The organism is Phreatobacter sp. GW821-FHT04C01 (genome assembly GCF_059420385.1).
In genome coordinates this window covers 1-225,327 of record NZ_JBWKTP010000009.1, presented here as the reverse complement: position 1 = coordinate 225,327, position 225,327 = coordinate 1, and the positions used below count along the sequence as shown (strand labels likewise).

General features: G+C 67.4%; 211 protein-coding genes (1 of these 211 only partly in view). 98 read left to right on the top strand and 113 right to left on the bottom strand.

Annotated elements, in window-relative coordinates:
* From AC07WJ_RS28615 to AC07WJ_RS28575, 9 genes are all read right to left on the bottom strand, one after another.
* Positions 1–780, bottom strand: partial view of a hypothetical protein gene (locus AC07WJ_RS28615; RefSeq protein ID WP_494938104.1) — the 5' portion only. It extends 330 nt beyond the left edge of the window; the window shows 780 of its 1,110 coding nt (coding positions 1–780); the start codon lies at positions 778–780; its stop codon lies off the left edge, out of view.
* Positions 781–1,437, bottom strand: a complete 657-nt coding sequence (locus AC07WJ_RS28610; RefSeq protein ID WP_494938103.1) for a 5-bromo-4-chloroindolyl phosphate hydrolysis family protein — start codon at positions 1,435–1,437, stop codon at positions 781–783.
* Positions 1,438–1,440: 3 nt separating this feature from the next.
* Positions 1,441–3,063: a substrate-binding domain-containing protein gene (locus AC07WJ_RS28605; RefSeq protein ID WP_494938102.1), complete on the bottom strand. Its 1,623-nt coding sequence runs from the start codon at positions 3,061–3,063 to the stop codon at positions 1,441–1,443.
* Positions 3,060–4,133, bottom strand: a complete 1,074-nt coding sequence (locus AC07WJ_RS28600; protein ID WP_494938101.1) for a toxic anion resistance protein — start codon at positions 4,131–4,133, stop codon at positions 3,060–3,062. Before AC07WJ_RS28600 ends, AC07WJ_RS28605 begins: the two co-directional genes overlap by 4 nt.
* A 155-nt stretch (positions 4,134–4,288) precedes the next feature.
* On the bottom strand, positions 4,289–5,545 hold the full coding sequence (locus AC07WJ_RS28595; protein ID WP_494938100.1) for an aminopeptidase: 1,257 nt from the start codon (positions 5,543–5,545) through the stop codon (positions 4,289–4,291).
* Between the two features lie 186 nt (positions 5,546–5,731).
* The gene (locus AC07WJ_RS28590; protein WP_494938099.1) at positions 5,732–6,136 is read right to left on the bottom strand and encodes a GFA family protein; all 405 of its coding nucleotides are present in this window, start codon (positions 6,134–6,136) and stop codon (positions 5,732–5,734) included.
* Positions 6,137–6,265: 129 nt separating this feature from the next.
* Positions 6,266–6,619 carry an ArsR/SmtB family transcription factor gene (locus tag AC07WJ_RS28585; protein WP_494938098.1) on the bottom strand — a complete coding sequence of 118 codons (354 nt, stop codon included), beginning with the start codon at positions 6,617–6,619 and terminating at the stop codon, positions 6,266–6,268.
* A 2-nt stretch (positions 6,620–6,621) separates the two neighbouring features.
* Entirely contained in the window at positions 6,622–7,068 is a 447-nt protein-coding gene (locus AC07WJ_RS28580) for an SRPBCC family protein (protein ID WP_494938097.1), read from the bottom strand.
* 249 nt (positions 7,069–7,317) lie between these two features.
* Positions 7,318–7,623 carry a DUF6958 family protein gene (locus tag AC07WJ_RS28575; protein WP_494938096.1) on the bottom strand — a complete coding sequence of 102 codons (306 nt, stop codon included), beginning with the start codon at positions 7,621–7,623 and terminating at the stop codon, positions 7,318–7,320.
* A 260-nt stretch (positions 7,624–7,883) separates the two neighbouring features.
* Here AC07WJ_RS28575 and AC07WJ_RS28570 point away from each other — a divergent pair, with 260 nt between their 5' ends.
* A complete protein-coding gene (locus tag AC07WJ_RS28570) occupies positions 7,884–8,189 on the top strand; it encodes a hypothetical protein (protein WP_494938095.1) in 306 nt (101 codons plus the stop codon).
* Positions 8,190–8,207: 18 nt separating this feature from the next.
* On the opposite strand, the gene AC07WJ_RS28565 is transcribed toward AC07WJ_RS28570, so the two are convergent.
* Positions 8,208–9,332, bottom strand: a complete 1,125-nt coding sequence (locus tag AC07WJ_RS28565; RefSeq protein WP_494938094.1) for an ABC transporter substrate-binding protein — start codon at positions 9,330–9,332, stop codon at positions 8,208–8,210.
* A gap of 77 nt (positions 9,333–9,409) precedes the next feature.
* Positions 9,410–11,500 (bottom strand): TonB-dependent siderophore receptor, encoded by a 2,091-nt coding sequence (locus AC07WJ_RS28560; RefSeq protein ID WP_494938093.1) that lies wholly within the window; start codon positions 11,498–11,500, stop codon positions 9,410–9,412.
* Between the two features lie 335 nt (positions 11,501–11,835).
* Here AC07WJ_RS28560 and AC07WJ_RS28555 point away from each other — a divergent pair, with 335 nt between their 5' ends.
* Entirely contained in the window at positions 11,836–12,648 is an 813-nt protein-coding gene (locus AC07WJ_RS28555; RefSeq protein WP_494938092.1) for an AraC family transcriptional regulator, read from the top strand.
* A gap of 40 nt (positions 12,649–12,688) precedes the next feature.
* Here AC07WJ_RS28555 and AC07WJ_RS28550 read toward each other — a convergent pair whose 3' ends face one another.
* Positions 12,689–13,489 carry an ABC transporter ATP-binding protein gene (locus AC07WJ_RS28550; protein ID WP_494938091.1) on the bottom strand — a complete coding sequence of 267 codons (801 nt, stop codon included), beginning with the start codon at positions 13,487–13,489 and terminating at the stop codon, positions 12,689–12,691.
* Complete coding sequence (locus AC07WJ_RS28545) at positions 13,489–14,583, bottom strand: FecCD family ABC transporter permease (RefSeq protein WP_494938090.1); 1,095 nt, start codon at positions 14,581–14,583, stop codon at positions 13,489–13,491. The genes AC07WJ_RS28550 and AC07WJ_RS28545 overlap by 1 nt, the downstream gene beginning before the upstream one ends.
* 307 nt (positions 14,584–14,890) lie before the next feature.
* Between AC07WJ_RS28545 and AC07WJ_RS28540 the strand changes: the two genes are divergently transcribed.
* The gene (locus AC07WJ_RS28540) at positions 14,891–15,505 is read left to right on the top strand and encodes a helix-turn-helix domain-containing protein (RefSeq protein WP_494938089.1); all 615 of its coding nucleotides are present in this window, start codon (positions 14,891–14,893) and stop codon (positions 15,503–15,505) included.
* 462 nt (positions 15,506–15,967) lie between these two features.
* Here AC07WJ_RS28540 and AC07WJ_RS28535 read toward each other — a convergent pair whose 3' ends face one another.
* Together AC07WJ_RS28535 and AC07WJ_RS28530 are read right to left on the bottom strand one after the other, a co-directional pair.
* On the bottom strand, positions 15,968–16,813 hold the full coding sequence (locus AC07WJ_RS28535) for a fumarylacetoacetate hydrolase family protein (RefSeq protein WP_494938088.1): 846 nt from the start codon (positions 16,811–16,813) through the stop codon (positions 15,968–15,970).
* A 118-nt stretch (positions 16,814–16,931) separates the two neighbouring features.
* A complete protein-coding gene (locus AC07WJ_RS28530; protein WP_494938087.1) occupies positions 16,932–18,134 on the bottom strand; it encodes an MGDG synthase family glycosyltransferase in 1,203 nt (400 codons plus the stop codon).
* Between the two features lie 136 nt (positions 18,135–18,270).
* Between AC07WJ_RS28530 and AC07WJ_RS28525 the strand changes: the two genes are divergently transcribed.
* A complete protein-coding gene (locus AC07WJ_RS28525) occupies positions 18,271–19,245 on the top strand; it encodes a threonine ammonia-lyase (RefSeq protein WP_494938086.1) in 975 nt (324 codons plus the stop codon).
* A 45-nt stretch (positions 19,246–19,290) separates the two neighbouring features.
* Positions 19,291–20,025: an aspartate dehydrogenase domain-containing protein gene (locus AC07WJ_RS28520; protein WP_494938085.1), complete on the top strand. Its 735-nt coding sequence runs from the start codon at positions 19,291–19,293 to the stop codon at positions 20,023–20,025.
* A 90-nt stretch (positions 20,026–20,115) separates the two neighbouring features.
* Here the strand turns inward: AC07WJ_RS28520 and AC07WJ_RS28515 are convergent, their stop codons facing one another.
* The 10 genes from AC07WJ_RS28515 to AC07WJ_RS28470 form a co-directional block, all read right to left on the bottom strand.
* Positions 20,116–23,508 carry a molybdopterin-dependent oxidoreductase gene (locus tag AC07WJ_RS28515; protein ID WP_494938084.1) on the bottom strand — a complete coding sequence of 1,131 codons (3,393 nt, stop codon included), beginning with the start codon at positions 23,506–23,508 and terminating at the stop codon, positions 20,116–20,118.
* A 30-nt stretch (positions 23,509–23,538) separates the two neighbouring features.
* Positions 23,539–23,886, bottom strand: coding sequence for a TIGR04076 family protein (locus tag AC07WJ_RS28510; RefSeq protein ID WP_494938083.1), 348 nt, complete (start codon positions 23,884–23,886; stop codon positions 23,539–23,541).
* A 17-nt stretch (positions 23,887–23,903) separates the two neighbouring features.
* Positions 23,904–24,956, bottom strand: a complete 1,053-nt coding sequence (locus AC07WJ_RS28505) for an aldo/keto reductase (RefSeq protein ID WP_494938082.1) — start codon at positions 24,954–24,956, stop codon at positions 23,904–23,906.
* 13 nt (positions 24,957–24,969) lie between these two features.
* Positions 24,970–26,253, bottom strand: a complete 1,284-nt coding sequence (locus AC07WJ_RS28500; protein ID WP_494938081.1) for an ABC transporter substrate-binding protein — start codon at positions 26,251–26,253, stop codon at positions 24,970–24,972.
* Positions 26,250–27,227, bottom strand: coding sequence for a branched-chain amino acid ABC transporter permease (locus tag AC07WJ_RS28495; protein WP_494938080.1), 978 nt, complete (start codon positions 27,225–27,227; stop codon positions 26,250–26,252). Before AC07WJ_RS28495 ends, AC07WJ_RS28500 begins: the two co-directional genes overlap by 4 nt.
* Positions 27,224–28,123: a branched-chain amino acid ABC transporter permease gene (locus tag AC07WJ_RS28490; protein WP_494938079.1), complete on the bottom strand. Its 900-nt coding sequence runs from the start codon at positions 28,121–28,123 to the stop codon at positions 27,224–27,226. Before AC07WJ_RS28490 ends, AC07WJ_RS28495 begins: the two co-directional genes overlap by 4 nt.
* Positions 28,120–28,887 carry an ABC transporter ATP-binding protein gene (locus tag AC07WJ_RS28485; RefSeq protein ID WP_494938078.1) on the bottom strand — a complete coding sequence of 256 codons (768 nt, stop codon included), beginning with the start codon at positions 28,885–28,887 and terminating at the stop codon, positions 28,120–28,122. The genes AC07WJ_RS28490 and AC07WJ_RS28485 overlap by 4 nt, the downstream gene beginning before the upstream one ends.
* Positions 28,884–29,639 (bottom strand): ABC transporter ATP-binding protein, encoded by a 756-nt coding sequence (locus AC07WJ_RS28480; protein ID WP_494938077.1) that lies wholly within the window; start codon positions 29,637–29,639, stop codon positions 28,884–28,886. The genes AC07WJ_RS28485 and AC07WJ_RS28480 overlap by 4 nt, the downstream gene beginning before the upstream one ends.
* A 389-nt stretch (positions 29,640–30,028) precedes the next feature.
* A complete protein-coding gene (locus AC07WJ_RS28475; protein WP_494938076.1) occupies positions 30,029–30,685 on the bottom strand; it encodes a GntR family transcriptional regulator in 657 nt (218 codons plus the stop codon).
* Positions 30,686–30,855: 170 nt separating this feature from the next.
* Complete coding sequence (locus AC07WJ_RS28470) at positions 30,856–31,842, bottom strand: hypothetical protein (RefSeq protein WP_494938075.1); 987 nt, start codon at positions 31,840–31,842, stop codon at positions 30,856–30,858.
* A gap of 77 nt (positions 31,843–31,919) precedes the next feature.
* Between AC07WJ_RS28470 and AC07WJ_RS28465 the strand changes: the two genes are divergently transcribed.
* Positions 31,920–33,125, top strand: a complete 1,206-nt coding sequence (locus AC07WJ_RS28465) for an MFS transporter (protein ID WP_494938074.1) — start codon at positions 31,920–31,922, stop codon at positions 33,123–33,125.
* On the opposite strand, the gene dgcA is transcribed toward AC07WJ_RS28465, so the two are convergent.
* Entirely contained in the window at positions 33,095–34,078 is a 984-nt protein-coding gene (dgcA, locus tag AC07WJ_RS28460; protein ID WP_494938073.1) for an N-acetyl-D-Glu racemase DgcA, read from the bottom strand. The two genes, AC07WJ_RS28465 and dgcA, sit on opposite strands and share 31 nt — an antisense overlap.
* Before the next feature lies 1 nt (position 34,079).
* Positions 34,080–35,135 carry an N-acetyltransferase DgcN gene (gene dgcN, locus AC07WJ_RS28455; RefSeq protein ID WP_494938072.1) on the bottom strand — a complete coding sequence of 352 codons (1,056 nt, stop codon included), beginning with the start codon at positions 35,133–35,135 and terminating at the stop codon, positions 34,080–34,082.
* A gap of 140 nt (positions 35,136–35,275) precedes the next feature.
* Here dgcN and AC07WJ_RS28450 point away from each other — a divergent pair, with 140 nt between their 5' ends.
* The 4 genes from AC07WJ_RS28450 to AC07WJ_RS28435 all read left to right on the top strand — a co-directional run bounded on the left by AC07WJ_RS28450 (position 35,276) and on the right by AC07WJ_RS28435 (position 39,240).
* Entirely contained in the window at positions 35,276–36,430 is a 1,155-nt protein-coding gene (locus tag AC07WJ_RS28450) for an ABC transporter permease (protein ID WP_494938071.1), read from the top strand.
* Position 36,431: 1 nt separating this feature from the next.
* Positions 36,432–37,199: an ABC transporter ATP-binding protein gene (locus AC07WJ_RS28445; RefSeq protein ID WP_494938070.1), complete on the top strand. Its 768-nt coding sequence runs from the start codon at positions 36,432–36,434 to the stop codon at positions 37,197–37,199.
* Positions 37,200–37,218: 19 nt separating this feature from the next.
* Positions 37,219–38,478 (top strand): MlaD family protein, encoded by a 1,260-nt coding sequence (locus AC07WJ_RS28440; RefSeq protein WP_494938069.1) that lies wholly within the window; start codon positions 37,219–37,221, stop codon positions 38,476–38,478.
* Between the two features lie 198 nt (positions 38,479–38,676).
* Positions 38,677–39,240, top strand: coding sequence for an ABC-type transport auxiliary lipoprotein family protein (locus tag AC07WJ_RS28435; RefSeq protein ID WP_494938068.1), 564 nt, complete (start codon positions 38,677–38,679; stop codon positions 39,238–39,240).
* A gap of 239 nt (positions 39,241–39,479) precedes the next feature.
* On the opposite strand, the gene AC07WJ_RS28430 is transcribed toward AC07WJ_RS28435, so the two are convergent.
* Positions 39,480–40,592: an NHL repeat-containing protein gene (locus AC07WJ_RS28430; protein WP_494938067.1), complete on the bottom strand. Its 1,113-nt coding sequence runs from the start codon at positions 40,590–40,592 to the stop codon at positions 39,480–39,482.
* Positions 40,593–41,070: 478 nt separating this feature from the next.
* A complete protein-coding gene (locus AC07WJ_RS28425; RefSeq protein WP_494938066.1) occupies positions 41,071–47,595 on the bottom strand; it encodes an apolipoprotein A-IV repeat region-like domain-containing protein in 6,525 nt (2,174 codons plus the stop codon).
* 419 nt (positions 47,596–48,014) lie between these two features.
* Between AC07WJ_RS28425 and AC07WJ_RS28420 the strand changes: the two genes are divergently transcribed.
* Positions 48,015–48,677, top strand: coding sequence for a hypothetical protein (locus AC07WJ_RS28420; protein ID WP_494938065.1), 663 nt, complete (start codon positions 48,015–48,017; stop codon positions 48,675–48,677).
* A gap of 699 nt (positions 48,678–49,376) precedes the next feature.
* Here AC07WJ_RS28420 and AC07WJ_RS28415 read toward each other — a convergent pair.
* Together AC07WJ_RS28415 and AC07WJ_RS28410 are read right to left on the bottom strand one after the other, a co-directional pair.
* Complete coding sequence (locus AC07WJ_RS28415) at positions 49,377–49,586, bottom strand: hypothetical protein (RefSeq protein ID WP_494938064.1); 210 nt, start codon at positions 49,584–49,586, stop codon at positions 49,377–49,379.
* Between the two features lie 276 nt (positions 49,587–49,862).
* Entirely contained in the window at positions 49,863–51,290 is a 1,428-nt protein-coding gene (locus AC07WJ_RS28410) for a pentapeptide repeat-containing protein (protein WP_494938063.1), read from the bottom strand.
* 109 nt (positions 51,291–51,399) lie between these two features.
* On the opposite strand from AC07WJ_RS28410, the gene AC07WJ_RS28405 reads away from it, so the two are divergent.
* The 13 genes from AC07WJ_RS28405 to AC07WJ_RS28345 all read left to right on the top strand — a co-directional run bounded on the left by AC07WJ_RS28405 (position 51,400) and on the right by AC07WJ_RS28345 (position 61,914).
* A complete protein-coding gene (locus AC07WJ_RS28405) occupies positions 51,400–51,705 on the top strand; it encodes a hypothetical protein (RefSeq protein ID WP_494938062.1) in 306 nt (101 codons plus the stop codon).
* 151 nt (positions 51,706–51,856) lie between these two features.
* Positions 51,857–52,213 (top strand): Hpt domain-containing protein, encoded by a 357-nt coding sequence (locus tag AC07WJ_RS28400; protein ID WP_494938061.1) that lies wholly within the window; start codon positions 51,857–51,859, stop codon positions 52,211–52,213.
* Between the two features lie 159 nt (positions 52,214–52,372).
* A complete protein-coding gene (locus tag AC07WJ_RS28395; protein WP_494938060.1) occupies positions 52,373–52,693 on the top strand; it encodes a 2Fe-2S iron-sulfur cluster-binding protein in 321 nt (106 codons plus the stop codon).
* Between the two features lie 76 nt (positions 52,694–52,769).
* Complete coding sequence (locus AC07WJ_RS28390; RefSeq protein WP_494938059.1) at positions 52,770–53,807, top strand: NAD(P)/FAD-dependent oxidoreductase; 1,038 nt, start codon at positions 52,770–52,772, stop codon at positions 53,805–53,807.
* A 115-nt stretch (positions 53,808–53,922) separates the two neighbouring features.
* On the top strand, positions 53,923–54,654 hold the full coding sequence (locus AC07WJ_RS28385; RefSeq protein WP_494938058.1) for a helix-turn-helix transcriptional regulator: 732 nt from the start codon (positions 53,923–53,925) through the stop codon (positions 54,652–54,654).
* 123 nt (positions 54,655–54,777) lie between these two features.
* A complete protein-coding gene (locus AC07WJ_RS28380) occupies positions 54,778–55,647 on the top strand; it encodes a DMT family transporter (protein WP_494938057.1) in 870 nt (289 codons plus the stop codon).
* A gap of 524 nt (positions 55,648–56,171) precedes the next feature.
* On the top strand, positions 56,172–56,696 hold the full coding sequence (locus AC07WJ_RS28375; protein WP_494938056.1) for a SixA phosphatase family protein: 525 nt from the start codon (positions 56,172–56,174) through the stop codon (positions 56,694–56,696).
* Between the two features lies 1 nt (position 56,697).
* Entirely contained in the window at positions 56,698–58,137 is a 1,440-nt protein-coding gene (locus tag AC07WJ_RS28370) for a YcjX family GTP-binding protein (RefSeq protein ID WP_494938055.1), read from the top strand.
* A complete protein-coding gene (locus tag AC07WJ_RS28365; protein WP_494938054.1) occupies positions 58,134–59,144 on the top strand; it encodes a YcjF family protein in 1,011 nt (336 codons plus the stop codon). The genes AC07WJ_RS28370 and AC07WJ_RS28365 overlap by 4 nt, the downstream gene beginning before the upstream one ends.
* A gap of 114 nt (positions 59,145–59,258) precedes the next feature.
* Positions 59,259–59,693: a universal stress protein gene (locus tag AC07WJ_RS28360; protein ID WP_494938053.1), complete on the top strand. Its 435-nt coding sequence runs from the start codon at positions 59,259–59,261 to the stop codon at positions 59,691–59,693.
* 31 nt (positions 59,694–59,724) lie between these two features.
* Entirely contained in the window at positions 59,725–60,900 is a 1,176-nt protein-coding gene (locus AC07WJ_RS28355) for an enolase C-terminal domain-like protein (RefSeq protein WP_494938052.1), read from the top strand.
* Positions 60,897–61,358 (top strand): VOC family protein, encoded by a 462-nt coding sequence (locus AC07WJ_RS28350; RefSeq protein WP_494938051.1) that lies wholly within the window; start codon positions 60,897–60,899, stop codon positions 61,356–61,358. The genes AC07WJ_RS28355 and AC07WJ_RS28350 overlap by 4 nt, the downstream gene beginning before the upstream one ends.
* A gap of 13 nt (positions 61,359–61,371) precedes the next feature.
* Positions 61,372–61,914 carry a putative glycolipid-binding domain-containing protein gene (locus AC07WJ_RS28345; RefSeq protein ID WP_494938050.1) on the top strand — a complete coding sequence of 181 codons (543 nt, stop codon included), beginning with the start codon at positions 61,372–61,374 and terminating at the stop codon, positions 61,912–61,914.
* Between the two features lie 30 nt (positions 61,915–61,944).
* On the opposite strand, the gene AC07WJ_RS28340 is transcribed toward AC07WJ_RS28345, so the two are convergent.
* The 4 genes from AC07WJ_RS28340 to AC07WJ_RS28325 form a co-directional block, all read right to left on the bottom strand.
* Positions 61,945–62,559 (bottom strand): hypothetical protein, encoded by a 615-nt coding sequence (locus AC07WJ_RS28340; protein ID WP_494938049.1) that lies wholly within the window; start codon positions 62,557–62,559, stop codon positions 61,945–61,947.
* 348 nt (positions 62,560–62,907) lie between these two features.
* Positions 62,908–64,083: a vWA domain-containing protein gene (locus AC07WJ_RS28335; RefSeq protein WP_494938048.1), complete on the bottom strand. Its 1,176-nt coding sequence runs from the start codon at positions 64,081–64,083 to the stop codon at positions 62,908–62,910.
* Positions 64,084–64,154: 71 nt separating this feature from the next.
* On the bottom strand, positions 64,155–64,394 hold the full coding sequence (locus AC07WJ_RS28330; RefSeq protein WP_494938047.1) for a helix-turn-helix domain-containing protein: 240 nt from the start codon (positions 64,392–64,394) through the stop codon (positions 64,155–64,157).
* The gene (locus AC07WJ_RS28325; RefSeq protein WP_494938046.1) at positions 64,394–64,969 is read right to left on the bottom strand and encodes a hypothetical protein; all 576 of its coding nucleotides are present in this window, start codon (positions 64,967–64,969) and stop codon (positions 64,394–64,396) included. The genes AC07WJ_RS28330 and AC07WJ_RS28325 overlap by 1 nt, the downstream gene beginning before the upstream one ends.
* 74 nt (positions 64,970–65,043) lie before the next feature.
* On the opposite strand from AC07WJ_RS28325, the gene AC07WJ_RS28320 reads away from it, so the two are divergent.
* On the top strand, positions 65,044–65,727 hold the full coding sequence (locus AC07WJ_RS28320; RefSeq protein ID WP_494938045.1) for a hypothetical protein: 684 nt from the start codon (positions 65,044–65,046) through the stop codon (positions 65,725–65,727).
* An 80-nt stretch (positions 65,728–65,807) separates the two neighbouring features.
* On the opposite strand, the gene AC07WJ_RS28315 is transcribed toward AC07WJ_RS28320, so the two are convergent.
* The 6 genes from AC07WJ_RS28315 to AC07WJ_RS28290 all read right to left on the bottom strand — a co-directional run bounded on the left by AC07WJ_RS28315 (position 65,808) and on the right by AC07WJ_RS28290 (position 69,575).
* Entirely contained in the window at positions 65,808–65,993 is a 186-nt protein-coding gene (locus tag AC07WJ_RS28315) for a hypothetical protein (RefSeq protein ID WP_494938044.1), read from the bottom strand.
* A complete protein-coding gene (locus tag AC07WJ_RS28310; protein WP_494938043.1) occupies positions 65,990–66,181 on the bottom strand; it encodes a hypothetical protein in 192 nt (63 codons plus the stop codon). Before AC07WJ_RS28310 ends, AC07WJ_RS28315 begins: the two co-directional genes overlap by 4 nt.
* A 68-nt stretch (positions 66,182–66,249) precedes the next feature.
* On the bottom strand, positions 66,250–67,512 hold the full coding sequence (locus AC07WJ_RS28305) for an RNA polymerase sigma factor (protein ID WP_494938042.1): 1,263 nt from the start codon (positions 67,510–67,512) through the stop codon (positions 66,250–66,252).
* Positions 67,509–67,865 carry a YciI family protein gene (locus tag AC07WJ_RS28300; RefSeq protein WP_494938041.1) on the bottom strand — a complete coding sequence of 119 codons (357 nt, stop codon included), beginning with the start codon at positions 67,863–67,865 and terminating at the stop codon, positions 67,509–67,511. Before AC07WJ_RS28300 ends, AC07WJ_RS28305 begins: the two co-directional genes overlap by 4 nt.
* Positions 67,866–68,154: 289 nt before the next feature.
* On the bottom strand, positions 68,155–68,703 hold the full coding sequence (locus tag AC07WJ_RS28295) for a hypothetical protein (RefSeq protein ID WP_494938040.1): 549 nt from the start codon (positions 68,701–68,703) through the stop codon (positions 68,155–68,157).
* Positions 68,704–68,726: 23 nt separating this feature from the next.
* On the bottom strand, positions 68,727–69,575 hold the full coding sequence (locus AC07WJ_RS28290; protein WP_494938039.1) for an AAA family ATPase: 849 nt from the start codon (positions 69,573–69,575) through the stop codon (positions 68,727–68,729).
* Positions 69,576–69,840: 265 nt separating this feature from the next.
* Here AC07WJ_RS28290 and AC07WJ_RS28285 point away from each other — a divergent pair, with 265 nt between their 5' ends.
* From AC07WJ_RS28285 to AC07WJ_RS28275, 3 genes are all read left to right on the top strand, one after another.
* Complete coding sequence (locus AC07WJ_RS28285; protein ID WP_494938038.1) at positions 69,841–71,199, top strand: flagellar hook protein FlgE; 1,359 nt, start codon at positions 69,841–69,843, stop codon at positions 71,197–71,199.
* Positions 71,200–71,271: 72 nt separating this feature from the next.
* Positions 71,272–73,173 (top strand): flagellar hook-associated protein FlgK, encoded by a 1,902-nt coding sequence (gene flgK, locus AC07WJ_RS28280; RefSeq protein WP_494938037.1) that lies wholly within the window; start codon positions 71,272–71,274, stop codon positions 73,171–73,173.
* Between the two features lie 10 nt (positions 73,174–73,183).
* Positions 73,184–74,770 (top strand): flagellin family protein, encoded by a 1,587-nt coding sequence (locus tag AC07WJ_RS28275; protein WP_494938036.1) that lies wholly within the window; start codon positions 73,184–73,186, stop codon positions 74,768–74,770.
* Between the two features lie 257 nt (positions 74,771–75,027).
* Here the strand turns inward: AC07WJ_RS28275 and flaF are convergent, their stop codons facing one another.
* The 4 genes from flaF to AC07WJ_RS28255 form a co-directional block, all read right to left on the bottom strand.
* A complete protein-coding gene (gene flaF, locus AC07WJ_RS28270; RefSeq protein ID WP_494938035.1) occupies positions 75,028–75,399 on the bottom strand; it encodes a flagellar biosynthesis regulator FlaF in 372 nt (123 codons plus the stop codon).
* Positions 75,362–75,775, bottom strand: coding sequence for a flagellar biosynthesis repressor FlbT (gene flbT, locus AC07WJ_RS28265; protein ID WP_494938034.1), 414 nt, complete (start codon positions 75,773–75,775; stop codon positions 75,362–75,364). The genes flaF and flbT overlap by 38 nt, the downstream gene beginning before the upstream one ends.
* Before the next feature lie 163 nt (positions 75,776–75,938).
* Positions 75,939–77,165: a flagellin N-terminal helical domain-containing protein gene (locus tag AC07WJ_RS28260; RefSeq protein WP_494938033.1), complete on the bottom strand. Its 1,227-nt coding sequence runs from the start codon at positions 77,163–77,165 to the stop codon at positions 75,939–75,941.
* Positions 77,166–77,688: 523 nt separating this feature from the next.
* Positions 77,689–78,108, bottom strand: a complete 420-nt coding sequence (locus tag AC07WJ_RS28255) for a hypothetical protein (protein ID WP_494938032.1) — start codon at positions 78,106–78,108, stop codon at positions 77,689–77,691.
* 276 nt (positions 78,109–78,384) lie between these two features.
* On the opposite strand from AC07WJ_RS28255, the gene AC07WJ_RS28250 reads away from it, so the two are divergent.
* The 4 genes from AC07WJ_RS28250 to AC07WJ_RS28235 all read left to right on the top strand — a co-directional run bounded on the left by AC07WJ_RS28250 (position 78,385) and on the right by AC07WJ_RS28235 (position 85,067).
* Complete coding sequence (locus AC07WJ_RS28250; protein WP_494938031.1) at positions 78,385–79,908, top strand: flagellin N-terminal helical domain-containing protein; 1,524 nt, start codon at positions 78,385–78,387, stop codon at positions 79,906–79,908.
* A gap of 703 nt (positions 79,909–80,611) precedes the next feature.
* Entirely contained in the window at positions 80,612–82,498 is a 1,887-nt protein-coding gene (locus AC07WJ_RS28245) for a flagellin N-terminal helical domain-containing protein (RefSeq protein ID WP_494938030.1), read from the top strand.
* 708 nt (positions 82,499–83,206) lie between these two features.
* Positions 83,207–83,416, top strand: a complete 210-nt coding sequence (locus AC07WJ_RS28240) for a hypothetical protein (protein WP_494938029.1) — start codon at positions 83,207–83,209, stop codon at positions 83,414–83,416.
* A gap of 211 nt (positions 83,417–83,627) precedes the next feature.
* The gene (locus AC07WJ_RS28235) at positions 83,628–85,067 is read left to right on the top strand and encodes a flagellin N-terminal helical domain-containing protein (protein ID WP_494938213.1); all 1,440 of its coding nucleotides are present in this window, start codon (positions 83,628–83,630) and stop codon (positions 85,065–85,067) included.
* Between the two features lie 99 nt (positions 85,068–85,166).
* On the opposite strand, the gene AC07WJ_RS28230 is transcribed toward AC07WJ_RS28235, so the two are convergent.
* The 4 genes from AC07WJ_RS28230 to AC07WJ_RS28215 form a co-directional block, all read right to left on the bottom strand.
* Entirely contained in the window at positions 85,167–85,613 is a 447-nt protein-coding gene (locus AC07WJ_RS28230) for a flagellar protein FlaG (protein ID WP_494938028.1), read from the bottom strand.
* Between the two features lie 150 nt (positions 85,614–85,763).
* Positions 85,764–86,243 carry a hypothetical protein gene (locus tag AC07WJ_RS28225; RefSeq protein ID WP_494938027.1) on the bottom strand — a complete coding sequence of 160 codons (480 nt, stop codon included), beginning with the start codon at positions 86,241–86,243 and terminating at the stop codon, positions 85,764–85,766.
* 42 nt (positions 86,244–86,285) lie between these two features.
* Entirely contained in the window at positions 86,286–86,654 is a 369-nt protein-coding gene (locus AC07WJ_RS28220) for a rod-binding protein (protein ID WP_494938026.1), read from the bottom strand.
* On the bottom strand, positions 86,654–87,730 hold the full coding sequence (locus tag AC07WJ_RS28215) for a flagellar basal body P-ring protein FlgI (protein WP_494938212.1): 1,077 nt from the start codon (positions 87,728–87,730) through the stop codon (positions 86,654–86,656). The genes AC07WJ_RS28220 and AC07WJ_RS28215 overlap by 1 nt, the downstream gene beginning before the upstream one ends.
* Before the next feature lie 268 nt (positions 87,731–87,998).
* Here AC07WJ_RS28215 and AC07WJ_RS28210 point away from each other — a divergent pair, with 268 nt between their 5' ends.
* The 3 genes from AC07WJ_RS28210 (at position 87,999) to AC07WJ_RS28200 (ending at position 89,571) form a co-directional block, all read left to right on the top strand.
* A complete protein-coding gene (locus AC07WJ_RS28210; protein ID WP_494938025.1) occupies positions 87,999–88,427 on the top strand; it encodes a flagellar assembly protein FliX in 429 nt (142 codons plus the stop codon).
* A 178-nt stretch (positions 88,428–88,605) separates the two neighbouring features.
* The gene (gene dksA, locus AC07WJ_RS28205; RefSeq protein WP_494938024.1) at positions 88,606–89,022 is read left to right on the top strand and encodes an RNA polymerase-binding protein DksA; all 417 of its coding nucleotides are present in this window, start codon (positions 88,606–88,608) and stop codon (positions 89,020–89,022) included.
* Between the two features lie 42 nt (positions 89,023–89,064).
* On the top strand, positions 89,065–89,571 hold the full coding sequence (locus AC07WJ_RS28200) for a hypothetical protein (protein ID WP_494938023.1): 507 nt from the start codon (positions 89,065–89,067) through the stop codon (positions 89,569–89,571).
* Between the two features lie 53 nt (positions 89,572–89,624).
* Here AC07WJ_RS28200 and AC07WJ_RS28195 read toward each other — a convergent pair whose 3' ends face one another.
* Complete coding sequence (locus AC07WJ_RS28195; protein WP_494938022.1) at positions 89,625–91,259, bottom strand: FMN-binding glutamate synthase family protein; 1,635 nt, start codon at positions 91,257–91,259, stop codon at positions 89,625–89,627.
* An 84-nt stretch (positions 91,260–91,343) separates the two neighbouring features.
* Positions 91,344–91,709 (bottom strand): HPF/RaiA family ribosome-associated protein, encoded by a 366-nt coding sequence (locus AC07WJ_RS28190; RefSeq protein ID WP_494938021.1) that lies wholly within the window; start codon positions 91,707–91,709, stop codon positions 91,344–91,346.
* A 424-nt stretch (positions 91,710–92,133) separates the two neighbouring features.
* Here AC07WJ_RS28190 and AC07WJ_RS28185 point away from each other — a divergent pair, with 424 nt between their 5' ends.
* The 7 genes from AC07WJ_RS28185 to AC07WJ_RS28155 all read left to right on the top strand — a co-directional run bounded on the left by AC07WJ_RS28185 (position 92,134) and on the right by AC07WJ_RS28155 (position 97,825).
* Entirely contained in the window at positions 92,134–92,586 is a 453-nt protein-coding gene (locus AC07WJ_RS28185; RefSeq protein ID WP_494938020.1) for a Rid family hydrolase, read from the top strand.
* A gap of 150 nt (positions 92,587–92,736) precedes the next feature.
* A complete protein-coding gene (locus AC07WJ_RS28180; RefSeq protein ID WP_494938019.1) occupies positions 92,737–93,069 on the top strand; it encodes an ArsR/SmtB family transcription factor in 333 nt (110 codons plus the stop codon).
* Positions 93,066–93,518 carry an SRPBCC family protein gene (locus AC07WJ_RS28175; protein ID WP_494938018.1) on the top strand — a complete coding sequence of 151 codons (453 nt, stop codon included), beginning with the start codon at positions 93,066–93,068 and terminating at the stop codon, positions 93,516–93,518. The genes AC07WJ_RS28180 and AC07WJ_RS28175 overlap by 4 nt, the downstream gene beginning before the upstream one ends.
* Before the next feature lie 34 nt (positions 93,519–93,552).
* Positions 93,553–94,173, top strand: coding sequence for an ATP-dependent Clp protease proteolytic subunit (locus AC07WJ_RS28170; RefSeq protein WP_494938017.1), 621 nt, complete (start codon positions 93,553–93,555; stop codon positions 94,171–94,173).
* A gap of 395 nt (positions 94,174–94,568) precedes the next feature.
* Positions 94,569–94,898: a DUF1236 domain-containing protein gene (locus AC07WJ_RS28165; protein ID WP_494938016.1), complete on the top strand. Its 330-nt coding sequence runs from the start codon at positions 94,569–94,571 to the stop codon at positions 94,896–94,898.
* 130 nt (positions 94,899–95,028) lie between these two features.
* Positions 95,029–96,582, top strand: coding sequence for an IMP dehydrogenase (locus tag AC07WJ_RS28160; protein ID WP_494938015.1), 1,554 nt, complete (start codon positions 95,029–95,031; stop codon positions 96,580–96,582).
* Between the two features lie 175 nt (positions 96,583–96,757).
* Positions 96,758–97,825 carry an aminoglycoside phosphotransferase gene (locus tag AC07WJ_RS28155; protein ID WP_494938014.1) on the top strand — a complete coding sequence of 356 codons (1,068 nt, stop codon included), beginning with the start codon at positions 96,758–96,760 and terminating at the stop codon, positions 97,823–97,825.
* Between the two features lie 8 nt (positions 97,826–97,833).
* Here the strand turns inward: AC07WJ_RS28155 and AC07WJ_RS28150 are convergent, their stop codons facing one another.
* From AC07WJ_RS28150 to flgF, 5 genes are all read right to left on the bottom strand, one after another.
* On the bottom strand, positions 97,834–98,820 hold the full coding sequence (locus tag AC07WJ_RS28150; RefSeq protein ID WP_494938013.1) for an MBL fold metallo-hydrolase: 987 nt from the start codon (positions 98,818–98,820) through the stop codon (positions 97,834–97,836).
* Between the two features lie 269 nt (positions 98,821–99,089).
* Positions 99,090–99,851 (bottom strand): flagellar basal body L-ring protein FlgH, encoded by a 762-nt coding sequence (flgH, locus tag AC07WJ_RS28145; RefSeq protein WP_494938012.1) that lies wholly within the window; start codon positions 99,849–99,851, stop codon positions 99,090–99,092.
* Positions 99,848–100,870, bottom strand: a complete 1,023-nt coding sequence (flgA, locus tag AC07WJ_RS28140) for a flagellar basal body P-ring formation chaperone FlgA (protein ID WP_494938011.1) — start codon at positions 100,868–100,870, stop codon at positions 99,848–99,850. The genes flgH and flgA overlap by 4 nt, the downstream gene beginning before the upstream one ends.
* A 7-nt stretch (positions 100,871–100,877) precedes the next feature.
* The gene (gene flgG / locus AC07WJ_RS28135; protein ID WP_494938010.1) at positions 100,878–101,666 is read right to left on the bottom strand and encodes a flagellar basal-body rod protein FlgG; all 789 of its coding nucleotides are present in this window, start codon (positions 101,664–101,666) and stop codon (positions 100,878–100,880) included.
* 12 nt (positions 101,667–101,678) lie between these two features.
* Complete coding sequence (gene flgF / locus AC07WJ_RS28130; RefSeq protein ID WP_494938009.1) at positions 101,679–102,455, bottom strand: flagellar basal-body rod protein FlgF; 777 nt, start codon at positions 102,453–102,455, stop codon at positions 101,679–101,681.
* 320 nt (positions 102,456–102,775) lie between these two features.
* On the opposite strand from flgF, the gene fliL reads away from it, so the two are divergent.
* From fliL to AC07WJ_RS28105, 5 genes are all read left to right on the top strand, one after another.
* On the top strand, positions 102,776–103,279 hold the full coding sequence (gene fliL / locus AC07WJ_RS28125) for a flagellar basal body-associated protein FliL (protein WP_494938008.1): 504 nt from the start codon (positions 102,776–102,778) through the stop codon (positions 103,277–103,279).
* 15 nt (positions 103,280–103,294) lie between these two features.
* Positions 103,295–104,455: a flagellar motor switch protein FliM gene (gene fliM, locus AC07WJ_RS28120; RefSeq protein ID WP_494938007.1), complete on the top strand. Its 1,161-nt coding sequence runs from the start codon at positions 103,295–103,297 to the stop codon at positions 104,453–104,455.
* Positions 104,455–104,946, top strand: a complete 492-nt coding sequence (locus tag AC07WJ_RS28115) for a DUF6468 domain-containing protein (RefSeq protein WP_494938006.1) — start codon at positions 104,455–104,457, stop codon at positions 104,944–104,946. Before fliM ends, AC07WJ_RS28115 begins: the two co-directional genes overlap by 1 nt.
* A gap of 9 nt (positions 104,947–104,955) precedes the next feature.
* Positions 104,956–105,696 (top strand): MotE family protein, encoded by a 741-nt coding sequence (locus AC07WJ_RS28110; RefSeq protein WP_494938005.1) that lies wholly within the window; start codon positions 104,956–104,958, stop codon positions 105,694–105,696.
* Positions 105,697–105,822: 126 nt separating this feature from the next.
* Positions 105,823–109,473: a tetratricopeptide repeat protein gene (locus AC07WJ_RS28105; protein WP_494938004.1), complete on the top strand. Its 3,651-nt coding sequence runs from the start codon at positions 105,823–105,825 to the stop codon at positions 109,471–109,473.
* A 222-nt stretch (positions 109,474–109,695) separates the two neighbouring features.
* Here AC07WJ_RS28105 and AC07WJ_RS28100 read toward each other — a convergent pair whose 3' ends face one another.
* The gene (locus AC07WJ_RS28100) at positions 109,696–110,217 is read right to left on the bottom strand and encodes a DUF2306 domain-containing protein (protein ID WP_494938003.1); all 522 of its coding nucleotides are present in this window, start codon (positions 110,215–110,217) and stop codon (positions 109,696–109,698) included.
* Positions 110,218–110,257: 40 nt separating this feature from the next.
* On the opposite strand from AC07WJ_RS28100, the gene AC07WJ_RS28095 reads away from it, so the two are divergent.
* Positions 110,258–110,818 (top strand): hypothetical protein, encoded by a 561-nt coding sequence (locus AC07WJ_RS28095; protein WP_494938002.1) that lies wholly within the window; start codon positions 110,258–110,260, stop codon positions 110,816–110,818.
* Positions 110,819–111,493: 675 nt separating this feature from the next.
* Here AC07WJ_RS28095 and fliP read toward each other — a convergent pair.
* Together fliP and AC07WJ_RS28085 are read right to left on the bottom strand one after the other, a co-directional pair.
* Complete coding sequence (gene fliP / locus AC07WJ_RS28090) at positions 111,494–112,294, bottom strand: flagellar type III secretion system pore protein FliP (RefSeq protein ID WP_494938001.1); 801 nt, start codon at positions 112,292–112,294, stop codon at positions 111,494–111,496.
* Between the two features lie 95 nt (positions 112,295–112,389).
* Positions 112,390–113,688 carry a flagellar biosynthetic protein FliO gene (locus tag AC07WJ_RS28085; protein ID WP_494938000.1) on the bottom strand — a complete coding sequence of 433 codons (1,299 nt, stop codon included), beginning with the start codon at positions 113,686–113,688 and terminating at the stop codon, positions 112,390–112,392.
* Between the two features lie 205 nt (positions 113,689–113,893).
* Here AC07WJ_RS28085 and flgB point away from each other — a divergent pair, with 205 nt between their 5' ends.
* From flgB to flhB, 6 genes are all read left to right on the top strand, one after another.
* A complete protein-coding gene (gene flgB / locus AC07WJ_RS28080) occupies positions 113,894–114,298 on the top strand; it encodes a flagellar basal body rod protein FlgB (protein WP_494937999.1) in 405 nt (134 codons plus the stop codon).
* A gap of 13 nt (positions 114,299–114,311) precedes the next feature.
* Positions 114,312–114,728, top strand: coding sequence for a flagellar basal body rod protein FlgC (flgC, locus tag AC07WJ_RS28075; protein ID WP_494937998.1), 417 nt, complete (start codon positions 114,312–114,314; stop codon positions 114,726–114,728).
* A 2-nt stretch (positions 114,729–114,730) separates the two neighbouring features.
* Positions 114,731–115,042, top strand: a complete 312-nt coding sequence (gene fliE, locus AC07WJ_RS28070; protein ID WP_494937997.1) for a flagellar hook-basal body complex protein FliE — start codon at positions 114,731–114,733, stop codon at positions 115,040–115,042.
* 278 nt (positions 115,043–115,320) lie between these two features.
* Positions 115,321–115,587 (top strand): flagellar biosynthesis protein FliQ, encoded by a 267-nt coding sequence (gene fliQ / locus AC07WJ_RS28065; protein WP_494937996.1) that lies wholly within the window; start codon positions 115,321–115,323, stop codon positions 115,585–115,587.
* A gap of 54 nt (positions 115,588–115,641) precedes the next feature.
* On the top strand, positions 115,642–116,409 hold the full coding sequence (gene fliR, locus AC07WJ_RS28060; RefSeq protein ID WP_494937995.1) for a flagellar biosynthetic protein FliR: 768 nt from the start codon (positions 115,642–115,644) through the stop codon (positions 116,407–116,409).
* A 3-nt stretch (positions 116,410–116,412) separates the two neighbouring features.
* Entirely contained in the window at positions 116,413–117,483 is a 1,071-nt protein-coding gene (gene flhB / locus AC07WJ_RS28055; RefSeq protein ID WP_494937994.1) for a flagellar biosynthesis protein FlhB, read from the top strand.
* A 66-nt stretch (positions 117,484–117,549) separates the two neighbouring features.
* On the opposite strand, the gene AC07WJ_RS28050 is transcribed toward flhB, so the two are convergent.
* Positions 117,550–117,942, bottom strand: a complete 393-nt coding sequence (locus AC07WJ_RS28050; RefSeq protein WP_494937993.1) for a VOC family protein — start codon at positions 117,940–117,942, stop codon at positions 117,550–117,552.
* Between the two features lie 391 nt (positions 117,943–118,333).
* Between AC07WJ_RS28050 and AC07WJ_RS28045 the strand changes: the two genes are divergently transcribed.
* A complete protein-coding gene (locus AC07WJ_RS28045; RefSeq protein WP_494937992.1) occupies positions 118,334–119,044 on the top strand; it encodes an aspartate/glutamate racemase family protein in 711 nt (236 codons plus the stop codon).
* A 75-nt stretch (positions 119,045–119,119) separates the two neighbouring features.
* Here AC07WJ_RS28045 and AC07WJ_RS28040 read toward each other — a convergent pair whose 3' ends face one another.
* Entirely contained in the window at positions 119,120–119,371 is a 252-nt protein-coding gene (locus AC07WJ_RS28040; RefSeq protein WP_494937991.1) for a hypothetical protein, read from the bottom strand.
* 135 nt (positions 119,372–119,506) lie between these two features.
* Between AC07WJ_RS28040 and gcvA the strand changes: the two genes are divergently transcribed.
* Complete coding sequence (gcvA, locus tag AC07WJ_RS28035; RefSeq protein WP_494937990.1) at positions 119,507–120,427, top strand: transcriptional regulator GcvA; 921 nt, start codon at positions 119,507–119,509, stop codon at positions 120,425–120,427.
* 248 nt (positions 120,428–120,675) lie between these two features.
* Here the strand turns inward: gcvA and AC07WJ_RS28030 are convergent, their stop codons facing one another.
* From AC07WJ_RS28030 to AC07WJ_RS28020, 3 genes are all read right to left on the bottom strand, one after another.
* Positions 120,676–121,620, bottom strand: coding sequence for a CobW family GTP-binding protein (locus AC07WJ_RS28030; RefSeq protein WP_494937989.1), 945 nt, complete (start codon positions 121,618–121,620; stop codon positions 120,676–120,678).
* Between the two features lie 5 nt (positions 121,621–121,625).
* Positions 121,626–123,164: an amidohydrolase family protein gene (locus AC07WJ_RS28025; protein ID WP_494937988.1), complete on the bottom strand. Its 1,539-nt coding sequence runs from the start codon at positions 123,162–123,164 to the stop codon at positions 121,626–121,628.
* 283 nt (positions 123,165–123,447) lie between these two features.
* Positions 123,448–124,098 (bottom strand): hypothetical protein, encoded by a 651-nt coding sequence (locus tag AC07WJ_RS28020; protein WP_494937987.1) that lies wholly within the window; start codon positions 124,096–124,098, stop codon positions 123,448–123,450.
* Between the two features lie 390 nt (positions 124,099–124,488).
* Here AC07WJ_RS28020 and cckA point away from each other — a divergent pair, with 390 nt between their 5' ends.
* Positions 124,489–127,149, top strand: a complete 2,661-nt coding sequence (gene cckA / locus AC07WJ_RS28015) for a cell cycle histidine kinase CckA (protein WP_494937986.1) — start codon at positions 124,489–124,491, stop codon at positions 127,147–127,149.
* Between the two features lie 37 nt (positions 127,150–127,186).
* Here cckA and AC07WJ_RS28010 read toward each other — a convergent pair whose 3' ends face one another.
* The 4 genes from AC07WJ_RS28010 to AC07WJ_RS27995 form a co-directional block, all read right to left on the bottom strand.
* Positions 127,187–127,612: a hypothetical protein gene (locus tag AC07WJ_RS28010; RefSeq protein WP_494937985.1), complete on the bottom strand. Its 426-nt coding sequence runs from the start codon at positions 127,610–127,612 to the stop codon at positions 127,187–127,189.
* Positions 127,613–127,923: 311 nt separating this feature from the next.
* A complete protein-coding gene (locus tag AC07WJ_RS28005) occupies positions 127,924–128,259 on the bottom strand; it encodes a hypothetical protein (protein WP_494937984.1) in 336 nt (111 codons plus the stop codon).
* Positions 128,260–128,270: 11 nt separating this feature from the next.
* Positions 128,271–128,834, bottom strand: coding sequence for a hypothetical protein (locus AC07WJ_RS28000; RefSeq protein WP_494937983.1), 564 nt, complete (start codon positions 128,832–128,834; stop codon positions 128,271–128,273).
* A 216-nt stretch (positions 128,835–129,050) separates the two neighbouring features.
* Entirely contained in the window at positions 129,051–130,043 is a 993-nt protein-coding gene (locus tag AC07WJ_RS27995; protein ID WP_494937982.1) for an aldo/keto reductase, read from the bottom strand.
* A 115-nt stretch (positions 130,044–130,158) separates the two neighbouring features.
* On the opposite strand from AC07WJ_RS27995, the gene AC07WJ_RS27990 reads away from it, so the two are divergent.
* Positions 130,159–131,055: a LysR family transcriptional regulator gene (locus tag AC07WJ_RS27990; protein ID WP_494937981.1), complete on the top strand. Its 897-nt coding sequence runs from the start codon at positions 130,159–130,161 to the stop codon at positions 131,053–131,055.
* A gap of 235 nt (positions 131,056–131,290) precedes the next feature.
* On the opposite strand, the gene AC07WJ_RS27985 is transcribed toward AC07WJ_RS27990, so the two are convergent.
* From AC07WJ_RS27985 to AC07WJ_RS27950, 8 genes are all read right to left on the bottom strand, one after another.
* Entirely contained in the window at positions 131,291–132,919 is a 1,629-nt protein-coding gene (locus tag AC07WJ_RS27985) for a fumarate hydratase (protein WP_494937980.1), read from the bottom strand.
* A 357-nt stretch (positions 132,920–133,276) separates the two neighbouring features.
* Positions 133,277–134,203 carry a 2-hydroxyacid dehydrogenase gene (locus AC07WJ_RS27980; RefSeq protein WP_494937979.1) on the bottom strand — a complete coding sequence of 309 codons (927 nt, stop codon included), beginning with the start codon at positions 134,201–134,203 and terminating at the stop codon, positions 133,277–133,279.
* Positions 134,204–134,474: 271 nt separating this feature from the next.
* Positions 134,475–135,803, bottom strand: a complete 1,329-nt coding sequence (locus AC07WJ_RS27975) for an NAD(P)/FAD-dependent oxidoreductase (protein WP_494937978.1) — start codon at positions 135,801–135,803, stop codon at positions 134,475–134,477.
* Positions 135,804–135,867: 64 nt separating this feature from the next.
* Positions 135,868–136,917: an ABC transporter ATP-binding protein gene (locus AC07WJ_RS27970; RefSeq protein ID WP_494937977.1), complete on the bottom strand. Its 1,050-nt coding sequence runs from the start codon at positions 136,915–136,917 to the stop codon at positions 135,868–135,870.
* Positions 136,914–137,954 (bottom strand): ABC transporter ATP-binding protein, encoded by a 1,041-nt coding sequence (locus tag AC07WJ_RS27965; protein WP_494937976.1) that lies wholly within the window; start codon positions 137,952–137,954, stop codon positions 136,914–136,916. Before AC07WJ_RS27965 ends, AC07WJ_RS27970 begins: the two co-directional genes overlap by 4 nt.
* Positions 137,951–138,826, bottom strand: a complete 876-nt coding sequence (locus tag AC07WJ_RS27960; protein ID WP_494937975.1) for an ABC transporter permease — start codon at positions 138,824–138,826, stop codon at positions 137,951–137,953. Before AC07WJ_RS27960 ends, AC07WJ_RS27965 begins: the two co-directional genes overlap by 4 nt.
* A 20-nt stretch (positions 138,827–138,846) precedes the next feature.
* Complete coding sequence (locus tag AC07WJ_RS27955; RefSeq protein ID WP_494937974.1) at positions 138,847–139,797, bottom strand: ABC transporter permease; 951 nt, start codon at positions 139,795–139,797, stop codon at positions 138,847–138,849.
* Between the two features lie 26 nt (positions 139,798–139,823).
* A complete protein-coding gene (locus AC07WJ_RS27950) occupies positions 139,824–141,488 on the bottom strand; it encodes a peptide ABC transporter substrate-binding protein (protein WP_494937973.1) in 1,665 nt (554 codons plus the stop codon).
* Between the two features lie 247 nt (positions 141,489–141,735).
* Here AC07WJ_RS27950 and AC07WJ_RS27945 point away from each other — a divergent pair, with 247 nt between their 5' ends.
* Positions 141,736–142,380: a helix-turn-helix domain-containing protein gene (locus AC07WJ_RS27945; RefSeq protein ID WP_494937972.1), complete on the top strand. Its 645-nt coding sequence runs from the start codon at positions 141,736–141,738 to the stop codon at positions 142,378–142,380.
* Positions 142,381–142,415: 35 nt separating this feature from the next.
* Here the strand turns inward: AC07WJ_RS27945 and mbfA are convergent, their stop codons facing one another.
* Positions 142,416–143,408: an iron exporter MbfA gene (gene mbfA / locus AC07WJ_RS27940; RefSeq protein WP_494937971.1), complete on the bottom strand. Its 993-nt coding sequence runs from the start codon at positions 143,406–143,408 to the stop codon at positions 142,416–142,418.
* Positions 143,409–143,822: 414 nt separating this feature from the next.
* Between mbfA and AC07WJ_RS27935 the strand changes: the two genes are divergently transcribed.
* On the top strand, positions 143,823–144,482 hold the full coding sequence (locus tag AC07WJ_RS27935) for a glutathione S-transferase family protein (RefSeq protein ID WP_494937970.1): 660 nt from the start codon (positions 143,823–143,825) through the stop codon (positions 144,480–144,482).
* 108 nt (positions 144,483–144,590) lie between these two features.
* On the top strand, positions 144,591–144,842 hold the full coding sequence (locus tag AC07WJ_RS27930) for a hypothetical protein (RefSeq protein WP_494937969.1): 252 nt from the start codon (positions 144,591–144,593) through the stop codon (positions 144,840–144,842).
* A 43-nt stretch (positions 144,843–144,885) separates the two neighbouring features.
* Here AC07WJ_RS27930 and AC07WJ_RS27925 read toward each other — a convergent pair whose 3' ends face one another.
* The 7 genes from AC07WJ_RS27925 to AC07WJ_RS27895 all read right to left on the bottom strand — a co-directional run bounded on the left by AC07WJ_RS27925 (position 144,886) and on the right by AC07WJ_RS27895 (position 152,695).
* On the bottom strand, positions 144,886–146,019 hold the full coding sequence (locus AC07WJ_RS27925; protein WP_494937968.1) for an acetyl-CoA C-acyltransferase: 1,134 nt from the start codon (positions 146,017–146,019) through the stop codon (positions 144,886–144,888).
* Entirely contained in the window at positions 146,016–147,524 is a 1,509-nt protein-coding gene (locus AC07WJ_RS27920; protein WP_494937967.1) for an AMP-binding protein, read from the bottom strand. Before AC07WJ_RS27920 ends, AC07WJ_RS27925 begins: the two co-directional genes overlap by 4 nt.
* Complete coding sequence (locus AC07WJ_RS27915; protein WP_494937966.1) at positions 147,521–148,075, bottom strand: biotin transporter BioY; 555 nt, start codon at positions 148,073–148,075, stop codon at positions 147,521–147,523. Before AC07WJ_RS27915 ends, AC07WJ_RS27920 begins: the two co-directional genes overlap by 4 nt.
* A gap of 9 nt (positions 148,076–148,084) precedes the next feature.
* On the bottom strand, positions 148,085–148,696 hold the full coding sequence (locus AC07WJ_RS27910) for an energy-coupling factor transporter transmembrane component T family protein (protein ID WP_494937965.1): 612 nt from the start codon (positions 148,694–148,696) through the stop codon (positions 148,085–148,087).
* Complete coding sequence (locus AC07WJ_RS27905) at positions 148,693–149,481, bottom strand: energy-coupling factor ABC transporter ATP-binding protein (RefSeq protein WP_494937964.1); 789 nt, start codon at positions 149,479–149,481, stop codon at positions 148,693–148,695. The genes AC07WJ_RS27910 and AC07WJ_RS27905 overlap by 4 nt, the downstream gene beginning before the upstream one ends.
* A 194-nt stretch (positions 149,482–149,675) precedes the next feature.
* Positions 149,676–150,620, bottom strand: coding sequence for a DNA-processing protein DprA (locus AC07WJ_RS27900; protein WP_494937963.1), 945 nt, complete (start codon positions 150,618–150,620; stop codon positions 149,676–149,678).
* A complete protein-coding gene (locus AC07WJ_RS27895; RefSeq protein WP_494937962.1) occupies positions 150,617–152,695 on the bottom strand; it encodes a RecQ family ATP-dependent DNA helicase in 2,079 nt (692 codons plus the stop codon). Before AC07WJ_RS27895 ends, AC07WJ_RS27900 begins: the two co-directional genes overlap by 4 nt.
* Positions 152,696–152,941: 246 nt before the next feature.
* Between AC07WJ_RS27895 and AC07WJ_RS27890 the strand changes: the two genes are divergently transcribed.
* Positions 152,942–154,117 carry a GGDEF domain-containing protein gene (locus AC07WJ_RS27890; RefSeq protein WP_494937961.1) on the top strand — a complete coding sequence of 392 codons (1,176 nt, stop codon included), beginning with the start codon at positions 152,942–152,944 and terminating at the stop codon, positions 154,115–154,117.
* A 450-nt stretch (positions 154,118–154,567) separates the two neighbouring features.
* Complete coding sequence (locus AC07WJ_RS27885) at positions 154,568–155,392, top strand: outer membrane protein (RefSeq protein WP_494937960.1); 825 nt, start codon at positions 154,568–154,570, stop codon at positions 155,390–155,392.
* 30 nt (positions 155,393–155,422) lie between these two features.
* Here AC07WJ_RS27885 and AC07WJ_RS27880 read toward each other — a convergent pair whose 3' ends face one another.
* The 4 genes from AC07WJ_RS27880 to AC07WJ_RS27865 all read right to left on the bottom strand — a co-directional run bounded on the left by AC07WJ_RS27880 (position 155,423) and on the right by AC07WJ_RS27865 (position 158,921).
* Entirely contained in the window at positions 155,423–156,232 is an 810-nt protein-coding gene (locus AC07WJ_RS27880; protein WP_494937959.1) for an alpha/beta fold hydrolase, read from the bottom strand.
* 110 nt (positions 156,233–156,342) lie between these two features.
* On the bottom strand, positions 156,343–157,125 hold the full coding sequence (gene hpaH / locus AC07WJ_RS27875; RefSeq protein WP_494937958.1) for a 2-oxo-hept-4-ene-1,7-dioate hydratase: 783 nt from the start codon (positions 157,123–157,125) through the stop codon (positions 156,343–156,345).
* A 38-nt stretch (positions 157,126–157,163) separates the two neighbouring features.
* Positions 157,164–157,544, bottom strand: a complete 381-nt coding sequence (locus AC07WJ_RS27870; RefSeq protein ID WP_494937957.1) for a carboxymuconolactone decarboxylase family protein — start codon at positions 157,542–157,544, stop codon at positions 157,164–157,166.
* A 432-nt stretch (positions 157,545–157,976) separates the two neighbouring features.
* On the bottom strand, positions 157,977–158,921 hold the full coding sequence (locus AC07WJ_RS27865; RefSeq protein ID WP_494937956.1) for a Bug family tripartite tricarboxylate transporter substrate binding protein: 945 nt from the start codon (positions 158,919–158,921) through the stop codon (positions 157,977–157,979).
* A 198-nt stretch (positions 158,922–159,119) separates the two neighbouring features.
* Here AC07WJ_RS27865 and AC07WJ_RS27860 point away from each other — a divergent pair, with 198 nt between their 5' ends.
* Positions 159,120–160,025 carry an amidohydrolase family protein gene (locus AC07WJ_RS27860; RefSeq protein ID WP_494937955.1) on the top strand — a complete coding sequence of 302 codons (906 nt, stop codon included), beginning with the start codon at positions 159,120–159,122 and terminating at the stop codon, positions 160,023–160,025.
* A gap of 4 nt (positions 160,026–160,029) precedes the next feature.
* Positions 160,030–160,734: a GntR family transcriptional regulator gene (locus AC07WJ_RS27855; protein WP_494937954.1), complete on the top strand. Its 705-nt coding sequence runs from the start codon at positions 160,030–160,032 to the stop codon at positions 160,732–160,734.
* Positions 160,735–160,954: 220 nt separating this feature from the next.
* Here AC07WJ_RS27855 and AC07WJ_RS27850 read toward each other — a convergent pair whose 3' ends face one another.
* Positions 160,955–161,935, bottom strand: coding sequence for a quinone oxidoreductase family protein (locus AC07WJ_RS27850; protein ID WP_494937953.1), 981 nt, complete (start codon positions 161,933–161,935; stop codon positions 160,955–160,957).
* Between the two features lie 153 nt (positions 161,936–162,088).
* Between AC07WJ_RS27850 and AC07WJ_RS27845 the strand changes: the two genes are divergently transcribed.
* The gene (locus AC07WJ_RS27845) at positions 162,089–162,400 is read left to right on the top strand and encodes an ArsR/SmtB family transcription factor (RefSeq protein WP_494937952.1); all 312 of its coding nucleotides are present in this window, start codon (positions 162,089–162,091) and stop codon (positions 162,398–162,400) included.
* Positions 162,401–162,555: 155 nt separating this feature from the next.
* Here the strand turns inward: AC07WJ_RS27845 and AC07WJ_RS27840 are convergent, their stop codons facing one another.
* The 4 genes from AC07WJ_RS27840 to AC07WJ_RS27825 are packed head-to-tail and all read right to left on the bottom strand — an operon-like array spanning position 162,556 to position 166,797.
* Positions 162,556–163,548 (bottom strand): Bug family tripartite tricarboxylate transporter substrate binding protein, encoded by a 993-nt coding sequence (locus AC07WJ_RS27840; protein ID WP_494937951.1) that lies wholly within the window; start codon positions 163,546–163,548, stop codon positions 162,556–162,558.
* A gap of 29 nt (positions 163,549–163,577) precedes the next feature.
* Complete coding sequence (locus AC07WJ_RS27835; RefSeq protein WP_494937950.1) at positions 163,578–164,351, bottom strand: LamB/YcsF family protein; 774 nt, start codon at positions 164,349–164,351, stop codon at positions 163,578–163,580.
* Positions 164,352–164,389: 38 nt separating this feature from the next.
* Positions 164,390–165,559 (bottom strand): amidohydrolase, encoded by a 1,170-nt coding sequence (locus AC07WJ_RS27830; RefSeq protein ID WP_494937949.1) that lies wholly within the window; start codon positions 165,557–165,559, stop codon positions 164,390–164,392.
* A gap of 41 nt (positions 165,560–165,600) precedes the next feature.
* On the bottom strand, positions 165,601–166,797 hold the full coding sequence (locus AC07WJ_RS27825; RefSeq protein WP_494937948.1) for a diaminopropionate ammonia-lyase: 1,197 nt from the start codon (positions 166,795–166,797) through the stop codon (positions 165,601–165,603).
* A gap of 115 nt (positions 166,798–166,912) precedes the next feature.
* On the opposite strand from AC07WJ_RS27825, the gene AC07WJ_RS27820 reads away from it, so the two are divergent.
* Both AC07WJ_RS27820 and AC07WJ_RS27815 read left to right on the top strand, forming a co-directional pair.
* On the top strand, positions 166,913–167,398 hold the full coding sequence (locus tag AC07WJ_RS27820; protein ID WP_494938211.1) for an Lrp/AsnC family transcriptional regulator: 486 nt from the start codon (positions 166,913–166,915) through the stop codon (positions 167,396–167,398).
* 116 nt (positions 167,399–167,514) lie between these two features.
* On the top strand, positions 167,515–167,766 hold the full coding sequence (locus AC07WJ_RS27815; protein WP_494937947.1) for a type II toxin-antitoxin system ParD family antitoxin: 252 nt from the start codon (positions 167,515–167,517) through the stop codon (positions 167,764–167,766).
* Between the two features lie 32 nt (positions 167,767–167,798).
* Here the strand turns inward: AC07WJ_RS27815 and AC07WJ_RS27810 are convergent, their stop codons facing one another.
* From AC07WJ_RS27810 to AC07WJ_RS27780, 7 genes are all read right to left on the bottom strand, one after another.
* Positions 167,799–167,972 carry a hypothetical protein gene (locus AC07WJ_RS27810; RefSeq protein WP_494937946.1) on the bottom strand — a complete coding sequence of 58 codons (174 nt, stop codon included), beginning with the start codon at positions 167,970–167,972 and terminating at the stop codon, positions 167,799–167,801.
* 98 nt (positions 167,973–168,070) lie between these two features.
* A complete protein-coding gene (locus AC07WJ_RS27805) occupies positions 168,071–172,675 on the bottom strand; it encodes an NACHT domain-containing protein (protein ID WP_494937945.1) in 4,605 nt (1,534 codons plus the stop codon).
* A gap of 685 nt (positions 172,676–173,360) precedes the next feature.
* Positions 173,361–174,092 (bottom strand): helix-turn-helix transcriptional regulator, encoded by a 732-nt coding sequence (locus AC07WJ_RS27800; protein WP_494937944.1) that lies wholly within the window; start codon positions 174,090–174,092, stop codon positions 173,361–173,363.
* A 101-nt stretch (positions 174,093–174,193) separates the two neighbouring features.
* The gene (locus AC07WJ_RS27795; RefSeq protein ID WP_494937943.1) at positions 174,194–175,696 is read right to left on the bottom strand and encodes a flavin-containing monooxygenase; all 1,503 of its coding nucleotides are present in this window, start codon (positions 175,694–175,696) and stop codon (positions 174,194–174,196) included.
* Between the two features lie 47 nt (positions 175,697–175,743).
* A complete protein-coding gene (locus tag AC07WJ_RS27790) occupies positions 175,744–176,415 on the bottom strand; it encodes a class I SAM-dependent methyltransferase (RefSeq protein ID WP_494937942.1) in 672 nt (223 codons plus the stop codon).
* A gap of 84 nt (positions 176,416–176,499) precedes the next feature.
* On the bottom strand, positions 176,500–176,964 hold the full coding sequence (locus AC07WJ_RS27785; protein WP_494937941.1) for an Rrf2 family transcriptional regulator: 465 nt from the start codon (positions 176,962–176,964) through the stop codon (positions 176,500–176,502).
* A gap of 44 nt (positions 176,965–177,008) precedes the next feature.
* Positions 177,009–178,028 (bottom strand): helix-turn-helix transcriptional regulator, encoded by a 1,020-nt coding sequence (locus AC07WJ_RS27780; protein ID WP_494937940.1) that lies wholly within the window; start codon positions 178,026–178,028, stop codon positions 177,009–177,011.
* 787 nt (positions 178,029–178,815) lie between these two features.
* On the opposite strand from AC07WJ_RS27780, the gene AC07WJ_RS27775 reads away from it, so the two are divergent.
* The 5 genes from AC07WJ_RS27775 (at position 178,816) to AC07WJ_RS27755 (ending at position 183,330) form a co-directional block, all read left to right on the top strand.
* On the top strand, positions 178,816–179,466 hold the full coding sequence (locus AC07WJ_RS27775) for a hypothetical protein (RefSeq protein ID WP_494937939.1): 651 nt from the start codon (positions 178,816–178,818) through the stop codon (positions 179,464–179,466).
* Positions 179,467–179,731: 265 nt separating this feature from the next.
* Positions 179,732–180,766 carry a DUF1254 domain-containing protein gene (locus tag AC07WJ_RS27770; RefSeq protein WP_494938210.1) on the top strand — a complete coding sequence of 345 codons (1,035 nt, stop codon included), beginning with the start codon at positions 179,732–179,734 and terminating at the stop codon, positions 180,764–180,766.
* Between the two features lie 302 nt (positions 180,767–181,068).
* Positions 181,069–181,896, top strand: coding sequence for an acid phosphatase (locus AC07WJ_RS27765; RefSeq protein WP_494937938.1), 828 nt, complete (start codon positions 181,069–181,071; stop codon positions 181,894–181,896).
* Positions 181,897–181,978: 82 nt separating this feature from the next.
* A complete protein-coding gene (locus AC07WJ_RS27760) occupies positions 181,979–182,758 on the top strand; it encodes a hypothetical protein (protein ID WP_494937937.1) in 780 nt (259 codons plus the stop codon).
* Between the two features lie 92 nt (positions 182,759–182,850).
* Positions 182,851–183,330, top strand: a complete 480-nt coding sequence (locus tag AC07WJ_RS27755) for a methyltransferase family protein (RefSeq protein ID WP_494937936.1) — start codon at positions 182,851–182,853, stop codon at positions 183,328–183,330.
* Between the two features lie 9 nt (positions 183,331–183,339).
* Here AC07WJ_RS27755 and AC07WJ_RS27750 read toward each other — a convergent pair whose 3' ends face one another.
* The gene (locus AC07WJ_RS27750) at positions 183,340–184,380 is read right to left on the bottom strand and encodes a P1 family peptidase (RefSeq protein ID WP_494937935.1); all 1,041 of its coding nucleotides are present in this window, start codon (positions 184,378–184,380) and stop codon (positions 183,340–183,342) included.
* Between the two features lie 182 nt (positions 184,381–184,562).
* Between AC07WJ_RS27750 and AC07WJ_RS27745 the strand changes: the two genes are divergently transcribed.
* Both AC07WJ_RS27745 and AC07WJ_RS27740 read left to right on the top strand, forming a co-directional pair.
* Positions 184,563–185,114 carry an NADPH-dependent FMN reductase gene (locus AC07WJ_RS27745; protein WP_494937934.1) on the top strand — a complete coding sequence of 184 codons (552 nt, stop codon included), beginning with the start codon at positions 184,563–184,565 and terminating at the stop codon, positions 185,112–185,114.
* A 123-nt stretch (positions 185,115–185,237) separates the two neighbouring features.
* Positions 185,238–186,923, top strand: coding sequence for a c-type cytochrome (locus AC07WJ_RS27740; protein ID WP_494937933.1), 1,686 nt, complete (start codon positions 185,238–185,240; stop codon positions 186,921–186,923).
* Here the strand turns inward: AC07WJ_RS27740 and AC07WJ_RS27735 are convergent.
* Genes AC07WJ_RS27735 through AC07WJ_RS27715 form a run of 5 tightly spaced genes read right to left on the bottom strand, consistent with a single transcriptional unit; the run spans position 186,918 to position 192,076 of the window.
* Positions 186,918–187,910, bottom strand: coding sequence for a hypothetical protein (locus AC07WJ_RS27735; RefSeq protein ID WP_494937932.1), 993 nt, complete (start codon positions 187,908–187,910; stop codon positions 186,918–186,920). The genes AC07WJ_RS27740 and AC07WJ_RS27735 overlap by 6 nt on opposite strands.
* Entirely contained in the window at positions 187,907–189,043 is a 1,137-nt protein-coding gene (locus AC07WJ_RS27730; protein WP_494937931.1) for a GNAT family N-acetyltransferase, read from the bottom strand. The genes AC07WJ_RS27735 and AC07WJ_RS27730 overlap by 4 nt, the downstream gene beginning before the upstream one ends.
* Positions 189,040–190,230, bottom strand: a complete 1,191-nt coding sequence (locus tag AC07WJ_RS27725) for a hypothetical protein (protein WP_494937930.1) — start codon at positions 190,228–190,230, stop codon at positions 189,040–189,042. The genes AC07WJ_RS27730 and AC07WJ_RS27725 overlap by 4 nt, the downstream gene beginning before the upstream one ends.
* 11 nt (positions 190,231–190,241) lie before the next feature.
* Positions 190,242–191,120 carry a ThiF family adenylyltransferase gene (locus AC07WJ_RS27720; RefSeq protein WP_494937929.1) on the bottom strand — a complete coding sequence of 293 codons (879 nt, stop codon included), beginning with the start codon at positions 191,118–191,120 and terminating at the stop codon, positions 190,242–190,244.
* Positions 191,117–192,076 carry a hypothetical protein gene (locus AC07WJ_RS27715; RefSeq protein ID WP_494938209.1) on the bottom strand — a complete coding sequence of 320 codons (960 nt, stop codon included), beginning with the start codon at positions 192,074–192,076 and terminating at the stop codon, positions 191,117–191,119. The genes AC07WJ_RS27720 and AC07WJ_RS27715 overlap by 4 nt, the downstream gene beginning before the upstream one ends.
* Positions 192,077–192,341: 265 nt before the next feature.
* Here AC07WJ_RS27715 and AC07WJ_RS27710 point away from each other — a divergent pair, with 265 nt between their 5' ends.
* A complete protein-coding gene (locus AC07WJ_RS27710; RefSeq protein ID WP_494937928.1) occupies positions 192,342–193,700 on the top strand; it encodes a serine hydrolase in 1,359 nt (452 codons plus the stop codon).
* Here AC07WJ_RS27710 and AC07WJ_RS27705 read toward each other — a convergent pair.
* A complete protein-coding gene (locus AC07WJ_RS27705) occupies positions 193,697–194,101 on the bottom strand; it encodes a winged helix-turn-helix transcriptional regulator (RefSeq protein WP_494937927.1) in 405 nt (134 codons plus the stop codon). The genes AC07WJ_RS27710 and AC07WJ_RS27705 overlap by 4 nt on opposite strands.
* 100 nt (positions 194,102–194,201) lie before the next feature.
* Between AC07WJ_RS27705 and AC07WJ_RS27700 the strand changes: the two genes are divergently transcribed.
* The 4 genes from AC07WJ_RS27700 (at position 194,202) to AC07WJ_RS27685 (ending at position 196,155) form a co-directional block, all read left to right on the top strand.
* A complete protein-coding gene (locus tag AC07WJ_RS27700; protein WP_494937926.1) occupies positions 194,202–195,179 on the top strand; it encodes a quinone oxidoreductase family protein in 978 nt (325 codons plus the stop codon).
* A gap of 198 nt (positions 195,180–195,377) precedes the next feature.
* Positions 195,378–195,542 carry a DUF3309 family protein gene (locus tag AC07WJ_RS27695; protein WP_494937925.1) on the top strand — a complete coding sequence of 55 codons (165 nt, stop codon included), beginning with the start codon at positions 195,378–195,380 and terminating at the stop codon, positions 195,540–195,542.
* A gap of 159 nt (positions 195,543–195,701) precedes the next feature.
* A complete protein-coding gene (locus AC07WJ_RS27690) occupies positions 195,702–195,857 on the top strand; it encodes a DUF3096 domain-containing protein (protein WP_494937924.1) in 156 nt (51 codons plus the stop codon).
* A gap of 58 nt (positions 195,858–195,915) precedes the next feature.
* Positions 195,916–196,155 (top strand): hypothetical protein, encoded by a 240-nt coding sequence (locus tag AC07WJ_RS27685; protein WP_494937923.1) that lies wholly within the window; start codon positions 195,916–195,918, stop codon positions 196,153–196,155.
* Here AC07WJ_RS27685 and AC07WJ_RS27680 read toward each other — a convergent pair.
* A complete protein-coding gene (locus AC07WJ_RS27680) occupies positions 196,145–197,392 on the bottom strand; it encodes a glycosyltransferase (RefSeq protein ID WP_494937922.1) in 1,248 nt (415 codons plus the stop codon). The two genes, AC07WJ_RS27685 and AC07WJ_RS27680, sit on opposite strands and share 11 nt — an antisense overlap.
* Before the next feature lie 285 nt (positions 197,393–197,677).
* On the opposite strand from AC07WJ_RS27680, the gene AC07WJ_RS27675 reads away from it, so the two are divergent.
* The gene (locus tag AC07WJ_RS27675) at positions 197,678–198,781 is read left to right on the top strand and encodes a DNA alkylation repair protein (protein ID WP_494937921.1); all 1,104 of its coding nucleotides are present in this window, start codon (positions 197,678–197,680) and stop codon (positions 198,779–198,781) included.
* A gap of 24 nt (positions 198,782–198,805) precedes the next feature.
* Here the strand turns inward: AC07WJ_RS27675 and AC07WJ_RS27670 are convergent, their stop codons facing one another.
* The 4 genes from AC07WJ_RS27670 to AC07WJ_RS27655 form a co-directional block, all read right to left on the bottom strand.
* Positions 198,806–199,999, bottom strand: a complete 1,194-nt coding sequence (locus tag AC07WJ_RS27670) for an MFS transporter (protein WP_494937920.1) — start codon at positions 199,997–199,999, stop codon at positions 198,806–198,808.
* 271 nt (positions 200,000–200,270) lie between these two features.
* Positions 200,271–201,854 (bottom strand): ABC transporter substrate-binding protein, encoded by a 1,584-nt coding sequence (locus AC07WJ_RS27665; protein WP_494937919.1) that lies wholly within the window; start codon positions 201,852–201,854, stop codon positions 200,271–200,273.
* Positions 201,855–201,947: 93 nt separating this feature from the next.
* Positions 201,948–202,799: an N-formylglutamate amidohydrolase gene (locus tag AC07WJ_RS27660; protein WP_494937918.1), complete on the bottom strand. Its 852-nt coding sequence runs from the start codon at positions 202,797–202,799 to the stop codon at positions 201,948–201,950.
* A 157-nt stretch (positions 202,800–202,956) separates the two neighbouring features.
* Complete coding sequence (locus tag AC07WJ_RS27655; RefSeq protein ID WP_494937917.1) at positions 202,957–203,676, bottom strand: GntR family transcriptional regulator; 720 nt, start codon at positions 203,674–203,676, stop codon at positions 202,957–202,959.
* A 231-nt stretch (positions 203,677–203,907) separates the two neighbouring features.
* Between AC07WJ_RS27655 and AC07WJ_RS27650 the strand changes: the two genes are divergently transcribed.
* Complete coding sequence (locus AC07WJ_RS27650) at positions 203,908–204,225, top strand: DUF1330 domain-containing protein (protein ID WP_494937916.1); 318 nt, start codon at positions 203,908–203,910, stop codon at positions 204,223–204,225.
* A gap of 51 nt (positions 204,226–204,276) precedes the next feature.
* Here the strand turns inward: AC07WJ_RS27650 and AC07WJ_RS27645 are convergent, their stop codons facing one another.
* Positions 204,277–204,600, bottom strand: a complete 324-nt coding sequence (locus tag AC07WJ_RS27645) for a cupin domain-containing protein (RefSeq protein WP_494937915.1) — start codon at positions 204,598–204,600, stop codon at positions 204,277–204,279.
* A 101-nt stretch (positions 204,601–204,701) separates the two neighbouring features.
* Here AC07WJ_RS27645 and AC07WJ_RS27640 point away from each other — a divergent pair, with 101 nt between their 5' ends.
* From AC07WJ_RS27640 to AC07WJ_RS27565, 16 genes are all read left to right on the top strand, one after another.
* Positions 204,702–205,712 carry a LacI family DNA-binding transcriptional regulator gene (locus AC07WJ_RS27640; protein ID WP_494937914.1) on the top strand — a complete coding sequence of 337 codons (1,011 nt, stop codon included), beginning with the start codon at positions 204,702–204,704 and terminating at the stop codon, positions 205,710–205,712.
* Between the two features lie 387 nt (positions 205,713–206,099).
* Positions 206,100–207,581 carry an FAD-binding oxidoreductase gene (locus AC07WJ_RS27635; RefSeq protein ID WP_494937913.1) on the top strand — a complete coding sequence of 494 codons (1,482 nt, stop codon included), beginning with the start codon at positions 206,100–206,102 and terminating at the stop codon, positions 207,579–207,581.
* Positions 207,574–209,091, top strand: a complete 1,518-nt coding sequence (xylB, locus tag AC07WJ_RS27630) for a xylulokinase (RefSeq protein ID WP_494937912.1) — start codon at positions 207,574–207,576, stop codon at positions 209,089–209,091. Before AC07WJ_RS27635 ends, xylB begins: the two co-directional genes overlap by 8 nt.
* A gap of 2 nt (positions 209,092–209,093) precedes the next feature.
* Positions 209,094–210,161 carry an ABC transporter ATP-binding protein gene (locus tag AC07WJ_RS27625; RefSeq protein ID WP_494937911.1) on the top strand — a complete coding sequence of 356 codons (1,068 nt, stop codon included), beginning with the start codon at positions 209,094–209,096 and terminating at the stop codon, positions 210,159–210,161.
* Positions 210,162–210,189: 28 nt separating this feature from the next.
* Positions 210,190–211,506, top strand: coding sequence for an ABC transporter substrate-binding protein (locus tag AC07WJ_RS27620; protein ID WP_494937910.1), 1,317 nt, complete (start codon positions 210,190–210,192; stop codon positions 211,504–211,506).
* A 55-nt stretch (positions 211,507–211,561) separates the two neighbouring features.
* Positions 211,562–212,422 carry a carbohydrate ABC transporter permease gene (locus AC07WJ_RS27615; protein WP_494937909.1) on the top strand — a complete coding sequence of 287 codons (861 nt, stop codon included), beginning with the start codon at positions 211,562–211,564 and terminating at the stop codon, positions 212,420–212,422.
* 5 nt (positions 212,423–212,427) lie between these two features.
* Complete coding sequence (locus AC07WJ_RS27610; RefSeq protein ID WP_494937908.1) at positions 212,428–213,255, top strand: carbohydrate ABC transporter permease; 828 nt, start codon at positions 212,428–212,430, stop codon at positions 213,253–213,255.
* 6 nt (positions 213,256–213,261) lie between these two features.
* Entirely contained in the window at positions 213,262–214,038 is a 777-nt protein-coding gene (locus AC07WJ_RS27605) for an SDR family NAD(P)-dependent oxidoreductase (protein ID WP_494937907.1), read from the top strand.
* On the top strand, positions 214,035–215,117 hold the full coding sequence (locus AC07WJ_RS27600) for a glycerol dehydrogenase (protein ID WP_494937906.1): 1,083 nt from the start codon (positions 214,035–214,037) through the stop codon (positions 215,115–215,117). The genes AC07WJ_RS27605 and AC07WJ_RS27600 overlap by 4 nt, the downstream gene beginning before the upstream one ends.
* Positions 215,118–215,437: 320 nt before the next feature.
* The gene (locus tag AC07WJ_RS27595) at positions 215,438–215,785 is read left to right on the top strand and encodes a hypothetical protein (RefSeq protein WP_494937905.1); all 348 of its coding nucleotides are present in this window, start codon (positions 215,438–215,440) and stop codon (positions 215,783–215,785) included.
* 419 nt (positions 215,786–216,204) lie between these two features.
* The gene (locus AC07WJ_RS27590) at positions 216,205–217,803 is read left to right on the top strand and encodes a sensor histidine kinase (protein WP_494937904.1); all 1,599 of its coding nucleotides are present in this window, start codon (positions 216,205–216,207) and stop codon (positions 217,801–217,803) included.
* The gene (locus tag AC07WJ_RS27585) at positions 217,800–218,414 is read left to right on the top strand and encodes a response regulator transcription factor (protein ID WP_494937903.1); all 615 of its coding nucleotides are present in this window, start codon (positions 217,800–217,802) and stop codon (positions 218,412–218,414) included. Before AC07WJ_RS27590 ends, AC07WJ_RS27585 begins: the two co-directional genes overlap by 4 nt.
* Positions 218,415–218,524: 110 nt before the next feature.
* Complete coding sequence (locus tag AC07WJ_RS27580) at positions 218,525–219,025, top strand: GlcG/HbpS family heme-binding protein (protein ID WP_494937902.1); 501 nt, start codon at positions 218,525–218,527, stop codon at positions 219,023–219,025.
* A 27-nt stretch (positions 219,026–219,052) separates the two neighbouring features.
* Positions 219,053–219,739, top strand: a complete 687-nt coding sequence (locus tag AC07WJ_RS27575) for an ankyrin repeat domain-containing protein (protein ID WP_494937901.1) — start codon at positions 219,053–219,055, stop codon at positions 219,737–219,739.
* A gap of 708 nt (positions 219,740–220,447) precedes the next feature.
* Complete coding sequence (locus tag AC07WJ_RS27570; protein ID WP_494937900.1) at positions 220,448–221,827, top strand: efflux RND transporter periplasmic adaptor subunit; 1,380 nt, start codon at positions 220,448–220,450, stop codon at positions 221,825–221,827.
* Positions 221,824–224,943: a multidrug efflux RND transporter permease subunit gene (locus tag AC07WJ_RS27565; protein WP_494937899.1), complete on the top strand. Its 3,120-nt coding sequence runs from the start codon at positions 221,824–221,826 to the stop codon at positions 224,941–224,943. The genes AC07WJ_RS27570 and AC07WJ_RS27565 overlap by 4 nt, the downstream gene beginning before the upstream one ends.
* Positions 224,944–225,327: the final 384 nt, after the last annotated feature.

Here is a 225,327-nt window from a genome sequence, read left to right as displayed (position 1 = left end):
GACCAGCTGGTTCTCGTAACCGACGATCAGCGGCTGGGCGCCCGGGCCGCCGGCCAGATAGTCCTCGAACATCTTGCCGGACGAACTCGGCTTGTAGCCCATGCGCGCGAAAATGGTCTCGACCTTGGCGCCCACGGCCGCCGGCGTCGCGCCGGTCGCGACCTCGCCCGCCAGCAGGTTGGCGGCGAGGCCGGCGAACATGAAACCGGAATTGGACCGGTTGGGGTCGGTCGAAAGCAGGCGCGCGCTGCCATAGAGGCCGGGAACGCCGATATCCGACCAGCGCTTGTTCGCCAGGATCGCGTCGAGCAGCCTGGCCAGGTCGAGACGGTAGCGGACCTCGTTGTCGGCCTGGGCGAAGCCGGCGCCAACCAGTCCCTTGGCGATGCTGTCCCAGGAATAGACGACCAGGGGCGAGTTGAGGATGACCTGGTCGCGCTGGATCCGGACGCCGTTGGCACGGGCGAGATCGACCAGGACCGACGAGGACGGCCAGAGGAATTGCGGGTTCTGATCGAGGATCGGTCGTTCGCGGGCCATCTCGATGCTGCCGGCGCGTCGGGCATCGAGCACCAGGCCGCCGTGGCGGCGCAGCGCCGTGGCGACGTCCGGATTGGCGAGCAGGCGCTCCTTCTCGCCGCCGACGAAACCGAACAGTTTTGTCGTCTCGCCGAGATAGCCGCGCATGAGCGGGTTGGAGCGGCCATAGATGACGGCGCCGGTCGCCGTGGCGCTGAGGCCGAGGATGCCGAGGCCGAGGGTGCGGCGGCTGATCGCCATTCAGGCGGCTCCGTTCTGGCGACGCGGGGCGGGCGTTTCGGCGCCGCCGATATCCTCGGCGAGCGCGCGGCCGAGCAGTTTCAGCTCGACATCGAGCGCGTCGAGCTCGGCTTGGGCGAAACTGTCGGAATAGAAGGTGAAGGCCTGGTCGAGCCTGGCCATCATGTCCCGGATCCCGGCGAGACGGGCGGGGTCGGCGGCGCGCTGGGCCTCGACCACGACCAGTCCCTCGGCGATCTCGACCGAACGCGGCAGGTAATAGGTCAGGAAGCGCCTGATGGCGGCGAGCTTGCCCGGCTCGGCGGCGAGCCGGTCGAGAATGCTCTGGGCGATTTCGGCCATATGCGCGGCCATTTTCGCGGTGTCTTTCGTTTCGATCCGGCGCGCGGCCTCGCGCAGCCGCTCGACGGGTTTTTCACTTGCCTCGATGAGGCCCGCGACGAGCGCGGCCTGGGCGCGGCCGACCCGTTCGGGATCGATGCGGTCGATCGGCCGGGGCCGGGCCAGCAGGAAGGCGAGGCCGAGATAGATGCCGCCGGCGATCGGGACGACCAGCGGGAAAGGCAGGTTCAGGCCGAACACGCCGGCGGGAATGGCGATGGCCGCGGCGACGCCGCCCGCCACATGGTTCCAGCCGCTGGCGCCGCCAAGGTCCATGCCTCAATTATATCCTCTGACGGCGCGGAAGGCTTCGACCAGGCCGGAGCGGCCGTCGAACACCCGTCCGCCGGTCTCGGCGGCGAGATGGTCGAGCTGGCTGCGGTCGGCGTCGCCGAAGGTGATGCCGAAGACCGGGACCTTGTGGCCGTCGCGGCGCCACTCGCCGAGGAAACCGGCGAGATCGCCCTGGCTGCGCCCATCGGTCATGATCACGATGGCGCCGAGGAAGTTGCCTGTGCCGAGATCGGCCGCCATGGCGCGCAACGCCGCCCGCGCGCAGGCATACATGTCGGTGCCGCCATCGGCGCGCAATTGCGCCCCCCAGGCTTTCAGCCGGGCCTGGTCGGGGGCGCCGCCGGAGCCCTGTTGCAGCACGCCCGGCGTGCTTGCGAACGGGATGGCATGGATGCGGTCTTCGGGCGACCATTGCACCAGAAGGCCGCGGGTGGTTTCGGGGGTGAACAGGAAGGCCATGGCCTCGCGCAGCTGGCGAATGCCATCGCCCTCCATGCTGCCCGAGACATCGAGGCAGAGGCCCGACAGCGAGGGCCGGCGCAAAGCCTCCTGATAGAGATTGAGGGCGGCCCAGATCACCTTCGGGTCGGGCGGCCGGACCGTGGTGATCGGCCGGGACGGATCGAAATTCCACTCCACCACCGGCCGGGCGGCATCGGCGCGGCCGAGCGGGATGCGGCGGCCGGTCGCCGCGATCCGCCTCTGGGCATCGCCCGACAGCAGGAATTTCTGCAGGTCGAGCACGAAGCTCTCGACCTCCTGGCCGCGGCCCCGGTCGACGAGGCCGAGCGGCCCGTCCGACACCGCCACGCCGTCCTTGGGATAGATCAGCCAAAGCGGTTCGCCGCCGCGCGCGACCAGGGCCTCGTTGGTCTCCTTCAGGACGGCCTCGTAGTTCCACATGGCGTCGTAGTGGACGCCGCGCTGGTCCTGGTCGAGGAAGAGCTCGCCGAGCCAGCCGCTCGATCCGGAGGTGCGCTCGACCCCGCGCAACAGGGCCCGCGCCTTGCGCCTGACATCGGCGCTGGCGAGCGCCGCTTCCGTCAGCACGTCGCCCCGGCCGACCGCCGTCGTCAGCATGGCGAGATAGGCGCCGGCGCCGGAATTGGACTGGGTCGCCGAGGACATCAGGAATTTGAGCTCGCCGCGTTCCACCGCGGCGATGATATCGGCGGTCGTCACGTCGCGCGTCGTCCAGCCGAGCGCCTGGGCCTTCGCGCGGCGAATGCCGAGCACCACCGGGCTCTGCGAGATCGAGGTGAGGTGCTTGACCCGGCGGCCCTCGTCGAACAGGTCGATCCAGATCGAGGCGGCGGGCCAGACGATGTCGGCGGCAGGCGCGGTCGCCGTCGCGCGCAGGCCGAAACCGATGTCGAGCGAGCCCTGATAGGTGAAGCTGCACCGGGCACCACGTGCGGTACAGAATTCCCGCACCAGCGGCTCCAGCGCCTTGTTCTCCGAACCCGCGAGAATGGCGATCTCGGGTCCCGGCCGGGAGCAGGACGCCAGGCCGAGGCCGAGCGCCAGGGTCGCGGCGGCGACGGCGGAGAAGCGTGCGGTCCACCGTCCGATTGTCGTCGAGCCCGTTCGCGCCGATCCGGTGGTCACGCCGCGGGGCTCGTCAGAGCGGTCTTCAATTCGCTGGTCAGCTCAGCCATGCGGGTCTCGGCCTCGGCACGCTTCTGGCGCCCTTCGCGTTGCACCGCCAGCACGCCGGCGACCGTCTCGATCAGGTCGCGATTGGTCTTTTCCAGGGTGGCGATGTCGATGATGCCGCGCTGAGCCTGCTTTTCGATCTCGATGGCCTGGTGGCGCATCATGTCGGAGGCCTGGCGCATCATCTCGTTGGTGGCGTCGGTCACGGTCTTCTGCAGGTCGAGCGCCGCCGACTGGCGGGTCAGCCCGAGCAGCAGCACCATTTTCTGCTTCCAGACGGGAATGGTCAGCTGGGTGGTCGCCTGCAGGCTCTCGATCAGGGTTTCGTCGCCGGCCTGCACGATACGGATCTGCGGCAATTGCTGAATGCCGATCTGCCGCGCCTGGCGCAAATAGAAGACGCGCTTTTCCAGCCGGTCGAGCGCCTGCAGCGCGTCCTGGTAGTCCTGCGCCGCCATCAGGCCGTCGCCGCCGGCGCGCTGGCCGTCGGCCATGGCCTTCAGCTCGGGCAGGCGGCCATTGCGGAACTCGCGCGCGAAATCGTCACCGGCGGCGATATGGGCCTCGAGCACCTGGATCGAGCGCCGGGTCTCGTCATGCAGGTCATCCAGCAGCGAGATGTCGCGCCTGAGGATGTCCTTGTGCTTGTCGAGTTCGATATTGACGCCCTCGATCTGGCCGGCGACGTCCTCGAACCGGCCGATGAAGCGGCGCAGGCGGCTTTCCGCCGTGGAGAACAGCTTCTCGAAGAACCCGGCCTTCTGGACCTCGGCGGGGTCGAGGCCGCGCGCCTTTTCGATGACGTCGAGCAGCAGCTTGCCGGCGTCGCCCATGTCCTTGTTGCGGGTCTGGCTCAGCACGCGGTCGGCGAAGGCGACGACGTCGCGCTGCGACTTGTCGCCGAAACCCGCCACCAGGGCGCGATCGCCGAGATCGATGGTCCGCTTGATCTGAGCCACCTGATCGGGGTCGGCCACGACGACCGGCAGGTTGTCCACCTTCGTCGCAGTGATCTCGGTCATGCCTGCTCTCCCTCGCCGACGGCTCGACGGCGCGCGAGAGATTTACGACGGCTTCATGACAGTTGCGTGATGGCGCCGTGCCGCGGCGTCTATCGGTGGTTGTGCGCCGGCACGTGGCCGGCGCGGTTCTTGTCGCGCCCTGAGCGAGGCCCGCCTCAGGCCCACTCGCCCTTGCGGAACACCGGCACGCGCCGGCCGTCGGCATGGACGCCGTCGATATCGATCTCGCCCGAGCCAATCATCCAGTCGATATGGATCAGGCTCTTGTTGCCGCCCTGGGCGGCGATCTGCTCGGGGCTCAGGCTGGCGCCGTCGACGAAACATTTCGAATAGCACTGGCCGAGCGCGATGTGGCAGGCGGCGTTCTCGTCGAACAGCGTGTTGAAGAACAGGAGCCCGCTCTTCGAGATCGGCGAGGAATGCGGCACCAGCGCCACCTCGCCGAGGCGGCGGGCGCCTTCGTCGGTGTCCAGCACCTTGTTCAGCACCTCTTCGCCGCGCGCCGCCCTGGCCTCGACGATGCGGCCGGCCTCGAAGCGCACGGTGATCTCGTCAATCAGCGTGCCCTGGTAGGACAGGGGCTTGGTGCTCGAGACATGGCCGTCGACCCGCCGGGCATGCGGCGTGGTGAAAACCTCTTCGGTCGGGATGTTGGGGTTGCAGGTGACGCCGTTCTTGGCGGTCGAGGCGCCGCCCTGCCATGCGTGGCCGTCGGCGAGGCCGACGGTCAGGTCGGTGCCCGGGCCGGTGAAATGCAGGGCATGGAAGCGCTGGTCGTTCAGCCATTGGGTGCGGCGGCGCAGGCCGGCATTGTGGGCGGTCCAGGCCGCCACGGGATCGTCGACGTCGACGCGCGAGGCCGAAAAGATCGCGTCCGCCAGCCTGGCGACGGCAACCTCTTCCGCCTCGCCGGGGAACACCTGGCCGGCCCAGGCGGCGCCCGGATAGGCGACGATGTTCCAGTTGACGTCGAAGCCGACGATCTTTTCCAGCGCCGGCTGATAGGCGAGCGAATTGGCCTTGTTGGCGCGCGCCACCTTGGCCGGGTCCTGGCCGGCCAGCAGCATGGGATTGTCGCCGACAATGGCGAGCCGGGCGGTGTTGCCCGCAAAGGCCTTGGCGGCGCCCTCGTAAAGCCAGCCGGGCGCGCGGTCGAAGCTCGCGTCGGTGCCGGACCGGTAGCGCGCCAGGGTGATCTCCTCGTCGGACAGGATGGGCGTGACCAGGCCGGCGCCGGCCTTGTAGGCATGGTCGGCGATCCGCCTGACCAGCGGCAGGGCCGCGACCGGCGCGGTCAGGAACAGGTCCTGTCCCGGCTGCAATTGCAGGCCGACCTTGACGGCCACCTCGGCCAGCCTGTCGAGCTTCACCGGGTCGATCGATGCGGAAAGGGTGCGCTGCTGCGTGGTCATGGGAATTCGGCCCTGCGGGATGGGGGAACGTCCGCGCCATTTAGCGTCGGCGCCGGCCATTGTGAAAGTCCGGTCGGCGGAGCCGTCCGGCGTGGCGATATCAGCCATGAACCTGGGGATTGGCTCGCGCGGGCGCCAGCGCGCGCCGCCCATTGGTCGCAAACATGGTCCGGGCGGCGGAACCGGTCAGCGCCCCGGCGGCCATTCCGGGTAGGTCGGTACTTCGCCCTCGTCAATCAGCCATCGAACGTCGTGAGAGGCCCAGATATGCACCGCGGGCCGGCGGCCAGGATCGTCGTCCAGCGTCGCCACGCGCAGTATGACGTGCGGTTCGGCGATGCGTTCCGCCACGAGATGCGTTCCGCATATCGAGCAGAAACGGCGCAGCTTGCCAGGCGACGATTCGTAGGCGCGCAGGAGGTCCTCGCCGGCGGTCCAGCGAAAGCGCTCGCGCATCACACGAGCGGTGGACGTGAAGGCACTGGCGTGGGCCTTGCGGCATGTGCCGCAGTGGCAGTGCCCGATCGGTGTGTCGAGGCCGTCGATCTCGTAGCGAACCGCGCTGCACAGGCAGCTTCCCCTGAACGACATCCGAATCTCCTGCGCCACGATCCAGTCTTGCAGGTCGCCGTCCACGCATCAAAAAGGTCGCTCTCCCGTCATCGGCCGACCCGGTTGCGGCCCGGGCCGCAAGTCCGGCGCCGACCGCCGCGCGGCCGCTTACCGCTCGACAAAGGACTTGAGCCTGGACAGGGCGTCGTCCCATTGCCGCGAAACGTCGTCGAGATAGGCCCTGATCTCGGCGATCGGTTCGGAGCGGAAGCCGAACTGGCTTTCCCGGCCGATCCGGATGCTGCTGACCAGGCCGGCATTTTCCAGCACCCGCAGATGCTTGGTGACGGCCTGCCGGGTCAGGTCGGTATCGGCGGACAGGCTGGCGATCGATCGCGTCCGGCCGTCGCTCAAGCGGGTGAAGAGCGACAGGCGGGTCGGGTCGCCGAGCGCCGAGAACAAGGCGGCGGGGCCGGGATGGTGCGCCCTTGCGCCGGGGCCGGAGACCTCAACATTGGCCATGGTCAGCGCCCGACATGGGCCTGGATATTCCTGACCTGCTCGCTCCAGCCGCCGTCGTTCATACGGAAGGCTTCGTCCCTGCGATGGCTCGGCAGTTTGTCGAAACCCGACTCGACGATGGTCAGGTGCGTGCCGCTCGCCGTCGGCTCAAGCCGGAACTCGACCAGTGTCGGCGGCTCCTTGTCGTAATCGACGGCGGGGTCGACGGCATAGGGATGCCAGGTGAAGGAGAACCGCCGGGGCGGGGCCATTTCCTTCACCCGGGCCTGCCATTTGACGTGTTCGAAGCCGGGATAGGTAATCTGGCCGGTGGATATCTCGCCCGGCACGAAAGGCCCGTCGAGCTTGACTCGGAACCATTGGCCGAATTCGACATGATCGGTCAGCGCGCGCCAGACCCGTTCGATCGGGGCATTCAGCGCAATGGTTTTCTCGATGCGATCGGACATAATGGCAACCTCCTGATTGCCTATTCATGCCTTGTCTCGAAATCTAATGCAACCAAAAAGTTGCTCTTTTTCGCGATGGACCGAGGACAAGGGACGGAGCGTCGGCCGGCCGTGGTGCCGGCCCGGCAAGGCCTCCGGTCTGTCACGCAATCGAAAGCGGGCAGGACCTATGGTCACGGACCGTGCCTACACCTGATCTCGACTTGGCCCGTCGCCGCATCCGGGACGGGCCTTTTCTTGTCAGCGGCGTCAGGCCCGGTGCAGCCGCAAGGGCCGGACCGTTTCGCGCCGGACGATGCCCTTGGCTTCGAGGTCGAGCTGAACGGCCTTGATCCACCAGCCGGCCTTGGCGCCCCCCGGAAACAGGTCCTGAGGCAGGTGCGGCAGCAGCCTGGCCTTGATCTGGGGCACGGTCAGCCCGGGCGCATCGCCGGGAAGGGCTGCCAGGAAAGCCTGTTTCATCGCCTCGTATTTGGCCTTGTCGACGCGCTGGACGCGGCCGGCCGGCTGCTTGACGTTTTCGACTTCGATCTTCTCGGTGCGGGTGGTCGCCATGGTTTGCCCTCCGGCCCTGGCGAACGGCTGCTCCGGAACCGTTCCGGTCCGTCCGCTCGCCCCCAAGGACGAACCAGCCTCGGGCAATCCGACATCGCCGGGCGATTTTCGGATTCCGGGCGGCGACGGGCCGGCCGATTTTTGATTTGCCTCCGCCGACGGCCCGGGTGTAGCGTCCCGCCATCGTCGGGCATGTGGCCCCGCGCACCGGCGACCGCGAGACGTCCTTGCTCGCGCGCTCCACGTCAGGGAGCAGTGTCGTGACCCATATTCGCACCGCATTCGATGTGGGCTCATTTCCGCGTGAACAGGCGCAAATGATGCGGGAGGCCTATCGCGACGCCTGCGCCGAGCTGGCGATCTCCCGGAAACAGTCCGAGCAGCGCCGTATGGTGGCCTTGTGCGTGCGGGAAATGATCGACCTGGGCGAGGACCGCAAGGACCGGATCATCCGGACCGCCGTCGTGCGTTGCCGGAGCCTGGGCAACCTGATCGGCAGCATGGGCGCCAGCGCCGACGGAAGCAGGCCTGGGGCCAGCTTCGGCCGACGCCTGTCGCATCGGTGATCGCGATCGCCCGCCGTCTCATGGTCGCGGCGCGGGCCGTGTGCCGGCGCGAACCCCATTGGTCCAGAATGTCCCGGCGAGCGGCGCGGCGAGGAACCGGCTGTTGATCTCGGCGAGCGTCGCCTCCGGAGCGACGTCGGCGAACAGTTCCGGATGCAGCCACTTGGCCAGGACCTCGATGGCGACGACATGCACTGGCGTGTGTACGAACAGATGCCAGAGGCCGTGGGCACGGCCCCGCGAGACCGCGCCGAGTGCCGCGAGATCCGGTCGTTTCAGCAGGGTGGAAAACTCTTCGGCGGCACGCTCCGCCGTTATGCCGGGGCCGAGGGCGAGGCCCGTGGCCGCCCCGATCGCCGAGGCGACATAGACCTCGGGATCGCGGGTGATGAGATATTCCAGATTGACCTGGCCGATCGGGGCCGACAGCCGCTCGGTGCCGATATTGCGGCCGCCGGCGGCGCGGATCATGCCGTCGACGCTGCCCGGGCCGGCCGTGAAGCAGCAGTCCGGACGCGCGGCGAAGGCGTGAAAGAACAGCGTCGGCGCCGGCGCCTTGGCGTCGGCGAGGCGTCGGGCGATGCGGTCGAGATGGTCGCGATAGAAGGCGATATAGGCTTCGGCCTGGGCCTCGCGGCCGAGCAGCTTGCCGAGGATGCGCAGGCTCGGCTCGGTATTGGTCAAGGGCTGCAGGAAGAAGTCGACGATGACGACGGCGATGCCGGCGGCTTCGATCTGGGCGAGCGCCGGCGGCAGCGCGGCCGGGCCCTGGCCATAGCGTATCGCGTCGAAGGTGCTGAAGACGACGAGCTCGGGCCGGCTGGCGATGACGGCCTCGGCCGACAGGCTGTCGAGCGTGCCGCGGCCGATGACCGGCACCCGGTCGATGGCCGGGAATTTCGCCCTGAGGAGGGCCGGCTGGATGCCGTTGGCGCCGCCCTCGGCCCAGCCCGCGAGCAGGCCGACCGGATCGGGATGCAGCAGCGAGAGCGCGTCCAGGCTGACCCAGGCGCCGAGCACGATCCGCGTCGCCGGACGCGCCAGAACGACCTCGCGGCCGGCGAGATCGGTGACCCGGATCGGCGTTTCCGCCGGCGCCTGCGCCGCCGCACCGACCGGCAGGAGCGCTGCGAGCGCGAGCATGAGGCCGGCGAGGAGGCACGGGACGATCTGCCGGGGACCGGCACGCCGCGCCGAGGAAAGGCCCGTGTTCACAAGACTCACCACCGGTAGCTCAGGGTCGCCAGCACGGTGCGGCGCGAGCCGAGGGTACAGCCCGGCACATTGCCGCATTGCGAGACATAATAGGTGTCGAACAGGTTCTTGGCGTTGACCGACAGCTTGGCGCCGGCCAGGCGTGGCGACACATGCCCCAGGTCATAATGCAGGCTGGCGTCGACCAGCGCATAGGCGGGCGCCTGGACGCTGTTGGTACCGTTGAAGGTGCCGCCGACATAACGCAGGCCGGCGCCGACGGTGAGGCCGGAGAGGCTGCCCGACTGGACGGTATAATCGGCCCAGAGCGAGGCCTGGTGCACCGGCGTCGCCTCCAGGCGCTTGCCGATGTCGGTGACCACCGAGCTGCGGGTCACGTGATGGTCGAGATAGGCATAGGAGGCGATCAGGCCCCAGCCCTGGCCGAGTTGGGCGCGGGCCTCGACGTCGAAGCCGCGCACCGAGACCTCGCCGAGCTGGATCCGGCCGAAGGGATGGGTCGGGTCGGTATCGGCGGTCGGGGTATTCTGCTGGCGGATGTCGAAGACCGCGGCGGTGATGGAAGCGTTGACGCCGGCCGGCTGATATTTGATGCCGGCCTCGTATTGCCTGGAGGTCAACGGCCGGAACACGTTGCCGGTAAAGTCGGTGTCCGCCGTCGGCTGGAAAGAGGTGGAATAGCTGACATAGGGCGCCAGGCCGTTGTCGAAGACATAGCTCAGGCCGGCGCGGCCGGAGAAGGCGCGGTCGTCGGCGCTGGCGGCGACCAGGGCATTGGTCGAAACCGTCGTCGTGCGGGTCTGGACGCTCGACCAGTCGTAGCGGCCGGAGAAGGTCGCGACGAAGCCGCCGAACCTGATCTGGTCCTGGGCATAGACGCCGACCTGGCGCAGATCGGCGGTCTTGCGCTGGAAATTGATGCCGGGATCGGTGACGGGGAGGCCGTAGGTCGGATTGAAGATGTCGATCGACGGTGCCGGGCCACGGCCGACATTGTAGGTGCTCTGCTCGTTGCGGTAGTCGAGGCCGACCAGCAAGGTATGCGCGAGCGGACCGGTCTGGAACCGCGCCACCAGGCGATTGTCCAGGGTCACCGCGCGGGCCGAGGCGTCGATGCGGAAGGCGTTGCGGCTGAGCGTGCGGTTGTCGGCCTGCAACTCGCCGCTGCGGTTCAGCGCGCGCAGATAAACGGTGTTGTCGGTGTAGCGGAGGTTCTGGCTGAAGCTCAGCACCTCGTTGAAGCGATGGTCCAGGGCATAGCCGATCATCGCCTGGTCGCGGTCGAAGCGGTCGAAAGTCGGTTCGCCGGCATAACGGTTGAACGGCAGGCGGCCATTGACCGGATTGGGCGCCAGCGTGCCCGAGGTCGGCAGGTAGTTGAAGCTGGAATGGCCGTTCCGGTCGCGCAGGACCTGGCCGAGAACCGTCAAGGTGGTGTCGTCGTTCGGGCGCCAGGTGAAGGCCGGCGCCAGGAACAGCCGGTCGTCATGCATGAAGTCGACCTGGGTCTGCGACTGCCTGACCACGCCGGTGAGCCGGTAGAGGAACTGGCCGGCGGGGTCGATCGGGCCGCTGAAGTCGAACGAGCCCTGCAGGCGCGAGAAACTGCCGGTCTGGAACTGCACCTCGCGAAGCGGCGTCGCCGTGGGGCGCTTCGAGACCATGTTGACGATGCCGCCCGGGCCGCTCTGGCCATAGAGGCCGGAGGAGGGACCGCGCAGGATCTCGATACGTTCCAGGCCATAGGGCTCGACCACCGAGGTGGTCCAGTCGGCCGTGGCGCTGCCGTCGGGCAGGCGCATGCCGTCGAGAAACATGTCGGCCTTGAAGCCGCGGATCCGCACATAGCTGTCGAATTGCGAGGAGGCGCCGTAGGTCTCAGCCGCGACGCCGGCCGAATAGCGCAGCGCTTCGCCCACAGTCTGCGCGCCCTGGGCGCGGATCTGGTCCGCGGTGATGACGTTGACGGTCTGCGGGATCTCGACGACCGGCGTATCGGTCTTGGCGCCGGCGAGCGTCCGCCGCGCGACATAGCCGCTATCGGGGCCGAGCGGGCCCGTCGCAGTGCCCTGAACCTGGATCTCGTCGAGTTGCACCGCGCGTCCCTCGGACGGCGGAACTTGCTGTGCATATGCCGGTCGTTCCGGCAATGCCGCCAGAACAACTGCAATTGAACTGACGAATACAAGCTTCAGTCCCGCGAGGCGGCCGATATCAAAACGGAAATTCTGGCGGCGCGGTGGTGATGTCGGCATGTGCAGGCTCATATTATTATCAGGCGACAAATATGTCGCATCTCTGTTGTCAATTTCGCTACATTTGATGAATTCTAATCAAGCGTAGCCTCTTGAATATTATACCCTTGCCCCTCTTTGACGCGTGGATCATAGTTCACTGAGATCGGGTCGGAATCCGCACGAAAATGACGAAAATGACAAAAGCACCGCGATCGGATCATCCGGGGCCGCCGATCGTCGACCGGCTGCCGCTGCCCGAGGAGACGCCGCGGCCGGTGACCGTGCTCGACCAGAGCTTTCCGGACGGTGCCCGGACACGCTGGCACAGCCATCGGCGCACCGAGCTGGTTCACGCCTCCGGCGGCCTGCTGGTGCTCAATACCGAGGAGGGCACCTGGACGGCGCCAGCCGGACATGCGTTGCTGGTGGCGGCCAATGTGCCGCACGAACTGGCCGCCTATGGCTGCTCGGCGATGCGCGCGGCCTTCCTGAGCGATGAGGCGCTCGGTCCGGCCTTGCCCGCCACCTGCCGGGTGATCGCGGTGTCGGAGCTGCTCGACGTCGCGCTGAGGGCCCTGGCCGCCGGCCCGCTGCTCTACGACCTCGCGGGGCGGGGCGGTCATCTCGCGGCGCTGGTCGCCGACGAGATCGGCAAGGCGGCGGAAATCCAGATCGCTCTGCCGGTGCCGCAGAACAAGACATTGCGCAAGCTCTGCCGCGAACTGATCCAGACGCCGTCGCTGGCGCTCGATCTCGACGGCTGGTCGCACCGCATCGGCGTCAGCCGCAGCACCTTCACCCGGAAGTTCCGGGCCGAGACGGGCCTGAGCTTCGCCGAATGGCGGCGCCGCCTGCGCATGCTGCACGCGCTGACATTGCGGGCGGACGGCGCGCCGCTGCGGCAGGCGGCCCAGACCGCCGGCTATCGCAGCACCAATGCGCTGCGCGACATGATGCGGCGGACCATGGCCGGCACCGTGACGCCGATGGAGGTGGATGGAGGCTGAGGGGGGCCGATAGCGAGTGGCCGGCGATCGGCCGGCAGCCTCACCCGGCCCGGCGTTCGGCCGGCCCGTCGACCGCGATATGCAGGCGGCCGCGCGTGCAGCGCTCGACCCGCGCGTCGACCCCGTAGACGCTGCGCAGAATGTCCGGCGTGATGGCGGTCTCGGGCGTCCCCTGGGCGGCGCAACGGCCATGGTCGAGCACCACGACATGGTCGGCCCAGGCCGCCGCCAGCGTCAGGTCATGCAGCACCGCGACGACGATGCGGCCTTCGCGGGCGAGTTCGCGCACCACGGTCATCACGTCGAGCTGGTGGCGCAGGTCGAGCGCGCTGGTCGGCTCGTCGAGCAGCAGGAGCTTCGGCGCGCGCACCATGGCCTGGGCCAGGCTCGCCAATTGACGCTGGCCGCCGGACAGCCGGCCAATGCTTTCGAGCGCGAGGTCGACGATGCCCAGCCGATCGAGCACATCGACGGCCCGCTGCCGGGCTTCGCGCAGGCCGCCATCGAACTCGGCGAGCGGGGACGCCTTCAGCGCGCCGATGACGCCTTCCAGGACGGTGAGTTCGGCGCCTTGCGGCAGGCTTTGCGGCATGAAGGCGACGTGGTCGGCGCGCGCCGCGAGACCGAGCTTCAACAGCTCGGTGGCGCCGAGGCGGACCGAGCCGGTGGCCGGCACCAGGCCGGCGAGGCCGCGCAGCAAGGTCGACTTGCCGGCGGCATTGGGGCCGACCAGCGCGGTGACGCTGCCCGCCGGAATCGGCTGCAGCGTGAAGTCGGCGAGCACCGGGCGCTGGCGGTAACCGGCGCTGAAACCGGCGATGGCAAGGGGACCGGTCGTCATCACAGGCGCTCCCGCCGGCGCAGGATCAGCGCGAAGAACACCGGCAGGCCGACCAGCGAGGTGACGATGCCGATCGGCAGCACGATGCCGGGCACGATGGTCTTCGAGGCGATGTCGGCGAGCGCCATGACCAGCGCGCCGGTGAGCGCGCTGGTGGGCAGGAAGAAGCGGTGATCCTCGCCGATCAGCAGGCGGGCGATATGGGGGCCGACCAGGCCGATGAAGCCAATGGTGCCGACGAAGGCGACCGAGGTCGCGGCCAGCAGGCTGATGCGGAAAAGCGAGGCGAAACGCAGCCGGCCGACATCGACGCCGAGGCTGCGGGCGCGGTCCTCGCCGAGCCGGAGCGCGGTGAGTTTCCAGGAGGCGGCGACCGAGAAGGGAAAGGTGACGAGGACGACGACGCCAAGCACGCCGATGGCCTGCCAGGTGACGCGGCTGAGACTGCCCATGCCCCAGAAGACCAGCTGTTGCAGCGCATCGGCGGAGGCCACGAACTGGACCAGCGCGACCAGGGCATTGAAGGCGAAGACGAGCGCGATGCCGAACAGCACGAGGCTGTCGACGCCGGCGCCGCGCAGAGACGCGACGCTCTGCAAGAGCAGGACCGAGGCGAAGGCGAAGAGAAAGGCATTGCCGGTGACGAGCCAGCCGGCCGGAATGCCGGGAAGCCCGATGCCCAGCACGATGGCGAGCGCCGCGCCGAGCGAGGCCGCCGAGGAGACGCCGAGCGTGAACGGACTGGCCAGCGGATTGTTCAGGATGGTCTGCATTTCGGCGCCGGCGAGCGACAGCGCGACGCCGACCAGCAGGGCCATCAGTGCCGAGGGCAGGCGGACGTCCCAGACGATGACGACGATGCCGCGGCCGGCCGCGCCGGGCTGGACCAGCGCGCCGAGCGCGTCGGCTATGCCGATGCCCGATGGTCCGGTGGCGAGATCCATGACGAAGGCGGCGGCGAGCAGGACGCCGAGCGCCACGACGATGCCGGTCCGGCGCCGGAGAAGGCGGCCATAGGCGGCGAGCACCGCATCCTTGCCGGGCGCCTGGCCGGCCGTCTGCTCGCGTTCCCCGGCGAGCCCTGTGCTGCTCATGTTCGCCTGCCTGTCTTCTCGCCTGCCGGTTCCTGTGGCCGAGCCGCAGGGCGGATCGAGACGCATGTTCCGGCGGCCCGGTTCCGTGGCATCGGCGAAGATCCGTCGTCGATCCCGCTCGCCGTCCGAGCGGGGCGCCGCGCGACGCATATGCGAGCTGCCCGCATGGTTCAAGGCCGGCCGTGCAAGAGCCGGGCAGGCCGTCGCCACCTCACCTGCATCTTGCACCGCAGCGACGCGGGCCCTAGTGTCTTTTTCGCCGAACGATCGTTCGGAACAACGACCGAGAGCCTGATTTCGCAACGCCATGGCCGACCGCGACCCGAAAAAAATCGAGCTGGATGCCGGCGCCCATGTCCTGTCGGGCAATCTCGGCCGGACGGTGCAGCGGCTGCGCAAGGCCTATAACCTGTCGCTGTCCGAATTGTCCGAGCAGTCGGGCGTGGCGAAATCGATCATCAGCCAGATCGAGCGCAACGAGACCAATCCGACGCTCGCCACCATCTGGCGGCTGAGCCAGGCGCTCGACGTGTCGATCGAACGGGTGCTGGCGACCGCCACCGAAGAGCCGTTCCTGGAAAAGCTGTCCAAGGGCGACACGCCGCTCCTGGTTTCCGACGACGGCAAGTGCCGGTTGTCGATTACCGGCTGGATCAAGACGGTGGAGTGGCTGCAGTGGTACGACTTCCACTGCGACCCCGGCGGCGTGCTGGAGAGCGAGGGACACCAGCGCGGCTCGGTGGAAAGCCTGTCGGTGCTGGAAGGCGAATTCGTCGTCGAGGTCGGCGACCGCGTCGAGACGGTGAAGGCCGGCGAGAGCGTGCGCTACCGCTGCGACGGCCGGCACGTGATCCGCAATGTCGGAACCGAGACGGCGCATGCGACGATGGTGTGCATCCTCAAGGCGGCGGTGATGGATTGAGAAGGTCGGCAGTTCGATTCTCTCTGCCGCTACCAATATGAACGCGGTTTGTTTCGGCAGCCTGGAAAGAGGGGCGCTGAATTGACCCTCTCCCAGAGGGAGAGGGTGGCAGCGTCAGCTGCCGGGTGAGGGGTCGTTCCTCTCCGGACGAGCCGGCGTGGCGAGGCCCGGACCTTCAAAATCGAGCCTCGCGTCGCCGCTGTTCTCGACGCCTACGCCCCTCACCCAGCGCCTGACGGCGCCACCCTCTCCCTATGGGAGAGGGTTGGTTTCGCGCGCGGCCAACATTGGGAAGGAGGGGCCATTTCAATCATTAATTCAAACTCTTATCCAAAGTTCCACACACCCCGATTCCGATTCAGCCGCTTCATGTGCTGAATCCGCTCGAACCTCTCCGCCCAACAAAGAACCCCGGCTCGCGCCGGGGTTCTTCATGTTTCGATTCAAGCGAACGGGAGCAGATCAGCGCCAGGCGATGACGTTCTGCTTCTGCGCGCCGAGGCCCTCGATGCCGACCGCCATGACGTCGCCGGCCTTGAGGAATTTCGGCGGCTTCATGCCGAGGCCGACGCCGGGCGGGGTGCCGGTGGTGATCACGTCACCGGGTTCCAGCACCATGAATTCCGAGGTGTAGGAGACGATGGTCCTGACGTCGAAGATCATGGTCTTGGTCGAGCCGGTCTGCATGCGCTCGCCGTTGACGTCGAGCCACATGCCGAGTTTCTGCACATCGGCGATCTCGTCGACGGTGACCAGCCAGGGGCCGAGCGGGCCGAAGGTCTCGCAACCCTTGCCCTTCATCCACTGGCCGCCGCGCTCGATCTGGTAGGCGCGCTCGGAGACGTCGTTGCAGATGCAGAAGCCGGCGACCACCGACAGGGCATCCTGCTTGGAGACGTAGCGGGCGCGCTCGCCGATGACGATGGCGAGCTCGACCTCCCAATCGGTCTTCACCGAGCCCTTGGGCAGCATGACGTCGTCGTCGGGGCCGACGATGCAGGACGGTGCCTTGTTGAACAGGATCGGCTCGGTCGGGATCGCCGCGCCGGTCTCGGCGGCATGGTCGGCATAGTTGAGGCCGACCGCGATGAAATTGCCGACGCCGCCGACGCAGGCGCCGATGCGGGCGCCGGCCGGGGCGACCGGCAGTTTCTGCCAATCCGCCTTGGCGATCCTGGCCAGGCCCTTGCTCGACAGCGCCTCGCCGGCAATGTCGGGCACGATCTCCGAGAGATCGCGAATCTTGCCTTCAGGATCGACCAGGCCGGGCTTTTCCTTACCCTTCGGTCCAAAGCGTACCAGTTTCACGACTTTGCCTCCCATACTTTGATGTCGTCGGCGCGGATGATGACGAGCCCGCCGGATTGCGCAAGCGCGGCATCGCATCGGGGCCGTGCGCCAAAGCGCGTTGCGCCGCCGGCTTTGCTCAAGCTTTGGGCAGATCCGCCAGGATCGATGCGACGATATCGTGGGTCGCCCGGTCGCGGCCGAGCGCCCGCGCCTTGGCGGCCATGGCGGCGAGCCGGGCGCGGTCGGTCACCAGCAAGGCGGCGACCACGGCCGCGAGCCTTGCCGGATCCGGTTCGAACAGGCCGGCGCCGGCTTCGACGACATGGTCGACATTGGCGGCTTCCTGGCCGGGAATGAAACCGTAGATCAGCATGGGCAGGCCGCGGACGCTGGCTTCGGCAATGGTGCCGGGGCCAGCCTTGGTGATCAGCAGATCGCAGGCGTGCATCAGGTCGGACATGCGCTCGACGAAGCCGAGCGGCACCACCGGCACCGGCCAGGGCCGGTCGGCCAGACGCGCCTGCAGCCTGGCGTTCTTGCCGGCGATCACCACGACCTGCGCCGGTGGCGCGCCGCCGGAGCCGGCGAGCGTCTCGGCCATGGCGTCGACGATCGCCTCGATCGGGCCGATGCCGCCGCCGCCGCCCATGACCAGCACGGCGGGCAAGGCGGGGTCCAGCCCGAAGGCGCGGCGCGCCTCGGCGCGGTCGGGCGGCGCCGCGGCGAATTCGGCGCGGATCGGCAGGCCATGGGCGTGCAGCCGGTGCTTCGGCAGGCCGCAGGCGATGGCGGTCTCGACCGCCTTGGCGGTGGGCAGGTAGATCGCGGCATTGGCCGGGTGCAGCCAGAGCGGATGAATGCCGCCGAGATCGGTGACGACGGTGACGTAAGGAGTGGCCGGCGCCAGCCGCGCCAGCACCGGAATGACCAGGTCGTTGACCAGCGGGTGGACGGAAACGACCAGGTCCGGGGCGGCCTCGCGGATCAGGCGCTCGATCTTGCCGCGCGACATCCGCCGGACCAGGGCCGAGGAGGAGCCGCCGACCGCGGGCCGCGCGGTGACGCTCCACATGGCGCGCCACAGGCGGGGCGCCCGGTTGACCAGGGTGTCATAAGTGCGCGGCAGGCGGCTGAACGGGAAGCTGATATGGTCGGTCAGGAGATCGACAATGGTGACGCGGGCCTGCGGGTTCTGGCGGACGAATTCGGTCTCCAGGGCGCGCGCGCTGGCGAGATGGCCGCCGCCGGTGCGGCTCATCAGAATCAGGATCTTGAGCGGCGGCGTGGTCATGACAAGGCCTTCACGGGCAGGCGCGGGTGTCGGATCGGTGTGCAGCACGTGGGGCCTCCGAGCCCGCTTCTAACCTGGACCGTGCGCCATGGCGAGGCCGACAGGACCGGTTCTCCGCTGCCGGGCCCTTGCGGCTTCAGGCCAACGGGCCTCATATGGAGGCAACCCAATCCGGAGAGCCGCCATGCCCGCCCTGCCGACCGCAGCCGATGTCGCCGATGCCGCGCGCCTGATCGCGCCGGTTGCCCGCCGCACGCCGCTCCTGACCTTGCCCGAGCTCGACGCCCTGACGGGGGCCCGGGTGTTCCTGAAGGCCGAGCCGCTGCAGCGCACGGGCTCGTTCAAGTTCCGCGGCGCCTATAACCGGCTGGCCCGGCTGACCGATCAGGAACGCAAGGCCGGCGTGGTCGCCATGTCCTCCGGCAATCACGCGCAAGGGGTCGCGACCGCGGCGCAGCTGCTGGGCATGCCGGCGGTCATCGTCATGCCCAAGGACAGCCCGGCGCTGAAGCGCGAGCGAACCGCGGCGGCCGGCGCCGAGATCGTGCTCTATGATCGCGAGCGGGAAGACCGGGTGGCGATCGCCCAGGACCTCGCCGCCCGGCGCGGCGCGACCCTGGTGCCCCCTTACGACGATTTCTACATCATGGCGGGCCAAGGCACGGTCGGGCGCGAGATCATCGAGGAGCTGACCGCGCAAGGCCTCTTGCCGGACACCGTGCTGGTCTGCTGCTCGGGGGGCGGGCTTCTGGCCGGCGTGGCGCTGGCGGTGCATGAGCGGGCGCCCAAGGCGAAGCTCTACAGCGTCGAGCCCGAGGATTTCGACGACCACGCACGCTCCTTCGAGGCCGGCAAGCGGGTCGCCAATGTCAGGCTCGGCGGGTCGCTGTGCGACGGGCTGCTGGCGCAGACGCCGGGCGAACTGACGTTTGCGGTCAACCAGCCGCATGTCGCCGGCGGCGTCACGGTGTCCGAAGACGAGGTCAAGCGGGCGGTCAATTTCGCTTTCCGCGAGCTGAAGCTGGTGGTCGAGCCCTCGGGCGCGGTGCCGCTGGCGGCGCTCCTGTCCGGGCGGCTGGACGTGCGCGGCCAGGTGGTCGCGGCCGTCGTATCCGGCGGCAATGTCGATCCGGCGCTGTTCGCCAAACTGGTGGCGTGAGGCGAGGGCGAGATGCGCCGTTCGCCGGTCTCTTGAAACCTGCCGATGGCAGCCAGACGCATCAACGTGATCGGGGCCGGCCGCATCGGGCGTCCGGTGCTCGCCTATCTCAGGAGCGCTCCGGCATGGCGCCTCGGCCTGTGCCTGGTCCGCGATGCGAACCGGGCGGCGGAGCCCGAGGCGACGGCCGATCCCGAGCGCTTCTTCGCCGAACCCGCCGATCTGATCATCGAAGCGGCCGGTCCTGAGGCCTTGCGCCGCCACGGCGCGCGGGCGCTGGCTTCGGCCGATGTCTGGACGGTCAGCGCCAGCGCGCTCGCCGATCCCGGCCTTTTCGCCGGCCTCGAAGCCGCCGGCCGTGGCCATGGGCACCGGCTGCGGCTCCTGCCGGGGGCGCTCGGCGGCCTCGACGGCGTCGCGGCCGCCTCGGTCGACCCGGACGCGCGGCTACAGGTTTCCGCCTCGCGCCCGGGCATGGCCGGGATCGCGGGCGAGGTCTTCGCCGGCCGGCTGGACGAGGCGGTGCGGCGCTATCCCAACGAGATCAATATCGCGGTCGCCGCGGCGCTGGCCGGCCCGGGCGTCGCGCGCGCGTCGGTCAGGCTCGACGATCCGGGACCAGGCGGCGCCCATGTCCTCGGGCTTTCGATCGACAGCCGCTTCGGCCGGTTCTCGGCGACGGCCGAGATCGAGCCCGATCCGGCCAAGCGCATGCACCCGGTCGCCGCCTGCATCATCGCCGCCCTGGAGCGGGAGACCGCGACGATCTGGGCGGGGTAGTTCTTGGGCTGAAGTGCCCTGCATCCAGGTTGGCCGTCCTCCGTGCAAGGCAGCTCAACCGGGCGCGATCAGACCCTCAACCGATCGACTTCACGCGTCGAGCACCAGGTCGGAGGCCGGCACCGCCTGGCAGGACAGGCACTGGCGCGCGTCGAGCCCGCTGGCCGGCACCAGGTGGGTCACCACGCCGTCGAGCACGGTGAGCGCGCAGCTCTCGCACTGGCCGACCCGGCAGCCCGAAGGCGGCGACAGACCGAGTTCTTCGGAAAACCGGAGGAGGTCGCCGCGCTCGGGCGACCAGATCGCGATGCGCCCTGATCTGGCGAAGGTCACGGCGAAACGGCTGGCCTCGCCGGAGGCCGGGTCGCGGCGCGGTGGCGACACGAAGGCCTCGCTGAAGATCTCGAAGGCCGGCACGCCGCGCCGGATCAGGCCCCGGGTGATGTCGGCGATCATCGCTTCCGGCCCGCAGAGGTAGAAGCGGGCGCGCCCGTCGATCAGGTCCTGGCCGATACTTTCGGCGTCGATCCGGCCGACGGCATCACAGATGTCGTCCGCATCCGGCCGGCTGAAATGGGTGACCAGATCGAGCGAGGGCAGGGCTGCCGCCAGGCTTGCGATCTCCGTGCCGAAGGCATGGCAGGCGGCATTCCGGCTGCCGTAATGGAGTGTCACCCGCGGTGGTGACGGCGCGCGTCGGAGCGCATGGAGATAGCCGAGAAACGGCGTGATGCCGATGCCGGCGGCGATCAGGACGACCGGAAAATCGGCGGCTTCAGGAATGACGAAGTCGCCGGCCGGCATGCGCGTGTCGATCCGGCTTCCTGGGCCGAGCGAGGCGGCCGAGAAGGACGAGAACAGCCCGGCCTGGCCGTCGCCGGCGATCGGCTTGATGGCGATCCGATAGTGCCCGGCGCCCTCGATCCGGCTGTCGCCGCAGAGCGAATAGGACCGCTCGACCGGGCCGCTGCCGGGAATGTCGAGCGACACGGGCAGGTGCTGGCCAGGCCGGAACGGCGGCAGCGGGCCGCCGTCCTCGCCCGACAGCTCCAGTTCGACGATGCCGCCGGCCGCCTGCCGCCGCGCCGCGACGCGCAAGCGGCGCCGGCCGCGCCAGGGCGAGACCCCAGTGGTCGCGACCGGCCGGATGTCGCAGGCAAAGGATTTGAGCGAGGGCGCGCCGCTCACCGGATCGGCATGGTCGGCATCGATCAGCCGGTTGAAATTGCTGCCTTCGTCCGAGAAGGGATCGTAGCCGGGCAGGCCGAGATCGGGCAGCGCGCGCCACCAGCCGAAATCGGCAACCGCGACGTCGCGGGCGAGCGACCGGTCGATCGTCGCCTTGAAACGGGCCTTGCCCGCACGGGTCGAGACCTCGACCCAGGTGCCTTCGGCGATGGTCCTGGCATCGGCAATGCTGCCGGCGAGGGTGACCATGGGCTCACGGGCGCGCCGGCGCAGCGATGCCGCCTGGCGATGCTGGCTATGGCAATAATAGGGGCTCTTGGCGCAGGTCAGGATGAAGGGCCGCTGGTTGCCGGCGGCGAGCGGTGCGTCGGCATGATCCTCGAAAGCCGGAAGCGGCGCCTGGCCATGGCGCAGCATCAGCTCCGAATAGAGTTCGACCCGGCCGGTTTCGGTGGCGAAGCCGCGGATGCCCTGCGGACCGTTTTCGGCATACTTGCGATAGCGGGTTTCGAGCGGCCGGCGGATGCCGGCGGGATGGGCGCGCAGGGCGTCGAGGGTCAGGCCGAGCGGGGCGAGGCGGTGGCGCCAGCCCGCTTCGATATCGCCCCCGAACATCCGATCGGCGAAACCGAGCCTCTGGGCGAGATCGCAGACGATCTCGGCATCGGACCGGGATTGGCCGACGCGCGGGATCATGGCCGGGCGGAGCTGGACGAGTTCCTGCGCCGCCTGGGTCACGTCGAAGCCGAGCTTCAGGCCCTCGCGCTCCCAGGGGCTGCCGACCGGCAGGAGAATGTCGGCCTGCTGCGCGGTCGGATTGTCGAAGAGGTCGCAATGGACGGCGAAGTCGAGCGCCTGCAAGGCCTTGCGGCCCATCATGGCGTCGCCGCGCGACAGCAGCATATTGGTGCCGAAGGTCATCAGCGCACGCACCCGATAGGGCTTGGCGTCGAGGATCGCGGTGTAGAGCTCGCGCGCGGTGACCATGCCGAGCGCCGCCGGCCCGATCGGCCGTTCCCTGGCGCCGAGCGCCTTCAGGCGCTGGCTCTCGGACAGCAGCGCGGGCTGGCTGATCGGATGGGCGGCGAGCGGGGTGGGCACGACATTGCCGCCCTTGGCGTCGAAGCAGCCGGTCAGCGCGTAGAGTGTCGCCATGGCACGCGAGGTCTGGGTCGAGTTGGCGTGCTGGCCGATGCCGGTCCAGGCGAAATGCGAGACGGCCTTCGCCTGGGCGATCGCATCGGCGAGGGCGACGATCGTGCCGGCATCGACCCCGGTGATCGCGGCGACCCGTTCGACCGGATAGTCGGCGCAGCGCGCGGCATAGAGGTCGAAGGCGGGCCGGCCGGTGATGCCGGCCGCTTCGAAGGTGCCGGTCAGCGCCAGGTCCTTGGCCCAGGCCGCTTCCGGATCGCGCCGGCGGTCATAGGCCACGACCCGGCCCTCGGCCTCGTCGAAGGCGGCAAAGTCGTCGCCGTTGCCGGCCTGCGGATCGATGTCGCGCATCCGGAGGAAACGCCCATTGTCGGCGCGCACCAGCAGCGGCCCATTGGTCCAGGCCCGGACGAAATCCCGGTCGAAGCGGCCAGCGGCGATCAGCCGGTGGGCGAGCCCCAGCGCCAGCGCGGCGTCGGTGCCGGGGCGCACCGCCAGCCAATGATCGGCCTGGCCGGCATGGCCGGTCCGGCGCGGATCGATGACCGCCAGCCGGGCGCCGCGGCGTTGCGCCTCGGCGAGCTCGCCGGCCTGCGCCAGCCAGACGCTGGAGGGATTGTGGCCCCAGAGAATGATCAGGTCGGTATGGGCGTAGTCCGGCAGCGGCAGCACGGTGCCGAAGGTGAAGCCGTGGGCGACGTCCTTCTGCCAGTTGCAGATCTCGGTGGCGTTGCAGACATTCGGGCTGCCGAACAGCTGAATGAAGCGCTCGACCCATTCGACGCTGTCGACCATCGGGGTCGCGCTCGGTGAGGTCAGGGCGAAGGCGACCGCCTCGGCGCCGTGGCGCTGCCTGATATCGCCGAGGCGCGCGGCGATCTCATCCAGCGCCTCCTCCCAGGAAATTGGCTGCCAGCCGGGATCGGCCGAGCCCTTCGGCGTGGTGCGCTTCAGCGGCTGGGTGAGGCGGCGCGAGGAATGGGCGAGTTCCGGCGCCGCCCGTCCCTTGGCGCAGACGGCGCGCCCGGTCGGATGGCCGGGCAACGGCGCGACCTTGATCAGCCGGCCGTTTTCGACGGTGTTGAGCGTGCCGCAGCGCGAGCGGCAAAGCGTGCAATAGCCGGGGATCTCGATTGCCATGGGCCGCGGCCGTTCCTGTGACGCATCAGTCTACACCGGATCGAGCGGTACCTTGGTATATTCGCTGTGCCGGTAGGTCTTGGACTCCAGCCGGGTGATGCGGAAGGCTGCGCCGCAATTGGGATCGGTGCAGCCGATATCGGCATCCGTCGACATCCAGTCGCAGCGCTGGGTCGGCCGCTGCTTGGCCATCAGGAAGGGCAACACGGCCAACATGGCGTAGTAACCGAAGGTCGGACGGTCGGGGGGAAACTCCATGACCCCGCCGCGCAGGAAGAAATGGTCGCCCTCCTTGTGGCGGCAGACCATCGGCCGCGCCGGGTCGCGGTGGACGACCTCCACCTTGAGGTCGAAGAGCTCGAAGGCATCGTCGCTCATGGTTGCACGCGGCGCCGTCAGCGGGCACCGACCCCCTTGGTGTTCTGGTTGGTCCACATGATGCTGGTATGGCGTCCGCCCGGCACGCGCTCGAGGCTGTAGCAATCGCCTTCCGGTCCGGCCGCCTTGGCGGTCACCGCCGCGATCGCCGCCTTGTCGGCGGCGTCGAGCTTCAGGGCGGCCACGGCGACGAGATCGGCGAGATGGGCTGCGGTGCGCGCGCCGACGATGGCGGTGGCCACCTGCGGCTTGTCCAGGACATAACGGGTCGCAACCGCCGACAGACTGACGCCATGCTTGGCGCCGATGGCGGCCAGCGTACGCAGCATCTCCTGGAACAGCGACCAGGAGCCGAACTCGTCGATGATCAGCCGGTATTTGACCAGCGACCGGTTGGCCATCGGCGGCTCCGGCTCGGCGGCGCCGAGCCAGCGCTCCGACAGGAAGCCGCCTGATATCACGCCGTAGCATTGCAGTGCCATGCCGTGTTTCTCGGCAAGCGCCGCCATGCCGTGTTCGGGCCGGTGGTCGAGCACGGAATATTGCAGCTGGTTGCTGGCCACCGTCACGCCGCTGGCGACGATTTCCTCCAGCCGCGGGCAGTCGAAATTGGTGGTGCCGACCTGCCAGATCTTGCCCTTGGCCTGCATGTCCTTGAGCCAGCCCATGGCCTCGACATAACCAGGCACGTCGTAATCCCACCAGTGGAACTGGACGAGATCCAGCCGCTCGACGCCGAGGCGGTCGAGCGCCCGGTCGACCAGGAATGCGATATCGGCATATTTCAGCACCGGCAGCAGGTCGCGGTCCGGCACGACCTTGGTCTGGACCGTCAGCACCTTGGCGAGATCGGGATGGCGCCTGCGGAAGGCGCCGATCAGCTCCTCGACGCCGACATAGTGGTCGGCGCAGTCGAAATTGGTGAAACCCGCCTCGACGAAGCGCCGCATGTCGTCAAGGGCCTGGTCCTTCTCGACCGCGTCGCCATGGCGCTCGGCCAATTGCCAATTGCCCTTGGTGATGCGCGAGACCTCATAGCCTGGCGCCAGTTCGATACGTTCCGCGGTCACCGGATCACTCCACTCAAAAACCGATACGCTTGAAGAAGGCGGCCATCTCGTCGAGCGTGATGACCCGCTCGGTGACCAGCTTGCCGCCTTCGATCTTCCAGATCAGCGCCGGGCCGGAGACGTCGCCGTTCTTGTCGAACTGGAACGGCCCGGTGGCGCCGACATAACGGATGCGGGTGCCGGCCTTCAAAAGCTCGAGCGCGTGGCGGATGCCGTCGACGCCGGGCACCACCTCGGTGCCGGCGGGATCGGTGACCTGGCGCATCTGGTCGCGGATGGCGGTGCCGTCGAGGGTGGCCGCCGCCTGCATGGCGAGCGCGGTGACGACGACGGAATCATAGACCGTGTGCAGGCCGGGCCCGACCGGCGGACGGCCGAATTTGGCCTGATAAGCGGCGTTGAAGGCATCGACCGAGGCGCCGGCGACCTGGGCGTTGTCGATGCCGGCGGCGCGGCCGAGGAAGCGTTCGCCGACCGCCTTGATGAAATCGTCCGAGCGCAGCGTGTTGTGCAGGATCATCGTCTGCGGCCCGCCGAGCGAGATCCATTCGCGGGCGATGGTGGCGCCGTCCTGCGACAACGCCAGCAGTACCAGCGCGTCGGGCTTCAGCGCCAGGGCCTGGTTGACCTCGGCGCGATAGGACGGCTGGTTCTCGTTATAGGCGAAGGCGCCGGCGACGGTGCCGCCCATGGCCTCGAACGACCTCTTGAAGTCGTTCTGGAGGGTCAGGCCGAAATCATTGTTCACATAGATGACCGCGACCTTCTTGTAGCCGCGGTCGGTCGCCGCCACCGCATGGGCGACGCCCATGACCCGCGAGGTCGGAATGGTGCGGAAGAAATAGCCATCGGTCTTGCCCTGCTCGGCCATGGTGGTGAGCGTCGGCGTCACCGCGCAGCAGGAGACGAGCGGGATACGCGCCGCGGTCGTCACCGAGGAGACGATCGGCAGCGCGATGCCGCTGCCGACCACGCCGACGATCGCCGGCACCTTCTGGACGTCGACCAGGAAGCGCGCGGCTTCCAGGCCGACGGTCGGCTGGCCGGTATCGTCGCGCAGGATCAGTTCGACCGGGCAGCCCTTGATGCCGCCGGCGGCATTGACGTGCTCGATGGCGAGCTGCGCGGTATCGGCGATCGGCTTGCCGATCGGCCCCTGCGGGCCGGTCAGCGGGATGATCGCGCCGATCCTGACCGGGCAGGCGGCGGCAGAAGCCGGGGCCTGCGCCTGGGCCGGCCCCGCGGCAAGGCCTGCGAAGACCAAGGCGGACAGGGCGAGTGCTAGTCTTGTTGTCATGTCCGTCTCCCGTTTTGTTTCAGGCTGCGAAGTTTCAGGCGGGTGAGCGCGCCGGGGCGCTGGTCCGAGCCGATCAGGCCATTGGGCCGGAGGATCAGGGTGGCGATCAGAAGCGTGCCGATCATGATCGCCTGAATGGCGCCGCCCTGGGTCTGCAGGCGGGTCGGCAGGAACGACACGACCGTGACGCCGGACAGGCTCCACAGCGCCCAGACCAGGAAGGCGCCGACAATGGCGCCGCGATTGCTGCCGCTGCCGCCGACGATCAGCATGGCCCAGACCTGGAAGGTCATGATCGGCAGGAAGTCGAAGGGACTGACATAGCCGATGAAAGAGGCATAGAGCGCGCCGGAGAGCCCCATGAAGGCCGCGCCGATGACGAAGGCGGTCAGCCGGAAACCTTCGACCGACTTGCCGAGCGAGGCGGCCGCGGTCTCGTCGTCGCGAATGGCGCGCAGCACCCGGCCCCACGGCGAGCGCACCAGGCGTTCCAGCGCGACATAGGACAGGATCATGGCGCCGCCGGCGATACCGAGATAGATGGCGGCGAAACCGAGCGGCGGCAGGGAGGCGAAGGGCCGGGGCACGCCCGGCATGCCGCGGCCGCCGCCGGTGACGGGATCGAGGTTCATCAGCAGCAGCTGGATGGTCGCGGCGATGCCGAAGGTCGCCAGCGCCAGGTAGTCGGTGCGCAGCCGGATCGTCGCCAGCCCGATAATGACGGCGATCAGCACGGTCGCCGCCATGCTGGCGAGGAGTGCCAGCGGGAAGGGCAACTGGATGCCGCTGACGAATTCCGGGTTGGCCGGCACGGTCAGGATCGCCTGGGTATAGGCTCCCACCGCGATGAAGCCGACGACACCGGCATTGAACTGGCCGCACTGGCCCCATTGCAGGTTGAGGCCGAGGGTGGCGATGGCGAAGATCGAGGCGACGGTCGCGAAGAAGATGAAATAGGAGAGCAATCCGGTCATCGGCTTTGCCCGAACAGGCCCTGCGGGCGGATGAAGAAACAGGCGAGCATGATCAGGAACGGCACGATGGCCTTGTAGGCGGTGGGCAGCACCAGGGTGGAGAGGTTCTCGGCGATGCCGACGAACAGGCCGCCGACGACCGCGCCGGGAATGCTGCCGACGCCGCCGAGGACGGCGGCGGTGAACAGCGGCAAGAGCAGGTTCGCCCCCATCTCGGGGCGCAATTGCACGGTGAGGCCGAACAGCGTGCCGCCGAGCGCGCCGAGCACGCCGGTGATCAGCCAGGTGACGCGGATCGCCACCTTTGGGCTGATGGCGCAGGTCTGGGCCAAAGCGGGGTTTTCCGCGACCGCCCGCATGGCGAGGCCGTGGCGGGTATGGTTGAGCACCCACCAGAGCGCGCCGAGCGCAAGGACGGCTGCGGCCAGCACCACCACCTGGTCGGGCATCAGCCTGATGTCGCCGGGCAGCAGGATCGCCATCTGCAATTCGCGTGAATAATATTCCGGCTGCGGGCCGAAGATCAGCAGCACCAGGTTGCGCACCACCAGCGCCAGCCCGAAGGAGGCGAAGATCAGCACCAGCGGTCCGGCGCTGCGGCGGCGCAGCGGCGCGAAGACCAGGGCATCGCCGACGAGCGCGGCGAGCCCGGTGACGCCAAGCGAGATCAGCAGCGCGAGGCCGATATAGGCGCCGAAGGAGAAGGGGTCGATCGGCACGCCGGTGCCCCCCATGGCGAGCACGACGGCGAGCGTCGCATAGGCGCCGACCGTCAGCAGTTCGGCATAGGCGAAATTGGCGAAGCGCAGAATGGCGAGGCCGAGCGTGATGCCGATCGCGCCGAGCGACAGGATGGCCCCGGTCATGATGCCGTCGACGACGAGCTGGGCGATCACGCGGCAACCCTCCCACCCATGAAGACCGTGCGCAGGTCGGGATCGTCTGCCAGCGCCTTCGCGGGTCCCTCCATGGCGACCCGGCCTTCGACCAGCACGATGCCGCGGTCGGCGGCGGCAAGGCCGGCCTTGACGTTCTGCTCGACCATCAGCACGGCGACGCCCTCGGCGGCGATGGCGCGCACCGCTGCGAAGATCTCGGTGGTGATTTTCGGCGACAGGCCGGCGCTCGGCTCGTCCAGCAGCAGCACGCGCGGGTGCATGATCAATGCGCGGGCGATCGCCAGCATCTGGCGCTGGCCGCCGGACAATTCGCCGCCATAGGCGCGGCGGCGCTGAACCAGGTCGGGAAAACGGTGATAGGCCTCGCCGATCCGTTCGCGGGCCAGGGCACCGCGCAGCCGGTGGGCGCCGGCGCGTAGGTTCTCGTCGACGGTCAGGCCGGTGAAGACGTTCTGCAATTGCGGCACATAACCGAGCCCGGCCGCGGCGAGGTCCTCCGCCGCGACGCCGGCGACCGAAACGCCCGATAGCGTGACCTGGCCGGAAAAGATGCCGACGAGCCCGGCGATCGCCTTCATCAGCGTCGATTTGCCGGCGCCGTTCGGGCCGAGCAGCGCCACCACGTCGCCTGCCGCCACCGACAGCGCCGCGCCGCGCACGATCGGCAGGTCGCGGTGATAGCCGGCGGACAGGGCTTCGACGCTGAGGGCCGGTGCGGCCTGAGACGCGCTGGTCTCGGATCGGGGGGGCTGCGAAGTCATGGCGCATCGCCGAGATAGGCGTCGATGACGCGTGGATCGGAGCGCACCGTTGCCGCATCGCCCATGGTGAGCACACGGCCCTGGGCCATCACCACGACGGGATCGCAGATGCGGGTCACCAGATCGATATTGTGCTCGATGATGACGAAGCCGATGCCGCGCCGGTGAATGTCCTGGATGCGCTCGACGATCACCTGCAGCAGCGCCGGATTGACACCGGCCGCCGGCTCGTCGAGCAGGATCATCTTCGGGTTGCCCATCAGGACGCGGGCGAGTTCCAGCAGCTTCTGCTGGCCGCCGGAGAGAACGCGGGCCGGCTGATCGGCGAGCGGCGCGAGCGTAACGAAATCGAGCAGTTCGCGGGCACGCTCGCGCAAGGCCTGCTCGCGCCTGCGGACCCGGCCGGGCACGATCCAGTTGTCGTAGAAACGTTCGCCGGGCCGGTCGTCGGGCACCACCATCAGGTTTTCCAGGACGCTCAATTCGCCGAAGGGCCTGGGGATCTGGAAGGTGCGGGCGAGGCCCCGATGGAACATGGCGTGCGCCGGCAGCCCGTCGACCCGTTGGCCGGCCAGCCGGATTTCGCCGGCCTGGGGTTTCAGCGTGCCGGCGAGCAGATTGAACAGCGTGGTCTTGCCGGCGCCGTTCGGCCCGATCAGCGCGGTGATGGCATCGGCGGCGAAATTCAGCGACACGCCGTCGACGGCCTTCAAGGCCCCGAAGGTGACGGCGACGTCACGGACCTCAAGCATGTCGCGCGCCCACCCGGTCGCCGGTCATCCCGAGGCAAGATAGCCTTGCCGGTCTATGGCGCTGCTGCCACCGCACGTCGTCATCCCTGGCTCATGGAAATCTTTGATCAAAGATTGGTCCGGTTCTCGGCGTCACACAAGCTTATTGTTGAACCTTTCCAGTGCAAGTTTCGCGTGGAATATGTGTGGGTCTCGAAGGGGAGGGGCCGACCCGGTGCCGCCATGGCGCGGTGCCAAGGCCGGGGCGCCCAGGATCGAGGCCATCGAGAGATGCCGCACGCGACGCCGCTGCAAATGGCTACGATCTTTATCCCGGGCCACGAGTTCTTGCGGGCCTCGAAGGGCGGCTATTCGCGACGCGGCGCTCCAACACGAAAACCGATCACACCCTAGGCGCGGCGCGGCTTGGCCGTGGATGCCTTGTCGAGCAGCGACCGGACGATGTCGAAGGAGCGGCCGATGTCGCGTTCGATCGCCGCGCGCACGGCGGTGACGTCCCGCTGTTTCAATGCGGCGATGATCGCCCGGTGATGGTCGGTCGCCCGGTCGTCGGCGGTATAGAAGGCGTCCGCGGCCTGCCGCATATGCGGCCCGAATTGCAGCCAAAGGCTCTCGATGATCGGCGGCAGCGTGGCCGACCCCGACATGCGATAGAGCGCGAAATGAAATTCGAGGTTCTGTGCCACCGAAGCCTCGACGCCCGAGGTCGTCAGCTCGCGGACCTCGGCCTCGACGATGGCGTCCAGCCTGGCGATGTCCCCGGCAGTGGCACTGGCAACCGCGAGCTCGGCGGCCAGCCCCTCGATGGCGAAGCGGACGCGCTGCAGATCGTCGAGCCTGGCATGATCGGCGCGCGGCACCCGGGCGCTGCGATTGGGCAGGGCTTCGAGGGCCTTTTCGGAGACCAGCTGGCGCACCGCCTCGCGCACCGGCTGCAGGCTGGTGCCCAGCGCATTGGCCAGGTCGTTCAGTTTCAGGGCCTGGCCGGGCCGGAAGCGACCGAGCATGACCAGCCGGCGCAACTGCGCGTGGACCTGCGCACGCACCGTGCCGCGATCGAAATGGACGATCGGCGTCGGCTCAGGAGTTTCGTGCGCGGGTGACAGGGTTGGTCTCCGGGCGGTGGATGTTCAGGGCTCGACGGATGCCGAGGCGGTTGCGCTGTCTTGGCGGCGGGCGGCCGGCATGAGAATAACGGCGCCGACCATGCCGCTTCTCAGCTCATCACGGCCACCTTTTCGATGAAGCTCAGCTTTTCGATGTCCTCGACCGAAGGCAGGCCTTCGGGTGCGCTGTTGCCGGCGCGCGCAGGGCGGGGGGCGGGGGCGAGCGGGCTGTCGGAGGTCGACAGCGCGGCCGCCGCGGTGGCGCGCGCCGCGACTGGCACGGGCTCGGGTTCCGCCGGAGCCGGGCGCGCGACGGGCGCAGTTGCAACGATCGGGGCGGCCGGCCGGGTGGCCAGGGCCGCCGGTCGCGCGGCCACCGGCGCGTCCGCGACGAACAGGCCCTCGTCCATCATCATGTCGACGTCGTCCTGGGCGAGCCCTTCGCCGGGCAGCGCCGGACCGTTCAGCAGCGACGGTTCGTCGGCCTTGGCCGGCAAGGGGGCGGCCGCGACGCCGGCCTCGCCCCAGATGCCCATCATCGAATCGATGCGGTCTTCCAGGAAGCGCAGGACGCCGATCACCTTGCGGGTGCGCTGTCCGGTAATGTCCTGGAACGAACAGGCCGTGTAGATATCGGTCGTCTTGGTGTCGATCAGGTCGCAGACTTCACCTTCCGCGCCCATTTCGCGCAAGGTCCAGGCGATCTCCTGGATGGTCTCGGCGGCGCCCAGGATGTCGCCCGTGGCGGTGGCGGTCGCCTGAACGATGGCGTCGAGCTCGACGGAGGCCTCCTCGAAACGGCCGCCCTCGACGCCCTCGGGCTTGATCGCCGCGATTTCCGCCTTGGTGCGGGCGATGGCGCTGGCCATTTCCCGGATATCCATGCGTATGCGATCGATCTCGGGCGCCGGGCGGGTCGCGCCCATGACCTTCTCGAGCTTGCCGATGGCGTCCAGGACCTCATGGGTATCGGCCACGCGGTGACGCCGGGCATATTCGGCGAGGAACCAGCGACCGCGGGTGGTTTCCATCACCGCCGCCTCGATCGCATCGTAATCGTCGAGCCGGACGGGCGGTGTCTTGGTCACGTCACTCATGCCGATTTGCGCTCTCGCGGGATGGCCATGGACAGTCTAGAAAGAACGCTGACACGCGAATCTTCTGCGAAAGCTTAATGCGCTCAGAGCCGCAAGCAAAATCCAACGATTCGAAGCTATTTGCGACCCGGCTGGCGCTGTTTTACGCCGCTTTGTTCGTTGGATTCGGCTTGCATCAACCGTTTTTCCCGGTCTGGCTGCGGGCCAAGGGATTGGCCGACGGCGAGATCGGCATCGTGCTGGCCTCGGCGCTGATGATCCGGCTGGTCGCCACGCCGGTGGTGACCTATTTCGCCGATCGCGGCGGCATCCTGTCGATCGCCGTGGTGATTTGCGCCAGCGCGACGACCGTTGCCTATATCGGCGTCGGCCTTGCCGACGGCTTCGCCATGATCCTGGTCAGCGTGCTCATCGCCCATTTCGTCTGGAGCCCGCTGATGCCGCTGTCGGACGCCTATGGGCTGGCCGGCGTCGCCAGGCGCTCGCTCGATTACGGCCGCATCCGGGTCTGGGGCTCGGTCGCGTTCATGGCGGCCAATGTCGCCGGCGGCATGCTGCTGCTGGTGGTGGCGCCGGTGAACATCGTCTGGATGATCTGCCTGAGCTTCATTCTGCTGCTGGCGGCAAGCTTCGGCCTGGTCGCCGACCGGCGCGAACCGACGGTCGGGCCGAAGGGGCCGAGCTATTTCAACGGGCGCTTCGTGCTGGTCATCACCGCGGCCGCTGCCCTGCAGTCGAGCCACGCGGTCTATTACACCTTCTCGTCGATCCACTGGAAAGAGCATCTCGGCTATTCGGCCGCGACCGTCGGCCTGCTCTGGGCGGTGGCGGTGGGCGCGGAAATCCTGATCTTCTGGCTGGCCAGCCGGTTTACCCGGGGCTGGCGTCCGACCAGCTACCTGATCATCGGCGCGGTCTCGAGCATGGTGCGCTGGTCGGTCATGGCGCTCGATCCGCCGCTGGCCGTCCTGGCGCCGCTGCAGGTGCTGCACGGGGGCGGCTTCGGCCTGGTGCATCTCGGCACCATGGTCTATCTCGCCGACCGCCTGCCGCCCCATGCCCGCGCCAGCGGCCAGGGCACGGTGTCGATCGGCATGGGCGTGACCATGGCCGGCTCGACCCTGCTCGCCGGCTATTTCTATTCACGTATCGGGGCCGGGGCCTATTTCGCCATGGCGGCGCTGTGCCTCGCCGGCCTGGTCATGACGCTGGTGGCGCGGTCGCTGCCGCTGCCACCGCATCGGCCCGTCTTTCAGCCCCAGAGCGACGAGGCCGGGGGATAGACGGTGGCGCCGTCGTAACGCAGGCCCTCGGGCCGGTCCTCGCGCAACAGCAACGGACCGTCGAGATCGACCAGGAAGGCGCGCTGCGCCACCAGCGTCGCCGGCGCCATCGACAGCGAGGTGCCGACCATGCAGCCGGTCATGATCTTGAAGCCGAGCCTGTCGGCGTCGTCGGCCAGCAGGAAGGCTTCGGTCAGGCCGCCGGTCTTGTCGAGCTTGATGTTGATCGCATCATATTTGCCGACCAGGGAAGCCAGCGTCTTGCGGTCGTGGACGCTTTCGTCGGCGCAGATCGGGATCGGCCGCTTGACGCCGAGCAGCGCACCGTCATCGGCCGCCGGCAGCGGCTGCTCGACCAGGGCGATGCGGAAGCGCTCGCAGACGGCGAGGTTGGCGGCCAGATTGGCCGGGGTCCAGGCCTCGTTGGCGTCGATCACCAGGGTCGCCTCCGGCACGGCGGCGCGAATGGCGGCGAGCCGGTCGGCGTCGCCATCGCCGCCGAGCTTGATCTTCAGATGGCTGCGGCCGCAATGCAGCGCCGATTGCGCCATTTCCTCGGGCGAGCCGAGCGAGATCGTATAGACCGTGGTGAGCGGCTTCGGCTGCGCGATGCCGGCGAGCTCCCAGGCGCGCTTGCCGGCGAGTTTGGCCTCCAGGTCCCAGAGCGCGCAATCGATGGCATTGCGCGCGGCTCCCGGCTTCATCGCCGCGAGCAGGCCCTGGCGGTCGAGGCCGTTGTCGACCTGCTCGATCATCGCCTCGATCTCGGCGGCGACGCCGTCGACGGTTTCGCCATAACGCGGATAGGGCACGCATTCGCCGCGCCCGACCGCCGCGCCCTGGCGGATCTCGCAGACCACCACGACGGCCTCGGTGCGCGAGCCGCGGGAGATGGTGAAGGTGCCGGCGATCGGCCAGCGTTCGGTCGAGACGGCGAGATCGCGCGAGGCCATGTCAGCGTGCCCTTCTGGCGGTCGAGCGGGCCTTCGGCTTCGGCTCGGGCTCGCCATAGAGCTCGGCGATGGCGTCGACCAGCGGCTCGACGCCGAAACGCACCGGATCGGTCGCCGGCAGCTCATATTCGCGCGCCAGCCGGTCGAGCACGGTGAAGGCGGCATCCTCGCCGAGATGTTCGGTATTGACCGAAAGGCCGACGCAGGTGATCGCCGGATTGGTCAGCTTGCCGAGCGCGATGGTCATGTCGATGACCTCGCCGATCGACGGGATCGGCGTGTCGACGCCACGCATGGTGCGCCGGGTCGGCTCGTGGCAGACGATGAAGGCGTCCGGCTGGGCACCGTGCAGCAGGCCGAGCGTGACGCCGGCAAAGGAGGGGTGGAACAGCGAGCCCTGGCCCTCGACCACGTCCCAGTGCAGGGGGTCGGCATCCGGCGTCAGCCATTCGGCGGCGCCCGCGATGAAATCGGCGACCACGGCGTCAACCGCGACGCCGCGCCCGGAAATGAAGATGCCGGTCTGGCCGGTGGCGCGGAAATCGGCATCGAAGCCGCGGTCCTGCATGCCCTTTTCCATGGCCAGCGCGGTGTATTTCTTGCCGACCGAGCAGTCGGTGCCGACCATCAGCAGGCGCTTGCCCGCGCGCAGGTTGCCCTTACCAGTGGGGAAGGTCTGGGTCGGATGGCGCACGTCGAACAGCTTGGCGCCGTGCTTCTTGGCGGCGGCGGCGATCTTCGGCGTGTCGCCGAGCCGGGTATGCAGGCCGGTCGCGACATCCATGCCGGCCTCGATGGCCGCGACGATGGAATCGATCCAGTGCGGCGCCAGGACGCCGCCGGCATTGACCACGCCGACCACCAGGGTCTTGGCGCCGGCCTCGGCGGCCTCGGCGATGGTCTTGTCGGGCAGGCCGGTATCGGCCTTGCAGCCTTCCAGGCGCAACTGCCCGACGCACCAGTCGCGGCGCCAGTCGACGATACCCTGCGCGGTCTTCGCGGCGAGCTGGTCGTGAACATCTCCCAGGAACAGGAGATAAGGCTTTGCGATTTCCATGGCGGCGATCCGAAGCGGTTTGGGGACGGGCAGGGCGCCTCGACGGAACCCGGCGGCTCCTTTATGGAGAGGAGTGGCGCGCGTGCCAAGCCGGTCCTGCGCATGCGCCTCAATCGAAATCGACCGTGCGAAATCGAGCAGTGACAATCGCAAGCACCGCACCCGCCGCCAGCCTTACGAGCAGTGTCGAGGCAGACCGGCTCAGGATCGCGCTTGCCGGCTGCTGGGTCGCCGAGACCGCGGGCGCGCTGGAGGTCGAGGCCAAGCAGCTTCTGGCCGGAAATGGCACGCCGTCGGCGGTCACCATCGATTTTTCCGCCGTCGACCGGCTCGATACGCTGGGCGGCACCCTGGCCCATACGATCGAGCAGGCCTATGCCGCCAAGGGCATTCCGGTCGAGCGCGCCGGGCTGTCGGACGCCGCCGCGGTGATCTATGGCGAGGCGGTGGAGGGCCTGTCGACGCCGATCGCCGCTGCGCCGGCGCCGCTGTCGCTGACCACCCAGGCCCTGCGGAAGGTGGGCGAGCAGGCACTGGGTGCGCGCGACGACCTGGTCGCGCTCCTGTCCTTCCTCGGCGAAGTGGTGATGGCGGTCGGCAGCCTGTTCACCGGCACCGGCCGGTTTCGCCTGCCGGCGGTGATCAACCAGCTCGACCATATCGCCTTTCGCGCCGTGCCGATCATCATCCTGATCACCTTCGTGATCGGCGCGATCATCGCCCAGCAGGGCATCTTCTTTTTCCGCCGCTTCGGCGCCGACAGCTATGTCGTCGATCTCGTCTCGATCCTGACGCTGCGCGAAATCGGCGTGTTGATCGTGTCGATCATGGTGGCCGGCCGCACGGGCTCGGCCTTCACCGCCGAGATCGGCTCGATGAAGATGCGCGAGGAGATCGACGCGCTGCGCGTGATGGGGCTCAACCCCATCGAAGTCCTGGTGCTGCCGCGCCTGATCGCGCTGATCATCGGCCTGCCGCTGTTGACCATCATCGGCGACCTCTCCGCGCTGATGGGCGGGGCGATCGTGTCGCAGGTCTATGGTCAATTGCCGATCGAGCTGTTCTTCAGCCGCATGCAGGAGGAGGTCGGCCGCCGGCACGTCTTCATCGGGCTGGCCAAGGCGCCGTTCATGGCGCTGATCATCGGCCTGGTCGCCTGCGTCGAGGGCCTGCGCGTGCAGGGCTCGGCGGAAAGCCTCGGTCGCCAGACGACGGCCTCGGTGGTCAAGGGGATCTTCCTGGTCATCGTGGTCGACGCGGTCTTCGCCATGTTCTTCGCGGCGATCGACCAGTGACATGACCGATGACGTTATCATCAAGGTACGTGATCTGGCGGTCGGCTTCAACGACCGGCTGATCATCGATGGTCTCGACCTCGACGTCCGGCGCGGCGAGGTGCTCGGCGTCGTCGGCGGTTCGGGCACGGGCAAGTCGGTGCTCACCCGCTGCATCATCGGGCTGGTGCCCAAGCAGCGCGGCAAGATCACGGTGTTCGGCGAAGACCTGGATGAAGCGAGCGCGGCCGAGCACAAGGCGATCGAACGGCGCTGGGGCGTGCTGTTCCAGCACGGCGCGCTGTTCTCGTCGCTGACGGTCAAGCAGAACATCCAGGTGCCGCTGCGCGAATATCTGAAGCTCTCCGAGCCGCTGATGGACGAGATCGCCCGGCTGAAGATCGCGCTGGTCGGGCTGCGGCCGGACGCGGCCGACAAATATCCTTCCGAGCTGTCCGGCGGCATGATCAAGCGCGCGGCGCTGGCGCGTGCGCTGGCGCTCGACCCGGAGATCGTGTTCCTGGACGAGCCGACGTCCGGGCTCGATCCGATCGGCGCCGGCGAGTTCGACACGCTGATCAAGACGCTGCGCGACACCCTGGGGCTGACCGTGTATATGGTCACCCATGATTTGGACAGTTTGGCCCGAATCTGCGACCGAATCGCGGCTCTCGCCGACGGCAAGGTCATCGTGACAGGGACGATGGCTGACATGCTTCGTCAGACACATCCCTGGCTCAAGAGCTATTTTGGCGGCGAGCGAGCCCGTGCCGCCAGGATAACAGGCTGACAACGAGGCGCCGCCGCGCATGGAGACCAAGGCCAATACCACGCTGATCGGCGCCTTCACGCTTGTCGTGCTGGCGATTTTCGGCGTGTTTCTCTGGTGGTTCCTGCGTGCCGGCGACAGCGCCAACCGCTGGCAGTACAAGGTCATTTTTTCCGGGCCGGTGGCCGGCCTCAACCGCGGCGCCAACGTCTTCTTCAACGGTATCCGGGTCGGCGAGGTCCGCACCATTCGCGTCGATCCCGATGATCCGCGCCAGGTCATCGGCACCATTGCGGTGGCGGCCGACACGCCGATCCGCAGCAATACCCGCGTCAGCCTGGATGTCGGCATGCTGTCCGGCGTCGCCACCCTGTCGCTGACCGGCGGCTCGGCCGATGCGCCGCCGCTGGCGCCGCCGGCGCCGGGCGATCTGCCGGTGCTGCGCGCCGATCCCTCGGCCATGCAGGACCTGCTGCAGGGCGCGCGCCAGATCATGACCAATGCCGACAATCTGGTGCGCCGGCTCGACGATACGATCGCCGCGGGCCAGGGCGGCTTCGATCGCAGCCTGCGCAATATCGAGCGTTTCACCCAGGCGCTCGGCGACAATGCCGACAGCGTCGGCACCTTGCTGAAGGACGGCGGGGATGCCGCCCGCCAGATCGCCGCCCTGAGCAAGCGGCTCGATGCCGTCACCAGCCAGATCGAGGTGATGCTGCAGGGGGTCGAGCCCGGCCGGGTCGGCGCGATCCTGCGCAATGTCGACGAACTGACCAGGGGGCTCGCCGGCCAGACCGATTCCTTCGCCGAGCTGATCCGTGACGCGCGGACCGCCGCCGGCGCGATGAGCCGGACCTTGACCGCGCTCGATGGCGAGCGGATCAACCGGGCGCTGGCCAATATCGACCGGTTCACCCAGACGCTGGGCGACAATTCGGCCAATGTCGATCAGTTGGTGAAGAACGCCGCCGAGGTCTCGGCCAAGCTCAACGGCATGGCCGACCGGGTCGATGCCATGCTGCGCGGCTTCGAGGGCAATGGAACCACCAACATGTTCGCCGAGTTCACCAATACGGCCAAGGCGGTCCGGACGCTGGCCGAACGGCTCGACAGCCGGACGGCGCAGCTGACGACGTCCATTTCCGGCTTCACGGATCGGACGATCCGGGACGTGCAGGCGCTGTCGGCGGACGGCCGGCGCACGCTGTCGGAACTCGAACGGACCCTGCGCTCGCTCGAGCGCAATCCGCAACGCTTCATCTTCGGCGGCTCCGGCGTGCCGGAGTATAATCGCCGCTAGGATGTCTTTTCGGTTCCCGGAATCGCGCGGACGGCCTAGTTTGTGAGGATGTTTGGCACGTTGCCCGCGCGCTTCCCTTCATGTAACCCGGTGTCCAGGTCGCCTGAAAATGCTCCGGGATAACAAGCAACCGCGCCCAAGCGCGGACAGGGAATGAGGTTGGGATTGGGCAAGCGGCGCGGACTGCTCCGGATCGGGATGGCATTTGCCGTCGCGCTTGCCTTGTCGGGCTGCGCGTCGTCGAATGCGCCGCAAACCTATGACCTGATGGCGCCGACCAGTTTTCCGGCCCGTCCGGGTGCCCAGCGCGGCCAGCTCATCGTGGTCGAGCCGAAGGCGATCGCCAATCTCGACACCGAGCGCATGGCGGTGCGCGGCGCCGGCGGCGCGGTGTCCTATCTCAGTGACGGCGCCTGGGCCGACCGCCTGCCGAAACTGTTGCAGGCGCGCATCATCCGGGCCTTCGAAAATGCCAATCACCTGCGTTCGGTCGGCCGGCCAGGCGACCGCCTGGCCTCCGATTTCCAGCTTCTGAGCGAAATCCGCTCGTTCGAGGTGGTGGCCGGCGCCGGCGCCGAGGCGGTCGTCGAGGTCTCGGTCAAGCTGGTCAACGATCGCTCGGGCCGGATCCTGGCCGGCCAGGTGTTCAGCGGCCGGGCGCCGATCAGCAGCATCGACGCCGCCAATGTCGCCGCCTCGTTCGACCGGGCGCTGCAGAACGTGCTGCGCGACATCGTGGTCTGGGCGTCGGCACGGGTTTGAGGGGCGGGGGTCGAGGTTAGCAAAGCGCCGAGCCAACCGTCTCCCGTAGGGAGAGGGTGGCATCGGCAGAAGCAATTGCTTCTGCCTGACGTTAGCTGCCGGATGAGGGGCGTAACCCCTCGGAACAGACACGACGCGCGCGCCGCATGCGGCCCTCTCCGGACATGGACGACCCCTCACCCGGCGCCTGACGGCGCCACGCTCTCCCTTTGGGAGAGGGGCGGTTTGGCGCTTCCCCCCTATTGCGCCGCGCGCCGGCGCAGCACCATGTCGCCGCGCAGCAGGAAGCGCTGGGCGCGCTTGCCGTTGTCGACCTCGGTGGTGAAGACATTGCCGCGCGAGTCCACCGCGAGATTGTGGATCCAGTGGAACTCGCCGGCATTGCGGCCGCTGCGCCCGAAGGCGCCGACGACATTGCCGCTCGCGCGCTCGAGAATGCGCACTTCGTTATTGGCGCCATCGGCATTGATCAGGAAGGTCTCGTTCTGGTCGGGAAACAGCTCGAGGTCCCAGACCGAACCATTGGCCAGCGTCCGGCGCTCGACGAAGAACTCGCGGACGAAAGTGCCGTCGCGCTGAAACACCTGGACGCGGTTGTTGACCCGGTCGCAGACATAGACGAGGCCGTCCCTGGCCAACCTGACGCAATGGACCGGGTTGCCGAATTGCTGCGACGGCGGCTGATCGGGATTGAAGGCCGGCAGCCCGAGGTCGGTCGGCGGCCGGCCATAGGCGCCCCACATGCGCTTGAAGGCGCCGGTCTCGCTGTCGAACACGATGATGCGATGGTTGTAATAGCCGTCGGCGACGTAGATCTCGTTGTTGGCGACATCGACCGTCATGTTGGCGGGGCGGCCGAGGCGGGCGGTATCGGTGGAATTGGTCTGCGGGCCGCTGCGGCCGATCTGCAGAACGAACTGGCCGTCGCGGGTGAATTTCAGCACCTGGCCGTCATTCTCGCCATTGCCGGCGATCCAGACGAAACCCTTGCCATCGACATGGATGCCGTGCTCGTTCTGCGGCCAGTCGTAGCCTTGGCCGGCCCCGCCCCAGGAGCGCAGCAAGGTGCCGGCCTGGTCGAACTCCAAGACCGGCGGCGCCGGCCTGCAGCATTTGGTGCGCGGCGGATCGAGCGCCGCGGCCCGCTCGTCATCGGTCAGGGTGCGCGGGCGCTGGATGACCCAGACATGGTCCTCGGCATCGACGGCGACGCCGGCCGCCTGGCCCATGATCCAGTTGTTCGGCAGTGACTTCGGCCAGGCCGCGTCGACCTGGTAGCTCGGCACGTCGGCCGCATTGGCCGTGCCGGCAAGCAGCAGCAAAGCGGCGGCGGCGATCAACCTGCGCATCATGACCTCCCTCGGTGGTGTCCCGGCGGGCGTTTCGGCGCCTCTTGATTGCGCGGATTGTCAGGGAGCGGGACGGTTGGCTCAAGCCCGTAAGCTGACTGATGGCACCGACGGCTCGCCCGTCGCGATTGGCCCTTTTTGCGATCGGCGGCCGGCACACTCTCGACGTCACCCCAAGGCAAAGCAATTGCTTTGCCTGAGGCCGAGGCGAAGCCGAGGGGAAGGGGGGCCCAGGAGCCGCTTCACGGCGCCCTCAGTGCATTGTTTGAAGGTGATTTCGCGGCGTTGAGGGCAGGGCTCAGCAACTCCTGGACCCCCTTCCCCTCCTTCGCTTCGCTCAGTCGGCCGGGGGTGACGTGGGGAATGTGCCGGCAGTCGATGAAGCGTTGATCGGTTCTTTCAGATGCCAATCCGGCGGTCCGCCCCCAACAAAAAGGGCGCCTCGCGGCGCCCCCTTCAGTGTCGGTGGACTTGGCCCGGCTCAGTCGAACCGGCCGCTCGAATGCGCGAGCAGGGTGAACACCTTGCCGGTCTCCGAGGTCAGGTAGGTGCGGGCGAGCGAGCCGTCACGGTCGTTGCGGTCGACATCGCCGAGCAGGCGCTGGAACTCGTCGATATAGCGGTCGACGGTGTCGCGGAACTCGCTGTCGCGGCGATAGCGGCGGCGCAGGTCATCGAAGGTCTGCTGGCCCTGGGTGGTGTAGAGCCGGCGCGAGAAGACGTTGCGCTCGCCACGGCGCCAGCGTTCCCAGAGATCGACGACCGCATCGTGATCGACCATGCGGGCGATGTCGGAGGACAGGGCGTCGAGATTGTCGAGGGCGGCCGGCGCCGGCGGCCGGCGCGAGGCCGGTCGCAGCGGCTCGCCGTCGCCTTCGTCGGTCGAGGCACGGGCGAGCAGGTCCGACAGCCAGCCGCGATCGGCGGTCCCACGCACCGGCTCGGTGCGGGCAGGGGCCTCGCGGCGGGTATCGGCGACGCGCGGCCGCGGCGTTTCGGCTTTCGGCGCTTCGGCCCTGGACGGCTCGGCCCGGGGCAGTTCGGCGACGCCGCCGGCGCCGCGCAGCGGCATGACCGGCAGCGGCACGGGCTCGCGCGGCGGCTCCTGCCGGCGGCTCGCGACCGGAGCGATCGGCGAGGGATCGGCGACGTCATAGGCGCGGCCGGACTTGGCGACGATGTCGTTCAGTTCGGCGAGCGCCTTGATCTGTTCGGCGACGACCCGGCGCATCGCGGCCGCGTTCTCCTGCGTCTCGCGCGGGATCTCGACCATGCCACGGGACAGTTCGCTGCGGGTCGCGGCGAGCTCCGCCTGGATTTCCGCCGCCATGCCCTTCAGCCCCGAGGTGAGCGAAGCGAAGCGCTCGGAAGCATCCTGGAACAGCGCGTTCATGTCGCCGGTCGCCTGGTCATAGGCCGAGCGCAGCGCGTGGGTGGTGCGTTCGCGCTCCTTGCCGGTGGCGAGCCTCAGGGCATCCGCCTGCTGGTGGATGGCCTGGGTGGTCTGGCCGGTGGATTCGACCAGGACGCGGCCGATCTCGCGGGCACGGTTCTCGGCGGCACCGAGATTGTCGTCGAGCAGGCCCGAGAAGCTCTTGATCAGGTTGTCCATGTCCTCGGTCTTGCCGGCGAGATGGCCAATCAGATTCTCCAGCGCCTCGCGGCGTTCCTCGAGCGAGTTGTCGAGCCGGGTCTGCATCTTGTCGACCTGCTCGGCGGCATGGGTCAGCACGCTCGCCTGGGCGTCGAGCCGCTCGGCGAGCGCCGAGACGTCCTGCAGCACCGTGCCGGCGACGTTGGAGAGCTGGCTGATCTGGCCGTTGAGCAACTGGGTCGAGCTCTCCGCCGTGGTCGACGCCGTGTCGACGGAGGAGCGGAACTCGTCGATGCGCTTGCCGAGCTGGCGGTTGATCGAGCCGAGATTGGTCTCGGCCTGGCTCGACAGCTCGCGCAGCACGATATTCGACTCGGCGAGCTTGCTGAGCAGACCGCCGATCTCGCCACGCAGCTGGTCGTTGGTCGAGGTCAGGGCCTCGATCGACTCGCGCGCGCCCTCGTCGACGGTGGTGCGGAAGGCGGTCGAGGAATCGGTCAGCGTGCGGGCCGCCTGCTCGCTCGAGTCGGTGATCGAGCGGGTGACCTCGATGCCGGTCTCCGACAGCGCCTGGGTGATCTCGGCACCCTTCTGTCCCAGCACTTCGGCAATGGTCGCGCCACGGTGTTCCAGGGCGCGGACGACGATGTCGCCGACGCGGCTGACCTCCGAGGTGATCGTCCTGCCGTTCTCGCCGATGCGGGCGACGAGATTGCCGCCGCGCTCGTCGAGCAGGGAGGCGAGCTCGGTCGAACGCGCGCCGAGCACCGCGTTGATCTCGTTGACGCGGGTCGACAGGCCGAGCGTGATGTCGCTCGATATGGTCGACAGCGTGCGCTCGACCTCTTCGGCGTTGGAGCGCAGCGTCGAGGACACGGCCTCGACCTTGTCGGCGAGCTTCTCGGCGATCGAGGTGCCGCGCTCGTCGAGCGACTGCGACACGGTTTCCAGGCGCCCGACCACGACCTGTTCGAAGCGGGCGACGCGGGTGTCGAGCGATTCGGCCACCTCCTGGGCGCGGCTGCCGAGCGTCCGGTTGATCTCGTCGGCCTTGTCGCTGAGCGTCGCGGTGATCTGATCGGCCTTGCCGGTGAGGGTGTAGGTGACCTCGTCCGACTTGTCGCTGAGCGTGCGGGTAATCTCGCTCGACTTGGCGGTGAGGTTGTCGGCGATTTCGGCCGACTTGCTCGCCAAGGTCTGGGCGATCTCGTCCGACCGGCTGGTGATGTTGTAGGCGATCTCGTCCGACTTGACCGCCAGATGCTCGACGATCGCATCGGACTTGGTGGTCAGGTTCTGGGCGATCTCGTCCGACTTGATGGCCAGATGCAGGGCGATCGCGTCCGACCGGCTGGTCAGGCTCTGGGCGATCTCGTCGGACTTCGACGACAGGTGGCGGGCGATCTGGTCGGATTTGGTGGTCAGGCTCTGGGCGATCTCGTCCGACTTGGATGTCAGGCTCTGGGCGATCTCGTCCGATTTCGAGGTCAGGTTCTGGGCGATCTCATCCGATTTGGTGGTCAGGTTCTGAGCGATCTGCTCCGACTTTTCGGTGATGCTCTGGGTGATCTCGTCCGACTTGCTGACGAGATTGTAGGTGATCTCGGCCGACTTGTTCTCCAGCGCCTCGGTGACGCTGCGGCCGCCGTCGCCGAGCACCTTGGCAAGCTCGAGCGTGCGGCTGGCGAGCGTCGCGTTGAACGCCTGGGCGCGGTTGTCGAGCGCCTGGTCGATGCGGGCGAGCCGGCCGTCCAGCGCCTCGGTGATCTCGATGCTCTTGCCCGAGACCCGGTCGGCGAACTCGCGGGTGTCGTTGAGGATCCGGTCGGCCAGTTCGCCGCCCTTGCCGGAAATGGTCGCGTCGAGCGCGCCGATATGGTTGGTCAGCTTGTGGTCGAGCAGGGCGACATGGGTCGCGACCGACTCGCCGAGCGTCGTCGCATGGCCGGCGACCCGCATCTCGAACTCGGAGGTGTGGCGACCGATCGCGTCCTCGAGAGTGGTCGCGTGCGAGGTGACCAGTTCGCGCAGGCTGGAGGTGTGGCGGCCGATGGCCTCCTCGAGCGTCGCGGCATGACCGACGACCCGGGATTCGAAGCCCTGGCTCTGGCGGCCGATGGTTTCTTCCAGGTTGGCGGTCTGGTTGGAGACACGTTCCTCGAAACCGGCGCTGTGGCGCACGATCGCGTCCTCGATATTGGCCGCGTGGCTGAGGATGCGTTCTTCGAAACCGGCGGAGTGGCGGACGATGGCGTCCTCGACATTGCCGGTATAGGCGGCGACGCGCTGCTCGAAGCCGGCGCTGTGGCGGCCGATGGCGTCGTCGAGGTTCGCCGCATGGGCGGCGACGCGGGCTTCGAAGCCAGAGCTGTGGCGGTTGATCGCGTCTTCCAGGGTGACGACGTTCTGGGCGATGCGGGTGACGATGGCTTCGCCATGATCGTCGACGGCCGAGGAGACGGCGGTCGCGGCATTCTGCAGCCGCGTGGTGATCTCGTCGGTCTTGGCGGTCAGCGTGCCGGCGACGTCGGCACCGATCGCGCCGAGGCGATAGGTGAGATCGGTGCCCTGGGTGGCGAAGGCCGAGAGCACGTCGGTGCCGGCCAGTTCGATTTCCGACTTCAGTCCGGCGGTGCGCTCGGAAATCGAGGTCGTCACCGTCTCGCCGGCGCGATAGAGCGCCAGCTGCACGTCCTGGGCCTTTTCGGTCAGCGTCTCGACCACCTGGATGCCGACGTCGCCAATGGCGGACCTCGCCTCGGTGGTGCGCTGGGCGATCGCCTGGGCGATGAGCTGGCCGGTCACCGACAGGCGCCGGTCGAGTTCGTCGCCATTGACGGTGACGGTGGCATGCAGCCGGTCGCCAGTCTCGGCAATGCGCTGGACGATGGCGTCGCTGCGCTGGCCGAAGACGTCGCCGGTCTCGGCGATGCGCTGGACGAGGGCGTCGCCGCGTTGGCCGAAGATCGTGCCGGTCTCGGCGATGCGGGCCACGAGCGCGTCGCCGCTCTCGCCGAAAGTATGGGTGATCTGGCCGCTGGTGGCCTCGAGCTTGTCGATGACGCCGGCGACGGTGAGATGCAGCCGGTCGCCGGTGTCGGAAATGCGGGTGACGAGGGCTTCGCCGCGCTGGCCGAAGGTCTCGGCGATATGGCCGCTGGTGGATTCGAGCTTGTCGACGACGTCGGCGACGGTCGTCTGCAGCCGGTCGCCGGTCTCGGCGACGCGGGCGACGAGCACGTCGCCGCGCTGGCCGATGGTCTCGGCGATCTGACCGCTGGTGGTTTCGAGCTTGTCGATAACGTCGGTGACGGCGGTATGCACGCGGGCGCCGGTCTCGGCGATCCGGAAGGCAATCGCCTCGCCGCGCTGGCCGATGGTCTCGGCGACCTGTCCGCTGGTCGCTTCAAGCCGGTCGACGACATCCGTGACGGTGCCATGCAGCCGATCGCCGGTCTCGGCGATGCGGGCGACGAGCGCGTCGCCGCGCTGGCCGAGGGTATCGGCGATGTGGCCGCCGCTCATTTCCAGCTTGTCGACGACGTCGGAAACGGTGAGCTGCAGGCGGTCGCCGGTATCGGCGATGCGGGCGGCGAAGATGTCGCCGCGCTGGCCGATGGCTTCGGCGACGTGGCCGCCGGTCAATTCCAGCTTGTCGACCACCTCGGTGACCGTGGTCTGCAGCCGATCGCCGGTTTCGGCGATGCGGGCGGAGAGCACATCGCCGCGCTGGCTGATGGTGTCGGCGACGAAACCGCCGGTCTGCTCGAGCTTGTCGACGACCTCGCTGCCGCGGGTCGAGAGCTCGGAGACGATGGTCTCGCCGGTTTCCTTCAGGCGCGAGGTGACCTCGTTGCCACGCGTCGACAGTTCGACGACCAGGGTCTCGCCGGCTTCCTTCAGGCGCGACGTGACATCGCTGCCACGGCTGGAGAGTTCGCTGACCAGGTTCTCGCCGGTGGCCTTCAGCAGCGAGGTGACCTCGCCGCTCTGGCTCGACAATTCGGCGACCAGGCTGTGGCCGGTCTCGCGCAGCAGGCTGGTGACCTCGCCGCCACGGGTCGACAATTCGGCGACCAGGGCCTCACCGGTGTCCTTCAGCCGTTCGGAAACCTCGCCGCCGCGGCTGGACAGCTCGGTGACCAGGGTCTCGGCGGATTCCTTCAGGCGCGTCGCCACCTCGTCGGCGCGCGAGGCGATGGCATGGGTGATGTCGGCACTGGTCGCGGCCAGGTGCTCGGTCATCGTCGTGCCGGTCTCGGACAGCTTGGCGGCCATGGTCGAGCCGGTCTCGGCCATGGCGATGGTGACGCTGTTGCCGGTGTCGGTCAGGACATTGGTCACGCGGTCGCCGGTCGTCGACAGCGCACGGGTGACGTCGTCGCTGGTGGCGGCCAGCCGCTCGACGATGTCGGTGCCGCGCACCTGCATCTGGTCGATCATGTGGTCGCCGGCGCGGCCGAGCGCGACGGTGATCGCCTCGGTCTTGTCGGCCAGGGTACCGGCGACGCGCAGGCCGCTCTCGTCGATGCGGCGGGTCAGGGTATCGCCGGCATCGGCCATCTGGGACGCCAGATGCTCATGGGCGCTGGTGATGGCGCCGCGCACGCGCTCGGAATTCGAGACGATCGCCTCGCGCTGGGTGACCAGCTCCTCGATCAGGTTGCGGATGCGCAGTTCATTGTCGTTATAGGCGCGCTCGAGCGAGGCGACCTCGTTGTGGACGAGCGATTCCAGTTCGTTGGCGCGGGCCAGCGCCCGCTCGACGCCGTCGCCCATGGCGGCGACCTCGCGGCGGATGGCCTGGCCGACCGAGACGACGGATTCACGCGCGATGGTTTCCGGCTCGGCGAGGCGAATGGCGACTTCGCTCATGCCGCGCGCGACCATGCGCATTTCCTGGGTGCGGCGGATCAGGCCGCCCATGACGAAAAAGAAGATGACCGGCAGGACCAGGGCGGCGGCGAAGGCGAGCACGGTGGGCGAGGCGAGGTCGATGCTGGCGCCGGCGAGGACGCGCGAGCCGAGGAACAGGCCGAGCCCGATCCAGGCGATCGACATGAACAGGGCGATCCACAGCGGCGTCGCCGAGGCACGCCTGGACAACCGCTCCAGCAGCTGAGCAATGTCGCGCCGGTCGTCATTGGCGGCGGCCTGGGTCGGCGCCACCACGCTGTCGGAGCGCTTGGTGTCGGCGAACAGATCGTCGTCGAGCCTGACCGGCGAGGCCTGCGCCTTGGCGTTTTCGGCCGAGCGGGCCGGCTGGGCCTTGGAAGGCTCCTGCGCGGCCGCATTGCCCGGACCCTTGGCCGTGCTCTTGCTCGCCTCCTCGGTCGCGAGGTTCAGCGCATCCTGGATCGCCGCAAGAGCGGCCTCGGCCGGATCCTGGATCTTCTTGGGAGTGTTCGCCATTGTCGTCGCCCGCGTCCTCAAACTCTCGCAGACAGGCCCCCCGACAGCCCCTGTGTCACGGCCCAAGTGCCTCTCGGACGCAACACAACGAATGACGGGACAACAGTCCGCCGCACCAATAATCTACCGGTGACATCTCCGGAAAGATACCGGGACACCCCGGCGTTTCCCAAACATCGTTAACGCCTTGTTCACCATGTTTTCAGCCAAGTGCTTGAAATGGCTTGGTTGATGGAATCCGACCAGCGGCCCCGCCTGGTTTCTGCTTCGTTAACCTGTGGATCGCGGGTGAGACGGCCGGCCCGGAGGACGCCAGGGGGCTCCAGGGCCGCGGCCGCGCCGCCGGGGCGCCGCTTTCGACGGCCGGAGATGTCGACAGCGGCACCGGGCCTGTGATCACCTGCATCCGTGAGGGGATGATGCCGACCTGTTCAGTGTGCCAGAAGACCAACCAGTTCCTGCGGATCGAAGCCTATGGCGTCTGCTCGGACTGCTATCCCGAGCATGGCCCGGTCATTCGCGAGGCGGTGGCCGGCATCGTGCAGGAGGCCGAATACCGGGTCGGGGTGAAGCGCACCGACCTGCAGCTCGACTCCGTCGCCCGGTCGATCACCCATTGCGAGGCGCTGCGCCGCTACGGCGTGCTGCCCGGCGTCGATGTCGATCCCACCATCTTGGCCGGGGAACTCGAGGCGGCAAGGACCGCCATTATCGAGGACGTCATTCGCGCGCAGTGGTTCGCCGCGCGCGAGCGCGTCAAGGATCTGCGGGGCCAGGGCGACAAGTTGAACGCCTATACATCGGCGATCGAGCGCATCCAGGCCCTGATGGCCCATGTCGACGACGTCGCCCTCATCGAGAAGGCTGTCATGGTGATGCGGGCCGAACGCGACAAGCTGGCCTTCGACCAGCTGTTCGACCGGGCGGAGCTGGCCGAGGCCAAGGGGCAAAGGGCCAAGGCGCGGGACCTCTATATCGAGGCCGCCTTCAGCCTGGCGAAGGATGTCACGCCCGATGAATTCCAGGCGGACCTGCGGGCGAAGGTCGAGGCCAAGATCAGCCAGCTCGGCGGCAGGCCTTAACCGGCGCGCGGGGCTCGCGGCCGCGGCCCGCGGGGCGCTCACTGGAACGGCTGGGCGAGGGGACCATGCCCCGGTGACGGGCGGCATCGGCGGCTGACGACGGCCTGGGCCGGGCATCGCCTGGCCTGGACAGCCGGGAAACCGTGCTCCGGCGAGAAGGTGCGGCCGCCGCCGAAGGCTTGCCTGCGTCCTGTGGTCGCGCCAAGTCCTCATGGCATTTTCATGCCACATTCCCTTGCGAGAGGTGATCGTTGATCCGCGCCGATGAATGGCGGATTTCAGATATGGAGAGACAAATTGAACTATGCGTCGAAGATAATTCCCGTGATGTCAGTAATCGTCGTTGGAATGATTTCCGTGGGGCATGCCTCACTCGCGAACAATCATGCGCGTGATGATGGCGGGCCGGCGGGCCGGTCGCTACGCTTGGCGCAGAGCCCCTTGCCGGCCTGCGTGCTCTATTCGTCATCGCGCCTGACACCGGAGGGCTTGATGCGCTGCTCTTATCAATGCGGCGACCGGATCGTGATCCGCAGTTCCTATAATTCCTGCCCGTCGAGCGTCGCACGGCCGGCGGAGAGATAGCGGCGGTCCGACAGGCGGCCGGGGGCGGTTGAATCCCTCGGCCGCGACGCGCCCGGCCGCTCGATGCCGGCCGGGACGGGATCGGGCGCCGCGGCCCCGATCGCGTCCGGCGCGTCAACGCCGCAGGCTCTTGACGACGCCGTTGATGATGTCGGTCTTCAGTGCCAGCAGGTCGATCGAGACGCTGAGCACGGTATCGCAGTGAGGGCAGATGTAACTGGCGCCCTTCCATTTCATCATCCGGCTCTGGGTGACCTCGACCGTTTCGATGCGAACGGACTCGATGATGTTTTCACATTTCGCGCATTTGCCGGTGTTCGCCAATATGCACCTCCCGCTCGATCTGAATCTTAGACATGGCCAGGGATCGATGAGAGGTTATACGGCGGGGATAAAGCCTTCATTACCTGATGCTTGGCCGACATCTACGAACGATTGCGGTCACCGGCTTCGAGCGACCCACGTTGAATGCAGATGGTGTTGATGTTCACGGGTCGCTGCGATCAGAGGGACGGCGTTGGGATCAAATTCAGTGGCGTTGCAGACCGAATCGTGCCGCAGGCGTCAGTCGTTGGGACCCTCTCTATATGCCGCGTCGGATCAGCGCGAGTCTTGCCGTAGCAAAGCCCGTTCGGTCTCTATCGAGATCCGCCATCCGACAGGAGGTGACGTCCATCCGCGCGGAAATCCACTCGGCAATCCCGACGATAGAATTGGCAGGCGGCCAATCACCGCTCCTTCAAAATTCACGCGCTCGAGCGATGTCTCGGTGAAGTTGCTGTTGGTCAAAATCGATCCGGTAAAGTCAACTTCGGATAACCGAGCCCGAGAAAAGTCTGCGCGATCAAAATTTGAACCATTGAAATTGACTTTGATAATGTTGGAGAGAGAAAGGTTTGCGGTTTCAAATCGAGAGGATATGAGCGTTGAGTGAAATATTGATGATTGTTTGAAATTCGAAAACAAAAATATAGAATTCTTCGCGTCAATTAGTTGCAGTAGTGCTCCTCCAAAATCAACGTCAGTCAGTATGTGTCCGTCGAATTTTGCGGAATTTAAACTGGATGATCTAAGATCTGCATTATTGAGTACCATATCTTTCGGAATTGCGACCCCGATAATTAGGAGTGCTGTTAGAAGTTGGCCGCGTTCGGGACTTCTAGGCTTTGGGTCGATGTCAAGTCGGACCGCCCTTTCTGCGTTCGAAGGGCCGGCTAACAGATAGGGCGTCGATGCTCTGCTCAACGCGACTATGCGGGCGGTCAAGCCGGGAGACGGTTGAATCGAGCCTCGATCCTGCCCGATTACCCACCATGCAGAATTCCCGCTGTCGTTGAGCTCAGACGCGCGTTGAATGATCGAAAAAAGTTCTGTTTGAAGTGGTGCACGCCGTTGGGCATCCGATGTGACATTTTGCAAATCCAACTTGGCGTTTTGTTCAAATAAGAGGCCGATTTGTTCTTGTATTTTCTTGTTTTGTTCAGCAAGTAGTGCAGTCTGGCGAAATAAAAGGGCTGTTCCGACCAGCCCGCCGATGGTCACAATCAAGGTGAATGACGTCTGGACGATCCAACGTCTCGCGGCCTTTGGGGCATACCACGCGGCTGCCTCTAGGGCTGCCTTCTCCGCATGAATGACAGCTAAGGCCGGGTTGTTATGACTTGCGGCGCGCGTTGCCGCCCCGATTTCGGTTATAAGAACCTCTAGCGTGCCCTCGCTGGCTCGGATCAATCGCTTGACCGCCACCCAAGCGAATGGCGCGATCAAGAGCGCGGCTACAAGCACAACTCCAATGGAGGTCAGGCCTATGCCAAGCCAGCCGTCCGCCCAAGGTGCCATACTCTCAAGCGGCCCAACCAAGATTGCCCAGCTCGCCGCTGTCCCGACTACAATGCCGACAATGAGTGTCGTGACCACTTGCACAAAGGCGAAAGGCTTGCGTTCGGATTCTTCTGTCACGATACGGCTCGAAGCTTGACGGTCTTGAGGAAGGAAAACATGAATCGTCTTTGGCAGGAATAGCTTCAACGCCAATATCCATTGTCCATGGTTGGACAACGATGGCGCGACTACCTCCTGACACGCATGGGGGCATCGCCGTGGCGCGCCCGGCCTGAACGTGTCACGATCCGATCACGTGGTTCCGCTAGGTGGCCAGTTCGCCATGGTCGAGAAATCAGCGAAGTCAGCCGTTTCAACCTCGACCGCGCGTCCGAGCGAGGCGCAGCGGCGCTGGCTGTTGCGCGGCGTCGGCCAGCCCGGCGGCAAGCTGCCGCTGTTCGACCGGGAGGGCAAGGAGGTGCCGCACGCCACCATCCGCGCCTGTGTCGAGGCCGGCTGGGCCGAGCCGTGGTTCGCCAATCCGACCAAACCGGATTGGCTGGTGTGCAAGCTGACCGAGGCCGGGGCGCGCCTGATCGGGGCAAAACCCACCAAAACGTGACCGGGATTCACCTCCCGTCAACCCAAAGCCAGGGTTTGGCCGGGTTTAAGCCCAGGTCTTAACCTGGCCTTGCCGGCGCCGGCAGATGATCGGGCGACCGATGGGAGAGGGGCTCGACCTTGTCCCGGACAGGCAGGACCCTAGAGCGATCATGACCGGTGACCATTCCGGGCACAGCAGCCCCGTCGACCTCGCCCATCTCGCCCGGCAGACATTCGGCGACCGCGACCTCGAACTCGAGGTTCTCGCGCTGTTCGAGCGCCAGTCGCGGGCGATGATCGAGCGGCTGCGCCAGGCGACGACCGCCAAGGACTGGGCCTATGCCGCCCACACCCTGATCGGCTCGGCCCGCGGCATCGGCGCCTTCGCGGTCGCGGAAGCGGCCGAAGCGGTGGAGAGCGCCAAGCTCGACTATCTCTCCGGCCGGGCGATCGCCGAGCTGGAGCGCCTGGAGGCGGAAGTGGCCGAGGCCAATGCCTTCATCGCCAGGCTGCGCAGGGTTGCCTGAGCCAACGGCCGGCCTGTCCGCCGGCCAAGAGACATGCACCGGTCCCTCTGGCAAACGGGCAGGCTTTTCGCTATCTGAACGGCTCGCCGGGACCGCCGCCGCAGAATGCGGCGGTTTCGCTTTTGAGAGACCGCTCCATTCGTCAAGGGCCGCGCCACCATGCCTCAGATTACCTTCATCGATCATGCCGGCGAGAAGCGCTCGGTTGCCGGTGATATCGGCGCGACCGTGATGGAAGCGGCGATCAAGAACGGCGTGCCCGGCATCGTCGCGGAATGCGGCGGCGCCTGCGCCTGCGCGACCTGCCACGTCTATGTCGACGAGCAGTGGATGGCCGCGGTCGGCGAGCCCTCCCATATGGAAGAGGATATGCTCGATTTCGCCTTCGACGTCAGGCCGACATCCAGGCTGTCCTGCCAGATCAAGATCACCGGCGAGCTCGACGGCCTGACCGTGACCACGCCGGAGCGGCAGGGCTGACCGGCGTTGTCTCTCGTTCCGGGCCGGACTGCTTCGGGATAGAGACGATGTGACCTGAACCTGCCCGGGATGAGCCATGACCCGCCCCATCGAGACCGATTGTCTGATCATCGGCGCCGGCCCGGTCGGCCTGTTCGCGGTGTTCGAACTCGGCCTCGTCGACGTCAAGGCGCATCTGGTCGACATCCTGCCGAAGGTCGGCGGACAATGTTCCGAGCTCTATCCGGAAAAGCCGATATACGACATTCCGGGCTTCCCGGCGGTGAGCGGCCAGGGGCTGGTCGACAATCTGATGAAGCAGATCGAGCCGTTCGGCGCCCAATATCACCTGGGCCAGCAGGTCGATGCGATCGAGGTGCTGGGCACGGCCGAAAGGCCGCTGTTCCGGGTCGTGACCGATGCCGACGAGGTGTTCGAGGCCAAGACCATCGCGATCGCCGCCGGTGGCGGCTCGTTCCAGCCGAAGCGCCCGCCGGTTCCCGGCATCGAGGCCTATGAGGGGTCGTCGGTGTTCTATTCGGTGCGCCGGATGGAACAGTTCCGCGGCCGCGACGTGCTGATCGTCGGCGGCGGCGATTCCGCGCTCGACTGGACCTTGAGCCTGCAGCCGATCGCGCGCTCGCTGACCTTGATGCACCGGCGCGACGAGTTCCGCGCCGCGCCCCATTCGGTCGACCAGATGCGCGCGCTGGTGGCCGCCGGCAAGATGAACCTGGTGTTCGGCCAGATGACCGGCCTCGAGGGCGACGGCCGAACACTTTCGGCGGTGCAGTGCCGCGGCGCCGACAACCAGCCGTTCCAGGTCGCCTGCGACATGCTGCTGCCGTTCTTCGGCCTGACCATGAAGCTCGGGCCGATCGCCGGCTGGGGTCTCAACCTCCACGAAAATCTCATTGCCGTGGATACCGAGAAATTCGAGACCTCGACGCCGGGCATTTTCGCCATCGGCGACATCAACTGGTATCCCGGCAAGCTGAAGCTGATCCTGTCGGGCTTCCACGAGGCGGCGCTGTTCGCCCAGAAGGTGCACCGCTACGTCTATCCGGACCGGCGCCTGACGTTCCAGTACACCACCTCGTCGTCGAGCCTGCAGAAGAAGCTCGGGGTGAGCTGAGGAGGCTCGCCTCCCGCGGCCGGGATCCATCGCCGGCCTTGAAGCGACCGCCCCGACATGTCAGGTATGGGCTCGGTTTCCGCGCCGGCGCGGGACGTAATCGGGCTTCCCGCGCATGGCTGCGTGCCTGTCGAAGGCGATCGGCCTCATCGAGGCCTTGGAGGGTGCCAGGACGTCGCAGGCGATGGGGCGGGCCCTGCTCGATGCGCTGGCTTCGTTCGGCGCGCGCAGCCTGTTCGCCGGCTCGTTCCCGATCCTGCCGCGCGCTCGCGCCGAGGAGATCGTCGCCGGCCGCCATTTGCTGGCCCAGATCTCGCCGGCTGGTTGGCTGGACAACTATTATCGACGTGGCCTCGACGCCGGCAATCCAGTGATCTTCGGGCCGGCGCGGCGCGCTACGGCCTTCCGCTGGTCGGCTCCGGGCTTTGCCGACCTGGCGAATTGGCGTGGCCTCGCGCTCGCCCGCGACAGCGGTGTGGATGACGGCCTCGCAGTGCCTTGCCATGGGCCGGGCCGGCGGGTCGCCGTGGTCAGTATCGGCTTCGAACGCTTCGAGCTGGGGCCGGATGAGGTGACGGCGATCGCGCTTGCGGCGACGGTGGCGCAGCATCGGATGAGCGAACTCAATCCGAGCGGGTCGGATCTGCCCGACAAGCCCGCTCTGACGGCGCGGGAGCGCGATTGCCTGGCCTTTGTCGCCGAAGGCCTGTCCGACGCCGAGATCGCCGAGCGTCTGGGAATTTCGTCGACCACCGCGCATGGCTATGTCGAGAACGCCAAACGCAAGCTCGGTGCCCGAAGCCGGGCCCAGGCGGTGGCGCGCCTTTTCACCTCCGGACTGCTCTGATCGGGCACGCGACCAGAGGGTGCCGAGTCAACCAAGAGTTGACGCAGGGGCGGCATGCCCGCGCGACCTCTTGGTCCGCGACGGAATTCGCCTAAACCTTGGGCAAGGAGCGAAACAACCGCCATGCCCCCAGCCACGGCCGAGCGCCCGCTCGCCGCGATCTCAGCGCAGCTCGTCTGCTTCACCTTCATTTCGGTCAATGACGTGATCATCAAGCTGATCGTCACGGAATTGCCGAGCTGGCAAATCATCGCGATCAGAAGCGCCTTCGGCCTGATCCTGCTGTCGCCGCTGATGCTCTGGCGACTGGCCGATGGCTCGGGCCGGCTCGCCACCCGCAGGATCGGCACGCACATCTTCCGCGCCGCGCTTTCGGCGGTGTCCATCGTCACCTATTTCGAAGGCCTGCGGACGCTCGATCTGCCGGTCGCCACCACCATCCTGTTCGTCACGCCGTTCTTCGTCGTCGCGCTGTCGGGCCTGGCGCTGCGCGAGCCGGTGCCGGTCAACCGCTGGATCGCGGTGGTGGTCGGCTTTGCCGGCGCCCTGGTCATCGTCAAGCCCGATGCCAGCGGCATCTCGTTCGCCGCGCTGCTGGTGCTGATCTCGGCCGCGACCTGGGCGGCCACCATGGTCGCCATGCGCGACCTGGCGCGCACCGAGAGCAGTCTCGCGGTCATCGTCTATTTCAACCTGTTCCTGGTGCTGATCGCGGGAGCCCTGGCCTTTCCGCACTGGCAGCCGGTGCCCTGGCGGATCATGGCGATCGTCGCGGGCGTGTCGGCGATCCAGCTGATCGCCCAGTCCTTCATGATGATCGCCTTCCGCTTCGCCTCGGCTTCGGTCACCGCACCGATGCAATATGTCCAGCTGATCTGGTCGGTGCTGGCCGGCTGGTTCATCTTCGGCGTGATGCCGGCGCTCAACGTCTTCATCGGCGCGATGATCGTGGTGGCGAGCGGGCTCTATCTGATCCTGAGCGAGCGGAGGTGAGGGGCCGCGAATGGCGAGTCGCGACGAGATCGATCCGCCCCAGGCTGGCCTCGCAAGCATCACACTTCGTCTTGGCCGGGCTTGTCCCGGCCATCCACGAATTCAGCGCGCTATCCTCGAGATCGATCCCATCGGGTCTGCGCGCCGGCCGTTGCGAGACGCCTGCAAGCGGATCGAGCTCAACCATTGCGACAGGCGAGCGGGGAGCGAAGATGAGAATTCGTGGATGGCCGGGACAAGCCCGGCCAAGACGATTGGCGCCGTAAGGTCAAGGTCGGCACCCGGACGGAGGGGGCGTCCATTCCAGGATGTCGTCCGATCTCTTCGCGCCGGCGCGAGGTGAAAACGGTGGTTCACGCGCGTTGTTCCGGAAACCGTGCTGGAGCACGCTGCGGCGTCAAGCTCGCATTCGCCGGTAGAGCCCCCATGCCGACTTGATATCCGCCTCCCTCTCTCCCGCGACACAGCGCCGCTTGTTTCGGCCGGCCCGATCGCGCACATATCGGGCCACTCGCGAGGGCCCCATGCACCGGCTGATCCTGTTGCGTCACGCCAAGTCGGATTGGCCGGAAGGCGTGGCCGACCACGAACGTCCGCTCAACGGCCGCGGCCGCCGCGCCGCGCCGCTGATGGGGGAGGCGATGGCGGAGCGCGGCTATGTGCCCGAGCGCGCGCTGGTCTCCAGCGCCAAGCGCACCCAGGAGACCTGGGCTCTGGCACGGGCGGCGGCTCCGCTGCTGCCGGCGGGCCTGGAGGAGGCGCGGCTCTATCACGCCTCCGTCGGCATGCTGATGGCGGTGATCGGCAAGGCCTCCGAGAAGACGCAAAGCCTGGCGCTGGTCGGCCATAATCCCGGCATGGAGGCGCTCGCCGCCGGCCTGGTCGCCGAAGGGCCGCCGGCCCAGTGGCGCCGGCTCTCGGCGAAATATCCGACCGGCGCGCTGGCGGTGATCGATTGCGACATCGCGCGCTGGCGCGACATCCGGCCGAAATGCGGCCGGCTCGTCGCCTTCCTGACGCCGCGCGATCTTGACGGCGAGGCCGAATGAGATGGTCTGGACCGGCATTCTGAACGAGTCCCGGCTCGCCGCCCGCTCGATCGCCGCCTATGCCACCGACTGGGTCAACCCGACCTTGCGGCTCGGGGTCACCGGCCTGTCGCGCTCGGGCAAGACCGTGTTCATCACCGCCCTGGTCCACGGCCTCCTGACCGCCTCGCGCTGGCCCGTGTTCGACGCGCAGGCGCAGGGTCGCATCGCCCGGGTCAGGCTCGAGCCGCAGCCCGATGACGGCATTCAGCGCTTCGCCTATGAAGACCACCTGGCCAGCCTCACCGGGCCGGAACGGATCTGGCCCGAGGGCACCAGGCGGATCAGCGAGATCCGGCTCGCCATCGACTTCGCCTCGAATTCCGGGCTGATGCGCGGCACCGAGAAGACGTTGACCCTCGACATCGTCGACTATCCCGGGGAGTGGCTGCTCGACCTGCCTTTGCTCGCCCAATCCTATGGCGAATGGTCGCGCCGCAGCCTGGAGGCGGCCGGCAATGCGCCGCGCAAGGATCTGTCCGGGCCCTGGCGCGCGGCGCTGGCGGAGGCAGACCCGTTCGGCCGCGCCGACGAAATGACCGCGCGCCGGCTTGCCGATCTGTTCACCGCCTATCTCAAGGCCTGCCGCGACGAGCGGGTGTCGCTGTCGACCTTGCCGCCCGGGCGTTTCCTGCTGCCCGGCGAAATGGAGGGGTCGCCGGCGCTGACCTTCGCGCCGATGGAGCTGGGCGGCCGCGAACCGCCCGGCGACAGCCTGGCGGCGCTGATGGAGCGGCGCTTCGAGAGCTACAAGCGGCTGGTGGTCATGCCGTTCTACGCCAATCATTTCGCCACTCTCGACCGGCAGATCGTGCTGGTCGACGCGCTCGCCGCGCTCAATGCCGGGCCGCCGGCGCTGGCCGACCTGGAACTGGCGCTCGCCGACGTGCTCACCGCATTCCGTCCGGGCCGCAACTCCTTCGTCTCGGCGATCCTGGCGCGGCGCATCGACAAGATCCTGTTCGCCGCGACCAAGGCCGACCATTTGCACCAGACGAGCCACGACCGGCTGGAGGCGCTGCTCGGCCGGCTCACCGAGCGGGCGATCAAGCGCGCCGAATTCGCCGGCGCCAAGGTCGATGCGATCGCGCTGGCGTCGCTGCGCGCCACCCGCGAGACCACGGTCAACCGGCGCGGCGAGGCGCTCGCCTGTATCGTCGGCACGCCCTTGCCCGGTGAGACCGCGGGCGCGGAGACCTTCGACGGCCAGTCGGAGATCGCGGTGTTTCCCGGCGAATTGCCGGCCGATCCGGCGGTGCTGTTCACCGGCCCGCAAGCCTTCGACGGCGCCGACTACCGGTTCGTGCGGTTCCGGCCGCCGCCGGTCGACCCCACCAGACCCTTGCCGCATATCCGCCTCGACCGTGCGGTCGAGTTCCTGTTTGGAGACCGGCTGACATGAGCATCGCTCCGAAGAAGCCGGCGGCCTTCCGGCTCGACCAGGCCGATGTCGAGATCGCGGCGCCCTCGGATGCGCCGGTGCCGGACCGGTCCGGCCCGGCCGTCGAAGCGATTATCCCGCCACCGGCGGCACCGCCACCGACCAGCCGCTGGGTCAAGCTGTTCTGGACCGGCCTCGGGGCGCTCCTGTCGCTCGCCTTCGGCCTGGCGGTGTCGCGGCTGATCGACGACCTCTATGCCCGGGCCGCCTGGCTCGGCTGGGTCGGGGTCGCCGCGCTCGCGCTGTTCCTGGGGGCGGGCCTCGTCCTGCTCGTCCGCGAACTGGTGTCGCTGCGCCGGCTCGCCCGGTTCGACCGCCTGCGCGAGCGGGCGGAGGAAGCGCTCGCGGCCAAGGACGACCGGGCCTGCGCTCAGGTCGCCGACGACCTGGTGGCGGCCTTGTCGGCCAATCCACGCACCGCACGCGGCCGGACCCTGTTCGGCGAGGCCATTCTCGGCGGCATTATCGACGGGCCGCAGCGCCTGCGGATCGTCGAGCGCGAGATCCTCGAGCCGCTCGACCGCGAGGCGACCCGGATGGTCGCCGAAACCGCCCGCCGCGTCTCGGTCGTCACCGCCGTCAGCCCGCGCGCCGCGGTCGACCTCGCGGTGGTGTTCGGTTCGGCGATCCAATTGGTGCGCCGGCTCGCCGAACTCTATGGCGGCCGTCCCGGCACCTTCGGCATGTTCAAGCTGACCCGCCATGTGATGACCCATATGGCGCTGACCGGCGGCATGGCGGCCGGCGACACCGTGCTCGACCAGATCCTGGGCGCCGGCCTCGCTTCCAAGCTCTCGGCCAAGCTCGGCGAGGGCGTGCTCAACGGCCTCCTGACCGCGCGGCTTGGTGTCACAGCCATCGCGGTGACGCGGCCGCTTCCCTATATACAAGCTCCACGGCCGGATCTGCGCGATCTCGCCGGCGATGCGCTGACCTTCTCGGCGAGCAAGGCGGAGAGGGAACGTTAAGGCGGTTCGGCGGTTTGATCGGCGGTGGCTCCCGTGGGAGCATGGGTACCAGAGGATGTATCGCGGGCAGCGTCCGTGGGCGCAGGGCCCGGCCGTCAGACCGAGGAGGCCTCGATGTTCAAGACCGTGCTCTGTCCTGTCGACGTCAACGAACCCGGGCTCGAAGCGCGCGCCATCGCGACCGCCCTGCCGATGGTCAAGGCCAATGGCGGCACGCTGACTTTGCTCGCGGTGGTGCTGGATTCCCCGGTCATGGCGGCCGAATACCTGCCGCCGGATTTTCGCGAGAACCAGGTGCGCGAGGCCCAGGAGGCGCTGGTGCGCTTGGCACGCGAGACCGGCCTGCCGGAAAGCCAGGTCGACGTGAAGATCCGCCATGGCCGGCCCTATCACGAGATCCTGGAAGAGGCGCGGGCGGCCCATACCGACCTGATCGTCATGGCCTCGCACCGGCCGGGCCTGTCGACCTATCTGCTCGGCTCCAATTCGACCTATGTCGTGCGCCACGCCGCCTGCTCGGTCATGGTCATTCGCGACGAGGCGGCCTGAGCCACGGCGGCCCGGCGGGGGGCGTTCCGGAATGCGCATCGTCGAGATCAGGGAAAGGACCATTCCGGTCTCCCGCTACGCTGATCCGGCCGCGCCGTCCGGCGGCCTCACCACCAGCCTGGTCGCCGCCGTCACCGACGTCGTGCGGGCGGGCAAGCCGGTCGTCGGATATGGCTATGCCTCGGTCGGCCGGTTCGGCCAGGGTGGCCTGATCCGTGAGCGCTTCGCCCCGCGGCTGCTGGCGGCGGGCGATGCGGGGCTGGCCGACGATGTCGGCGCCAATCTCGATCCGTTCAAGGCCTGGGCGGCGATGATGGCCGGCGAGAAGCCGGGCGGCCACGGCGAGCGCTGTGTTGCCGTCGGCACGCTCGACATGGCGATCTGGGATGCGGCCGCGAAGATCGCCGGATCGCCGCTCCACCGCTTCCTGGCGGACCGGGTCGGACGAGGCCCGGAGGCCCCGGCGCGGGTGCGCGTCTATGCCGGCGGCGGCTATTATCATCCGCGGGACGACATGGCCCGCCTGTCCGAGGAGATCCGCCGGTTCGCCGATCTCGGCTACAGCCACGCCAAGATCAAGATCGGCGGCGCCGGGCTCGACCAGGACCGGCGGCGGATCGAGGTCGCGGCGCGGCAATTGGCGGACAGCGGCCATCTGGCGGTCGATGCGATGAATTCCTGTCATGCCGGCAGCGGCCTCACGACGGCGGCCATGCTGGCGCCCTTCGGCCTCTGGTGGTTCGAAGACATCTGCGACCCGCTCGACTTCGTCACGCAGTCGCAGGTCGCGGCCGCCTATCCGGGGCCGGTCGCCGCCGGCGAGGCGCTGTTCTCGCTGGCCGAGGCCAAATTGCTCGACGGGCATGGCGGGCTCCGGCGCGACCGCGACATTCTGGTGTTCGATCCGGTCCATTGCTATGGCCTGCCGGGCTATCTCGGCATCGTCGATCACCTCGCCGCGCGGGGCTGGCCGCGCCAGGCCTTCTGGCCGCATGGCGGCCACCTGTTCGGCCTGCATGTGGTCGCCGCCCTCGGCCTCGGCGGCGCCGAGGTCAATCCCCTGGCCTTCGCGCCGTTTCGCGGCCTGGCCGACAAGGCCGAGGTCGTCGATGGTCATGTGGCCCTGCCCGAAGCCCCCGGCATCGGCTTCGAGCTGCATGCCGAGGCCTGGCGGGAATTTCAGGTCCTGCTTGGAGACGCCCGATGATCGTGCCGGTCAAGAGCCTCTATGAAACCCATCTGACGGTGAGCGACCTCGACCGCTCGATCGCCTTCTATCGCGACGTGCTCGGGCTGCCGCTGGCCTATACGATCGCCCAACGCAATGTCGCCTTCTTCTGGGTGCCGAAACCCGAGACGGCCATGCTGGGGCTCTGGTCGATCGGCTCGGCGCCGCTGTCGATGCGCCTGCACATCGCCTTCTCGGTCGATGTGGGCGATGTCGAAAAATCGGTGGCGGCGCTGCGCGCCCAGGGCCTGACGCCGACCGACGGCGACAACCGGCTGATCAACGAGCCGGTGGTGCTGACCTGGATGCCGGCGGCGAGCGTCTATTTCAGCGATCCCGACGGCCATTCGCTGGAGTTCATCGCCATGCTGCCGGAGACGCCGCGTCCGGATCTCGGCCGGGTCCCGCTGTCGGAATGGCGGGCGCGGCATGGGTGAGATGGAGGGCGACATGATCAGGCGATGGCGCCGGCTGGACGAGCCGGGTCTGGAAGTCTGCCGCCTGCGGCCGGTGCATGACGGGATGCTGGTGACGGCCTCGCTCGTTCACGCCGGGGCGGCGCCCTTCGGCCTCGACTATCGCTGGCAGCTCGACGGCAACTGGCGGACGCGCAGCCTGCATATCGATCTCGCGGCCGAGGCGGTCAGGTCGCTTTCGATCGAGCGGGCCGGCGACACCGCATGGCGGGTCGACGGCGTCGCGCGGCCCGACCTGGACGGCTGCGCCGAGCTCGACCTGTCGGCCACGCCGTTCTGCAACACGCTGGCGATCAGGATGATGGCCGGCCGGAGCGGCGCGTTGACCGTCGCCTATGTCGCCGCTCCCGAACTGACGGTGACGCCGTCGCGGCAGCGCTACGAAGCCATCGGGCCGGATCGCTGGCGTTATGTCGACCTCGGTGTCGCCAAGGGGTTCGAAGCGTTGATCGCGGTCGATGGCGACGGGTTGGTATCGGGCTATGAAGGTCTGTTCGAGGCGCTGCCGGAGAGCTGATCGACGGGGTGGCCGCGGCCGGCCCGTGTGTCACGGCAAGAGGGCTGCCGGCGGATCTTGCGGGTCGATGGCCACAGGCTTGTTGCGGATCAGCCATTGGACCATCTGCCAGGCCATGTAGCCGGCGACCACCAGCACCGCGCCGGCGAGCGCCCAGGTCAGGGTCTTGACCGCCTCGATGCCGACGATCACCGCCGCGCCCGCGAGCACCAGGCTGAACAGGCCGACCAGGCCGTAGCGCCAGGCCGGCTCGCCGCCGAGGAAGCGCGCCTTGGGCGAGGCCCTGGCGATACGGGCGAGCAGTTCGCGGACGAAGGCGGCGAAGGGCTGGTCGTTGGTCTCGACCTCCATCAGGCCGCGATAGCTGAGATTGGCGAACCAGACCGATTTGCCGAGCCGCTGATTGACCTCGACCCGGAAGCGCCGGGTGTAGAGATTGGCCGGACGGTAGACGATGCGGACGTCGCCGATCTGGTGCAGCGGCATGCGGCCCTCGACCTTGCCGTCGCTCCAGGCCAGCGCGTCTGGCTCGAGCGTGAAGGTGATCTCGGCGCCCACCAGCTTCGGCCGATGACGAAAGAACGGCTGCCCCTTGGCATCGCGCCAGAGGGCATCGGCGGGGTGGGCGCTGGCGGGCTCGGTCATGGTCTGGGGTCTAGGGCGCGGGCAGGGGCGAGTCCAGCCCAGGCCGAGGTGGCCGGAGCAGTCTATGCTTTCGGGGAGAGGCTTGCAGATTCGACCTTCGCGAAACGCGCCTGAACCTCCTCCGTCATCCCCGGCCGAGCGAAGCGAGGGGAAGGGGATCCAGGGGCCGCTTCGTCCGCGCTCTCAGCGCATGCGTTCAGATGGTCTCGCGGCGTTGGAGTGGGAGCTCTGCAGCTCCTGGACCCCCTTTCCTCCCTTCGCTCGCCGGGGGTGACGTAGAAGCCTGTGGGACGGCCTGGCCAGAGTGCGGACGAAGCAGCCGCCTGGCTGCGCTCGTTTGCCTTCACCCTACCGCACCAGTTCCTTCATCGCCTTGTCGAGCCCGTGCAGGGTGAGCGGGAACATGCGCTGTTCCATGAGGTCGCGGACCATGCCGACCGAATGGGTATATTCCCAATGCTTCTGCTGGACCGGGTTGAGCCAGACCATGGAGGGATAGACCGCCGAGATGCGCTTCAGCCAGGTGACGCCGGCTTCCTCGTTGAAATGCTCGACCGAGCCGCCGGGCTGGGCGATCTCATAGGGGCTCATCGAGGCGTCGCCGACGAAGATCACCTTGTAGTCGTTGCCATATTTGTGCAGCACGTCCCAGGTCGGCACGGTCTCGTCGAAGCGCCTGGAGTTCTTCTTCCAGACTTTCTCGTAAAGGCAGTTGTGGAAATAGAAATATTCCATGTGCTTGAACTCGGCCTTGGCCGCCGAGAACAATTCCTCGCAGAGCTGGATGTGCCAGTCCATCGAGCCGCCGACGTCGAAGAAGATCAACACCTTGATGGAATTGCGCCGCTCGGGGCGCATCTGAACGTCGAGAAAGCCGTGGCGGGCGGTTTCGCGAATGGTGCCGTCCAGGTCGAGCTCGTCGGGCGAGCCGGTGCGGGCGAATTTGCGCAGGCGGCGCAGCGCGATCTTGATGTTGCGCGTGCCGAGTTCGATCGTGTCGTCGTAGTCCTTGAACTCGCGCTTGTCCCAGACCTTCACCGCCCGGAAATTGCGGTTGCCGTCCTGGCCGATGCGAATGCCTTCCGGGTTGTAGCCATAGGCGCCGAAGGGCGAGGTGCCGCCGGTGCCGATCCATTTGTTGCCGCCCTGGTGGCGGCCCTTCTGTTCGGCGAGCCGCTGCTTCAGCGTCTCCATCAGCTTGTCCCAGCCGCCCAGCGCCTCGATCTGCTTCTTTTCCTCCTCGGTCAGAAACTTCTCGGTGAGCTTGCGCAGCCACTCCTCGGGGATTTCGGCCTCGAGCCCTTCGGCAACCGTCTCCAGGCCCTTGAAGGTGGCGCCGAAGACCTTGTCGAACTTGTCGATATTGCGCTCGTCCTTCACCAGGGTGGCGCGCGACAGGTAATAGAAATCCTCGGGCGAACGCTCGATGACGTCGGCGTCCAGCGCCTCCATCAGCGTCAGATATTCCCGCACCGTGACCGGCACGCCGGCCTTTTTCAGATCGTGGAAGAAGGTGATGAACATGCGGCGAGTTTAAGCGGGGAAATGCCGGCCGTCATCCCATGCCGAAAGCCGGAGTATCTGGCGCGCCGCGCTCATTCCTTGCCGGCCAGCGCCGCGCGCGGATCGTCGGGGCCGACATATTCGAGAATGTCGCCGGGCTGGCATTCGAGCGCCATGCAGATCGCGTCGAGCGTCTCGAAACGCATGCCCTTCACCTTGCCCGATTTCAGCAGCGAGATATTGGCCTCGGTTATGCCGACACGCGCGGCGAGTTCCTTCGAGCGCATCTTGCGGCGCGCCAGCATGACATCGAGATTGACCAGGATCGGCATCAGACGAAACTCGCATTTTCCTCGGCGATTCGGGCAGCCTCGCGCAGCGTCCAGCCGATCGCGACCAGCAGGCCGCCGACGATCGCCCAGAGAATGTCGTCGAGCCCGATATTGAGGGCGATGGCCCGCTGGCCGCTGGGATTGGCGAGCGTCAGGATCAGGCTCGCCGCGGCGCGCCAGAACGGCGTCAGCAATCCCTTGATCACCAGGATCCAGCCGATCCGCCTGACCCGGACCGCGACCAGATCGCCAATGGTCACGCCATTGGCGAAGCCGGTGAAGACCGCGCGGGCCTGCAACAGCAGATAGGTCAGCAGCGCGATCGGCGGCACCGACAAGGCGATGCCGGTCAATTGCACCATGGGCGTGACCGTCACCGGCTGGCCGGCCAGGCCGAAATGCGGCGCCAGGATGGTCCGCACCAGGTGCTGGTCGGCCCAGACCCAGACCGTGCCGACCACCGCGATGGCAATGCCGGCAAGCGTCGCTCCCGACATGATGCGGGCCCAGCGCGCCCGGCGGTCGGCGGTCTTCGCGACTTCGGCGAGGTCACGGTGGTCAATGATATGCGTCACGAGATCGCTCCGTTTGACTCAATATTTTATTTCTGTAATACGATAATTAATCCCCGTCAAATCGGAAATGTTCCATGGGTCTCCCTCGCCTGTCCCCCTCCCTCGCCCTGCTGGCCTTTTCGCTGGCGCTGTCGGGCGGCATCGGCATGGCGCTGCCGCGCCTGTCGCGCGCCTTCGTGCTGATGGCGGTGTCGCTGGTCCTGTCGGGCTGCTTCGGCGTTTCGCTGTCGAGCCTGCCGCGGCTGATGCGGCTCGACTTCCTGACCATGGATTTCAGCGAGGTCAGGGCAGGCCTCCGCTTGCCGGCCGTTCTGGCCTTGCGGCCGGGCGACGCGGTGATGACCATCAAGACCAGGGCCGAGGGCCGGCCCGAAACGGCCGACCGTTTCGTGCTGGTGGAAACGACGGCGCCGGCCGAGAGGGCAGGGCTTGCCCGGGAGGCGCGGACGGGCTTCGCGCTCAGCGTCTGGCGGGTCGACCCGAGCGACGTGCCGCGGCTGACCGCGCTGCAGACCCGGATCCGCGAGTCGCGGCGCCAGGGGCCGCGCCTGAGCGGCAGCATCGAGATCCGCGTCTCCGGCGGCTGCGCCCGCTCAGCCATACCCGCCGGTCCCGTCCGGGTGTCGAGTTATCTCAAGCCGGCGCGCGAGGAAGGCTTCATCACCTTGACCGAGGATGCCGATCTGAGGGAGGCCATCCCGGTCGCCGACTGGCAAAGCCAGGTGCCGGGCTGCGCGCCGGGACAAGCCGGCCAATGAAGGGGCCCGGAGCGCCGGGCGCAAGTGTTTGCCGGCCTATACCCGGTGCTGACGTTCAGGTCCCGTGCCGGCTGATGGCTTCAGTCGCCGCCGCCGCCGCCGTCGCCACCACCGCCGCTATCGGAGGAGGACGAGCCGGTATCACTGTCGCTCGACGAGGGCGAGTCGCTGTCCGAACTGTCGCTGCTCGATCGGCCGAACACGACCGCGAGCAGCGCTGCGCCGCCGCCGATGACTGCGATGACAATGCCGAGGGTCGAGTTCATGGGCGTGGTCCTGGTCGGCGATCCCGGCTCGCCTCTGGCCTTGTCTTGAAATCAGCGCCGCCGTCGTCCGTGCCGGCGCGCTGGTCGACATAGGCGAAGAGGCCGATGAGGCAGGCGGTGATCAGGCAGATGCCGAGGGTGATGCTGTCCATGCCCGGCATGCTGGCGGGCATCTGTTTCCGCGTCATGTCGCTGGCATGTCCGGCAAAGTCGCCGCGCCGAAACAAAAGGCCGTGAGCGGCCTGTGAAATCCGGGCTAGCTGCTGCGGAGCCGGTCCCGCTGGTGCAACAGATAGTGGCGGACCGCCGGATCCGGCGTCAGCCCGATGGCCAGCGTCAAGGCCTCGTGGGCGGCGTCGTGCTGTCCGGCCGCCGCGCAGAGCTGGCCGCGGGCGGCCCAATAGGGCTGGTAGTCGGTCATGCGCCGGTCGGCCGAGAGCGGCTCGATCGCGGCCAGCGCGGCGGCCGGGCCGTCGATCTCGGCGCGTGCCATGGCGCGATTGAGCGCCACGACCGGCGAGGGCGCCAGCACGAAGAGCAGGTCGTAGAGGGCGGCGACGGCGTCACGGTTGGCGACACCGGACAGCCGCCTGGCCGCGTGGGCGGACTGGATCGCCGCCTCGATCTGATAGCGCCCGCTCGGGCCGCCGCCATTGGCCTCCGACAGCAGCTGTTCGGCCTGGTCGATCAAGCCGAGGTCCCAGAGCCCGCTATCCTGCGCGTCGAGCGGCACATAGGCGCCCTCGGCATCGCGCCGCGCCGGCCGGCGCGCCTCGGCGTGGAGCATCAGCGCCAGCATGCCCTTGGCCTCGGGTTCGCCGGGCAGCAACTGGACGACGACCCGGCCGAGCCAGATCGCCTCGCCGGCAAGCGCGGGCGTGCCGGCGTCGCCGGCATCGGCCCAGCCCTTGGCATAGGCCGCATAGACCGCCTCCAGCACGGCGTCGAGCCTGCCGGGCCATTCGTCCCTGGCCGGAATTTCGAAGGGAATGCCGGCGTCCTTGATCCGCGCCTTGGCGCGCACCAGGCGCTGGCCCATGGTCGCCGGCGGCACCAGGAAGGCGGCGGCGATGTCGGCGGCGCTCAGTCCGAGGACGGCTTGGAGGATTAGCGGGGTGCGGATCGCCGGTTCGATCGCGGGATGGGTGCAGGCGAACATCAGGGCGACGCGCCGATCCGGGATGCCGTCGGGCGCCGCCGCGGCCGCGTCGATTTCGTCAGCCATTTCCTGGGCCATGAGCTTCAGGTGCTCCATGTGGGCCGGTCCCGGCTGCGCGCGGCGCAAGGTGTCGATCCGCCGGCGCCGCGCCACGGTGAGCAGCCAGGCGGCGGGATTGGCCGGCACGCCATCGGCCGGCCATTGGCCAAGCGCTGCGGCGAAGGCTTCCGCCAGCGCATCCTCGGCACCGGCGACGTCGCCGGTGCGGGCCGCGAGGAAGGCCACCAGGCGGCCATAGCCGTCGCGCGCCGCGCGTTCGACGGCCTGGTGCGCCGCGGCGGCCTTCGCAGCCTCCGTCATGGCCTGGAATGGCTGACGATCTGCCTGATCTCGATGCTGCCCCAGGTGGCGGCCGGACAGCGCGCGGCCCATGTGCGCGCGGCATCCATGTCGGGCGCCTGGATGATGAAATAACCACCGAACTGCTCACGCGTCTCGGCATAGGGGCCGTCATGGACCTTCATTTCACCACTGTCCATGCGCACGGTGCAGGCTTGGCTCGTCGGCGCCAGCGGATGGGTGTCGACAAAGGCGCCGGCCTTTTCGAGCGCGGCCTTGTAGGCGTACATCTGGTCCATGTACTTGCCCATGTCCGCTGGCAGGATCTTGGAGCCGGCGATTTCGTCGGCGTAAAGCATCAGCAGATAGCGCATGTCGCTCGTCCTTTGCTCGATGCCGGCATCATAGTCCGGCGTCGGGATGTCGGGCGAGGCGATGTCATTTCGACAGGGCGGTGAAGAAAGCGGATGCTCGGGGACAGGGCGTTGCAGTCCGCTCGGCCCGCCATGCAGGGGATGGCCAGCCCAACCGGCCCTCGTGTGCGGCCCGGTGATCGTATCTCCCCGGGCGCCATGTTTCATCTTGCCCGGGCTTGTCCCTGATATCCACGACTTCATCCGCGTGCGGCAATCAATCCGTCATGACACACGCGGTGCCGCAGCCCTAGCTGGGCTCCCAGGCGCCGCCGGACGGCGCCCGACAGAGGCGCTGCTCGTCCAGAGTGACCGGCGGCGACGGGCCGACGAGCATATCGGCCGGTCCGCCGAACACGGTCAGGACGGCGGATACGATGCGGCAGCGGCGGTTGCCGCCGGCGGTTTCCGGATAGACCGACAGCGTGATGTCCCGGCGCAGGCCGGTGCGGCTCCGCCAATTGGTGTCGAGGCCGCGCGCGCTGGCGCCGGTGGCCTGGACCAGGGTGCGGATCTCGCCGACATCCTCGTCGGTCAGCGCCAGGATGGCCGGGCAACCCTCGGTTTCCGGCGTTTCGGTGCGGCTTATGGCGGTGACCGAGCCGCCGATGAACAGGCCGCCGCCCCCCGCGACGCTGGACTGCGTGCCGCCCGACTGGGTCAGCCGGCAGCGCGCGACCTGCCGTTCGATCGCCCAGGGCGACGCCGGCGCCTGCGGCCCGGGCGGGGTGGCTTCGGTCGCCAGCTGCGCGCAGCCGGCGAGACCGAGGACCGCGACGGCAACCACCGCCCAGCGCATCCGCCCCTCCATCATCGTCCGCATCAGCCCCGTTTGGCCAGGAAGGCCAGGCGCTCGAACAGATGCACGTCCTGCTCGTTCTTCAACAGGGCACCGTGCAGCGGCGGGATCGACTTGCGCGGATCCTTCTCGCGCAGGGTCTCCGGGCTCATGTCCTCGACCATCAAGAGCTTCAGCCAGTCGAGCAGCTCGGAGGTCGAGGGCTTCTTCTTCAGGCCGGGGACGTCGCGGACCTCGTAGAAGATGCGCAGCGCCTCTGAGACCAGCTTCTGCTTGATGCCGGGGAAATGGACCTCGACGATGCGGCCCATGGTCTCGGCATCGGGGAACTTGATATAGTGGAAGAAGCAGCGGCGCAGAAAGGCGTCCGGCAGCTCCTTCTCGTTGTTGGAGGTGATGATCACCACCGGGCGGCGCAGCGCCTTCACCGTCTCGCCGGTCTCGTAGACGAAGAATTCCATCCGATCGAGCTCCTGCAGGAGGTCGTTGGGGAATTCGATGTCGGCCTTGTCGATCTCGTCGATCAGCAGCACGGGGCGGACGTCGGCGGTGAAGCCTTCCCAGAGCTTGCCGCGCTTGATGTAGTTGGCGATGTCCTTGACCCGTTCGTCGCCGAGCTGGCTGTCGCGCAGCCGCGACACGGCATCATATTCGTAGAGGCCCTGCTGGGCCTTGGTGGTCGACTTGACGTGCCATTCGATCAGCGGCGCGCCGATCGCCTTGGCGATCTCGATGGCGAGCACGGTCTTGCCGGTGCCGGGTTCGCCCTTCACCAGGAGCGGTCGCTCCAGCGTGATCGCGGCATTGACCGCCACTTTCAGGTCGTCGGTCGCGACATAGTCGCTCGTGCCCTCGAAACGCCGGGACGCCATGGATGCTCCTTGAAACCAAAATCAGTGCCGAACGGTACAGGCCGGGCAGGGTAGGGGGCCGCGCCGGGCGCCGCAAGCACCCGGCAGAAATTGCCGGACCGGCAGCCGATCTTGCCGGGCGGCCTCGAAACAACCTTTGGTTAACCACGTAAATCGTTGAAATCGTTCGGCCGTGCCTTGGCATGGCCGCTGCAAAGCCCTGGCCGAGGGCGGTGCCGACGCATCGCGCGATTGTATCGGCCGTTCGGCCCGGGGGAGGAATGTCATGGGTATCTTCGGCGCGCTGACGACGGCGGTCAGCGGTCTCTCGGCGCAGTCCTATGCGCTTGAAAATATCTCCGGCAATATCGCCAATTCGCAGACGACGGGCTTCAAGCGGATCGATACCAGCTTCGTCGACCTGATCCCCGACGGCGCGCCGAAACGCGAGGTTTCCGGTTCGGTCACCGCCCAGTCGCGCTCGACCAACACGATCCAGGGCCAGGTCACGGCGAGCGGCGTCAACACCAACCTGGCGGTCAATGGCAGCGGCTATTTCATCGTCCAGCAGTCGACCGGTTCGCTCGACGGCAAGCCGGTCTTCGCCAATGTCAATTATTACACCCGGCGCGGCGACTTCACCGTCGACAGCAACGGCTACATGGTCAATGGCGCCGGCTACTACCTGCGCGGCCTGAAGCTCGACCCGACCACCGGCAACCCTTCGGGCAGTTCGCCGAGCGCGATCCAGATCACCAATGACGTGATCCCGGCCAAGGCGACGTCGTCGATCATCTATCGCGCCAGCCTGCCGACCGTGCCGGCGACGGCCCGCGCATCCGCCTCGGTCCCCGGCAGCGAGCTGATCGACCCGGGCCTGGCTCCCGGCGCGGCCGCCTATACGTCGGCCAGCGACGCCGCCAAATTCGTCGCCTCCTCGGTCTCCGGCGGATCGATCACCGCCTATGATCCGCTCGGCAATCCGGTCAACGTCCAGGTGCGCTGGGCCAAGACCGCCAATGCCTCGGCCGGCCCGCCGGCGGTGCAGGACACCTGGAGCGCCTATTACCAGTCCAATTCCGGCTCCGGCACGGAGGCCTGGACCCGGATCGGCAGCGATTTCACCTTCAATACCGGGCAGATGACCGCGCCGACCGCCCCGCCGACGATCAACAACCTGACGGTCAACGGCGTCAATGTCGGCAACGTCAAGCTCGATATCGGCACCAACGGCATTTCCCAATATGCCCGCACCGACGGCACCGTTCAGGTCACCACGATCGACCAGAACGGCTATGCCGCGGGCAAGCTCGCCAGCATCTCGATCACCGATACCGGCCGGGTGCGCGGCAACTATACCAACGGCCAGGCGATCGACCTGTTCCAGGTGCCGCTCGCCACGTTCCAGGGTGAGAACAACCTGAAGCGCATGGATGGCGGCGCCTTCGCCGAGACCGCCGAGTCGGGATCGCCGATCCTCGGCGGCGGCGGCAAGATCGTCTCGGGCAGTCTCGAGGGCTCGAATGTCGATATCTCCGAGGAGTTCACCAAGCTGATCGTGACGCAGCAGGCCTATGCCGCGAACACGCGCATCGTGACCACCTCGAACTCCATGCTCCAGGAAACCATCAACATGATCCGCTGAGCGCGGATGGCCTCGGCATCGTGATCCGCCCACGGGCGGATCCTGACATCAGGCGTCAAGGAGTGACGGGACATGGCCCTCACGAGTGCCCTCAGCAACGCGCTGTCCGGATTGCGGTTCACCTCGACCGCGATGAGCCTGACCAGCGCCAACGTCGCCAATGCCGGCAACTCGACCTATACGCGCAAGACGATCGATCCCGTAGCCCTGCTGTCGGGCGATCAGATCGGCGGCGTGCAGGCGGGCAGTGTCCGGCGCGAATTCGACGCCTTCGTGCAGCGCCAGCTGATCACCGAGCGCTCCAACGGCATGTATGCCTCGACCCGGGCGAGCTTCTACGGCCGGCTGGACGAGGCTTTCGGCGCGCCCGGCTCGGCGCGCGCGCTCGACACGGTGATGAACAATTTCTCCACCGCGTTCCAGACCCTGCAGACCTCGCCGGAAAGCGCCACCGCGCGCTCCGGCGTGATCAACTCCGCGACCGTCCTGACCCAGACGCTGCGTTCGCTGACCAACACGGTCCAGGGCATGCGCCAGGATGCCGAACAGGGGCTCGCCGACGCGACCAAGACGCTGAACGGGCTGCTCTCCAACCTGCAGTCGATGAACGAGACGCTGCGCGTCACCGGCCCGTCGGATGCCTCGCGCGCCGGCCTGCTGGACCAGCGCGACGCGCTGGTCGACCAGATCTCGCAATATGTCGACGTGCGCGTCTCCTACGACTCCAATGACGGCGTCCAGCTCTATGGCGGCAACGGCTTCGTGCTGCTCAGCGGCACCACGCCGACCCTGAGCTTCGACAGCCGCGGCCTGATCGGCGCGGCCAACCAGTATGATACCGACCCGGCCAAGCGGACGGTCGGCACCATCACCGCCAATATCGGCGGATCGACCGTCGACCTGATCGCCCAGGGCGTGTTCAAATCCGGCAAGATCGGCGCGCTGGTCGAGCTGCGCGACAAGTCGCTGGTGGCGGCGCAGGACCAGCTCGACCAGATCGCCGCCGGCCTTGCCCAGGCGCTCGGGACATCGTCGAGCTCGACGCCGGCAACGGTTGCCGGGCCCGGCCCGACCACCGGCTTCGACACGCCGCTGGGACCGGGCCTGTCCGATGGCGACAGCGTGACGGTCGAGGCGACCGTCAACGGGGTGAAGCAGAAGTTCACCTTCAAGCGCGTCGACGACACCACGGTGCCGATGACCGATACGATGACCGCGGACCCGAACGACAAGGTCCTGCGGTTGACCGGCAATTCCGCGGCGGGCCACGCCAGCCAGATCCAGTCGGCGATCGACGCCTGGGCGGCCAGCGCCGGGGCGCCGGCCGGTGCCTTCTCGGTGTCGGTCTCGGGCGGCAATCTGCGGGTGCTGGCCGACCCGACGGTGACCGGCGGCGCCTCGGTCAGCCAGGCGACCGCCAATGTCACGGCGCAGACGATCAATGGCGGCACGCCGGCCTTGCCCTTCTTCACCGACAATACCGCGCCGGGCGGCCTCTATACCGACAAGATCACCGCCTCGGGCTCGCAGATCACCGGGCTTGCCGGCCGGCTCGACATCAATGCCGCGCTGAAAGCCGATCCGAGCGGCCTGGTGGTGATGCAGACCAGCCCGCGGACGATGGATTCGGACGCCACCCGGCCGAACTTCCTGAGCAAGGCACTGACCAGCGCGACGCGCTATTTCTCGCCCGAGGCCGGCGTCGGCTCGGCCGGGGCGCCGTACCAGGGCTCGCTCTTGTCCTATACCCGCACCGTCATCTCGAGCCAGAGCGATCAGGCCGATACCGCCAAGCAGCTCAATGACGGCCAGCAGGTGGTGCTGAACCAGCTGCAGGCGCGCTACGACGCCAGTTCCGCCGTCAATATCGACACCGAGATGTCGATGCTCATCCAGCTCCAGACCGCCTATGGCGCCAATGCGCGCGTCATGTCCGCGGTCAAGGAGATGTTCGATATCCTCCGGCAGATGTGAGGACTGATCCATGGCCATCCGTACTTCCGGCATAGTCCCGGGCTTCGCCGGCGCCGATTTCCTGCAGATGAAGAACCAGCTCGTCGACCTGCAGCGCCAGCTCGGGTCCGGCAAGCGATCGGAGACCTATGGCGGGCTCGGCTCGGACCGCTCGCTGGCGCTGAGCGTCCAGGGCTCGCGCGCGCAGATCGCCTCCTATCAGCAGAATATCTCGCTGGTGCAGACCCGTATCAGCATCATGAACACCGCGCTGACCGGCATGCAGAAGTCGGTCGCCAGCACCAAGACGGCGCTGCTGTCGGTCGATTTCACGCTGGCCTCGGGGCAGACCGTCGGCCAGCTGACCGCCAGCAACGGGCTGGACGCCGTCATCGGCATGCTCAACAGCGACGATGGCGGGCGCTACCTGTTCGGCGGCCGCCAGACCGGCACGCCGCCGGTGCTGGAGCGCGACGACATCATGGCCGGGCAGGGCACCAAGGACGGCTTCAAGAAGGCGCTGCTCGAGCGCATGCAGGCCGATCTCGGTTCGTCGTCGTCCTCGCCCGAGCGCGACGCCGGCGCGACCGGCCGGCTGACCTTGTCGGGTGCGGCGGCCAGCCCGATCACGCTGGCCGAGGACGGCACCCATCCGTTCGGCCTGAAGATCGACAATGTCTCGGGTTCGGTCGGCGGCACCGCCGCGACGGTGACCGCCGGGCCGCCGGCCTCGCTGTCGATCGCCGCGTCGGGAACCAGTAACGCCCAGGCCGGCGAGAACATGACCATCGGCTTCAAGCTGCCCGATGGCTCGACCGAGCGGATCACGCTCACCGCGGTGGCGGCGGATGCCACGACGGTGGCGCCCGGCCAGTTCCGTATCGGCGCCAGCCAGACCGAGACGCTCGCCAATATGCGCGGCGCGCTGGGCGACCGGCTGTCCAACCTGGTCTCGACCAGCCTCGCCGCGGCTTCGGCGACCGAAGCCGGCGAGGATTTCTTCAAGGGCGAGACCAATCCGGCGGCGCTGGCCGGCCCGCCGGCGGTCGATCCCGGCGTCGCCAAACGGCTGGTGCCGGGCGCGTCCGGGACCATGGCGGATGCGGTCGCCTTCGACACCCCTGCCAATGCCGAGAACCGGACGGTGCGCTGGTATCAGGGCGACCGGGTGTCGACCGACGCCCGCGCCACCGCCGCGGCCCAGGTCGACAGCGCCGTGTCGATCAGCTACGGCGCGCGCGCCGACGAGGAGGCGCTGCGGGCGACCGTGCAGAACCTGGCGGTGGCGAGCGCGGTCACCTTCCAGAACGGCGATACCCAGGCCAAGGACCGCTACCAGGCCCTGGCCTCGCGCGTGTCGAGCGGATTGTCGGGCGTCGGCGCCGCGCAGACCATCACCTCGATCCAGGTCGAGATCGCCTCGGCCAATTCCAACGCCGACGCGGCCAAGGCGCGGCACAAGGATTCCGACGCCATGCTCACCGACCTGCTGGCGGGCGTGACCGGGGTCACCAACGAGACGGTCGCGGCCCAGATCATGGCCCTGCAGACGATGATGCAGGCGAGCTACCAGACCAGCTCGATGCTGTCGAAGCTGACGCTGGTCAATTACATGTAGGCGAATGGCGAATGGCGAATGGCGAATGGCGAGTAGGGCATGCAGCCCGCCGCGCGCAGCAAACCCTATCCCAAAGGGAGAGGGTGGCGCCGTCAGGCGCCGGGTGAGGGGCGTAGGCGCTGAGAACCGATCCCCACGCTCGTGGCGCATGTCGCCTCATCCGGAAATGGACGACCCCTCTCCCTTTGGGAGAAGGTTGATCGGCGCGCTCGGCGCTTCATCCCTATTCGCTATTCACTATTCGCTATTCGCGCCACTCACCCGCGGCCGGCGAGGCCCGCGGCGATGTTGCGGTTGATCGAGACCAGCACGTTGAGCTTTTCGGGGGCGGGCTCGATTTCCATCTCGAGGCAGCGGTTCAGGATGAACATGCCGAGATTGGCGATATTGTTCTTGATCTCGAGCGGCAGCGGATTTTCCGCGCGCGTCGCCGATGTGGTCAGGAGCGTCCAGAGCTTGCGGTTGAAGTTGAGCGCGTGGCTCATTTCGCCGTGCGCGCCCGGCCATTGGTCCTTCACCGCCTGAATACGGGCCGCGGCCTTCAGAAGCAGGCTTGCTTCCAGCTCGCGCGGGTTGGCCGTTGCGGTGATCCTAGCCGTCGACGCGTACGCCGCTGCTCCGTGATGCATGATTGAGCAGAGTCCCTTCGTACTCGATCAGGCCCTTGGTGGCCTTCAGGGCTTTGTATAGCGAACCGGTTAATATGTGATTGTTGATTTCGCTAATGTATGGATGCGTCGAGGGCGCCGCCTCGAGCACGTCCTTGACCATCTCGAAATACATCTCGTGATGCTTGATCGGGTCGCGCGACAGATACATCAGCTGGACGACCAGATAGATCTTCCTGCACGGCGTGTCGGCCGCCTCCATGGTCATCACGTCTTTTTCGCGCAGGATCGGCGCCTCGCCCTCGATGGTCAGGCGCGTGCGCTGGTCGTCGTTGGTGATGACGCTGTCGCCGAGAATGAATTTCTCGCCGGCTTTCAGTTCCACCTTGAGCGCCATGAGGCCTCTCCGTGTGCGATTCGAAACAAGGCAAGAGCTTATCACAAGCGCAGCGGCGGCGGCGTGCAGCGCAGCCCTGACGGTCGGCGCGGTGAACGAGACCTGAAAACGACCGCGGCGGGGCGAGGCCCCGCCGTCCGGATCGCCTGAAGGCGGCGATGTCTCAGCCGAACAGGCGCAGCACGCCCTGGTCGGCCTGGTTGGCCAGCGACAGCGCCTGGGTCGACAATTGCTGGCGGGTCTGCAGCGCCAGCATGTTGGCGCCTTCCTCGTTCATGTCGGCGAGGGTGAGGTTGTCGGCGCCGGTCTTCAGCGTGTTGGCCAGGTCCTGGGTAAACTTCTGGCGGATCTGCACCAGCGCCAGGTTGGAACCGAAGGCGCTCGACTGGGCCCTCAGCTTGTTCATCGCGAAGGTCAGGTCGTTGAGCGCGTCGTTGATGTCCTTGTCGGTCTGCAGATTGTTCGAGGCCGGCTTGATCGCCAGGTCCTTGGTGGTCGACAGGCGCGCGCCGGTAATGGTCAGCGACGAGGTCTGCTTCTCGTTGAACATGGCCTGCAGCGTGTCGCCGTCGAGCAGGTTGACGCCGTTATAGCCGGCATCCTTGGACAACTGGTCGATCTGGCGGCGCAGCTCGCCGAACTGCACGGAGATGTCGGTGCGGGTCGGGTTGACCGTGCCGGCCGGCAGGCTGGAATTGGTCGCGTCGAAGCCGAGATTGCGCAGCGCCACGGCGGTGTCGTCGGTGGTGATCGACAGCGGCTGGGTTCCCACCGCCTCGATCAGCAGGCGGCCGTCCGGCGTCAGCGACGCCTTGGCGTCGGCGCCGGCGGCGCTGCCGAGCGTCACGCCGGTGCCGACCGCGGCGGCGGTGCTGGCGGTGTTGTTGTTGACCGCATCCATCAGGTCCTGGACCGTGGTGCCGGCGGCGACCGTCAGGGTGGTCGTCCGGTTGGTGCCGGTGGTCAGGGTGAGCACCTTGCCGACGGTGAAGCCGGCATTGGTGAGCGGGGTCGAGCCGGTCAGCGCCGTCGGCGTGCCGGAGGTGTCCTTCGGCGTCAGGCCGTTGAGGCGCGCCAGCGTCGAGGCCGAGCCCTGCGCCTGGCGGGCGATGGCCTGCATGTTGGTGACCACCTTGATGATCGCCGTGATGCCGTTGTCGGCCGCCTGCAGGGTCTGCACCGCGTTGCCGATGCCGTCGAGCAGGTTGGTGATGTCGGCGGCGCGGCCGTTGAGCTGGCTCGCCGAGAAGAAGTTGCCGGGATTGTCGAGCGCCGAATTGACCCGCTTGCCGGTCGACAGGCGGTTCTGCGTCTGATCGCGGAGCCCGGCCGTATCGATCAGCGACAGCAGGTTGCTGCGAATGCCTTTCGACAGAACGATGTCGCTCATCAGATGCCCCCGGTCGAGGCGCGGCGAATCTGTCGCGCGCCATTCGCAGGGCACTCTTACCTGTTAACCTTACCGAATGGTTAATTCCTTGGTCGGGGCGGAAAAAGCGGCGCGAATAGAATGGCTTAAGTGACGAGCCTGTGGCCGTGGCGACACGGCAGGAGTTAACCGGCAGGAATTGCCGGGTGGCAGGAAAGGCCGATGGAAGGGGGCGGGGTTTGGACCGTTCCGTCGGGCGCGGGCGGTGGCACCGGCAGGGAGCCTCGGATCGACCCTCTCCCAAAGGGAGAGGGTGGCGCCGTCAGGCGCCGGGTGAGGGGCGTAGGCGCGCAGAACTGATCGGGATGTGCGTCGCGCATACCGCCCTGTCCTGAAATGGACGACCCCTCACCCGGGTCCTCCGGACCCACCCTCTCCCTTTGGGAGAGGGTTGATTCCGTTGCGCTTTTTCGGTGTGCGAGCGGGCCGGCGCAACGCGCGTCAAATGCATTCCGGCGCGCCTGAGCTTGGCCGCGCGTCGGCCTCAGGCGATCATATTGACCTTGGCGCCGGCCTTGGCCTCGGCTTCCTTGGCCTGGCGGGTCTTGATGATCTGGGCCATCAGGTTTTCCTGGGCGATGGCGTCGTTGGTCTTGCCGCCGGTGACCGCGTTCTGCAGCGCCTCCTCGGGAGAAGCGCCGAGGCCCCCGCCGAACAGCGCGTTGGCGTCGGCGGCGCCCGTGGTGGTCGATGCGCCCCCGAGCATGGACACCAGCGAGCCGTCGCCGCCGGTGGCGCCGGCCAGCACCGAGATGACCGAATTGCTCTCGCCCGACAGCGAGTTGATCAATGCGTTGTTGGTGGTCAGCGAGTCGCCGATCGCCGAGGCGCGCTTGGAGCTCCATACCTGCGATTGCTGGTAGGGCGAGAGGTCGTAGAAGCCGCTCGAGCCGATCACGGACATGATGGGATCTCCTGCGCCGCTGCCGGCCGAAGCCCGCAATCTAATGCGGTCGAGCTTAAGCCTTGGTTATCGGAATAGGTCCCCGCGCGGGCGCGCGTTTTTCCTAAGATGATCATCAAGGCGAGGGCGGCGGCGGCCCGGAAGGCGGTTTTTGCCCCGCATTGGAGCGCAACAATACATCTCCGGTTAACCACGCAGATTAACGCGCCCTTAGAATTCTGCCCGCGATAAAACGGACGCTCTCAAGAACGAGGGCAATTCGGTCCCATGGAGGGAATGACTATGGCTATTACGCTTTCAGCCGGCGTGCGCTCGAACCTGCTCAATCTGCAGAACACCGCCGACGCCAAGAACCTGACCCAGACCCGTCTCTCGACCGGCAAGAAGGTCAACTCCGCTCTCGACAATCCGTCCAACTTCTTCACCGCTGCCTCGCTCTCCTCGCGTGCCAGCGATCTGTCGAACCTGCTCGACGGCATGGCGAACGGCATTCAGACGATCCAGGCGGCCAATAACGGCCTGACCTCGATCACCACCACCCTGCAGTCGATGCAGTCGACGCTGAACCAGGCGCGCCAGGACAAGTCGTTCCAGACCCAGTCCTACGACATCGATGCCGCCACCATCGGCACGACCGCGGTGAAGAACCTCAACCTGTCGGGCGGTTCGATCGGACCGGCTGGCGGCGCGGGTGTCGATATCGCTTTGAATACCACGAGCACTGCGGCGACGTCGGCGACGCTGACGGGTACCGGTGGTTTTACGGCGACCAACACGCTGGGCGGTACTCCGGCCGCGATCACGATTCAGGCCTCTGGCCTCAATGGTGGCACTGCGGTGTCCGTCGGCACGCTTGTGGCTGGTGACTCGGCTGCCCAGGCGGCGACCAAGATCAATGCGGCACTCACCGCAGCGACGGGCGGCAATGCAGGCATCACGGCGGACGGTACGAGCGGTCAGCTGGTGTTTACCAGCACGTCGGGCAACAATGTGACGTTGGGCGGCGACTCGGCTACGTTGACCAGCGCAGGCTTCGGCACGACCAATCGCGCCTCGACCAACGGTGTCCTCGCGACCACGGGCGCCGTGAAGACCGTCGACCAGCTCGTGACCTCGATCAACACCAACACCTCGCTCACCGGCAAGGTCACGGCGTCGAACGACAACGGCAAACTGCGCATCCAGAACCTGTCGACCGCGGACCTGACCACCAAGGGCGCCGGCGGCGGCAAGATCGACGGTGTCGTCGGCTCGACCAGCACGGTTGCCGGCAACAGCGTGCGTACCTCGCTCGCCAAGCAGTTCAACGACCTTCGCGACCAGATCACGAAGTTCGGCGACGACGCTTCTTTCAACGGCGTCAACCTGCTGCGCGGCGACAACCTGAAGCTGACGCTCAACGAAACCGGCACCAGCTTCATCAACGTCCAGACCAAGGACAAGTCGGGCAACGCGACGTCGATCGACAACACGTTCCTGAAGACCGACACGGTGACCGCCGCCGAGTTCGACAGCGACACGACGATCGACACCAAGCTCGACACCATCAAGGACGCGCTGTCCTCGATCCGTTCGGCTTCGTCGTCGCTGGGCAGCCAGCTGTCTTCGGTGCAGGCCCGCAAGGACTTCACCAAGAACATGATCAACACGCTGCAGGTCGGTTCCGACAACCTGACGCTGGCCGACACCAACGAGGAAGGCGCGAACCTTCTGGCGCTCAACACCCGCCAGTCGCTCCAGACCACCTCGCTGTCGTTCGCTTCGCAGGCCGATCAGGCGGTTCTCCAGTTCCTGCGCTGAGTTTCAGCTACGACCTCCAACTTCAGACGGCGGCGCCCCAGGCGCCGCCGTTTCTTTATGAGGCGAGGACCGGCGCCAGGCGCCGCGGCGCGATCCGTCCCAGCTGCGCCTATGTGGTGGAGCGCGCCCCATCCGCGTCGGTGAGGTCTGCTGCCCTGCGACCTGTATTCCGCCTCCCTTGCGCGTTGCTTGAGCCGCGCACTTCACGCGTTGCCTCATCGCTTTCCTTGGCGCAGGACGCCCTGGCCTCGCTGCGAAGGGCAGGGGCATCGCGGCATCGTGACGGGATGGTCCATCGAAACCATGCCGGGCGCAGGCCGTCACAGCCATCGCCAACGCGACATGGCGCCCAGCGATCATGCGGTGTGACACGGGGTTTGCGTGGTGCTCGGCAGTGGCACGCCGGACGGATTTAGAGCGATGCTCGCGAAAGGTGTGATAAATAAGAAAAGCAGCCAATAGTGTATCACAGGCCTTAATGCCGAGGGGGGCTTGTCGCCGAAACCGGAGATGCACCTCGGCAATGCCATGTCCCGCTTGCCTTTTCGCGTGGCGGTCAGGGGCATGGCGCGCACGCGGGGCGGTTGCAGGAATTTCCGAGGGATACCTTTCGCAGAGCATGATTAACGCTACGTTAGAAACTGCCCTGCGATAGGTCGGATGCTCTCAAGAACGAGAGCGTCATCCCACGAAGGGTAGCATTGTGGCCATTACGCTTTCCGCGGGCGTGCGTTCGAACCTGCTCAATCTGCAGAACACCGCCGACGCCAAGAACCTGACCCAGACCCGTCTCTCGACCGGCAAGAAGGTCAATTCCGCTCTCGACAATCCATCCAATTTCTTCACCGCGGCGTCACTGTCGTCGCGCGCCAGCGACCTGTCGAACCTGCTCGACGGCATGGCGAACGGCATTCAGACGATCCAGGCGGCCAATAACGGCCTGACCTCGATCACCACCACCCTGCAGTCCATGCAGTCGACGCTGAACCAGGCGCGCCAGGACAAGTCGTTCCAGACCCAGTCCTACGACATCGATGCGACCGCCATCGGCACGACCACGGCCAAGACGCTGAACCTTTCGGGCGGTTCGATTGGTGCCGCCGGCGGCGCGGGCGTCAACGTCGCGCTGAACACCATCGGCTCCGCCGGCACTTCGGCGACGCAGGCCAAGGCGATCTCGACGGCTGCCTATGTCGCTCCCACCGCGGGGACGTCGCCGACGCTCACCGCCGGCGCGGCTTTCACCACGCTGGACCTCGGCGATGCCGATGAAACCTACAGCTTCGATGTCACGATCGGCGCAGGCGCGCCGATTTCGATCAATCTCAGTTCGGCCAACGATACCAATGGCGGCAACAACCTCGATCTGGGCGAGGTGGTCACCGCGATCAACGCGCAGCTCGACCTGGCCGCCGGTGGGACCAGCGACGTCAGGGCCTCCAACAATGGCGGCAGGCTCGAGTTCGGCTATGCCACCAATCCGCAAACGGGCGTCGCCGCGACGATCGCCGTCGGCAATTTCGCCAATGGCGGTACGTCGCCGGCGCCGACCACCAATTTCGGCTTCGGCGCCTCGGCCTCGGCCTCGGGCACCGCGGGCTCGAGCTACGCATTCTCGATCAATGGTACCGCGATCACGCTCACAGGCGCTGCCAGCACCGGTGCGGCCGCCGCGACCTCGATCCAGTCGCAGCTGACCAGCGCCGGCGTCACCAATGTGACGGCCTCCTGGAACGCCGGCACCAGCCGTCTCGAAATCAGCGGCGCGGCCGATGGAACCAATAACGTGTCGATCACCGGTGCCGATGCCGGCACGGTTTTCGGTTCAGGTGTCAGCTCCACCGGCACTGCCGCTGTCCCCGGCGCGGGCAGCAGCGTCAAGACCGTCGACCAGCTGGTCTCCGACATCAACGGCATGACCAGCCTTCAGGGCAAGGTCACGGCCTCGAACGACAACGGCAAGCTGCGCATCCAGAACCTGTCGACCCAGGACATGGTCACCAAGGGCGCCGGCAACGGCAAGCTCGACGGTGTCGTCGGTTCCACCAGCACGGTCGTCGGCAACAGCGTGCGGACCTCGCTCGCCAAGCAGTTCAACGACCTGCGCGACCAGATCACCAAGTTCGGCGACGACGCTTCCTTCAACGGCGTCAACCTGCTGCGCGGCGACAACCTGAAGCTGACGCTCAACGAAACCGGCACCAGCTTCATCAACGTCCAGACCAAGGACAAGTCGGGCAATGCGACGTCGATCGACAACACGTTCCTGAAGACCGACACGGTGAGCGCCGTCGAGTTCGACAGCGACACGACGATCGACGCCAAGCTCGACACCATCAAGGACGCCCTGTCCTCGATCCGTTCGGCTTCGTCGTCGCTGGGCAGCCAATTGTCCTCGGTGCAGGCCCGCAAGGACTTCACCAAGAACATGATCAACACGCTGCAGGTCGGCTCCGACAACCTGACGCTGGCCGACACCAACGAGGAAGGCGCGAACCTCCTGGCGCTCAACACCCGCCAGTCGCTGCAGACCACCTCGCTGTCCTTCGCCTCGCAAGCCGACCAGGCGGTGCTGCAGTTCCTGCGCTGAGTTTCAGCCGGGACCTCCGACGTCGGACGGCGGCGCCACAAGCGCCGCCGTTTCCTTATGCAAGGTCTGATGAAGCATCGCCTGTCGCGCGATGTCTCCAGCGAAGTGGATGAGGAATTCACCGCTCATTAGGTCATGCATCGTAATGTGACAGCGGGTTCTCGAGAACGAGACGCCCGAATTTCCCAGGAAGGGAAAGCATCGTGGCCCCGGATATTATCCTGTCGGTCGCCTTTGGCTCGGCTCCGCGTAGCCTGCAGAGCACGGCCGACGCCAAGACCCTGGTCCGGACGCGGCAGCCGGCCGGCAAGACGGTCAATTCAGCTTTCGACAATCCCCCGAATTTCCTCGCCGCCGCGCCACTGTCGTCGCGAGCCGGCGACCAGTCGAACCAGCTCGCCGACATGGCCAGCGGCATGCGGGCACTGCAGGTGGCCGATGGCGGCCTGATGCCGATCGCGGCGGCGCCGGATCGGGCATGCCATGCCCCGTCGTTGCCGGTGCGGTCGCGCGACAGGCCGGGTTTCGCCGCAGGCCGGGCAGGGGCTTTCGGGCATCGTCGCTTCAGGACCGGCCGGACGGGGCGATCGACGTCGGCCTCATCCGGGCGGCCGGCGCCGCCGCCATCCCGGCTTCGCGGCGATCGACGACGGTGCGGAGCCATCACGGGCATCCCGTCCTCGATCCGCCCGGCTCGCGCCTTGCCCGATGGCCGGATCGTCGCCGGTGCAGGTCCGCCGGGACTTCGCCGGGACCATGATCGGTGCGCGTCAGGTTGGCGCCGGCAGCCCGGCATTCGCCGATACCAACGAGGAGGGAGCGCACCTGCTGGCGCCCGACACCCGCCAGCCGTCGCAGGCCACGCCGCTGTCGTTCGCCGCGCGGGCGGGCCTGGCGGTGCCACGTTTCTCGCGCTGAGCCCTTGAGGGGCCGGCGCTGAATTTTCCGACGGTGGCAGGCTTTGCCGCCGTCTTTCGGGCCGTTTCCCGGCCGCGCGCGACCCCCTCGGCGCGCGGGGTGCGGAGCATTGAAAAAAATCGGCAGGGTTAACGCGTCGTTAGGAGGCGCCCGCTAGGTTGGCCATGGCTCTCAAGAAAGAGAGCTGCACTGTCCCATGAAGGGAAACATGATGGCCAGCATTACGCTTTCCGCCGGCGTTCGCTCGAACCTGCTCAACCTGCAGGGCACCGCCGAGCTCAAGAACGTTGTCCAGACCCGCCTGTCGACCGGCAAGAAGGTCAATTCGGCGCTCGACAACCCGACCAATTTCTTCACCGCCTCGTCTTTGTCGTCGCGCGCCAGCGACCTGTCGAACCTGCTCGACGGCATGGCCAACGGCATCCAGACCATCCAGGCGGCCAATAACGGCCTCTCCTCGATCACCACGACGCTGCAGTCGATGCAGTCGACGCTCAACCAGGCGCGCCAGGACAAGTCGTTCCAGACCCAGTCCTACGACATCGACACGCTGGCGATCGGCACGGGCACGGCCAAGAACCTGAACCTGTCGGGCGGCCAGATCGGGCCTGCCGGGGGCCCCGGCATCGACGTCAAGCTGCAGAGCCTGACCCAGACCGGCAATGCCAATGCGGCTGTCACGGCCGGCACGGCCGGCGATATCGACGTGACCATCGGCGGCGTGACCAAGACCGTCACGCTCGCCAATGGCGACGACATCACCGCCCAGATCGGCAAGATCAACACGGCTTTCGGCAGCGCGGTGGCGACCAACAACAGCGGCAAGATCGCGTTGACCGATGCGAGCGGCGTCGCCGCCACCGTCGTCGACCACGCCGGCAATGCCAATGGCACCGCCAATGCCGTGTTCGGCGCGACGCCGGTGGCGAGCTACACGCCGAAATCGGTCGACCAGCTGGTCGCCTCGATCAACGGCAATACGTCGCTGGCCGGCAAGGTCGTCGCCTCCAACGACAATGGCAAGCTGCGCATCCAGAACCTGTCGACCCAGGACATGACGGTGAAGGGGGCCGGCAACGGCAAGGTCGACGGCGCCGTCGGCTCGACCAGCACGGTCGTCGGCAACAGCGTGCGCACGTCGCTGTCCAAGCAGTTCAACGACCTGCGCGACCAGATCACCAAGTTCGGCGACGACGCTTCCTTCAACGGCGTCAACCTGCTGCGCGGCGACAACCTGAAACTGACGCTGAACGAGACCGGCTCGAGCTTCATCAATGTCCAGACCAAGGACAAGGCCGGCAACGCCACCGCGATCGACAATGCCTTCTTCAACATCTCCAACACCCTGGCGAGCGATCTCGACAGCGACGCCTCGATCGATGCCCGCCTCGACATCGTCAAGGATGCGCTCGCCTCGATCCGCGCGGTCTCGTCCTCGCTCGGCAGCCAGCTCTCCTCGGTGCAGACCCGCAAGGACTTCACCAAGAGCATGATCAACACGCTGCAGGTCGGTTCCGACAACCTGACGCTGGCCGATACCAACGAGGAAGGTGCCAACCTTCTGGCGCTCAACACCCGCCAGTCGCTGCAGACCACCTCGCTGTCGTTTGCCTCGCAGGCGGACCAGGCAGTGCTGCAGTTCCTGAAGTAAGGCCGGGGGTAGGGGAGTGGGACTTGGGCGGCGGCGTCTCAGGGCGCCGCCGTTTTCAGATGGGGGGCAGCAGGCTCCGCGCGGGCGACCCCGCGGCTCTCACGCGACCTTTTCGACCCTGACGTGCTCGGTCTCGCTCGATGCTTGCTGGTCGCTCTTGCGCTGCATTTCGCGGGCATAGGTGCGCAGCTTGAGGATCATCTCGTCGGGATATTGGTTGATCACCTTGCCGGTGTCGGTATCGACGGTGCGATAGACCAGGGTGCCGGCGTCGTCATCCTTGTCGATGCGGTTCTGCAGGGATTCGCGGATGCTGTCGGCAATGCGCTGCATGCGCGCCCTGCGATCGGCGAGGGTGCGCTCGTCGCGCGCCGCGCCGTCGCCCGAGCGGCGGTCGTCGGTGCTCGAAGCCGTGCCGGTGGAGGCCGGCTGCGCCACGCGCAGGCTCGGCGGCAGTTCGGTGCGCACCGCCTCGCGGTACAGCGCCGTTTCCGGCCGCCCGAGATATCCTGATCCGACGGCCGGCCGTGAGGACGCGATGTCCATGGCCCATGCTCCCTAAGGGAAAGCCGAACAAGCAGGCCTTCCGTAGCGGGACCGTAGCGCAGTGCCTCTGAATCTTGCGTAATGACTTATAGTAAAGATCGGCGATAATTTTCGTTAAAATCGCGCGAAATCGCCGCGACGTCTTTAACCCTACAATTGCCGGGACACGGTCAGGGGCGCGCCGGCGCGCGGGGCCGCGGCCGCTGCCTTGCCGTTCGCGCCGTAACCTGCCGGCGCGCGCTTGGCCTGCACGACATTGGCGACGCTGCGAATGACCCCCTCGGCGACCGCGTGGGCGGTGGCGAGCACGGCGAGATTGACCTCGAGCGCCTTCTGCAGCGTGTCGTTATCGGCCTGCAGGCCGGCAATGTGGCCGTCCGCGGCCTGCCGGACGAAGCCGGCATTGGCCTTCAGGCAGTCGAGCTCGGCCATGTAGCGGCGGGCCAGCTCGCTCTTCGCCTCGGCGACCGGCGCGGCGCGGGCGACCTTGGCGTCGCGCACCAGCGCGGTTTCCTCGGCGAGCAGGCCGTTGAGCTCGGCAATGGTCTGCCGGAGGCGCTCGACCAGCGCCACGGCCTCGGCCGCGGTGGTCAGGACGGGAATGGCTTTCGGGGCGACGGCTGCTGACATGACGGGGCTCTTCTCGCTCGGGCGCCGGCGCGGCGCGCTTGCTCAGTTCGGGCTGGGCTGATCCGGCTGCGCCGGCGCCGGGCGGGGGATCGGGGGCAGGCGGCGGGGGGCCGCTTCCTGCGCGCCGATCAGCTCGCGGTAGATGTTGGAAGCGAGCCCGATGCCGCCCTGGGCGGTGATCGACTTGGAATATTCGTCGAGCAGCATGCCGCGCCAGGCTTCGGTCTGCTTGCCGCCCATCGGCGTTTCCGTGCCGAGGCCGTTGAACATCTGGCCGAGCATGGTGTTGAGGAAGACCTGCTCGAAATTCTGGGCATTGCTCCAGGCCTTGGCCTCGCGCGAGCCGGGAATGCGGGCGGCGGCCGGGGTCGCCGGGCTGACGGCGGTCGGGACAGGGGTCAGGCTGCGCATCAGTGCACCTCGATTTCGGCCTGCAGGGCGCCGGCCGACTTGATCGCCTGGAGAATGGCGATCAGGTCGCGCGGGCCGATGCCGAGCGCGTTCAGCCCGTCGACCAGTTCCTGCAGCGACACGCCCTCCGAGACGAGCGCCAGGCCGCGGCCGTCCTCCTGGGCCTGGATCTGGGTCTGCGGGGTCACCACGGTGCGGCCACGGGCGAGCGGATTGGGCTGGCTCACCTGCGGGCGCTCGGAAATGGTCACGGTCAGGTTGCCCTGGGCCACCGCCACGGTGGAGACGCGCACGTCCTTGCCCATGACGATGATGCCGGAGGCTTCGTCGATCACCACCTTGGCGACCTGGTCGGGCTGCACGCGCAGCTGCTCGACCTCGGTCAAGAGGGCGACGATATTGCCCTCGTAGCGCGGCGGCACCTTCAGGTTGATGGTGCCGGGATCGGTCGGCTCGGCGGTCGGCTGGCCGATGAAGTCGTTGATCGCCGCGGCGATGCGCCGGGCGGTGGTGAGGTCCGGGTTGCGCAGCGCCAGGCGGATCGAGGCCATGCGGTTGATCGCGAAGGTCACCTCGCGCTCGACGATGGCGCCGTTGGAGACGCGGCCGACGGTCGGCACGCCGCGGGTGACGCGGGCGGCGGCGCCCTCGGCCTGGAAGCCCGAAATCGCCACCGCGCCCTGGCCGACGGCATAGACCTCGCCATCGGCGCCGACCAGCGGGGTGACCAGCAACTCGCCGCCCTGCAGCGAGCGGGCGTCGCCCATGGCCGACACCTTGATGTCGATGCGCGTGCCCTGGGTGGAGAAGGGCGGCAGGTTGGCGGTGACCATGACCGCCGCGACATTGGCGGTGCGCAGGTTCATGCCGCGGGTGTTGACGCCGAGCCGTTCCATCATCGACTGGATCGACTGGCGGGTGAAGGGCGAGTTGTTCAGCGTGTCGCCGGTGCCGTTGAGGCCGACCACCAGGCCGTAGCCGATCAGCTGGTTCTCGCGGATGCCCTCGACGTCGACCAGGTCCTTGATGCGCGACGTGTTGGCGCTCGCCGGCAAGGCGGCGGCGGCGATCAGCATCACGGCGAGGGCAAGGCGGCGGAACATCGGATGATCCCAGGGCGACTGGCGCGTTCCTCGCACAGCCCGTGCCAATTTCGATGTCGACCATAAGCGCTTGATAATGCAGGGATGGCTTGGCCGGCCCTGGCGTCGCGCGGGCCGGCGCCGGGCGCCACCCGGCAGCTTTTGCCGGGCATTAACGACCCCTTAACCGCGAACAGGCATTTCTTAACGCCATCGCAAGAGGTGTTGCCCCTTCGTGAAGGGGCCGTCTCGGGGGGAGAACATGCGGATCACGACCACGCCGCCGCTCGGCGCCGTCCAGACGACGCAAACTCCGGCGCGCACCGATCGCCTTCGCCCGACATTCGAACTGCCCGGCGGCACCAAAAGCGAAACGCCGCGCGCGGACGCCGCGCGTCCGGGCCTGGCAGCTGCGGGGCTGGAGACGCTTTTGGCGGTGCAGGGCATGATGCCGGACGACCGTCGCGAAAAGCGCCGGCGGGCGCTGAAGCGCGGCCATGATTCGCTCGGCCTGCTCGACGACCTGAAACTGGCCTTGCTCTCGGGTGAGCCGATGCCGGCCGTCCTGCTGAAACTGCGCGGCCTGACGGCGTCGAGCCTGGAAGCCTCGGGCGACGACGGGCTCGACGGCGTGCTGGCCGAGATCGACCTGAGGGCCCAGGTCGAGATCGCCAAGCGCGAGGCGGCCTGAGCGCTCGCGGAAGCGACCGCGCGACCCGGAAAAAAAGCCGGCATATCGGCCCGCCTCGTGAACCACGCCGGAGCGTGACGGATCCGTGACTGGTTTTGCGGTTGTCTGCCCCCGGGGCCAGTGCTATTAGGCGCCCCGAAACGCGTCTAATAGTCGCGATTCAATGAGGGGTTCGTTGATGACATTGGTGTTGGAAGCGGATTACCGCCCCACGGATTCGGAGCCGTTCATGAACGAACGGCAACGCGAATATTTCCGCAAGAAGCTCCTGGCCTGGAAAGACGACATCCTGCGCGAAGCCAAGGAAACGCTTCAAAACCTGCAGGACGAAAACCAGAATCATCCCGACATCGCCGACCGCGCCTCGTCGGAAACCGATCGTGCCATCGAGCTCAGGGCACGCGACCGGCAGCGCAAGCTGATCGCCAAGATCGACGCGGCGATCTCCCGGATCGACGACAATACCTACGGCTATTGCGAGGAGACCGGCGAGCCGATCTCCCTGAAGCGGCTGGAAGCCCGGCCGATCGCGACCCTGTCGCTGGAAGCGCAGGAACGTCACGAGCGGCGTGAGCGGGTCTATCGCGACGAATGAGCGGCGACGGCGCCCTTTCCACGGCATGAGGGGAGGGCACCGTTGAACTTCTTCCTTGGTGTCATTGCGGGCACGCCGCTCTGGGTCTGGGCGATCCTGGCGCTGATCGTGGTTCTGGGCGGCCGGGCCATGCGCCCGTCCATCGTTGCACCGTTGCGGGTGGCCATCCTGCCGGCGATCTCGACCGTCATCGCCCTGTCGATCCTGGCCTTCTCGGCCCGGCTCGCGGTCGCGGCGTCGGCCTTTGCCTGCGGAGCCGTCGCCGGCGCCGTCATCGGCGCGTTCTGGGCCAACCGCATCGGCATTGAGCCGCGCCCAGACGAGGGCGTCATCGCCATGCCGGGAACTGCGTTCTGGCTGGTCTTCGGCCTCGGCTTCTTCCTCACGCGTTATGTGCTGACGGTCTATCTGGTGCTGCACCGCGAGCTGTCGGGGCAATTCCCCTGGACCGCCTTGCCTTACGGCCTCAACGGCATCGCCATGGGCATGGCGCTCGGCTGGCTCGGGGCGATCCTGTGGCGCTACCGGCGCAGCGTGCGGGTCGCGTAGGGCGGATGAACCAACCCGCTTCCTCCGAGAGAGGGTGGCACGCGCGCGCTGCCCTAGATCCGGATCGGGTCGAAGCTCTCGGCGCTGGCGAGCTTCCAGGACGAGGCATAAAACTCGCCGTCGAGGCCGCCTTCGAGCAGGCTGCCCGGCTCGAGAAAGCGATGCAGCTGCGAGAACAGTTTGATTTCCGTGCTGCTGATCCGCCGCACCAGATGGTGGGGGCCGAGCTCGGACGGGTGCAGGACCCCCGCCGCGGCCAGCAGTTCGGCCAGGGCCTTCAAGGTGTTGCGGTGGAAGTTGTGGACACGCTGGGCCTTGTCGGGGACCACCAGGGCGCGTTGCCTGAGGGCGTCCTGGGTGGCGACGCCGGTCGGGCAGCGGTTGGTGTGGCAGCTCTGCGACTGGATGCAGCCAATGGCGAACATGAAGCCGCGGGCGCAGTTGATCCAGTCGGCGCCAATGGCGAGCAGGCTCGCCATGTCGAAGGCGCTGACCACCTTGCCGCTGGCCCCGATCCGGATCTTGCCGCGCAGGCCGGCGCCGACCAGGGTGTTGTGGACGAACAGCAGGCCCTCGCGCAGCGGCACGCCCAGGTGATCGGTGAATTCGACGGGGGCCGCACCGGTGCCGCCCTCCGAGCCGTCGACGACGATGAAGTCGGGGGTGATGCCGGTGGCGAGCATGGCCTTGACGATGCTCATGAATTCCCAGGGGTGGCCAAGGCAGAGCTTGAACCCGACGGGCTTGCCGCCGGAGAGCTCGCGCAGCCTGGCGATGAACTGCATCATTTCGATCGGCGTGCCGAAGGCGCCGTGCCTCGCCGGTGAAACGCAGGTCTCGCCTTCGGGAACGCCGCGGGTGAGGGCGATTTCCCGGCTGACCTTGTCGGCCGGCAGGATGCCGCCATGGCCCGGCTTGGCGCCCTGGCTGAGCTTGATCTCGACCATCTTGACCTGCGGATCCAGCGCCTGGGCGGCGAAGCGCTCGGGATCGAATTGGCCGCTCTCGGTCCGGCAGCCGAAATAGCCGCTGCCGAGTTCCCAGATGAGATCGCCGCCATTCTCGCGGTGATAGGGACTGATGCTGCCTTCGCCGGTGTCATGGGCGAAATTGCCCGCCTTGGCGCCGCGGTTCAGGGCGCGGATGGCATTGGCGCTGAGCGAGCCGAAGCTCATCGCCGAAATGTTCAGCACCGAGGCCGAATAGGGCTGCTTGCAGAGCGGCCCGCCGATCTCGATCCGGAGGCTCGCGGGGTCGCCGACCGGCGCCGGGCGCATGGAATGGCCGATGAATTCATAACCGTCGGCATAGACGTTCAGCAATGTTCCGAAGGGCCGGTCACCGCCCTCGTTCTTGGCGCGGGCATAAACGAGGGATCGCTCGCTGCGCGAGAACGGCAGTTTGTCGTCGTCGGCCTCGAGCAGATATTGCCGGATCTCCGGGCGGATGCCCTCGACCAGATAGCGAATGTGGCCGATCACCGGATAGTTGCGCAGGATGGCGTGATCAGGCTGCCAGAGGTCGTAGAACCCGACCAGCGACAGAAGGACGGCCGTCAGTGTGATCGGCCAAAGCCAGATCCAGAGCGGCAGGAGCGGGATCGATACGATCGCGACGATGAGGCAGAATGCGAAAGCGGCATAGCGGTTGAAGATGGAAACGGACACAGTTGCCTGCTCTCGCCACATGTCGGGAAATGCCCTGGGGCAGGGCATTTCCGTCAGCGTTGTCGGGTGAAGGGATCGGGCCGGTCGGCGCGCCGCGCCGGCGGCTCAGATCCGGGCGGTCTCGAAGGGGATGGTCCCCTTGTTCGGCCGGCCCGGCCGGGTGTCCCTCAGCTCGCGCTTCTTCCGGCGCAGCTGTTTCGCGGTCTTTTCGAGCGAAGTGTTGAAAGCCTGGTAGCAGTCCGGCGCCAGGCTGGTCGCCGAGATCATCTTGAGCGCGCCCATCTGGACGTTCAAGGTGCAGTTGATGAACGAGCCTTCACGGCTGAAATAGACGGAGGCTGCGGTCAGCTCCCCGAAGTATTTCTGGCTCACCCGGGCAATGGACTCGCGTGCGTGCAGCGGTAGCGCCTCGCCGAGTTCGACATCAGCGCTTTTGACCATGATGACGCGGTCGATATTCTCGAGTTTCATCAAGACCTCCAAATTTTGGCTGCGATCTATATTTCGTTCTGGTGAAAACGGTCTTGGCGCGATGGCCAAGATCTGTCTTCTTCCTGGACATAAGGTCGATCTGGCGGTTTGCATCCCCCCTGCGCCGAAGTGTCTCCGGCGTTTCACATTGCCGTGTGCCACCGAAGCAGCACGAGGCTATCAGGCTCCACGATTGTGTCGAGATCTGAACCTGCAATGGATTGATCTTCCCCGTCCTCGCCACGATTGCGGCCCGGGCGCGGCTGTCGGGGCGGCGATGGGCGAGGCCGGGCGACTTGATGCCGGGTCGTCGCCGATTTATATCATTTATACTACATAAATCATCGGCGTGCGGGCGCCGGGACGTCTGGCCGGCGAGCAGGTTGCCGGGCCCGCTGTTATGGACATGACCGAAATGCAAGACATGCGTCACATCACGACCCGGACCGGCAAGGTCGTCGTTCCGGCGGCACTGCAATCCGATGTCGACCAGTACCACTACGCGCCGGCGCGCCGTGCCGGCGATTTCGTCTTCGTCTCCGGCATCGTCGCCTGCAACAGGCGGGAGGCGGCGATGGATGCGGATGGGTTCCGGCAGGAATTGCGCGACGTGTTCAGGCAAATCGAGGCCCTGCTCGGTGCCAGCGGCGCCGCGCTGTCCGACGTGGTCGAGTTGCAGATGTTCCACGTCTTCGGCAGCGACAGGCTGCTGCTGGACAAGGCGGGGCAGCTGGCCGCGATCGCCGCGGTAAGGGACGAGTTCTTCGCCGCACCTTATCCGGCGGCGGTCGAACTCGGCGTCGCCGCGCTGAATCCGGATGGCGGCCTGGTCGAAATCAAGGCGGTCGCCCATGCGCCCGGAGCGTCGCCTCCATGACCTCGGCATTGGCGGCATGACACGCGGCTGGTCGGCCCCCGGCACGGCGCCCGGCTGACCGGACCTGCGACGCCGGGATCGGTCGAGAAGCGGCGCGCGCCGGCAAAAATTGGGCTTGCGAATCTCATAAGTATGTACTTATGTTTCGTCATGACCCAGGCAGAAGCGCCGCGCACGGCCGAGATCTTCAGAGCACTGGCCGATCCGACCCGCCGGGCGGTGTTCGAGCGGCTGGCCGATGGCGAGCGGAACGCCACCGAGCTGCGTCAGGGGCTGAATATCTCCCAGCCGGCCATGTCGCAGCATCTGGCGGTGCTGCGTTCGGCCGGCCTTGTCGCCGAGCAGCGCAGCGGCCGCAACGTCAATTACCGGGTCGATCCCGGCGGGCTGGCGCAGATCGCCCAGTGGCTCGGCCGCTACCGGGCCTTCTGGCCGGAGCGGGTGGAGGCGCTGAAGCAATTGTTGAAGGAGATGGACCAATGACCGAGGCCCGCGACACGCAGGAGCACCGGGCGGCCCTGAACTTCGAATTCGACCTGGACGCGCCGCCGGCCAAGGTCTGGCGGGCGATGACCGTGCCGGATTTCGTCGCGCGCTGGCTGCCGGTCCGGCCGGCATCGGCCGAGACCGCCGTGCCCGAGGCCGCCGTGCCCAGTACCGCTGTGCCCAGCACCGGCGGGCCGGCAACGACCGCGCCATTACCGGCCTTGCTGCGCGTGCTCGACCAGGAGCCCGGGCGCTGGGTGCGCTATAGTTGGCAGGAGGCGCACCATGACGGGCCCGACAGCGTGGTGACGTTCCGGCTGGATCCGAACGGGGCGGGGGGAACCCGGCTTCGCATCGCGCATGTGCTCGCCGCGGCGGTCGGGCCGCCGGCGCGCCAGACCGCCGCCAACAGCAACACCCCGCTGCTGCTGCTGCGCGCGGCCTGACAGCCTTTCAATTCGGTCGAGGAGTGCTTCGCAAATGCGCGACATGATGCAGCTTGTCCCGATGGTCGTCGAGCAATCCAGCCGCGGCGAGAGGTCATTCGATATTTATTCGCGCCTGCTGCGCGAGCGCATCGTCTTTCTGAACGGCGAGGTCGAAGACGGCATGGCCGCGCTCATCTGCGCGCAGCTCCTGTTCCTGGAATCGGAAAACCCCAAAAAGCCGATCTCGATGTACATCAACTCACCGGGCGGGGTGATCACCAGCGGCCTGGCCATCTACGACACCATGCAGTTCATCACCAGCCCGGTGGCGACCTTGTGCATGGGGACGGCGCGGTCGATGGGCTCGTTCCTGCTGATGGCCGGAGAACCGGGCCATCGCGCGGCCTTGCCCAATGCCAGCATTCATGTGCACCAGCCGCTGGGCGGCTACCAGGGCCAGGCCTCCGACATTCTCATCCATGCCGAAGAGATGCGGCAGACCAAGCATCGCGTCACGACGCTTTACGCCCGGCATTGCGGGCGGTCCTATGAGGAGGTCGAAAGGACGCTCGACCGGGACCATTTCATGACCGCCGGCGAGGCGCGCGACTGGGGCCTCGTCGACGCGGTCATCGCCACCCGGGGCGACGCGGACGACGTCACGCTATCGTGACAACTCTTGCCGGCCGAAAGCCGGCCCGGGCGGGAACATTGGGTGTCTCCGTCCGTTGCGCCAGCGATGCGGAGATCTCCAGGCGAACCGGAACGGAACCAAAGGGCTTACAGGCCGCACGGCATCGTTTCAGCCCTGCGCCGCGGTGAGGCAGTCCATGCCGCCGCGGCCCGGTGCGATACCGATGCCGGCGGCGCGTTCGCGCCCGGTCGGCTTCATCACATTCAAATCCGCGTCACCACGGGCATGCCCGCCGGTCCGGCATGGAATGCGGCTGGCCGGTGGCCGGCCGGCACGACACCGGACCCGTGGGACAACTCACGGACAGCACGCGCGGGATCCTGCACACCGCAGCACCTCCCGGCGCACGCGTCCGCCCACAATGGAGAACGATCATGAATGCGAAAATCAGCCTTCTGGCGCTGTCGCTCCTCGCCATGACGCCCGCTATGTCCCATGTCGCACTGGCGCAGGGCGCGGGCGACGCCGCGCAAGCCTATAACGACGAAGATCGCGCATTCATGAGCGGCTATATCAGCCGCATGAATATGCCGTCGGCGACGATCCCGGGCGAGGTCACCGTCGGCATGCAAATGCCCGAGGGCGTCCAGTATCACGAGATCCAGGGACATGCCCGGTTGCAGGGCCATCGCTATACCCATGTCAACAACAGGCATGTCATCGTCAACCGCGAAGGCCGTGTGGTCGCCATCCATCGCCAATAGGCCCGGGCGGGCAGCCGCCGCCTGGGTGGCGGCTGCCCGCGTCGAATGAGGCCGGTCGGCCGGATCGACCGCGCGATATCGAGGCCGTTTCGGCGATTGACACACCATCCGTTGTACAATATTCGACGACATGGCCTATATCTATGATGAACCGAGCCGCACCTTCGGCGAATATCTGCTCATCCCGAACCTGACCGCCAGGGATTGCCTGCCGGAAAGGGTGGACTTGTCGGCGCCGGTCGTGCGCTTCAAGGCGGATCCCGCGGGCGGCCCGCCCGGAGCCGGCCTCTCGCCCCTGACGATCAATGTTCCGGTGACCAGCGCGCTGATGCAGTCGGTCTCGGGAGAAGAGCTTTCGATCGCGCTGGCGCGCTGCGGCGGCCTGTCCTTCGTTTTCGGCTCGCAGGCCATCGATGACCAGGTGGCGATGGTCGGCCGCGTCAAGAACTACAAGGCGGGTTTCGTCGTCAGCGATTCGAACCTGCCGCCGCGCGCGACCTTCGCCGATGTGGTGGCGCTGACCGAACGGACCGGCCATTCGACCATCGCGGTCACCGAGGACGGCACGGCGACCGGCAAGCTGGTCGGCATCATCACCAGCCGCGACTATCGCCGGGGCAAGACCCCGCCGGCGACGCCGGTCGCCGAGATCATGACGCCGCTGGCGGCCATCCATTGCGCCGAGATCGGCATCGACCTGCCGGCCGCCAACGACCTGATCTGGAAGCACAAGGTCAATTGCCTGCCGGTGGTCGATGCCGACCAGCGGCTGCGCTACCTGATCTTCCGCAAGGACTATGACGCCCACAAGGAACACCCGCTGGAAAATGTCGACCGCGACAAGCGGCTGATCGTCGGCGCGGGCATCAACACGCGCGACTATCGCGAGCGGGTTCCGGCCCTGCTGGCGGCCGGCGCCGACGTGCTCTGCATCGATTCCTCCGACGGCTATTCCGAATGGCAGGCGGATGCGATCGCCTTCATCAAGTCGACCTATCCGGACCGGGGTCATGTCGGCGCTGGCAATGTCGTCGACCGCGAGGGCTTCCGTTACCTGGCCGAGGCCGGGGCGGATTTCGTCAAGGTCGGCATTGGCGGCGGTTCGATCTGCATCACCCGCGAGCAGAAGGGCATCGGCCGCGGCCAGGCCTCGGCGGTGATCGAAGTGGCCAAGGCGCGCGACGAATATTTCCGCGAGACCGGCATCTATGTGCCGGTCTGTTCCGACGGCGGCATCAGCCAGGACTATCACATCACCCTGGCGCTCGCGATGGGGGCCGACTTCGTCATGCTCGGCCGCTACTTCGCGCGCTTCGACGAGGCGCCCGGCCGGAAGGTCCAGATCAACAACCAGTTCATGAAGGAATATTGGGGCGAGGGCAGCAATCGCGCGCGCAACTGGCAGCGTTACGACCATGGCAGCAGCGACGATCTCGCCAAGAAAAAGAAGCTGACCTTCGAGGAGGGCGTCGACAGCTATGTGCCCTATGCCGGCAAGCTGCGCGACAATCTCGAGGCGAGCCTCGCCAAGATCCGCTCGACCCTGTGCAATTGCGGCGCGCTCAGCCTGCCGGAATTCTATCAGCGGGCCCGGCTGACCGTGGCCTCGGCGGTCAGCATTCGCGAGGGCGGTGCCCATGACGTGGTGCTGAAGGACGTCCATGGCGAGCCGGTGGAGAGCTAGGTCGAGATCACTTCAGAGCGGAATACCGCATGGCGGGTGGTCGTCCTTGATGCCGTGCGCTTCAATCCGAACCGATCAGGCCTTGGCCACGACACGAGAAAGCACGCAGTCTTCCGGTGTTTTCCACCCGTGCGCGGCGGGCTAGAGTGCGTTCTGGCTGTGAGGACGACCCGGCATGACGACAGCGTTACCGCCGGACATGGCCGATGCCGGGCACCTGACCGAAGCCCTGCGCCGATCCGGGGCGCTCGGTGACGGCCGTGTCGCCAGCGTCGCGGTCGAGCGTTCCTTCGCCACCATCCTGTCGCATATTTTCCAGCTCCGCCCGACCTATGAGGGGGCCGATGCCGGCGCGCCCGGCTCGCTCATCCTGAAGGCGGGCCTGACCACCCGCCCCGGCGGTCCCTGGCATGGCGGCCGGCACGAGGTGGCGTTTTATCGCGATGTCGCGCCGGCGATGCTCGCGGGACTCGTGCCGCGCTGTTTCGATGCCCAGGTCAATGCGGAGACCGGGGCCTGGCATCTCCTGCTCGAGGACCTCTCGCAAACCCATGTCGTCGCGACCCAATGGCCCTTGCCGCCGAAGCTGGCGCAATGCGAGGCCATCATCCGGACGCGGGCGCGCTTCCAGGCGGCGTGGTGGGACGATCCGCGCCTCGGCGCAAGCATTGGCGGCTTTGACGATATCGCGACGACCGATCGGAACCTGCAGGGCCTGGCGGAGCGGTTCGCGCGTTTCGCCGACGATCTCGGCGACCGGCTTTCCGTCGGGCGGCGGGCGCTCTACGAGCGCCTTCTCGACGCCGGGCCGCGCCTGATGGCGCGTTATCATACGCGCCGCAACATGACGGTCGTGCAGGGCGACGCGCATGTCTGGAACTACTTCCTGATGCGCGGCGACGGCCCAGACGACGGTCGGCTGTTCGACTGGGATTGCTGGCGGGTCGATATCGGGACGGATGACCTCGCCTATATGATGGCCGTCCATTGGTACCCGGATTTCCGGCAAGGCGCCGAGCGGCATCTGCTGGACTGCCATCACGACGAACTGACGGCGCGCGGCGTCCAGGGCTATGACCGCCGCGCCCTGCAGGACGACTACCGCCTGTCGGTGCTCTGGCAGATCGCGACGCCGATCTGGCAGCACGCCAACGGCATCCCGCCGGTGATCTGGTGGAACAATCTCGAGCGCATCCACCTCGCCGTGGACGATCTCGGCTGCCGCGACCTTCTGGCCGGCTGAGGCCGCCGTCAGATCGGCCGCCAGGCGACCGGCACGAAGCGGTAGCCGTCGCCATCGCGCACGACATGGCCGATGCCGGGGAAGGGCAGGTGCATGCCGGCCACCGTGATGCGGTCGGTGGCGGTCATGTCGAACATCCGCTTGCGCGAGGCCGCGGCCATGTCCTGGCTGGTGTCGAAGGCGATCGACCAGTCGGGTTTGGCGAACTGGAACGCGGCAGCGTGGACGATGTCGCCCCAGACCAGCAATTGCTGGTCGCCCGAGGTGATGCGGTAGCCGGTATGGCCGGGCGTGTGGCCGGGCGCGGCGATGGCGGCGATGCCCGGCACGACCTCGCCATCCGCGCTGATCCGGCGCAGCCGCTTGGCGTCCGCATAGGGTTTCACCGCGACCTGCGCCATCTGGAAGAAGGCCTGCACGTCCTTGGGCGCCTGGTTCATGATGCCCTGGTCGTTCCAGAAGTCGTATTCGGTGCCGGCGACCACCACTTCGGCATTGGGGAAGAACGGCTTGCCGTCGGGCGTGATCAGGCCATTGGCGTGGTCGGGATGCAGGTGGGTCATCAGCACGACGTCGACCTGATCGGGCGTCACGCCGGAGGCGGCAAGGTTTCTCGGCATCAGGCCGAGCGTCGGGCCCATGGCGGTGGCCGTGCCGGTGTCGATCATGACCAGGCGGTCACCCGAATTGACCAGGTAGGTGTTGACGGGCGCATTGACCGGGGTCCCGCGGGGCAGGGCCGCCCGCTCGAGCAGGGTGCCGGCCTCGCCATCGGTCGCCTTGGGGAACAGGGCCTGGGGCAGGTCGAGGTGGCCGTCGAGCACGGCGGTGACCTCGATGGTGCCGACCTTCAGGCGATAGACCCCGGCGACCTGCGATCCCGCGAGCGGCGCGCGGGCAAAGGCCGGCCCCGCCGCGAGCAGGGCGAGGCCGGTGCCGGCGGCCTTCAGGAGACCACGGCGATCGAAGCTTGCAGTGCCATTGGTGATGATCAATGTCGCCTCCCTGGATTGCAACGGACGCGGAGCCTAGCCGGTCACCCGTGACAGGCATTTCACAAGACGGTGAGGTCGGGAGCTCCAAAAAAAGCGAGCGCCGCCCGTGTGGGAGCACGGGCGGCGTCGGGGTTGGCCGTATCGCCTGGGGAGCGGGGACGGCTGGGGAGGTGCCGGAACGCCTGGGGAGCGGGACGGCTGGGGAGGTGCCGGAGCGCCTGGGGAGCGGGACGGCGGAGCAGGATGGATCGGGTGAGGGCGTCAGGACCTCACCAGGGCAGGAGCACGTCGAGCGCCTGCTGGCCGTAGCGCGGCTGCTGGACGTCGGTGATCTGGCCGCGGCCGCCATAACCGATGCGGGCATGGGCGATCTTGGCGGAATCGATGGTGTTGTCGCTCTCGATGTCCTCGGGACGGACGATGCCGGCGACGATCAGTTCGCGCACCTCGAAATTGACCCGGATCTCCTGCTTGCCTTCCAGCACCAGGTTGCCGTTGGGCAGGATCTGGGTGACCACCGCCGCGACATTGGTGACCAGCTGTTCGGAGCGGTTGATCGTGCCCTTGCCGTCGCTGCCGCTCTGGCTGTTGAGGGTGAGCAGGTTGGCCGGATCGGCGCCGCCGCGGCGAATGCCGTTTTCCAGGCCGAACATGTTGGCTGCGCCGAAACCCTCGGTATTGGCGCGGGTCCGGTTGGTCTCGTTGGACAGCGTCGCCTGGTCGGTGATCTTGACCTTGATGGTCATGATGTCGCCGACCCGCTGGGCTCGCTGGTCGCGGAAGAAGGCGCGCGAGCCGTTGCGCCAGAGCGAGTTGGGATTGTGCGAGACCGGCACCGGGTCGGGCATCGGCATGGAGACCGGCCGGTAGCCGGCCTGGGTCTGCGGATTGTTGATGGCGGAGAGGGCCGGCTGCTGGCCGATATTGCGGAGCCGGTCCGGCGCGCCGCAGGCGGCTGTCGTGAGCGTCGCGGCGGCGACGAGGGCAAGGCGGGCGGTACGCATGGCGGATCCTGGCGCGAACGCGGTCATTGCGGGATGGGGCTGCTGGGCTGGACGGGTATGGTGGCGGCCGAGATCGTGGTGATCGACGGCCGCTGCACGACGGTGACGCGGTTCTGTCCGGTGACGGTCGCCTGCATGGTCTTGCGGGTCCCCAGGTTCTGCACCTGGATGATGTCGCCTTCGGCGCCGGCCTCCATGGCCTTGCCGCGAATGGTCAGCGACAGGCCGCCGACCTCGTAGATGATCAGGACATTGCCGTTGCGCTCGACGATCTCGGGCTTCATCAGGTCGCCGACGCGGAAGGCGCGCTCAGCCTGCAGCGGCCGGCGGGCCGCCTGGCCGACGGCCTGGGCGAGGGTCGAGATGGCGTCCGGCGGCACGCCGTTCAGTTCGTTGCGCGGCCGCCGCTCGACCACCAGGTCGGTGGTCTTGATCACCTCGCCGCGCCCGATGGTGCGGGCCGGCACGAGGAATTCGACCAGCTCGGCGGCCTGGCCGGTGACGCGGAAGCCGCCGCCGCGTTCGGCCAATGCCGAGCCGTGGACGCCGAGCACCGCCTCGAAGCGGCCGGTGCGCGGGTCGTGGTCGATGCGGCTGACCGTCAGGTCGCCGCGGGCGGTCGGCTCCACCGCGATCGGGCGGGTGCCGCGGTCGAAGGTGACGGCGATGCGGGCGGAATCGTCGACGCCGAGCGAGCGGGCAATGGCCGAGGCGATGCGCTCCTCCATGTCGGCGAGCGGCATGACGCGGGCGGCGCGGGTGACCGAGACGTCGGTCCGGTCGCCGGTCTCGATGCGGGCGAGCCCCATGCGCTTGGCGGCTTCCAGGATGCGCCAGGTGGGCACCGAGCCGGTATGGCCCATGTCGGGCGAGCGGAACACGGCGACGTCGCCGAAACGGCCGGCATTGTCGACGAGATCGCCCAGACGGACGAGCTCGCCCGTGATGGTGACGCTGGCGCGCAGCGTCGGCGGCGCTTCGGCATGCGCCGCCATCGGGGCGATGAGGCCGATGACGAGGGGGATCGACGAACGTGCCAGCCGCATGACGACCTCAGCGCATGATCTGGGCGGTGGACTGCAGCATCTGGTCGGCGGCCGAGATGATGCGGGCGTTCATTTCATAGGCGCGCTGGGCCGCGATCAGGTCGGAGATCTCGGACACCGCCGTGACGTTCGACTGTTCGAGGTTCTTCTGCAGCAGCGAGCCCATGCCGTCGACATTCGGCGCCGTGGTGGTCGGCTGGCCGGACGCGGCGGTCTCCAGGAACAGGTTGTCGCCGATCGATTCCAGGCCGGCCTTGTTGATGAAGCGCGACAGCTGGATGGTGCCCACCGTCTGCGGCGCGACCTGGTTCTGCAACTGCACCTGGACGAGGCCCGACGGATTGATGGTGACCGCGCGGGCGGTCGCGGGAATGGTAATGCCGGGATCGACCAGGTTGCCGTCGACGGTGACCAACTGGCCCTGGTCGTTCAGCTCGAACGAGCCGTCGCGGGTATAGCCGGTGCGGCCGTCGGGCAGCTGGATGCGGAAATAGCCTTCGCCGCGAATGGCGATGTCGTAGTCCTTTTCGGTCGGCAGGATGTTGCCCTGGCTCATCACCCGCGAGGTCGCGGCCGGCTTGACACCCGAGCCGATGGCGATGCCGACCGGCAGGACATTGCCCTGCTGCGAGTTCTGCATGCCGGCGCGGCGCTGCTGGTCGTAGAGCATGTCCTGGAATTCGGCCCGCTGGCGCTTGAAGCCGGTGGTCCGCATGTTCGCGATATTGTTGGAGATCACTTCGACAGTGAGCTCCTGGGCCATCATGCCGGTGGCTGCGGTGTGGAGGGCGCGCATGGATCAGGCTCCTCAGCTTGACGGGTTGCCGAGCGAGCGGATCGCATCGCGGCGGAGTTGGTCGTGGCGTTCGATGCTGGAGGCGAGCGAGGTATAGGCGCGCGTCACCTCGATCATGCGGGACATTTCCAGCACCGGGGTGACGTTGGACTTCTCGATGAAGCCCTGGCGCACATCGATATTGCCGATGGCGACGCTGGCGGCTTGAGCACCGCCGCGCAGGCTGAACAGGTTGTCGCCGGCCTTTTCCATGGCGCGCGGCGTGTTGCCGTCGACGACGCGCAGGCGGCCACGCTGGCCGGCCGGTGCGTTGGCGGTGGCGCCACGGGCGCTGATCGTGCCGTCGCGGGTGATGGTGATGCCGTTGTCGGCCTGGTCGAAGGCGATCGGGCCGTTCTCGCCCAGCACCTGGTAGCCCTGCTTGGTGACGAGCTGGCCCTGGGCGTTGATCTCGAACGAGCCGTTGCGGGTGTAGCGCTCGCCCTCGGGCGTCTGGACCACGAAATAGCCGCGTCCGCCGAGCCCGACATCGAGCGCATTGCCCGTCGGTTCCATCGGTCCCTGGCGCATATTGGTCGCGGTCGCGCGGTCCCAGACGAAGGATGTCCGCCGGTCGGCGCCGCGCTGAAAGGTGTCGTCGCGGGCGGTCGGCGAGATGAATTCCTGGAACACGACCTCGTCGCTCTTGAACCCCGTGGTGTTCAAGTTCGCGAGATTATTGGCAATAACGTCCAGCTCCCGCTGCAGGGCGACCTGCCGCGAGAGGCCGACGAGAGATACGTTCTCCATCGGGCCAGTCCCAGATTTTGGCCGGCTCGCACATCGCCTCTCCCAAGGCTTTGGCGCGCGGGCTGCTCCCCAGATCGGGCGCGTCGGTCGTTCTCCCAAACGACGTGGCGCCCATCCCAGTCATCGCAGGACCTGTGCCAACTCGCTCGTTCAAGCAATATCAACCACTTATCGAGAGATTTGGGTAACCATAAGCCCGGCAGAAAGCGCCGCCGAAGCGCGAACGACCCGGCAATTCTTGCCGCGCGTTAACGAAAATAAACGGGCTGTTAACCATTGCGACGACATCGTCCGGACAGTGAGTCTGGCGGGCGCAAGTCATGGCAATGAAACCGAAAAAAGCCGATGCGGCCGTCGAAGACGGCGAGGAGGGCGAGGTCGCCCCCGCCGGCTCCAAGAAGAAGATGGTGCTGATCGGCGCGGCGCTCGCCCTGGTCGTCGCCGGCGCCGGTGGCTGGTTCTTCGTGCTGAAGCCGCGTGCCGCCGCGCATCAGGCCGAGGCGGCGCAGGCGCCGAGCACGGTGGCCTTCCTCGATCTGCCGGAAATGACGGTCAACCTGTCTGTCGGCCAGGACCGCGCGCAATATCTGCGCGTCAAGGTCGCGCTGGAGGTGGCCGATGCCAAGACCGCCGACCAGATCAAGCCGGTCATGCCGCGCGTGGTCGACGCCTTCCAGCTCTACCTGCGCGAAGTCCGGCCCTCGGATATCGAGGGATCGGCGGGCATTTTTCGCCTGCGCGACGAGCTGACCCGCCGGGTCAATACCGCGGTTCATCCGGCACGGGTCAATGCCGTGCTGTTCCGCGAAATCATCGTGCAGTGACGAGAGCCTAGACCCATGGCCGCCGCCAACGACATCGACCAGGATGCCCTCGCCGCCGAATGGGGCATGGCGCTCGAAGAGCAGGGCGCCACCGGCACCGATGCGGCCGAAGACTGGGCGACGCTCGGCGAGGACGGCGTTGCCCATGCCAGCGCCGCCAAGGGCGGCGCCGAGCGCATCCTCAACCAGGAGGAAATCGACAATCTCCTCGGCTTCTCGGTCGAGGATCTGGCGCTGACCGACAATGGCGGCATTCGCGCCATCATCGACTCGGCCATGGTCGCGTACGAGCGCCTGCCGATGCTCGACATCGTGTTCGACCGCCTCGTGCGGCTGCTCACGACCTCGCTGCGCAACTTCACCTCCGACAATGTCGAAGTCTCGCTCGACCGCATCCACGCGGTGCGTTTCGCCGATTACCTGAACTCGATCCCGCTGCCGGCCATCCTGACCATTTTCAAGGCCGAGGAATGGGACAATTTCGGCATCGCGACGATCGATTCCAGCCTGATCTACTCGATCATCGACGTGCTGCTCGGCGGCCGCCGCGGCGTCACCGCGATCCGCGTCGAAGGCCGGCCCTATACGACCATCGAAATGGGCCTCGTCAAGCGCATGGTCGAGGTGATCCTGGCCGATGCGGAAGTGGCGTTCCGGCCAATCTCGCCAGTCAATTTCCGCATCGACCGGCTCGAGACCAACCCGCGTTTCGCGGCGATCTCCCGGCCGAACAACGCCGCCATCCTGGTGCGCCTGCGCATCGACATGGAAGAGCGCGGCGGCTCGGTCGAGATCCTCCTGCCTTATGCCACCATCGAGCCGATCCGCGACCGGCTGATGCAGACCTTCGTCGGCGAGAAGCTCGGCCGCGACCCGGTCTGGGAAGGCCACCTGTCGACCGAGATCTTCCAGGCGCGCACGGCGGTCGAGGCGGTGCTCTACGAGGCGGACCTGCCGCTGCGCCAATTGATGAACCTGAAGGTCGGCGACACGCTGGTGCTCGACATGAAGCCGGATGCGCTGGTCAAGGTGCGCTGCGGCGACCAGACCCTGACCGAGGGGCGCATGGGCCGGGTCGGCGACAAGGTGGCCGTGCGGGTGCAGCGGCCGCTCAGGCGCGCCAAGACGACATTGACGCAGTTCGAGCAGATTACCTCCGGAGGCCAGGAACTCTAATGTCCAGCTTCATCGTCTCGCTGATCGTCGAGCTCATGGTGTCTGGCCTGCTGGCCGTGACCATCGGCTATTGCGTCGTGCTCAACCGGCGGCTGCTCCGGCTGCGCTCCGACGAACAATCGCTCAAGGCGACGATTGCCGAGCTGATCACCGCCACCGAGATCGCCGAGCGTGCCATCCAGGGGCTCAAGCTGACGGTGCGCGAATGCGACGGCACGCTGGGCGAAAGGCTGCGCACCGCCGAGCGCTTCGTCGCCGAGATCGAGCGCGAGGTGAAGTCCGGCCAGGAAGTGGTCGACCGTGTCGCGCGGATCACCGCGGCGGCGCGCACGGCCGCGGTGGTGCGCGACAATGCTCCGAAGGTCGAACCGGTGGTGCCGGTAACGGTCGCCGCGCGCGAGCCGAGCGGCATCCCTGCCCATGCCAGCGCCGCCTCGACCCTGGCCGCGGCCAATGCCTTCGCGGCACGCGTCAACACCCGGGCGGCCTGAGGAGGCGAGATGAAGGAATTGCGCCTCCTGCCCATCGTCACCGTCGCCGCGGGGAGCCTGCTGTTCCTCAAGGCGGTCGGATTGATCAGCGGCGATGTCGGCCCGCCGGGACCGCGCGTCGTCTACGCCCAGGACAGCGGCGCGGCGAGCGCGATCCCCGGTCCGGACAGCCTGCTGACCACCGGTTCGGTGCCGGCGCCGCCGCAGCCGCCACCGGCGCCCGCCGCCGCGCCGGCCCATCCCGCGCCGCCCAATCTCGCCCTGCCGCAGCCGCCGCAGGTCTCGGCCTCGGAACGCGCCATCCTGGAGCGGCTGCAGGAGCGCCGCCAGGAGCTGGACGGCCGCCAGCGTGAAATGGACATGCGGGAAAACCTGCTGCGCGCCGCCGAGCGCCGGCTGGAGCAGCGCGCCAACGAGCTGAAGGAACTGGAAAGCCGCATCGCCGGGCTCGAGCAGCGGCGCGACGAGGCCGAGCAGCAGCGCTTCCGCGGCTTCGTCAGCATGTATGAGACGATGCGCGCCAAGGATGCCGCCCGCATTTTCGACACGCTCGAACTGACCGTGCTCGTCGAGGTGGCCCGTGCCATGCGGCCGCCCAAGCTCGCCGACATCCTGGCGCAGATGCAGGCTGCCCCGGCGCAGCGCCTGACCATCGAACTCGCCCGGCGCCCCGGCCAGCAGGCTGCCGCCGACCCGCGCCAGGTTCCGGCCAGCGAATTGCCGAAAATCGAAGGCCGGCCAACACGCTGAGGCGCTTCTCTGCGATTGGCGAAACGGCCTGTTAACAGCCCAAAGCGATGATGCGCTCGACCGGTCGCATGAAGTAGCCGGACGCCGGGGTCGTGTGGCTGGCGAAGCGTAGCGAGTAGCGGACCCATGGACGGGAACGCCGAGGGCATCGGGGGGCGGACACGGGGGCGCTTTGCCACCGTCCTGGCGGAGCTCTGCCTGATCGTCCCGCTATGCCTGCTGGCAGCGCCGCCTTCGGCGCAGGCCCAGGCCACGACCCAGCCCGCACCGACGCCGCCGCTGCCGGCCAAGGCCGATATCTCGGCCGCGACCGATAGCGGCTACGCCCGCATCGTCTTCGGCTTCAATCAGCAGGTGCCCTCCGAGGTCAAGGTCAGCGGCGGCGTGCTGATCGTCACCTTCAGCCGTCCGGTCGCGCTGCAGACCGAGGCGCTGTCGACCCGGCTGGCCGGCTATGTCTCGGCGGTCCGCCGCGATCCCGACGGCCGGTCGCTGCGTTTCGCGCTGTCCCAGCGGGTGACCGTCAATTCGATGGAGGCGGGCGAACGATTGTTCGTCGACATGCTGCCCGACAGCTGGCGCGGCGCGCCTCCGGCCTTGCCGGCCGAGGTGGTCGAGGACCTGACGCGCCGGGCGCGCGACGCCGAGCGGCGTGCCCAGCTGGCCGAAACCCAACGGGCGGCCCGGGTCATGCCGCCTGTCGTCGTCCGGGTCGGCAATCACCCGACCTTCACCCGCTTCGTGCTGACCCTGCCGGAGCCCGTCGGCGTCTCGCTCGACCGTGCCGGCGACCGGCTCAGCATCCGGGTCGGCAAGCCGTTCACCGCCGATCTGCGCCAGACCCGCGAAGGCCTGCCGCATTTCGTTTCCGAGATCGAGGCCAATACCGGAACCGACGAGCTGCTGATCCGCCTGACCGTGCAGCCGGAAGCCGACGTCCGGGCGTTTCGCGAGGAGGGCACCTATGTGGTCGACCTCAGCATGCGCGATCCGCGCCCGACCATGCCGATGGCTCAGGCCCCGCGCAGCGACGCGCGCCCGGCGCCGAGCCCGCCGGCGGTCGTCAACCTGCCGGGCAATGGCCTGCCGATCCCGATCTTCGACCCCGCGACGCCTGCGCCGCGGCTGGCGGCCGCGCGCGGCGAGACCCGTCCGCCCGCTGTTTCCGAGGTCATTCCCGCGCCGGCCCCGGCCGGGGTCGAGACCGCCCCGGTCGCGCCGCTGAACGTCGAGGCGGCCGCTCAGCCCGCCGCGCCGGCGGCCCCGCCGCAAGCCGCGCCTTCTCCCGCCCGTGCGCCGGCGCCGGCGCAGGCTAGCGCTGCTGTGCCGCCCATGGTCGCCGCGCCTCGCGCCGGCGGTCCGGTCATGCTGCAGGCCCGGCGTGCCGGCGGCACCGTGCGTATCCTCGTGCCGTTCAATCAGGAGACGCCGGGCGCGGTGTTCCAGCGCGGCGACACGCTGTGGCTGGTGTTCGACGCGCGCGAGCCGATCGACCTCGCGGGATTGCAGTCGGACGCCATCGGTGCCTTCACCTCGGTCGATGCCTCCCGCTCACGCGACGGCACGGCGATCCGCATCGGCCTCGACCGGCAGAGCCTGGCATCGACCGGCCGCGACGGCGCCGCCTGGATCGTGACGCTCGCCGATACCGTCCTGGAACCGCCGCGACCGGTGGCCCTGACGCGCGCCAGCGGCATCGGTGACCGGTTGATCGCGTCCGCCGAATTCGCCGGCGCGGGCTCGGTGCACCGCCTGAGCGATCCGCTGGCCGGTGACGAGCTGATCGTGGTGACCGGCGCCGGACCGGCGCGGTCGTTCCTGCGCAATTACGAGATGGTCGAATTCACCGCGCTGGCCGGCAGCCACGGCCTGGTGTTCCAGCCGCTCGCCGACGATGTCGCCGTGACCATCGAGGGCGACCGGGTCAATGTCGGGCGGCCGCGCGGGCTGATGCTGACGGCGGAGAATGCCCGGCCGCAGCCGCCGATCCGCTCGGTTCGCCGGCCGCGCGCCATCGCTTTCGACCTGGAATTGTGGGCGGTCGACGAGAAGGCGCCGTTCCGCGAGCGCGAGGCCGACCTGATCACCGGCGCGGCCAGCGTTCACGACACGCAGCGCACGCCGCGGCGGCTCGACCTCGTGCGCTTCTACATGGCCCAGCAGCGCTGGCCCGAGGCCCGCGCGGTGATCGAGACGATCCTCCGGCAGGACCGCCGGGTCGCCGAGGACGGCTCGATCCAGGGCCTGCGCGGCGTCGTCTCGGTGATGATGCACCGCCCGGCCGACGCCTTGCGCGATCTGGCTCACCCGGCGATTTCCGCTTCCCCGGACGTGGTGCCGTGGCGGGCCGCCGCGCTCGCCCTCGACGGCCGCTCGCGCGAGGCCCATGAAGCCTTCGAGGCCAGCGAAACGCCGGTCGGCACCTTGCCGCCGCCGTTCGCGCGCAACATCCTGACCGGAGCGGTCGGCGCGGCGCTCGACGCCGGCGCGGTCGAGCGGGCGGCTCGCCGTCTCGACGAATTGCAGGAGCTCGGCGTGCCCCCCGAGGCGGAGCAGCGGTTCGCGCTGCTGCGCGGCCGGCTCGCGGAAGCCCAGGGCCAGGATCGCGAGGCGCTGATGTCCTATGCGCGGGCGTCGCGCGGTCCGGATGCGCCGGTCAGGGCGGATGCCGACGAGCGTCATCTGGCGCTGCGCTACCGGCTCGGCGAGATCGACGGCAAGGCTGCCACCGAAGAGCTCGAGGTGATGAGCTATGCCTGGCGCGGCGATGACGTGGAAGCGCGCACGCTGGCACTGCTCGCCAAGCTCTATGCCGAGCAGGGCCGGTTCCGCGACGCCTTCTCGACCATGCGCAACGCCATGAAGGTGTTCCCGCGCTCGGAGGCCGTGCGCGGCATGCAGGACGATGTGGCGCGCCATTTCGAGGCGCTGTTCCTCGACGGCAATGCCGATGCCATGAAGCCGGTCGACGCGCTGGCGCTCTATTACGATTTTCGCGACATGACGCCCCAGGGCCGGCGCGGCGACGAGATCATCCGGCGGCTGGCCGACCGGCTGGCCAATATGGACCTGCTCGACCAGGCCGCGTCGCTGCTGCAGCACCAGGTCGACCGCCGGCTGACCGGCGCCGCGCGCTCGCAGGTCGCCGCGCGGCTCGCCGTGGTGCATCTGATGAACCGCAAGCCGGCCGCGGCCCTGCAGGCGCTCAGGACCACCCGGCTCGCCGACCTGCCCGAGGAACTCAGGGTCCAGCGCTATCTGCTCGAAGCCCGGGCGCTCGCCGATGCCGGCCGGCCCGATCAGGCGCTGGAACTGCTGGGCGACGTCAAGAGCCAGGAATCGGAAATGCTGCGCGCCGACATCCTGTGGTCGGCGCAGCGCTATCGCGAATCCGCCGAGCAGAGCGAGAAATGGGTCTCGGCGCGGCGCGGCAACGCGGCGCTGAACGATGACGAACGGCGCCATTTGCTGCGGGCGGCCATCGGTTATGCCCTGAGCGACGAGACGCTGGGCCTCGACCGGCTGCGCGGACGCTGGCGCACGGTGATGGCGGCGACGCCGGATGCCCGCGCCTTCGACGTGGTGACCGCGCCGATCGAGGCGCGCGGCGTCGAATATCGCGAGATTGCCCGCTCGATCGCCGACCGCGATACGCTGGACGCCTTCCTGCAGAACTACCGCGAGCGCTACCCCTCCGAAGCCCCCGGCCAGCAGCGCCGGCCGGCGGCGCCCGCGCCAGGCTCGGCCGACGCCGCGCGGACGCCGCGCCAGGGTTGAGCGGAGGCCCGCCCGTGCGCGGGCGGTGAGGGGGCCGCCCGGCATTTCGGGCAAATGGGCGCAGCGATGCGCAATGCCGTACTCGCACCTCTTCACCTCTCCCCGCCGGGGAGAGGTGGGTTGGTGGTTCTGGAGCAAGTTTCGAAGGGTGCCTGCCCGCAAGGGCATTCGTTCGCGGTTTTCGATGCGGTCCGATCCCCGCGCGCCCAAGGCCGAATCCACTCACCTCCGCCTGCGCGCCCAGCCGATCCCCACCGCCACCACGGCGAGCGGCACCAGCCAGGACGCCCAGACGATGACCGCATAGGCGGTCTCGAACGGCCAGTCGGCGTGACGCGCCAGCACCATGGCCGGCCTCAGCCAGATCGCCGCCGATGTGACCGCGGTCACGGCGAGCATCGCCCGGGCGTGGGATTGAACCTGGCGGCGGCGGATCGCGCCGTAGCCGCGAGACAGGAAACCCAGCCAGGCCAGCGCCTGCGCGACGAAACCGGCCATGGCCCAGGGCGAGGCGATGCCGGCGAGCGCCACCGGCACGGCGGTGGTACCGGCGATCAGGATGGCGACGGCGGCGGTTCGGCCGGCGAGCCGATGCAGGCGCGGCCGCCGCCTGAGCAAGAGGGCCGCGGGCACCAGGACGAGGGCGCCGGCGGCGCTCGCCATGTGGACCCGGAACAGGCCGGGCAGGCGGGCATCGACCACCGCCAGCTCGTAGGGCAGCGCGAGCCGGCCGAGAGCGGTCAAGACAGCGACGGCCGCAAGAGGTAGAACCAGGAGAGCGACAATGACCGCGAGGACGATCGTGCTGATTGCGACACGCGCCCGTGCCCGGGCGTCCGGGGTTCTGGCCGGCAGGCTGATGGGCGGAGCCTCCGTCGTGCTGGGCGCGCTCGCCGTCGCGGTCATGCTGCAGCTTACCATTGGCCATGACAGGCCGGCCAGTGCCGCCTCGCGGCCCGCCACGGCCGCGCCCGACGAACTCGCCGGCCGCTGGTCGAGCAGCAAATATGGCGTGGTCCTCGACCTGAGCCGCTGCGGCGCGGCCTGGTGCGGGGTGCGCGTCGAGGGGACGGCCTGCGGCGACCTCGCCATGCGGCTGGAGCCGGACCCGGCGCGCATGCGCGGGCAGTCGCGTTTCACCGGCACGTTCGACCGGCGCGTCGGCGCAGACCGGCATGCGGTGCAGGCCCATCTGTTCCGTCCGGAGACCGGAGGCGGGCTCAGCCTGTCGCTGGTCGGCGAGCCGGGCCAGCGGCTGCAGATCATGCGCCGCACCTTTCCCTATCAGGACGTGTTCAGCCGGATCGGCGACGCGGCGTGCCGGAGCGAGGCCGGCACGTCCTGATCCCCGGGTTCAGGCGGAGCCGACAAGGCATTGGTCCGGCGCGGCTTTCCGGCGCTGTGTTTCAATGTGGGCAGCCCGGAAGGGCGTTGGTGGGTTGCCCTCAACGAGCGCGAGCGAGTGGCAGAGGAAGCGCACGGCAGATCGACCCTCTCCCAAAGGGAGCTAGCGTTCGCACGCATCTCGGAAATCTACGTCTTTTCAGTTCGTTAGGCGACGATTTGCCGTCCTTCGAGGTTCGCGTCGGAACCACCGCCCACACCTCTCCCCGGCGGGGAGAGGTCGACTGCGAGCGTAGCGAGCGGTCGGGAGAGGGGGCGAGGCGCGAGACGAGACGTCACCATGCGAAACGCATAAAGTGTTGTTCTGAAGCCACAATTCCCCCTCTCCCGGCCTTCGGCCGACCTCTCCCCGCCGGGGAGAGGTGAGGATGGTGGTTCCGGCGCGAGATCTCAAAGGGCGACGCATTCAGGCCCATCTGAAAGATGTGTGCGAACGCTAGCCCAAAGGGAGAGGGTGGCAGCGTCAGCTGCCGGGTGAGGGGCGTGAGCGCTCAGGACGAACGCGACGCTCGTCGTACAGAACGCCCCATCCGGAGATGGACGACCCCTCACCCGGCGCCTGACGGCGCCACCCTCTCCCTTTGGGAGAGGGTTGATTCGCGCGTCTGCCGGCTGCCTAAGTCCCGAAACTTCTGACCAGGCTGCCGGCGACCAGGTTCCAGCCGTCGACCAGCACGAAGAAGATCAGCTTGAACGGCAGCGAGACGGTGACCGGCGGCAGCATCATCATGCCCATCGACATCAGCACCGAGGCGACGACGAGGTCGATGACCAGGAAGGGCACGAACAGGAGGAAGGCGATTTCGAAGGCGCGCCGGAGCTCGGAGATCATGAAGGAGGGGACGAGTACGCGGAACGACACTTCCTGCGGCGTCGCCGGCACCGGCTCGTTGGACAGTTCCTGGAACAGCGCCAGGTCCTTTTCGCGGACATGTTTGATCATGAACTCGCGGAACGGCGTCGAGCCGCGGTCGAAGGCCTGGCGAATGTCGATCTGATTGTCCATCAGCGGCTTCAGGCCGGTGTCGTAGCTCTGCTGGAACACCGGCGCCATGACGAAGCCGGTCAGGAACAGCGAGAGGCCGACGATCACGGCATTGGGCGGCGCGGTCTGGGTGCCGATGGCGGTGCGCAGCAGCGACAGCACCACGGAGATGCGCACGAAGCTGGTCACCATGATCAGGATCGAGGGCGCCACCGACAGCACGGTGATCAGCCCGATCAGCTGGATCACCCGCTCGTTGACGCCGGCACCCTGGCCGAGATTGATCGAGACGTCCTGGGCCAGGGCCGTGGACGCGCCGAGGGCGGCAAGGCCCAGCGCCGCGCTGCCGAGAGCGGCGAGCTCCAGGGCAACCTTCGACCCGCCGATGCGGCGTGCCTTGGCCGAGGCCTGTCCTGTCGTTTTCGGCTGCATCGCTTCCCGCGCTCACGCGAATCGTTGGCGTGAGCTTAGCAGGTTGGGGCGGCCGGGCCGCAGTCGGCCCAGGCCCTCGACGCCGGATCCCCGGCTCAGTTCTTCGGCGCCGCAGGACCACGGCCGAGCAGGGCCGCCATTTCTTCTTCCAGGCTGTCGAAGACCGATTTCTCCGAAGCGGTCAGGGCCTTCGGCGGCTCGGCGGATGATGCCGGGGTCGCGGTGGCCGGCGCCGGGGGGGCGGCCGGGGCGGGGGCAGGGGCCGACGGTGCGCGCGCCGGCGGAGGCGCGGCGGTGACCGGCGGCCGCGGTTCGACGGGGCGCGATTCGGGTGGCCGCGATTCGGCGGGCCGCTGGGCCATCACCGAGGTCGGCACGATCGGCTTGCGCAAGGCTGCCTCGAGACGCGCGGCGATGTCGTCGGGCGGCGCGGCCGAAGGGCGGGCCGGCGGAGCGGGCGGCGGGGGAGGCGCCTTGACCTGCGGCGTCACCACCTGCGACGGCGCAGCCGGCGGCGGCGTCTCCGGCCTGGCGACGTTCAGCGGCCGCGGCGGCGGCGAGGGCATGGCCGGGGTCGCGGCGGGCGTCACCGGCCGGGGCGTTTCGAGACGCTGGGGTTCGACGCGCGGCGGCGGCGGTGCCGGGCGAACCGGCTCGGGCCTCACCGGCTCGACCCGCGACGGCTCGATGCGGCTCGTTTCGATGCGATTCGGCTCGACGCGGGCGGGCTGGATCGCCGGCGGGGCGGGCGGAGCAACCGGGGTGGGCGCCACCGGCTGGACCACCGGCGTTTCGGCGCGCGGCTCCGGCCGCGGCTCATAGCGCGGTTCCGGCCTGGGCTCGGGGCGGGGTTCGGGCCTTGGCTCGGGGCGCGGTTCGGGCCTTGCCTCTGCCCTGGGCTCGGGCCTTGGCGGCGTCGGGTTGTCGAGATTGACCGGCCGCGGCGGCGGCGGCGGCAATTCGCCGGCAGCCTGGCGCGCGGCTTCGCGCATGGAGAGCCGCGTCTGGGCTTCACCGGTGGCCGGCAGGGCCGGCGCCGGCTCGGGAAGCGCGGCGGCGGGAATGTCGCGCAGGGCGCTCGCCTGCACGGGCACGCCGCGGACGATATTGTTCTCGATCACCACGTCGGTCGGGCCGCCGAGCAGGATCAGGTGCTCGACATTGTCGCGCCGGATCAGCACCAGCTTTCGGCGGGCATCGACATCGGCATAGTCGAGCACGGCCAGGCGCGGCTGGCGGCCGCGGGCGGAGGCGCCGATGCCCAGGCCCCGGCCGCGCACCAGCCGGAACACCCAGGCGGTCAGCCCGATCAGCACCAGGACCACGGCGAAGGCGACAATGAAGGTCGCCGCGAGCGGCGCATTGGGACCTAGAAGATTGGATATGAAATTCATCAGAACCGATCCCATGCATGCCGGCAGCGGGCGCAATCAGGCCCGTTAAGTCTATGTTGAGGTTAACGAGCCCGGCAAGGCTTGCCGGGCGCGACCTCCCCGGATGGTTAATCCACGGTGACAAAAGTTAATAGCGCCTTTCGTTTAACGTGTCGTTAACCACGTGCCCGGCATTCTTTGCCCATCGAAGGGGGAGGAGAATCCCGTGGCAGCCGCCGATATCCCGATCTTCTCCATGCTGCGCGACCGCATGCGCTGGCACCAGGATCGCCAGAAGCTGCTCGCCGAGAACGTCGCCAATGCCGAAACGCCGGGCTACCGGGCGCGTGACCTGCGCTCGCCGAGCTTCGAAAACCTCGTGCAGGGCAATACGCGCTCCGGCATCGGCACCAGCACCACCGATGCCCGCCACATCACCGGCTCGGTGCAGGGCGGTTCGCAGTTCCAGGTCAGGCGCGACACCGGAATGGTCACCACGCCGGACGGCAACCGGGTCAATCTCGAAGACGAAATGCTCAAGGTCGCCCAGAACCAGATGGACTACCAGGCCGTCACCGGCCTGTACCAGCGTTCGCTCGGATTGATCCGGACGGCGATTGGCAAGCGTTAGGGAGAGCTGACCGATGTCCACGGATTTCCTCAGGTCGATTCGCATCGCCACCGGAGGCATGCGCGCCCAGGCCGGCCGCATGCGGGTCGTGTCGGAAAATATCGCCAACGCCAATTCGACCGCCGATACCGCCGGCGGTGATCCCTACCGGCGCAAGGTGCCGACATTCCGCACCTCGTTCGACCGTGAATTGCAGGCGACCACCGTCCAGCTCGGCCCGGTCCGGCAGGCCCAAGGCGAGTTTCAGAGCCGCTATGAGCCCAATCATCCCGCGGCGGACGCCCGCGGCTACGTCAAGATCCCCAATGTCAATTCGCTGGTCGAGGCGATGGACATGCGCGAGGCCCAGCGCAGCTACGAGGCCAACCTCAACGTGATCACCTCGACGCGCCGCATGCTGCAGCGCACCATCGACCTTCTGAAGGCCTGACGATGTCCACATCCTCGATCGCCGCCAATGCCTATGCCAGCGCCGCGCGGCTGTTTTCGCCCAATGCGGCCCAGCGTCCCGCCGCGGCCGGCGGCCAGGGCGGCTTCGGCGCCATGCTGAATTCGGCCATGCAGCATCTCGACCAGACGACGCGGACGACCGACCAGCGCGCCCAGCAGATGGCCGCCGGCCGGGCCGATCTCATCGACGTGGTCACCGCCGTGTCGGAAACCGAGGTCGCTATCGAGGCCCTGGTCTCGGTGCGCGACAAGGTGGTGCAGGCCTATGACGAAATCATGCGGATGCAGATCTGAGCGTTACGGCTTTTGACGAAAGTGCTGGTCGCCTGCTCAGCGGTCAGCCGTCCTTCGAGGCTCGCAAGGGCTCGCACCTCAGGATGAGGATCGTGGAGAACTGCAGAACTCCTGCTTATGAGGCGCCGAGGATGCGGAGCGTCCGGCACCGACGCTGATGCCACTCTCTCCATTCCTCATCCTGAGGTGCGAGCTCTTGCGAGCCTCGAAGGACGACCAACCGGCCTGCAGCGCAACCCAAGCGCTTCGACCTGAACCCATTCCGCCCGAGAGCACGCATGACCCCCGCTGATATTCTCGACGTCGCGCGCGACGGCATCCTCACCGTCATCCTGGTCTCGGCGCCGCTGATGATCGTCGGCCTGGTGGTCGGCGTCGCCGTCTCGCTGGTCCAGGCGCTGACCCAGATCCAGGAACAGACGCTGGTCTTCGTGCCGAAGATCATCGCCATTTTCGCCACCATGCTGCTGGTCCTGCCGTTCATGGGCGACCTGATGGCCGGCTGCATGACGCGGGTGATGGCCAAGGTGGTCACCGGCGGGTGAATCAGGTCTGATCCCGCGCTTCAAGGGGACCCGACCTGAGAGGAGGCTCACCCGATGACCTTCTCGTTCACCCCGGAATTCGCGGTGATCTTCGTCCTGATGTTCGCGCGCGTCGGCACCATGATGACGCTGATGCCGGGCCTGGGCGAACGCGCCATGCCGATGCGCGTGCGCCTGGGCGTCGCCGTGCTTTTGACCATGATCCTGTTCCCGCTGCACCGGCCGCTCTATGCGGTCGACCTGGCGCGGCCCGCCGGTATCGTGCTCGTGCTGTTCCAGGAGCTCGCCGTCGGCTTCACGCTCGGCATGGCCGGCCGCATCGCGGTCTCGGCGCTGCAGACCGCAGGCGTGGTCATCGCCAATGCCATGGGGCTCGGCTTCGCCATGCAGGTCGACCCGACCCAGGGCCAGCAGGGCGCGGTCATCGGCACTTTCCTCAGCCTGCTCGGTGTGGCGATCGTCTTCGCCACCGATCTGCATCATCTGGTGATCGCCGCGATCTCGAGCAGTTTCAGCGTGCTCAGGCCGGGCGTGCTGCCGGGTTCGGGCGATGCCGCGCTGTTCCTGGTCGGCGTCATGTCCAAGGCCTTCATGGTCGGCATCCAGCTGTCCGCGCCCTTCCTGGTGTTCTCGCTGGTGTTCAATGTCGGCCTCGGCGTGCTGTCCAAGCTGATGCCGCAGATGCAGGTGTTCTTCGTCGGCATGCCGATCTCGATCGGTGTCGGCTTCCTGATCCTGCTGCTGGTCGTCGGCGTCATGATGGTCCACTACACCGGCCATCTGGAGAGCCTGCTCAGCGAACTCGCGGTCAACCGGAGGTGAGCGGTGGCTGAGGGTGACGACGACAAGGACCAGAAAACACAGGACCCGACGCAGAAGAAGCTCGACGACGCCTTGCAGAAGGGCGACGTCGCCAAGAGCCAGGACCTCGTCTCCTGGTTCATGCTGTTCGCCGCGACCTTGATGGTCGCCATCACCTCCATCGGCTCGGCCGGCAGCCTCACCGCGCCCTTGAAGAACCTGATGGCCAATGCCGACCTGGTCTCGGTCGACCGGGCCGGACTGATGGGCCTGTTCGTCACCTTGGGCCTGGCGATCGCCGCGGCCATCGGCCTGCCGCTGCTCGGCCTGTTCCTTACCGGCATCGCCGGCAACATGATCCAGCACCGGCTGGTGCTGTCGGGCGAGAGCCTGAAGCCGAAATTCTCCAAGGTCTCGCCCATGGCGGGCTTCAAGCGCATTTTCGGCAAGGAGGCCTTCGTCAACTTCCTGAAGGGCCTCGCCAAGATCTCCATCGTCGGCACGGTGATGTTCGCCGTGGTCTGGCCGCAGCGCGCGGTGATCGACTCGCTGGTGCGTATGGATGTCGAGGTGCTGCTTCCGCACACGCTGACCATCATCCTCAGCCTGCTCTATGCGGTGGTGGCGATCCTGGCGGTGCTGGCGGCGGCCGACTACGTCTACCAGTATCGCAGCTGGTACCAGCGCCAGCGCATGACCTTTCAGGAGTTGAAGGACGAGTTCAAGCAGTCGGACGGCAACCCGGAAATCAAGGGCAAGATCCGGCAGATCCGTCGCGAGCGCTCGCGCAAGCGCATGATGGCGAATGTGCCGAAAGCGACCGTGGTGATCACCAACCCGACCCACTTCGCGGTGGCGCTGCGCTACGAGACCGGCATGACCGCGCCGGTCTGCGTGGCCAAGGGCGCCGACCTGATCGCCCTGAAGATCCGCGAGCTGGCGACCGCCAACGACGTGCCGATCGTCGAGAACCAGCCGCTGGCGCGCGCCCTGCACGCCACTGTCGAGATCGACCAGCCGATCCCCGAGGATCACTACAAGGCGGTGGCCGAGGTCATCGGTTATGTCATGCGGCTGAAGGGCGGCCTGCGGTAGGCCGAGCGGCTTCCAGGACCGGTCGCGAGATCAGGGTCGGCCGCTGCGCGTCTCGTTCCGACCGGATCAATATTCGGCGTAGATCTCGATGATATTGTCCTCGGGGTCGCGAAAGAACAGGGTGCGGTGGCGCCAGTTCGGCAGATCCGTCGGCGCTCTCAGAATGGGCACGCCCTTGGCGACCAGTTCGGCATGGCAGGCATCGACGGCCGGCGGGGCGACCCGAAAGGCCAGCTGGACCGCCGCCGATCCGGGCACCGCGGCGCCGTCGTCGCAGACGCTCCACCGGCCGCGTGGCCTGAGCGACAGGAGGGCCGCGCCGACGCGAAAACTGACCCAGTTGTCGTGATCGACCTCGATGGGAAACTGCATGATGTCGCGGTAGAAGGCGCGTGTTTCCGCCATCTTGCCACATAAGAGGACAGTGTAGTCGAGATTGCCTATGCCACCCAGGCCCACTGCGCGTTCTCCTGTCTGTCCAGCTGTCGTCATCGCAGTCTAGACGGCGCAAGCCGGATTTGAAGCCGCGCTCCGAGAGAATGAGGCCCGGGACGTGTCAAGTCGTCCTGGCCGGGCTTGTCCCGGCGATCCACGTCTTCAACCCGGTCGGTCACGAGGCACAAGTCGTGGATGCCCGGGACAAGCCAGGGCAAGACGAAGCGGGGACCTCGGGCCCTGCGCGGCGACGAAGGCGCAGGCTTGCGGGCCGTTGGCGTCCTGGTCGGGCCAAGCCTGGGGAAGACGAGCGACCGCGAATTGCCCGGATCGGGCGCGTTGCCATCCGACGCGGCGGCGCGCCATTCTGCTGGCCGACTCGCATTCAGCAACAGCCAGCGGAAAAGGCCTCATCGTGTCGCAGCAGGGCGTCATCGGATTGATCGGCGGCATGAGCTGGGAGAGCTCGGCCGAATATTACCGCATCATCAACCAGCAGGTGCGCGAGCGGCTGGGCGGGCTCAGGTCGGCGCGCTGCCTGATGTGGTCGTTCGATTTCGGCGAGATCGAGGCGCTGCAGCATGCCGGCCGCTGGGACGATGCGACCGCCCTGATGATCGATGCCGCGCGGCGCCTGGAGCGTGGCGGCGCCGACTTCTTCCTGATCTGCACCAACACCATGCATCGCATGGCCGATCAGGTCGCCGCCGCCGTCGGCATCCCGCTGCTGCACATCGCCGACCCGACCGCCGAGCGCGTCCAGGCCCAGGGCATCAAGCGCGTCGGCCTCATCGGCACCGCCTTCACCATGGAGCAGGATTTCTACAAGGGCCGGCTCATCGAGCGCTTCGGCCTGGACGTGCTGGTGCCCGAGGCCGCGGACCGCGCGGTGGTGCATCGGATCATCTATGAGGAACTGGTGCAGGGCCGGGTCGAGCCGGCCTCCCGCGCGGCCTATCAGGCGGTCATCGCCCGGCTGGTCGCGCGCGGCGCCGAGGCGGTCATTCTCGGCTGCACCGAGATCATGCTGCTGGTGAAACCGGAAGACAGCGCCGTGCCGCTGTTCGACACCACGGGCATTCACGCCGAGGCGGCGGTCGAGCGGGCGCTGGCGGGCGCAAGCTAGCGCGCCGCGAACCCGTGCCCAAAGCAAAAGCGCAGACGAAACGACCCTCCCCCGGAGGGAGAGGGCTTCTTGCGCTCACCAGCAGCCGCGCCTGGAGGTCGATCCGGCCATGCGGCGGGCGATCTCGCGTTCGATGCCGTCGGTGAGCCGGCCGCCCGAGCGCATGACCAGGTTTTCGATCGCCCGTTCCCTGTCGCCCTGCCTGGATTCGGTGATCCGCTCGACCAGCCGCGCCAGCAGGTGGCCGAGGTTGGCCAGCAGCCCGCGTGGGTGATCGGCGGTGGCGTCGTCGGTCGGGTCGAAACTGGAATGGGTCACATAGGCCATGATCCTGGCTCCGGATGGTTTCGGGCGCCGGCACCCGCGAATGGCCGCGGGCAGGGTGCGCGATGGGCTCATGATTGACGGCCGAACCGGGTCGTGACAAAGGATGAGATCTCAGCTGATGGTTGAGGTAATCTCATGCATGGACCGATGCCGCCGCTCAACGCGCTGCGCGCTTTCGAGGCCGCGGCCAGGCATCTCAGCCTGACCAGGGCGGCGAAGGAATTGCATGTCACGGCCGGGGCGCTGAGCCATCAGATCCGCGGCCTGGAGGATCTGCTCGGCCTGAAACTGTTCGAGCGGCGGGTTCGGGCGATCGCGCTGACGCGGGCCGGAAAGCAGCTCTATCCGGGCCTGCAGACCGGCTTCAACCAGATCCGCGAGGCGGTGGCGGGCCTGGAGACGCCGGGCGACGAGCGGGTGCTCGTGGTCAGCACACCGACCGGCTTCGCCGCCAAATGGCTGGCGCCCCGGCTGCATCGCTTCGCCGCCGCCCATCCCGATATCGACGTGCGGATTTCCTCAACCATGGCGCTCGCCGATTTCCGCTCCGACGGGGTCGATATCGCCATTCGCATGCTGCGCAACGAGGCGCCGCCGGACGCCGGGCTCGCGGTCGAAAAGCTGGTCGGCCTCAATTTCGTGCCGGTGTGCAGCCCGGCGCTGATGGCCGCCCACGGCCCGTTCGATACGCCGGAGGCGCTGAGCCACCTGCCGCTGGTCCATGACGATTACCGCACGGGACTGCCGGGCTGGTCTGAATGGTTCGAAGCGGCCGGCGTGACCGGCGTCGACGTTGATCGGGGCCTGCGCTTCAGCAGCCCCGACCACGCGCTGGACGTGACCATCGAAGGCGGCGGACTGTTCCTGGCGCATGACGTGCTGGCCTATGACGAGCTGCGCACCGGCCGCCTGGTGATCGCCTACGGCCTCGTGCTGCGCACCGGGCGCGCCTATCATTTCGTCTGTCCCCGGCACAAACAGGACCTGCCCAATGTGCGGGCCTTTCGCGCCTGGATCAGCCGCGAGGTCGCGGCGGTGGACTGGTGCCGAGCGTAGGGGGGTGATGGTTTGGCTTGGCGCGCTGGTCCGTTGCACAACGGTCAGTCGTCCTTCGAGGCTCGCAAGAGCTCGCACCTCAGGATGAGGAATGTGAGAGTATTGCAACAGCCTCGGTCGTGAGTCGCAACGGATGCCGCGTAATTGGCGCCACCATAACTGCAATTCCCTACATTCCTCATCCTGAGGTGCGAGCTCTTGCGAGCCTCGAAGGACGGCTAACCTCTGTGCAATACACCCCGAAATCGTCACCCCTCCCGCGCGATACACTCCTCCAGCATCGCCTTGGTCGCATCCATATCCAGCTTGCCGTTCTCGGCGATGAGCACCAGCCGCACCGCCGCCGCATCGTCGCGGCCCGATGGCGCCGGCCCGAGCGTCGCCCGCTCGCCGACCAGCTGGAACAGCATGGGCCGGCCGGCCTGCTCGCGGAACGCCACGAACCCCTTGGCGCGCACCAGCCGGGGGCTGAGCTTGCCGATCACCGCCTGGAAGCGGGCAAGCGACAGCGGCGCTGACGCCGTCCAGCTCATCGTCTCGAAGCGCGGCGTCGAGAAACCGTGGGCGCGGGGGCCGGTCCCGGCTTCGCGGGGGCCACGCGGCTCGGCGCCGAAGGCGAGCTCCGGCGCGATCCGGCCTTCGGTCACGTCGAAGATCATCCGTTCCGGCCGGATCCGCGCCAGCAAGGCGCGGGCGCGGGCGAGCTCCTCTGGCGTCACCAGGTCGGCCTTGTTGAGCACGACGATATCGGCCGCCGCGATCTGCGCCCGGCACAACGCGTCGTCGAGCATGGCGGGGTCGTCGGTCAGCGCGCGGGCATCGGCGAGCGCGATGACGGCTTCCAGCGCCGCCTCGCGCCAGATCACGGGGTCGAGCAGGTTCTGGACGATCTCGGCGGGGTCCGAGACGCCGCTGGTCTCGATGACGATGCCGTCGGGCGGCGGGTCGCGGCGCAGCAGGCGGCTCAGCGTGCGCAGCAGATCGCCCTGCAGCGAGCAGCAGATGCAGCCATTGGCGAGGCTGACCACGCCGTCGGCGGCACCCGCGATCAGCTCGGCATCGATATTGATCGCGCCGAAATCATTGACCACGGCCGCCAGCCGCCGGCCGTCGGCCGAGGTCAGCAAATGATTGATCAGCGTGGTCTTGCCGGCGCCGAGAAAGCCGGTGACCAGCAGGACCGGGACGGCCATGCGACCTAGCCCTTGGCCTTTTGCGGCCGGCGGATCGGCCGGCCGGGCCGCGCGGTGGTGATCAGCTCGCCGCCGGCGATGATCGGCTCGCCATTGACCAGGACGTGGCGCATGCCTTCGGCGGCCTGGTTCATCTGCTTGAAGGTCGCCTTGTCGGTCAGGCTGTCATAGTCGAACACCACGATATCGGCATCGGCGCCGACCTGCAGGCGACCCTTGGTCCGCAGGGCCGGCGTGCTCTCCTCCAGGATGCGCGCCGGGATGAGCGTGCATTTGGCGAGACCGTCGATCAGCGACAGCGCCTGCCGCTCGCGCACCCATTGGCGCAGGAAGCGGGTGAAGGTGCCGGACGAGCGCGGATGCGACGAGGCATTGGCCGGCAGCGGCCAGGCGTCGCCGTCATAAAACGAGCCGTCGGCGAGCGACCAGGGCATGGCGTCGGAGGCGATCGCGCCGCCGGGATAGAGGATCGAGACGTCGAGCAGGTCGCGGTGGCGCTGGTTGGCCTCGACGTCGAGGAAATGCCAGAGCACCAGCGAGCCGGGATCCTGGGCTTGCGCCGCCAGCATCTCGTCGCGGTTGGTGAAGCTGCGGCCGGTATCGACCATCTCGACCGCGCCGTAACCGCTGCCGGTGCGCTCGGGGAAGGCCGGATCGGCGAAGAAGGCGGCGCCCAGCACGGTCGAGCCGGTACCATAGGGATAGGCTTCCACCGTCACCTTCAGGCCCTGGTCCTGGGCCTTTTTCACGAGCTTGGCGGCGCGTTCCACATCCTGCAGGCTGGTGCTGTTGAAGTGGCAGATATGCATATGCGCGCCGGTGGAACCGGCATAACCGATGAGCCGCGTATAGGCCTCGATCGAGCTCCTCGGATCGACATTCGAGGCATAGGCGACATGGGTATAGGTGGGCACGTCGTAACGGGCGGCGAGGCTCGCCACCTCGGACAGCTCCTTGACGCCGGCGCCGGGCGCATAGGCGTTGAGAATGCCGATGCCGATGCCACCCTCGTCGAGCCCCTCGGCGAGGCGGGCGATGATCTCGTCGATCTCGGCCGGGCTCGCGACATTGTCGACCCAGCGCTTGTCATGCGAGCTCCGCCCCATGAAGCCGAGCTCCGGTTCCGGCTCGGTGCCGATCATCGCGGCGATGCGGGCGAACACCCAGTTGGCGGCGGTGCCGTAATTCAACACCCGGCCCTTGCCGGCCTGGTTGTCGTACCAGGCGCTGACCGGCAGCGTGCCGGCCTCCAGCTCCAGCGAGGTGGTCACCCCGTCAAAGGCCTGCATGCGGTCGGCGGCAACCGACTGACCATGGGCATGCAGGTCGATGAAACCCGGCGCCACCACCAGCCCGCGCGCGTCGATGCTGCGCGCCGCCCCCGGCTCCACCGTGCCGACCGCGACGATGCGCCCACCGCGAATGGCGACATCGCCGAACGCGTCGCGCCCGGTCTCGGGATCGACCAGCCGGCCGCCGCGGATCACCAGGTCATAGGGGCCGGATTGGTTCGGCTGGACGGAAGACATTGTCGTCTCGGTCATCGGAAAATCGCTCCGGAGGGGGAGGGGACGGCGACGCGCGCGCCGACAGCGGGCGCAACCCTAGGGGAAGGCGGCGCGCGATGTCGAGAAGGAGGGTGGGGGGCAGTGTCGCGGAGGGTGCAGGGGTGGGGGGCGAGGCGCGCCGAGAAAAACGACAGAAGCTCCGCTGTCCCGACATTCGTCCACACGGACCTGCGACGCCAGGGATTGACCAAGTGCTGCCATCCGCCAAACGCCCGGACGGGGTGAACCCGGCCGGGCGATGGCGTGACGGTGAGAACGCTCACCGCGCCTGCATCGGTTGCCAGCCGTTCGGCGTGTACATGTAGTACTGTCCCCGATTGTCCATGACGAAGGCATTGCCGGTGTTCGGGTCGCGCTGGATCTGGCCCGGTTGGGTATGGGGCAGGACGTAGCTCTGGCCGTTCGGGCCGATATAGGTCGAGTTGCCGCGCAGGAGATTGCCGACCTCGGCATTGTTGCGCTGATAGCTGTCCTGATAGCCCCGCTGGGCCTGGCCGCGGGCGGCCTCGGCCTCGCGCAGCCCTTGCAGGCGCTGCTGCTCGGCGGCCTGGTTGCGGGCTTCGTTCTCCTGGTAGCGGGCGGTGCCCTCGCGGCTGAAGCGGCCGGTGGCGGCATATTGATAGGCGAATTGCTGCGGCGTCATCTGGCCGCCCTGCATGCGGTGCTGCTGGTAAAGCGCCTGGAACTGCGGATCCTGCATGACCTGGGCAATGATGCCCTGGGTGTTCTGCTGCATGCGCGCGTTCAGCTCCTGCTGCTGGCGCATCGACTGGTTGAGCATGCCCTGATAATCCGGGCCGATATCATAGCCGCGATAATAGGTCTGGGCGGCGGCCGGCGCGGCCTGGGCCGCGAGCGCCGCGGCAAGGGCGAGGCCGGCGAGGGCGGAGTGAAGGCGATTGCAAGCCATGTCTGAACTCCTCGTTGGGGGACCGGCTGCACTGGGCGCCGCTTGAGGAGGACGTTAGGCAGGCCACGCTGCGCGCGGCAGTGTCGCGGCTTGCACGGCGTTGCGGGGGCATGGGCGCCATCGAAAATGCGCCTGCTCGGGCCGCGGCGCTGAACGAGCTGATAGCGGCGATGATCGACCGGAATGGTTGGGGAAGCCGGGCGCGGCGTCAAGACGCCGGCGTTGCAATTGGCCGTGATGGTCGGCATGGCGAGGCGTGGGAAACGCCTTCGCGGGGGCGGAAAACCCGCCTGCGCCCTTGCCAGTTCGTTCGGGAACCTGCACCACTACAATGAGATCAGGGGCTTGCCCGGATTCTCTCTCTTGGCTCCCAGAACGGCACGTTAAGCCATGGCTATCGCCGAAAAAAGTGCTCGCCCGAAGGCGGGTACATCGCAGAAACCCCCGGTGCCGCGCGCGGTCGATCGCGCCGACCGGTCGGGCTCGACGACCATGGTGCTCCTGGTGGCGCTGGTGCTGGTCGGCGCCGCGCTGTTCTTCCTGACCATCGGCCGCGACAACGCCTATCCCTATGTCATCGGGCTTTTGGCGATCCTGTCGGTCGTCGGCGTGTTCTCGCTGTTCGCTTATGCCGCCGGCATCCTGCGTTTCGCGACGGAGGAAAGCCGCAACGATTTCACCAAGGCGATGGTCGACAGCACGCCGGATGCCGCTGTCGTGACCGAACCGGCGGGCCGGGTGCTCTATGCCAATCCGAGCTATCTGGAGCTCACCGGCACCAGCGGCGAACATGACGTGCGCGGCGTCGAGCGGGCCTTTTCCAATGCGCCCGAGGTGTCGGAAGCGATCTACCGCCTGTCGCAGGCGGCGCGCGAAGGCCGCCGCCACCAGGAGGAGGTGCGCCAGCCGGACGGCGAGGGAGCGCGCTGGTTCCGCCTGCGCGTGCGGCCGCTGGTGCGCGACGGGCTGCCGGCGCCGCTCGGCATGAACAAGGCCACCGTGTGGACGGTGGAGGATATCAGCCGCGACCGGCAGAATGCCGAGAGCGCCTTCGAGACCCTGCAAAAGGCCATCGACTTTCTCGACCACGCGCCGGCCGGCTTCTTCTCCATGGAGCCGAATGGCGAGATCGCCTATATGAACGCGACGCTGGCCGGCTGGCTCGACCACGACCTGGCCGAGGTCGGCCCGGGCGGCCTGGCGCTGGCCGATATCCTGGCGGCCGACGGGGCGGCGCTGCTGCGCACGGTGACGCCGGCGCCGGGCGAGGTGCGCACCGCCACCTTCGATCTCGACCTGAAGAAGCGCGGCGGCGAAGCCCTGCCGGTGCGCCTCTTGCACAAAGTCGCCTTCGCCGGCGACGGCACCGCCGGCTCGTCGCGCACGCTGGTCATCCATCGCGGCCGCGGCAGCGATACCGGCGACAGTCTGCGCGCGGCCGAGGTGCGCTTCGCCCGCTTCTTCAACAATTCGCCTTTGGGCATCTCGACCGTCGACAAGGCGGGCCATGTCGGCCGGTCCAATCCGATCTTCGCCCGGCTCTCGGCCGAGCTGCTGCCGGCGGGCGAGATCGGGCCGCGCTCGATCCTGTCGCTGGTCAAGGACAGTTCCAGGCCCGGGCTGTCGCAGGCGATCGGCGAGGCCGCCGAGGGCCGCGGCGACCTGGTGCCGGTCGACGGCGCCCTGCAGGGCGACGCCAACCGCTTCGCCCGCTTCTTCGTCGCCCCCGTGGATGATCCCGACCAGCCGGGCGAGGCGGCGATCGTCTATGCGGTGGAAACTACCGAGCTCCGGCAATTGCAGGAGCAGTTCGCCCAGTCGCAGAAGATGAACGCGGTCGGCCAGCTCGCCGGCGGCGTGGCGCATGACTTCAACAACGTGCTGCAGGCGATCATCGGCCATGCCGACCTGCTGCTGATGAACCACAAGCCGGCCGATCCGTCGTTCAACGACATCACCCAGATCAAGCAGAACGCCAACCGGGCGGCGAGCCTGGTGCGCCAGCTGCTGGCCTTCTCGCGCAAGCAGACGCTGAGGCCGCAGGTGGTCCAACTCGGCGACGTGCTGTCGGATCTGTCCATGCTGCTGCGCCGGTCGCTCGGCGAGCGGGTCGGCCTCGACATGGTGCATGGCCGCGACCTCTGGCCGATCCGCGCCGATGTCACCCAGCTCGAACAGGTGATCCTCAACCTGGCGGTCAATGCCCGCGACGCCATGCCCGACGGCGGCAAGCTGACCATCAAGACGCTGAACGTGGCGGCCGCCGATATCCGGCGCTACGACAGCAAGGACCATCCGGTGGAAGTGCCGGCGAGCGATTGCGTGCTGATCGAGGTGAGCGATACCGGCACCGGCATTCCCGACGAGGTGGTCCAGAAGATCTTCGATCCGTTCTTCTCGACCAAGGAGGTCGGCAAGGGCACCGGGCTCGGCCTGTCCACCGTCTACGGCATCGTCAAGCAGTCCGGCGGCTATATCTTCGTCGATACCGCGGTCGGCAAGGGCACGACGTTCCGGATCTTCCTGCCGCGCCATGTCGAGGAGGCCGAGGAGGCGCGTGCCGCGCCGCCGGCGCCGCCGGCCGCCCTGCTGGTGTCGGGCAAGATCGAGGCTCCGGCCGTCGCGGTCGCCGTCGCGCCGCCGGCCCCCAAGCCGCCTCAGCCCGCGCGCGACGATACCGGCGCCGGCACCATCCTGCTGGTCGAGGACGAGGACGCGGTCAGGGCCTTCGCCTCGCGTGCGCTCGCCTCGCGCGGCTATACGGTGCTGGAGGCGGCCTCCGGCGTTGAAGCGCTCGAGGTGATGGAAGGCGCGGGCGGCGCGGTCGACCTCGTCGTCTCCGACGTGGTCATGCCCGAAATGAACGGACCGACCTTGCTGGTCGAGCTGCGCAAGACCAATCCCGACCTCAAGGTGATCTTCGTCTCGGGTTATGCCGAGGATGCCTTCAAGAAGGACCTGCCTGAAGGCTCGCATTTCGCCTTCCTGCCCAAACCCTTCTCGCTCAAGCAGTTGATCGAGGCGGTGAAGGAACAGATCAAGAAGGACTGAGGGACGAGGCTTGTTGGAGGCTTGCGGAACGACACACCTAGTCGTTCGGGCCGGTATCGGAGAAGCGGAAGCCGTCCGCCGTCTTCGTGAACAAGAAATACGCGTGGCCGCAGAACATGTAGAAGCTCTCGGCACCTTCGCCGTTCTTCTCGTAGACGGGACGCGTCGTCTGCAGGCATGTGCGGTTGCGCGGCGTGAAAAGCTGCCGGTAGATTCGGCTCTCGAAATAGGCTCGGTCGCGGTGCGCGTCGTCGTAATAGAACGGCAGGCGGGTGAGCCCCGCAACGGCGCTCGCGTCGTTTGCCCGCAGGGCCTGGCGGAAGCCGACGAGGTACTGGCGGAATTCCGCCGCGAGGGCCGGCGGCCCGGCGAGCTCCCGCTGGGCGAGGGCGTTGCCCGTCGAAAGCGCGGCGAGAAGAAGCCCGAAGGCGGCGGCGAAGGTCGAGCGGCGCTTGAGTCGCATGATGCAGGGGTTCCTTGTCGAGCGTCGCCGGAGGACCCTGATGGTCGTCTCTGTGGAGCTTCTCTCGTCTTCCGTTATGTCAGCGGAATGCTGAGTGCTCATGCCGCGACGGATGTCGACGTGTTTCCGAGCGGACGGACCCCGATCCTGCGGCGGGGCTTCCCCCGGGCAACCGCCAAGCGCGGCTGAACCGCCTCGGGTTTTCCGGAGGCTCCCAACTTCGGGAGATTGGAGCCATGAGCGGACAAAGACCGAGTGAAGCGGTCGCGCGACGGGGCGAGAGCTCAAGACAGCCCGCCCTTTGCTGGCAATTACTGGCAGTTCCTGGCGATGACCTGGCGCCAGTCGGCGATCGAGCCGACCAACTGGCCAACATTCTCCGATCGCGCCCGCCCCGTGCTGCAGCGCTCGAACACCGAGGCCGCCTGGGTCATGGCGCGCAGCTGGTCGCGGAATGCGTTGCAGCGCAGGATCATCGGCAGGTCGCGCGTCTGGTCGAGGCGGCTCTGGGCATGGCGCAGCCTCGTGTCGGTGGCCGAGAGGTCGCGGGCGCAAAAGGCTTCGGAGGGCGATGCGGCAGCGAAGGTCGACACCACCGCCGTCAGGACGAGCGCGACGGCGATGCGGGCAACGGCTTTGGACTGCATGATGCGATGATTTACCGGCAGCTGGACGACACAACGCCGCGCCATTCGGCGGCGGTCTGGCGGATGAAGGTGACCTTGGCCGCGCGGTCCTGGCCCGAGGTGCAGCGATCGGCCGCCGTCGCTGCGCGCGACAGGGCGGCGAGGTGATCACGCAGCGCCGCGCATTGCAGCCCCATATCCGCCTCTTCCAGCGCCTCGAACCTGGCGAGCGTCGCATTGGTCTCGGCCTCGGCGGCCGCGAGTTCGTCGGCGCAGGGACGCACGACCTGCGGCAACGCCTGCAGCGACGCGGTCTGGGGCAAGGAGCGCGGAATCTCGGCCTGACGGGTTTCGGTGGGCGCGGCGACCAGCGGCTGAGGGGCCGACTGCGTCATCGTCTGGTTCTGCAGCAGCGATGGCGGGAGGGCCGCGAGCTGCAGCGTCTGGCCTTGGGCCGCGGCCGGCCAGGCGGTCAGGATCATCGCCAGGAAAGCGACGATCGTCGCGAGCACCAGAGAACTCGCCACCAGCGCCAGGGTCTGCGCGTCGGCGGAAGCGGGTTTGGCTGCTGCAAAGACCTGGTTCGACCTGGGCATCGCGTGTCCCTCCGGCATGGCAGGCACAATCGCCTGCCGCTGTTTCCTGGGGATTGCGGGGCAGCCGAGGCTCTGTTTCCACCTGGTAACAGGCAGGAAACTGGGGCTCGGCTGCCGCCGCTTACGCACTTACCTCATATCAATGGCCTCTCAGCGCAGTCCGAGACGGGCCACGCGGCGGGCCATTGATATCTACGTACTCGGGTCGATAACGGTTCACCGGCCAACAAGTTCCAGGGCCGCGTCGGTGTAGCGCTTGCCGGCAATGGCCTCGGCTGGCATGGCCTCGGCAATGGCACCGAGCGTCGCCGCGTCGAGCGTGACGCTGGCGGCGGCGTTCTGCTCGAGGTGGGCGATGCGCCGGGCGCCCGGGATCGGCACGATGGTATCGCCCTGGTGCAGCACCCAGGCGAGCGCCAGCTGGGCCGCGGTGATGCCGAGCCCGGCGGCGATCACGCCGAGACGGTCGACCAGCGCGACATTGCGTTCGAGATTGCCGTCCTGGAAGCGCGGCAGGCCGCGGCGGAAGTCGTCCTCGCCGAGCGTCGCCCGATCGCGGATCGCACCGGTCAGGAGGCCGCGGCCAAGCGGGCTATAGGGCACGAAGCCGATGCCGAGCTCGCGGCAGACCGGCAGAACGTCGGCCTCGGGCTCGCGGCTCCACAGCGAATATTCGCTCTGGACGGCGGCGATCGGATGCACCGCATGGGCGCGCCGAATGGTGGCGGCGCCGGCCTCCGACAGGCCGAGCGCCCTGACCTTGCCCGCGCGCACCAGCTCGGCCATGGCGCCGACCGTGTCCTCGATCGGCACCAGGGGATCGACGCGATGCTGGTAAAAGAGGTCGATGACCTCGATGCCGAGCCGCTTCAGCGAAGCTTCGGCGACCGCCTTGACGTGTTCGGGCCGGCTGTCGACACCGATCATGCGTGACGGGCCGGCGCCTTCGGTGGCGATCCTGAAGCCGAATTTGGTGGCGATCGCCACCTGGTCGCGCACCGGGCGGAGCGCCTTGCCGACCAGGATCTCGTTGTCGAAGGGGCCATAGACCTCGGCCGTGTCGAACAAGGTGACGCCAAGATCGACGGCGCGGCGCAGCGTGGCGATGGCCTCCGCCTCGTCCTGGCCGCCATAGGCGAAGCTCATGCCCATGCAGCCGAGGCCGACGGAGGAAACGGTGAGTTCGGTTCCGAGCTTGCGTTTGATCATGGTGGTTCGCTCCTCAAGGGGCCGGGATCGGCCAGGTGATGGGCGAAAGCTAGACAGTTGAGCTGTTCGGTATAATTGGCTTTGGAATGAATAGGCTGTTCGATATCGTTCATGAATGGCCCGCACCGATCTGCCCGCACTCACCGTCTTCGCCAGTGTCGCCGCCAATAGCAGTTTCCGCGGCGCGGCGACCCAGCTCGGCGTCTCGCCCTCGGCGGTCAGCCACGCGGTGAGCGGGCTGGAGGCCGAGCTCGGCGTCCGGCTGCTGGCGCGCACCACCCGCAGCGTCGCGCTGACCGAAGCCGGCAGCAGGCTGATCGCCCGGATCGGACCGGCGCTGGAAGAGATCGCGGCGGCGCTTGAGGACACCGCGGCCGCCGGCGGCCGGCCGGCCGGGCGGCTGCGCTTGAGCGTGCCCTTGCAGGCGGCGGAGCTGATGGTCGCGCCGCAGACCGGCCGCTTCGCCGAGGCCTATCCCGACGTCACCCTGGAGCTGGTGGTCCAGGACGGCTTCGTCGACCTGGTGGCCGCGGGTTTCGACGCCGGCATGCGGCTCGGCGAGAGCCTGGAACAGGACATGATCGCGGTCCGGATCGGGCCGGACATGCGCATGGCGGCGGTGGCGACGCCGGACTATTTCCAGCGCTTTCCGCCGCCGGCGCATCCAAGCGACCTCCGCCGGCATGTCTGCATCGGCCGCCGATTCACCGGCGGCGGGCTGTATCGCTGGGAGTTCGAGAAGGACGGCGAGGCGCTGGAGATCGCGGTGGACGGCCGGCTGGTGTTCAACGAGGGCCGGCTGATCACCGCCGCCGCGCTCGCCGGCGCGGGCCTTGCCTATGTCATGGAGGCGATGGTCGCCGACGAGATCGCCTCGGGCAAGCTCACGCGCGTGCTCGGCGACTGGTGCCCGCCGTTTCCGGGCTTTTTTCTGTACTACCCGTCACGGCGACAGATGCGCCCGGCGCTCAGGGCGTTCATCGATTTTTTCACGAGGGCGAATGGGGAGTAGCGAATGGGGAGTGGGGAAGAGGCGCCTCGCGACCAACCCTCTCCCATAGGGAGAGGGTGGCGCCGTCAGGCGCCGGGTGAGGGGCGTAACCTCTCAAGGTGAGCGCCAATGCGCGTCGAGCGTGCCGTCCCATCCGGAGATGGACGACCCCTCACCCGGCAGCTGCCGATGCCACCCTCTCCCTTTGGGAGAGGGTTGATTTTGCGGCGCTTTTCGCTTCTTCCCACTCGCCCATTCACCCCAGATTCAATTCCTTGAAGAAATCATTGCCCTTGTCGTCGACCACGATGAAGGCCGGAAAATCCTCGACCTCGATCTTCCAGATCGCCTCCATGCCGAGCTCGGGATATTCGAGCACTTCGACCTTCTTGATGCAGTCCTGCGCCAGCCGCGCGGCGGGGCCGCCGATCGAGCCGAGATAGAAGCCGCCATGCTTGGCGCAGGCCTCGCGCACGTCGCGCGAGCGGTTGCCCTTGGCGAGCATGACCATGGAGCCGCCGGCTGATTGGAACTGGTCGACGAAACCGTCCATGCGGCCGGCCGTGGTCGGGCCGAACGAGCCCGAGGCGAAACCCTTCGGGGTCTTGGCGGGGCCTGCGTAATAGACCGGGTGGTCCTTGAAATATTGCGGCATGGGTTCGCCGGCATCGAGCCGCTCGCGGATCTTGGCGTGCGCCATGTCGCGGGCGACGATCATCGGGCCGGTCAGCGAGACGCGGGTCTTGATCCGGTGCCTGGACAGGGTTTCCAGGATCTCCGGCATCGGCCGGGTCAGGTCGATGCGCACGACCTCGCCGCCGAGCGCCTCGGTGTCGATCTCGGGCAGATATTTCGCCGGATTGTGCTCGAGTTCCTCGACGAAGACGCCGTCGCGGGTGATCTTGCCCATGGCCTGGCGGTCGGCCGAGCAGGACACCGCGATGGCGATCGGCAGCGAGGCGCCGTGGCGCGGCATGCGGATGACGCGGACGTCGTGGCAGAAATATTTGCCGCCGAACTGCGCGCCGACACCCATGGCCTGGGTCAGCTTGTGGATCTCGGCCTCCATGCCGACATCGCGGAAGGCATGGGCGAATTCCGAGCCCGCCGTCGGCAGGCCGTCGAGATAGCGGGCGGAAGCGAGCTTCGCCGTCTTCATCGTGTGCTCGGCGGAGAGGCCGCCGATGACGATGGCGAGGTGATAGGGCGGACAGGCGGCGGTGCCGAGCGTCAGGATCTTCTCGTGCAGGAACTTGACCATGCGGTCATGGGTCAGGATCGAGGGCGGTGCCTGGAACAGGAAGCTCTTATTGGCCGAGCCGCCGCCCTTGGCCATGAACAGGAATTTGTAGGCGTCGTCGCCCTCGGCATAGATCTCGATCTGCGCCGGCAGGTTGTTGCGCGTGTTCTTCTCCTCGAACATGGAGAGCGGCGCGAGCTGCGAATAACGCAGGTTCTTCTTCTCATAGGCGTCGAGCACGCCCTGGCCGACCGCCGCCTCGTCGTCGCCGCCGGTCCAGATGCGCCGGCCCTTCTTGCCCATGACGATGGCGGTGCCCGTGTCCTGGCACATGGGCAAAACGCCGCCGGCGGCGATATTGGCGTTCTTCAGGAGGTCGAAGGCGACGAACTTGTCGTTGGCGGTCGATTCCGGGTCGTCGATGATCTTGACCAGCTGGGCGAGATGGCTCGGCCTGAGCAGGTGGTTGATGTCGATGAAGGCGGTCTCCGACAGGAGCCGGATCGCCTCGCGGTCGACCACCACGACCTCTTCGCCGAGCACTTTCTCGACCCTGACGCCTTCCGAGGTCAGCTTGCGATAGGTCGTTTCGTCCTTGGCCAGGGGAAACAGCTGATAGGAACCGGCGGTGAGCGGAGCGTTCATGGGGAGATCCTCGATCGATGCGGCGTTCATAAGCCATCGCCGAAGTCTTTTGAAGCGGTTCTAAGGTGCAGGCAGGGGCGCTGCCCGGAGACCCTTCGGGAACGCCATCCGGGTGTTTTGGCGGTATTGGTCATTCTCGGGTTGGGCCCGCCGAGACGAGAATGATCCGCAAGGATGTGCGCGCGATCGAGCGAACCCATCCCCCAGCCAAATGGATGTGACGGTCAACGCATCGTCTTGCCCGGGCTTGGCCCGAGCATCCATGCATGCCTTGGGCCGAAGCAATTCGTGGATATCAGGGACAAGCCCGGCCAAGACGACGCGAGAGTGCGCGAGGACGCGTTCTCTAGCGGTTTCCTAATAACCGCTCGCCCGGTCGACGAGGCCCGGCAATGGCTCGCCGGCACGGTGGCGGGCGATGGTGTCGAGGACGAAATCGACGGCCGTTTCCGGGCGGGTCATGCTGGCGACATGGGGGGTCAGCAGGATCTTCGGATGGTCCCAGAAAGCGTGATCGGGGGCCAGGGGCTCCTGCTCGGTCACGTCGAGCACGGCCGAGGACAGGTGGCCGGAGGCGAGCGCCGCCAGCAGGTCGGCTTCGACCAGATGGCCGCCGCGGCCGCAATTGGCGAGCGCCGCGCCGGCGGGCAGCGCCGCGAACAGCCGGGCGTTCAGAATGTGCCGGGTGGCCTCGGTCAGCGGCAGCAGGCAAACAAGGATGTCGACCTCGCCGAGAAAGGCATCGAGCTCGGCCTCGCCGGTGAAACAGGTGACGCCGTCGATGGCGCGCGCCGAACGGTTCCAGCCGGACAGCGGGAAACCGAAGGCCTTGAGCTTGTCGAGGGCGGCCTGGCCGAGCTGGCCGAGCCCCATGATGCCGACCCGGCGGCTTGAGGCCGCGCGCACCTGGATCTCCCGCCAGATCTGGCGCTTCTGCTGGTCGATGAAGGGCACGAGGTCGCGGTGCAAGGCGAGCACGGCCAGCGTGACATATTCGGCCATGCTTTCGGCAATGCCGGGCTCGAGCATGCGAATGACCGGCAGGGCCGGCGGCAGCATCGAGAAATCGAACTGGTCGACGCCGGCGCCGACCGAGAACAGCAGCTCCAGATTGGGGAAGGTCTCCATGATCCGCTCCGGCGGCTGCCAGGCGGCGAGATAACGGATCTCAGCGGGGTCGCCGATATCGGGCCAGACCCGGAAGGGCATGTCCGGCGCGCGCTCGGCGAAGAGCTTGGCCCAGACCGCGCCACGGGTGGCATTGGCCTTGTAGAGAACGGTCATGAATGTGCTTCCGGTCAGGAGTTCAAAAGGGGGAAATGGAGTGCGCTGCAATTCGGTCAGTCGTCCTTCGAGGCTCGCAAGAGCTCGCACCTCAGGATGAGGGATGTGGTGTGTCGCATCAGGGACAGTGCCAAATGCGCGCGATCCGTGGAGCTTCATCAGCAACGTTGGTGCCGCTCACCCAACCGTCCTCATCCTGAGGTGCGAGCTCTTGCGAGCCTCGAAGGACGGCCAACCTCGCTGCAAGGCACCCGTCACAATCCATCCCTGCCTAAAACAACCCGACGGGTGCCAAATGCCGACCGTCGATCAGGCGCTTGTAGTCATAGGCGCTGGCGTCGACATAGGGCGTGTCGCCGGCGACGATGTCGGCGGCGAGCCGGCCGGCGCCGGGGCCGATGCCGAAACCGTGGCCGGAGAAGCCGGTGGCGAGCGTCAGGCCCGGCAATGTCTCGACGGCCGAGATGACCGGCACGGTGTCGGGGGTGGAATCGATGGTGCCGCCCCAGGCCTCGGCGATCTTGATGCCCGACAGCGCGGGATTGGAGGCGATGAAGCCCGCGAGCGCCGCTTCGACCAGCTGCATGTCGGGGGCCGGGTCGCGCACCCGCTCGGCCTCGAAGGGCGAGGGCTTGTCGAAGCTCCAGTTGGTGTCGCGCATCAGCTGTTCGAAGAAGACCGAGCCGAAGCGAATCTTCAGGCCCTTGCGGCGCTCCAGGAAGGTCGGCCAGAAAGTCTTGGCGTAACGCAGGATGTCGGGTGTCAGATGCACCGTGCCACGGCCGCGCAGCGCCAGGGTGAAGCCGCCGTCGAGCCGGCGGCGGACACAGTAATCCGTGGTGCCGAGCGCGCCCATGGTGATCTCGGGCGCCGGCGTGGTGCGGCAGGCGGTGGCGTCGACCAGGCCGATCGGCAGGGCGATGCCGTGGCGGCGGCAGAACAGCGACGACCAGGCGCCGCCGGCGAGCAGCACCGACTGGGTGCGGATGCGGCCTTTTTCGGTGACCACCGCGCTGACCCGGCCGCCCTCGGTCTCCATGCCGCGCGCGGCGCAGTCCTGGTGCAAGGTGACGCCGTGCTTGCGGGCGGCTGCGGCCAGCGCCGGCACCGCCATGGAGGGCTCGGCGCGGCCGTCGCTCGGCGTATAGAGGCCGGCGATCCAGTTCTCGGTATTGCCTGGCAGCTTCTCGGCGATCTCAGTCGGCGTCAGCACGGTGGAATGAACCTGCTCGTCGCGGGCGATCGCGGCCCAGCGCTCCCAGGCGGCGACCTCGGCCGGGTCCTTGGTCATGAACAGCACGCCGGTGCGGCGGAAGCCGGCATCCTGGCCGCTGTCGGTCTGCATCTCGTCCCAGAGACGCAGCGCCTCGCGCGCCAGCGGAATCTCGGCCCGTGCGCGGCCCTGCTGGCGGCACCAGCCCCAGTTGCGGCTCGACTGCTCGGCGCCGACATGGCCCTTCTCGACGAGCGCCACCGAGTGGCCCTTCCTGGCCAGGTGGTAGGCGGCGGAGACGCCGATGACGCCGCCGCCGATGACCACCACGTCGGCGGCCTCCGGCAGGCGCTCGTCGCTGGCGATGCGGTTAAGCGGGGGGGACATGGGGTGCACTCCTGAATGTGCGGCAAGTCATCTCAGTGGAAAGTCGTGGCGATCGTGAAGGTGGTCATGCCGGCACCTCGTCGGCGGCACCGGACACGGTCGCCTGCAGCACGATGTCGTCACGGATGCAGGCGGAGAAATGGCCCGGGCCGACTTCACGCAAGGCAGGCACGGCGGCCGCGCAGGCGGCCTGGGCATAACGGCAGCGGGTGCGGAAGGAGCAGCCGGACGGCGGCGCGAGCGGGCTCGGGATGTCGCCGGTCAGGATGATCCGGCCACGCCGGACCTCCGGATCGGGGATCGGCGCGGCCGAGAACAGCGCCTCGGTATAGGGGTGGCGCGGCGCCGCGAACAGCGTGCGGGTCGGCGCGATCTCGACCAGCCGGCCGAGATACATCACCGCGATGCGATCGGAGATATGGCCGACCACCGCCAGGTCATGGGCGATGAACAGAATGGTCAGGCCGAACAATTCCTTCAGCTCCAGGAGCAGGTTGACCACCTGGGCCTGGATCGAGACGTCGAGCGCCGAGACCGGCTCGTCGGCGACCAGCAGGCTGGGTCTCAGGATCAGCGCCCGCGCGATGCCGACCCGCTGGCGCTGGCCGCCGGAGAGCTCATGCGGATGGCGCTCGGCGAAATGGCTGGAGAGGCCGACCAGCTGCAGCGTCTCGACGACCTTGGCCGCGCGCTCCTCGCGGTTGCCGACGCCGTGAATGGCAAGGGGCGCGGCGACGATCTCGCCAATGGTCATGCGCGGGTTGAGCGAGGCGAAAGGGTCCTGGAACACCAGCTGCATGCGCCGGCGCAGCGGCCGCAGCTGGCCGCGCGACATATGGGTGATGTCGGTGCCTTCGAAACGGATGGCGCCGCCGGTCGGCTCGGTGAGCCTGAGCACGGTGCGGCCGACTGTGGTCTTGCCCGAGCCGGATTCGCCGACCAGGCTCAGCACTTCGCCGGGCCTCATGGCGAAGGAGACGTCGTCGACGGCCTTGACCTGGCGCGCGCCGCGGCCGAACAGGCCGCCGCCGACCGGGAACCATTTGCGGAGATTGGCGACCTCCAGGATGGGGGCACCGTCGACGCCTTCGCCGGTCGGATCAACGGCGTTCATGCCAGGGCCTCCGGCGCCAGTTCGCGCCAGCGCAGGCAGCGCACCCGGCGGTCGCCGCCGGCCTGTTCCAGGTCGGGCGTCTCTGTATCGCAGCGCCCGGCGACCTGGTCGGCGCAGCGCGGATGGAAGGCGCAGCCGGTGGGTGGAAAGCGCGGGTCGGGGACATTGCCGGGAATGGCGGCGAGCGTGCTCAGGCGCCGGCCGGCGAGGTCGAGCCGCGGCACCGAGCGCAGCAGGCCCGCCGTATAGGGCATCAGGGGGCGCTTGAACAAAGGCCGGACATCGGCCTGTTCGACCACCCGCCCGGAATACATCACCATGACCCGGTCGGCGATCTCGGCGACCACGCCGAGATTGTGGGTGATGAACAGGACCGCCATGCCGGTGGTTTCCTGCAGCCGGCGGATCAGGTCGAGGATCTGGGCCTGGATGGTGACGTCGAGCGCGGTGGTCGGCTCGTCGGCGATCAGGATGGAGGGCTCGCCGGCCAGCGCCATGGCGATCATCACGCGCTGGCGCATGCCCCCCGAGAGCTGGTGCGGATAGGCGGTCAGCCGCTGGCGCGGGGCGGGGATGCCGACGAGATCGAGCAGGCGGCAGGCCTCGTCCTCGGCCGCGCGGCGGTCCATCGGCCGGTGCAGCCGGACGGCCTCGGTGATCTGGCCGCCGATCGACTTGACCGGGTTGAGCGAGGTCATCGGCTCCTGGAACACCATGGCGATGTCCTTGCCGCGGACGCCGCGCATGGCGTCCTCGCCAATGGCCAGGAGGTCGCGGCTCGTCCCATCGACGCCGCCGAGCCTGATCGCGCCGGTGACGCGGCAGCCCGACGACTTCGGCAGGAGCCCCATGACCGCGAGGCTGGTGACACTTTTGCCCGAGCCGGATTCGCCGACGACGGCCAGGGTCTCGCCGCGCGCAAGCGTCAGCGACAGGTCGGAGACGGCGGCGAATTCGCCGCGGTCGGTGCGGAAGCGCACCGTCAGGTTGTCGACCTCGAGCAAGGGTTTGACCTGGAGCAGGGGTTCGGCGCTCATCGGATGTCCATCCGCGGATCGAGCGCGTCGCGCAGGCCGTCGCCGATGAAGTTGAAGCTGGTCACCGCGAGCGTGATGGCGATGCCGGGCAAGAGCGCCAGCCAGGGCGCGCTGGTCAGGTAGATCTGGGCATTGTTGAGCATATTGCCCCAGCTCGCCACCGGCGGCTGGATGCCGTAGCCGAGATAACTGACATAGGATTCGAGCAGGATCGCCTTGGCGACGTTGAGCGTGGCGGCAACCACGATGGGAGCCATGGCATTGGGCACCAGTTCGCGGAACATGGTGCGCAGGTCGGACGAGCCCATGGCCTCGGCGGCCACCGCGAAGTCGCGTTCGCGCAGCGAACGGATCTGGCCCTCGACGATGCGGGCGACATTCATCCAGGCGGTGGCGGCGATCAGCAAGGTGGTCGAGAGCACGCCGGGGTCGATCAGCGCGGCAAGTGCCAGCAGCAGGAAGATCGCCGGGAAACACAGGACGGCATCGACGAAGCGCATCAGCACGGCGCCGATCCAGCCGCCGTAATAACCGGCGACCGTGCCGATGGCGATGCCGATGGCCATGGCGATCGCCATGGCGACGAAGCCGATGGCGAGCGAGATGCGCCCGCCCATCATCAGGCGCGCCAGGATGTCGCGGCCGAGCTCGTCGGTGCCGAGCACATGGGCGCCGGAAAAGGGCGGCGCGAAGCGCTGCATGATGTCGATATAGGTATCGTCGAAGGGCAAGAGCCAGGGCCCGAACACCGAGCCGAGCGCCAGGATGCCAATGGTGACGGCGCCGGCCATGGCGAGCTTGTGCCGGCGGAAGCGGCGCCAGGCGGCGCTGCCCGAGGCCGGCGGGGCGAACTGGACGGCGGTGTCCGTCATGTCGGGGCTCCTGCCATGGTTCAGCCCACCCGGATGCGCGGATCGACCGCGGCATAAAGCATGTCGGCCAGGAACGAGCCGATCAGCACCATGACGGCCGAGAACATCAGGATGCCCATGACCACGGGATAGTCGCGATAGCCGATCGAATCGAGAAACAGCCGGCCCATGCCGGGCCAGGTGAACACCGTCTCGGTGACCAGAGCGCCGCCGAGCAAGGTCGGGAACTGCAGGCCGGCGACCGTGATCATCGGCAGGAGCGCGTTGCGCAGCGCATGGCCCGAGAGCACGCGCCATTCCGGCAGGCCTTTCGCGCGCGCCGTGCGGATATAGTCCTGGCCGATGACGTCGAGCATGGAGGAGCGCATGAAGCGCGCCCAGATCGCGGTCTCGACCAAAGCCAGCACGATCGCCGGCGCGATCAGGTGATGCAGCAGGTCGAGCAAGGAGGCATCGCCCACCGTGTGGCGGTTGCCGGCCGGCAGCCAGCCGAGCTCGACCGAGAAGATGTAGATCGCCACCAGGCCGAACCAGAAGGTCGGGATCGACAGCGCGATCATGGCGCCGACGGTGGCGAGCGTGTCGAACAGCGAATAGCGCTTGATGGCGCCCAGGATGCCGATCCAGCAGCCGAGCAGGATGGCGATCAGGGTGGAGGTCGCCATCAGCTCGATGGTGGCGCCCAGATGCGAGCCGATGACCGACAGCACCCGCTCGCCGTCGCGGAACGACACGCCCCAGTCGCCGCGCAGCATGCGCCAGAGCCAGTCGAGATATTGCACCGGCAATGGCCGGTCGAGGCCGAGCTGGCTGGCGATGCGGTCGAGATCCTCCTGGCTCATCTGCGAGGACAGGGCGAATTGCGACAGCGGGCCGCCCGGCGCCAGATGCAGGATGGCGAAGCCGATCATCGAGACCAGCAGCAGGAGGACGAGGGCCTGTCCCAGGCGCTGGAGGGCGAACCTTGCCATGTCGGGCGTTCCCGCTCAGCCGGCCGTCAGGCCCAGAACCATTCGCGCATGTTCCAGCAATTGGATGAGGCGTTGATATTGGGGGCAAAGCCTTGCAGGCCGTCCTTGATGCCTTCCGAGATCACCGCCTGGAACAGAGGCAGGATGGCGAGATCGTTGCGGATGATCTTCTGCATCTCGCCATAGGTGGCCTTGCGCGCGGCCTGGTCGAACTGGCTGGCGCCCTGCTTCAGGAGGCGGTCCACGTCGGGGTTCTGATATTGATAGGTGTTGAAGCCGCGGCCGCCCTTGGCCGGGATGGCGCCCGAGCCGAAGCGCGGCGTCACGTCGGGATCGCTGCCCAGCATGAAATTGACCGAGACCAGCACCGAATTGAATTTCGACTGCTGCCAGAACTCGCCCCAGATCACCGCCGCCGGCATGTTGTTGATGCGCATGCCGGCGCCGATGGCGCGCCAGTCCTGCATCAGCAATTGCTGGGTCTGCTCGCGCACGGCATTGCCCGAGGTGGTGGAATTGGTGAATTCGAGCTTGACCCCGTCCTTCTCGCGAATGCCGCCGGCGCCGCGCTTCCAGCCCGCGGCGTCGAGCATGGCATTGGCCTTGGCGGGATCGTGGGCGTGGGCGGGAAGGCCGGCCTGGAACGACCAGGCCTGCTGCGGCACGAAGCTCTCGGTCTGCACCGGCAGGCCGTAATTGAGCGCGTCGATCAAGGCCTTCTTGTTGATGGCGAAATAGAGCGCCTCGCGCACCGTGCGGTCGGCCAGCGGTCCGAATTCCAGATTGGGCGCGATATGCTCGACCGAAGCCGTCGGCGACACGATGACCTTGCGGCCGCGCAGCGCTTGCGCCTCCTTGACGAAATTCGGCAGGATGCCCTGGATGCCGGTATAGTCGACCTGGCCGGTGCGGAACTGGGTGTAGAGCACGGTGAGATCGGGGATATATTTGAAGACGACCCGCTCCACGAAGGGCCCGCGGCCGTGATAGCCGGCATGGGCGTTGAGCAGGATGTGGTCGCCGGCGACCCGCGTGCCCCAGCGGAACGGCCCGGTGCCGACCGGCGCATTGTTGAACGGTGCCGTGTTGGGATCGGCAGCCTTTTCCAGGATGTGTTTCGGCACCATGAAGACCAGGGCCAGGATCGACAGATAGGGCGAATAGGCGCTCTCCATCTGCCAGTGGATCTCGTCGGGTGCCACCACCTTGATGTCTTTCACCAGGCTGTGGCCGACGCGGTTGCGCACCCGGAAATTCGGGTTGTTGATGAGATCCAGGCTGTATTTGACGTCGTCTGCCGTGAACGGCGTGCCGTCATGCCACTTGGCGTCGTTGCGAAGCTTGATCTTCCAGGTCAGGCCGTCGGCGGAGAGCCCGCCGTTCTCGACCGACGGCACGTCCTTCGCCAGGTCCGGCACGAAACGGCCCTGCGGATCGATGTACCAGAGCGGCGAGAACAGCTGCCACCAGACGCCCTGGTCGACCTCGATGCCGGGCATCAGCGGATTGAACACCGTCGGTTCCTGCGACAGGGCCGCGACCACCTGGCCGCGCGGCTTGTCGGGCGGATTGGCCGGCCGCCCTTGCGCCAGGACAGTGCCTGGGGCCGCCAGCCCCGCCGCGGCACCCGCGCCGATCGCCAGCAATCCGCGCCGGGTTGGATGACCGAAAGGCCCGAAATCGTCTGCCATGTTCCGCCTCCGTCTGCCGCGCGCACGCCTCCCGCGGCTCACACGGCTCGGTCCGGATGATCCGGGGCCGAGGTCTGGCCGACGCGATGCGTATCTTCAGCAGTTTTGAATTATGTGATAGCAAGTTCAACATGGCTAAACATGGCTGTCAATCATCGTGTTCGGATGGGATTGTGCCGGGGGCCATGATCTCAAAACGCGGCCCGGCCGGAGCAGATACCGGCGCGGCAGGGATCGGGAGGTTGGAATGAGCATTCGAAGCGCCCGCGAGGGCGCGGCGGCCACGGCCAAGGACGAGGCGCCACAGGACGCCGGCGATCAGCGCCTGGGCGAGACCGTGCGGCTGCTGCGCCAGCGCGCCGGCCTGTCGATCCAGGATGTCGCCAGGAGCACGGGCCTGTCCACCGGCATGATCAGCCAGCTGGAGCGCGCATTGGCGACGCCGTCGATCCGCACGCTGCGCCTGTTGTCGATCGCGCTCGCCGTGCCGATTTCCTATTTCTTCGAGCCGCACGAGACCGACCAGACGTCACGCTACATCGTGCGCAAGAACGACCGGCGGCTGCTCCGGCTGACCGCCAGCGGCGTGCTGAAGGAGGCATTGACGCCGGCCGAGAAGGGCGAGCTCGAATTTTACGAGCTCACCCTCAATCCCGGCGGCTCGTCGGGCACCGATTTCTTCCAGCATACCGGGGAGAAGGCCGGCTACGTGCTGTCGGGCCGGCTCCGGCTCTGGCTCAACCACGAGGCCCATGAACTCGATGCCGGCGACAGCTTCCGCTTTCCCAGCATCGTGCCGCATATGTTCGACAATCCGACCCAGGTGGTGGCCCGGATCATCTGGGTGACGACGCTGGGCGCGGCGGCGAAGCCGGATGCGGGCGCATCCTGATCCTTGGCACATCCTGACGCTTGGCGCGGCCTGTCTTAGGCCCCGCCGATGAGAATGCCGACGGCCAGGACGAGGCCGCCGCCGAGAACGATCTGGAACACCGCCCGGCCGAACGGCGTTTCCATGAAGCGGTTCTGGATCCAGGCGATGGTCCAGAGCTCGACGAATACCACCAGCAGCGCGATGGCGGTGGCGGTCCAGAACGACGGAATGAGATAGGGCAGGGCATGGCCGAGACCGCCAATGGCGGTCATCACGCCTGAAGCCAGGCCGCGCTTCCATGGCGAACCGCGCCCCGACAGCTTGCCGTCGTCATGCGCGGCTTCGGTGAAGCCCATGGAAATGCCCGCGCCGACCGACGCCGACAGGCCGACGAGAAAAGTCGTCCAGGGGTTCTGGGTGGCGAAAGCGGTGGCGAAGATGGGTGCGAGGGTGGAGACCGAGCCGTCCATCAGGCCGGCGAGCCCCGGCTGGATCCAGGTGAGGATGAACTGGCGCTTGGCGACGGCATCCTCGGTTTCCCGCTCGCCCTGGCCGAGATGTTCGGCTTCGAGCCTTTCGGCCGTGACCTGGTGGCCGGCCTCGGCGGCCGCGAGATCGCCGAGCAATTTGCGCGTCTCGGCATCGGTGCAGCGCTTGATGGCGTCGACATAGAAGTCCTGGGCCTGCCGCTCCATGTCGGCTGCCTCCTCGCGGATCCGCTGGAGGCCGAGATTCTCGATCAGCCAGACCGGTTTGCGCGTGTAGAAATCGGCCACGTGCTCGCGCCGGATCGGCGGGATGACCTCGCCGAAACGCTTGCGATAGAACTCGATCAGCCGCTGGCGGTGGCCGTCTTCTTCCGCCGCCATGGCGTCGAAGACCGCGGCGGAGGCGGGATATTCAGCCCGCAGTTTCGCGGCATAGGCGGCATAGATGCGCCCGTCCTCTTCTTCGGACGAGATCGCCAGCGCGAGGATCTCGTGCTCGGCAAGGCTGGCGAAACGGCGCTTGGAGGAAAAGCCCGGAAATGAAAAGCGCGGCAGCATGACGGATCTCACATTGGAATGATTCTAAATAAATCTCCGGCCGGTCATGCGCAAGCCGTCGATTTGGCCGGGCACCCACGCTTCGTCCTGGCCGAGGCAATGCGTGGATGACCGGGCCAAGCCCGGTCATGACGATGAGGGCGGTGAGATCGAGGACCACGGGCGTGACGCCGCCGTCGGCGCGCCCTCGTGGCGCGATCATGCTGCGGCCGCGGCTCTCACTGCGTCTTGCCCGGGCTTGTCCCTGATATCCACCTCTTCGTCCCGGCCAAGACCATGCGTGGATGACCGGGCCGGCCACGCCATGACGACGAGGGCGAGGAGGAGGCGAGCGCTGCAGGTCACGCTTGCCAAGTCATATTTCCAAATCTATAACGCAACTGGTTGTAAAAAAAGATCAGTTAGGATGCTGCCGTGGCCCTGCAACTCTTTGCCCATCCCTTCTCGTCCTATTGCCAGAAGGTGCTGATCGCATTTTACGAGAACGACACGCCCTTCGTGTTCCGCATGCTGTCGGCCGAGGAACCGCAGGCCTATATGGAATTCGCCGAACTTTGGCCGATCAAGCGCTTCCCCCTGCTGGTCGACGACGGCCGCTCCGTCATGGAGGCGAGTGTCATCATCGAGCATCTGGCGATCCATCATCCCGGGCCGGTCAGGCTGATCCCGCAGCAGGCGGATGCCGCGCTCGAGGTCAGGATGATGGACCGGTTCTTCGACAATTACGTCATGACGCCGCAGCAGAAGATCGTGTTCAACAGCATCCGGCCGGAGGCCGACCGCGATTCCTATGGCGATGCCGAGGCGCGGACCATGCTCGACACGGCCTATGGCTGGCTGGATCAGCGAATGGCCGGGCGCGAATGGGCGGCGGGCCCGGATTTCAGCCTTGCCGACTGCGCCGCGGCGCCGGCGCTGTTCTACGCCGACTGGACCCATCCGCTGGGCGACCGCTTCCCGCATGTCCAGCGTTACCGGCAAAGACTGCTGGCACGGCCGTCCTTTGCCCGAGCGGTCGACGAAGCGCGGCCCTATCGTCCGCTGTTTCCGCTGGGAGCGCCGGACCGCGACTGAGCGGCCCGCCCGGAGGGGAGGCGGGATGTCCTGAAGGTTGATGCCGCCGGGGGCGGGTGCTACCGCTCCGGCGCGGGCGTCGGCGCACATCCTTCAATCGGGCATGCCATGAAAAAGCTTGGACTTCTCCTTGTCGCATTCGTCATTGGCTTTGGCGGCCTGATCGGGAAGCAATATTACGATTGGGTCGAGACCTCGCAGAGCCCGTTCGACGAGATCGGAATCGAGATCAACCGCTATATGCCGGCACCGATCCAGGCCTGGGGCTGCAACCGGTTGAGGGAGCGGTTCGAGGGCAAGACGCTGCCGCCCTGGGGCTGCCAGGATGCGGCCAATCCGAGGCAGTGGCGGAAAGCCTAGACGTAGCAGCCGGATACACGCCTCCGTTCGCATCCCGCGTGAGCTAGACCGCGCGCAGGAGCAAGGCGGAACCGAGGCCGCCGGCGGCCGCAATCGCCGCCATGCCGATGGCCGCGGGCGGCTCCGCCTGCAGCTCGTGCCAGAGCCGGACGGCGAGAATGGCGCCGGAGGCGCCGATCGGATGGCCGCGGGCGAGCGCGCCGCCGCCCCGGTTGACGATTTGGGGATCGAGGCCGAGCCCCCGGATGCAGGCCATGGCCTGGACGGCGAAGGCTTCCATGATTTCGGCGACGGCAATGGCGCTGGCCGGCAGGCCCGCGCGTTGCAACGCCCGCTGCGCGGCGGCGATCGGGGCAAGTCCCGGACGTTCGGGATCGCCGCCGAGCCTTGCGCCGCCGAGGATCGCGACGGGGCGGCCGGCCGATCGGCAGCGTGCCAGCGCCCGGTCCGACAGGACCAGCACGGCCGCGGCCGCATCGGCCTCGACGGCGACGGTCGCCGCCGTCACGCCATGCTGCGGACTTCCCGCCAGCAAGGGCAGGCGGGCGCAGAGGCGCGGGTCGAGCCGGCGGGTAAAGCTGTCCCGCGCCAAGCCGGCCGACGGCGCCAGCTCGCCGGAAACATGGCCGCGTGCGAGCGCCTTGCGATGGCTGTCGACGGCGAAGGCCTCCTGCGCCGCGCGGCCGATGTCCCATTCCGCCGCCAGCACGGCGGCGGCCGGGATCATGTCGGGATCGCGCTCCGGCCAGGGCGTGAAGGGCGGCCGGTCATAGGCTTGCGCGGTTTCGCCGGCCTGCTTGGGGCGGCGCAGGCGCAGCGGCGACCGGCTGAAGCTCTCGACGCCGCCGGCGATGACGATGTCGGCCTCGCCCGCGCTGATCCGGGTGGCCGCCAGCAGGATGGCGTCGAGGCCGGCGCAGCACTGGCTGTCGATGGTGACGGCCGGCACGGCGACCGGCAGTCCCGCCCGCAAGGCCGCGACCCGGGCCGGATTGCCGCCGCCATAAAGCGCATTGCCGAGGATCACCTCGTCGACATCGCCGGGCGCCAGGCCGCTCTCGGCGAGCACCGCGCCGATCGACACGGCGGCGAGTTCCATGGCCTCGACCACGGCGAAAGCCCCGCCGCGCGGCGCGACGACGCTGCGCCGGGCCGCGACGATATAGGCGGCCGTCACGGCAGCCTCGCGAAGCGGCCGGCGGCCCAGGCCTGGCCGAGCGCCTCGAAATCGGTCTTGCCGGAGCGCGTCAGCGGCCAGTCCGGCACCGCCGCGTAAAGACGCGGCACCTTGTAGAGCGGCAGCGCCTGGCGGGCGTGGGCGATCAGGTCGGTGGCGGTGACGGGCACCTCGGCGCGCAGCCGCACAAGTGCCGTCAGCCGTTCGCCGCGCCTGACATCGGGCACGCCGAGCACGGCCGCGGCTTCGACCGCGGCATGACGCTCGAGCACGCGCTCGATCTCCTCCGGATAGACGTTCTTGGCCGAGGTGACGATCTTGCGGGCGGCCCGGCCGACGAGATGAAGGAAGCCCTGCTGGTCGAGATAGCCGATGTCGCCGACCGATATCGCCTCGCCCTGGTAGAGCAGATCGGCCGCCGCGCCGCAGGCATAGTTCATGAACAGGAACGGGCTTTCGACAAAGACGAAACCGGCGCGGCCAGCCGGCATGCGCCGGCCGGCACGGTCGCGAATGGTGACGACGACGCCGGAAAAGGCGCGGCCGACCGAGGCCTCGGGGACAGCTTCCCCGGCCTTGGCGACGGTGATGAAACTCGTCTCCGAAGCACCGTAGAATTCGGCGAACCGGCTGTCCGGAAAGACGTTTGCGAGCCGTGCCTTGGCCTGTTGCGGCCATTTCGCGCCCGATGACAGGACCCAGCGGACCGATGCGAATGTCCTGTCCCTGGCGAATTCGAGCATCAGCTGCAACTGGGTCGGCACGCCGTAGAGCACGCTCGCCTGTTCGCGTTCGATCAGGCGCAGCGCGAGGTCCGGCCGGAACCGGCGGCACAGGACGACGCGGGCGCCGGCATGGAGTGCGTGGACCAGGGCATAAAGAAACAGCGAATGGGTAAGGGTTCCCGGCGCCAGGACGACGTCGCCGGGGCCGATGCCGAATTCCAGCGCATCGCCGCGAAAGCTCTCGGTCCAGGACCGGTGGTCGCGGCGATAGCCCTTGGGCAGGCCGGTCGAGCCGGAGGTGAAGCCGACATAAAAGGCGAGCGACGCGTCCGGCTCCGCGATTTGTGCGTCGCCGGCCCGATGTCCGAAGCCATGTTCGGCGGCGGCGGCGAAGGCCGGCGCGATGTCGTCGAAGCCGCCGAAGGGATCGGCGAGCACGATGGTGCGCGCGCCGGCAAGTGTCGCGTCGGCGGTGACGGTCATGGCCGGCGCAAGCTCCGCCAGAATGCCGCGGGCCATCGTTTCCGGCCAGTCGGGGTCGAGGACCTGCGCCTCCCGCCCGGCGCGTGCCGTCGCCAGGAAGAGCAGGGCCAGAGCCGGACCGGTCGGCAGATGCAGCGCGACGCCGCCGCCGGCCGGCGTCGCGGCGGCGATCGTCCCGGCCAGCTGGTGAATGGCGCGATCGAGGTCGCGCCAGGACAGGCGCTGATCCTCGAACACCAGGGCATCCTGCCCCGGTGTCGCCGCGGCGTGCCGGCCGAGCGCGGCGGTGACGCTCATCGGCCGCGCCCGAGCGCCACCGGATAGGTCCGCTGGATGGCTTCCGCGAGCAGGGCGGCGGCGATCGCCTTCAGGAGGTCGCCGGGAATGAAGGCGGTGACGGCGAGGATCGCGGGAAGAAGGTTCATGCGCGCCATGATCATCAGGCCGAGGATGCCGCAGGCATAGATGACCAGGATGCCGCCGATGACCGCGGCGGCAAGCGCTGCCGGGAAGATCGGCAGCCGCCCGAGCCGGTCCATCAGGAGGCCGGTGACGAAGGCGCCGGGCACCCAGCCGATGAGGAAGCCGACCGATGGCCCGAAGAACACGCCGAGGCCGCCGCGTCCGCCCGCCAAAAACGGCGCGCCGAGAGCGACGACGAAAATGAGCAGCACGACCGCCAGCGCTCCCTGGCGCGCGCCGAGCACGATGCCGGCCAGCATGACGCCGAGCGTCTGGGCGGTGATCGGCACGCCGCCGGCAAAGGCCAGATGGAAGCTCGGCAGCAGCCCGAGCGCGGCGATGACGGCGGCGAACAGTGAAATTCTGACGAGAGCGCGGGTTTCCATGGGACTTCCTTAAGACTGACGCCTGGCCTGGCCGTAGCCACGGGCATCGAGGGCTTCGGCGACGCGATCGGCGAGGCGCAGCGTCTCGACCAGAAACAGGGCGACGATGCGCAACGGCACCCGGCGCCTGGAGCGGGCGCGCCAGGCCTCCTCGCGCGCCCGCCAATTGGCCAGCAGGACCGGCACGAAGCGCAGCACCAGGGCAACCGCCAGCGCGAGCTTGCGCGGGTCCGCTCCCATGGGGCGCAGCAGGCGCAGCAGCGGCTCGACGGCGGCCATCAGCGCCGTCATGGTGGTGGTCATGGTGACGAGATCGGCGGTCAGCACCATGACGACGAGGCGCAGCACCGCGCTCGCACCCTGCTCCCAGCCATCGGAATAGGCCTGCAGGCCGAAAATGATCGCGAGCAGGGGCAGGAGCGGCCGGAACAGGGTGAGCCTGCGCAGGGCGTCGGCGCCGAGCGTCAGGTAGACGCCGCCGACGAGCATCAGGCAGAGGCTCAGAATACGCCAGTCCTGCACCGGCAGCAGGGCGATGCTGATGCCGGCCAGCAGGACGAGCTTGAGCCAGGCGGGCAGCCTGTGCAGCCAGGTTCGACGCGCGAAATAGCCGCCCATCATGCCGCGCCGCGCTCCAGCATGGCGCTGCCCGATGCGCGCGCATGCTCGCGGTAGAGCGGCAGCACCTGGCCGGGCGCGGCATCGGCACGAACGCGGCCCCGGTCGAGCCAGATCACCCGGTCGAAATCGGCGATGAGATCGAGATCGTGGCTGGCCATGACGATCTGCTGGGGCAGCCGGGCAAGCCTGGTCGACAGGGACAGCCGGGTCGGCAGGTCGAGGCTGGAAAAGGGTTCGTCGAGCAGCAGGATCGACGGTTGGGGGGCGATGACCGCGAGGATGCAGACGAGTTGCTTCTGTCCCTCCGACAATTCGGCGATGGCGCGCTCGGCCCAGCCGGCGCAGCCATTGGCGGCCAGCAGGTCCTCGGCGGTCCGGCGCGCCTCGGCGGCCGTGCCGCCGCGTTCGGCCAGGCCGAAAGCGACCTCCTCGCCCACCGTCGGGAAGATGATCTGGTGGTCGGGGTTCTGGAAGACGAAGCCGATCGCCTCATGCAGGGTCTTGCGGTCGCGCACGGTGTCACGGCCATTGATCGCGACGGTGCCGCCGTCGGGCGCCAGCAGGCCGTTGGCCAGCCGCAGCAAGGTGCTCTTGCCCGAGCCATTGTCGCCGATCAGGCCGATCCGCCGTTCCCGCAGATCGAGCGAGAAACCGTCGAAGATCGGGCGTTCGCCGCGGGCAAGGCTGACGCGGTCGAAGGCGATGCCGGCGTCGGGGCGGGCCGTCGGTCCGGTCGCAGGCCCTGCCTCGGCGACAGGGCGTCGCCGCGGCCTCAGGATGTCCATGAGCCTCAATCGTCACACTCGCTTCGGCGCCCGATGGGCATGGGCCCGGACCCCAGGGCCAGGCGGCGGCAATCTAGGCCAGCGCGGCCGCGACAGGAACATCGGCCGTTCAGCGCAGCAGGGCCTGGGGATAGATCGGCATCATGGCGTGCGGGACGGAGGCGCCTGCGCCCATCGAGCATCGACGGGCCGCCTCAGCGCGCAGCCGGCCCAGCCAGGAGCGCCTTCAAGGCCTCGGCGTTCGGCGGTTCCGGCCAGGGCAGGGCCCCGTTACCCAGCAATGCGTTCAGGCCGGCCGAGATCGGGCTCGTCGATCGTACGAAAACCGGGATCGCCCGCAACGCATCCCACTGCTCGGCCGTTTCGGCCGTCGGGCCGGCGGTTTCGCCGTTCAGCACCAGCACGGCATCGGCCAGGGCATGAATGAGGCTATCGCGTTGCCGGGCGTGGCCGGCATCGGAGCCGGCGTTCGGATCGTGCGCCGAGATCAGCACCAATTGGCCACCGATCAGCCGGTTGCGATGGTCGCGGTTCATGGCCGCCTTTTCCAGGCCGTCGGCGAGCAGGCCGACAGCCCGGCCGCCTTCATCGACGGTGCCGCGCAGCGCCGCCTGATCGATCGCGCCGGCACCGCCGCAAATCAGCGTCGCCCCGGCCTGCGCGGCGAGGCGGCCGACGCGCGCGGCCTCGTCGATCGTGTCCTGGCCCGCCTTGGCGGCGCCCATGACGGCAAGGCCGCCGGTATCGGTCAGGCCGATATCGCCGCAGCCATAGATCAGCGCCGGCGCATCCTGCTTCAGCCGCGCCTTCAGACGCGGCGGATAGTCGGCGTCGGCCCGGCTCCTGACCCAGATCGCGCGGGCCTGCCAGCGCTCGACCACCTGGCTCAACAGGAAGCCGCGGGCCAGCAGGCGTTGCAGCCGGGCCTGGTCGATGACGGTCCGGCAGTCGTCAAGCAGCCCGCCGGCATCCGGCGACAGGAGATCGGCCGGTTGCCGGTTTCCGGCCCGCAGATGACGGGCGAGCCGATTATACTCGGCCGGTGACAGCAGATCGGACGCGGAACCGCCGCGACCCGCGATCAAAGGGGCCGTCAAGAGCAGGATCGCCTGGGTATTGGGTGACAAGGCCCAAGTCATTGATCCTGCCCCGTTTGCGCCAGCACGACCGGCCACACCTTGCCGCTGCCGCTCTTGCGCAACAGCCAGGCGGCGACCGTCAAGGTCCAGCGGGAATCGACGGTGTCGTCGACCAGCAGCACCGGTCCGCGCGGGACCGGCGCGCCGTTCAGCGCCAGCGAGCCGTCGACATTGCGCGCCTGTTGCGGGCTGTTGGCCATAGTCCTTTGCTCCGGCCGGTCCTCGGTCTTGGCCAGGACGGCCTGAAAGGGCAGGCCGAGCGTCGAGGCCAGGCGCTCGGCGAAATCGGCGACCAGGGCCGGATGGCGCAGCGAGGGCACGGCGGTGACCCAGGTCGGGGCCTCCGCAGGGTTCCAGGTCCGGATCATCTCGGCCGTGGCGGTCACCAGCTCGTCGGCGAAATGGCCGTCACGCCGCTTGCCCTGGCGCACGAGGCCGCCCCAGCCGGCATCGCCCCAGATGCACAGGGTCTTGCCCGGCTCGGCCCGCAGGTTTTCCGGAATCTTGCCGGAGAGGCGATAGCGCGGCAGGCCACCGGTCGGCCATTGCAACCGGGGTTCGATCGGCAGGTTGGTTCGGCGCAGGAAGGCGATCGCCGCCTGGACCAGCGCGGGGTCGGGTTCAGCGGGCAAGGGCGGCAGCGCCGGCGGATTGGCGGCGGCCGGGTCGTCGTCCAGCGCCGCGATCAGGAACGCCATGTGCGCGCCGAAGGGCAGGCCGACATAGTCGCGCATCTGCTGCTGCTCGTCGCGCCGGAGCGCGGTGAGCCGCTCGGCGCGCGCCCAGAAAGCCTCGCCGAGCGAGGCGGCGGTCAACTGCCAGCGGGTTCCCTGGCGGGCGATCGGCGAGGGCGATTCCAGCGACAGCAGGGCGATCGTCTTGTCGACCCGCCCCTTGCTCAGATTGACCCGGCCGAGCAGGGCGGGAACCGACAGCCCGTCGGGCGCGGCTTCGAGCGCCTCCAGCACCTGGCCGACCTCGTCGCGGGTCGGAAATGCGCTCCGGATGAACCAATCGTTGATCTCGTCTTCCTCCTCGCCGCTGAGCAGCACGCCATAGGCGGCGTCGAGCGCGCGTCCGGCGCGGCCGACCTGCTGGTAATAAGCGACCACCGAACCCGGCATCTGATAGTGAATGACGAAGGCGAGATCCGGCTTGTCATAGCCCATGCCGAGCGCGGTGGTGGCGACCAGCGCCTTGACCTCGTTGCGTAGCAGCGCTTGTTCCAGGCCTTCCCGGCGATCGCCGGTCTCGCCCGTATAGGCGGCGACGCGGAAGCCACGGCTGTTCAGCCAGTCGGCCACCTGGCCGGCGTCGCGCACCGTCAGCGTGTAGATGATGCCATGGCCGGGCAGGTTGGCGAGCTGTTCGGCGAGCCAGGCCAGGCGCTCGGCCTGGCTGGCGAGGCGGATGGTCTGCAGCGACAGCGAGCCGCGGTTGAGATTGCCGCGCGAGACGCCGAGCTTCGGCCCCAGCACGTCGGCGAGATCCGCCATGACCCTGATATTGGCGGTCGCCGTGGTGGCGAGCAGCCTCAGGTTCGGCGGCAGGCCGCGGACGATGCGCTCGAGCAGCCGGTAATGCGGGCGGAAGTCGTGGCCCCAGTCCGAGATGCAATGGGCTTCGTCGATCACCAGGAGCGAGATCCGGGCGGCGATGCCGGCCAGGACTTCGGTGCGGAAACGCTCATTGGCGAGCCGCTCCGGCGAGATCAGGAGAATGTCGATTTCGCCGCGGGCGAGCCGCGCCTCGATATCGCTCCAGTCGTCGGGATTGTCGGAATTGATGGTGGCGGCGCTGACCCCCATGCGTTCGGCCGCCGCGATCTGGTTGCGCATCAGCGCGAGCAGCGGCGAGATCAGCAAGGCCGGGCCGTGGCCGGCCTCGCGCAACATCTTGGTGGCGATGAAATAGACGAAGCTCTTGCCCCAGCCGGTCTTCTGGACCACCAGCAGGCGCCCCTGGCCGTCGACGACGTGGCGGATGGCCGCCTCCTGGCCGTCACGGAAGACGGCATCGGCGCGGCCCGAGCCGGTGCGCAGGAGATCCAGGGCCCGTGCGGCGTCATAGGTCACGCGTGAAATTTCCCCGCTGCTCGAACTGTTTCGGCGGTCGCCGCGCGCCCGGCGTTAGCATGGTGCCTCGGATGCGGCCACCCGGCCGGCGCTTGATCGGGCTTTCGGTGTCGCGATTGATTTACCATAGGGCGGCAAGCAGCGCCCGCCTTAACCAATGGTCAGAACCAACCGGACGATTGTAACGAGCAAAGGTCGGTTGTGTGCACATCGCGATATGCGCCGGTCCTCACAGGGAACGTGCCGATGCTGTCGCTCCACCCGACGACGTTGCTGCAATCGCTTGTGGCGGTGACGCTCAGCACCGGTATTCTTCTGCTCATCTCGTCGCGGCAGAACCGTTCGGAAACCTCGCTGTTCTACTGGGGGACCGCCAATCTTCTGGGAACCGTCGGCCTGGTCCTGCTCGGACTGCGCGGCGTGGCGCCCGACCGGCTGAGCATCGACCTCGCCAATGCGACCCTGTACCTCGGCTACATGCTGAACTGGGCCGGCATGCGCCGCTTCTGCAATCGCGACATTTCCTGGCCCTGGATGATCGCGCCGTCGGTGCTGTGGCTCGTCTTGTGCCAATGGCCGGCCTTCTACGCCAGCGTCGAATGGCGCGTCGCCGTCAACTCGGCGATCATGGGGCTGATCGCGCTCGCGAGCGCCGCCACGCTGTGGAGCCTCAAGGGCGAGCGCCTGGTCTCGCGTCATCCGGCCGCCGTCTGGCTGGTGATCCACGCTGGCGTATTCCTCGCCCGCATTCCCTTCGCACTGACGACGACGATGCCGGGCGGCCATCAGCTCATGGCCTCGGCGTCGGTCACGCTGCTGCTGTTCGAAGCGCTGTTCCACGTCACCATCATTTCGTTCCTGCAGCTCTCGATGGCCAAGGATCGCGCCGAGAACCGCTATCGCACGGCGGCCGAAACCGATGTCCTGACCGGCCTGCCCAATCGCCGCGCCTTTTTCGAGCGGGCCGAGCGCGGCGTCGCGGAAGCCGTCGCGGGCGGGCGCCAGGCCGCGGTGCTGGTCATCGACATCGACCGGTTCAAGACCATCAACGATACGTTCGGCCATGCCGGCGGCGACCGCGTGCTGATCTCGGTCGCGGAGGCCATTCGTGGTCATCTGAGGCCGGCCGACACGTTCGGTAGGCTCGGCGGCGAGGAGTTCGGCTGCCTGCTCGTCGATACGTCGCAGGCTTCGGCCTTCGTCGTCGCCGAAGGACTGCGCCGCCGCATCGCCAGTCTCGACATCCGCAGCGGCGGGGCGCGGATCCGGATTTCGGCCAGCATCGGCGTGTCGGCGGCGCGCGCCCGCGCCGTGAGCCTGAGCCAGCTTCTCGACGAGGCCGATGCCGGGCTCTACGAGGCCAAGCGTGGCGGCCGCGACCGGGTCATCGCGGTCGAAGCCGGGTTTCGCCGGGCGAGCTGAGACCGCCATCGGGATGTCCGGCCGCGATGTATCGCGGCGCCTGGTACGGCGCTGCCAGATGGCGTGCACATCAGTAGCGGCCGGTAGGGGTCTGGCGCGCGTCATGAGCGTGGATCCCTGCTGAGCCGTGCAATGCCGGGGCAGGTCGTACCCCGGCATTGCACGGCGCGGCTGTCCGTATGGGCGGGTTCGCCGCCTGGGCACGGTGCTCTCCGATCTCGTCGCCACGGCCCGCCATCCGTATTTTCAAGTATACGCCCTGGCGCCCTGGCTTCTCGGATTCGGGCGGGAAGGCTCCATTCTCCTCGTAATCTTACGTATATGCGTGATTCCGGAGGGTCTGTCTTTCGAGTTCATGGGCAAGAATAGGTAGAATCTTGTTGTCCCGTGCTGGAATCGTCACAGTCGCGGTTGTTTTTCTTTGCTACAACGCGCGAGAGGAGTGGGGCCATGCTGACGAGCGTCTTGAAGAAGCTGGTGCTGGCAAGTGTCGCCTGGATCGCCGTGACATCCGGCGGCACGGCCGTCGCGGCCGATTTTCCGGTACGACCGATCGTCGTCGCGGCACCCGCGCCGAACTGGGCGGGGCTCTATCTCGGCGGCAATATCGGCTATGGCTGGGATTCCGGTTCGGTGGTGTTCCCCTTGAGGGCGGTCGATCCGCTGCTCGCCGGCTTCGTGGCCGACGCCACCGCGGCGGGAATGTTTCCCGCGTCGCTGTCACCCTCGGCGCATGGCGTGATCGGCGGTGTCCAGATCGGTTATAACTGGCTGGCCTCGCCGCGCTGGGTCATTGGCCTGGAGGCGGACCTTCAGGCCTCCGGCATCAAGGGATCGGCCAGCCAGACGATGATGCCGCTCTTTTTCGATCCGACCGCAACCGGCGTGACCAAATCGATCGGCTGGTTCGGTACGGTGCGCGGCCGGGTGGGCTTTCTGATCGATCCCCAGTGGCTGATCTATGCCACCGGCGGCTTGGCCTATGGCGAGACAAAGCTCGGTTTCAACACCATCGACGTTCCCTTTGGATGCCTGGTCGGCGGGACGATTTGCGCGAACAGCACGTCCTCGGCCGTGCGGGTCGGCTGGACCGTCGGCGCCGGCGTCGAGGCGATGCTGACGCCGAACTGGAGCTTCAAGCTCGAATATCTCTATGTCGATCTCGGCAGGCGGACAGCGGATGTGTCCGCTACGACCGCGCCGCTGATCTTCGGCACATCGGCCGGTTTCCGCGAGCAGATCGTCCGTATCGGCTTCAATTATCATTTCAATTGAGCCGGGGCGGGCAGCGGCGGATCGCCGGCGTCACGGCGCGAGCTTGCCGAGGAAGGCGCGTACCGCATCGTTGAACTGCCCGGGCCGCTGCAGCGGCGCGAAATGGCCGACGCCGGCCAATCGGATCAGCTCGGCGCCGGGGATGCTGCGCGCCAGATAGTCTGCATGTTCGGGCTTGATGAACTCGTCATGCTCGCTCTGCACGATGGCGACGGGCACGCGGATCCGCGCCAGATCGGCCGCGGAATAATGAGGCTCGGTCTTCATCATCAGTCCGACCGCTTCGGCGAAGGCCTTGAAACCGTCGGGTGTGGCCGAAAGCTGCGCATAGTCTGCGGCATGCCGGCCGAAGCAGCGCTCGAGCAGCGGGTTGGGGTGGACGATCTCCCTGGTGCCGCTCGGATCCATGTTGCAGCCGAAAAAGAATACGCCGGTGATGCGCGCGGGCGCCATCATGGCGAGGATCAAGGCAATGCAGGCACCGTCGCTCCAGCCGACGACCGCCGCCTTGGTCAAGTCCAGGGCATCCATCACGGCAAGGACGTCGGATGCCATCAGCTCATAGGTGAAGGGCCGCCCGTCGCGCGTGCTGCGGCCGTGGCCGCGGCTGTCGACGACCACGACGCGCTGGCCGGAACCGGTGAGCGCGGGGACCTGGTAGCCCCAGTTGCCGCCATGACCGAGCCCGCCATGGAGCAGGATGACCGGCGGGCCGGAGCCGAAGTCCGCGTACCAGATCCGGGCGCCGTCATGGTCGACATGGCCCTGATCGCGGGGCGGGGGCAGGGGGGCTGCGCCTTGCGCCCGGAAGTGGCTGAGATCGTCGTCCCGATGGTCCATGTCGATCGCGCCCATTATGTCGCCACGGCACTCCGCCGCCAGGAGATCTGGGGGCGGGAGGCCGGCGACGGAAGGGGCGGCGGAGAGGTGTCGCTCCCCGCCACCGCGCGTCAGACGAATTGCACGGCGACGCTGCCGAGCGGGCCGAAATCGGCATGCAAGGTGTCGCCCTTGGCGGCCCAGACCGGCCGGGTGAACGAACCCGAGAGCATGAGATGGCCGGGCTCCAGCACCGTGCCGAAGCGGCCGACCTTGTTGGCGAGCCAGGCGATCGCCATGGCGGGGTGGCCGAGCACGCCGGCGGCAATGCCGGTCTCCTCGATCTCCGCATTGCGGTAGAACACCGCGCCGACCCAGCGCAGGTCGACGGCATCGGGCCGCACCGGCCGGCCGCCCAGCACGATACCGGCGGCCGCGCCGTTATCGGCGACGGTATCGGTGATCTTGCGCGGGTTCTGCACGCGGGCGTCGATGATCTCGATCGACGGGATCACCCATTCGGTGGCGCGCAGCACGTCGACCAGGCCGATGCCCGGACCTTTCAGCGGTTCCTTCAGGACGAAGGTCAGCTCCGGCTCGACCCTGGGCACGCAATAGTCCTCGAAGCGCACCTTGGCGCCGTCGTTCAGCAGCATGCTGTCGAGCAGGTGGCCGTAGTCCGGCTCATCGATGCCGGAGGATTGCTGCATGGCCTTCGAGGTCAGGCCGATCTTGTGGCCGATCAGGCGTGCGCCATTGGCGACCTTGTGCGCGGTGACCGCGCTGGAGATCGCGTAGGAATCCTCGATGGCGAGTTCTGGATAGGTCTTCGACAGCTGGACGGCCGGCGTGCGCGTGCGCTCGGCTTCGAGCAGGATTTCCACCGCCTTCCGGCGGTCGGTTTCGGAGAGCATGATCTGATGTCCCGGGTGATCTCAGAGGGAAGGGGCGGTCAGGCCTTGTCGGGGAACAGGCCGTCGAGGATCTCGCCGGCGAGATTGAAGGCGGCGACACCGCGAAACAGCGCGGCGATGCCGGCGGCGGCATGCAGTTCTTCGAGGGTCGCCCCGGCCTTGATGGCGGCGCGGCCATGGTTGGCGGCAGCCTCCGAGGTCTGGGTCAGCAGGATCGCAAAGGACATCAGCTGCACGGTCTTCTGGTCGAGGGCGTCGGGGGTCAGCGCGGCGATGCGCCAATCCTCCAGCGCGGCGACCAGGGGCGGATCGACGCGCAGGCCGAGCTTCAGCCGCTTGGCGATCTTCGGCGGCGTGAAGCCGAGCATGGCCTCGTAGCGGCTCTCGAGCTCCTGGATGGTCGGGGTCTTGCGGGTCATGGGGTTTCCCGTCGTTTTGGGTGTCGCAGGGGACCGGCGTTCGGCGCCGGGATATGGCAATGCTGTCTTCGAATTGTCGGCAAGAGCGTGTTGGCGCGGTCGGGATCGCATCTCGGCTTGTTAGCGGGCGGTTCGCGCGGGGCGAAAAGGGCCCGGAACACCACCTCCACCTCTCCCCGGTGGGGAGAGGTCGACCTTGAGCGCAGCGAAAGGTCGGGAGAGGGGGCGAGGCGCTTGACGACCAAGCATCATGCGAAGCGCGTAAGGTTTTGTTCTGAATTGTCTATTCCCCCTCTCCCGGCGCTGGCGCGCCGACCTCTCCCCGCCGGGGAGAGGTGAAGTGGTGCCTGACGGAAGAGTGGCGCAAATCGGAGCGGTTGCGGCTGGCCAGCTCTGCAGGGATGGCCACGGGCAATTCCGCTGGCCGTTTGCTCAGTCGACCTTGACGCTGGCCGAGCGGACGATGCCCGACCATTTGGTGGTTTCGCTGCGCAGGTAGTCGCCGAAGGCCGGGCCGAACAGCGTGCCCGGCTGGGCGCCGAGCTCGGCGAACTTGGCCGCGGTTTCCGGCTCCTTCAGGATCGCGGTCACGGTGTCGACCAGCACCTTCATCACCTCCGGCGGCGTCCGGGCCGGCGCCGACAGGCCGAACCAGGCCGAGGCGTCGAAGCCGGGGACGCCGGCTTCCGCCATGGTCGGCAGATCGGGAACCAGCGGCGAGCGGGCGGCGCCGGCCACCGCCAGGGCGCGGATCTTGCCGCCGGCGACCTGCGGCCGGACCGCCGGCAGGTTGTCGAACATGAGCGGAATATGCCCGGCGATGAGGTCGCTCATGGCGGGCGCGGCGCCGCGATAGGGCACGTGGCCGATCGCGATGCCGGCGAGCGACTTCAGCAGTTCGCCGGCGAGATGATTGGTCGTGCCGTTGCCCGAGGAGCCGAACAGGAGCTTGCCCGGCTGGGCCTTGGCGAGCGCGATCAGCTCGGCGACCGTGGTGGCGCCGACCTGCGGATTGACCGCCAGGACGATCGGCACATCGGCGACCAGCGCCACCGGGGCGAGATCCTCGAGCGGCTTGAACGACAGGCCCGAATAAAGCGCGGGGTTGATGACCAGCGGTCCCGGCGCGGTGACCAGCAAGGTGTAGCCGTCGGGGTCGGAGCGGACCACCGCCTCGGTGCCGATATTGCCGCCGGCGCCCGGCCGGTTCTCGATGACCACGGGTTGTTTCCAGATCTCGGACAGGCGTTGCCCGATCAGGCGCGCGATGACGTCGTTCGAGCCGCCGGCCGGGAAGGGCACGATGATGCGCACGGCCCGCTCGGGGAAGGCGGCTTCGGCCGGCGCCGCCGCCAGGCCGACACTGACGACGGCCATCAAAGCCAAGAAAACGCGACATAGCAGGACCCGGCGCAGCATATTGCCTCCTTTGATCATCGATTATTTTGTAATCATCGATTTTTCTGTTACACGTTCGAAAGCGCGCGTCAATTCCGTCGTCAATGACGGAGCGGGTGGCCGGCGGGCTGGACCGACCGGCGCGCGGCGCGCGACAACCGTTTCATGAGCATCGACATGACCGCAGAGACAGGCCGCGATCGCCCCAATGACGGCCATGCCGGACCCGACCGGGCGACGCGGCGGCCGGCGTTTGCCATGCCGGCCGGCGCCTGCGATTGCCATGTGCATGTTTTCGGACCGCAGGCGGTATTCCCGTTCAGCCCGGAGCGCAGCTACACGCCGGAGGATTGCACCTTCGAGGATCTCGAAAACCTGCATGCGACGCTCGGCATCGACCGGGCGGTGATCGTGCATGGCGGGGCGCACGGCACCGACAACCGGGTGACGCTGGCGGCCCTCGCCCGCGAGCCGGAGCGCCTGCGCGGCGTCGCGGTGATCCCCTCCGGCCTGCCACGCAGCGCGCTGGAGGACATGCACCGCCTGGGCATGCGCGGCGCGCGCATGTCGACTGTGGTCAGCGGCGGCGCCTCGTTCGAGCACCTGGAGCGGCTGGCCGGCGAGACCTTCGATCTCGGCTGGCACCTGGTGCTGCATTTCCACCGCGCCGACGAATTGCTCGACGTCGCGCCGCGGCTGATGGCGGTGCGAAGCCCCTTCGTGCTCGACCATATGGCGCGCATCAGCGCCGCAGAGGGTGTGGCGTCGCCGGCCTTCGCCGCGCTGATGCGGCTGCTCGATGCCGGCCGCTGCTGGGTCAAGCTCGCCAGTCTCTACCGCCTGTCGGCCGAGCCCTACCCGCATCGCGACATGCTGCCGATGATCGAACGGGTGGTGGCGCATCGGCCGGACCGGCTGCTGTGGGGCAGCAACTGGCCGCATCCGATCTGCCCGGTGCCGATGCCCAATGACGGCGATCTCGTCGATCTCGTGCCGCTGTGGCTGCCGGACGAGGCGACACGCCAGCTGGTTCTGGTGGATAATCCCGCGGCGCTTTATGGATTCGGGGCCAGCCCGCGATGAGGTCATGATCGACGCCCGCCTTGCCGATAGCCGATTGATCGATGCCGGCGAAACCGGCGCCACCACCTTGTCGTCGAGCCTGGTGGCGCGGTTGCGCGCCGCCATCATGCGCGGCGACCTGATGCCGGGCACCAAGCTGGTGCTCGACCGCATGCGGGCGGCCTATGGCGTCAGCCTCAGCCCCTTGCGCGAGGCGCTGTGCCGGCTGGAGAGCGAGGGCCTGGTCGCCATCGAGGACCAGCGCGGCTATCGCGTCGCGCCTGTGTCGCTCGACAATCTCGCCGAGGTGATCCGCCTGCGCGTCGAGTTCGAAGGCCTGGCGGCCAGGGAGGCCATCCTGCATGGCGACGCCGCCTGGGAAGGCCGCATCCTGTCGACCCTGCACCAGTTGAACCGCTGCAAGCGTGGCGTGCGTACGGCCGAAGAACAGGAGCAATGGGAGATCGCCCATCGCGCCTTCCATGCCGAACTGATCGGAGCCTCGCGCATGCCGCTGCTCGGTCAGTTCTGCCAGACGCTGCACGACCAGAGCGACCGCTACCGGCGCATCTTCCTGAAAAGCCGCGAGCCGGACCGCGACGTGCCGGCCGAGCATGCGGCGATCGCCGAGGCCATGATCGCGCGCCGAGGCGAGGACGCAACCCGCCTGCTACGCGACCATATCGAGCGCACCGGCCGCAATATTCAGGCGGCGCTGCGCGCGGGATAGCGGGGGCGTTGGGCGGGTCGCTGCAAAGTGAGAGGCGGGTTGAGCCAGGTGCAAGGAAGTCGTGGATGCCCGGGACAAGCCCGGGCAAGACGATGTGTAGACTTGGCGCTCCCTTCCAAGGGCTATCCTCGTCTTGGCCGGGCTTGTCCCGGCCATCCACGACTTCAGCTTGATTGCGCGTGGAGAACGGCCCAAGGCCTGCCGCCGTGCCTCGGCACTCCTAAGGCGCGATCAGGATGGCGCCCGTGGTCGAGCGGCTTTCGGCGGCCCGATGCGCGCTGGCGATGTCGTCGAGCTTGAAGCGCGCGCCGATGTCGATCGTCACCTTGCCGGTCGAAATCGCGGCGAAGAGATCGGCGGCATTGGCGCGGAAGGTTTCGGGGTCGGCATTGTGCGGGAAGACCGAGGGGCGGGTCAGGAACAGGCAGCCCTTCTTGTTGAGCAGATCGGGTGAGATGGCGGGCGCCGGGCCGGAGGCCGCGCCATAGGAAACGACGAGGCCGAAGGGCGCCGCGCAGTCGAGCGATTTCAGCAGCGTATCCTTGCCGACCGCGTCATAGACGACGCGGGCCTTGTGGCCGCCGGTGGCGGCGAGAAAGGCCGCCGGCCAGTCCTCGCGGGAATAGTCGATGGCCATGTCGCAGCCGGCCCGGCGCGCGATTTCGCATTTGGCGGCCGAGCCGGCGGTGCCGACCACGGTCGCGCCCAGCGCCTTGGCCCAGCGGGTGAGGATCTGGCCGACGCCGCCCGCCGCCGAATGCACCAGGATGAGCTCGCCGGCCTGGACCGGATGGGTCTTGCGAATGAGATATTGCGCGGTCATGCCCTTGAACAGCAGGGCCGCGGCGGCCTCGTCGCTGACGTCGGGCGGCAGCACCACCAGCTTGTCGGCCGGCACGTTGCGCCGGTCGGCATAGGCGCCGACGCCGGCATTCATATAGGCGACGCGGTCGCCGACCTTGACCGCGGCCACCTCCGGGCCAATGGCCTCGACGGTGCCGGCCGCCTCGAAGCCGAGCCCGGTCGGCAGCGGCAGCGGATAGATGCCGCTGCGCTGATAGACGTCGATATAGTTGAAGCCGATGGCGGTCTGGCGAAGTTGGGCTTCGCCAGGGCCGGGTGCGGCGAGCTCCGACGTCCTGACCGTCATGACATCAGGTGCGCCGAAGGCGCTGATCTCAACCGCTCTTGCCTTGGTCATGGCCGCTTCCTTCGTGTCACGCGGGCCTCGCCGCCGGCGGCGATCGAGGCCATGGCCCCCGCGGGGAAATCAGGTTAGGTATGTCATCGGTCGTACCTCGATATGAGCCTGGATTGAGGTACGATGCAAGTCGTACCTTTAGCGGACCCGGACATGCCTGACCCGGAGGGGCACCCCTCAGCCGACGAAATGCAGCTCGGCACGATCTTCGCGGCCCTGGCCGACCCGCTCCGGCGGCAGATCGTGCTGCTGCTGGCGGCCGAGCCGCCAGGCGGCGAACGGCTCTGCGGATCCTTCGGCCTGCCGGTGACGAAGGCGACACGCACCCATCATTTTCGCGTGCTGCGCGAGGCGGGCCTGATCTTCCAGACCGATCTCGGCAACCGGCGCACCAACCGCCTGAGGCGGGAGGAGCTGGATGCACGGTTTCCGGGGTTGATCGATCTGGTGGTTGCGAGTGGGTGAGGGGCAAGCCCGCTTCATCAGGATCGAGTCTGCGGCGAAAGACACAACGCGATCAACCCTCTCTCTATGGGAGAGGGTTGATCGCGTTGTGCTTTTCGTTGCGGGTGACGAGTTGCGGTTTTTGTCGTCGTGCGAGGCCGATGCCGCCGCCCTCCTCAGCGGGTCAGCCGGTCGCCGAGCTCGCTCTGGTAGGCCCGGTAGCGCTCGACCTCGCGCTTGAGATAGGCGCCGGTCTCGGCCGGCGTCGCCGCCGGATAGGTTTCGATACCGGCGGCCAGCAGGCGCTGGCGAATGGCGGGATCGTTGATCGCCGCGTTGATTTCGGTGTTCAGGCGGGCGACCACCTCCGGCGGCATGCCGCGCGGCCCGATCATGATCACCCAGGAGGTCATGGTGGTGTCGGGAAGACCGAGGCGCTCGAGCAGCGGCACCTGGGCGACCGCCGGCGTCGCGCTGGGGGCGGCGAGCGCCAGCGCGCGCACGCCGCCGCCTTCGATCTGCGAGATGGCGGAAGCCAGCACGGCGACGCCGAAATCGACCTCGCCCTTGAGCAGCGCCTCCATCATCGGCGCCCCACCCCGGTAGGGAATGTGCAGGGCGGCGAGGTCGCCGGCGCGTTTCAGATAGAGCTCGGCGCCGAACTGGCTGATGCCGGCATTGCCGGAGGAGGCGTAATTGGCCTCGCTCGCCTTGGCGCGCAAATGGGCGTTGAGCGCGTCCAGCGTGGTGAAGGGGCGGCCGGTGGGCACCACCAGGACCAGCGGCGACTGGCCGACCAGCGCGATCGGCGTGAAATCGTTGAGCGAGTCGTAGCGGGCATTCTGCGGGAAGACGACGGGATTGATGGCATAGGCGCCGGGGTCGGAGAGCATGATCGAATAACCGTCGGGCGTCGCCCGCGCCGAAGCGGCGGCGGCGACCGATCCGCCGGCGCCCGGCCGGTTCTCGATGATGACCGGCTTGCCCAGCGTCTGGCTCAGGCGCTCGGCCAGGATGCGCGCGGCGACATCGCTGGTGCCGCCGGCGGCAAAGCCGACCATGATGCTGATCGGCCGCTCCGGATAGGCGGCAAGCGCAGCCGTCGCCGTGACGGCAAGGATCGCCGCGGCGCGGGCACAGACGGATATTACGGCATTGATCATGGTCATGGGTCAGCCCCGGGCCTTGGAAGCGATGGTCAATTCAGCATTTCGGGAATGGTGACGATCCGGCAGCCGGCCTGTTCCAGGCCCTGGCGGACGTGGCGGGCGAGCGCCACCGCGGTCGGCTCGTCGCCATGGACGCAGAGCGTCTCGGCGGCGACCGCGACCTGGCTGCCCTGGCGGGAGACGACGAAACCCTTGGTCACCATGTTCACGCATTGGGTCAGCGCCACCTGGGGATCCTTGTAGACGGAGCCGGCGATGGAACGCGGCGTCAGATTGCCATCGCTTTCGTACTGGCGATCGGCGAAGCCTTCACGGGCAAGCTTCAGGCCAAGCCGGCGTGCCGCCTTCTCCATCTCGGAGCCGGTCAGCGCGACATAGATCATGTCGGCATCGACCGTCTGGATCGCCCGGCCGATGGCCATGGCATAGTCCTCGCGCACCGCCGCCATGTTGTTGAGCGCGCCATGGGGCTTGAGGTGGGTCACCGGCAGTCCGGCATAACGCGCCATCGCCTGCAGGGCGCCGATCTGATAGGCGACCATCAGTTCGAGATCCCGGGGGTTCATGTCGATCTGGCGGCGGCCGAACCCCCAGAGATCGTTGAAACCGGGGTGCACGCCAATGCTGACGCCTTCCGTCTTGGCGATGTTGACCAGCCGATGCATGGTGGTGGCATCGCCGGCGTGAAAGCCGCAGGCGACATTGGCCGACTTGATAACCGTCATCAGGTCGGCGTCGTTGCCGATATCATAGGCACCGAAGCCCTCGGCGATGTCGGCGTTCAGGTTGATTTTCGTGCTCATGGGGCGGGCCTCTCCGGCGTTCGTCGTGTGTCGTTCAGCTATCGCGGGTCTGGACCCAGACGCCGCCGCGCGATCGCGGCGTGGAACCTTGCGCCGTGGATGAGCCCGTCGTCGTTGAAATCGTAGGACGGATTGTGCAGCGGCGCGGAGCCTGCGCCATTGCCGACGAGGACGAAGCAGCCCGGAACATGGTCGAGGAAACGGGCGAAATCCTCCGAGCCGGTCATCGGCTCGCGGGCGGTGGCGACGTGGTCGGGCGCGAAGACGGTCCGGGCCGCGGCGAAGGCCTCGTCGACCAGGGTGGCATCGTTGACCAGCGGCACGAACTCGCGCGTATAGGTCACCTCGGCCGCGACATTGTGAGCAAGCGCCGTGCCTTCCGCGATGATGCGCATCTGCTTTTCGATCTCGGCGCTGACTTCGGGGCGGAAGCTGCGGGCATCGCCCAGGATGCGCGCCAGCCCGGGCAGGGCGTTGCGGGTGCCGTCGGTGATCAGCTCGGTCACCGAGACGACGCCGATATCGGCCGGGCTGAGCCGCCGCGAGACGATGGTCTGCAGGTTGGTGACCAGAGCACAGGCCGCGACCAGCACTTCATTGCCCGCATGCGGGCGGGCGGCATGGCCGCCGACGCCGGTCAGGACGATCTCGAAATTGTCCTCCGCCGACATGATCGGCCCGCTGCGGGTCTCGAACCGGCCGACCGCCAGGCCAGGCATGTTGTGCAGGCCGTAGATCTCGTCGAAGGGAAACCGTTCCATCAGGCCGTCGGCCAGCATGGCGAGCGCGCCCTTGCCCCATTCCTCGGCCGGCTGGAAGACGAAGTGCACGGTGCCGTCGAAACCGCCTTCGGCGGCGAGCAGGCGGGCGGCGCCGAGCAGCATGGCGGTGTGGCCGTCATGGCCGCAGGCGTGCATGAGGCCGGGCGTCCCGGAGCGGTAGGCCAGGGCTCCCTGTTCGGTGATGCGCAGGGCATCCATGTCGGCGCGCAGCGCGATCGCCCGGTTGCCGCTGCCGCGTTTCAGCGTGCCGACGACGCCGGTGCCGCCAATGCCCTCGGCCACGTCGTCGAGGCCGAACTCACGCAGCCTGGCGGCGACGAAGGCGGCGGTGCGCTTCTCCTCGAAGCCGAATTCCGGATGGGCGTGCAGCTCGCGCCGCCAGGCGGTCATGTCGCGGTGAAGCGCCGTCAGGTCGAGCTCAGCCATGGCATCCTCCAAACCGTCCGCGCCGGGGCGCCGGGCAACCCTCAACCGACCTGCGGCGATTGTCGATTCGAGGCCGCGGGAACCAGGGCAGCGTAGCGCTCCGGATCGGTCGCGCCTTCGGTATTGATCAGGAAAACGCGGGAGGTGGCGTCGAGGCCGAGCCGGCTCCTGACTTCGGGATCTCCGGCGGCCTGAATGAGGCCGGCGAGGCCGACACCGCCGCTTTCGCCGGCGACGATCACCGGGTCGCCGCCGGCGGGGTGGGCGAGGCGGTTCATCACGGCCACCGCTTCGTCCTCGTCCACGGTCATGAAGCCGTCGGCGGCACGCGACAGCACCCGCCAGGCGACGAGCGAGGGCTCGTAGCATTCGAGCATCGCCATGACGGTCGGTTCGCCATGCGCCACCTTGACCGGATGGCCGGCTTTGGCCGTTTCGTAGAGGCAGGCGGCGCGCGCCGGATCGACCACCACGAAAGTCGGCCTCTTGTCGCCGAACACGATGGCGAGATGGCCGGCGACGGCCGCCGCGATCCCGCCGACGCCGGCCTGCACGAAAACGTGGGTCGGCGGCTGGTCCAGTTGGCGCAAGGCTTCGCGCACGATCGCGGTATAGCCCTGCATCACCAGGCCGGGGATGCGCTCGTAACCGGGCCAGGAGGTGTCGGAGACCGTCGTCCAGCCGCTTTCGGCCGCGACCCGCGCGGCCTCGGCGACCGACTCGTCGTAATTGCCTTCGACCCGGATCATCTCGGCGCCGAAGCGGGCGATCGCGGCAACCCTGGCATCGCTGACGCCGGAATGCACGAAGATCACCGCCCGGGCGCCGACCAGTTCCGCGCCCTGCGCCACCGAGCGGCCGTGATTGCCGTCGGTCGCGCAGGCGAAGGTCATGCCGGCCGCGATGGCCCGCACCGCCGGAGCGTGCAGCTCGGCGATATCGATCGGCCGCTCCAGCCGCCGGGCCGCCGCTTCCAGCACCAGCCGGATCACCGCATAGGAGCCGCCGAGCGCCTTGAAGCTGCCGAGGCCGAGCCTGAAGCTCTCGTCCTTGACGTGGACGGCGCCGAGACCAAGTGCAGCGGCAAGCGCGCCGAGGTCATGCAAGGGCGTCGCGGCATGGTTGGGGCGATAGGACAGGAAACGTTCGACCTCGACGGCGGCCGCCACGCCGAGGGTTTCGACATCCGCCGGAACGAGCGGCTTGCGGTGGTCGGGATGCGTGTTGAGAAGAAACATGGCCGTCCGAGCTCCCAGGGATCGGAGAAAATATATTGCGCAACGAATGAAATGAGCGCTGCAATTGGGTTGCTCGAATGCAAGTTTGTTTCGTCAGGATCGATTCTTGGCCCCGATATCGTCCCGTCCATCCTCGGTCGCGCTCGACCGTTTCGACCTCGCCATTCTCGCCATCCTGCAGCGCGACAACAGGACGCCGCAGCGGGTGATCGGCGAGGCGGTCAACCTGTCGGCGCCGGCCGTCCAGCGCCGGATCAGGCGCATGGAGGAGGCCGGCGTCATCAGCGCCAATGTCGCCGTCGTTGACCCCCTGCATGTCGGCCAGCCGCTCACCATCTTCGTCGAGGTCGAGGTGATCAGCGAAACCGCCGCGCTGATCGATGCCGCCAAGCGGGAGTTCACCGCCGCGCCCGAAGTGCAGCAGTGTTATTACGTCACCGGCGAAGCCGACTTCATCCTGATCATCGTGGTGCCGACCATGGGCGACTACGAGGCGCTGACGCGCCGGCTGTTCTTCGGCAACAACAACGTCAAGCGGTTCCGCACCTTCGTCGCCATGGACCGCGTCAAGGTCGGGCTCGCCGTGCCGTTGGCGGGGTGAGGGGCGGCGACATCGCGCTGCGTGTTGGCCTGCCCGAATGATGATCGGTTGTTTCGTTCGGGGTTTTGACAGTTCTTGGCGATCTATGCCGTGATGGGCGAGCAAGGAGATTGGCCGTGGCGACCATCACTGTGTCCCTGCCTGATCCCATGAAGGACTGGGTGGAGGCCCAGGTCCGGGACGGCCGGTATTGCAACGCCAGCGACTGCATCCGCGACCTGATCCGCAGGGATCAGGAGCGGAGCCAAAAGATCGCTGCCATGCAGAAGCTGGTCGATGAGGGGATGGTGAGCGGCCCTGGCAACATGTCGATGGATTCCCTGCTCCATGCGGCAAGGGATCAGGCCTCCAACGGGCCGGCTTCCTGAGCTCGCCCTGCCGCTGCGCCGGCCAATGGCCTTCAAGGCGATCGGAGGGCGCGCAGATCCTCGAAGCTTAGGTCGAAGAGGGCGAGATATTTGCGCAGGCGGTCGGCATCATTGCCGCTCGGTGAACAAGCTAAGGCATGACCGGATTGGGGCCGGTAGCAGTCCGGCAGCTTCCGGTGTCCAGAACTCGGTAGCAGACATACCACCCGGTGGAACCGCCGCTTCCTACCGACGCCCTCCTTCCCCCAGAATTAAACCTTCGACCAACCGTCGTGGTCGAAAGGGTGGAATTGAAGCTGATCAGTCAACTGCGAAACGGGATCAATTTACCTCGCCAATTCCCGCCGTCTTCAAAAAAGAAACCGATAAAGTCATTGCGCGCAAATTGCCCGTTTCTCCCGCCACCGTGATTAGTTCCTAACCCTCCGTCTTTTTCGACCCAAACTCTCCAAACGACTTTCAAATTGTGATTCCTTGCAAATTCTTCGATGAGATCCTGCTGAATAACTGTGACGCCCGCCAAGAATGCGGGATTGTCAGAAAACGCAGGATTCCCGTCGGCCGTAATAAAGAACCTGGACCATCCGTCCTTGGGGCTAAGCTTCAATTCTGCAAGCAAGGCGGGGTGTGGCGTGGAGAAGTCGGTCTCGTCTGAAACGCCACTTCGATCAAATTCACTATATTTGGGAGAAAATACTTCGGTTATACGTGCAAATTTGAAATCCGCCACGCGATGCGACAGCGAAAGAGCCGGAACAGAGGCTTGATGCCTAAAGCTCCTTTGGCCGAAGAGGGAGGGCGAGGACCAACCGTTCTCGAACACATCATGGCTATGTTGATTGATCCTCTCGGTGGTCAGGTTTTCCAATTTTCCCAACTCTGACTGATCAACGAGAATGAGTTCAATTCCATACTGAGCGCTTCTGAATGGATCGCTCGACTCGAAACCGTTCATGTAATCCTTGCTTCGGCAAAAGCTGTTCTGCAAACACCATTGTTGCCCATCTCCGTTCGATTGAATGAGAAACTGTACGGGGTCTGGAATATCATCCAACGTTTTTGTCCAGGCCATGTTGCTTTCGGGACTTTCAGGAACAAAGGTCATTTCAGGTAAGCTTATTGCTTCCGGCAAATACGTCTCAGCGGGCTTGCTAAATGAGCCACTCAAATACGTCGTATCGATATCGGCACGTTTGAAATCTTCAAGGCAAGTCAGGACCCGAGGTTCCCTGTCCCAATCCACATACCAATGATAATCAGCAAGATAGCCGACTAGCTCGCCGAACGCGATATGTTGATATTTCTTGCCAATTCTTTCGACTTGGTGGTCATGCCTGCCATGGGAATACCTCAGGCGATTTCCTTCGATCGTCTTGTGCAGCGACTGTTGCCATCCAAGTTCCAACGTCCGATTGAAGACCCAGCACTGACCTTTCAGGAGCGAAAATTTTGAAACTCCGCTTTCGCCAAATCGGTTTAATGGTCGAAGTCGCTCATATTCTTGCTTCAAATCAGGAGGCAACAACGCAAAAAGTGAATCTTCTGCTTCCGTATAAGGCGTCTTGTCAGCATCTACAGTACTGGTTTCCTGTTCTTTTTCGTCGTCTTCCGACAAGCCGTCATCTCTACCTAAGGATTTCAAGAAACCGGAGAGTCTGGCTTTTTCCTGCAACTCAGATAATCGGGTGAGCTCGGCATGGGCATCACAGGCGGCTGGACCGAGTGCAGCAACCTTGTTCCAGAAGTACTCTATCTCTTCCTTGCGAGATGATGGAGGCAGATCTCCTCGAACGACCTCGGAAAAATTGTCATCAATTCCACCCATCGTATAGCGGCCGAAGTCTCCGGCCATCATGGGAGCCTTCCCATCAAAATGTGTGCCGATGAAGCCGACGACCGAATTGAAGATCGAACTAGCGCTCTCACGGAGGGGTGCGACTTGCTCCAAAGTCGGCCAGTCGGATATAGGCTCTGACGAATAAGGTGGGGCAGATCGCGATATCAGTTCGTCATCAATGCCAACTTTGTTAAAGGCGGCGTGATTTACGATGATTTGCGCATAGCGTCTTGTCCAGGCATGGCGCTCCACCGGACGCTTGCCGAAAACCATGCTGTCGGCGGCGAGTGCGGCAGCTTTCAGAACGCCTACGTCATGGCAGTAGAGGACGCCGGCCGCCGCGGCGGCCAAGACGCGCTCGCGGACATAGGAATCATCCCAGTCGGCAAACTCGTCTATCAATATCGAAATCTCGTCGGAGAATTTGACGAGCAGGCTGGCTAAGGCCTTTGTCGCGCAATCCCGCAGTTCCCTATCCATGGTCGAGGTCATCAAAGCAAGCGCTATCGCCACTTGATGAATCTTTTCAGTTTCGATCTCGGATTTTGGCGCAACCCAAGCCCAGTCAATCAATTGTTGTACGACAGACCAATCATCGTCATAAGTCTCAGCTTTCCCAACCAGATAGACTGACCATTTCGCATCCCTTTCTCCGAGCGGTAACGATGCAAGCTCTTTCTTTAAATAAGACGCGTTGAGCAGGCAGTTTGGTAGCGGGGCCAATTCCAGAAGCAAGTCAAACCAACTGGAATCGTCGATCAACGGGCGATTCTTGCCTTTCCTTTGCCGCTGGCGCTCTATTAGGTCTACCGTTTCCTCTGAAATGTTCTGGCTCCGTCGCCACAAAAGGGATGATATGAACTCTTCCACTGAGATGTGAATGCTCTCAGCGAACTTTTCTTCAATTAATGGCAACTCTCGCGCAAATCGGGCGGGCGTCAGGGCAAGAAGCGCGACACGTGGTCCAGCGAACTCATGGAATCGCTTCACAGAAAATAGATAAGCATATTTGCCATCGCGTTTGAGCTCTTTGGCAAGCAATTCGGCGGTCTTGCAATCGCGGATTATTGCGTCGGCAATGAAATAATCACTGAATTTCTGAAATCCAAACGATACCCGTTTTCCAGTATCCGAGTCGTCAGAAGGAAAGTCTAACAACAATCCTTCATCTATCAGACGCGGCAAAAGCCGGTCGCTTTGTTTTGCCGGAGGTGCGAGGTCAACCACTTCTTCGCAGATCTTGTGAGCCACCTCATATGCAACGTACTCGCTCTCCCCCGTCGCCATTTCTGACGCTAGTTTTTTCATTATTTTGGGAATTTTTCCGTCGTTCAGTGAAACGCGATCAAACCCCTTCGTGATCAGGTTTTGTTCAACTGCGCTAAGCCAGAATGATATTAGGGTCGCAACGGAATCCATGCCGCGCGGGAACGACACCTGACCGGTCGCTTTCATGAAATCCACCGCCGTCGAGAGAAACAGCGGATTATAAAGGATCTCGTTCAAACCAAAGATTGGGGCTGACGGGCGCTCGATCCCATTCCTATCGAGATATTCCTTTGCCGCCTCCCCAAGCTGGCCTCTAAAGCCGTGATGTGAAATCCGGGTTATGTCTAGCCCCGTCCGTATGCAAAGTTCTCGGTAGGAAGAGCGAATGGAGACACAAAGTGCAATGCGGTTGAATTTCTTGATCTGTGTAATGAGGCTTGGCAACCCGCCTTCCCATCCCCTGGCGAACAAGCTCTCATTTATACCGTCGATGACAAAGAGAACCGGGCAGCCGCTTGCGAGTGCGGCGGCATGTAGTGCGGCTAAGAAAGTCTCGAATCTGAGATCGCTGATATCCAAATAGCGCAACAAATCCTGTTCGGGTCTGTCACCGTGATCGAGAACTCGCGCGGGAACGAACAACGCGGGATTGCCGTTCCTTATGTGAGTTTCCACCTCGTTGGCGAGGAGGTGGGATTTGCCGACACCTGCGTGTCCATCCACAAGCAGGATGGGATGTTGTAGCAATTCGATTTCTGCCGATGAGAACTCCGACGCTGCCTCTCCGAGCTTCGCGGCGAGATCTCCTATTTTCCTCCTAACCCCCTCAGAGTACGTATACTTGGATTTTTCTTTGCCTGTCTCGGGGTCAATTTCCTTGATTTGCTCGTACTGTGCGTCAATAAGAGCGCGATAGGCCATATTTTCATATCTAGCTGGAGTAAGTTGGCTCAAATGCTTCGACAGCAAGCGTGCGTATAGATCTCCGTGATCGCAATCTGCCAAAGCACCACTAAATTCCTCGAAAAATTTTGATAGGCTGCTGCAATGCTCTTTTAGAGCGCCGGCTTCACCGTCCGTCTTAATGAGAGATTGAAGGATGGCTATCGCGTCAGCCACGTTTCGCGAGACACGCTGCAAGCGATCTTCGAAGCTATCGTCTCGGCGCAGCACACGGATTGTATCAGCTATTCTGACTTTCACGTGATCGTCAGGACGGTATCGTTTTCCAATATAGGAAAACGACTTGGCCAACTGATGTTCAAACCACTGAATCTCCAGAGCTTTTTCATCAAACCAATAAAGTCGCATACCGGCATAGATTGCATCATTACGTTGCAGCCGACTTACGAAATAGCTTTCATCCCAGAGCTCAATTGAAACCGACCGGCCGAGCTTAGCCGCTTCATCGCCACACCACCTCTTGAAGCCGTTCCAGTTTTTCGTTTGAGTATCTTGATCCCCTTCGGCATGCCCCGAAAAATTTCGGGGAACGGCAACATGATAGCGCTCCAGGTGGGGAAAATTCGCCAAGGCTGCGCTGAACGATTTTTTGAGCTGGGCAACCTCGGACGCCCCGAATGAATCGGGAAAATATTTGCTTTGCCAACCCCATATACGCGCATCGGGAAACCTGACCAGTATTTCGACCCCACCATCGGCTCCAGGTCCGCGATTTTCGATTGATGCATAGTTTTCGGGGGGCTCGGCAAGCACCAATTGGCGGGTAAGCTCCTCAAATCCGTCGTTTTGAGAGCTCCGATGCTTGCGGATATTGCGAAAGTTAATGTCGGTGGTGGCCAAGACGAGATGCTTTCAGTTTCGATCAGCGCCATTGATGCCCAAATTTTCACGATTCGTTCCGGAGCGCCAGGGCGTCTAACATTACGGCGTCAACGATGGTCAACTTCATCGCCGCTGTTCAGATCGCTCCAACAGTCGCCTTCTGGTTATGAGGCCTGACTGCAATTTGCTCGCCAGGCCGAACTGCCGGGAGGGTGAAGTCTGCGATGATCCGTGGCGGGCGCTGCCTGCCACGGATTTGTCGGCCGGCTCGTGCTGCGGCGGAAGATAGGGGCGGGGGCTCGCGGGCCGCTGTCGCGTCCGCAGACATCTCGCGACGGCGCCTGAATTCGCCGCCCTGCGGGGACTCTCGAGTAAACCTCCACCCCTTCACCTCTCCCCGGCGGGGAGAGGTCGGCCGCATAGCGAGTGCGAACGCATCTCGCGTTCGCTCGATGCTATGACGCCGGGAGAGGGGGATTTGTGATTTCCGAACAAAGCTTTGCCCGTCTCGCATGGTGACGTTTCGTCAAGCGCCTCGCCCCCTCTCCCGACCTTTTCGCTGCGCTCAAAGGCCGACCTCTCCCCGCTGGGGCGAGGTGCGGGCGGTGGTTCCGGCGCGACCTGTCGAGGAGCGCAAGCCAGAAAGCATCACGCAGAAAACACGGCTTCCCGAGATGCACGCGAGCGCCGGACCTACGCGCGCCTACAGCAACCCATAAGCAAAAAGCTTCGCCACCGCCTGGGCGCGGGTGCGGGCGCCGAGCTTGCGCTTGGCGTTTTCGACATAGTCATGGGCGGTGTTCTGGGAGATGCCCAGCCGCTCGCCGATCTCGGCGTCGGAATGGCCGTCGGCGACAAAGGCGAGGCAGTCGCGTTCGCGCGGCGTCAGCACCGGCACCTTCAAGGCCGCGGCGCGCGCCGGCGTCAGTGCCTTCATCCGCTCATGCGCCAGCATGGCCGTGAGCGAAATGGTCAGCCTGTCGTGCGGCGAAAGATCGAACCGCTCGAAACCGAAGCTGACAACGCCGACCCGGTTGTCGGGGCCGTGGCAGGGCACCGCGAAACCATCGGTGATGCCGAGCTCGCGGGCGAGCGCGAAGCCGGCCCAGTCCTTCAGGTCGTCGAAGCCGGGATCGGTCCAGCGAAAGGCGGTGGCCCGCCGGGTCGGCGCGAAAATGATCGGATTGCGCGAGTGCAGGCCCTGGCGGTGATAGCCGTCGACCCAGCCGCGCGGCGAGATCTGCGCGAACAGGTCGCGGCCGGCGATGAATTCCTTGGCGGTCGCGCCGGGGCGCAGCGGAAACGAGGCCGAGAAGATGCTGCGGGCGCCGAAAGGTTCGATCGCATCGAGCAGGAGCCGCCCGACGGCGCGCGTCGACGTTGCCTTGTCGAAAGCGGCCACCATGTCCAAGGCCCTGGTCGCAGATGACATCATGTCGGGCGGATCCAGCTTCCCGTTGCCGCAAGGTGAGGTCGCGCAAGTCGTGGCACGGCCGCGCGGTCGTTTCAAGCGGCCGGGCCGCGGCCATCGCGGGCTCAGCCGAACCGGAAGGCCGGATCGGCGAAGTCGATGGCGGGAAACTGGTCCTTCTCGGCCCAATAGTCCTGGCTGTGTTGCCAGTCCGGCTTGTCGCCGCGTTTGGGCAGGAGATGCAGGCCGCGCATCAGGTAACCGGGATTGAAGTCTTCCGGATCGGTCCAGGGCAAGAGCGGCATGTCCCGGTCTTCGGCGCGCAGCGCCGGCGCGACCTCGCGCGCGCCGACGTCGCGCATGTGGTTGAGCAGCCGGCAGACGAAGTCGCCGACCAGATCCACCCGCAAGGTCCAGCTGGCGCGGAAATAACCGAAGATCCAAGCGAGGTTGGGCACGCCGGTGAACATCATGCCGCGATAAGTCACCGTTTCCGCCATGGCGAGCGGCTTGCCGTCGATCGACAGGGCGATGGCGTCCGGGCCGCTCAGATGGAAACCCGTGGCGGTGACGATGATGTCGGCGGCCAGCGCCTTGCCGGATTTCAGCAGGATGCCGGTCTCGGTGAAACGCTCGATCTCGTCGGTCACCACCGAGGTCCTGCCGGAGCGGATGGTGGCGAACAGGTCGCCGTTCGGGACGAAGGCGATGCGCTGGCGCCAGGGCCGGTAGCGCGGCGTGAAATGCGGGTCGATCTCGGCCTCCGGCCCGAGATGAGCCCTGATATCGGCCAGCATGTCGGCCTTTACCGCGTCCGGTTCGGCGAGGCAGCGGCGGGTGAAGGCCGCCTGCTCGTAGAGGATCTTCTGGCGGACGATTTCGTGGATCCACTCTTCCTTGATCTGCAATTGCCGGAGCTCGTCGGCGATCGGGATGGCGTTGCGGCCGGTGCGGTAGAAGGTCGGCGAGCGCTGCAGGATGGTGACGTGGCCGCAATCGCCGGCAATGGCCGGCACCAGCGTCGCGGCGGTGGCGCCCGAGCCGATCACCAGCACCCGCTTGCCGGCATAGTCCAGGTCGTCGGGCCAGGTCTGGGGATGCACGATGCGCCCCTTGAAGGCCGCCATGCCGTCCCAGTCCGGCGTATAGCCCTCGGCGTGGCGATAATAGCCCTGGCACATCCAGAGGAAGTTGACGGCAAAGCGGAGCGTCTCTCCGGTATCGGTCCTGACCGCCGTGACGGTCCAGCGCTTGTCTGCGGGCGACCAGTCGGCCGACAGGATCGCGTGCCGGTAGCGGATATGCGGTTCCAGGCCGTTCTCGGCGATGACCTCGGCCATGTAGCGGCGGATCTCGGCGGCGGTGGCGATGGGCGGTCCGGTCCAGGGCTTGAACCGGTAGCCGAGGGTATAGAGGTCGCTGTCGGAACGGATGCCCGGAAAGCGATGGGTGAGCCAGGTGCCGCCGAAGCTGTCCTGCGCCTCCAGGACGACGAAGCTCCTGTCCGGGCATTGGTGGGTCAGGTGCCAGGCGGCCCCGACACCCGATAGCCCGGCGCCGACGATCATCACGTCGAAGGTTTCGGGCGGTGCGGTGTCCTCACGGGCCGGCAGGTCGATCATGCTCATGGCGGCGATCTCTGTCCTCTGCGCGATCGGGCAGTATTGCAGAGGGATCAGGCATAGGCGACCCAGCCGCGGAAGGTGAAGGCGGCGTAGAACAGGCTGACCTGGGAGAAGCCGGCTTCGCGCAGGATCGCCTCGTCCTCATCCGGCGTGAGAATGTGCGTCTGGGCGTCGATCGCCGTGCGCGCGTTCGCCGCCTTGTCCGGGTCGAGGCCGGAGGCGATCAGGCAGGCGGCGTGCCGCGACAGCCAGAGCGCGCGCTCGCCGTCACCCTGGGGCATGCTGAGGTGGGCCACCACGAAGGGCGCCCCGGGCTTCAGGCGGCGGCGAACCTCCAGGACTGTCCGCCGGCGCTCTTCGCGTGGCACGAAATGCAGGGTGAGCAGGCAGGCCGCGGCATCGAACGGCCCGTCCGGGGCGTCGTCGATATAACCCCGGTGCAGGTGCGCCCGCGGCGCGAGCGGCCCGAGCATGCGCCCGGCCAGGTCGAGCATTTCGGCCGACGGGTCGACGCCGTCGAAGCTCCAGCCGGAATGGGCTTCCGCAAAGGCCTTCAACTCCAGGCCGCCGCCGGCGCCGAGAACCAGCACGCGCGCCGCTGCAGGCGCGCGCTCGGCCAGCAGGAGCCGCGTCATGCGCTGCATGGCGTCGTAGCCGGGCACGAAGCGCGGCGGACCTTCGGCATAGCGGGCGACCGCCTGGGGATCGGAGAAGGGAGCCATCCGTTCGCTCACGATGGCAACCCGCCTGGTTGCGCGGCGCGAGCATGACCCGGCGTCTTGGCCGTGCCGCCGATGCCGATCGCGTCATGACGCATGGACGGTCTCCAGGTCATGCGAGCCGCCGCGCGCCATGAAGCGCTGGTGAAAGTCCGCGCTGAGCATGGCCAATGTCACCTCGCCGAGGCGCGCGAGCAGCAGCGTCTCGGCGTCGTGGAAGGCCTGGTTGAGGGCCGAATTCACGGCCTGCTCGACAAGGCAGCCGGGCGATTCCGTGCGGTTGCCGAGGGCGAGAAGCGAGGGGCTGCCGAGGGCCGAGTAGATGTCGCGCAAGGTCACCCGCGACAGGTCGCAGGCCAGCGTCCAGCCGCCGCCATGGCCCTTTTCCGATCGCACATAGCCCTGGTCCCGCAGCCCCGCCATGATCCGCCGGATCACCACCGGATTGGTGCTCATCGCCCTGGCGAGGACTTCGGAGGTCACCGGGCCATCATGTTCCGCCATGTGCAGCAGAACATGGAGCACGCCGGACAGTCGACTGTCGTTTTTCATGCAACTTTATATGTTGCGTGAGACGTCCGGCGCAAGAGGGGATCTCACAGCGCTTCGCCGGATTGTCGCAGCCGCGACTGCTCACGAAACTGACGCGGTGCAACGCCGGAAATTCGGCGGAAGGCGCGGCTGAAATGCGCCGGATCGGCGTAGCCGGAAGACAATGCGACCTCGATGATCTTGGTATTGGTGTCGCGCAAGAGCCGGCTCGCGTGCTCGTACCTGACGGTGTCGAGGATGTCCGAATAGGCCAGGCCAACCAGAGAGAGCTTGCGTTGAAAGGTGCGCGCGCTGACGCCGGCCATCTCCGCGACGTCGGCAAGAGCGGGTGCTCCATCGTCCAGATAGGCCGGCAACATCAGTTTGAGGAGTTCGACAATGTCATAGCCGGAAGGGCCTTCCTCGTAATGGTGCTGCGGCGGACGTGGTCCGGCCGAGCGGTTGGGGAGGCTGAGGTGCGAGATCGGCACGCTGACCCAGGCCGCGCGCTGGCCTGACAGGAACCGTACGTTCGGCCAGGAGGATTGCGTCGCCTGGCTCGGTGCATAATGCGATTCGAAGGCAATTTCCGCCGGCATCCAGTCGGGCGCGGCAAATTGCCGGACGATGTAGATCGAGAAGATATTCTGAATCCATTGCACGTATTTCAGGTGCAGAGCACCGTGCGTTCCGGCGAGCCTGCTGCAGATCCGCACGTGGTCGTGGAGCTGTTCGATCCACATCGTCAGAATGGTGTCTTCGCGCGATGCCCAATGGCAGGAATGCCTGAGCGCAACGAGCAGTGTCGGGGAATGGGCGATCAGGGCCCGGGTCTTTTCACTGAGATGGGCAAAATGCAGCCGCTGAGCGGCGAGGAAGCCAAAATCCGGGATGCCCTGGCCGCGCTGGGCGGCGTCGACGAAATGCAGGGCCGGCAGGAGCGGTACATAGAGATCGCTCTTTTCCTCCAGGGCGGACGGAAGCCGAAACTTTTCCAGGAGCGAATTCGTCGGCGCGCCCATTTCGTCGAGAATTCCGACGAAGGGAAGAAGGAGCTGGGAGCGCGTCAAAGGAATGCTGGGCATTGGATCTCGCGGCGATCACAGGAGCGATGCTGGTGCTTCCGGGGTTTCGTTATCGAAAGATCGTGAAGAGCCGGTAGCGGTGAACGCGAAATGGCAAGGCCTGCGACCTGCCATGCACGGAAAGATCGGGGCGGAGTGTGTCCCGCCCGGCGATCGGTGGAAAGGAGGCACCGGCCTGCGCGAGCGATCGGCCTCGTCAAGGGCCGATGGTCGAACCGTTCAAGCGAGCCGATGACCGTCCGGCCTGCGTTCGCCACGCACCCGGCGGTTCTCCGGGGAACGGCGCAAGGCGTCGGGGCCACAGCCCACACGGAATCACGGACATGGCCCGAACGAGGTGCCGCCTCCCACCGGGCGGAGCATGCGGCGCGATCGGCGGCGGCTTCGCCAGTTTTCCTCAGTTTCGGGCCGTGGCGGCGAGGAACAGCGCGGCGCGGGCGCGGCATTGGGGGAAACGCGGGGGCCGAATAGCCGTTGGCGCGAAATGGCAAGACTGGGGACCAGTCCTTGCTCGACATGATCCAAACAACGTTCGCCTGCCGATCAGACGGTGATTGGTCAGACGGCATTGGAGCGTTCTTGATCGGCGCCGCATCCCGCGAAATCGGGGATGCGAGCGACCATGGGATGAAAACAGATGCATAATCGGGCGCTTATTTCTGCAGTGGCCGCGTGGAGCCTCGCCGCCGCCTCGTTCGCCCGCGCCGGGGAGACGGGAGGCGGGGATCTCGCGAGGGCTGCGCAAAACCCCCTTTCCACCGTGATCAGCCTGCCGATTCAGAACAACATGAACTTCGGCGTCGGCCCCACTTCCGGCCTTCAGAACGTCATGAATATCCAGCCGGTCATCCCGATCTCGCTGAACGACGACTGGAACCTGATCACGCGCTGGATCGCGCCCATTATCTCGCAGCCGGCGCTCGCGATCGGAGGCGACCGCGAATTTGGCCTGGGCAATGTGAACCCGAGCTTTTTCTTTTCTCCCAAGCAGCCGACGGCCGGCATCATCTGGGGTGTCGGGCCGACATTCCAGCTTCCGACCTCGACCGACAGGGCGCTCGGGCGAGCCGCTTGGGGCGCCGGCGCCGGCGCGGTTGCGTTGACGATGTCGGGCCCCTGGGTGATCGGCGCGCTGGTCAATCACATGTGGTCCTTCGATGACAGCCACACGGTCAACCAGACGACGATCCAGCCCTTCGTGAACTACAACCTTCATGACGGCTGGTATCTGACCTCGTCTCCGGTGATCAGCGTGAACTGGGAGGCGAAGTCGAGCGAGCGCTGGACCTTGCCGGTCGGCGGCGGCTTCGGCCGTGCCTTCAAGATCGGCGAGCAGGCCGTGAACATGCAGCTTGCCGCCTATTACAACGCCGTCTCGCCGACCGGCGGTTCGTCCTGGCAGATCCGGACGCAGGTCCAGTTCCTGTTTCCGAAATAGGCCGTCCTCTGGGCGAATGGCGAAAGGATTGCTTAGGTTCCGTCGGGGCATCGTGGGCGCCGCATGGCAGAAATCCGGCGGTCCGATGGCGATTGGCGCGAAATGGCAAGACGGCTTGCCTGCCCATGCTCGAAATGACCCGAACAAAGCACGTCGGCCGATCGGACGGTGATCGGCTGGACGGCATTCGAGTTGGCCCATGCCGCGCCGGGTGGAATGGCCCTACGGCATTCCCGGGCGCGGCCTTGAACGAAGAGGTGTGTTGATGTTGCGCTTGGTTGGGATCGGTCTTGCGATTGCTTCGGTTGCACTGGCCAGTGGGGCATTCGCCCAGGCGCCCAGCGGCAGAACGCTGGTCACCACGACTAATTTCAACCGGGCGGAGACCGACAACTACCTCGCGATGAATGCCAGGGTCATCGGCGGACTGGGCCGGTTCCAGCACTCCCGTGAACCCGCGTCGATCGACAATCAGACGGTCATTCGCATGAACCGGGACACGCTTTATTCGTTCGCGGTGTTTGATCTCGCCGCCGGTCCGGTGACGCTCACGCTGCCCGACGCGGGCAAGCGCTACATGTCGATGATGGTGGTCGACCAGGACCACTACCTGCCGGTCGTCGCCTACGGGCCGCAGCCGATCACCCTGACGCAGCAATCGGTGGGCACCCGATATGCCTTCGTCGCCATCCGGACGCTGGTCGATCCCAACGATCGCAAGGATCTCGAGGAGGTCCACAGGCTTCAGGACGCGATCAAGGTCAGCCAGAGCGCGGCAGGGCGGCTCGAGCTCCCCAACTGGGACGAAGCCAGCCTCACGGATATCCGCAATGCGCTGCTCGTCCTGGCAAAGCATCAGCCGTCTTTTCAGGGCGCCTTCGGCGCGCGTGGCCAGGTCGATCCGATCCAGCATCTGATCGGCACGGCCTCCGGATGGGGCGGCATTCCCGACCGGGACGCCACCTATGTGAGCTACACGCCCGCCAAGAACGATGGCCGCACCGTCCACACCCTCCACGTGCCGACCAATGTGCCGGTGAAGGAGTTCTGGTCGATCAGCGTCTACAACCCGCGGGGTTTCTTCGAGAAAAACCCCTTCAACGCCTATTCGATCAACAGCATCACCGCCAAGAAGAACACCGACGGCTCGGTGACGATCCAGTTCGGCGGCTGTGACGGCAAGATTCCGAACTGCCTGCCGATCGTCGAGGGCTGGAACTACACCGCGCGGCTTTATCGTCCGGAGCAATCCATTCTCGACGGCAGCTGGAAGCTCCCAGAGGCAAGCCCCCTGAACTGATCCCCAGGCATGCCTCGTCTTGCCCGGGCTTGTCCCGGGCAGCCACGTATTCTGCCGCTCGCGGCAGTCAATTCGCGGGTGGCCGGGACAAGTCCGGCCAGAACGAGAACTGTCCTTGGAGCGGCGAGCGTTGGATCGTCCGGGCGCAGGAGCCGGCCGGGCCTTCTCCGTTCGCGCCAATCAGCCGGTCCCGATCCCTGTGCCGCGGTGCCGGATGCGCCGTGACCCGCAGCTTTCCCCGACCTCCGATTCATAACCCAGAGCAGAGCTGGACAGACCTATTGGCTTATGTGGCGAGCACGATGAAGCAGAATCTCCTCTCCGTGATCCTGACATCCCTCATGATCACCGTGGCGGGGCCGGTTGGTGCGCAGACCAACAATGGCGCCGCCTCGAATGCGCCGACCGATCCCCATTTCAATCTCGTGCCCGGCTATCTGAAGCAGGCCGACTTGCCCGACAGCCTGCTGCTTCTTCCGGCCTCGCCGGCAGAGGGTTCGGCGGCGCTCGCCAGGGATGAGGAGGCGCGAGCCGAAGCCGCGCGCCTGAGAGGATCGGCGCGCTGGCAGCAGGCGGTCCGCGACGCCGGATTGAATTTCCCGCAGCCCGCCGAGAACTTCTCCTGCGCCATGGGCATCGCCATCGACGAGACCAATACGCCGCGTCTGTACAACCTGATGCGGAAGCTGCTGACCGATGTCGGCCTGTCCACCTATGGCGTCAAGAACAAGGTCCAGCGGACGCGTCCTTTCGTCAGGCACGCCGAGGGCACCTGCACGCCCGGCGACGAGGCGGTCCTCCGGACCGACGGCTCCTATCCGTCCGGGCACTCCGCGGTTGGCTGGGGCTGGGCCCTGGCACTGGCCGAGATCAATCCGGAGCGTTCGAACGGGATCCTGGCACGCGGATTGGCCTTCGGACAAAGCCGGGTCATTTGCAATGCGCACTGGCAGAGCGATGTCGAAGCGGGCCGGACCATGGCCGCCGCCACGCTGTCGCGCCTGCATTCCGACCCCGCCTTCGTCGCCGACCTTCAGGCGGCGCGCGAAGAGCTGACGCGTGCGCGCCAGGCGAATCGGACGCCGCGGGTCAATTGCGTCGACGAAGCGGCGGCCCTTGCCGTTCGATGAGGCGATAACGATGCATGCGCATGCCCACCGCCGCGGCGGCCGTCCGACGCGAACCACAGTCCGGGCCCTCGGTTCCGTTTGCATGGTTCTGGCGCTCTGCGCCGGAACCGCCCACGCGCAGCAGGACAAGCCGCCGGATGCGATACCGGCGGCCCCGGCTGCCGATCGCTGGCGGATCCTGGTCAGTCCCTATGTCTGGGCAGCATCGGTCCACGGCAGGTCGGATGTCCTCGCCCGCTCGACCGTCCTGGACGCCTCCTTCGGGGATGTGCTGAAGACGCTCGACCTTAGTGTCATGGGCAGTGCCGGCATCACCAACGGCACGGTCGGTTTGTCGTTCGACGCCCAATATGCCCGCACGAGCCAGGCGGAGAACGTCCTGGGCGAGCGGCTCAGGCTGGTGAACACGTCGGTCCTGTTCTCCGTCGGCGCCTACTACCGCATCTATGAGCGCGAGCTGGGCGGGCGGACGCTCCTCGGCGATCGGCAGGTGTTCGCCATCGAGCCGGTTGTCGGTGTCCGCTGGACCCAGGTCGGGCTGCGGACGAGCCTTGCCGGCCATGACTCGAGCCATGGCCGCTCCTGGGCCGATATCTTCGTCGGCAGCCGCGTCTATTACGACCTCGACGCGCAGTGGAACCTGTTCGCCCAGCTCGATGTCGGGGGATTCGGGCTGGGGACGCGCGCCAGCGTCAGCGGCCAAGCCTATCTGGGCTATAACAGCATGCTACTGAACACCCCGGTCACCTACAGGGTGGGGTATCGCGTCCTCTATCAGAACTACCAGGACCCGAATGCCGGGCCGGTCAAGCTGGAGACGCTGCAACACGGCCCGGTTCTGGGGCTCACATTCGTCTATTGAGAAGGCCGTTCGCGCGCATCGGCGCGCGCACCGGGCCTTGCGCGACGTTGCCGCGTCACCGATCTCTGGTGAGATCAGACGCGGAGGACAGCATGGCCGATCGCGACCAGGACAATCCCGGGCTTCCGGTCTTGCCGCCGGTTCTGCCGGCCGCCGCCCTGGTGGCGGCCATCATCCTCGACTGGCTGCCGCCGCATTTCCTGGCGCCGGCCGTCGGCTTCAACCTGCAGGTGATCGCCGGGGTGGTCATCACGGCGGCCGGGCTGTGGTGCGCGATCAGCGCCGCCCGGCTGTTCGGCAGGGCCGGCACCAATGTCATTCCGACCCAGCCGACGCTGACCATCGTCACTGACGGGCCTTATCGCTTCACCCGCAACCCGATGTATCTCGGCATGGTGCTGGGCCTGCTCGGAATCAGCCTGGTCTTCTCGCTCGAATGGGGCCTGATCCTGACCCCGGTGCTCTGGCTGGCGCTCGACCGGATGATCGTGGTGCGCGAGGAGGCCTATCTGAAGCGCAAATTCGGCGCGACCTACGAGGCGCTGCTCGGCCGCACGCGCCGCTGGCTCTGAGGACGGGGCTCAGGACGCGCCGCCGAGCACATCCGCCAGCGACGGCTGCCAGTGACCATCACGCCCTGATGTCGCCGGCGCCGCCAGCAGCGCGTTGAGCACGGCCTCCTCGGTCGCTTCCGCCGCGGCGCGGAAGGGCAGGTCGATGCGGTTCTCGTTGAGCGTCACCAGCGCGCCGAGATCGGCGCCGTCGTGGTGGTCAATACGGCCGGCGGTGGTGAAGGCGACAGCGATATCGCCGCTGCCATTGCCCCAGAAGGCCCCGAGCCGGGCGAGCCCCGCGCCGCAGCGCCGGGCGATGCGGCGCAACTGGCGTGATTCCAGGGGAATGTCGGTGGCCAGCACCAGGATGACCGAGCCGCGCTCGGGCGTGGTGGTCGCCGTTGTTCGCGGCGGCAGCGGGCGGCGGCCGTCGGGCAGGACGAGGTCGCCGGCATTGCCGAAATTGGCCAGTGCCAGCACGCCCACCATGTAGTCGCCTCCGTCCAGCGCGACGCGGCGCGAGGCGGTGCCGATGCCGCCCTTGAAACCGAAGGCGCTCATGCCGGCGCCGGCGCCGACCGCGCCTTCCTCGACCGGCCCGGCCCGGGCCGCGTCGAGCGCCAGAACGGCATCGGCTTCCGTCAGGGCCCGGGCGCGGATGTCGGACAGCCAGCCGTCATTGCATTCGAGCACGACCGGGTTCACCGTTCCGGTGTCCCGGCCGATATCCGGGTTGGCGGCGAGCGCGCGGGTCACCAGGGCGTTGAAACCGGTGCCCACGGCAAAGGTGTTGCCGAGCAGGATCGGCGTCTCGATCTGGCCGAGCTCGGCGACCTGCATCAGGCCGGCGCTCTTGCCGAAGCCGTTGATGATGTCGACCCCGGCGCGCACCTTGTCGCGGAACGGGTCACCGGGATGCGGCAGGATCGCGGTGAAACCGGTCATGAGATCGCCGGCACGCAAGGTGCGGTGGCCGACCCTGACGCCCTCGACATCGGTGATCGCATTGAGCGGGCCGGGCGGCAGCACGCCGCAGATCAGTCCGAAGTCGCGGGCGCGGGCGGTCATGGCAGGGTCTTCTCGGCGCGGGTTTCGGCCGCGCTTATCGCCGATATCGCGGCGGGCCGCCATGGCCGCGCGGCGCTTGCATCCCGACAATTCCCGTCCGGCATGACGGCAAACGACAAGGCCGGGGCAGGGCTGTAGACTGGCCCTGCTCGTCCAAGGCCTCTTTCGATGGGAACCCCGTGATGCCCCAGTACAAGATCGCCGTCATTGTCGGCAGCCTTCGCCACGATTCCTTGAACCGCAAGCTCGCCACGGCCATTGCCAAACTGGCGCCGCCGACCTTTTCGTTCCAGCATGCCGAGATCGGCGACCTGCCGCTCTACAACCAGGACGACGACGCCAACCAGGCGCCCGCGGTCAAGCGGCTGAAGGCCGAGATCGCAGGCGCGCAGGGCCTGCTGTTCGTCACTCCCGAATATAACCGCTCGATGCCCGGCGTCCTGAAGAACGCCATCGACCATGCCTCGCGGCCCTATGGTCACAATGCCTGGGCCGGCAAGCCAGCCGGCGTGATCGGCATTTCCGTGGGCGCCATCGGCACGGCCATGGCGCAGCAGCACCTGCGCAACGTGCTCGCCTATCTCGACGTGCCGACGCTCGGCCAGCCCGAGGTCTTCGTCCAGGCCAAGCCCGACCTGTTCACCGCATCCGGCGATGCCGGCGAGGGCATCAAGCCCTTCCTGCAAGGCTGGGTGGACAAGTATGTCGCCTGGGTGACGCGGCACCACGGCTGAGGCTGTCGCGGCGGACGGCGGCGGCGCCGTCCTGTCTGCGGCCTGTTGTCACGCGCCTTGCCCGGGCCCGGCGCGACCGCCTATGTGTGGGCGGGGCATGAGCATGAGAGTTCGCTGGCCATCGTGACATCGATCAGCAGCAAGAGGCGCGTCGGTAAGCTGGCCAAGGGGCTCGTCGCCGGTATCGCCGCGATCATCGCCATCGCATCCTGGACCTTCCTCGAGCTGTCGCGGGCGGCTCCGGCGCGCTCGACCGGCTTGCCGTCCGAGCTCGGCGACGATCCCGTGAAGCGCGGCGAATTGCAGTTCGCCCACGGTGATCTCGGCGTGCTCGATCTCGATACGCTGGAGACATCGGCGCTGCCCTGGACGGTGCTAAGCACGGCGCTGGCGCTCGACCTCGCCAAAGGCGACGCGGACCAGGTCTCGGCGGCACTGGTCGAGCAGGCCTTCCGCTCGTTCGGTTTCCTCTATCCCGAAGGGCCGACGGGCGAGGCGGCGGCGAGCCGCCTGCCGCGTGCGCCACTGGGCATGAACCTTGGGTTGGTCGAGCGCTCGATGCCGCCGCTGCGGGTGACCGCGGCCAATCTCGGCTGCGCCTCCTGCCATGCCGGCGTGACCTATGGCGCTGATGGCCGGCCACAGCCGCAGCGCCCGGCGCTGGGCATGCCCAACAGTTCGCTCGATCTGGAGGCCTATGCGCAAACCGTCTATCGGGCGCTGAAGCTGGCTTTCGCCGACGAGGCGGCGCTGTGGCGGGCGATCGACCGGCTGCATCCCGATCTCACCTGGCGCGAGCGGCTGAGCCTGCGCTGGCTGGTGCTGCCGCGCGCCAGGGCCCGCCTGGCGGAGCTCACAAAGGTCGGCGACCAGCCGCTGCCCTTCTCCAACGGGGCGCCGGGCCTGACCAATGGGGTCGCCGCGCTGAAGTTCCGGCTGGGCGAGGTCGAGGGCTATCGCCTGGCCGGCGCCGGCTATGTCTCGATCCCGGATCTCGCCGACCGCAATTTCCGTTCGGCCTTGCTCGCCGACGGTGCCTATGCGCCGGTCGGCAAGCCGCGTTTCTCGGCCCGCTCGGCCGCCGAGGCGGCACAAGTCGATCCGGCCGAACTCGCCCGCATCGGTTCGTTCTTCACCGTGCCGAGCATGGGCATGACGCCGGAGCGGGCGGAAGCCGCCATCCCCGCCTTCACCGACATTGCCCGGTTCCTGGCGCACTATCGGCCGCAGCGCTTTCCCGGCGTCGTCGACCAGGCCCGCCTGCCGCTCGGCCAGGCGACCTATGCACGCGCCTGCGCCGCCTGCCATGGCAGCTATGACGGCGATCTCGAGCGGCCGCGCCTGCTGAGCTTTCCCAACTGGGCCGGCGATGTCGGCACCGACATGAGCCGGGCGCGGGCTTTCGACGGTTCGCTCGCCGCACGGGTCAACGGCACGGTCTACCGGCGCAGCATGACGGCGGAAGCGACCGGCAAGCTCGCGGCGCCGCTGCTGAGCGGGGTCTGGGCGACGGCGCCCTATTTCAGCAATGGATCGGTGCCGACGCTGCAACACCTGCTGGAGCCGGCGACGCGGCCCGAGCGCTTCATGGTCGGCGGTCACCGGCTCGATTTCGCCCGCGTCGGGCTGGCGCTGGCGCCCGACGCGAGCGGTCTGTGGCGCGACCTCGGCGATTACCAGCCGTTCTCCCGCGGGGTCGAGATCGACACGCGCAAGCCCGGCTTCTCCAACCGCGGCCATGACCGGGAGGTCGCCGACCTCAGCGCCGAGGAGCGCCAGGCGCTCATCGCGTATCTGAAGCTGTTATGAGGCGGGCCTGATCAGGGCCTCGAGCGGCAGCCGGGCGTGGCTGATCCGTCGCGGCCCCGCGGGGAGGCCGATGCGGAAGACGTTGACGAGCCGCCGGCCGGCGGGCAGCGGATGGGCGGCGCCAAGCGCGGCATTGGCCTCGGGCCAGTCGACCAGCACCGAGACCGGGCAGCCGGCGAGCCCTTGCGCCTCCATGGCGAGCCAGGCCCGGTAGAAGGCGCGGCCGGTGATCAGCGGATCCTCGGCCGCGGGACGGTGGAACAGCGCCATGGCCGCGGCCGATCCGGCCTTGCGCGCCTCCGCCGTCACCGGCCCGGCGAGGCCGAGGCGATCGAACAGCGGAAACAGCGGTCCGAGAACAAGCCCGGCGGCGAAGGCCTCGGCACGGCCGAGCGCCATGGCCTGGGCATTGAGGCCGTCACGGTCATGGTCGGGATGGCCAGGGGAAAGCCGCATCCAATGCGTGAGTTCGTGGCGATGGGCCACGTCACGCAGAAAGAACAGGCCGGCGCGATCGGCCAGCGCCGCGATCTGCCTGATGGCGGGAGGTTCCGATACAAGCAGCAGGTCGGGCTGGTCGCCGGCGAGCCGCGCCAGCGCGGCATGCGCCGTGTCGTCGGTGGCGGAAAAGCCGCCGCGCCAGCTTGCGCGGGCGGTGACATGACTTGCCAGCGGGTCCTGAGGCCCCGCGGCGACCATGATCCGGGCAATCGGCCCTTCGGCGCCGGATGGAGCCACCGCGATATCGGCGATGGCGAGCCCCGCCTGGCCGAGCGCCAGCGCCAGGCCTTCCAGGAAAGCGCCGTGCGACAGCCTGACATCGTGGCCGTTCGGATCGGCCGCGGGCAGGCGGCGCGCCGGATCGTCATGCAGCAGGATCGCGCCATCGGCGAGCGACACCCGGGTCGGCTGGATGTTGTGCACGCTCGGCGCCAGGCGCGCTTCGGCGACCAGCCGGGCGAGCAGATCGGCAGTGACGGCGATCACGTGGCCTCCGGCGGGCTTGGAGGCAACAGGGATTTGCTGAAGAGATGCAGCCGGTGCAGCGGCTGCGCGCTGAGCTTGTCCATTTGCCTCAGGCTCGCGCCATTGACGTCGGCGATCCAGGTCGTGCCGAGTCGGTCGTAACCGATGGCCTTCAGGGCGCTGACGACCTTGAACAGCATGGCACCGTTGATGCCGCGGCCATGCATGGCGCGCGACACCGACTGGTAGATCAGCACGGCGCGCCGATTGGTGAAACGGTGCCTGAGCAGGTGCCAGGCAAAACCGAGGCCCATGCGACCGCCTGCCGCCTTCACCAGCGGGTTGAGATCGGGAATGACCAGGATCACGCCGACCGGCTCGCCGCGATAATGGGCGACGCAGGAAATGCGCTTGTCGATCACCCACATCATGTCGCCGGCCTGGAACAGGTATTCGGCCGGGCTGGTCGGCACGAACATGGGATTGTCGGAGAAACCGTCGTTCAGAACGGTTCGGGCCTCGGCGAGCCGGGTCCGGAAGCTCTTCCGGTCGATCGGCATCCAGGCGAAATCCGGATCGGCCAGGATCGCCTCCTGGGCCGGGCCCAGCAGCACCGCCGGATCGAGCACGGTGAGGTCGGTCTCGAAGGTGGTCATGGGAAAGACCGGCGCATAGCCGTTGGCGGCAAGCAGCCGCGCGACATGCGGCGGGCTGTGGACCATGTCGGTATAGGGCGGCTCGCCGAAGCCGTCGGTGACGACGCCGACCTGCTGCATGGCGGTCAAATTGAAATTGCCCGCCATCTCGTTCATGCCGGCTGCCCGGCCCCAATCCTCGGCGGCGTCGAGCAGGGCGGTGGCGACTTCCGGATCATCGGCGCAATCGAAGAAGCCGAACTGCGCGCGCTGCGTGCCATGCCTGAGATTGGACGCCTGGTGCAGGCTCGCGCCGATGCGCCCGACGGGTTTGCCGTCGCGCCAGGCGACGAAAAGTTCGAACCGGCCATGGCCCTCGGTGACCAGGGGGTTCTTCGTGGGGTCGAACATGCGGTCGAAGTCCGCCCACATCGGCGGCACATAGGGCGAGCTTGCCGGATAGATCTCCGCGGTCACGGCGAAGGCGGCGGCCCGGTCGCCCCGGGTGAGGGTGATCATCGGGCTGTTTCCGGGGCCGCGGCGATCAGCCGGCCGGCGAGCAGTAGGGCGGTCTCGGTCGCCCGGTCGGCCGTGACCAGCGGCACCTGCAGCGCGACCAGGTCGAGTGGGTCGCGGCCAATCACGATCAGGTGGCTTGCCCCATGCGTGGCCATCAGGGCGGTCAGCCGCTCGGTCGCGGGATCTTCCGCCGGCCGCCCCCAGGGCCGGTCGGCGCGGCGGATGACGACGCGATGGGCGAGCGCCGCGCGCAGGATCGGTGGATCGAAATCGGCGAGCGCGGCCTCCGACAGGCGCCGGGCGCCCTCGAACGGAGCATGCCGGGCGATCTCGGCAATCAACGCGTCGCGGGTCGCCGCCTCGGCATTGGCGATGCGGTCGAGCAGGCCGGGAGCGCCGGCTCTGAGAAAAGCCCCGGCGGTATCGACCACCAGGCCGATCACCAGGGTGCCGGCGAGCGCCACGGCGGCCAGGCGCAGGGTCTCGACGCTGTCGCCACCGGGGACGACGGCCGACAAGGCGAGCCCGAGCAGAAGGCCGGCGGCGATGCGCAGCCCCAGGATGGCGGCATGGCCGCGCCGGGCTTCGTTCGCCGTATCGGCGACCAGGGCGAAGGTGACCAGCAGCAGCGCGCCGAGCGCGCCGGCGCGCACCGGAATGGCCGGAAAGAAGGCGCGGAAATCGGAGAGGATGAAGGGCAGCATGCAGAAGGCGGCGATGCCGAGGCGGCCGACGCTGCGGTTCTCGGCCTCGGAGAGCGACGCGCGGTCGCGGGTGACCAGCAGAACACCGCAGGCACCGAAGGTCGCGAGCTGGAACGCCGCCAGGGTGATCTCGACGCCGTCGGCGAGCGCGGCCGGCGCGAACAGGCCGGCCGGGGCCAGCACGAGCGCGCCGGCGAGCACCGCGAGCTTGAGCGGGCGCGGCGCGTGGCGGCGCAGCATGCCCTCGATTACCACCACCGCGCCCAGCGGGATGAAGGCGGCGCAGGCAACCGCCCATTGTTCCAGCCAGGCGCTGCCGGTGAGCCAGCCGGCGCCGCGCAGCAGAAAGACCAGCGCGACCAGGCCGAGCACCAGGCTGAACCGGCGCGTCAGCGGTCCGTGGCGGTCGCGGGCGCGGAAAATCAGGACGGCGACGGCAAGGCCGATGGCGCCGCAGATATTGACGACCGAGTCGGCGGCCACGACCGGATCCATCAGGCCCCCACCATGCGGCGCAGGGTTCGCCGGACCACCGGCCGGAGCAGGGCCGCGGCCAGCGCTGGCAGCGGCCGCTCGACTTTCGCTCCATGCGGGTTGAAGAACCAGCCGCGGCAATCCGTGGCGCTCGGCTTGCCCAGCGCGAGTGCGATCGCCTCATAGGCCATCAGCATGCCGGTGGTGATGACCATGGGAGCAAAGGACATGCGGCTGCGCCGGCCGGCGGCGACCTCGGCCGCGATGGCTAGGTCGACATGCCGGCGCGACGAGGAATGCAGCATGACATGCTCGATCTCGGCGAGCATGGCGGCCCGCCGGTCGGCCTCGTCGATGTCGCGCCAGGCCTTGCCGAGGGTCGGGTAGCCGAGCCGTTCCTCCGGCCGGGGGTCGGCGGGCCGCACCACCGTCACCGAGGGCAGGGGGGACATATAGGCGTCGATCACGGTCGCCCCGGCTTGCCCGGCGGTGCGGTAGAGGTGAATGCCGGCCGGGATGTCGTCCATGCCGTTGACGATGATCGGAATGCGGGCGGCGATCTCGGGCAGCCGGTCGACCCATTCGGCGCCCAGCACCTCGATGGCGATGTCGGGGTTGATGGCACGCGCCGCGGCCGCCGCGCTCTCGGCCTTGGGCGCGCCGATGGTCGCGGCATTGGCGAAGACCTGGCGGTTGAGGTTGGAGACCTCGAAGACGTCGATATCGGCGATGACGAAGCGGCCGATGCCGGCGCGGACCAGGGCCATGAAGGCGGCGCCGCCCATGCCGCCGACGCCGCAGACGAAGACGGTTGCTTCGCGCAGGCGCTGCTGCTCGGCTTCGGTGACGAAGCCGATATTGCGGGTGGTGAACCGCGTATAGTCGAAATCCGCCATCATGCCTTGCTGTCCTTGCTCGGCCTGAGCGTGCCGAAGCTCTTTCCCGTGTCGAGCCAGTGCAGCACCGGCAGGACGAGGCGCTGGAGCAGGAGAAACAGGCCGGCGCCGGCGACCGCCGGCAGCGAGCCGCGCGGCAATTGGCCGATCAGGTAGCGCCGCGCCGCCGGCAGGTCGATCCGCGCCAGTTGCAGCACGTCGTCGCCGCGGCCGTAGTCGAGCATGCCGGCGCAAAAGGCGTTGTAGCGCTCCTCGCGGTGCTTGGCCGCCTCGTCGAAGGTCTTTTTCAGGTCGTCCGAGCCGCCGGTATAGGCATTGGTGATGACCGAGCGGACCTCGTCGAAACCGGCCTCCGGACCGACGCCGAAGACCGCGCGATGGCGGCGCATGATCTGGCGGGCAAGGCTCAGATGGGTGAAGCTCTGGCGCGTGCCCGGATCGGGCGAGGGGAAGGCGTCGGAAAAGGTCTCGCAGACCATGCCGACCACGGCGGGCACCTGGGTGACATTGGAGATCCAGCGGGCCCTCAGGCCGCCGCGCAGGAACAGGATCAGCACGGTCAGCCCATAGAGCACACCGGACAGGCCTTTGCCGCGCACGTCGGGGTCGACCATGACCAGGCCGAGATGCATCACCTCCTGCCGCTCGCCGTCGACCTCGGTCTCCATCAGGGCGAGCGCGTTGAAGGCGATCGGCTGTCCGGTCGCGCTGTCGGTGATCAGCGTGATGATGGTCGCGGCGAGGCGCTGCCGGTCGCCGGAAAAGACGCCATAGGTGAGCTCGCCGGCGGACAGGGTGCGTCCGGCGACCTGCTTCAGCTTGCCGACGAGGTCGGCCAGCCCGGTATCGTCGAGGATGGCGCCCGGGCGCCCGACGATGCGGGTCGTCAGGCCGCTATGGGTCGAAAGCGTGAGATCGAGCTGCGGCGAGGTCAGGCTTTTCCACCAGGTCCTGAGCATGTTCACGACGTGGAGGTCTCCCGCTGGTGATCGCGACCAGCCCCCAGGGGCTGGCCGGCTATTCCGGGTTGTGCCGAAGCGGGCGCGACATCCGATGTTTTGCGACGCCGGCGCGGCGGGCGTCAAGCAGCGCCGCCCAGGTCAGGTCGCGCGGCCGGTTGTCGCATGGCGTGGCTCTGCAATGCCCACGCCATCTTCCCGGTCCAAGTGGATCGCCTCGCCCGCGCCGGCGCATGGCGCGGCGGATCCCAGGAGAAAGACCGTCATGGCAGCAGCGAGCACCCCGGACGTTCCGGCGCCGTCCCGGTTTCCGGACGATGCCGCTATCCTGGCCATCCTGGCCGACCGGATCGATGTGCAGCGGCAGAGCCTCGGCATCGTCGTCGGCATGACCGGGCCGGCCGGCCGGCGCATCGTCGCGCATGGCCGTTTCGGCGCCGCGGACGCGCGCCCGGTGGAGGCCGGCACGCTGTTCGAGATCGGCTCGGTGACCAAGGTGTTCACGGCGCTGCTGCTGGCCGACATGGTGCGGCGGGGCGAGGCGGCGCTGTCGGACCCGGTGGCCGACTATCTGCCCGAGGGCGCGGCGCCGGGCCGGCGCGCCGGCCAGGCGATCACGCTGATCGACCTGGCGACCCACACTTCGGCGCTGCCCAGCCTGCCGGACGATTTCACGCCCGAGGACCCGGGCAACCCCTATGCGGACTATACGTTCGCGCAGCTCTTCGGTTTCCTCGCCCGTTACGAACTGACCCGCGATATCGGCGCCCGATATGACTATTCCAATCTCGGCTTCGGCCTGCTCGGCGAAGCGCTGGCCCGGCGCGCCGGCACGACCTATGAGGATCTGGTCCGCTCGCGCATCACCGGCCCCCTCGGCATGGCCAGCACCATGGTGACGCTGTCGGATGAGGCCAGCGCGCGGCTTGCCGGCGCCCATGGTGCGACCCTGACGAGCGTGCAGCACTGGGACCTGCCGACATTTGCCGGCGCCGGGGCGCTGCGCTCGACCGCCACCGACATGCTGGCCTTCCTGGAGGCGGCCCTCGGCTATCGCGACACGCCGCTCGCGCCGGCCTTCGCGGCGATGCTGGCGGTGAGGCGGCCGACGGGCATGCCCGAGATAGCGACGGCACTCGGCTGGATGGTCGCCCAAGCCGGCGACGACACGCTGGTCTGGCACAATGGCGGCACCGGCGGCCAGCGCTCCTTCGCCGGCTATCTCGTCAAGGCGCGCACCGGCGTGGTGGCCCTTTCCAACAGCTCGACGGCGGTGGGCGTCGACGATATCGGCCGTCACCTGCTCGATCCCGCCATGCCCCTGGCGCCGCCGGCGAAGCAGCGCGTGGCGGTGCCGGTCGCGCCCGAGGTGCTGGCGCGTCATGTCGGCCGCTATCGCCTGGCGCCGGACCTGATCCTGGCGGTGACGCAGGTCGGCGGCCGCTTGTTCGTCCAGGCCACCGGCCAGCCGGATGTGGAGGTTTTCGCCGAGAGCGATACCGACTTCTTTACCGTCGAGGTCGATGCCCAGCTGTCGTTCGAAACCGACGGCGCGGGCCGCGCCGTCCGGGTGGTGCTGCACCAGGGCGGTCAGGACATGCCGGCGGAGCGGATCGAAAGCTAGAGCCCCGGCGCCACCGCGGCGGCGAGGCTTTCGCCACGCGGCCTGATCACGCAATCGGCCATCAGGTCCAGTTCGTTCAGTTCGGCGGCGTGGCGCTGGCCCCATTGGCAGAGCGCGAGCAGGACCGGTTCGAGGCTCGACCCCAGCGGCGTCGCCGAATAGTCGACGCGGGGCGGCACCTGGCGGAAGACCTCGCGATGCACCAGGCCGTGCTCCTCCATCTCGCGCAATTGCTGGATCAGCACCTTCTGGCTGATGGCGGGCACGAGGCGCTTCAGCTCCGACAGCCGTTTCGGCCGGTCGAACAGGTGATAGAGGATGACCGCCTTCCAGCGTCCGGAAATGACCCGGAGCGCCCGTTCAGCCGGCAAAGCCGGCAGTCTCTTGATGATCTCGGCCATAGGCACCATCCGGTCGGTAGGGAACGAAAGGGTGTGTAGTTGGGGGCGCGGCGATACAGCTAGGTGATGCCTTGCCACCACATTGCAAGGTTCCAAGGCCATGAAAGCCGTCCAGCTCAACCGCTTCGGCGGTCCCGATGTTCTCGACATCGTCGATACGCCAACCCCGGTTGCCGGACCCGGCGAGGTGCTGGTCAGGGTCCGCGCCGCCGGCGTGAATTTCTTCGAGGTGCTGATGCGCGCCGATCGCTACGCGGTGACGCCGGACCTGCCGATGATCATGGGCGTCGAGGCGGCAGGCGTGGTCGAGGCGCTGGGGGACGGCGTGGCGGCGCCGCCGATCGGCACGCGCGTCGCGGTTCCCCTGTTCGCGGCCGGGCGCGGCGGCGGCCATGCCGAATATGCCGCGATCGATGCCGCATCGGCGGTGCCCTTGCCCGACGGCTTGCCGTTCGAGGATGCCTGCGCCTTGATGGTGCAGGGCCTGACGGCGCTTCATCTGGTCCGGCGCGGCCGGCCGGAGGGGCGGACCGTGCTGGTCACCGCGGCGGCCGGCGGCGTCGGCTCCCTGCTGGTGCAGCTGGCGAAGCGGGCCGGCGCGCGCCGGGTGATCGCCGCCGCGAGCTCGCCGGCCAAGCGCGATCTCGCTCTCGCGCTCGGTGCCGATGCCGGCATCGATTCCCATGGTGTCGGCTGGGACGCCGCGCTCCGCGCAGCAACCGAGGGGCAGGGCGTCGATCTTGCCTACGATATCGTCGGCGGCGCGCTGACCAAGGCCTGCCTCGACGGGTTGGCGCCGGGCGGCGAGCTGGTCTTCGGGGCGCTCGGCCGGTTCGACATCGGCACCGCCGCCCTGGAAGGCATGCTCGCCGGCAACCAGTCGCTGCGCGGTTTCGCCCTGCTGCCGCTGTTGACGCCGGCCAACCTGAAGCCGGATCTGGAGGAGCTCTTCGCGCTCGCCGCCTGCGGCACGCTCACCGTCGTCAAGGGCGGCCGCTACCCGCTCGCGGCGGCGGCGGAGGCGCATCGCGCGCTCGAAAGCCGGACAACGACCGGCAAGGTCGTGCTGCTTCCCTGACGGCTGGCCAAGACATCGCGTGTTTTCAGGTTTCCTAGCGGAACCAATGCTCGCGCCTCACGTTATATCGGCGAACTGAAACGCGAACTATTGCCGGGCGCGAAGCAAAGGCAAATCTTGATCGTGTTCCCCGCCGAGAAGCGAGGACACGGTTGTTGTTTGCGAATGCTTCGGGCCTCCGCGCTTGGGAGAACGACCATGTCACTTGGCACCATCCTTCTTATCATTTTGATCGTTGCCTTGCTCGGCGGCTTCAGCGGCCTGGGTGGCGGTCCGTTTTATGGCACCGGCTATTATGGCGGCGGCGGCCTTGGCCTGGTCCTGATCATCGTGCTGGTGCTCGTCCTGCTCGGCAGAATTTGACGTTGGCGACCGGCGGCACTCCGGCGTTTCGGCCGCTGCCGGTCGCGCAACCCACGATCATCCGAGGCGCTCCCGGCCAGTCATCCAGGGCAGCCTAAGGCGAAGGGGCCTTCGATTGGCCGAGAGCGCGCTCATTGCACCGAACCGAAGAGGTCTTCCATGGTTCTGACCACAGCCCATATGACGCCGCTGTTCGCGCTCGTCGCCGGTATTGCCATTCTGCTGGTTCCACGGCTGCTGAACTACATCGTGGCGGCCTACCTGATCGTGATCGGCCTGACCGGCCTGAACGCCATCCATCATTTCATCCAATAGGATGGCGGGCCGCCTGTCCGACCTCCGACCTCCGTCCGCCGAAAGCCAGGGCCGCGCCATGAACGTGATTCCCCTCATCATCTACGCCGCCGAACTGGCGGTGGCGGCGATCATCCTGTTCTATGTCGTCGACATGCTGACCATGCCGGCGAACATGAAACGGGTGTGCCAGGCGCTGATCGTCCTGATCGCGGTCCTCGCGGTGATCGGGGCGATGCTCGGCGCGGCGCCGGTGGCGAGCCCGCGCGCCGGCCCGCTCAACCCGCTGTCACCGAGCAACCCGAGCATCATCCGGTAAGGCGGCGCGCGCCGGGGCGTGTCTCGCGCGCCATCACGATATGGCCGATATGGCCGGCGACCTCGAAGACCGCGCAATTCGGGGGGACATTGACCTCGATATTGCGTTTGTAGGTCGCGAGATCGTTCAACATGCGCTGAACCGCGCCGACGATCTGCTTTTCGAAACTCTTCACGGCAATGCCCACGCTCATGTCCAGGACCCAGTCCACATTGGGACGCTCCTGCGGCATGGTATCGGCGTTGCGTTCGACGATGACGGGGCAGCCCATGTGGACGGCTTCGCTGATGCTGCCGGGGCCGGGCTTGCCGATGACGAAATCGGCGAGCCGCATATAGTCGGCGACATTGGGCACGAAGCCGACGGCGTGGCAGCCGGGGCGGCCGCGCAGGCTCTCCAGGAGCTTCTGGTTGCTGCCGCACATGACGATGGTCTGGATATCGAGGCCCGCCTTGTCGATCCGGTTGAGGATGGCGAGCGAGGCGGAAAGCGCGCCATTGCCGCCGAACATGATGAGCCCGGTGGCGCGGTCCGGCGACAGGCCGAGCGCGGCGTGGCTCAGCCGTGGCTCGTCGGGCTGATCGTAGAACGACTGTTTCAACATCATGCCGGAGACCTCGATCAGGTTGGCCGGCTGGTAGAAGCCCGAAGCCTTGGCCTGTTCGACCGCCTTCTGCGTGCCGCAGATCATCACCTGGTCCTGGTCTTCCATCCAGAAATTCGGCGGGCAGTCGACCATGTCGGTCATGATGGTGACGAAGGGAATGTCGGGATGGACCTGCTTCAACGCGCGAAACATCACGCCGTTGAAATTGGGGATCACCGAGACGACGAGATCGGGCTTTTCGTGACCCGGCTGCTGCCAGTGCCGGCGCAGGATCTCCTCCAGCTCAAGGGCGAAATGCCGGATGAAGGCCTGCAGGATCGGCAGGATGGCGCCGAGGCCGCGGGTCGAGCCGCGTTTCAGCGCGGTGTTGTAGACGTCCTGCGCCTGCACCGGCTCGAGCGCGATGCGCGGAGCGATCTGCCCGAGGATGCGCTGCAGCGGCCGGGTGATCCGGCGGGTGATGCGATGGATCGGATCGATCGGCTCGAGCAGCTTCTGCAGGTCGACCGGCTTGACGTGCCAGCCGGGATAGCGCTCCGCCAGCACGTCCTTCAGCGCGTTCATCGCGCTGCGATGGCCACCGCCCGCGTCCATGTAGAAGATCTCAAGCACTGCACTTGGCTTGGTCATCGCGGTCATGGCCCCGGGGGCGAGAGGCGGGACGCCCTGCGTCTCATATCGGTCGGCGGCTTAGCCGGATCAATATTTCCACCCTCGGGCTGATCAGATGTTCTTGACAGAATGACGACAGCCGGCCGGATCGGCCGTCCGACGGCGCTGACGACAGTGGACGGGCCGCGTCCGGGTCGCCGGCTCGTCCGGGCTGCCCATGCCGGGCGGGCAATGGGGATTGGCCAAGCGTCCGGGAAACGCGTTTCATGCGAACCGATTCGATTGGGGATCATCGAGGCCGGCATGACCGACGTGACGACGCAGAACCCCGCGCTGAAGGAAATCTTCAACCGCGAGCGCCTCCGGCATTTCGCCGCCGAGACGGCCGGCATCGAAGCGCGCTTCGATGCCGCGGCGTTCCTGCGCCTCAGCGCGGACAATCTCGATGCGCTGAGCATCATGCAACGGCTCCGGCGCGTCGCCGAGAGTTTCCATCAGGCCTTGCCGGGCGGGTTCGAAAGCAATCTCCGGGTCTTTCACGCGCTGGCGCCGCGGATCAGGCACGGCTTCGCTTCGATCGTACTGCCCGAATATGTCGCGCTTTACGGCCAGGAGCATTTCGACGCGTCGATGGCGGCGCTGAAATATTTCACCCGCTTCGGCTCGTCGGAATTCGCCATCCGCCATTTCCTGCAGCGGGATTTCGCCCGGACGCTCGCCGTCATGGAGACATGGTCGCAGGACGACGACGAGCATGTCCGCCGGCTGGCGAGCGAGGGCGCGCGGCCGCGGCTGCCCTGGTCGTTCCAGCTGAAGGCTCTGATGGAGGATCCGAGCCCGGTCGCGGCGATCCTGGACAATCTCAAGGCCGACCCGAGCCTCTATGTGCGCAAGTCGGTGGCCAACCACCTCAACGACATCACCAAGGACAATCCGGACTGGGCCCTGGCGACGATCGCCGGCTGGCCGCGGCAGGACGCGCGCACCGCCTGGATCGCCAAGCAGGCGCTCAGGACGCTGATCAAGCGGGGCGACCGGCGGGCGCTCGACCTGGTCGGCGCGGGGCGGGGCGCCGACGTGCGGATCGAGGCTTTCGCGGTGACGCCCGCGAGCCTGGCGCTCGGCGAGACGATGCGGCTGTCGGCGCGCATCGTCTCGACCTCGGCCAAACCGCAGAAACTGATCGTCGACTACGCCGTCCACTACGTCAAAAAGAACGGCAGCGCCTCGGCCAAGGTGTTCAAACTGAAGGAGATCCTGCTCGCGCCGTCAGGCGAATCTCCGGTGTCGATCAGCCAGACCATTCGCGACTTCACCACCCGCAAGCACCACGCCGGACATCACCGGGTCGAATTGCTGGTCAACGGCCAGAGCCTGGCCGAAGGCGGCTTCACGCTGAAGGGGTGATGGCGCAGCCGGGATGGCGGATCTCTACCGGTCCGCCGCCGGCCGCCGCGGCGCCAGCATATAGACGAGCGTGCTGACGAAGAGCACCGCGGCCAATGCCCCGTGCATGCGGGCGAAGGTGGCCGCGGGGTCGAGCCCGCCGTTGCGGCCGAGATCGATCAGCCAGCCGGATCCGGTCTGCACCGCCGCCACGCCGCCGACGAAGACGAAATTGAGCAAGGTCATGCCGCGGCCGACCAGATGATCCGGGAAGAACGGCCGGGCATGGGCCATCAGGATGGTGTAGCTGAAGCCGCAAAAGCCGATGGCGACGAAGAGCGCCGTCGCGACCGCCGGGGTCTGCACCGCCGAGACGGCGAGGCAGGCGAGCGCCGCGGCGACCGCCAGGTTGCCCGCCACGACCAGCGCCTTGGCCTGGCCCCAGCGGTTCTCGATCCAGCCGAACAGAAAGGCGCTGGAAGCCATGGCGAGCGCCATCAGCAGCACGACATTGCCCTGCTGGACGTGGCTCAGCCCGATGACCTCGGCCAGATAGGGCGCGATCCAGAGGCCCCTGAGCGTGACCATGATGGCGTAGCTGACGAAGACGATCGGCACCAGCAGCCAGAACAGCCGGGTCGAGACGATGGCGCCGAGGCCGGAGAACAGGCCGGAATCGGCCTTGCCCGCGATGCGCGGCGGATCCCTCAGGAAGACGGCGACCAGCGCGAAGGCGGCACAATAAAGCGCCGCCAGCATGATCATGGTCTGGCGCCAGCCGAAGCCGTCGGCGACCCAGGCGAGCGGCGTGGTGCCGGCGAGATTGCCGATCGAGCCGACGCCGATCAGGAGCGAGGCGAGAAAGCCGAACTGCGCGGCGGGATGATTGCGGGCGAAGACATAGATGGCGCCCATATAGATCGGCGAACAGCCGATGCCGATCAGCGCCATGGCCAGCGACCCGACGGCGGCGTTGGGCGCGAAGGGGAACAGCCCGACACCGATGCCGCCGACCAGCATCAGCGGCAGGACGGTGCGGCGGGGACCGAAATGATCGAGCGCCCAGCCGACCGGGAATTGCATCAGGGCGAAGGCGACGAACCAGGCCGAGCTCATGGCGGCGAGCTCGGTCGCGCCGATCTGCATGTCGGCCATGATGCGCGTGGCGAGAACGCTCAGGAACGAGCGAAAGAAGATCGAGATGATATAGGCGAGCGACAGGGCGGCGAAGGTCTGCATGGCGGATCGGGCACCCGGCTCGACCGTCAAACCAAGCAAATGGCGAGCTCTGTCTGGATAGCCGATCCAGGGACGAGGACCAGTCGCAAAGGTGGTTGGCTGTCGCCCGGGGACTTTGGCTAGCGGTGCTTGGGCGCGCCGCATGCGCTGGGTGAGGACGGCGGTACGTCCTCTTGCTTGCGCCACTTCGTCTTGCCCGGGCTTGCCCCCGATATCCGCGACGTGTTCGCGCCAAGATCAACCGGTCGCGATCACTGTGCAGCGGTGTTGATCAAACCCGCCTGACGTTCCAGAACACCGGGAAGCCGGTGACGATGCCGGTCAGGGTCTTCAGGTAGGCCACGGGCTGGAAATACTGGCCGAGCGGCACATAGGGCACATCCGACATGGCCTGGACCTGGATCTCATGGGCAAGCTTGACCTGTTCCGCGGCATTGGTGGTGCCGAGCCAGGCGGCGCGCAGCTCCTCCAGCCTCGGCGATGACGGCCAGCCCGCGATATTGGTCGGCCCGTCGCCGCGCAAATATTGATGGACGATCGGATTGATCAGCGAGATGCCGCCCCAGACCGCGAAGAACATGCTCCAGCCGCCCTTTTCGGGCGGATCCTTGCGGTTGATCCGGGCATTGACCGTGCCCCAGTCGGCGATCTGATAGTCGACGTTCATGCCCATCTTGGTGAGCATTTCGGCGGCGACGTCGCCGAACGCCTTGACGGCGGCGCGGTCGGCCGCGCCCAGCACGATGACCTTTTCGCCCTTGTAGCCGGCGGCGATCAGCTCGCGCTTGATGCGGTCGTAGTCGGGCGGACCGGCGTGGCCGGACATGCCGGCGTCGGAGGCAAACCGGGTCTTCGGCGGGAACACCCCGACACCCGTGCGATAGAGCGATGCATCGGTGCCGGCGACGGCCATCACATATTCTTCCTGATGCACCGCCGCCAGGACGAGACGGCGGATCGCCGGATTGTCGAAGGGCGGGTGCAGGCAGTTCATCCGCAGCGCGCCCATGCTGCCACTCGGATCGGTGATGGCCACCTCGATATTGCGCCGGCTCTTGAGCAGCGCCAGATAGTCGGGCGAGGGCTGCTCCAGCCAGTCGACTTCACCGCGCTGAAGCGCCGCGGCGGCGGTCGCCGCGTCGGGAATGATCTGCCACTCGACCCGATCGAAGTGGACGACCTTGCGGCCCGACGTCCATTCCGCCGCACCGTCGTCGCGCGGCTTGTAGTCGTCGTTGCGTGCGAAGACGATCTTGATCCCGGGCACGGTTTCGGAGGGCAGCATGCGCAACGGCCCGCTGCCGATGATCTCGGGGACCTGCTGGAACGGATCGGTCCTGGCCAGGCGCTCGGGCATCATCGCCGGGACATTGGCCGTCGATTTGGCCAGCGCGTCCGGCAGCATCGGAAACGATTGCTTCATCCGGAAGCGCATGGTCCGGTCGTCGACGGCGGACAGCTCGTCGATCGCCTTGATCAGCGGCTGACCGAATGAATCGCGCCGGCCCCAGCGCAGCAGGCTGGCGACGCAGTCGCGCGCCAGCACCGGCTCGCCGTCGTGGAACTTCAGGCCCGGCCGCAGGCTGACGGTCCAGTCCTTGAAGTCACTGTCCGGCCGCGCGCCTTCCGCCATTTGCGGTTTGGCTTCGAAGGCGTTGTTCACGCCATAGAGCGTATCGAAAACCGTATAGGCATAGTTGCGCGTGACCTGGGCCGAACTCCAGACCGGATCATAGCCGGCGACATCGGTCTGCGGCACGAATTTCAAGGTGGTCTGCGCCTGCGCCCGCACGGCGGAGGGCGCACAAAGCGCGGCAACGGCGCCGGCCTTGACCAGGGTCCTGCGAGTGATCATCGAAATTTCCCCCGAAATTCGGTCGCGCGTGACGGTGCCGGCCGGCCCGCTCCCCGCAGGCCGGCCGGCGGCATCTGCTCGAAGCCTGCGGCCTTAGCCGATGCGCTGGCGAGCGGCCTGGGCGAGTGCTGCCAGAACGGCGTTGGCGGCGGTCTTGATGCTGTCGAAGCCGTCGTTCTTCCGGAACGTCTTCACATCCATGAAGCGCTTCTTGTTGATCTCGACCATGATGCTCTCGACGCCGCCGGCCGGATCGCCGTAGCGCCGGTTGATCTCGCCGCCGGGATAGGGATGGTTGATCGTGCAGCTATAGCCCTGGGCGCGAATGGTTTCGGCGACCGCTTCGGTGAATTTGCCGGAGGCGCTGGTCTCGCTGATATTGCCGAGGCAGAAGTCCGGGCGCTCCTCGCCGGCATCCGGATGGGTCGGTGCGCCGATCGCCGACATGCAATGGCAGCTCAGGTGATAGACGAAGCCGTAGGACGACCTGACCCGGTCGATGATCGATTTCAGTTCGCGATGATAGGGCCGGTGATAGCGGTTCAGGCGCTCCTCGACCTCGGCGAAGGTGAATTTGCGCTCCTGAACCGGCTCGCCGTAACGCGACTTGGATTTCAGCAGGCCGAGCCCGCGCTTCGACACGGTCGGCCGCAGCGGCACCGGCCATTCGCCCTCGACCAGGTCGGGGTCGATATCGAGTTCGTCGCGGTTGGCGTCGATATACATATGCGGGAACAGGGCCTGGAGCATGGTCGCGCCATAGCGCGGGGCGTCCCCCCAGATGTCTTCGACATAGACCGAGACATTGTCGTGGATCGCGGTGAACGGCACCGGCGAGCGCATGTCGACCGGATATTCGCGGCCGCTGCGCGAGACATCGACGACGATCGGAACCGGCAGGGTTACCGGGTCATAGCGATAGAACAGGCCGGGCTCGACGAACATGAGGCGTCATCCTTGGGCAAGGGCGAGAAACGACGCGCGGTCGTCACACCCTGAATCGCATTGCCGGTTGAACGGAGCGCCAGCCGGATCCGCGCGATGCTTCGCGATGAGCGAAGGCGCGACGGATCATATAAATTTCATCCAATCAAATAAAATGTCAATCGCTCGATAGCGGGGTTGGACCGCCGCTCGAGGCCAGTGCGGCCAGGGTCGCGGTCGCGCCGTTCTTGATGTGGCGGCGCAGCACCATGCAGGCCATGTCGGTGTCGCGATCGAGCGCGGCATCCAGCAGCTGGTCGTGATCGCGCTTCAGGACATCGGGGCTGAGCGGCGACGGCTTGACGACATTGCGGTAGCGGTCGGCGTGGTCCCAGAACAGGCGCTGGAAATGTTCGAGAAAGACGTGATTGCTGCCGGACAGGATCTCGCGATGGAAGCGGTGATGGGCCTCGCCCCAGGCGGGCGTGACCATGGTCGTCGTTCCGGCTTCGAAGACCGGATGCCGGGACATGGCCCGGTGCGCGCTGATGATGCGGCCTTCCCAGTCGATATCGCCCGACTTGATCGACTCGACGAGGATGAGGGTTTCGAAGCTCTCGCGAGCCGACACGATCTGCTGGTATTTTTGCAGGCTGATGCCGGTCACGCGGAAGCCGCGCTGCTCCTCCGCCTCGATCAGCAGGGACGACGACAGCCGGTACAGGGCTTCCCGGATCGGCGTGACGCCGACGCCGTAGCGATCCCGCAGCATTTCGAGCGGCAGGCGCATGTTCGGCGCCAGCGCGCCGGAGATCACGTCGTCGCGCAGGCGCTCGTAGACGCTGGATGCCTGGGTCGCGGGGGTGTCGTCTTCGACGGTTCTCGATTTGCGAATCATTCGCAGCTTTCTTTGGAAGATTATCGAAACGCGTCACGATATCATAAATTGCGGCCGATCGTCCCGGGCCGACGCCGAGCCGGTGGCCCTGGTGGCGGAGGTCTCCCGGCAAGATCGCAAGCGGCCTGTCGCACAGGGGCCGACGCCGAGGCAGGCGGACCTCGCCGCAATCCGGCTCTCGCCGTCGCGAGCGCGACTGCTATGGTCCAGGCCTGTACTGAGGAGACTGGCATGCCGGCCTATGTGATAGCGACGATGGCGATTCGGGATCCCGAGACCTACCGGAAATATACCGCACTGACGCCGCCGCTGGTGAAGCGGCATGGCGGGCGCTTCCTGACGCGCGGCGACGAGGTGACCACCGCCGAGGGCGAGCCGTTCACCGACCGCATGGTGATCCTGGAATTTCCCAGCCAGCAGCATGTCGAAGCCTGGCTGGCCGATCCCGACTATGTCGCGGCCTCGGTGTTCCGACACGCCGCCTCGACCGGCCGGCTGCTGATCCAGGAAAGCCGGGGCAATACCGAAAATCCCGATCCGAAGGTGTGACGCGCCGCCGGCCGCTTGCCCACCTTCCGACGGCAGGTTTGTTTCGGGCCCTTATGCGAAGTGGATGGCGAGCCAGACGGTCGGTTCGTCCTGGGCGGTTCGGAGCACCCGGTGGCGCTGGTGGGCTGGAATCAGCAGATGATCGCCCGGACGCAGTTCGCGTTCGCCGTCGCCCTCCAGCCAGAGGGAGGCCGAGCCCTTGAGCAGCAGGACCCATTCGTCGTGGGCCTGGTCGTAGGGCTGGTCCGGCGGGGTCGACTGGCCGGTCGAGACGATCCGCTCGATCCGCACGCCCCGCCGCGTGAGCAGTTCGGTGAACAGTTCCGTTTCCGCCTTGGCCGGCAGGCCGTCGAACAGATTGATCACGAATCCCATCCTCGCTGATGACCGGGCCGGTTCGTCTCGCCCGCGGGCCGGTTCGACCTGCCTCTCCACTCTGGCCCCGGACGCGGCCTCATGCCATATCGGTCAACGATATGGCTCGACCGACGCTTTCCGATGTAGCCCGCCTGGCCGGGGTGGATGTCTCGACCGCTTCGCGCGTGCTGCGCGGCGAGGCGGCGCAGCGGATTCGCGAGGAGACCCGCGAGCGCATCGTCCAGGTGGCGCGCGAGCTCGACTACCGGGCCAATGCCTTTGCGCGCGGTCTGCGCACGGCGCGCTCCTCGACGCTGGGCATCGTGGTGCCGCAACTCGACAATCCGGTCTTCGCCGCGGCGATCCAGGGGGCGGAGGCAGCGGCCGCCGAGCACGGCTTCTCGCTTCTGATCGCCCATCGGGCGCCCGGGGCTCATGATGCCGGCGCCTACCGGCGGCTGAGCGAGGGCAACCGGGTCGACGGCCTGCTGGTGGCGAGCCTCGACAATGACGACGTGCTTTTGAGCGAGCTCGAAGCAACCGACACCGACTATGTGCTGCTCAACCGGACGCTCGCCGGCGCGCGCTATTCGGTGGTGCTCGACAGCCGGGCGGCCACCCGCATCGCGCTCGACCATCTGGTCGGCCTCGGCCATCGGCGCATCGCCCATCTCGCCGGCCGGCCCGGCGGCTTCAACGCCGGCGAGCGGCTCGCCGGCTATCGCGAGGGCCTTGCCGCCCACGGCATCGATTTCGATCCTGATCTGGTGGCGGTCGCCGGCTACACCGCGGAGGGCGGCGCCGAGGCGATGCGCCAGCTGATCGACCGGAAACCCACCGCCGTGCTCGCGGCAACCCTCGTCTCCGCCGCCGGCGCCATGGCGGTGCTGCACGAGGCCGGCTGCCGTATTCCGCAGGACGTCTCGGTGATCGGCCTGCATGACGCAGCCGTCGCCACCATGCTCTATCCGGCGCTGACCACCGTGCGCATGCCGACCGAACGCATGGGCCGGCTTGCGACCGAATTGCTGGTGCGATTGGTGCGGGGAGAGCAGCCCGAGGGCATTGCGCCGCTGGCGCCGGAGGGGTTGGTGGCGAGGGCTTCGACCGGGCCGGTGTCGGGCGGGTAGGGTGGCCAGGGGTACCCTGTGTTCTGACCTCCCGGCCGACGCAAAGGCGCAGCGAAACCAACCCTCTCCCAAAGGGAGAGGGTGGCGCCGTCAGGCGCCGGGTGAGGGGCGTAGGCGCTCGGGGCTGATGCCGACGCTCACGCCGCATGCTGCCCCATCCGGGGAGGGACGACCCCTCACCCGGCAGCTGACGCTGCCACCCTCTCCCTTTGGGAGAGGGTCAATTGGCGCCTGATTTCTCCCAAGATCCTCACTTCAAACAATTGCCGCTTGACGGCCTTCCTCCTTTTCGACAGTCTTGAACAAACGATTGTGCAAAATGCACGACAGCATCAAGGGAGGGTGCGGAATGAGACTGTCGCTTCGCGCCTCCATGTGGAGGTGTTCATGACGGATCATTCGATTGCCGCGGCGCGGGCCAGCGATGTGGCGGTGCCGGAGCAGGCGGCGGCTTTTGCCGGCCTTGTCGGCGCGGCCCATGTGCTCACCGGCTTCGACGAGCGCCTCGCTTATGCCCGCGACCGGCTGCCCTTCGCCGTGTTCCGCGAGCGCGTCGGTCTGCTCGCCGGCGCCATGCCGCAGCTGGTGGTGCGGCCGGCGGATGCCGGCGAGGTCGCCAAGGTGGTTCGGCTGGCGAACGCGCAGGGCATTCGGCTGATCCCCTATGGCAATGGCTCGGGCGTGCTCGGCGGCGCCATCCCGCTCGGCGGCGAGGTGATGCTGGACCTGCGCCGGCTCGACGGCATCGTCTCGCTCAACGCCACCGACGCCATGGTGACGGTGCGCGCCGGTATGAACGGCGCGGCCTTCGAACAGGCGTTGAACGCGGCAGGCTTCACGACAGGTCATCTGCCACAATCGATCGAGATTTCCACCGTCGGCGGCTGGGCCGCCTGCCGGGGCGGCGGCCAGGCGAGCAGCCGCTACGGCAAGATCGAGGATATCGTCATCGGCCTGAAGGCGGTGCTGCCCGACGGCACGCCGCTCGAGGTCCGGCCGGTGGCGCGCCGCTCGGTCGGCCCGTCGATCCGCGACCTCCTGGTCGGCAGCGAGGGCGCCTTCGGCGTCATCACCGAGTTGACCCTGCGGATCTGGCGCAAGCCCGCGGTCGAGCGCGGCGTGGTGCTGGCCTTCCCGACGCTGCAGGCCTCTTTCGACGCGGCGCGCGCGATCATGCAGGCCGAGCTCCGGCCGAGCATCGTCCGGCTCTATGACGCGGTGGAAAGCGCCGAGCGCACCGCCGATCTCGCCCCCTTCAAGACGAAGCCGATCCTCGCCGTTCTGGCTTTTTCAGGTGCCGAGCCGCTGGTGACCACCGAGCAGGAGATGGCGCTCGCCATCGCCGCGGAGTTCGGCGGCGAAGAGGCGCCGAGCGGGCCTTATGACCATTGGATCGCCAATCGCTACGTCGCCTATTCGCAGAAATGGCATGCGGCCGGCTATTTCAACGACACGATCGAGGTGACCGGCAACTGGTCGGTGCTGCCGGAGCTCTATGACAGCATCGCCAAGGCCGTGCGCATGATCTATCCGGCCGTGCATTTCGGCGCGCACTGGTCGCATGTCTATCCGGAAGGCGCCTGCCAATACATGACCATTCGCCTGCCGCCGATGCCGGAGGCGGATGCCTTGCCGCTGCATGCGAAGCTCTGGGACACCATCGAGGGCCTGACCCTCGATCACGGCGGCTCGATCGCCCACCATCACGGCGTCGGGCTGTTCCGCAATCCCTGGATCCGCCGCGAACTCGGCGCCGGCCTCGATCTGCTGCAGACGATCAAGGACGCACTCGACCCGGGCAATCTGCTCAATCCCGGCAAGCTGGGTCTCAGGCCGGCCAAGGGCGCCGTGGACATTCGCAATGGCTAAGCCCGATCCCATCCTCATCGGCATCGATCTCGGCGCCGGCTCGCTGAAGGTCAGCGCCATCAGGGCCGATGGCAGCCTGGTGGCCGAGGCCTCGGCGCCGGTCGCGACCGCCACGCCGCATGCCGGCTGGAGCGAGCAGGACCCGCAGGACTGGTGGCGGGCGGTCGCCGCCGCCGTGCCGCCGGTGGCGGAGGCCGCACGCAAGGCCGGCACGATCGCCGCGATCTCGTTTTCCGCCGGCGCCCATACCCAGGTGCTGGAGGATGCCGAGGGCCGGGTCATCCGTCCGGCGATCCTGTGGAACGACCAGCGCAGCCGGGCCGAGACCCAGGAACTGCGTGACCTCGCCGACCAGCGTATTCTCGATATCGGCGCAAACCGGGCCAATCCGACCTGGACCTTGCCGCAGATGTTGTGGGTCAAGCGCCACGAACCCGAGGCCTTCGCCCGGGTAAAGCGGCTTTATGTCGCCAAGGACTGGCTGCGCTCGCGTTTCACCGGCACGTTCGAGACCGACACGATCGATGCGCTCGGCACACTCATGCTCGATGCCCACAAGGGCGTCTGGTCGGACGAGCTCTGCGCCATGATCGGCTGGCCGATGGACACGCTGCCGCCGATCGTCCAGCCGCGCACGGTCGTCGGCGGGGTGACGGCTGAGGCCGCCCGTCTCACCGGCATTCCCGAGGGGACGCCGGTCGTCTGCGGCACCTCGGATACGGCGGCCGAGACCTTCGGTGCCGGCATGGTGCGCGAGGGGCTCGGCGTGGTGAAACTCGCCACCGCGGCCACCGTCAATGTTCTCTCGAAGACGGCGCGACCGGATTTCGCGCTGATCAACTATTTCCACGTGGTGCCCGCGCATTGGTATGTCATCGCAGCGACCAATTCCTGCGCCTCGGCGCATAAATGGCTGCGCGATACCTTCTTCAAGCGGCCGGGCGAAGAGGGCGGTCCGGTGTTCGACCACATGGACCGGCTGGCCGCGGCGGTCGCGCCCGGTTCCGAGGGCCTGTTCTTCCACCCCTATCTGAACGGCGAGCGCAGCCCGCATTGGGACCCGCTGCTGCGCGCCGATTTCGTCGGGGCCGGTTTCAACCACGGCCCCGGCCATTTCGTTCGCGCCCTTTACGAGGGCGTCGCCTATTCGCTGCGCGATTGCCTGGAGGTGCTGCGCGCGCGTGATCTCGGCTTCACCACCGCGCGGCTGACCGGCGGCGGGGCGAAGAGCCCGCTCTGGCGCCAGATCGTCGCCGACGTCCTGAACGTGACGGTCGAACTGCCGGCGGTGGCCGATGCCTCTTTCGGCGCGGCCCTGCTGGCGGGTGTCGGCGCCGGCGTCTTCGCCGATGAGCAGGCGGCGGCGCAGGCGGTGAGCATCGTCGCGACCCACGTGCCGGATCCAGCGCGGGCGGCGGTCTATGGCAGGGGCTTCCCGATCTATCGCGACATTCAGCGTGCCTTGGCGCCGCTCAATCATCGCATCCACGATTTCGTCGAGGGGCGCTGAGCATGGCCAAGGTCAGTCTGAACCGCGTGCGCAAGGCCTATGGCGGCGTGGTCGCCGTGCATGGTTTCGATCTCGACATCCAGGATGGCGAATTCGTCGTGTTCCTGGGGCCCTCGGGCTGCGGCAAGTCGACCACGCTGCGGATGATCGCGGGGCTGGAAGAGATCACCGCGGGCACCATCCATATCGGCCAGCGCGACGTCACCGCGCTCGAGCCGAAGGACCGGAACATCGCCATGGTGTTCCAGAATTACGCGCTTTATCCGCACAAGACGATCTACGAGAACCTCGCCTTCGGCCTGCGCATCCGCCGCATGGATCCGGCCGAGATCGACGCCCGTGTGCGCAAGGCCGCGGCCATGCTCGGCCTCGACGAATTCCTGGCACGCAAACCCAAGCAATTGTCCGGCGGGCAGATGCAGCGGGTGGCACTCGGCCGCGCCTTGGTGCGCAACCCGGACGTCTTTCTGCTCGACGAACCCCTGTCCAACCTCGACGCCAAGCTCAGGGTGCGCATGCGCGAGGAGATCGCGCGCCTCCACCAGGAGGTCGGTACCAGCATGGTCTATGTCACCCATGATCAGGTCGAGGCGATGACGCTCGCCAACCGCATCGTCATCATGCGCGACGGCCATGTCCAGCAGGTCGGCCAGCCGCTGCAGGTCTATGACCGGCCGGCCAACCTGTTCGTCGCCGGTTTCATCGGCTCGCCCGAAATGAACCTGATCGAGGGGCGCGTCGCCAATGGCGCTTTCGTTTCCGGCGGGCTGACCGTGCCGCTCGGCGCCGGTGTCGCGGCGGGTGAGGGGACCGAGGTGGTGCTCGGCATCCGCCCGGAACATGTCACCGTCGCCGAGGCGCCGGGCGCGGTCGCCTTCAACATTCACGTGCTCGAACAGCTGGGGGCCCAGACCCTGTCGATCGGCGAGGCCAATGGCGTGCGCCTGCGCGTCTTGACCGAGCGCTCCGACACGCTGAGCCCCCGGCAGAGCCTTGCCATCGGCTTCCAGCCGCATCGGCTGCACCTGTTTGCCAAGTCCACCGGCGAGCGGCTCGACGCCGGCCGCTGATAACGGACGTAAAAAAGGGAGGATCATCATGACCAGCAGGACAGAAGCCGGCGGGCTCGATCGACGCAAGCTGATCAAGGGGGCCGGCGCGACCGCCGCGGCGGTGACGCTGGGGGCGCCGATCGTGCGCGCCCAGGGCAAGAAGACGCTCAGGTTTCTCAACACCGAGACCTCGATCGACAGCATTCGCGCGCTGCGCGTCGCCTGCGCCGAATATGAGCGCCAGTTCGGCACCCGCATCATCGTCGACAGCGTGCCGCTCGACGATGCCTTCACCAAGGTGACGACCTCGCTGCGCGGCGGCCAGCCCTATGACATCGCCACCTTCGCCTTTGTCGGCCATGTGCTGATCCTGGCGTCCGAAGGCCAGCTGATGCCGCTGACCGAGCTGACGGCGAAGCGGCAATGGGGCCCGAAGATCCTGTTTCCGATCAAGAACGAGGTCTATTGGTACCCCTACGACTATAATCTCGCCTGGATCTATTATCGGAAAGACCTCTACGAGGCGAAGGGCCTCAGCGTCCCCAAGACCTGGGCCGACATGCTGAAGAATTCGCAGGCCCTGACCGCCGACGGCCGGTCGGGCTCGCTGTTCCCGATCGGCTCGAACGGCGCCACCAACTGGCTGTCTCCCGGCTTCATGTGGGCCGAGGGCGTCAAGCTGTTCGACGACAAGTGGAACGTCATCATCGACAATGCCGAGATGGCGCCCAAGGTGACGGGCTATCTGGATTTCTTCGCCGAGCTCTACAAGACCATGCCGAGCGGCACGAGCCAGGCGAGCTTCGGCGAGGTCCTGAGCAATTTCTCTTCCGACAAGCTCGGCCATACCGCCTATGCCGGCCGCATCATCGAGGCGCTGGAGCGCAACTCGCCGGCGCTCGCCAGCAAATATGGCATCATGCCCTATATGGACAGCAAGGGCGCGGCCAAGGCGGTCAACCACGGCTATGACGGCTGGGTGGTGCTGAAAACCGGCAATTCCGACGAGTCGATGAAGTTCATGTCCTGGTTCACCGAGAACCACTACATCAACTTCCTGCACACCGCGCCACTGCACTTCCAGCCGCCCAGGCTCGACGTCTACGAGGACGAGCGCTGGCGTGCCCATCCCTTGATCGAGAAGCACAAGGACGCGGTCGAGACGATGCGCGGCTTCATCACCGACAAGTCGATGATCCTGACCTCGATCGACACGGAGGGGCCGGAGCCGGACCTCAGGCCCGGCAAGGTGTTCGAAGCCTTCGTCGTGCCGGAAATGCTGCAGAACCGCGTGTTGAAGAACATGTCCTCGGCCGATGCCCTGAAGGCGGCGGCGGAGAAGATGCGCAAAGTCGTCGCGTGATCGTTGACGAGACCCGGCCGGCCTTGTCCGGCCGGGTCCCTTGCGAGGGCAGGCCGTGAATTCCAAAGCAACGATCTATTCCTTCCTGGGCATCGGCCTGGTGGTGACGCTGGCGCTGATCGTGGCGCCGGTCGTCTATGCCATCAGCCTGTCGTTCTACCGGATGGATTCCTTCATCGGCACGCCGCAATGGGTCGGGTTCGACAACTATCTCGCGGTCATCAGGCTGCCTGAGTTCTGGAACGCGCTGGTCAACGGGCTGATCTATTCGGCCGGTTCCATCGTGCTGCAGCTGGTGCTCGGCATTGGTTTCGCGCTGGTGCTGAACGAGGTGTTTCCCGGCCGCAATTTCGTCCGCGGTCTGTCGATCCTGCCCTATCTCCTGCCGACCGTAGTGGTGGTGCTGACCTTCAAATGGATGGTCGACGGCTCGATCGGCATCGTCACCGCGGGCATCGCCTGGCTCGGCCTGCCGCCGGTCAACTGGTTCGAGAGCCCGGGCGCCGCCATGGCCTCGGTGATCTTCGTCAGCGTCTGGATGTGGACGCCCTTCGTCACGACCTGTTTCCTGGCGGCGCTGCAAACCGTGCCGGCTTCCCTCTACGAGGCCGCGCGCGTCGACGGCACCACCGCGATCCAGCGCTTCTTCCACATCACCGTGCCGATGCTGAAACCCATCCTGACGGTGATCGTGCTCCTGCGCGCCATCTGGATGTTCAACAAGTTCGACGTGATCTGGCTGCTGACCCGCGGCGGGCCGGTCAGCTCCACCGAGCACCTGGCGATCCTGTCCTATCGCCACGCCTTCTCGCTGTTCGACATCGGCGGAGGGGCCGCCATCGCCACCATCTCCTTCCTGATCCTGTCGGCGGTGGTCTTCGTCTATTTCCGCCTGTTCCCGCTCGAAACGGATTGACCGCCATGACCAGGTCCATGCCCGCCCGCCTGGGGCTCTATGCCGCGGCCGTCGTCATCTCCGTCTATTCGGCTTTTCCGATCTACTGGATGGTGGTGTCGAGCCTGCGCGAGCCGACGAGCCTCCTGCACAAGATCTCGCTGATGCCGGGGCCGTTCACGCTCGAATATTACCGGAACCTGCTGGAGCTGACCGACTATCCGCAGCATTTCGTCAACAGCGTCATCGTCGCGGTGGTCACCGTCGCCATCACCATGATCTTCTCGGTGATGATCGCCTATGCGGTGACCCGCCAGAGGATCCGCGGCAAGAAGCTGATCGTCGGCGCCATGCTCTACGCCTATATGTTCCCGCCGCTGCTGATCGCCATTCCGATGTTCACGATCTTCGCCAGGCTGGGCCTCAGCGACAGCCTCGCCGGGCTGATCGCCGCGCATCTGACGCTGACCTTGCCGCTCGGCGTCTGGTTTCTCTGGGGCTTCTTCAAGAACATGCCGTTCGAGCTGGAAGAGGCGGCCATGGTCGACGGCTGCACCCGGCTCGGCGCCTTCCTGCGGGTCGTGCTGCCTCTGTCGCTGCCGGGCCTCATTACGGTGGCGATCTTCTCGTTCCTGCTGTCCTGGACCGACTACACCTTCGCGCTGATCATGATCGGCTCGGATGCCAACAAGACACTGCCGGTGGGGCTCTCCTCGATGGTCGGTTCGTTCGACCTGCGCTGGGGCGAGATCATGGCCGGCTCGACGCTGATCGCGCTGCCGCTGTTCGGCGCCTTCGCGCTGCTCAGCCAGTATTTCATTCAAGGGCTGGGTGCCGGCGCGGTGAAAGGGTAGGGGACCATGGATTTCGGACTGAAGGACAAGGTGGCCCTGGTCACCGGCGCGGCACGCGGCATAGGCAAGGCCGAAGCCCTGGCGCTGGCGGCCGAAGGCTGCGCCATCGCCATCAACGATATCGACGCGGCGGCGGCCGAGCGGACCGTGCAGGAATTGCGCGAGCGGGGCACGCGGGCGGTCGCCTGTATCGGCGACGTCTCCGAACCCGCGGGCGCCGAAAAGGTGGTGCGCCAGGCGGCCGCCGAGCTCGGTGGTCTCGCCATCCTGATCAACAATGCCGGCGCCGGCGGCCGTCATCTCGGCGCGCTGGCCGAGGACATGGCGATCGACGATTTCGACATCATCCTGCGCACCCACCTGCGCTCGACCTTTCTCTGCAGCAAATATGCCGTACCGCTGATGCGCGCGGGCGGTTTCGGCCGGGTGGTCAACACCTCCTCGATGAATGTCACCGGCGGCGGCCGCCCGGGCGTCACCAATTATTCCGCCGCGAAGGCGGGCGTGATCGGCTTTACCCGGACGCTCGCCAAGGAAGTTGGCTCAGGCGGCATCACCGCCAATGCCATCGCGCCGGGTTATGTCGAGACCGAGCTGATCGCCGGCTTCTCGGCCGAGAAGCGCCAGGTGATCACCGGCCAGAACCCGCTCGGCCGGTTCTGCCAGCCGGAAGAGGTCGGCGCGCTCATCGCCTTCTTGTGTTCCGAACAAGCCGCCTTCATCAACGGTGCGCTGATCTGCATGGATGGCGGCAAGCGCGATTTCCATTGGGGGGAAGCATGACGATCCGGGCCTTCGGTGCGCCGCACCGCTATATTCAGGGACCGGGCGCGCTCGACCAGCTCGGCCCCATGCTGGCGATCCATGGCCGGCATGCCTTCGTGGTCGCCGACCGGGTCGTCGCCGGCCTTTTGAAGGACCGGCTGACGGCAGCGACCGCAGGCCATCTCGACAGCATCGCCTTCGGTGATTTCGGCGGCGAATGCACGGCGGCCGAGATCGACCGGATGACGGCCGCGGCGGCTGCCGCCGGTGCCGAGGTGATCATCGGGCTCGGCGGCGGCAAGGCGATCGATACCGCCAAGGGGGTGAGGATCGCGCGGGGCGGCGGCCTCGTCATCGTGCCGACGATCGCCTCCAACGATTCCCCGACCAGCCGGCTGGCCATCGTCTACACCGCCGAGCATGTGCTGAGCGAAGTCCGGCTGATGACGACCAATCCGGACGCCGTCATTGTCGATACCGACATCATCGTGCAGGCGCCGGTGCGGTTTTTCGTGGCCGGCATCGGCGACGCCCTGTCGAAGAAATTCGAGGCGGAACAGTGCTACCGCACCGGCGGCCTCAATTTCTACAAGGCGCGACCGCCGGAACTGGCGCTGGCGATCGCCGATCGCTGCTATGCCATCATCCGCGAGCATGGCGAGAAGGCGACCTCCGACGTGCGCGCCAGGACCGCGACCGGGGCGGTGGAAAGCGTGGTCGAGGCCACCATTCTGATGAGCGGGCTCGGTTTCGAAAGCGGTGGGCTGTCGCTTGCCCATTCGCTGACCCGCGGCTTTTCGGCGATCCCCGCGCTATCGGCGGCGCTGCATGGCGAGCAGGTGGCCTATGGCCTGCTGGTGCAGCTGGTGGTGGAGGGGCGGCCGGCTGAGTTCCTGAGCGATTTCAGGAGTTTCTATCAGCGTCTTGGATTGCCGTTGAAGCTCGCCGATATGGGTCTTTCCGGCGATGTGGCGGCCGCGCTCCAGACCATCGCCGAACGGACTATCGCGGAAGCGCCCTATATCCGACAGATCGAGGCGGAGCTGGATGGGGCGAAACTGAAGGCGGCGCTGGAGCGGGTGGAAGCGGGGATTTGAGCGGGCAGGGCGTCGGTCCTCGATCGTCGCCTTGACGGTCTTGCAGCCATTGCGTTTATTCGGGAATGGACCGCGAGGCTGTCGTCGAAGCGCGGTCACCAGCGCGGTCGGACGACCTGGGTCGCAAACCGATGAAAGTTGTGTTTGTCGCGGGTCTCGCGCTCACCTTGACGGGCTCGCCAAGTCTCGCACAAGCGCCAAGGCCTGCGGCTGGAGATGCGCCTCGGCAGACATTCTATATTTGCTCACGGGCCGGCTGCACTGTGACGGTGACGAGTGTTCGCGGCCGGGACGGCAATGCCGCTTCCGCGACGGCCCGGATGAGGGAAGCCGACGCGATTACCTTCTGCATCGAATATGTGCGTCCAAGCTGGGCGGAAGAAGGCGGCCTGCGTTGGCTGCAATCCTGCGTCCGTGACACGATGAACGAGGATGGCGGGCGCGAACATCGCCTTTCGGCCGATTGCGGGGCGGGCATCCTGACCAATCCGCGGGGCGATCGCTGGCGGCTGACAGCGGCGGCCAAGGCTGGCTCCACCGATCCGAACGGGCACTGGGAGTTGGTCAGCCGGGCGCGCCAGGCGAATGAACGCAGCCCGTTCGAGACCAATACCAGCCAGTTCGCGTTTCTCTGCCCGGCCGAGGCGGCCCGCTACAAGCTTGAGTGAAGCGTTTTGAGGTTGCGAGGCCGGTTTTGGCGATGCGCAAGACAGTGCCGCGCGCAGGCGGGGATTTGAAGCCAAGTGGTTGGGAGAAGCGCTGTCGAACCAACCCTCTCCCAAAGGGAGAGGGTGGCAGCGTCAGCTGCCGGGTGAGGGGACGTCCATATCCGGATGGGACGGTGCGCCTCACGCTTGGCACCTCAATGCGCGTCGTCCGCCGCCCCCTCATTCTGAAACCTTACGCCCCTCACCCGGCGCCTGACGGCGCCACCCTCTCCCTTTGGGAGAGGGTTGATTCTGCGGTGTTTTCTGCTCTCAGGGCGTATCAAAGGCAGGCGCTCCCCGTCCGTCGTCCACGACCCATTTGATTGTTCTCTCGCCCTATGCCTTGTTCTGCGCTTCATCACCGCGCGGCGGGAGCGCCTTTGACCGACACTGTGAACAGGGACGCATCGAGCGAGCCGAACCAGGCCAGGCGGTCGGCCTGGCGCTGGCTGGCCGGCTGGGCCGTCGCATCGCTGATCGCGGCGGCGGGCGTGACCGCCTTGCATGTCCGCGCGCTCGACGGCGCCATGCAGGCGGAAGGCCAGACCCTTCACCGGGTGATCTCGCAACGCGCCGACCAGCATGATGCGCTGCTGACCAGTCTCGGCGCCATCGTGCGGGTGCCCGGGCCGCTGCGCAGCGATCTCGTCGCGGTGCTCGCCGACAGCGTCCAGCGCTTCTATCCCAGGGTCCGCACCATCGCGGTGGTCGAGATCGGCGCGGAACCCAAGGTCTTGTTCTCGACCCATCCCGACGAGGCGAGCAATCCGGCGCCGGCCGCGGTCGCTTCACGGCTCGCGGCCGAGCCGCCGGGGCGCAGCGTCGTCTTGCCGGGCGCGGCCGGCTCCGGCGTCTACCACCTGGTCAAGCGCGCGGGCGCCGAACCGCTGGCGCTGGTCATGACGGTCGATGCCGCCAGGCTGATCGAGGCCGAGCCCGGCATGGCGACCACCGCGATCGGGCTGAGAGCCGAGGACGGCATGGCGATCATCGCGCCGGTAGCCGAGCCGGCAGCTTCGTTGTGGAGCGGGCCCGCGCTTCGGTTCGACAAGACGCTGGGCAGCCAGAGCCAGCCGCTGCTCCTGTCCCTGACGCGCCAGCTGAGCCTGGCGCAAACCGTGCCATCAGGCACCGTCGCGGCGCTTGCCGCGGCGCTCGGCCTCATCGCCTGGCTCGGCCACCGGGTCGTCGCCGAACGGCGCAAGGCGGAGGCCGCTCGCCGGCGCGCCAGCCTGAGCGCCGACGAGGCGCGGCTCGCCCAGGCAACCCGGGTCAATGCCATGGGCGAGCTCGCCTCCGGCATCGCGCATGAGCTGGCGCAGCCGATCGCCGCCATTCTCAGCCAGTCGCAGGCCGGCGCCCGGCTGATCAGGAGCGAGCCGCTCGACCGCCAGGCGGTGATCCAGGCGCTGGAGGCCAATGCCCGGCTCGCCAAGCGCGCCGGCGCCATTCTCGACCGGCTGCGCGACTATGTCAGGCCGGGCGCACCCGAGCGTCGGTCGACGGATATCGGCGCGCTCATCGGCCATGTGGTGGCGCTGATCCGCGCCGATATCGCCGGCCGGGGCGTGCAGCTGGTCGTCGGCCCGGTGGCCGCCGATGCGGTGGTGCTGGTCGAGCCGATCGCCGTCGAGCAGGCCCTGCACAACCTGATCCGCAACGCCGCCGAGGCGGTCGAAGCGCTGTCGCCCGAGCGCCGGCGTGTCGTGGTTTCCGCGGGGGTTGCCGGCGAACTGGTCGAAATCGCCGTGGAGGATCTTGGACCGGGACTGGCGCCCGAACTGGCCCAGCGCCTGTTCGAGCCGTTCCGCAGCACCAAGCCGAACGGCATGGGTCTCGGCCTGGCGCTGTCGCAGCGGCTGGTGGAAGCCAATGGCGGGCGCATCGCCGGTGTGAACCGGGCCGAGGGCGGCGCCCGCTTCACCATCGCGCTGCCGCTGCACCGGGCGGCGCCGGAGCGGCGGGAGGCCGCGGAATGACCGCGTCCTTCACCGTTTTCCTGGTCGACGACGATGTCGACGTGCGCGAGGCGCTGAGCTTCCTGCTGCGCACGGCCGGCTACAAGGTCGAGACCTTCCCGGACGCCGCCTCCTTCCTGCGCCAGGGGCCGGCCCGGCATGCCGGCTGCATCATCATGGATGTCAGGATGCCCGGCATGTCCGGCCTGCAATTGCTGGAACAGCTCGCCCGCGACGGCGACCCGCGGCCGGTGGTGGTGATGACCGGCCATGCCGACGTCAATGCCTGCCGGCGCGCCTTCAAGGGCGGGGCGATCGACTTCCTGACCAAGCCGGTCGACGAGAACGCCCTGATCGAGGCGATCGAGGGCATGCGTGCCAGGGCCGAGGCCGCCAGCGCCAAGGCGGCGGAGGCGGCGGAGGCACGCGCGCTGCTGGCGCGCCTGACGCCCAGGGAGCGCGAGGTGCTGGACATGGTATCGCGCGGTTTCGCCACCAAGGACATCGCCGAGACGCTGGCGCTGTCGCCACGCACCGTCGACACCCATCGGGCGCATCTGGCTGAAAAGCTCGGCACCACCTCGGTCGCCGAAATGGTCCGGCTGATGCTCGAGGAGGCCGCCTCTCGGTAGCGCTACGGATGGCGCTCGGTCGTGGCCCCGATCCACGGCGCCCGCCGGGCATGGCATTCCCGGTTCTCGAAGGCGGCCAGCGGGCTTCGCCTCGGAACCGGAGAACCCTGATGTCGATTTCGCGCCTGTCGATGACCTCCTGCCTCGCCGCCGCCGGCCTGTCGCTGGCAACCGCCGCCGGTGCCCAGGTGCTGAGCGAGCGCAACATGCCGCTCGGCCTCGCCCAGGAAATCGCCCAGGCGACGGTCGCCGCCTGCGCCGCCAAGAATTTCAACGTCACCGCCACCGTGGTCGACCGCGCCGGCGTCGTCCGCGCCGTGCTGCGCGCCGACCGGGCCGGGCCGCACACCGTCGATGCGAGCCGCGCCAAGGCCTATACGGCCGCTTCCGCCCGCACCGCCACGGGTGCGATCGCCGAGAATGCCGAGCGCAATCCGGCGGCCCGCCATCTCGCCTCGATCCAGGGGTTCCTTTTGCTCGGCGGTGGCGTGCCGGTGAAGGTCGGCGACGAGGTGATCGGCGCGGTCGGTGTCGGCGGCGCCCCGGGCGGCCAGCTCGACGAGGAATGCGCCAATGCCGGCATCGAGGCGGTGAAGGCCAAGCTGCGCTGACCGGTTGAAAACCAAGGGGAGGGCGGCATGCGCCTGACAGCAATGACTGCCCTCCTGGCCGGCCTGGCGCTCGGCGCCATGGCCGGAACCGTGTCCGCGCAGACGCCGCCGACGGCGCGCGAAATCGCGGCCTATCAAGGCCTGCACGCGGCCGCCGCGAGCGGCGACGCGGCGACCATTCGCCGGCTCGCCCGGACCGGGGCGAACGTCAATGGGCGCGATGCGGCCGGCCGCACGCCGCTACATGTCGCCGCCTTCCTCGCCCGCCACGACGCCATGCGGGCGCTGGTGGAAGCCGGTGCCGATCCGCGCGCGCTGGAGCACCGGCACTATGACGCGATCACCATCGCGGCGGTCAATGACGACCTGGCCACGCTGCAACTGGCCTTGGCGCTCGGCGGCGACCCGCGCGCCGTCACCAGCCCCTATGAGGGGACCGCGCTGATCGCAGCGGCCCATCTCGGCCATGACGGCGTGGTGCGCGAACTGATCCGCGCCGGCGCGCCGCTCGACCACGTCAACAATCTCGGCTGGACCGCGCTGATCGAGGCGGTGATCCTCGGCCGCGGCGGCCCGCGCCATATCGCCACCGTCCGGGCGCTGGTCGAAGCCGGCGCCAGGCGCGATCTCGCCGACCGGCAGGGCCACACGCCGCTCGAATTGGCGAGGGCGCGCGGTTATCAGGCCATGGCGGAGATTTTGGAGCGGCGGTAGCGGCGGGTGGATAGACCGACCGCCGCACCGCCTCTGGCTGCCAGCGGTGACGGCCTCACCTCCTGACCTCGCTCCGGCGGGGAGAGGTGGAGGTGGTGGTTCATGTGCATCCTGTTCGGTGTGCTGGGCAGTGGCGTTTCGATTGTGAATCCGCCGGCCGTTCCTGGCTGGTGTCGATCACCGCCTCGCCTCCTGACCTCGCCCCTGCGGGGAGAGGTCGGCGCGTAGCGCCGGGAGAGGGGGCAACGCGCGCGCCGAGGAATCTCCAGCGAAGCGCGGTGAGCCTTGTTCGGAAGCCTCGTTTCCCCCTCTCCCGGCCTTCGGCCGACCTCTCCCCGCCGGGGAGAGGTGGAAGTGGTGGTTCACGCGCATTCTGTTCGGTGGTGGCGTTTCGAAACTGAATCCGCCAGCCGCTCCAAGCCCTTGGGCGCGCATCCGGATTGGCGTGTCGATGGGCCTGATGTCGGAGATCGCGGAGACAAGGCCGCGCTCTGCACCGACGCTGCGGCAGCCCCTTTGCGTCGGCACGCTAGCCCCGCAGCCCGCCAAACCTCCCGAACAGTTGATAGATTGTGTCCAATCCGTAATCTCCGAGCCAGGATCCAGACAGCCCCCAGCGCGCTTAATCGTGATGCAGCGCAGCATCCGCGTCGGCCTCGGGCGATCTTTTTTCGCGCCGGCCGCGCCACCGCAAGGGGCATTGCGACCATGGCATTTTCAAGCGACCGGCCGGCCAGCGCCCTGCTGTCGGCCCCCGACACCGATCTGGACCAGAGCGAGCCCGGACCCGCCGAGGACCGGCCGACCGCGCATCAGGCCCGTCCGCTTCCCACCGAGGCCAAGGCGACGCCGAGCCGGCGCGACGAACCGGCAGCGCGTCCGAGCCCTCCGGCGCGCCGAAGCAAAGCCGGCCGGGCGCTGACCGGGGCGATCATCCTGCTGGTGGCCGGCGGCGGTTATGCCGGCTGGTCCTGGTGGTCGAAGGCCAAGGCTCCGCCGCCGGTAGCGGCGGTCGCGGCAAGCATTCCGGTGGAGGCGGCGACGGCGGCGAAGACCGATGTTCCCGTCTATTTTCGTGGTCTCGGCACGGTCCAGGCGTTCAATACCGTGACCATCAAGGCACGCGTCGACGGCCAGTTGCAGACGGTCGCCTTCACCGAGGGCCAGCAGGTCAAGCGTGGCGATCTTCTCGCTCAGATCGATCCCAGGCCCTATCAGGCGGCCTTCGATCAGGCGGTGGCCAAGAAGGTGCAGGACGAAGCCCAGCTCGGCAATGCCAGGCTCGACCTGCAGCGCTATACCGATCTCGCCAAGAACAATTTCGGCACGCGCCAGCAGCTCGATACCCAGCGTGCCCTGGTGGCGCAGCTGGAGGCGACCATTCGCGTCGACCAGGGCGCCATCGACGCGGCCAAGGTTCAGCTCGACTACACCACCATCGCCTCGCCGATCGACGGCGTCGCCGGCATTCGCCTGGTCGATGCCGGCAATATCGTCCATGCGAGCGATACCGGCGGCATCGTGGTGGTGACCCAGATGCAGCCGATCTCGATCGTCTTCACGCTGCCGGAAGAGGATCGCCCGGAGGTCGCCGCCGCCATGGCGGCCGGGCCGGTCGAGGTCGCCGCCCTGGCGCGCGACGGCACCGGCGTGCTCGACCGCGGCACCGTCCTGCTGATCGACAACGAGATCGACCAGGCGACCGGCACGATGCGGCTGAAGGCGACCTTTCCGAACCCGCAGAACAAGCTGTGGCCGGGCCAGTTCGTCAATACCAGGCTGCTGTTGCGCACCGAGCGCGGCGTCTTGACCATACCCTCGGCGGCGGTCGAGCGCGGCCCGGCCGGCTTCTATGCCTATGTGGTCAAGCCGGATCAGACCGTCGACATGCGCGCGCTCGAGATCGGCCAGGACCAGGACGGCGTCGCCGTCGTCAGGCAGGGGCTCGAGGCCGGCGAAAAGGTCGTCACCGGCGGCCAGTACCGGTTGCAGCCGGGGGCGCTGGTGACGGTGGCGGCCAGCAATGCCGCCGCCGCGGCCGGCGCGCCGGCCGAGGCCGCGACGGTCAGCCAGAGGGCACAGCCATGAACATCTCGGCCCCCTTCATCCGCCGGCCGGTGGCGACCTCGCTGATCATGATCGGCATTTTCCTGGTCGGTCTCGTGGCCTATCCCATTCTGCCGGTGGCGCCGCTGCCGCAGATCGATTTCCCGACCATCCAGGTGTCGGCGTCGCTGCCGGGCGCCAGTCCCGAGACCATGGCCTCGTCGGTCGCATCCCCCCTGGAGCGCCAGTTCGCCCAGATCGCAGGCGTCACCCAGATGACCTCGTCGAGCAGCCTCGGCAGCACGGCGATCACCATCCAGTTCGACCTCAACCGCAATATCGACGGCGCGGCGCAGGATATTCAGACCGCGATCTCGGCGGCGGGTGGCCAATTGCCGAAAAACCTGCCGAACAACCCGACCATCCGCAAGGTCAATCCGGCGGACTCGCCGATCCTGGTGCTGGCGGCCAATTCCGACGCCCTGCCGCTGACGACCGTCGACGACTTCGCGGAGAACGTGCTGTCGCAGCAGCTGTCGCAGATCCCCGGCGTCGGCCTGGTGACCATTGGCGGCCAGCAGAAGCCGGCGGTGCGCGTCCAGGTCGATCCGGCCAAGCTCGCCGCGCTCGGCATCGGCATGGAGGATGTCGCCGGCGTCATCGGCAATGCCACGGTCAATGCGCCCAAGGGCTCGCTCAACGGCACGACCCGCAATTTCACCATCTACGACAACGACCAGCTGACGAGCGCCGCGCCCTGGAACGACATCATCGTCGGCTATCACAACGGCGCGCCGGTGCGGGTGCGCGATGTCGGGCGGGCCATCGACGGGCCGGAAGATACCACGCTGTCGGCCTGGCAGAACGGCAAGCCCGGCATCCTCCTGATCATCTACAAGCAGCCGAGCGCCAATGTCGTCGAGACGGTGCAGGCGATCCAGGCGGCGCTGCCGCAGATCCAGGCGGCGATCCCGCCGACCATCAAGATCCAGACCATTGTCGATCGCACCCAGACCATCCAGGCTTCGGTGCATGATGTGCAGTTCACCCTGATCCTGACCATCGCACTGGTGGTGATGGTGATCTTCCTGTTCCTCAGGAGCCTGTGGGCGACCATCATCCCGGCGGTCACCGTGCCTCTGGCGCTGCTCGGCACGGCGGCGCTGATGTATGTCATGGGCTACAGTCTCGACAACCTGTCGCTGATGGGCCTGTCGATCGCGGTCGGCTTCGTCGTCGACGACGCCATCGTCATGCTGGAAAACATTCACCGCCACATCGAGGAGGGGCTCTCCCCGATGGAGGCGGCCTATAAGGGCGCCGGCGAGATCGGCTTCACCATCCTGTCGATCAGCATTTCGCTGGTGGCGGTGTTCATTCCGCTGCTGCTGATGGGCGGCATCGTCGGCCGGCTGTTCCGCGAATTCGCCATCGTGGTGACCATGACCATCCTGGTCTCGGGCGTCGTCTCGCTGACGCTGACGCCGATGATGTGCTCGCGTTTCATGCGCAGCGAGAAGGATACCCGCCACGGCCGCTTCTACCGGGTGACCGAACGCGGCTTCGACTGGATGCTGGGGCGCTACGCGGCCGGCCTCGACATCGTGCTGCGTCATCGCGGCCTGACGCTCGCCGTGTTCGGCGCCACCATCGCCGCCACCATCGGGCTCTATGTGATGGTGCCGAAAGGCTTCTTCCCGCAGCAGGACACCGGCGTCATCGTCGGCTTCGCCGAGGCCGGCCAGGATGTCTCGGCGACCGAGATGGCGCGGCTGACCCATGCGCTGACCGATGTGGTCGCCCGCGACCCCGACATCGCCAGCTGGGCGGCCTCCGTCGGCGGCACGCGCAGCACCAATACCGGCATCGTCTTCATCAGCCTGAAGCCGCGCGACGAGCGCCAGGCGACCGCCGACGAGATCATCGTCCGGCTCAGGCCGCAGCTTGCCAAGGTGCAGGGCGCCGCGCTGTTCCTGCAGGCGGCCCAGGACCTGAATATCGGCGGCCGGCTGTCGCGCACCCAGTATCAATATACCCTGCGCGACGCCGATCTCGCCGAGCTCAACCAATGGGCGCCGCGGCTGCTCGCCAAGATGCAGGCGCTGCCGCAATTGCGCGGGGTCGCCTCCGACCAGCAGGCCAGCGGCACCATGCTGAGCCTGAAGATCGACCGCGACCAGGCGGCGCGCTTCGGCATTCAGCCGGCGCTGATCGACCAGACGCTCTATGACGCCTTCGGCCAGCGCCAGGTGACCCAATATTTCACCCAGCTCAACGCCTATCACGTGGTGCTCGAGGTCGATCCGTCGTTGGTGGGCGACCCCGACACGCTGAACAAGCTCTATGTGAAATCGCCGATCACCGGCCAGCAGGTGCCCTTGTCGACCTTCGCCAAGTTCGACACCGGCGGCGTGACCTATCTGTCGATCAACCACCAGGGCCAGTTCCCGGCGGTGACGCTGTCGTTCAACCTGGCGCCCGGAGCAGCGCTCGGCCAGGCGGTCGAGGCGGTCGACAAGGCGGCCGCCGAGATCGGCATGCCGGCCTCGATCTCGGGGAGTTTCCAGGGCACCGCCCAGGCGTTCCAGGCCTCGCTCGCCAGCGAGCCCTATCTGGTGCTGGCGGCGCTGATCGCCGTCTACATCATTCTGGGCGTGCTCTACGAGAGCTACATCCACCCGCTGACCATCCTGTCGACCTTGCCGTCGGCGGGCGTCGGCGCGCTCCTGATGCTGATGGCCTTCCATTTCGACCTGTCGGTGATCGCCATGATCGGCGTCATCCTGCTGATCGGCATCGTCAAGAAGAACGGCATCATGATGGTCGATTTCGCCATCCATGCCGAACGCGAGCAGGGCCTGTCGCCGACCGAGTCGATCCGCCAGGCCTGCCTGATGCGGTTCCGGCCGATCATGATGACCACCATGGCGGCGCTGCTCGGCGCCTTGCCCCTGATGCTCGGCCATGGCACCGGCTCGGAGCTGCGGCAGCCGCTCGGCTATACGATGGTCGGCGGGCTGCTGCTGAGCCAACTCCTGACGCTGTTCACGACGCCGGTGGTCTATCTCTATCTCGACCGGTTCAATGATTGGCTGAACGGCGTGCGGGGCCATGAGCCGGCCGTGGCGCCGGGCGCCCAGGTGCATCCGGCGGAGTAGGCGAGTGGCCCACAGCGAATGGCGAATAGCGAGTGGCGAAGTGGGCATGATGCGAATGGCGTTGCGCAAACCCTCTCCCAAAGGGAGAGGGTGGCGCCGTCAGGCGCCGGGTGAGGGGCGTAACCTCTCGGGACCGCAGCTGACGCTCGCGCCGCATGCCGCCCCATCCGGACATGGACGACCCCTCACCCGGCAGCTGACGTCGGGCAGAAGCAATTGCTTCTGCCGATGCCACCCTCTCCCTTTGGGAGTGTATGGACGGGAGACATCGTGGACATTCGTTCGGAGACATCGTGGACACTGTTGGGATCTCGAAAGGAGATCTGCGATGCCGTTCACGGGGGTCTCGGTGATGGATCTGAAGCGCGAGTTCATTCGCCTGGC

Coding starts and splice junctions, on each gene's coding strand:
- AC07WJ_RS28610 (WP_494938103.1), bottom strand. CDS start 1,437: ATGGACCTTGGCGGCGCCAGCGGCTGGAACCATGTGGCGGGCGGCGTC.
- AC07WJ_RS28600 (WP_494938101.1), bottom strand. CDS start 4,133: ATGACCGAGATCACTGCGACGAAGGTGGACAACCTGCCGGTCGTCGTG.
- AC07WJ_RS28595 (WP_494938100.1), bottom strand. CDS start 5,545: ATGACCACGCAGCAGCGCACCCTTTCCGCATCGATCGACCCGGTGAAG.
- AC07WJ_RS28590 (WP_494938099.1), bottom strand. CDS start 6,136: ATGTCGTTCAGGGGAAGCTGCCTGTGCAGCGCGGTTCGCTACGAGATC.
- AC07WJ_RS28585 (WP_494938098.1), bottom strand. CDS start 6,619: ATGGCCAATGTTGAGGTCTCCGGCCCCGGCGCAAGGGCGCACCATCCC.
- AC07WJ_RS28580 (WP_494938097.1), bottom strand. CDS start 7,068: ATGTCCGATCGCATCGAGAAAACCATTGCGCTGAATGCCCCGATCGAA.
- AC07WJ_RS28575 (WP_494938096.1), bottom strand. CDS start 7,623: ATGGCGACCACCCGCACCGAGAAGATCGAAGTCGAAAACGTCAAGCAG.
- AC07WJ_RS28565 (WP_494938094.1), bottom strand. CDS start 9,332: ATGCTCGCGCTCGCAGCGCTCCTGCCGGTCGGTGCGGCGGCGCAGGCG.
- AC07WJ_RS28555 (WP_494938092.1), top strand. CDS start 11,836: ATGACAAAAGCACCGCGATCGGATCATCCGGGGCCGCCGATCGTCGAC.
- AC07WJ_RS28550 (WP_494938091.1), bottom strand. CDS start 13,489: ATGACGACCGGTCCCCTTGCCATCGCCGGTTTCAGCGCCGGTTACCGC.
- AC07WJ_RS28545 (WP_494938090.1), bottom strand. CDS start 14,583: ATGAGCAGCACAGGGCTCGCCGGGGAACGCGAGCAGACGGCCGGCCAG.
- AC07WJ_RS28540 (WP_494938089.1), top strand. CDS start 14,891: ATGGCCGACCGCGACCCGAAAAAAATCGAGCTGGATGCCGGCGCCCAT.
- AC07WJ_RS28525 (WP_494938086.1), top strand. CDS start 18,271: ATGCCCGCCCTGCCGACCGCAGCCGATGTCGCCGATGCCGCGCGCCTG.
- AC07WJ_RS28520 (WP_494938085.1), top strand. CDS start 19,291: ATGGCAGCCAGACGCATCAACGTGATCGGGGCCGGCCGCATCGGGCGT.
- AC07WJ_RS28515 (WP_494938084.1), bottom strand. CDS start 23,508: ATGGCAATCGAGATCCCCGGCTATTGCACGCTTTGCCGCTCGCGCTGC.
- AC07WJ_RS28510 (WP_494938083.1), bottom strand. CDS start 23,886: ATGAGCGACGATGCCTTCGAGCTCTTCGACCTCAAGGTGGAGGTCGTC.
- AC07WJ_RS28500 (WP_494938081.1), bottom strand. CDS start 26,253: ATGACAACAAGACTAGCACTCGCCCTGTCCGCCTTGGTCTTCGCAGGC.
- AC07WJ_RS28495 (WP_494938080.1), bottom strand. CDS start 27,227: ATGACCGGATTGCTCTCCTATTTCATCTTCTTCGCGACCGTCGCCTCG.
- AC07WJ_RS28485 (WP_494938078.1), bottom strand. CDS start 28,887: ATGACTTCGCAGCCCCCCCGATCCGAGACCAGCGCGTCTCAGGCCGCA.
- AC07WJ_RS28480 (WP_494938077.1), bottom strand. CDS start 29,639: ATGCTTGAGGTCCGTGACGTCGCCGTCACCTTCGGGGCCTTGAAGGCC.
- AC07WJ_RS28470 (WP_494938075.1), bottom strand. CDS start 31,842: ATGAGTGACGTGACCAAGACACCGCCCGTCCGGCTCGACGATTACGAT.
- AC07WJ_RS28465 (WP_494938074.1), top strand. CDS start 31,920: ATGCGCTCAGAGCCGCAAGCAAAATCCAACGATTCGAAGCTATTTGCG.
- dgcA (WP_494938073.1), bottom strand. CDS start 34,078: ATGGCCTCGCGCGATCTCGCCGTCTCGACCGAACGCTGGCCGATCGCC.
- dgcN (WP_494938072.1), bottom strand. CDS start 35,135: ATGGAAATCGCAAAGCCTTATCTCCTGTTCCTGGGAGATGTTCACGAC.
- AC07WJ_RS28445 (WP_494938070.1), top strand. CDS start 36,432: ATGACCGATGACGTTATCATCAAGGTACGTGATCTGGCGGTCGGCTTC.
- AC07WJ_RS28440 (WP_494938069.1), top strand. CDS start 37,219: ATGGAGACCAAGGCCAATACCACGCTGATCGGCGCCTTCACGCTTGTC.
- AC07WJ_RS28435 (WP_494938068.1), top strand. CDS start 38,677: ATGGCATTTGCCGTCGCGCTTGCCTTGTCGGGCTGCGCGTCGTCGAAT.
- AC07WJ_RS28430 (WP_494938067.1), bottom strand. CDS start 40,592: ATGATGCGCAGGTTGATCGCCGCCGCCGCTTTGCTGCTGCTTGCCGGC.
- AC07WJ_RS28425 (WP_494938066.1), bottom strand. CDS start 47,595: ATGGCGAACACTCCCAAGAAGATCCAGGATCCGGCCGAGGCCGCTCTT.
- AC07WJ_RS28420 (WP_494938065.1), top strand. CDS start 48,015: ATGCCGACCTGTTCAGTGTGCCAGAAGACCAACCAGTTCCTGCGGATC.
- AC07WJ_RS28400 (WP_494938061.1), top strand. CDS start 51,857: ATGACCGGTGACCATTCCGGGCACAGCAGCCCCGTCGACCTCGCCCAT.
- AC07WJ_RS28395 (WP_494938060.1), top strand. CDS start 52,373: ATGCCTCAGATTACCTTCATCGATCATGCCGGCGAGAAGCGCTCGGTT.
- AC07WJ_RS28390 (WP_494938059.1), top strand. CDS start 52,770: ATGACCCGCCCCATCGAGACCGATTGTCTGATCATCGGCGCCGGCCCG.
- AC07WJ_RS28385 (WP_494938058.1), top strand. CDS start 53,923: ATGGCTGCGTGCCTGTCGAAGGCGATCGGCCTCATCGAGGCCTTGGAG.
- AC07WJ_RS28380 (WP_494938057.1), top strand. CDS start 54,778: ATGCCCCCAGCCACGGCCGAGCGCCCGCTCGCCGCGATCTCAGCGCAG.
- AC07WJ_RS28375 (WP_494938056.1), top strand. CDS start 56,172: ATGCACCGGCTGATCCTGTTGCGTCACGCCAAGTCGGATTGGCCGGAA.
- AC07WJ_RS28370 (WP_494938055.1), top strand. CDS start 56,698: ATGGTCTGGACCGGCATTCTGAACGAGTCCCGGCTCGCCGCCCGCTCG.
- AC07WJ_RS28365 (WP_494938054.1), top strand. CDS start 58,134: ATGAGCATCGCTCCGAAGAAGCCGGCGGCCTTCCGGCTCGACCAGGCC.
- AC07WJ_RS28360 (WP_494938053.1), top strand. CDS start 59,259: ATGTTCAAGACCGTGCTCTGTCCTGTCGACGTCAACGAACCCGGGCTC.
- AC07WJ_RS28355 (WP_494938052.1), top strand. CDS start 59,725: ATGCGCATCGTCGAGATCAGGGAAAGGACCATTCCGGTCTCCCGCTAC.
- AC07WJ_RS28350 (WP_494938051.1), top strand. CDS start 60,897: ATGATCGTGCCGGTCAAGAGCCTCTATGAAACCCATCTGACGGTGAGC.
- AC07WJ_RS28345 (WP_494938050.1), top strand. CDS start 61,372: ATGATCAGGCGATGGCGCCGGCTGGACGAGCCGGGTCTGGAAGTCTGC.
- AC07WJ_RS28340 (WP_494938049.1), bottom strand. CDS start 62,559: ATGACCGAGCCCGCCAGCGCCCACCCCGCCGATGCCCTCTGGCGCGAT.
- AC07WJ_RS28335 (WP_494938048.1), bottom strand. CDS start 64,083: ATGTTCATCACCTTCTTCCACGATCTGAAAAAGGCCGGCGTGCCGGTC.
- AC07WJ_RS28330 (WP_494938047.1), bottom strand. CDS start 64,394: ATGCCGATCCTGGTCAATCTCGATGTCATGCTGGCGCGCCGCAAGATG.
- AC07WJ_RS28320 (WP_494938045.1), top strand. CDS start 65,044: ATGGGTCTCCCTCGCCTGTCCCCCTCCCTCGCCCTGCTGGCCTTTTCG.
- AC07WJ_RS28315 (WP_494938044.1), bottom strand. CDS start 65,993: ATGAACTCGACCCTCGGCATTGTCATCGCAGTCATCGGCGGCGGCGCA.
- AC07WJ_RS28310 (WP_494938043.1), bottom strand. CDS start 66,181: ATGACGCGGAAACAGATGCCCGCCAGCATGCCGGGCATGGACAGCATC.
- AC07WJ_RS28305 (WP_494938042.1), bottom strand. CDS start 67,512: ATGACGGAGGCTGCGAAGGCCGCCGCGGCGCACCAGGCCGTCGAACGC.
- AC07WJ_RS28300 (WP_494938041.1), bottom strand. CDS start 67,865: ATGCGCTATCTGCTGATGCTTTACGCCGACGAAATCGCCGGCTCCAAG.
- AC07WJ_RS28295 (WP_494938040.1), bottom strand. CDS start 68,703: ATGCGCTGGGCGGTGGTTGCCGTCGCGGTCCTCGGTCTCGCCGGCTGC.
- AC07WJ_RS28290 (WP_494938039.1), bottom strand. CDS start 69,575: ATGGCGTCCCGGCGTTTCGAGGGCACGAGCGACTATGTCGCGACCGAC.
- AC07WJ_RS28285 (WP_494938038.1), top strand. CDS start 69,841: ATGGGTATCTTCGGCGCGCTGACGACGGCGGTCAGCGGTCTCTCGGCG.
- flgK (WP_494938037.1), top strand. CDS start 71,272: ATGGCCCTCACGAGTGCCCTCAGCAACGCGCTGTCCGGATTGCGGTTC.
- AC07WJ_RS28275 (WP_494938036.1), top strand. CDS start 73,184: ATGGCCATCCGTACTTCCGGCATAGTCCCGGGCTTCGCCGGCGCCGAT.
- flaF (WP_494938035.1), bottom strand. CDS start 75,399: ATGCATCACGGAGCAGCGGCGTACGCGTCGACGGCTAGGATCACCGCA.
- flbT (WP_494938034.1), bottom strand. CDS start 75,775: ATGGCGCTCAAGGTGGAACTGAAAGCCGGCGAGAAATTCATTCTCGGC.
- AC07WJ_RS28260 (WP_494938033.1), bottom strand. CDS start 77,165: ATGAGCGACATCGTTCTGTCGAAAGGCATTCGCAGCAACCTGCTGTCG.
- AC07WJ_RS28255 (WP_494938032.1), bottom strand. CDS start 78,108: ATGTCCGTGATCGGCTCGAGCGGCTTCTACGACCTCTCGCCCTACCAG.
- AC07WJ_RS28250 (WP_494938031.1), top strand. CDS start 78,385: ATGACTATGGCTATTACGCTTTCAGCCGGCGTGCGCTCGAACCTGCTC.
- AC07WJ_RS28240 (WP_494938029.1), top strand. CDS start 83,207: ATGGCCGGATCGTCGCCGGTGCAGGTCCGCCGGGACTTCGCCGGGACC.
- AC07WJ_RS28235 (WP_494938213.1), top strand. CDS start 83,628: ATGGCCAGCATTACGCTTTCCGCCGGCGTTCGCTCGAACCTGCTCAAC.
- AC07WJ_RS28230 (WP_494938028.1), bottom strand. CDS start 85,613: ATGGACATCGCGTCCTCACGGCCGGCCGTCGGATCAGGATATCTCGGG.
- AC07WJ_RS28225 (WP_494938027.1), bottom strand. CDS start 86,243: ATGTCAGCAGCCGTCGCCCCGAAAGCCATTCCCGTCCTGACCACCGCG.
- AC07WJ_RS28220 (WP_494938026.1), bottom strand. CDS start 86,654: ATGCGCAGCCTGACCCCTGTCCCGACCGCCGTCAGCCCGGCGACCCCG.
- AC07WJ_RS28215 (WP_494938212.1), bottom strand. CDS start 87,730: ATGCTGATCGCCGCCGCCGCCTTGCCGGCGAGCGCCAACACGTCGCGC.
- AC07WJ_RS28210 (WP_494938025.1), top strand. CDS start 87,999: ATGCGGATCACGACCACGCCGCCGCTCGGCGCCGTCCAGACGACGCAA.
- dksA (WP_494938024.1), top strand. CDS start 88,606: ATGACATTGGTGTTGGAAGCGGATTACCGCCCCACGGATTCGGAGCCG.
- AC07WJ_RS28195 (WP_494938022.1), bottom strand. CDS start 91,259: ATGTGGCGAGAGCAGGCAACTGTGTCCGTTTCCATCTTCAACCGCTAT.
- AC07WJ_RS28190 (WP_494938021.1), bottom strand. CDS start 91,709: ATGAAACTCGAGAATATCGACCGCGTCATCATGGTCAAAAGCGCTGAT.
- AC07WJ_RS28185 (WP_494938020.1), top strand. CDS start 92,134: ATGCGTCACATCACGACCCGGACCGGCAAGGTCGTCGTTCCGGCGGCA.
- AC07WJ_RS28180 (WP_494938019.1), top strand. CDS start 92,737: ATGACCCAGGCAGAAGCGCCGCGCACGGCCGAGATCTTCAGAGCACTG.
- AC07WJ_RS28175 (WP_494938018.1), top strand. CDS start 93,066: ATGACCGAGGCCCGCGACACGCAGGAGCACCGGGCGGCCCTGAACTTC.
- AC07WJ_RS28170 (WP_494938017.1), top strand. CDS start 93,553: ATGCGCGACATGATGCAGCTTGTCCCGATGGTCGTCGAGCAATCCAGC.
- AC07WJ_RS28165 (WP_494938016.1), top strand. CDS start 94,569: ATGAATGCGAAAATCAGCCTTCTGGCGCTGTCGCTCCTCGCCATGACG.
- AC07WJ_RS28160 (WP_494938015.1), top strand. CDS start 95,029: ATGGCCTATATCTATGATGAACCGAGCCGCACCTTCGGCGAATATCTG.
- AC07WJ_RS28155 (WP_494938014.1), top strand. CDS start 96,758: ATGACGACAGCGTTACCGCCGGACATGGCCGATGCCGGGCACCTGACC.
- flgH (WP_494938012.1), bottom strand. CDS start 99,851: ATGACCGCGTTCGCGCCAGGATCCGCCATGCGTACCGCCCGCCTTGCC.
- flgA (WP_494938011.1), bottom strand. CDS start 100,870: ATGCGGCTGGCACGTTCGTCGATCCCCCTCGTCATCGGCCTCATCGCC.
- flgG (WP_494938010.1), bottom strand. CDS start 101,666: ATGCGCGCCCTCCACACCGCAGCCACCGGCATGATGGCCCAGGAGCTC.
- flgF (WP_494938009.1), bottom strand. CDS start 102,455: ATGGAGAACGTATCTCTCGTCGGCCTCTCGCGGCAGGTCGCCCTGCAG.
- fliL (WP_494938008.1), top strand. CDS start 102,776: ATGGCAATGAAACCGAAAAAAGCCGATGCGGCCGTCGAAGACGGCGAG.
- fliM (WP_494938007.1), top strand. CDS start 103,295: ATGGCCGCCGCCAACGACATCGACCAGGATGCCCTCGCCGCCGAATGG.
- AC07WJ_RS28115 (WP_494938006.1), top strand. CDS start 104,455: ATGTCCAGCTTCATCGTCTCGCTGATCGTCGAGCTCATGGTGTCTGGC.
- AC07WJ_RS28110 (WP_494938005.1), top strand. CDS start 104,956: ATGAAGGAATTGCGCCTCCTGCCCATCGTCACCGTCGCCGCGGGGAGC.
- AC07WJ_RS28105 (WP_494938004.1), top strand. CDS start 105,823: ATGGACGGGAACGCCGAGGGCATCGGGGGGCGGACACGGGGGCGCTTT.
- AC07WJ_RS28095 (WP_494938002.1), top strand. CDS start 110,258: ATGACCGCGAGGACGATCGTGCTGATTGCGACACGCGCCCGTGCCCGG.
- fliP (WP_494938001.1), bottom strand. CDS start 112,294: ATGCAGCCGAAAACGACAGGACAGGCCTCGGCCAAGGCACGCCGCATC.
- AC07WJ_RS28085 (WP_494938000.1), bottom strand. CDS start 113,688: ATGAATTTCATATCCAATCTTCTAGGTCCCAATGCGCCGCTCGCGGCG.
- flgC (WP_494937998.1), top strand. CDS start 114,312: ATGTCCACGGATTTCCTCAGGTCGATTCGCATCGCCACCGGAGGCATG.
- fliE (WP_494937997.1), top strand. CDS start 114,731: ATGTCCACATCCTCGATCGCCGCCAATGCCTATGCCAGCGCCGCGCGG.
- fliQ (WP_494937996.1), top strand. CDS start 115,321: ATGACCCCCGCTGATATTCTCGACGTCGCGCGCGACGGCATCCTCACC.
- fliR (WP_494937995.1), top strand. CDS start 115,642: ATGACCTTCTCGTTCACCCCGGAATTCGCGGTGATCTTCGTCCTGATG.
- AC07WJ_RS28040 (WP_494937991.1), bottom strand. CDS start 119,371: ATGGCCTATGTGACCCATTCCAGTTTCGACCCGACCGACGACGCCACC.
- gcvA (WP_494937990.1), top strand. CDS start 119,507: ATGCATGGACCGATGCCGCCGCTCAACGCGCTGCGCGCTTTCGAGGCC.
- AC07WJ_RS28030 (WP_494937989.1), bottom strand. CDS start 121,620: ATGGCCGTCCCGGTCCTGCTGGTCACCGGCTTTCTCGGCGCCGGCAAG.
- AC07WJ_RS28025 (WP_494937988.1), bottom strand. CDS start 123,164: ATGACCGAGACGACAATGTCTTCCGTCCAGCCGAACCAATCCGGCCCC.
- AC07WJ_RS28020 (WP_494937987.1), bottom strand. CDS start 124,098: ATGGCTTGCAATCGCCTTCACTCCGCCCTCGCCGGCCTCGCCCTTGCC.
- cckA (WP_494937986.1), top strand. CDS start 124,489: ATGGCTATCGCCGAAAAAAGTGCTCGCCCGAAGGCGGGTACATCGCAG.
- AC07WJ_RS28010 (WP_494937985.1), bottom strand. CDS start 127,612: ATGCGACTCAAGCGCCGCTCGACCTTCGCCGCCGCCTTCGGGCTTCTT.
- AC07WJ_RS28005 (WP_494937984.1), bottom strand. CDS start 128,259: ATGCAGTCCAAAGCCGTTGCCCGCATCGCCGTCGCGCTCGTCCTGACG.
- AC07WJ_RS28000 (WP_494937983.1), bottom strand. CDS start 128,834: ATGCCCAGGTCGAACCAGGTCTTTGCAGCAGCCAAACCCGCTTCCGCC.
- AC07WJ_RS27995 (WP_494937982.1), bottom strand. CDS start 130,043: ATGATCAAACGCAAGCTCGGAACCGAACTCACCGTTTCCTCCGTCGGC.
- AC07WJ_RS27990 (WP_494937981.1), top strand. CDS start 130,159: ATGGCCCGCACCGATCTGCCCGCACTCACCGTCTTCGCCAGTGTCGCC.
- AC07WJ_RS27985 (WP_494937980.1), bottom strand. CDS start 132,919: ATGAACGCTCCGCTCACCGCCGGTTCCTATCAGCTGTTTCCCCTGGCC.
- AC07WJ_RS27980 (WP_494937979.1), bottom strand. CDS start 134,203: ATGACCGTTCTCTACAAGGCCAATGCCACCCGTGGCGCGGTCTGGGCC.
- AC07WJ_RS27975 (WP_494937978.1), bottom strand. CDS start 135,803: ATGTCCCCCCCGCTTAACCGCATCGCCAGCGACGAGCGCCTGCCGGAG.
- AC07WJ_RS27970 (WP_494937977.1), bottom strand. CDS start 136,917: ATGAACGCCGTTGATCCGACCGGCGAAGGCGTCGACGGTGCCCCCATC.
- AC07WJ_RS27965 (WP_494937976.1), bottom strand. CDS start 137,954: ATGAGCGCCGAACCCCTGCTCCAGGTCAAACCCTTGCTCGAGGTCGAC.
- AC07WJ_RS27960 (WP_494937975.1), bottom strand. CDS start 138,826: ATGACGGACACCGCCGTCCAGTTCGCCCCGCCGGCCTCGGGCAGCGCC.
- AC07WJ_RS27955 (WP_494937974.1), bottom strand. CDS start 139,797: ATGGCAAGGTTCGCCCTCCAGCGCCTGGGACAGGCCCTCGTCCTCCTG.
- AC07WJ_RS27950 (WP_494937973.1), bottom strand. CDS start 141,488: ATGGCAGACGATTTCGGGCCTTTCGGTCATCCAACCCGGCGCGGATTG.
- AC07WJ_RS27945 (WP_494937972.1), top strand. CDS start 141,736: ATGAGCATTCGAAGCGCCCGCGAGGGCGCGGCGGCCACGGCCAAGGAC.
- mbfA (WP_494937971.1), bottom strand. CDS start 143,408: ATGCTGCCGCGCTTTTCATTTCCGGGCTTTTCCTCCAAGCGCCGTTTC.
- AC07WJ_RS27930 (WP_494937969.1), top strand. CDS start 144,591: ATGAAAAAGCTTGGACTTCTCCTTGTCGCATTCGTCATTGGCTTTGGC.
- AC07WJ_RS27920 (WP_494937967.1), bottom strand. CDS start 147,524: ATGAGCGTCACCGCCGCGCTCGGCCGGCACGCCGCGGCGACACCGGGG.
- AC07WJ_RS27915 (WP_494937966.1), bottom strand. CDS start 148,075: ATGGAAACCCGCGCTCTCGTCAGAATTTCACTGTTCGCCGCCGTCATC.
- AC07WJ_RS27910 (WP_494937965.1), bottom strand. CDS start 148,696: ATGATGGGCGGCTATTTCGCGCGTCGAACCTGGCTGCACAGGCTGCCC.
- AC07WJ_RS27905 (WP_494937964.1), bottom strand. CDS start 149,481: ATGGACATCCTGAGGCCGCGGCGACGCCCTGTCGCCGAGGCAGGGCCT.
- AC07WJ_RS27900 (WP_494937963.1), bottom strand. CDS start 150,620: ATGACTTGGGCCTTGTCACCCAATACCCAGGCGATCCTGCTCTTGACG.
- AC07WJ_RS27890 (WP_494937961.1), top strand. CDS start 152,942: ATGCTGTCGCTCCACCCGACGACGTTGCTGCAATCGCTTGTGGCGGTG.
- AC07WJ_RS27885 (WP_494937960.1), top strand. CDS start 154,568: ATGCTGACGAGCGTCTTGAAGAAGCTGGTGCTGGCAAGTGTCGCCTGG.
- AC07WJ_RS27880 (WP_494937959.1), bottom strand. CDS start 156,232: ATGGACCATCGGGACGACGATCTCAGCCACTTCCGGGCGCAAGGCGCA.
- hpaH (WP_494937958.1), bottom strand. CDS start 157,125: ATGCTCTCCGAAACCGACCGCCGGAAGGCGGTGGAAATCCTGCTCGAA.
- AC07WJ_RS27870 (WP_494937957.1), bottom strand. CDS start 157,544: ATGACCCGCAAGACCCCGACCATCCAGGAGCTCGAGAGCCGCTACGAG.
- AC07WJ_RS27865 (WP_494937956.1), bottom strand. CDS start 158,921: ATGGCCGTCGTCAGTGTCGGCCTGGCGGCGGCGCCGGCCGAAGCCGCC.
- AC07WJ_RS27860 (WP_494937955.1), top strand. CDS start 159,120: ATGACCGCAGAGACAGGCCGCGATCGCCCCAATGACGGCCATGCCGGA.
- AC07WJ_RS27855 (WP_494937954.1), top strand. CDS start 160,030: ATGATCGACGCCCGCCTTGCCGATAGCCGATTGATCGATGCCGGCGAA.
- AC07WJ_RS27850 (WP_494937953.1), bottom strand. CDS start 161,935: ATGACCAAGGCAAGAGCGGTTGAGATCAGCGCCTTCGGCGCACCTGAT.
- AC07WJ_RS27845 (WP_494937952.1), top strand. CDS start 162,089: ATGCCTGACCCGGAGGGGCACCCCTCAGCCGACGAAATGCAGCTCGGC.
- AC07WJ_RS27840 (WP_494937951.1), bottom strand. CDS start 163,548: ATGACCATGATCAATGCCGTAATATCCGTCTGTGCCCGCGCCGCGGCG.
- AC07WJ_RS27835 (WP_494937950.1), bottom strand. CDS start 164,351: ATGAGCACGAAAATCAACCTGAACGCCGACATCGCCGAGGGCTTCGGT.
- AC07WJ_RS27830 (WP_494937949.1), bottom strand. CDS start 165,559: ATGGCTGAGCTCGACCTGACGGCGCTTCACCGCGACATGACCGCCTGG.
- AC07WJ_RS27825 (WP_494937948.1), bottom strand. CDS start 166,797: ATGTTTCTTCTCAACACGCATCCCGACCACCGCAAGCCGCTCGTTCCG.
- AC07WJ_RS27800 (WP_494937944.1), bottom strand. CDS start 174,092: ATGATGTCATCTGCGACCAGGGCCTTGGACATGGTGGCCGCTTTCGAC.
- AC07WJ_RS27795 (WP_494937943.1), bottom strand. CDS start 175,696: ATGAGCATGATCGACCTGCCGGCCCGTGAGGACACCGCACCGCCCGAA.
- AC07WJ_RS27790 (WP_494937942.1), bottom strand. CDS start 176,415: ATGGCTCCCTTCTCCGATCCCCAGGCGGTCGCCCGCTATGCCGAAGGT.
- AC07WJ_RS27785 (WP_494937941.1), bottom strand. CDS start 176,964: ATGAAAAACGACAGTCGACTGTCCGGCGTGCTCCATGTTCTGCTGCAC.
- AC07WJ_RS27780 (WP_494937940.1), bottom strand. CDS start 178,028: ATGCCCAGCATTCCTTTGACGCGCTCCCAGCTCCTTCTTCCCTTCGTC.
- AC07WJ_RS27775 (WP_494937939.1), top strand. CDS start 178,816: ATGAACTTCGGCGTCGGCCCCACTTCCGGCCTTCAGAACGTCATGAAT.
- AC07WJ_RS27770 (WP_494938210.1), top strand. CDS start 179,732: ATGTTGCGCTTGGTTGGGATCGGTCTTGCGATTGCTTCGGTTGCACTG.
- AC07WJ_RS27765 (WP_494937938.1), top strand. CDS start 181,069: ATGAAGCAGAATCTCCTCTCCGTGATCCTGACATCCCTCATGATCACC.
- AC07WJ_RS27760 (WP_494937937.1), top strand. CDS start 181,979: ATGGTTCTGGCGCTCTGCGCCGGAACCGCCCACGCGCAGCAGGACAAG.
- AC07WJ_RS27755 (WP_494937936.1), top strand. CDS start 182,851: ATGGCCGATCGCGACCAGGACAATCCCGGGCTTCCGGTCTTGCCGCCG.
- AC07WJ_RS27750 (WP_494937935.1), bottom strand. CDS start 184,380: ATGACCGCCCGCGCCCGCGACTTCGGACTGATCTGCGGCGTGCTGCCG.
- AC07WJ_RS27745 (WP_494937934.1), top strand. CDS start 184,563: ATGCCCCAGTACAAGATCGCCGTCATTGTCGGCAGCCTTCGCCACGAT.
- AC07WJ_RS27730 (WP_494937931.1), bottom strand. CDS start 189,043: ATGATCACCCTCACCCGGGGCGACCGGGCCGCCGCCTTCGCCGTGACC.
- AC07WJ_RS27720 (WP_494937929.1), bottom strand. CDS start 191,120: ATGATGGCGGATTTCGACTATACGCGGTTCACCACCCGCAATATCGGC.
- AC07WJ_RS27715 (WP_494938209.1), bottom strand. CDS start 192,076: ATGCTCAGGACCTGGTGGAAAAGCCTGACCTCGCCGCAGCTCGATCTC.
- AC07WJ_RS27710 (WP_494937928.1), top strand. CDS start 192,342: ATGGCAGCAGCGAGCACCCCGGACGTTCCGGCGCCGTCCCGGTTTCCG.
- AC07WJ_RS27705 (WP_494937927.1), bottom strand. CDS start 194,101: ATGGCCGAGATCATCAAGAGACTGCCGGCTTTGCCGGCTGAACGGGCG.
- AC07WJ_RS27700 (WP_494937926.1), top strand. CDS start 194,202: ATGAAAGCCGTCCAGCTCAACCGCTTCGGCGGTCCCGATGTTCTCGAC.
- AC07WJ_RS27695 (WP_494937925.1), top strand. CDS start 195,378: ATGTCACTTGGCACCATCCTTCTTATCATTTTGATCGTTGCCTTGCTC.
- AC07WJ_RS27690 (WP_494937924.1), top strand. CDS start 195,702: ATGGTTCTGACCACAGCCCATATGACGCCGCTGTTCGCGCTCGTCGCC.
- AC07WJ_RS27685 (WP_494937923.1), top strand. CDS start 195,916: ATGAACGTGATTCCCCTCATCATCTACGCCGCCGAACTGGCGGTGGCG.
- AC07WJ_RS27680 (WP_494937922.1), bottom strand. CDS start 197,392: ATGACCAAGCCAAGTGCAGTGCTTGAGATCTTCTACATGGACGCGGGC.
- AC07WJ_RS27675 (WP_494937921.1), top strand. CDS start 197,678: ATGACCGACGTGACGACGCAGAACCCCGCGCTGAAGGAAATCTTCAAC.
- AC07WJ_RS27670 (WP_494937920.1), bottom strand. CDS start 199,999: ATGCAGACCTTCGCCGCCCTGTCGCTCGCCTATATCATCTCGATCTTC.
- AC07WJ_RS27665 (WP_494937919.1), bottom strand. CDS start 201,854: ATGATCACTCGCAGGACCCTGGTCAAGGCCGGCGCCGTTGCCGCGCTT.
- AC07WJ_RS27660 (WP_494937918.1), bottom strand. CDS start 202,799: ATGTTCGTCGAGCCCGGCCTGTTCTATCGCTATGACCCGGTAACCCTG.
- AC07WJ_RS27655 (WP_494937917.1), bottom strand. CDS start 203,676: ATGATTCGCAAATCGAGAACCGTCGAAGACGACACCCCCGCGACCCAG.
- AC07WJ_RS27650 (WP_494937916.1), top strand. CDS start 203,908: ATGCCGGCCTATGTGATAGCGACGATGGCGATTCGGGATCCCGAGACC.
- AC07WJ_RS27645 (WP_494937915.1), bottom strand. CDS start 204,600: ATGGGATTCGTGATCAATCTGTTCGACGGCCTGCCGGCCAAGGCGGAA.
- AC07WJ_RS27640 (WP_494937914.1), top strand. CDS start 204,702: ATGGCTCGACCGACGCTTTCCGATGTAGCCCGCCTGGCCGGGGTGGAT.
- AC07WJ_RS27635 (WP_494937913.1), top strand. CDS start 206,100: ATGACGGATCATTCGATTGCCGCGGCGCGGGCCAGCGATGTGGCGGTG.
- xylB (WP_494937912.1), top strand. CDS start 207,574: ATGGCTAAGCCCGATCCCATCCTCATCGGCATCGATCTCGGCGCCGGC.
- AC07WJ_RS27625 (WP_494937911.1), top strand. CDS start 209,094: ATGGCCAAGGTCAGTCTGAACCGCGTGCGCAAGGCCTATGGCGGCGTG.
- AC07WJ_RS27620 (WP_494937910.1), top strand. CDS start 210,190: ATGACCAGCAGGACAGAAGCCGGCGGGCTCGATCGACGCAAGCTGATC.
- AC07WJ_RS27610 (WP_494937908.1), top strand. CDS start 212,428: ATGACCAGGTCCATGCCCGCCCGCCTGGGGCTCTATGCCGCGGCCGTC.
- AC07WJ_RS27605 (WP_494937907.1), top strand. CDS start 213,262: ATGGATTTCGGACTGAAGGACAAGGTGGCCCTGGTCACCGGCGCGGCA.
- AC07WJ_RS27600 (WP_494937906.1), top strand. CDS start 214,035: ATGACGATCCGGGCCTTCGGTGCGCCGCACCGCTATATTCAGGGACCG.
- AC07WJ_RS27595 (WP_494937905.1), top strand. CDS start 215,438: ATGAGGGAAGCCGACGCGATTACCTTCTGCATCGAATATGTGCGTCCA.
- AC07WJ_RS27585 (WP_494937903.1), top strand. CDS start 217,800: ATGACCGCGTCCTTCACCGTTTTCCTGGTCGACGACGATGTCGACGTG.
- AC07WJ_RS27580 (WP_494937902.1), top strand. CDS start 218,525: ATGTCGATTTCGCGCCTGTCGATGACCTCCTGCCTCGCCGCCGCCGGC.
- AC07WJ_RS27575 (WP_494937901.1), top strand. CDS start 219,053: ATGCGCCTGACAGCAATGACTGCCCTCCTGGCCGGCCTGGCGCTCGGC.
- AC07WJ_RS27570 (WP_494937900.1), top strand. CDS start 220,448: ATGGCATTTTCAAGCGACCGGCCGGCCAGCGCCCTGCTGTCGGCCCCC.
- AC07WJ_RS27565 (WP_494937899.1), top strand. CDS start 221,824: ATGAACATCTCGGCCCCCTTCATCCGCCGGCCGGTGGCGACCTCGCTG.